Annotated in this window: 223 protein-coding genes, 3 tRNA genes and 2 pseudogenes (1 of these 228 running past the window's edge); 129 read left to right on the top strand and 99 right to left on the bottom strand. The window is 63.1% G+C overall.

Features of this window, described 5'->3' with window-relative positions; genetic code table 11:
* Window positions 1–103: 103 nt before the first annotated feature.
* Together C1H69_RS04975 and C1H69_RS04980 are read left to right on the top strand one after the other, a co-directional pair.
* Window positions 104–178 (top strand) — tRNA-Gly (locus C1H69_RS04975).
* 592 nt (window positions 179–770) lie between these two features.
* Window positions 771–1,853, top strand: coding sequence for an acyltransferase family protein (locus C1H69_RS04980; RefSeq protein WP_102652312.1), 1,083 nt, complete (start codon window positions 771–773; stop codon window positions 1,851–1,853).
* A 10-nt stretch (window positions 1,854–1,863) separates the two neighbouring features.
* Here C1H69_RS04980 and C1H69_RS04985 read toward each other — a convergent pair whose 3' ends face one another.
* On the bottom strand, window positions 1,864–2,592 hold the full coding sequence (locus tag C1H69_RS04985) for an SDR family oxidoreductase (RefSeq protein WP_102652313.1): 729 nt from the start codon (window positions 2,590–2,592) through the stop codon (window positions 1,864–1,866).
* A 221-nt stretch (window positions 2,593–2,813) separates the two neighbouring features.
* Between C1H69_RS04985 and C1H69_RS04990 the strand changes: the two genes are divergently transcribed.
* Window positions 2,814–3,758, top strand: a complete 945-nt coding sequence (locus C1H69_RS04990; protein ID WP_240609814.1) for an AraC family transcriptional regulator — start codon at window positions 2,814–2,816, stop codon at window positions 3,756–3,758.
* A 157-nt stretch (window positions 3,759–3,915) separates the two neighbouring features.
* On the opposite strand, the gene C1H69_RS24370 is transcribed toward C1H69_RS04990, so the two are convergent.
* Window positions 3,916–4,176 (bottom strand): hypothetical protein, encoded by a 261-nt coding sequence (locus C1H69_RS24370; protein ID WP_205738413.1) that lies wholly within the window; start codon window positions 4,174–4,176, stop codon window positions 3,916–3,918.
* A 305-nt stretch (window positions 4,177–4,481) separates the two neighbouring features.
* On the opposite strand from C1H69_RS24370, the gene C1H69_RS23785 reads away from it, so the two are divergent.
* Window positions 4,482–4,730 carry a hypothetical protein gene (locus tag C1H69_RS23785; RefSeq protein ID WP_205738414.1) on the top strand — a complete coding sequence of 83 codons (249 nt, stop codon included), beginning with the start codon at window positions 4,482–4,484 and terminating at the stop codon, window positions 4,728–4,730.
* Window positions 4,731–4,761: 31 nt separating this feature from the next.
* On the opposite strand, the gene C1H69_RS05005 is transcribed toward C1H69_RS23785, so the two are convergent.
* The 3 genes from C1H69_RS05005 to dctP all read right to left on the bottom strand — a co-directional run bounded on the left by C1H69_RS05005 (window position 4,762) and on the right by dctP (window position 7,576).
* Window positions 4,762–6,042 carry a TRAP transporter large permease gene (locus tag C1H69_RS05005; RefSeq protein ID WP_102652315.1) on the bottom strand — a complete coding sequence of 427 codons (1,281 nt, stop codon included), beginning with the start codon at window positions 6,040–6,042 and terminating at the stop codon, window positions 4,762–4,764.
* Window positions 6,039–6,548, bottom strand: coding sequence for a TRAP transporter small permease (locus C1H69_RS05010; RefSeq protein ID WP_102652316.1), 510 nt, complete (start codon window positions 6,546–6,548; stop codon window positions 6,039–6,041). The genes C1H69_RS05005 and C1H69_RS05010 overlap by 4 nt, the downstream gene beginning before the upstream one ends.
* A 65-nt stretch (window positions 6,549–6,613) precedes the next feature.
* Complete coding sequence (gene dctP / locus C1H69_RS05015) at window positions 6,614–7,576, bottom strand: TRAP transporter substrate-binding protein DctP (protein ID WP_240609815.1); 963 nt, start codon at window positions 7,574–7,576, stop codon at window positions 6,614–6,616.
* 301 nt (window positions 7,577–7,877) lie between these two features.
* Here dctP and C1H69_RS05020 point away from each other — a divergent pair, with 301 nt between their 5' ends.
* Both C1H69_RS05020 and C1H69_RS05025 read left to right on the top strand, forming a co-directional pair.
* The gene (locus C1H69_RS05020; RefSeq protein ID WP_276308748.1) at window positions 7,878–8,879 is read left to right on the top strand and encodes a GlxA family transcriptional regulator; all 1,002 of its coding nucleotides are present in this window, start codon (window positions 7,878–7,880) and stop codon (window positions 8,877–8,879) included.
* Window positions 8,880–9,079: 200 nt separating this feature from the next.
* Complete coding sequence (locus C1H69_RS05025; RefSeq protein WP_102652319.1) at window positions 9,080–9,373, top strand: helix-turn-helix domain-containing protein; 294 nt, start codon at window positions 9,080–9,082, stop codon at window positions 9,371–9,373.
* Window positions 9,374–9,449: 76 nt separating this feature from the next.
* Here C1H69_RS05025 and C1H69_RS05030 read toward each other — a convergent pair whose 3' ends face one another.
* From C1H69_RS05030 to C1H69_RS05045, 3 genes are all read right to left on the bottom strand, one after another.
* Window positions 9,450–9,869 carry a hypothetical protein gene (locus C1H69_RS05030; RefSeq protein WP_102652320.1) on the bottom strand — a complete coding sequence of 140 codons (420 nt, stop codon included), beginning with the start codon at window positions 9,867–9,869 and terminating at the stop codon, window positions 9,450–9,452.
* A 596-nt stretch (window positions 9,870–10,465) separates the two neighbouring features.
* The gene (locus C1H69_RS05040; RefSeq protein WP_102652321.1) at window positions 10,466–11,512 is read right to left on the bottom strand and encodes an aldo/keto reductase; all 1,047 of its coding nucleotides are present in this window, start codon (window positions 11,510–11,512) and stop codon (window positions 10,466–10,468) included.
* Between the two features lie 26 nt (window positions 11,513–11,538).
* A complete protein-coding gene (locus C1H69_RS05045; protein ID WP_102652603.1) occupies window positions 11,539–12,615 on the bottom strand; it encodes an aldo/keto reductase in 1,077 nt (358 codons plus the stop codon).
* Between the two features lie 291 nt (window positions 12,616–12,906).
* Between C1H69_RS05045 and C1H69_RS24695 the strand changes: the two genes are divergently transcribed.
* Window positions 12,907–14,271 (top strand): GNAT family N-acetyltransferase, encoded by a 1,365-nt coding sequence (locus tag C1H69_RS24695; protein ID WP_102652322.1) that lies wholly within the window; start codon window positions 12,907–12,909, stop codon window positions 14,269–14,271.
* Here the strand turns inward: C1H69_RS24695 and C1H69_RS05055 are convergent.
* The 3 genes from C1H69_RS05055 to C1H69_RS05065 form a co-directional block, all read right to left on the bottom strand.
* On the bottom strand, window positions 14,226–14,516 hold the full coding sequence (locus C1H69_RS05055) for a DUF3375 family protein (RefSeq protein ID WP_102652323.1): 291 nt from the start codon (window positions 14,514–14,516) through the stop codon (window positions 14,226–14,228). The genes C1H69_RS24695 and C1H69_RS05055 overlap by 46 nt on opposite strands.
* 116 nt (window positions 14,517–14,632) lie before the next feature.
* On the bottom strand, window positions 14,633–15,223 hold the full coding sequence (locus C1H69_RS05060; protein WP_102652324.1) for an NADPH-dependent FMN reductase: 591 nt from the start codon (window positions 15,221–15,223) through the stop codon (window positions 14,633–14,635).
* 215 nt (window positions 15,224–15,438) lie between these two features.
* Window positions 15,439–17,235 carry an NAD(P)/FAD-dependent oxidoreductase gene (locus C1H69_RS05065; protein WP_102652325.1) on the bottom strand — a complete coding sequence of 599 codons (1,797 nt, stop codon included), beginning with the start codon at window positions 17,233–17,235 and terminating at the stop codon, window positions 15,439–15,441.
* A 367-nt stretch (window positions 17,236–17,602) separates the two neighbouring features.
* On the opposite strand from C1H69_RS05065, the gene C1H69_RS05070 reads away from it, so the two are divergent.
* Both C1H69_RS05070 and yghU read left to right on the top strand, forming a co-directional pair.
* The gene (locus tag C1H69_RS05070) at window positions 17,603–19,582 is read left to right on the top strand and encodes a sigma-54-dependent Fis family transcriptional regulator (RefSeq protein WP_102652326.1); all 1,980 of its coding nucleotides are present in this window, start codon (window positions 17,603–17,605) and stop codon (window positions 19,580–19,582) included.
* 177 nt (window positions 19,583–19,759) lie between these two features.
* On the top strand, window positions 19,760–20,635 hold the full coding sequence (yghU, locus tag C1H69_RS05075; protein WP_102652327.1) for a glutathione-dependent disulfide-bond oxidoreductase: 876 nt from the start codon (window positions 19,760–19,762) through the stop codon (window positions 20,633–20,635).
* Between the two features lie 51 nt (window positions 20,636–20,686).
* Here yghU and C1H69_RS05080 read toward each other — a convergent pair whose 3' ends face one another.
* The gene (locus C1H69_RS05080) at window positions 20,687–21,067 is read right to left on the bottom strand and encodes a septal ring lytic transglycosylase RlpA family protein (protein WP_102652328.1); all 381 of its coding nucleotides are present in this window, start codon (window positions 21,065–21,067) and stop codon (window positions 20,687–20,689) included.
* 295 nt (window positions 21,068–21,362) lie between these two features.
* The gene (locus C1H69_RS05085; protein WP_102652329.1) at window positions 21,363–21,593 is read right to left on the bottom strand and encodes a hypothetical protein; all 231 of its coding nucleotides are present in this window, start codon (window positions 21,591–21,593) and stop codon (window positions 21,363–21,365) included.
* Window positions 21,594–21,767: 174 nt separating this feature from the next.
* On the opposite strand from C1H69_RS05085, the gene C1H69_RS05090 reads away from it, so the two are divergent.
* Window positions 21,768–22,157, top strand: a complete 390-nt coding sequence (locus C1H69_RS05090; protein ID WP_102652330.1) for an HIT family protein — start codon at window positions 21,768–21,770, stop codon at window positions 22,155–22,157.
* A gap of 115 nt (window positions 22,158–22,272) precedes the next feature.
* Here C1H69_RS05090 and C1H69_RS05095 read toward each other — a convergent pair whose 3' ends face one another.
* Complete coding sequence (locus C1H69_RS05095; RefSeq protein ID WP_102652331.1) at window positions 22,273–23,166, bottom strand: diguanylate cyclase; 894 nt, start codon at window positions 23,164–23,166, stop codon at window positions 22,273–22,275.
* Between the two features lie 748 nt (window positions 23,167–23,914).
* On the opposite strand from C1H69_RS05095, the gene C1H69_RS05100 reads away from it, so the two are divergent.
* Complete coding sequence (locus C1H69_RS05100; RefSeq protein WP_102652332.1) at window positions 23,915–24,511, top strand: dihydrofolate reductase family protein; 597 nt, start codon at window positions 23,915–23,917, stop codon at window positions 24,509–24,511.
* Between the two features lie 36 nt (window positions 24,512–24,547).
* On the opposite strand, the gene C1H69_RS05105 is transcribed toward C1H69_RS05100, so the two are convergent.
* From C1H69_RS05105 to C1H69_RS05115, 3 genes are all read right to left on the bottom strand, one after another.
* Complete coding sequence (locus C1H69_RS05105) at window positions 24,548–24,862, bottom strand: hypothetical protein (protein WP_102652333.1); 315 nt, start codon at window positions 24,860–24,862, stop codon at window positions 24,548–24,550.
* 256 nt (window positions 24,863–25,118) lie between these two features.
* On the bottom strand, window positions 25,119–26,117 hold the full coding sequence (locus tag C1H69_RS05110) for an NADP-dependent oxidoreductase (protein WP_102652334.1): 999 nt from the start codon (window positions 26,115–26,117) through the stop codon (window positions 25,119–25,121).
* Between the two features lie 130 nt (window positions 26,118–26,247).
* The gene (locus tag C1H69_RS05115) at window positions 26,248–27,120 is read right to left on the bottom strand and encodes a LysR family transcriptional regulator ArgP (RefSeq protein ID WP_102652335.1); all 873 of its coding nucleotides are present in this window, start codon (window positions 27,118–27,120) and stop codon (window positions 26,248–26,250) included.
* 126 nt (window positions 27,121–27,246) lie between these two features.
* Between C1H69_RS05115 and C1H69_RS05120 the strand changes: the two genes are divergently transcribed.
* Window positions 27,247–27,849: a LysE/ArgO family amino acid transporter gene (locus C1H69_RS05120; RefSeq protein ID WP_102652336.1), complete on the top strand. Its 603-nt coding sequence runs from the start codon at window positions 27,247–27,249 to the stop codon at window positions 27,847–27,849.
* 81 nt (window positions 27,850–27,930) lie between these two features.
* On the opposite strand, the gene C1H69_RS05125 is transcribed toward C1H69_RS05120, so the two are convergent.
* From C1H69_RS05125 to C1H69_RS05150, 6 genes are all read right to left on the bottom strand, one after another.
* Entirely contained in the window at window positions 27,931–28,851 is a 921-nt protein-coding gene (locus tag C1H69_RS05125) for an N-carbamoyl-D-amino-acid hydrolase (RefSeq protein WP_102652337.1), read from the bottom strand.
* Window positions 28,852–28,869: 18 nt separating this feature from the next.
* Complete coding sequence (locus C1H69_RS05130) at window positions 28,870–30,099, bottom strand: Zn-dependent hydrolase (protein ID WP_102652338.1); 1,230 nt, start codon at window positions 30,097–30,099, stop codon at window positions 28,870–28,872.
* A complete protein-coding gene (locus C1H69_RS05135; protein WP_102652339.1) occupies window positions 30,092–31,315 on the bottom strand; it encodes a diaminopropionate ammonia-lyase in 1,224 nt (407 codons plus the stop codon). Before C1H69_RS05135 ends, C1H69_RS05130 begins: the two co-directional genes overlap by 8 nt.
* Window positions 31,316–31,412: 97 nt before the next feature.
* The gene (locus tag C1H69_RS05140; protein ID WP_102652340.1) at window positions 31,413–32,444 is read right to left on the bottom strand and encodes a TRAP transporter substrate-binding protein; all 1,032 of its coding nucleotides are present in this window, start codon (window positions 32,442–32,444) and stop codon (window positions 31,413–31,415) included.
* Window positions 32,445–32,488: 44 nt separating this feature from the next.
* On the bottom strand, window positions 32,489–33,769 hold the full coding sequence (locus C1H69_RS05145; protein ID WP_205738415.1) for a TRAP transporter large permease: 1,281 nt from the start codon (window positions 33,767–33,769) through the stop codon (window positions 32,489–32,491).
* Window positions 33,766–34,317, bottom strand: a complete 552-nt coding sequence (locus C1H69_RS05150) for a TRAP transporter small permease (protein ID WP_102652605.1) — start codon at window positions 34,315–34,317, stop codon at window positions 33,766–33,768. Before C1H69_RS05150 ends, C1H69_RS05145 begins: the two co-directional genes overlap by 4 nt.
* A gap of 149 nt (window positions 34,318–34,466) precedes the next feature.
* Between C1H69_RS05150 and C1H69_RS05155 the strand changes: the two genes are divergently transcribed.
* Window positions 34,467–35,375 (top strand): MurR/RpiR family transcriptional regulator, encoded by a 909-nt coding sequence (locus C1H69_RS05155; protein ID WP_165789422.1) that lies wholly within the window; start codon window positions 34,467–34,469, stop codon window positions 35,373–35,375.
* Window positions 35,376–35,385: 10 nt separating this feature from the next.
* Here the strand turns inward: C1H69_RS05155 and C1H69_RS05160 are convergent, their stop codons facing one another.
* Window positions 35,386–35,736 carry a zinc ribbon domain-containing protein gene (locus C1H69_RS05160; protein WP_102652342.1) on the bottom strand — a complete coding sequence of 117 codons (351 nt, stop codon included), beginning with the start codon at window positions 35,734–35,736 and terminating at the stop codon, window positions 35,386–35,388.
* Between the two features lie 196 nt (window positions 35,737–35,932).
* On the opposite strand from C1H69_RS05160, the gene C1H69_RS05165 reads away from it, so the two are divergent.
* Complete coding sequence (locus tag C1H69_RS05165) at window positions 35,933–36,637, top strand: glutaredoxin (RefSeq protein WP_102652343.1); 705 nt, start codon at window positions 35,933–35,935, stop codon at window positions 36,635–36,637.
* A gap of 66 nt (window positions 36,638–36,703) precedes the next feature.
* Here the strand turns inward: C1H69_RS05165 and C1H69_RS05170 are convergent, their stop codons facing one another.
* Window positions 36,704–38,056, bottom strand: coding sequence for an RNA polymerase sigma factor (locus C1H69_RS05170; RefSeq protein WP_102652344.1), 1,353 nt, complete (start codon window positions 38,054–38,056; stop codon window positions 36,704–36,706).
* Between the two features lie 285 nt (window positions 38,057–38,341).
* Between C1H69_RS05170 and C1H69_RS05175 the strand changes: the two genes are divergently transcribed.
* Window positions 38,342–39,538, top strand: coding sequence for a GGDEF domain-containing protein (locus C1H69_RS05175; protein ID WP_102652345.1), 1,197 nt, complete (start codon window positions 38,342–38,344; stop codon window positions 39,536–39,538).
* A gap of 14 nt (window positions 39,539–39,552) precedes the next feature.
* Here C1H69_RS05175 and C1H69_RS05180 read toward each other — a convergent pair whose 3' ends face one another.
* Complete coding sequence (locus C1H69_RS05180; protein WP_102652346.1) at window positions 39,553–41,019, bottom strand: dihydrolipoyl dehydrogenase; 1,467 nt, start codon at window positions 41,017–41,019, stop codon at window positions 39,553–39,555.
* Between the two features lie 203 nt (window positions 41,020–41,222).
* On the opposite strand from C1H69_RS05180, the gene C1H69_RS05185 reads away from it, so the two are divergent.
* The 4 genes from C1H69_RS05185 (at window position 41,223) to C1H69_RS05200 (ending at window position 45,248) form a co-directional block, all read left to right on the top strand.
* A complete protein-coding gene (locus C1H69_RS05185; RefSeq protein ID WP_102652347.1) occupies window positions 41,223–41,516 on the top strand; it encodes a YkgJ family cysteine cluster protein in 294 nt (97 codons plus the stop codon).
* Window positions 41,517–41,681: 165 nt separating this feature from the next.
* The gene (gene dbpA, locus C1H69_RS05190; RefSeq protein WP_102652348.1) at window positions 41,682–43,109 is read left to right on the top strand and encodes an ATP-dependent RNA helicase DbpA; all 1,428 of its coding nucleotides are present in this window, start codon (window positions 41,682–41,684) and stop codon (window positions 43,107–43,109) included.
* A gap of 46 nt (window positions 43,110–43,155) precedes the next feature.
* Window positions 43,156–44,019, top strand: coding sequence for a PA4780 family RIO1-like protein kinase (locus tag C1H69_RS05195; protein WP_102652349.1), 864 nt, complete (start codon window positions 43,156–43,158; stop codon window positions 44,017–44,019).
* A gap of 296 nt (window positions 44,020–44,315) precedes the next feature.
* On the top strand, window positions 44,316–45,248 hold the full coding sequence (locus C1H69_RS05200; RefSeq protein WP_102652350.1) for an arylamine N-acetyltransferase family protein: 933 nt from the start codon (window positions 44,316–44,318) through the stop codon (window positions 45,246–45,248).
* A gap of 56 nt (window positions 45,249–45,304) precedes the next feature.
* Here C1H69_RS05200 and C1H69_RS05205 read toward each other — a convergent pair whose 3' ends face one another.
* The gene (locus tag C1H69_RS05205; protein ID WP_102652351.1) at window positions 45,305–45,493 is read right to left on the bottom strand and encodes a DUF3008 family protein; all 189 of its coding nucleotides are present in this window, start codon (window positions 45,491–45,493) and stop codon (window positions 45,305–45,307) included.
* Between the two features lie 231 nt (window positions 45,494–45,724).
* On the opposite strand from C1H69_RS05205, the gene C1H69_RS05210 reads away from it, so the two are divergent.
* Both C1H69_RS05210 and C1H69_RS05215 read left to right on the top strand, forming a co-directional pair.
* Window positions 45,725–46,471, top strand: a complete 747-nt coding sequence (locus tag C1H69_RS05210) for a creatininase family protein (RefSeq protein WP_102652352.1) — start codon at window positions 45,725–45,727, stop codon at window positions 46,469–46,471.
* Window positions 46,468–47,313: an alpha/beta hydrolase gene (locus tag C1H69_RS05215; protein WP_102652353.1), complete on the top strand. Its 846-nt coding sequence runs from the start codon at window positions 46,468–46,470 to the stop codon at window positions 47,311–47,313. The genes C1H69_RS05210 and C1H69_RS05215 overlap by 4 nt, the downstream gene beginning before the upstream one ends.
* Window positions 47,314–47,337: 24 nt before the next feature.
* Here the strand turns inward: C1H69_RS05215 and C1H69_RS05220 are convergent, their stop codons facing one another.
* A complete protein-coding gene (locus C1H69_RS05220; RefSeq protein ID WP_102652354.1) occupies window positions 47,338–48,069 on the bottom strand; it encodes a YebC/PmpR family DNA-binding transcriptional regulator in 732 nt (243 codons plus the stop codon).
* Window positions 48,070–48,212: 143 nt separating this feature from the next.
* Here C1H69_RS05220 and C1H69_RS05225 point away from each other — a divergent pair, with 143 nt between their 5' ends.
* The 3 genes from C1H69_RS05225 (at window position 48,213) to C1H69_RS23175 (ending at window position 50,704) form a co-directional block, all read left to right on the top strand.
* Window positions 48,213–49,397 (top strand): M24 family metallopeptidase, encoded by a 1,185-nt coding sequence (locus C1H69_RS05225; protein WP_102652355.1) that lies wholly within the window; start codon window positions 48,213–48,215, stop codon window positions 49,395–49,397.
* A 126-nt stretch (window positions 49,398–49,523) separates the two neighbouring features.
* On the top strand, window positions 49,524–49,742 hold the full coding sequence (locus C1H69_RS05230; protein ID WP_102652606.1) for a hypothetical protein: 219 nt from the start codon (window positions 49,524–49,526) through the stop codon (window positions 49,740–49,742).
* A gap of 170 nt (window positions 49,743–49,912) precedes the next feature.
* The gene (locus C1H69_RS23175; protein WP_240609818.1) at window positions 49,913–50,704 is read left to right on the top strand and encodes a helix-turn-helix domain-containing protein; all 792 of its coding nucleotides are present in this window, start codon (window positions 49,913–49,915) and stop codon (window positions 50,702–50,704) included.
* Window positions 50,705–50,914: 210 nt separating this feature from the next.
* On the opposite strand, the gene C1H69_RS05240 is transcribed toward C1H69_RS23175, so the two are convergent.
* The gene (locus C1H69_RS05240; protein ID WP_102652356.1) at window positions 50,915–52,570 is read right to left on the bottom strand and encodes an FAD-dependent oxidoreductase; all 1,656 of its coding nucleotides are present in this window, start codon (window positions 52,568–52,570) and stop codon (window positions 50,915–50,917) included.
* 299 nt (window positions 52,571–52,869) lie between these two features.
* Between C1H69_RS05240 and C1H69_RS05245 the strand changes: the two genes are divergently transcribed.
* Complete coding sequence (locus C1H69_RS05245; protein ID WP_102652357.1) at window positions 52,870–53,142, top strand: hypothetical protein; 273 nt, start codon at window positions 52,870–52,872, stop codon at window positions 53,140–53,142.
* Here C1H69_RS05245 and C1H69_RS05250 read toward each other — a convergent pair.
* Together C1H69_RS05250 and soxR are read right to left on the bottom strand one after the other, a co-directional pair.
* Window positions 53,118–53,738: a glutathione S-transferase family protein gene (locus tag C1H69_RS05250; protein ID WP_102652358.1), complete on the bottom strand. Its 621-nt coding sequence runs from the start codon at window positions 53,736–53,738 to the stop codon at window positions 53,118–53,120. The genes C1H69_RS05245 and C1H69_RS05250 overlap by 25 nt on opposite strands.
* 185 nt (window positions 53,739–53,923) lie before the next feature.
* Window positions 53,924–54,373 carry a redox-sensitive transcriptional activator SoxR gene (soxR, locus tag C1H69_RS05255; protein WP_240609819.1) on the bottom strand — a complete coding sequence of 150 codons (450 nt, stop codon included), beginning with the start codon at window positions 54,371–54,373 and terminating at the stop codon, window positions 53,924–53,926.
* 507 nt (window positions 54,374–54,880) lie between these two features.
* Between soxR and C1H69_RS05260 the strand changes: the two genes are divergently transcribed.
* Together C1H69_RS05260 and C1H69_RS05265 are read left to right on the top strand one after the other, a co-directional pair.
* Complete coding sequence (locus C1H69_RS05260; RefSeq protein ID WP_205738417.1) at window positions 54,881–56,773, top strand: ABC transporter ATP-binding protein; 1,893 nt, start codon at window positions 54,881–54,883, stop codon at window positions 56,771–56,773.
* A 50-nt stretch (window positions 56,774–56,823) separates the two neighbouring features.
* Window positions 56,824–57,303, top strand: coding sequence for a RidA family protein (locus tag C1H69_RS05265; protein WP_102652361.1), 480 nt, complete (start codon window positions 56,824–56,826; stop codon window positions 57,301–57,303).
* Here C1H69_RS05265 and C1H69_RS05270 read toward each other — a convergent pair.
* A complete protein-coding gene (locus tag C1H69_RS05270; protein ID WP_102652362.1) occupies window positions 57,259–58,236 on the bottom strand; it encodes a LysR family transcriptional regulator in 978 nt (325 codons plus the stop codon). The two genes, C1H69_RS05265 and C1H69_RS05270, sit on opposite strands and share 45 nt — an antisense overlap.
* Before the next feature lie 242 nt (window positions 58,237–58,478).
* Here C1H69_RS05270 and C1H69_RS05275 point away from each other — a divergent pair, with 242 nt between their 5' ends.
* The 6 genes from C1H69_RS05275 (at window position 58,479) to C1H69_RS05305 (ending at window position 67,227) form a co-directional block, all read left to right on the top strand.
* Window positions 58,479–59,681, top strand: coding sequence for an efflux RND transporter periplasmic adaptor subunit (locus tag C1H69_RS05275; protein ID WP_102652363.1), 1,203 nt, complete (start codon window positions 58,479–58,481; stop codon window positions 59,679–59,681).
* Between the two features lie 96 nt (window positions 59,682–59,777).
* The gene (locus tag C1H69_RS05280) at window positions 59,778–62,951 is read left to right on the top strand and encodes an efflux RND transporter permease subunit (protein WP_102652364.1); all 3,174 of its coding nucleotides are present in this window, start codon (window positions 59,778–59,780) and stop codon (window positions 62,949–62,951) included.
* Entirely contained in the window at window positions 62,944–64,344 is a 1,401-nt protein-coding gene (locus tag C1H69_RS05285) for an efflux transporter outer membrane subunit (RefSeq protein ID WP_102652365.1), read from the top strand. The genes C1H69_RS05280 and C1H69_RS05285 overlap by 8 nt, the downstream gene beginning before the upstream one ends.
* A gap of 102 nt (window positions 64,345–64,446) precedes the next feature.
* Window positions 64,447–65,052: a gamma subclass chorismate mutase AroQ gene (aroQ, locus tag C1H69_RS05290; protein WP_240609820.1), complete on the top strand. Its 606-nt coding sequence runs from the start codon at window positions 64,447–64,449 to the stop codon at window positions 65,050–65,052.
* 334 nt (window positions 65,053–65,386) lie between these two features.
* Entirely contained in the window at window positions 65,387–66,394 is a 1,008-nt protein-coding gene (locus C1H69_RS05300) for a zinc-dependent alcohol dehydrogenase family protein (protein ID WP_102652367.1), read from the top strand.
* 395 nt (window positions 66,395–66,789) lie between these two features.
* Entirely contained in the window at window positions 66,790–67,227 is a 438-nt protein-coding gene (locus C1H69_RS05305; RefSeq protein WP_102652368.1) for an META domain-containing protein, read from the top strand.
* A 62-nt stretch (window positions 67,228–67,289) separates the two neighbouring features.
* On the opposite strand, the gene C1H69_RS05310 is transcribed toward C1H69_RS05305, so the two are convergent.
* Complete coding sequence (locus C1H69_RS05310; RefSeq protein WP_102652369.1) at window positions 67,290–68,318, bottom strand: AraC family transcriptional regulator; 1,029 nt, start codon at window positions 68,316–68,318, stop codon at window positions 67,290–67,292.
* A gap of 149 nt (window positions 68,319–68,467) precedes the next feature.
* On the opposite strand from C1H69_RS05310, the gene C1H69_RS05315 reads away from it, so the two are divergent.
* On the top strand, window positions 68,468–69,646 hold the full coding sequence (locus C1H69_RS05315) for an MFS transporter (protein ID WP_102652370.1): 1,179 nt from the start codon (window positions 68,468–68,470) through the stop codon (window positions 69,644–69,646).
* A 121-nt stretch (window positions 69,647–69,767) separates the two neighbouring features.
* Window positions 69,768–69,971, top strand: a complete 204-nt coding sequence (locus tag C1H69_RS05320; protein WP_102652371.1) for a putative motility protein — start codon at window positions 69,768–69,770, stop codon at window positions 69,969–69,971.
* On the opposite strand, the gene C1H69_RS05325 is transcribed toward C1H69_RS05320, so the two are convergent.
* The 7 genes from C1H69_RS05325 to C1H69_RS05355 form a co-directional block, all read right to left on the bottom strand.
* On the bottom strand, window positions 69,962–70,663 hold the full coding sequence (locus C1H69_RS05325) for an aspartate/glutamate racemase family protein (RefSeq protein ID WP_102652607.1): 702 nt from the start codon (window positions 70,661–70,663) through the stop codon (window positions 69,962–69,964). The two genes, C1H69_RS05320 and C1H69_RS05325, sit on opposite strands and share 10 nt — an antisense overlap.
* A gap of 49 nt (window positions 70,664–70,712) precedes the next feature.
* Window positions 70,713–71,420, bottom strand: coding sequence for a DUF899 domain-containing protein (locus C1H69_RS05330; protein ID WP_102652372.1), 708 nt, complete (start codon window positions 71,418–71,420; stop codon window positions 70,713–70,715).
* Window positions 71,421–71,451: 31 nt separating this feature from the next.
* Window positions 71,452–71,847, bottom strand: coding sequence for a VOC family protein (locus tag C1H69_RS05335; protein WP_102652373.1), 396 nt, complete (start codon window positions 71,845–71,847; stop codon window positions 71,452–71,454).
* A 198-nt stretch (window positions 71,848–72,045) separates the two neighbouring features.
* On the bottom strand, window positions 72,046–72,906 hold the full coding sequence (locus C1H69_RS05340) for a DUF3626 domain-containing protein (RefSeq protein ID WP_102652374.1): 861 nt from the start codon (window positions 72,904–72,906) through the stop codon (window positions 72,046–72,048).
* 288 nt (window positions 72,907–73,194) lie between these two features.
* Window positions 73,195–73,914, bottom strand: a complete 720-nt coding sequence (locus C1H69_RS05345; protein WP_102652375.1) for an SDR family NAD(P)-dependent oxidoreductase — start codon at window positions 73,912–73,914, stop codon at window positions 73,195–73,197.
* 92 nt (window positions 73,915–74,006) lie between these two features.
* Window positions 74,007–74,990 (bottom strand): arsenic resistance protein, encoded by a 984-nt coding sequence (locus C1H69_RS05350; protein WP_205738418.1) that lies wholly within the window; start codon window positions 74,988–74,990, stop codon window positions 74,007–74,009.
* Window positions 74,987–75,274 carry an NAD(P)H-dependent oxidoreductase gene (locus tag C1H69_RS05355; protein ID WP_102652376.1) on the bottom strand — a complete coding sequence of 96 codons (288 nt, stop codon included), beginning with the start codon at window positions 75,272–75,274 and terminating at the stop codon, window positions 74,987–74,989. Before C1H69_RS05355 ends, C1H69_RS05350 begins: the two co-directional genes overlap by 4 nt.
* A gap of 134 nt (window positions 75,275–75,408) precedes the next feature.
* Here C1H69_RS05355 and C1H69_RS05360 point away from each other — a divergent pair, with 134 nt between their 5' ends.
* Complete coding sequence (locus C1H69_RS05360; protein WP_102652377.1) at window positions 75,409–76,053, top strand: MBL fold metallo-hydrolase; 645 nt, start codon at window positions 75,409–75,411, stop codon at window positions 76,051–76,053.
* A gap of 9 nt (window positions 76,054–76,062) precedes the next feature.
* On the opposite strand, the gene C1H69_RS05365 is transcribed toward C1H69_RS05360, so the two are convergent.
* The 9 genes from C1H69_RS05365 to C1H69_RS05405 form a co-directional block, all read right to left on the bottom strand.
* Window positions 76,063–76,806 (bottom strand): carbon-nitrogen hydrolase family protein, encoded by a 744-nt coding sequence (locus C1H69_RS05365; RefSeq protein WP_102652378.1) that lies wholly within the window; start codon window positions 76,804–76,806, stop codon window positions 76,063–76,065.
* A gap of 131 nt (window positions 76,807–76,937) precedes the next feature.
* A complete protein-coding gene (locus tag C1H69_RS05370; protein WP_205738419.1) occupies window positions 76,938–77,117 on the bottom strand; it encodes a hypothetical protein in 180 nt (59 codons plus the stop codon).
* A gap of 113 nt (window positions 77,118–77,230) precedes the next feature.
* The gene (locus C1H69_RS05375; protein ID WP_102652379.1) at window positions 77,231–78,739 is read right to left on the bottom strand and encodes a tripartite tricarboxylate transporter permease; all 1,509 of its coding nucleotides are present in this window, start codon (window positions 78,737–78,739) and stop codon (window positions 77,231–77,233) included.
* Complete coding sequence (locus tag C1H69_RS05380) at window positions 78,732–79,190, bottom strand: tripartite tricarboxylate transporter TctB family protein (RefSeq protein WP_165789423.1); 459 nt, start codon at window positions 79,188–79,190, stop codon at window positions 78,732–78,734. The genes C1H69_RS05375 and C1H69_RS05380 overlap by 8 nt, the downstream gene beginning before the upstream one ends.
* Window positions 79,187–80,161: a Bug family tripartite tricarboxylate transporter substrate binding protein gene (locus C1H69_RS05385; RefSeq protein ID WP_102652381.1), complete on the bottom strand. Its 975-nt coding sequence runs from the start codon at window positions 80,159–80,161 to the stop codon at window positions 79,187–79,189. The genes C1H69_RS05380 and C1H69_RS05385 overlap by 4 nt, the downstream gene beginning before the upstream one ends.
* A 66-nt stretch (window positions 80,162–80,227) precedes the next feature.
* Entirely contained in the window at window positions 80,228–81,736 is a 1,509-nt protein-coding gene (locus tag C1H69_RS05390) for a tripartite tricarboxylate transporter permease (RefSeq protein ID WP_102652382.1), read from the bottom strand.
* A gap of 9 nt (window positions 81,737–81,745) precedes the next feature.
* Window positions 81,746–82,201: a tripartite tricarboxylate transporter TctB family protein gene (locus C1H69_RS23530; protein ID WP_165789424.1), complete on the bottom strand. Its 456-nt coding sequence runs from the start codon at window positions 82,199–82,201 to the stop codon at window positions 81,746–81,748.
* A 58-nt stretch (window positions 82,202–82,259) separates the two neighbouring features.
* Window positions 82,260–83,249, bottom strand: coding sequence for a Bug family tripartite tricarboxylate transporter substrate binding protein (locus tag C1H69_RS05400; RefSeq protein WP_102652384.1), 990 nt, complete (start codon window positions 83,247–83,249; stop codon window positions 82,260–82,262).
* 117 nt (window positions 83,250–83,366) lie between these two features.
* On the bottom strand, window positions 83,367–84,101 hold the full coding sequence (locus C1H69_RS05405) for a GntR family transcriptional regulator (RefSeq protein WP_102652385.1): 735 nt from the start codon (window positions 84,099–84,101) through the stop codon (window positions 83,367–83,369).
* A gap of 167 nt (window positions 84,102–84,268) precedes the next feature.
* On the opposite strand from C1H69_RS05405, the gene C1H69_RS05410 reads away from it, so the two are divergent.
* Genes C1H69_RS05410 through C1H69_RS05425 form a run of 4 tightly spaced genes read left to right on the top strand, consistent with a single transcriptional unit; the run spans window position 84,269 to window position 90,615 of the window.
* Window positions 84,269–85,672 carry an MmgE/PrpD family protein gene (locus C1H69_RS05410; protein WP_102652386.1) on the top strand — a complete coding sequence of 468 codons (1,404 nt, stop codon included), beginning with the start codon at window positions 84,269–84,271 and terminating at the stop codon, window positions 85,670–85,672.
* A gap of 20 nt (window positions 85,673–85,692) precedes the next feature.
* The gene (locus C1H69_RS05415; protein ID WP_165789425.1) at window positions 85,693–87,795 is read left to right on the top strand and encodes a hydantoinase/oxoprolinase family protein; all 2,103 of its coding nucleotides are present in this window, start codon (window positions 85,693–85,695) and stop codon (window positions 87,793–87,795) included.
* Window positions 87,792–89,462: a hydantoinase B/oxoprolinase family protein gene (locus C1H69_RS05420; RefSeq protein ID WP_102652388.1), complete on the top strand. Its 1,671-nt coding sequence runs from the start codon at window positions 87,792–87,794 to the stop codon at window positions 89,460–89,462. The genes C1H69_RS05415 and C1H69_RS05420 overlap by 4 nt, the downstream gene beginning before the upstream one ends.
* The gene (locus C1H69_RS05425) at window positions 89,446–90,615 is read left to right on the top strand and encodes a DSD1 family PLP-dependent enzyme (protein WP_102652389.1); all 1,170 of its coding nucleotides are present in this window, start codon (window positions 89,446–89,448) and stop codon (window positions 90,613–90,615) included. Before C1H69_RS05420 ends, C1H69_RS05425 begins: the two co-directional genes overlap by 17 nt.
* A 467-nt stretch (window positions 90,616–91,082) precedes the next feature.
* Here C1H69_RS05425 and C1H69_RS05430 read toward each other — a convergent pair whose 3' ends face one another.
* Window positions 91,083–92,003, bottom strand: coding sequence for a DMT family transporter (locus C1H69_RS05430; RefSeq protein WP_205738420.1), 921 nt, complete (start codon window positions 92,001–92,003; stop codon window positions 91,083–91,085).
* Between the two features lie 183 nt (window positions 92,004–92,186).
* Between C1H69_RS05430 and C1H69_RS05435 the strand changes: the two genes are divergently transcribed.
* On the top strand, window positions 92,187–92,573 hold the full coding sequence (locus tag C1H69_RS05435; protein ID WP_102652390.1) for a gamma-glutamylcyclotransferase family protein: 387 nt from the start codon (window positions 92,187–92,189) through the stop codon (window positions 92,571–92,573).
* Here C1H69_RS05435 and C1H69_RS05440 read toward each other — a convergent pair.
* Window positions 92,570–93,238, bottom strand: coding sequence for a dihydrofolate reductase family protein (locus C1H69_RS05440; RefSeq protein WP_102652391.1), 669 nt, complete (start codon window positions 93,236–93,238; stop codon window positions 92,570–92,572). The genes C1H69_RS05435 and C1H69_RS05440 overlap by 4 nt on opposite strands.
* Before the next feature lie 170 nt (window positions 93,239–93,408).
* On the opposite strand from C1H69_RS05440, the gene C1H69_RS05445 reads away from it, so the two are divergent.
* Window positions 93,409–94,149: a dienelactone hydrolase family protein gene (locus C1H69_RS05445; RefSeq protein ID WP_102652392.1), complete on the top strand. Its 741-nt coding sequence runs from the start codon at window positions 93,409–93,411 to the stop codon at window positions 94,147–94,149.
* Window positions 94,150–94,365: 216 nt separating this feature from the next.
* On the opposite strand, the gene C1H69_RS05450 is transcribed toward C1H69_RS05445, so the two are convergent.
* Window positions 94,366–94,767 (bottom strand): RidA family protein, encoded by a 402-nt coding sequence (locus C1H69_RS05450; protein ID WP_102652393.1) that lies wholly within the window; start codon window positions 94,765–94,767, stop codon window positions 94,366–94,368.
* A 176-nt stretch (window positions 94,768–94,943) separates the two neighbouring features.
* Between C1H69_RS05450 and C1H69_RS05455 the strand changes: the two genes are divergently transcribed.
* The gene (locus C1H69_RS05455) at window positions 94,944–95,546 is read left to right on the top strand and encodes a TetR/AcrR family transcriptional regulator (RefSeq protein WP_240609821.1); all 603 of its coding nucleotides are present in this window, start codon (window positions 94,944–94,946) and stop codon (window positions 95,544–95,546) included.
* A 66-nt stretch (window positions 95,547–95,612) separates the two neighbouring features.
* Here the strand turns inward: C1H69_RS05455 and C1H69_RS05460 are convergent, their stop codons facing one another.
* Window positions 95,613–95,963 carry a VOC family protein gene (locus C1H69_RS05460; RefSeq protein WP_102652394.1) on the bottom strand — a complete coding sequence of 117 codons (351 nt, stop codon included), beginning with the start codon at window positions 95,961–95,963 and terminating at the stop codon, window positions 95,613–95,615.
* 275 nt (window positions 95,964–96,238) lie between these two features.
* Entirely contained in the window at window positions 96,239–97,330 is a 1,092-nt protein-coding gene (locus C1H69_RS05470) for a class I SAM-dependent methyltransferase (RefSeq protein ID WP_102652396.1), read from the bottom strand.
* Window positions 97,331–97,434: 104 nt separating this feature from the next.
* On the opposite strand from C1H69_RS05470, the gene C1H69_RS05475 reads away from it, so the two are divergent.
* Window positions 97,435–98,451, top strand: coding sequence for a GlxA family transcriptional regulator (locus C1H69_RS05475; RefSeq protein ID WP_102652397.1), 1,017 nt, complete (start codon window positions 97,435–97,437; stop codon window positions 98,449–98,451).
* A 35-nt stretch (window positions 98,452–98,486) separates the two neighbouring features.
* Here C1H69_RS05475 and C1H69_RS23535 read toward each other — a convergent pair whose 3' ends face one another.
* The gene (locus C1H69_RS23535; RefSeq protein ID WP_165789426.1) at window positions 98,487–98,639 is read right to left on the bottom strand and encodes a hypothetical protein; all 153 of its coding nucleotides are present in this window, start codon (window positions 98,637–98,639) and stop codon (window positions 98,487–98,489) included.
* 15 nt (window positions 98,640–98,654) lie between these two features.
* Between C1H69_RS23535 and C1H69_RS24530 the strand changes: the two genes are divergently transcribed.
* From C1H69_RS24530 to C1H69_RS05485, 3 genes are all read left to right on the top strand, one after another.
* A complete protein-coding gene (locus C1H69_RS24530; protein ID WP_338066161.1) occupies window positions 98,655–98,909 on the top strand; it encodes a DUF6597 domain-containing transcriptional factor in 255 nt (84 codons plus the stop codon).
* A complete protein-coding gene (locus C1H69_RS05480; RefSeq protein WP_102652398.1) occupies window positions 98,910–99,089 on the top strand; it encodes a helix-turn-helix domain-containing protein in 180 nt (59 codons plus the stop codon).
* A gap of 132 nt (window positions 99,090–99,221) precedes the next feature.
* A complete protein-coding gene (locus C1H69_RS05485) occupies window positions 99,222–99,554 on the top strand; it encodes an Lrp/AsnC family transcriptional regulator (RefSeq protein WP_240609822.1) in 333 nt (110 codons plus the stop codon).
* On the opposite strand, the gene C1H69_RS05490 is transcribed toward C1H69_RS05485, so the two are convergent.
* Entirely contained in the window at window positions 99,551–100,282 is a 732-nt protein-coding gene (locus C1H69_RS05490; RefSeq protein WP_102652400.1) for a DUF899 domain-containing protein, read from the bottom strand. The two genes, C1H69_RS05485 and C1H69_RS05490, sit on opposite strands and share 4 nt — an antisense overlap.
* A 149-nt stretch (window positions 100,283–100,431) precedes the next feature.
* On the opposite strand from C1H69_RS05490, the gene C1H69_RS05495 reads away from it, so the two are divergent.
* Window positions 100,432–101,355: a bifunctional helix-turn-helix transcriptional regulator/GNAT family N-acetyltransferase gene (locus tag C1H69_RS05495; RefSeq protein WP_102652401.1), complete on the top strand. Its 924-nt coding sequence runs from the start codon at window positions 100,432–100,434 to the stop codon at window positions 101,353–101,355.
* Between the two features lie 11 nt (window positions 101,356–101,366).
* Here the strand turns inward: C1H69_RS05495 and C1H69_RS05500 are convergent, their stop codons facing one another.
* Entirely contained in the window at window positions 101,367–104,420 is a 3,054-nt protein-coding gene (locus C1H69_RS05500; protein WP_102652402.1) for an efflux RND transporter permease subunit, read from the bottom strand.
* Window positions 104,421–104,429: 9 nt separating this feature from the next.
* On the bottom strand, window positions 104,430–105,521 hold the full coding sequence (locus C1H69_RS05505) for an efflux RND transporter periplasmic adaptor subunit (protein WP_102652403.1): 1,092 nt from the start codon (window positions 105,519–105,521) through the stop codon (window positions 104,430–104,432).
* 89 nt (window positions 105,522–105,610) lie between these two features.
* On the opposite strand from C1H69_RS05505, the gene C1H69_RS05510 reads away from it, so the two are divergent.
* Genes C1H69_RS05510 through arsH form a run of 4 tightly spaced genes read left to right on the top strand, consistent with a single transcriptional unit; the run spans window position 105,611 to window position 108,718 of the window.
* A complete protein-coding gene (locus tag C1H69_RS05510) occupies window positions 105,611–106,312 on the top strand; it encodes a TetR/AcrR family transcriptional regulator C-terminal domain-containing protein (RefSeq protein WP_165789427.1) in 702 nt (233 codons plus the stop codon).
* Between the two features lie 32 nt (window positions 106,313–106,344).
* A complete protein-coding gene (locus tag C1H69_RS05515) occupies window positions 106,345–106,755 on the top strand; it encodes a PadR family transcriptional regulator (protein WP_205738421.1) in 411 nt (136 codons plus the stop codon).
* Between the two features lie 56 nt (window positions 106,756–106,811).
* Complete coding sequence (locus tag C1H69_RS05520; protein WP_102652405.1) at window positions 106,812–107,975, top strand: MFS transporter; 1,164 nt, start codon at window positions 106,812–106,814, stop codon at window positions 107,973–107,975.
* On the top strand, window positions 107,972–108,718 hold the full coding sequence (arsH, locus tag C1H69_RS05525) for an arsenical resistance protein ArsH (protein ID WP_102652406.1): 747 nt from the start codon (window positions 107,972–107,974) through the stop codon (window positions 108,716–108,718). Before C1H69_RS05520 ends, arsH begins: the two co-directional genes overlap by 4 nt.
* A 10-nt stretch (window positions 108,719–108,728) precedes the next feature.
* On the opposite strand, the gene C1H69_RS05530 is transcribed toward arsH, so the two are convergent.
* Together C1H69_RS05530 and C1H69_RS05535 are read right to left on the bottom strand one after the other, a co-directional pair.
* A complete protein-coding gene (locus C1H69_RS05530) occupies window positions 108,729–109,175 on the bottom strand; it encodes a GNAT family N-acetyltransferase (protein ID WP_102652407.1) in 447 nt (148 codons plus the stop codon).
* A 123-nt stretch (window positions 109,176–109,298) separates the two neighbouring features.
* Window positions 109,299–110,018, bottom strand: coding sequence for an FMN-dependent NADH-azoreductase (locus C1H69_RS05535; protein ID WP_102652408.1), 720 nt, complete (start codon window positions 110,016–110,018; stop codon window positions 109,299–109,301).
* Between the two features lie 139 nt (window positions 110,019–110,157).
* Between C1H69_RS05535 and gcvA the strand changes: the two genes are divergently transcribed.
* Entirely contained in the window at window positions 110,158–111,078 is a 921-nt protein-coding gene (gcvA, locus tag C1H69_RS05540) for a transcriptional regulator GcvA (protein ID WP_102652409.1), read from the top strand.
* Here gcvA and sigJ read toward each other — a convergent pair.
* The 6 genes from sigJ to C1H69_RS05570 form a co-directional block, all read right to left on the bottom strand.
* Window positions 111,073–111,960, bottom strand: coding sequence for an RNA polymerase sigma factor SigJ (gene sigJ / locus C1H69_RS05545; protein ID WP_102652410.1), 888 nt, complete (start codon window positions 111,958–111,960; stop codon window positions 111,073–111,075). The two genes, gcvA and sigJ, sit on opposite strands and share 6 nt — an antisense overlap.
* Window positions 111,960–112,292 (bottom strand): putative quinol monooxygenase, encoded by a 333-nt coding sequence (locus C1H69_RS05550; protein ID WP_102652411.1) that lies wholly within the window; start codon window positions 112,290–112,292, stop codon window positions 111,960–111,962. The genes sigJ and C1H69_RS05550 overlap by 1 nt, the downstream gene beginning before the upstream one ends.
* A gap of 77 nt (window positions 112,293–112,369) precedes the next feature.
* Window positions 112,370–113,080, bottom strand: coding sequence for an RES family NAD+ phosphorylase (locus C1H69_RS05555; RefSeq protein WP_102652412.1), 711 nt, complete (start codon window positions 113,078–113,080; stop codon window positions 112,370–112,372).
* Entirely contained in the window at window positions 113,074–113,487 is a 414-nt protein-coding gene (locus C1H69_RS05560; RefSeq protein WP_165789428.1) for an antitoxin Xre-like helix-turn-helix domain-containing protein, read from the bottom strand. The genes C1H69_RS05555 and C1H69_RS05560 overlap by 7 nt, the downstream gene beginning before the upstream one ends.
* Before the next feature lie 102 nt (window positions 113,488–113,589).
* The gene (locus C1H69_RS05565; RefSeq protein WP_102652414.1) at window positions 113,590–114,033 is read right to left on the bottom strand and encodes a VOC family protein; all 444 of its coding nucleotides are present in this window, start codon (window positions 114,031–114,033) and stop codon (window positions 113,590–113,592) included.
* A 77-nt stretch (window positions 114,034–114,110) separates the two neighbouring features.
* Window positions 114,111–115,064, bottom strand: coding sequence for a helix-turn-helix transcriptional regulator (locus C1H69_RS05570; RefSeq protein ID WP_102652415.1), 954 nt, complete (start codon window positions 115,062–115,064; stop codon window positions 114,111–114,113).
* A gap of 110 nt (window positions 115,065–115,174) precedes the next feature.
* Here C1H69_RS05570 and C1H69_RS05575 point away from each other — a divergent pair, with 110 nt between their 5' ends.
* Window positions 115,175–115,882, top strand: a complete 708-nt coding sequence (locus C1H69_RS05575) for a glutathione S-transferase family protein (RefSeq protein ID WP_102652416.1) — start codon at window positions 115,175–115,177, stop codon at window positions 115,880–115,882.
* A gap of 119 nt (window positions 115,883–116,001) precedes the next feature.
* On the opposite strand, the gene C1H69_RS05580 is transcribed toward C1H69_RS05575, so the two are convergent.
* Window positions 116,002–116,364 carry an antibiotic biosynthesis monooxygenase family protein gene (locus tag C1H69_RS05580; protein ID WP_102652417.1) on the bottom strand — a complete coding sequence of 121 codons (363 nt, stop codon included), beginning with the start codon at window positions 116,362–116,364 and terminating at the stop codon, window positions 116,002–116,004.
* A 125-nt stretch (window positions 116,365–116,489) separates the two neighbouring features.
* Here C1H69_RS05580 and C1H69_RS05585 point away from each other — a divergent pair, with 125 nt between their 5' ends.
* Complete coding sequence (locus tag C1H69_RS05585; protein WP_102652418.1) at window positions 116,490–117,209, top strand: ArsR/SmtB family transcription factor; 720 nt, start codon at window positions 116,490–116,492, stop codon at window positions 117,207–117,209.
* Here the strand turns inward: C1H69_RS05585 and C1H69_RS05590 are convergent.
* Both C1H69_RS05590 and C1H69_RS05595 read right to left on the bottom strand, forming a co-directional pair.
* Window positions 117,185–117,604 carry a VOC family protein gene (locus tag C1H69_RS05590; RefSeq protein WP_102652419.1) on the bottom strand — a complete coding sequence of 140 codons (420 nt, stop codon included), beginning with the start codon at window positions 117,602–117,604 and terminating at the stop codon, window positions 117,185–117,187. The two genes, C1H69_RS05585 and C1H69_RS05590, sit on opposite strands and share 25 nt — an antisense overlap.
* Window positions 117,605–117,774: 170 nt before the next feature.
* Window positions 117,775–118,545 carry an SDR family oxidoreductase gene (locus C1H69_RS05595; protein ID WP_102652420.1) on the bottom strand — a complete coding sequence of 257 codons (771 nt, stop codon included), beginning with the start codon at window positions 118,543–118,545 and terminating at the stop codon, window positions 117,775–117,777.
* Window positions 118,546–118,795: 250 nt separating this feature from the next.
* Between C1H69_RS05595 and ada the strand changes: the two are divergent.
* Window positions 118,796–119,907, top strand: a pseudogene (ada, locus tag C1H69_RS05600) (bifunctional DNA-binding transcriptional regulator/O6-methylguanine-DNA methyltransferase Ada).
* Here ada and C1H69_RS05605 read toward each other — a convergent pair.
* A complete protein-coding gene (locus tag C1H69_RS05605) occupies window positions 119,841–120,392 on the bottom strand; it encodes an Lrp/AsnC family transcriptional regulator (protein WP_102652421.1) in 552 nt (183 codons plus the stop codon). The pseudogene ada and the gene C1H69_RS05605 overlap by 67 nt on opposite strands.
* 67 nt (window positions 120,393–120,459) lie before the next feature.
* On the opposite strand from C1H69_RS05605, the gene C1H69_RS05610 reads away from it, so the two are divergent.
* Together C1H69_RS05610 and C1H69_RS05615 are read left to right on the top strand one after the other, a co-directional pair.
* Window positions 120,460–121,629 carry an MFS transporter gene (locus C1H69_RS05610; RefSeq protein ID WP_240609823.1) on the top strand — a complete coding sequence of 390 codons (1,170 nt, stop codon included), beginning with the start codon at window positions 120,460–120,462 and terminating at the stop codon, window positions 121,627–121,629.
* Window positions 121,630–121,655: 26 nt separating this feature from the next.
* Window positions 121,656–122,060, top strand: coding sequence for a VOC family protein (locus C1H69_RS05615; protein ID WP_102652423.1), 405 nt, complete (start codon window positions 121,656–121,658; stop codon window positions 122,058–122,060).
* Here the strand turns inward: C1H69_RS05615 and C1H69_RS05620 are convergent.
* Window positions 122,030–122,833, bottom strand: a complete 804-nt coding sequence (locus C1H69_RS05620; protein WP_102652424.1) for a helix-turn-helix transcriptional regulator — start codon at window positions 122,831–122,833, stop codon at window positions 122,030–122,032. The two genes, C1H69_RS05615 and C1H69_RS05620, sit on opposite strands and share 31 nt — an antisense overlap.
* A 124-nt stretch (window positions 122,834–122,957) precedes the next feature.
* Between C1H69_RS05620 and C1H69_RS05625 the strand changes: the two genes are divergently transcribed.
* Window positions 122,958–124,544, top strand: coding sequence for an MFS transporter (locus C1H69_RS05625; RefSeq protein ID WP_102652425.1), 1,587 nt, complete (start codon window positions 122,958–122,960; stop codon window positions 124,542–124,544).
* A gap of 7 nt (window positions 124,545–124,551) precedes the next feature.
* Here C1H69_RS05625 and C1H69_RS05630 read toward each other — a convergent pair whose 3' ends face one another.
* A complete protein-coding gene (locus C1H69_RS05630) occupies window positions 124,552–125,376 on the bottom strand; it encodes an alpha/beta fold hydrolase (RefSeq protein WP_102652426.1) in 825 nt (274 codons plus the stop codon).
* Window positions 125,377–125,515: 139 nt separating this feature from the next.
* Here C1H69_RS05630 and C1H69_RS05635 point away from each other — a divergent pair, with 139 nt between their 5' ends.
* Window positions 125,516–126,394: a helix-turn-helix transcriptional regulator gene (locus tag C1H69_RS05635; protein ID WP_102652427.1), complete on the top strand. Its 879-nt coding sequence runs from the start codon at window positions 125,516–125,518 to the stop codon at window positions 126,392–126,394.
* A gap of 15 nt (window positions 126,395–126,409) precedes the next feature.
* Here C1H69_RS05635 and C1H69_RS05640 read toward each other — a convergent pair whose 3' ends face one another.
* Entirely contained in the window at window positions 126,410–127,012 is a 603-nt protein-coding gene (locus tag C1H69_RS05640; RefSeq protein WP_102652428.1) for a TetR/AcrR family transcriptional regulator, read from the bottom strand.
* Between the two features lie 114 nt (window positions 127,013–127,126).
* Here C1H69_RS05640 and C1H69_RS05645 point away from each other — a divergent pair, with 114 nt between their 5' ends.
* Entirely contained in the window at window positions 127,127–127,867 is a 741-nt protein-coding gene (locus C1H69_RS05645; protein WP_102652429.1) for an SDR family NAD(P)-dependent oxidoreductase, read from the top strand.
* Between the two features lie 2 nt (window positions 127,868–127,869).
* On the opposite strand, the gene C1H69_RS05650 is transcribed toward C1H69_RS05645, so the two are convergent.
* On the bottom strand, window positions 127,870–128,754 hold the full coding sequence (locus C1H69_RS05650) for an alpha/beta fold hydrolase (RefSeq protein ID WP_102652430.1): 885 nt from the start codon (window positions 128,752–128,754) through the stop codon (window positions 127,870–127,872).
* A 111-nt stretch (window positions 128,755–128,865) separates the two neighbouring features.
* Here C1H69_RS05650 and C1H69_RS05655 point away from each other — a divergent pair, with 111 nt between their 5' ends.
* Both C1H69_RS05655 and C1H69_RS05660 read left to right on the top strand, forming a co-directional pair.
* The gene (locus C1H69_RS05655; RefSeq protein ID WP_102652431.1) at window positions 128,866–129,801 is read left to right on the top strand and encodes a LysR substrate-binding domain-containing protein; all 936 of its coding nucleotides are present in this window, start codon (window positions 128,866–128,868) and stop codon (window positions 129,799–129,801) included.
* A pseudogene (locus tag C1H69_RS05660) lies at window positions 129,789–130,151 on the top strand (MFS transporter); the annotation flags it as partial. The gene C1H69_RS05655 and the pseudogene C1H69_RS05660, both read left to right, overlap by 13 nt.
* Window positions 130,152–130,193: 42 nt before the next feature.
* Here the strand turns inward: C1H69_RS05660 and C1H69_RS05665 are convergent.
* Entirely contained in the window at window positions 130,194–131,522 is a 1,329-nt protein-coding gene (locus C1H69_RS05665) for an NAD(P)/FAD-dependent oxidoreductase (protein ID WP_102652432.1), read from the bottom strand.
* 38 nt (window positions 131,523–131,560) lie between these two features.
* On the bottom strand, window positions 131,561–132,379 hold the full coding sequence (locus C1H69_RS05670; protein WP_102652433.1) for an IclR family transcriptional regulator: 819 nt from the start codon (window positions 132,377–132,379) through the stop codon (window positions 131,561–131,563).
* A 135-nt stretch (window positions 132,380–132,514) separates the two neighbouring features.
* Between C1H69_RS05670 and C1H69_RS05675 the strand changes: the two genes are divergently transcribed.
* The 7 genes from C1H69_RS05675 to solA are packed head-to-tail and all read left to right on the top strand — an operon-like array spanning window position 132,515 to window position 140,285.
* A complete protein-coding gene (locus C1H69_RS05675; protein WP_102652434.1) occupies window positions 132,515–134,602 on the top strand; it encodes an NADH:flavin oxidoreductase in 2,088 nt (695 codons plus the stop codon).
* A 28-nt stretch (window positions 134,603–134,630) separates the two neighbouring features.
* Window positions 134,631–135,458, top strand: coding sequence for a transporter substrate-binding domain-containing protein (locus tag C1H69_RS05680; RefSeq protein WP_102652435.1), 828 nt, complete (start codon window positions 134,631–134,633; stop codon window positions 135,456–135,458).
* 9 nt (window positions 135,459–135,467) lie between these two features.
* Complete coding sequence (locus C1H69_RS05685; RefSeq protein ID WP_102652436.1) at window positions 135,468–136,184, top strand: amino acid ABC transporter permease; 717 nt, start codon at window positions 135,468–135,470, stop codon at window positions 136,182–136,184.
* A 1-nt stretch (window position 136,185) separates the two neighbouring features.
* Window positions 136,186–136,998: an amino acid ABC transporter permease gene (locus C1H69_RS05690; protein ID WP_102652437.1), complete on the top strand. Its 813-nt coding sequence runs from the start codon at window positions 136,186–136,188 to the stop codon at window positions 136,996–136,998.
* Complete coding sequence (locus C1H69_RS05695) at window positions 136,995–137,744, top strand: amino acid ABC transporter ATP-binding protein (RefSeq protein WP_102652438.1); 750 nt, start codon at window positions 136,995–136,997, stop codon at window positions 137,742–137,744. Before C1H69_RS05690 ends, C1H69_RS05695 begins: the two co-directional genes overlap by 4 nt.
* A gap of 20 nt (window positions 137,745–137,764) precedes the next feature.
* Window positions 137,765–139,078 carry an NAD(P)/FAD-dependent oxidoreductase gene (locus C1H69_RS05700; RefSeq protein ID WP_102652439.1) on the top strand — a complete coding sequence of 438 codons (1,314 nt, stop codon included), beginning with the start codon at window positions 137,765–137,767 and terminating at the stop codon, window positions 139,076–139,078.
* 31 nt (window positions 139,079–139,109) lie between these two features.
* Complete coding sequence (gene solA, locus C1H69_RS05705) at window positions 139,110–140,285, top strand: N-methyl-L-tryptophan oxidase (protein WP_102652440.1); 1,176 nt, start codon at window positions 139,110–139,112, stop codon at window positions 140,283–140,285.
* Between the two features lie 182 nt (window positions 140,286–140,467).
* On the opposite strand, the gene C1H69_RS05710 is transcribed toward solA, so the two are convergent.
* From C1H69_RS05710 to C1H69_RS24075, 3 genes are all read right to left on the bottom strand, one after another.
* Window positions 140,468–140,749 (bottom strand): hypothetical protein, encoded by a 282-nt coding sequence (locus C1H69_RS05710; RefSeq protein WP_102652441.1) that lies wholly within the window; start codon window positions 140,747–140,749, stop codon window positions 140,468–140,470.
* Between the two features lie 201 nt (window positions 140,750–140,950).
* Window positions 140,951–141,415, bottom strand: a complete 465-nt coding sequence (locus C1H69_RS05715) for an FMN-dependent NADH-azoreductase (RefSeq protein ID WP_240609824.1) — start codon at window positions 141,413–141,415, stop codon at window positions 140,951–140,953.
* Entirely contained in the window at window positions 141,355–141,594 is a 240-nt protein-coding gene (locus C1H69_RS24075) for an NAD(P)H-dependent oxidoreductase (RefSeq protein WP_240609825.1), read from the bottom strand. The genes C1H69_RS05715 and C1H69_RS24075 overlap by 61 nt, the downstream gene beginning before the upstream one ends.
* Before the next feature lie 133 nt (window positions 141,595–141,727).
* Between C1H69_RS24075 and C1H69_RS05720 the strand changes: the two genes are divergently transcribed.
* From C1H69_RS05720 to C1H69_RS05735, 4 genes are all read left to right on the top strand, one after another.
* On the top strand, window positions 141,728–142,639 hold the full coding sequence (locus C1H69_RS05720) for a LysR substrate-binding domain-containing protein (protein WP_102652442.1): 912 nt from the start codon (window positions 141,728–141,730) through the stop codon (window positions 142,637–142,639).
* A gap of 191 nt (window positions 142,640–142,830) precedes the next feature.
* Window positions 142,831–144,393 (top strand): ABC-F family ATP-binding cassette domain-containing protein, encoded by a 1,563-nt coding sequence (locus tag C1H69_RS05725; protein ID WP_102652443.1) that lies wholly within the window; start codon window positions 142,831–142,833, stop codon window positions 144,391–144,393.
* A gap of 66 nt (window positions 144,394–144,459) precedes the next feature.
* A complete protein-coding gene (locus tag C1H69_RS05730; RefSeq protein WP_102652444.1) occupies window positions 144,460–145,086 on the top strand; it encodes a LysE family translocator in 627 nt (208 codons plus the stop codon).
* Between the two features lie 67 nt (window positions 145,087–145,153).
* Window positions 145,154–145,780: a LysE family translocator gene (locus tag C1H69_RS05735; protein WP_102652445.1), complete on the top strand. Its 627-nt coding sequence runs from the start codon at window positions 145,154–145,156 to the stop codon at window positions 145,778–145,780.
* Window positions 145,781–145,782: 2 nt separating this feature from the next.
* Here the strand turns inward: C1H69_RS05735 and C1H69_RS05740 are convergent, their stop codons facing one another.
* Complete coding sequence (locus tag C1H69_RS05740) at window positions 145,783–146,412, bottom strand: LysE family translocator (protein ID WP_102652446.1); 630 nt, start codon at window positions 146,410–146,412, stop codon at window positions 145,783–145,785.
* A 136-nt stretch (window positions 146,413–146,548) separates the two neighbouring features.
* Between C1H69_RS05740 and C1H69_RS05745 the strand changes: the two genes are divergently transcribed.
* Genes C1H69_RS05745 through C1H69_RS05755 form a run of 3 tightly spaced genes read left to right on the top strand, consistent with a single transcriptional unit; the run spans window position 146,549 to window position 148,053 of the window.
* Entirely contained in the window at window positions 146,549–147,043 is a 495-nt protein-coding gene (locus C1H69_RS05745) for an Lrp/AsnC family transcriptional regulator (RefSeq protein ID WP_102652612.1), read from the top strand.
* 24 nt (window positions 147,044–147,067) lie between these two features.
* On the top strand, window positions 147,068–147,385 hold the full coding sequence (locus tag C1H69_RS05750) for an antibiotic biosynthesis monooxygenase (protein ID WP_102652447.1): 318 nt from the start codon (window positions 147,068–147,070) through the stop codon (window positions 147,383–147,385).
* Between the two features lie 29 nt (window positions 147,386–147,414).
* Entirely contained in the window at window positions 147,415–148,053 is a 639-nt protein-coding gene (locus tag C1H69_RS05755) for a LysE family translocator (protein ID WP_102652448.1), read from the top strand.
* Window positions 148,054–148,066: 13 nt separating this feature from the next.
* Here the strand turns inward: C1H69_RS05755 and C1H69_RS05760 are convergent, their stop codons facing one another.
* Complete coding sequence (locus tag C1H69_RS05760; RefSeq protein WP_102652449.1) at window positions 148,067–149,068, bottom strand: GlxA family transcriptional regulator; 1,002 nt, start codon at window positions 149,066–149,068, stop codon at window positions 148,067–148,069.
* Between the two features lie 148 nt (window positions 149,069–149,216).
* On the opposite strand from C1H69_RS05760, the gene C1H69_RS05765 reads away from it, so the two are divergent.
* From C1H69_RS05765 to C1H69_RS05785, 5 genes are read left to right on the top strand one after another with little or no spacing between them, the layout of a single operon-like run.
* Entirely contained in the window at window positions 149,217–150,257 is a 1,041-nt protein-coding gene (locus C1H69_RS05765) for an ABC transporter substrate-binding protein (RefSeq protein ID WP_102652450.1), read from the top strand.
* A 14-nt stretch (window positions 150,258–150,271) separates the two neighbouring features.
* Window positions 150,272–151,321 carry an ABC transporter ATP-binding protein gene (locus C1H69_RS05770; RefSeq protein WP_102652613.1) on the top strand — a complete coding sequence of 350 codons (1,050 nt, stop codon included), beginning with the start codon at window positions 150,272–150,274 and terminating at the stop codon, window positions 151,319–151,321.
* Complete coding sequence (locus C1H69_RS05775) at window positions 151,318–152,154, top strand: ABC transporter permease (protein ID WP_102652451.1); 837 nt, start codon at window positions 151,318–151,320, stop codon at window positions 152,152–152,154. The genes C1H69_RS05770 and C1H69_RS05775 overlap by 4 nt, the downstream gene beginning before the upstream one ends.
* 2 nt (window positions 152,155–152,156) lie before the next feature.
* On the top strand, window positions 152,157–152,945 hold the full coding sequence (locus C1H69_RS05780) for an ABC transporter permease (protein WP_102652452.1): 789 nt from the start codon (window positions 152,157–152,159) through the stop codon (window positions 152,943–152,945).
* 30 nt (window positions 152,946–152,975) lie between these two features.
* Window positions 152,976–153,989 (top strand): proline racemase family protein, encoded by a 1,014-nt coding sequence (locus tag C1H69_RS05785; protein WP_102652453.1) that lies wholly within the window; start codon window positions 152,976–152,978, stop codon window positions 153,987–153,989.
* A 25-nt stretch (window positions 153,990–154,014) separates the two neighbouring features.
* Here the strand turns inward: C1H69_RS05785 and C1H69_RS05790 are convergent, their stop codons facing one another.
* A complete protein-coding gene (locus C1H69_RS05790) occupies window positions 154,015–154,635 on the bottom strand; it encodes a cell wall hydrolase (RefSeq protein WP_102652454.1) in 621 nt (206 codons plus the stop codon).
* Window positions 154,636–155,014: 379 nt separating this feature from the next.
* On the opposite strand from C1H69_RS05790, the gene C1H69_RS05795 reads away from it, so the two are divergent.
* Window positions 155,015–155,560, top strand: coding sequence for an NADPH-dependent FMN reductase (locus C1H69_RS05795; protein WP_102652455.1), 546 nt, complete (start codon window positions 155,015–155,017; stop codon window positions 155,558–155,560).
* A 204-nt stretch (window positions 155,561–155,764) separates the two neighbouring features.
* On the opposite strand, the gene nfo is transcribed toward C1H69_RS05795, so the two are convergent.
* Window positions 155,765–156,637, bottom strand: coding sequence for a deoxyribonuclease IV (nfo, locus tag C1H69_RS05800; RefSeq protein WP_102652456.1), 873 nt, complete (start codon window positions 156,635–156,637; stop codon window positions 155,765–155,767).
* A gap of 166 nt (window positions 156,638–156,803) precedes the next feature.
* Here nfo and C1H69_RS05805 point away from each other — a divergent pair, with 166 nt between their 5' ends.
* The 3 genes from C1H69_RS05805 to pdxR all read left to right on the top strand — a co-directional run bounded on the left by C1H69_RS05805 (window position 156,804) and on the right by pdxR (window position 159,533).
* Window positions 156,804–157,427 carry a LolA family protein gene (locus tag C1H69_RS05805; RefSeq protein ID WP_102652457.1) on the top strand — a complete coding sequence of 208 codons (624 nt, stop codon included), beginning with the start codon at window positions 156,804–156,806 and terminating at the stop codon, window positions 157,425–157,427.
* A gap of 24 nt (window positions 157,428–157,451) precedes the next feature.
* Window positions 157,452–157,931 carry an SRPBCC family protein gene (locus C1H69_RS05810; RefSeq protein ID WP_102652458.1) on the top strand — a complete coding sequence of 160 codons (480 nt, stop codon included), beginning with the start codon at window positions 157,452–157,454 and terminating at the stop codon, window positions 157,929–157,931.
* Window positions 157,932–158,000: 69 nt separating this feature from the next.
* Window positions 158,001–159,533 carry a MocR-like pyridoxine biosynthesis transcription factor PdxR gene (gene pdxR / locus C1H69_RS05815; protein WP_102652459.1) on the top strand — a complete coding sequence of 511 codons (1,533 nt, stop codon included), beginning with the start codon at window positions 158,001–158,003 and terminating at the stop codon, window positions 159,531–159,533.
* Here the strand turns inward: pdxR and C1H69_RS05820 are convergent.
* Genes C1H69_RS05820 through C1H69_RS05830 form a run of 3 tightly spaced genes read right to left on the bottom strand, consistent with a single transcriptional unit; the run spans window position 159,530 to window position 161,375 of the window.
* The gene (locus C1H69_RS05820; RefSeq protein WP_102652460.1) at window positions 159,530–160,261 is read right to left on the bottom strand and encodes a GNAT family N-acetyltransferase; all 732 of its coding nucleotides are present in this window, start codon (window positions 160,259–160,261) and stop codon (window positions 159,530–159,532) included. The genes pdxR and C1H69_RS05820 overlap by 4 nt on opposite strands.
* Window positions 160,258–160,890: an FMN-binding negative transcriptional regulator gene (locus C1H69_RS05825; RefSeq protein ID WP_102652461.1), complete on the bottom strand. Its 633-nt coding sequence runs from the start codon at window positions 160,888–160,890 to the stop codon at window positions 160,258–160,260. Before C1H69_RS05825 ends, C1H69_RS05820 begins: the two co-directional genes overlap by 4 nt.
* Before the next feature lie 32 nt (window positions 160,891–160,922).
* Complete coding sequence (locus tag C1H69_RS05830; protein WP_102652462.1) at window positions 160,923–161,375, bottom strand: GNAT family N-acetyltransferase; 453 nt, start codon at window positions 161,373–161,375, stop codon at window positions 160,923–160,925.
* A gap of 226 nt (window positions 161,376–161,601) precedes the next feature.
* Here C1H69_RS05830 and C1H69_RS05835 point away from each other — a divergent pair, with 226 nt between their 5' ends.
* Both C1H69_RS05835 and C1H69_RS24380 read left to right on the top strand, forming a co-directional pair.
* Window positions 161,602–163,110, top strand: a complete 1,509-nt coding sequence (locus C1H69_RS05835; protein WP_102652463.1) for a DNA-3-methyladenine glycosylase 2 family protein — start codon at window positions 161,602–161,604, stop codon at window positions 163,108–163,110.
* On the top strand, window positions 163,094–163,621 hold the full coding sequence (locus C1H69_RS24380; RefSeq protein ID WP_102652464.1) for a methylated-DNA--[protein]-cysteine S-methyltransferase: 528 nt from the start codon (window positions 163,094–163,096) through the stop codon (window positions 163,619–163,621). The genes C1H69_RS05835 and C1H69_RS24380 overlap by 17 nt, the downstream gene beginning before the upstream one ends.
* A 37-nt stretch (window positions 163,622–163,658) precedes the next feature.
* Here the strand turns inward: C1H69_RS24380 and C1H69_RS05845 are convergent, their stop codons facing one another.
* Together C1H69_RS05845 and C1H69_RS24085 are read right to left on the bottom strand one after the other, a co-directional pair.
* On the bottom strand, window positions 163,659–163,985 hold the full coding sequence (locus tag C1H69_RS05845) for a MarR family winged helix-turn-helix transcriptional regulator (protein WP_240609828.1): 327 nt from the start codon (window positions 163,983–163,985) through the stop codon (window positions 163,659–163,661).
* Complete coding sequence (locus C1H69_RS24085; RefSeq protein ID WP_102652466.1) at window positions 163,943–164,374, bottom strand: hypothetical protein; 432 nt, start codon at window positions 164,372–164,374, stop codon at window positions 163,943–163,945. The genes C1H69_RS05845 and C1H69_RS24085 overlap by 43 nt, the downstream gene beginning before the upstream one ends.
* Before the next feature lie 166 nt (window positions 164,375–164,540).
* Between C1H69_RS24085 and C1H69_RS05855 the strand changes: the two genes are divergently transcribed.
* The 3 genes from C1H69_RS05855 to C1H69_RS05865 all read left to right on the top strand — a co-directional run bounded on the left by C1H69_RS05855 (window position 164,541) and on the right by C1H69_RS05865 (window position 167,158).
* Window positions 164,541–165,437: a LysR family transcriptional regulator gene (locus tag C1H69_RS05855; RefSeq protein ID WP_422666884.1), complete on the top strand. Its 897-nt coding sequence runs from the start codon at window positions 164,541–164,543 to the stop codon at window positions 165,435–165,437.
* A 138-nt stretch (window positions 165,438–165,575) separates the two neighbouring features.
* Window positions 165,576–165,935: a YciI family protein gene (locus tag C1H69_RS05860; RefSeq protein ID WP_102652468.1), complete on the top strand. Its 360-nt coding sequence runs from the start codon at window positions 165,576–165,578 to the stop codon at window positions 165,933–165,935.
* A gap of 11 nt (window positions 165,936–165,946) precedes the next feature.
* The gene (locus tag C1H69_RS05865; protein WP_205738423.1) at window positions 165,947–167,158 is read left to right on the top strand and encodes an RNA polymerase sigma factor; all 1,212 of its coding nucleotides are present in this window, start codon (window positions 165,947–165,949) and stop codon (window positions 167,156–167,158) included.
* Here the strand turns inward: C1H69_RS05865 and C1H69_RS05870 are convergent.
* Complete coding sequence (locus C1H69_RS05870; protein ID WP_102652470.1) at window positions 167,144–167,332, bottom strand: hypothetical protein; 189 nt, start codon at window positions 167,330–167,332, stop codon at window positions 167,144–167,146. The genes C1H69_RS05865 and C1H69_RS05870 overlap by 15 nt on opposite strands.
* A gap of 230 nt (window positions 167,333–167,562) precedes the next feature.
* Between C1H69_RS05870 and C1H69_RS05875 the strand changes: the two genes are divergently transcribed.
* On the top strand, window positions 167,563–168,432 hold the full coding sequence (locus C1H69_RS05875; protein ID WP_165789429.1) for a bifunctional nuclease domain-containing protein: 870 nt from the start codon (window positions 167,563–167,565) through the stop codon (window positions 168,430–168,432).
* 107 nt (window positions 168,433–168,539) lie between these two features.
* On the opposite strand, the gene C1H69_RS05880 is transcribed toward C1H69_RS05875, so the two are convergent.
* Window positions 168,540–169,358, bottom strand: coding sequence for an acyl-CoA thioesterase (locus tag C1H69_RS05880; protein ID WP_102652471.1), 819 nt, complete (start codon window positions 169,356–169,358; stop codon window positions 168,540–168,542).
* Window positions 169,359–169,422: 64 nt separating this feature from the next.
* Here C1H69_RS05880 and tadA point away from each other — a divergent pair, with 64 nt between their 5' ends.
* Entirely contained in the window at window positions 169,423–169,899 is a 477-nt protein-coding gene (gene tadA / locus C1H69_RS05885; protein ID WP_102652472.1) for a tRNA adenosine(34) deaminase TadA, read from the top strand.
* Here the strand turns inward: tadA and mltF are convergent.
* Window positions 169,896–171,362, bottom strand: coding sequence for a membrane-bound lytic murein transglycosylase MltF (mltF, locus tag C1H69_RS05890; RefSeq protein WP_102652615.1), 1,467 nt, complete (start codon window positions 171,360–171,362; stop codon window positions 169,896–169,898). The two genes, tadA and mltF, sit on opposite strands and share 4 nt — an antisense overlap.
* Before the next feature lie 153 nt (window positions 171,363–171,515).
* On the opposite strand from mltF, the gene purL reads away from it, so the two are divergent.
* Window positions 171,516–175,454 carry a phosphoribosylformylglycinamidine synthase gene (purL, locus tag C1H69_RS05895; protein WP_102652473.1) on the top strand — a complete coding sequence of 1,313 codons (3,939 nt, stop codon included), beginning with the start codon at window positions 171,516–171,518 and terminating at the stop codon, window positions 175,452–175,454.
* Window positions 175,455–175,546: 92 nt separating this feature from the next.
* Here the strand turns inward: purL and C1H69_RS05900 are convergent, their stop codons facing one another.
* Window positions 175,547–176,020 (bottom strand): hypothetical protein, encoded by a 474-nt coding sequence (locus C1H69_RS05900; protein ID WP_102652474.1) that lies wholly within the window; start codon window positions 176,018–176,020, stop codon window positions 175,547–175,549.
* A gap of 357 nt (window positions 176,021–176,377) precedes the next feature.
* Here C1H69_RS05900 and C1H69_RS05905 point away from each other — a divergent pair, with 357 nt between their 5' ends.
* From C1H69_RS05905 to nadA, 10 genes are all read left to right on the top strand, one after another.
* Window positions 176,378–177,175 (top strand): crotonase/enoyl-CoA hydratase family protein, encoded by a 798-nt coding sequence (locus C1H69_RS05905; RefSeq protein ID WP_102652475.1) that lies wholly within the window; start codon window positions 176,378–176,380, stop codon window positions 177,173–177,175.
* A gap of 93 nt (window positions 177,176–177,268) precedes the next feature.
* The gene (gene radD / locus C1H69_RS05910) at window positions 177,269–179,092 is read left to right on the top strand and encodes a DNA repair helicase RadD (protein WP_102652476.1); all 1,824 of its coding nucleotides are present in this window, start codon (window positions 177,269–177,271) and stop codon (window positions 179,090–179,092) included.
* Between the two features lie 86 nt (window positions 179,093–179,178).
* Window positions 179,179–179,598, top strand: coding sequence for a MarR family winged helix-turn-helix transcriptional regulator (locus C1H69_RS05915; RefSeq protein WP_102652477.1), 420 nt, complete (start codon window positions 179,179–179,181; stop codon window positions 179,596–179,598).
* Between the two features lie 15 nt (window positions 179,599–179,613).
* On the top strand, window positions 179,614–180,954 hold the full coding sequence (locus C1H69_RS05920) for an MATE family efflux transporter (RefSeq protein ID WP_102652478.1): 1,341 nt from the start codon (window positions 179,614–179,616) through the stop codon (window positions 180,952–180,954).
* Between the two features lie 84 nt (window positions 180,955–181,038).
* Complete coding sequence (locus C1H69_RS05925; RefSeq protein ID WP_240609846.1) at window positions 181,039–181,962, top strand: segregation and condensation protein A; 924 nt, start codon at window positions 181,039–181,041, stop codon at window positions 181,960–181,962.
* Window positions 181,959–182,843: an SMC-Scp complex subunit ScpB gene (scpB, locus tag C1H69_RS05930; protein ID WP_102652480.1), complete on the top strand. Its 885-nt coding sequence runs from the start codon at window positions 181,959–181,961 to the stop codon at window positions 182,841–182,843. The genes C1H69_RS05925 and scpB overlap by 4 nt, the downstream gene beginning before the upstream one ends.
* Window positions 182,840–183,697 (top strand): 23S rRNA pseudouridine(2605) synthase RluB, encoded by an 858-nt coding sequence (rluB, locus tag C1H69_RS05935; protein ID WP_102652481.1) that lies wholly within the window; start codon window positions 182,840–182,842, stop codon window positions 183,695–183,697. Before scpB ends, rluB begins: the two co-directional genes overlap by 4 nt.
* Window positions 183,698–183,784: 87 nt before the next feature.
* Window positions 183,785–183,860: transfer RNA gene (locus tag C1H69_RS05940), tRNA-Lys, on the top strand.
* A gap of 30 nt (window positions 183,861–183,890) precedes the next feature.
* Window positions 183,891–183,966: transfer RNA gene (locus tag C1H69_RS05945), tRNA-Lys, on the top strand.
* 242 nt (window positions 183,967–184,208) lie between these two features.
* A complete protein-coding gene (gene nadA / locus C1H69_RS05950) occupies window positions 184,209–185,237 on the top strand; it encodes a quinolinate synthase NadA (RefSeq protein WP_102652482.1) in 1,029 nt (342 codons plus the stop codon).
* Window positions 185,238–185,267: 30 nt separating this feature from the next.
* On the opposite strand, the gene C1H69_RS05955 is transcribed toward nadA, so the two are convergent.
* A complete protein-coding gene (locus tag C1H69_RS05955; RefSeq protein WP_102652616.1) occupies window positions 185,268–186,716 on the bottom strand; it encodes a M48 family metalloprotease in 1,449 nt (482 codons plus the stop codon).
* Window positions 186,717–186,878: 162 nt separating this feature from the next.
* On the opposite strand from C1H69_RS05955, the gene C1H69_RS05960 reads away from it, so the two are divergent.
* Both C1H69_RS05960 and C1H69_RS05965 read left to right on the top strand, forming a co-directional pair.
* A complete protein-coding gene (locus C1H69_RS05960) occupies window positions 186,879–187,127 on the top strand; it encodes a sulfurtransferase TusA family protein (protein ID WP_102652483.1) in 249 nt (82 codons plus the stop codon).
* A complete protein-coding gene (locus tag C1H69_RS05965) occupies window positions 187,124–188,224 on the top strand; it encodes an AI-2E family transporter (protein ID WP_102652484.1) in 1,101 nt (366 codons plus the stop codon). The genes C1H69_RS05960 and C1H69_RS05965 overlap by 4 nt, the downstream gene beginning before the upstream one ends.
* A gap of 56 nt (window positions 188,225–188,280) precedes the next feature.
* Here the strand turns inward: C1H69_RS05965 and C1H69_RS05970 are convergent, their stop codons facing one another.
* A complete protein-coding gene (locus tag C1H69_RS05970; RefSeq protein WP_102652485.1) occupies window positions 188,281–188,757 on the bottom strand; it encodes a peroxiredoxin in 477 nt (158 codons plus the stop codon).
* 221 nt (window positions 188,758–188,978) lie between these two features.
* Here C1H69_RS05970 and dapA point away from each other — a divergent pair, with 221 nt between their 5' ends.
* The 13 genes from dapA (at window position 188,979) to C1H69_RS06035 (ending at window position 203,267) form a co-directional block, all read left to right on the top strand.
* The gene (gene dapA, locus C1H69_RS05975; protein ID WP_102652486.1) at window positions 188,979–189,863 is read left to right on the top strand and encodes a 4-hydroxy-tetrahydrodipicolinate synthase; all 885 of its coding nucleotides are present in this window, start codon (window positions 188,979–188,981) and stop codon (window positions 189,861–189,863) included.
* A 60-nt stretch (window positions 189,864–189,923) separates the two neighbouring features.
* On the top strand, window positions 189,924–190,892 hold the full coding sequence (locus C1H69_RS05980; protein ID WP_240609831.1) for a lipoprotein, NlpB: 969 nt from the start codon (window positions 189,924–189,926) through the stop codon (window positions 190,890–190,892).
* On the top strand, window positions 190,892–191,707 hold the full coding sequence (locus C1H69_RS05985) for an MBL fold metallo-hydrolase (protein ID WP_102652487.1): 816 nt from the start codon (window positions 190,892–190,894) through the stop codon (window positions 191,705–191,707). Before C1H69_RS05980 ends, C1H69_RS05985 begins: the two co-directional genes overlap by 1 nt.
* Window positions 191,708–191,753: 46 nt before the next feature.
* Window positions 191,754–192,467, top strand: coding sequence for a phosphoribosylaminoimidazolesuccinocarboxamide synthase (gene purC, locus C1H69_RS05990; protein WP_102652488.1), 714 nt, complete (start codon window positions 191,754–191,756; stop codon window positions 192,465–192,467).
* 234 nt (window positions 192,468–192,701) lie between these two features.
* On the top strand, window positions 192,702–195,692 hold the full coding sequence (locus C1H69_RS05995; RefSeq protein ID WP_102652489.1) for a xanthine dehydrogenase family protein molybdopterin-binding subunit: 2,991 nt from the start codon (window positions 192,702–192,704) through the stop codon (window positions 195,690–195,692).
* Complete coding sequence (locus C1H69_RS06000) at window positions 195,689–196,534, top strand: FAD binding domain-containing protein (RefSeq protein ID WP_102652490.1); 846 nt, start codon at window positions 195,689–195,691, stop codon at window positions 196,532–196,534. Before C1H69_RS05995 ends, C1H69_RS06000 begins: the two co-directional genes overlap by 4 nt.
* Entirely contained in the window at window positions 196,518–197,045 is a 528-nt protein-coding gene (locus C1H69_RS06005) for a (2Fe-2S)-binding protein (RefSeq protein WP_102652491.1), read from the top strand. Before C1H69_RS06000 ends, C1H69_RS06005 begins: the two co-directional genes overlap by 17 nt.
* A complete protein-coding gene (locus C1H69_RS06010) occupies window positions 197,038–198,567 on the top strand; it encodes an AMP-binding protein (protein ID WP_102652492.1) in 1,530 nt (509 codons plus the stop codon). The genes C1H69_RS06005 and C1H69_RS06010 overlap by 8 nt, the downstream gene beginning before the upstream one ends.
* Before the next feature lie 26 nt (window positions 198,568–198,593).
* Window positions 198,594–199,397, top strand: coding sequence for an enoyl-CoA hydratase/isomerase family protein (locus tag C1H69_RS06015; RefSeq protein WP_102652493.1), 804 nt, complete (start codon window positions 198,594–198,596; stop codon window positions 199,395–199,397).
* 40 nt (window positions 199,398–199,437) lie between these two features.
* The gene (locus C1H69_RS06020) at window positions 199,438–200,715 is read left to right on the top strand and encodes a benzoate/H(+) symporter BenE family transporter (protein WP_102652494.1); all 1,278 of its coding nucleotides are present in this window, start codon (window positions 199,438–199,440) and stop codon (window positions 200,713–200,715) included.
* 26 nt (window positions 200,716–200,741) lie between these two features.
* A complete protein-coding gene (locus C1H69_RS06025; protein ID WP_102652495.1) occupies window positions 200,742–201,716 on the top strand; it encodes an XdhC family protein in 975 nt (324 codons plus the stop codon).
* Entirely contained in the window at window positions 201,706–202,308 is a 603-nt protein-coding gene (locus C1H69_RS06030) for a nucleotidyltransferase family protein (protein WP_102652496.1), read from the top strand. The genes C1H69_RS06025 and C1H69_RS06030 overlap by 11 nt, the downstream gene beginning before the upstream one ends.
* Window positions 202,309–202,409: 101 nt before the next feature.
* Complete coding sequence (locus C1H69_RS06035) at window positions 202,410–203,267, top strand: helix-turn-helix transcriptional regulator (protein ID WP_102652497.1); 858 nt, start codon at window positions 202,410–202,412, stop codon at window positions 203,265–203,267.
* A 31-nt stretch (window positions 203,268–203,298) separates the two neighbouring features.
* Here C1H69_RS06035 and tsaA read toward each other — a convergent pair whose 3' ends face one another.
* The gene (gene tsaA, locus C1H69_RS06040; RefSeq protein WP_240609833.1) at window positions 203,299–204,036 is read right to left on the bottom strand and encodes a tRNA (N6-threonylcarbamoyladenosine(37)-N6)-methyltransferase TrmO; all 738 of its coding nucleotides are present in this window, start codon (window positions 204,034–204,036) and stop codon (window positions 203,299–203,301) included.
* Window positions 204,037–204,124: 88 nt separating this feature from the next.
* Between tsaA and C1H69_RS06045 the strand changes: the two genes are divergently transcribed.
* Window positions 204,125–204,649, top strand: coding sequence for a GNAT family N-acetyltransferase (locus C1H69_RS06045; protein WP_102652499.1), 525 nt, complete (start codon window positions 204,125–204,127; stop codon window positions 204,647–204,649).
* Between the two features lie 3 nt (window positions 204,650–204,652).
* Here C1H69_RS06045 and nadC read toward each other — a convergent pair whose 3' ends face one another.
* Window positions 204,653–205,507, bottom strand: a complete 855-nt coding sequence (nadC, locus tag C1H69_RS06050) for a carboxylating nicotinate-nucleotide diphosphorylase (RefSeq protein WP_102652500.1) — start codon at window positions 205,505–205,507, stop codon at window positions 204,653–204,655.
* Window positions 205,508–205,600: 93 nt separating this feature from the next.
* Here nadC and ampD point away from each other — a divergent pair, with 93 nt between their 5' ends.
* The 6 genes from ampD (at window position 205,601) to C1H69_RS06080 (ending at window position 213,749) form a co-directional block, all read left to right on the top strand.
* On the top strand, window positions 205,601–206,158 hold the full coding sequence (ampD, locus tag C1H69_RS06055) for a 1,6-anhydro-N-acetylmuramyl-L-alanine amidase AmpD (protein ID WP_102652501.1): 558 nt from the start codon (window positions 205,601–205,603) through the stop codon (window positions 206,156–206,158).
* Window positions 206,159–206,514: 356 nt separating this feature from the next.
* Window positions 206,515–209,187 carry a pyruvate dehydrogenase (acetyl-transferring), homodimeric type gene (gene aceE / locus C1H69_RS06060; protein ID WP_102652502.1) on the top strand — a complete coding sequence of 891 codons (2,673 nt, stop codon included), beginning with the start codon at window positions 206,515–206,517 and terminating at the stop codon, window positions 209,185–209,187.
* A 63-nt stretch (window positions 209,188–209,250) separates the two neighbouring features.
* On the top strand, window positions 209,251–211,251 hold the full coding sequence (gene aceF, locus C1H69_RS06065) for a dihydrolipoyllysine-residue acetyltransferase (RefSeq protein ID WP_102652503.1): 2,001 nt from the start codon (window positions 209,251–209,253) through the stop codon (window positions 211,249–211,251).
* A gap of 255 nt (window positions 211,252–211,506) precedes the next feature.
* The gene (adk, locus tag C1H69_RS06070) at window positions 211,507–212,163 is read left to right on the top strand and encodes an adenylate kinase (protein WP_102652504.1); all 657 of its coding nucleotides are present in this window, start codon (window positions 211,507–211,509) and stop codon (window positions 212,161–212,163) included.
* A gap of 109 nt (window positions 212,164–212,272) precedes the next feature.
* Window positions 212,273–212,977, top strand: coding sequence for a tRNA (adenosine(37)-N6)-threonylcarbamoyltransferase complex dimerization subunit type 1 TsaB (tsaB, locus tag C1H69_RS06075; RefSeq protein ID WP_102652505.1), 705 nt, complete (start codon window positions 212,273–212,275; stop codon window positions 212,975–212,977).
* A 4-nt stretch (window positions 212,978–212,981) separates the two neighbouring features.
* On the top strand, window positions 212,982–213,749 hold the full coding sequence (locus C1H69_RS06080) for a class I SAM-dependent methyltransferase (protein ID WP_102652506.1): 768 nt from the start codon (window positions 212,982–212,984) through the stop codon (window positions 213,747–213,749).
* 6 nt (window positions 213,750–213,755) lie between these two features.
* Here the strand turns inward: C1H69_RS06080 and plsB are convergent, their stop codons facing one another.
* Complete coding sequence (plsB, locus tag C1H69_RS06085) at window positions 213,756–216,197, bottom strand: glycerol-3-phosphate 1-O-acyltransferase PlsB (protein WP_102652507.1); 2,442 nt, start codon at window positions 216,195–216,197, stop codon at window positions 213,756–213,758.
* Window positions 216,198–216,325: 128 nt separating this feature from the next.
* Here plsB and C1H69_RS06090 point away from each other — a divergent pair, with 128 nt between their 5' ends.
* On the top strand, window positions 216,326–217,441 hold the full coding sequence (locus C1H69_RS06090) for a phospholipase D-like domain-containing protein (protein WP_102652508.1): 1,116 nt from the start codon (window positions 216,326–216,328) through the stop codon (window positions 217,439–217,441).
* Here C1H69_RS06090 and C1H69_RS06095 read toward each other — a convergent pair.
* Window positions 217,438–218,088: a YecA/YgfB family protein gene (locus tag C1H69_RS06095; protein WP_102652509.1), complete on the bottom strand. Its 651-nt coding sequence runs from the start codon at window positions 218,086–218,088 to the stop codon at window positions 217,438–217,440. The two genes, C1H69_RS06090 and C1H69_RS06095, sit on opposite strands and share 4 nt — an antisense overlap.
* 120 nt (window positions 218,089–218,208) lie before the next feature.
* Between C1H69_RS06095 and C1H69_RS06100 the strand changes: the two genes are divergently transcribed.
* Both C1H69_RS06100 and acs read left to right on the top strand, forming a co-directional pair.
* The gene (locus tag C1H69_RS06100; RefSeq protein WP_102652510.1) at window positions 218,209–218,778 is read left to right on the top strand and encodes a SprT family zinc-dependent metalloprotease; all 570 of its coding nucleotides are present in this window, start codon (window positions 218,209–218,211) and stop codon (window positions 218,776–218,778) included.
* 171 nt (window positions 218,779–218,949) lie between these two features.
* The gene (acs, locus tag C1H69_RS06105) at window positions 218,950–220,899 is read left to right on the top strand and encodes an acetate--CoA ligase (RefSeq protein ID WP_102652511.1); all 1,950 of its coding nucleotides are present in this window, start codon (window positions 218,950–218,952) and stop codon (window positions 220,897–220,899) included.
* 64 nt (window positions 220,900–220,963) lie between these two features.
* Here acs and ku read toward each other — a convergent pair whose 3' ends face one another.
* Window positions 220,964–221,216, bottom strand: the 3' end of a protein-coding gene (gene ku, locus C1H69_RS06110) for a non-homologous end joining protein Ku (protein ID WP_102652512.1). Its footprint extends 929 nt past the window's final position; 253 of the gene's 1,182 nt are visible here — the last part of the coding sequence; its start codon lies off the right edge, out of view — the gene reads right to left on this strand; the stop codon is at window positions 220,964–220,966.

Below are 221,216 nucleotides of genomic sequence, written 5' to 3' on the forward strand. Positions count from 1 at the left end.
CCAGGACACCGCCCTTTCACGGCGGGAACAGGGGTTCGAACCCCCTATGGGACGCCACTCCATTCGTCAGATGCTGGATGACCCTGTCGTCCAGATGGGACAAGCGGGAATAGCTCAGTGGTAGAGCACAACCTTGCCAAGGTTGGGGTCGCGAGTTCGAATCTCGTTTCCCGCTCCAGTTCATGATCTGCAGAAGTCCATCGTGTCCTGTCGTTCATTGAGAAATATGGCATTAGTTCATTTTTCCATTCCAGAAATATCCATCCGTATCCGCCCCATGTCCGTGATCTTTGAGTCCATCGATGCAGATAGATGGTCCCCTTGGATCGCCCGTTCGATCCCGGTGCCATTCTGCCATTCGTGTGCGGGTGGCGTTGCCGCACTGATTCGGCCGCCGGCTAGGACCGCTCTAGTCTAGCGTCGTTTATTCACCGAGCAGGAATTCATGGATGCGTTTCATCCGTGCGTGGTGCACCTGGCGTATGATGGTGGGACGGAACAACCAACACCGCTACTTGATTCCGTCCGCAGGGCCTTGCCTATGCCTCCCCGCCCTTTGTCCGGCGTGGTGTGTTGAGGGCGGGGTAAATCTCTGAGTGTGGGTCGGGACAAGGAAAGGTGAGTGGGTAAAGAGGCATTGTTCGATAAGATGCTGGAGCGAGGCAGAAGGCGTTACGGTTGTCCGACGCGCCCTCGAACCCATTCAAGGCTGGATTCGGTAAGTCAATCCGATTTTACGAGTCACTACGAAGGTGCGGGAAGGACAAGACATGTGGAGCGTGCGCTCAGCGGAGAAGCACGACAATGCCAAGCTTTCTTCAATCCAGGCCGTCAGAGCCGTGGCGGCGTGGGCCGTCGTAACGGGCCACTTGCTCAGTGTGGCGACCATGGTATCGAATGGTCTTCCGGTATTTTCTAAACTGTACGCGTACTTTGGCGTACTGGCGCATGCTGGAGTAGATGCATTCTTTGTCATTAGTGGCGCCATCATGGTGCTGCTTTACGGGAAAGACAGCAATGAACCCAGGTTGTCAGCGACATTGCGGTTCTTGGCAAAGCGGATAATTCGCATCTATCCATTATTCTGGGTAACCGCAGCCGTTACGTACTATGCAGGAGTGCGCCTAAATCCGGAGTCGTTCATTGGGTTGCTCAGGCAGATAATGCTAATAGACGTTCCAATTTTTCACCCTGTTGCATGGACTCTGGTATATGAAATGCTGTTTTACGTTTCAGTCGGGATTACCATTCTTATTTTTGGAAGACACCGTCGTTTGGGATTCTTCTTTCTGGTGGCGGCCATCTTTTTATCCGCCTGGTTGAACCCGCATGGTGTATTCGGCCACCCTATCATCATTGAGTTCGCCTTCGGAATTGCGGCAGGTTCAATGTATCGCTGGAGGTCCGTGGCCCCTCGCTTCTTTGTGATCGTGGGGAGCGTACTTCTTGGTTCGGGAATGATATATGTCTCCGGCATCGATGATTTGACCACCGTCAACATAGCGAGGATCTGGGCGCTGGCAATACCGGTTACGCTGTTGATTTATGGCATCATGTGCCTTGAACGAGACCAGCGCCTTACGGTGCCGGCCTGGTTGGTCCGGGCTGGAGATGAAAGCTATAGCGTCTACCTCTGGCACTTCGGGATCATAATCGGGTTGGGATATTATTTGGCGTTGAAAGGCATGCAAAGCATCCTGATAACTATCGTGTACATGATCGTTTGTGTTGTCTTGGTCGCAATTGCCTCCCGCTACAGCTACCTCGTTTTCGAGCGTCCGATCATGACTCGTGCCTTCAGGACATCGGTCACGACAGAAAAGGCTGGAGCGACAGCCACGGACAAAGCTTAGTTTCTGGAACCTAGTTGCTGGCGGTGGGGCGCACGACGATCTCGCTGGTGTCGACGTCATCGGGCTGGTTGATCACATGGGCGATAGCAGCGGCGATGGCATCGGGTTTGAGCGCGATTTGACGGTAGCTCTCCATCGCTTCGGCCGCGGCGGCATCGGTGATGGTGTTGGCCAGTTCCGACTCCACCACGCCGGGATAGACGCAGGTCACGCGGAGCTTGTCGTTCTCCTGGCGCAGCCCGTCCGAAATGGCGCGTACGGCGTATTTGGTAGCGCAGTAGATGGCGCCGGTGGGCACGACGAAGAGCCCGCCGATGGAGGAGATGTTGATCACCTGGCCGTTACCCTGGGCTTGCATGGTCGGCAGAACGGCGGCGATACCGTACAAAACCCCGCGGATGTTGACGTCGATCATGCGGTCCCACTCCTCGACCTTGAGCGAGGCGACGGGTGACAGCGGCATCACGCCGGCATTGTTCACGATGACGTCGATGCGGCCATGGGTCTCCAGGGCGAAGTCGGCGAAGGCTTGCACGTCCTCTCGCTGCGTGACGTCCAGCGCACGATAATCCACCGTGCCGCCGTCGGCGTGGATGGCTTGCGCCAGTGCCTCGAGCCTCGCGGTGCGGCGGGCGCCGATCACCAGGCGATGGCCCTGACTCGCCAGGCGGCGGGCCGTGGCCTCGCCGATACCGCTGCTGGCGCCGGTGAGAAGGATGACTTTCGATTCATGATTCATGGTTGAGTGTCCCCGTATCGGTAACTGGTAGCGGTCCACGTGGCTCGTTCGGGTCTTACGAAGCGACCGTCGAGACAAGCGTAGGGACGTGCCGACGATACCGACAGGTGCGTTTCTATTGCATGATTGCCCAATCCTATCGGGAGGAAGTGTTTGAGGAGATCAAGGGACAGGGGTGCGTTACTCTACGTGTGATATCGGCAGAATGTGAGTTTCCTTCCATGGCATCACCGGTCATACAAGCGCCCCATGAACGGATGGTCGAGCTGCTGTATCGGCTCGCCCCCCACGAGGGCTACACCCAGTCGTTGCTGGATGGCGTGCGCTTTCTGCGCTCGAACCGTCCCTTGAAGCACACGCCGGTACTGTATGAGCCGAGCATCGTCATCGTCTGCCAGGGGCGCAAGCGCGGTTATCTGGGCGATGAGGTCTATCTCTACGATGCCCAGCACTATCTCGTGCTCTCCGTGCCGCTGCCCTTCTCGTCGGAAACCGAGGCCAGCCCTGAAGAACCGATGCTGGCCATGGCGATTCGCCTGGACATGGCAGTGGTGGCGGATCTGGTACTGATCCTGGATCAGTCGAGTGGACACTCGATTGGCGCGCCTCGCGGCATGATCTCCACTCCGCTAGGCGAGCCGATGGCGGACGCGACGCTCCGATTACTCGACGCGCTGACCTCACCCATCGACGCGCGCATTCTGGCGCCCGCCATCGTGCGCGAAATCTGCTATCGCGTGCTGATCGGCGAGCAAGGAGGAAGCGTGCGCGCGGCCCTGGCCCATCAGGGGCAGTTCGGCAGGATCGCCAAGGCGCTGCGGCGCATTCATGCCGACTATGCCGAGACACTGGAGGTTGCCCGGTTGGCCGGTGAAGTGGGCATGAGTGCACCGGCCTTTCATGTCCACTTCAAGGCGGTGACGCGCACATCGCCCATTCAGTACATCAAGTCGACACGGCTGCATCATGCCCGCTTGATGATGGTGCGGGATGGCTTGACCGCCGCGGCCGCGGCGGCCCAGGTGGGCTACGAGAGCCCGTCCCAGTTCAGCCGCGAGTTCAAACGTTTCTTCGGCCGACCCCCGGGCGAGGAAGTGCGCGAGATGAAAAGCACCCTTGCGCTATTACCGCCCACGCAGGTGGCCGGCTTGGCCCAGCCTCACTGAGTGGGTGCCCTTTACCCATACGCAAACGGGCCACCCTGATGTGCTCCTCAGTCTGAAGAGCCGCTGGTTCACCTATATTCATTTGGTGCATCTCTAGGCCGTATGTTCCACTGTATTCTCATCACTTCCGTGTCCTGACGGCCGGCAATTTATGTTCTCATGTGAACTGCGACATGCTCTCGTAACCACCGTAACCACCGTAACCACCGTAACCACCGTAACCACCGTAACCACCGTAACCACCGTAACCACCGTAACCACCGTAACCACCGTAACCACCGTAACCACCGTAACCACCGTAACCACCGTAACCACCGTAACCACCGCGCTGCCCGCGGTTTCCTTCCGGCAGCATCAGCCAGCGTGCCTCGGTCAGGCGCAATTGCTTCTGGAATTGCAGCGGCGTGAACGAGGTCACGGCGGGAAAGTGATGGATAGAATGTTGATGGGCTCATTCCGGTCACAACCACCAGCGCTCGGCCGGAAATATCTATGCAAATCCGGCTCAAAGCACCACGACCGAGTGTGCCACATTCTGCACATGGCCATTGGCCAGCAAGGTATCGGATCGCCGCACCGTGCTGGCCAGCCAACGGCCAGTAGTATAATCTCTTGCGCCAGTTGCGCTTGCAACATGGCACTTGTTGGGCGGTCGAGACCAACTTTCTCGGTGGCGCCGTCCACGACATCCCGGATTGCAACAAGTAGTTGGCGGAGGCGGCTGTGCTTGGCCGCGTTGGCCTGCCGGACGATATCGGGCCGGTGATCGCTAGCCTGTTGTCCGAGAATAACCGCTGGATCAATGCCCATGGATCGAAGTATTCGGTGGCAGGTCATCTGATCGAGATGAGAGATCGCTGCGCCGATGCCACCTTACATCACAGCGCTGCACAACGCTGGCTGGTTCCACGAGATCAGCCATCTTCCTGCCAGTTATATCTGCCATTACGTCTTGCGCAAGAAAGCGAATAAAGTACATCGGCACACAATTCTGGTACTAAATTCAATGGGTTACCCACAGAATGATCTCGGGGAATAGGGTGAATAGCCCCACTGCGCCGAGTAGAATCAGCCAATAAGGCAGGGAAGCCTTGGCCGCAGAGGGCAGATCGACATCGTTGTTGGAAATCGACGATAGCACAAACAGATTGAGCCCTACCGGCGGTGTAATCATGCCGATCTCGATCAGCAGAGTGACGATAATGCCGAACCAGATTGGGTCGAAGCCGAGGCTGGTAACCATAGGGAATGTGATCGGTAGGGTCATCAGCAGCAACGAGATGCCATCGAAGAAGCAACCGAGCACGAGATAGACAAGCACGATCATTAACAGGATGCCGTAGGGGCCCAGGCCGAATCCCGAGATCGCATCGACTGCAGCACGCGGAATGCCCAGTAGGCTGACGGCCTGAGACAGAATCACCGTGCCAATCAGAATCATACCGATGGCGGCAAACATCAATGAGGCATGCTTAAAGGCCTGCCACAAACGTACTATATTTAGGTCGCCCCAAGTCATACCCAGCACGATGCTGGCGACCACGCCCAGCGCAGCAGATTCTGTGGGCGTGGCGATGCCCAGGTAGATAGTGCCCAGCACGAAGAAAATCAGAATCGGCAGTGGCCAGATCTCCAGCATTCCTTGACCCACCTCGCCCCAGTCCATCTTATCCTTCGCGATCGGCGTTACTGCGGCGCCGATATTGGCACGGATGATGATCCACAGCGAGAAGGCACAGGCGATCATCAGCCCCGGCAACATGCCGGCAATGAACAGCTTGCCGATCGATACATTCTGAGTAGCGCCATAGATGATCAGTGCCAGGCTGGGCGGAATCAACAATCCCAGAGTGCCGCCAGCGGCTAGGGTCCCCACCACCACGCTGGGCGAGTAACCGCGTTGCTTCAACTCGGGATAGCCCACTGAGCCAACCGCTGCCGCGGTGGAGGTGCTGGAGCCACTGACCGCACCGAACAGAGTGCACACTGCGATATTGGTATGCAGCAGTTGCCCAGGCACCCGCGCGAACAGTGGTGTGAGACCGTTGTACACCCGTCGCGATACACCGCTAGCTAGCAGGATCTCACCGAGGAAAATGAATAGTGGTACGGCGCTGAGAGTGAAGTCGGTGAGCATATTCCAGGACGCATTGATCGCCAGCGGCGTGGCTCCGTTGGCTTGGAAGTGCAGCAATAGCATCCCGGTGAGGCCGAGCGCGGCACCCAGAATCGCCCCGCTGGAGAGCAGCACAATCAGGCTGCCACTGAGCAGTAGCCAGCTCATTGTGATACCTCCTCTTCCAGTGGCCGGTCGGCGACGGGCTGGCGTATACCGTGACGAAACTGCACCAATATGCACAGCAGCATGGACAGCGGCATGATCGCCATCCATGGCCACAGCAGAATACCGCTGATATCGGCTCGCGAATTGATTGAGCGCGAGAAGTCCATGAAATCCCATGCCTCATAGGCGAACACCACGCAGAACGTCAACAGCGTCAAGGTACCAATGATGTCCATGATCCTGGCCATGGGAGGTGGCACGAGTTGCCGCAGGATCTCGATCCGAATGTGACGGCCCTTATCTAGCACGTGTGGTAAGCACAGAAAGGTTAGCGACAGGAACAGCAAGCCGGCCAGTTCGTCGGAGAAACGCAGCGGCCGGCCACCCAAGTAACGCATCAGCGTACTGACGAAGATTAACCCCGTCATCACCGCGCCGCTGGACACTCCGAGCAGAAAAGCGCAGTGCGCCGTTCTCCCGATCAGCAGGTTGAAGTTTCGCAGCATTGGTATCGCCCAAAGTGGAAAGGAAAGGGAAAAGCTGGCAAGGACCGCCGACTTCCGGATCGTCGTTACTCAGAAAGCGCCTGAGTGACACTCTCGTAGTAACGGATACCGTCGTCGCCTGCGTTTTCGGCCATGCGTTTCCAGGTCTTCCAGGCGGCGGTGACGAAGGTTTCCACGTCGGCGTCGGAGAATGGCTCCAATAGGGTGATGCCCAGCTCCTCTCGCTCTTCCCGCGCCAGCGTTTCGCGCTCGGCATCGACGGCGAGTTCGCGTGTGGTCTTCCAGATCTCCTGCCCCGCTTCCTCCAACGCCTGTCGTTGGTTGTCGTCGAGCCGCCCCAAGGCACGTTCGCTGATGCCGAAGATCCACGGTGCGGCGGCCCATGGGTGCAGGTAGGATTCATACTTGGTGACTTCTTGCAACGAAACTGTTTTAGCCACCGTCGACAGGTAGTAGGCGCAGTCCACCACTCCGGTCTGTAGCGCCATGTACATATCGTTCTGTGGGATCACCTGGGCGGCTATCCCCAGTTCATCGAAAGTTTCGACTAGATGCCGCGACCAGACACGCACCTTCTTGTCCTGCAGCTCTTCAAGGGAGTTGACGGGCTCCTTGCAGTGCAGGCCGACGTCGAAGATCGGCGCTACCACACCACCTACCGTATGGATATTCCATTTAGCGAAGCCATCGTCGTACATCTCCTTAATTACTGGCAGGATGTCGAGGTGCTGGTCGGCTTGGGTGATTGCGCCTTGGGCATAGATCGAAGCTAGAGCTGGTGCGTCGCGGGTATAGTACTCGCCATACAGCAGCGCCATGTCGGCCATGCCACGCTGCAGGGTACGCAGGATGTCGGCTTCCCTAAGGCCAAGTGCGCCAGCATGGTAGACATCAATCTTCAGTTCACCGCCGGACTTTTCCTCCACTAGCCTGGCGAAGGCGTCGATATGCTCGGCTTCGGGACGCGATTGCGTCAGCCCACTGTGGAAGTTGAGGGTGATGGCATCGGCCTGTGCTGTGGCCATCATGGTAGTCAGACTCAACAGTGTCACTATCTTGGCTAGTTTGCATAAATTTTTGTCTTTCATTGTTTTTGTCTCTCAAGATGAAGGAGTAATATCATCTTGAGTGGTAACCTTGGTCTGCAGGAGACCGCTTGCGACATTTTCATGTTGATTAGCGACAGCGTTGAATTTGCCGATATCGAGTGTGCCTTCAGTCAACGTGGAAGTTTGCGCTTACATGCTATGGAGAGGGCTATTTTCAATCCTGCTGGGAAGACCTTTCATCATGGGATCTCACTTTGAGAGCTTATTGAAAAATAAGAACATGGCGTATATCGATTCCGATCGGGGTGGCGCGACACCATCCCGGGTCAAACGGGTTGCCTTCGTGCTAGTGGAGCATTTCTCTATGATGGCCTTCACTGGGGCGGTCGATGCGTTGGTCACCGCCAACCTGATGCGTTCAGCCACCCTGTACGAAGTGCTGGTGGTGGGTACCGAAGGTGAGACGGTACTCAGCGACCTGGGTATCGAGATCCCGGTTGATTGCCAACTGTCGCGACTCGACGAACGCCAGTTAGATATCCTGATCCTGTGCGGTGGCTATCGCGTTCAGCTGTGTGCCAATGCCTCGATGCGGACCAAGCTTAAGGCCGCCAATGCTGCCGGGGTGGTGCTTGGCGGGCTGTGGAACGGTGCCTATTTCCTCGCCGAGGCCGGTCTGCTGGACGGTTACGAGTGCGCCTATCACCCGGATGGCCGGACGATGATGAGCGAGGATTTTCCCAAGGTCAGGATATCCAACCACAGTCATGTGCTGGACCGCGACCGTATCAGTTGCGCTGGTGGCAGCAGTTCGCTAGACATGATGCTGGCGGTGGTCAGGGACGACTGTGGCAAATCATTTGCCAGCGCCATCGAGGAAGTGCTGAGCTGCGACAAGATGACCGAGGTCATCGATGTCTCGGTAGCCAGCATCGATCGCAACCCTGCCTTGCCACAGTCGCTGAAAACGGCGCTTGAGTTGATGCGCAACAATATCGACGAACCGTTGTCGATCGTCGAGGTAGCCCATTGCGTCGGCATCTCCCGGCGTCAGCTCGAACGGTTGTTTTGTCACCATGTTGACGCCAGCCCATCGCGCTACTATCTGGAACTACGTCTGACCCACGCCCGCCAGTTGTTGCAACAGACTAATAAGCCAATCCCCGATATCGCAGTGGCCACCGGCTTCGTCAGCATTTCCCACTTCCGGCGCTGTTTCCACCAATTGTTCGATATTTCGCCTGGGCGCTTCCGCAAGACGTTCTTGCAGCAGTTGTCGTGATCTTCTCCTGTTTGTCGGCATGCACCAAATACGTGCCTATGAGTCATTGAGCCAGGTAGTTATGGTCGAGGGGTGGTGATGGTTCTGGTCAAGTCAGAGTGGGCACTTGGTTAGCGCACCTTGCGGCAGGATCGCCAAGGCGCTGCGGCGCATTCATGTCGACTATGCCGAGACACTGGAGGTTGGCCGGTGAAGTGGGCATGAGTGCACCGGCCTTTCATGCCCACTTCAAGGCGGTGACGCGCACATCGCCCATTCAGTACATCAAGTCGACACGACTGCATCATGCCCGCTTGATGATGGTGCGGGATGGCTTGACCGCCGCGGCCGCCGCGGCCGCGGCGGCCCAGGTGGGCTACGAGAGCCCGTCCCAGTTCAGCCGCGAGTTCAAACGTTTCTTCGGCCGACCCCCGGGCGAGGAAGTGCGCGAGATGAAAAGCACCCTTGCGCTATTGCCCCCCACACAGATAGCCGGGTTGGCCCTGCCCCACTGAATGTGAGCCTTCACCCATGCGCAAACGGGCCACCCTGATGGGTGGCCCGATGGGGCGTCGGTGCCAAGCGGTGGCGTTACAGGAGGCGGGTCTGAAGGATGTATTGGTTCACTCCCTCGCGCTTGCCGCCCAGGACGTTTCCACGCACTTCGAAGACATAACGGCCGGGCTGTACCGCTTGATTCAAGGCGATCTGTCCGCCGCCTACCTGCTCGGCCGTGCCGACGACATTGCGTTGCTCATCGAGCAAGACCCCGTTCAGACGGAAGTGAGGTGCACCTGCATATCCCACGACGTTCCGGCTGCGGATGTCCAGTTGCGACGCTTGCCCCACCTCGAGAGCATAGCGTTGCGTGCCGGCTACCTGCTGAAGGGTCGAGGTGCCCGGTTCCAGCGTACGTGCTCCGGTTCCTCCCATCGCGGCGGCCTGTGATATCAAGCCCAGTGCCAACGCACCGGCGGCCATTGTCTTCATCATGATGGTTGCGTATTTCATGGATTTATCTCCTTGCATTGATTTGCATGCCACTAAACGATGCCTCTGGATCGCCAACCGGCGGGCGCCTTGGTACCGCTGCTGGTGCCGGTGGGAAGAATGGCTTTCGATTCGTGGCGCAGGTTCGAGCGCCTCCGTGCCGGTGGGTGGCACCTCGCGCGGCTCGATCGGGCCAACCTGAGTGGCGGTGTTTGAGCGAACTGTGCCGCAAGTGGCTGCCTGGCCATGGATGGGACGTTGCGTTGCGGTCGACGTGACCGTTAGGAAAGAGTAGGGAAAGGCAGGTCACACCAATAGGTGTATTTCTATCTAATTATTGCCTAATCCTACTTATGAAGAGTGTTATAGGGCTAAAAACATGGAATAAGTTGCCTTTTATTTCCGTTAATTAGTGGCGTGTTGTCGGGTTCTCATCGCTTCCGTATCCTTGACGGATGGTAAGCCGAACATCCGGCGATATTCCCGCGAGAACTGCGATACGCTCTCGTAGCCCACCGCGAACGCCGCGCGTGCCACACGCTGCACATGGCTGTCTGGCCAACCAAGACGTCGGATCGCCGCTCCGTGCTGGTCGGCCAATAGCCAGTGCCTCTTGCTTACCGCTTGTTGGATGCCATCAACTGTTGCCGCCGAAACTCGCCCTGGCGTTCGAACATCCAACCGGGATATTCGGGCGGGAGTTCGCTGACGCGGTTGAGCTCGGCAAGCTCGTCGTTGCTGAGCGTGACTCGCGTCGCGGCGATGTTGTCGTCGAGCTGGCCGATGCGTTTGGCGCCGACGATCACGCTGGTCACGGCGGGTCGATGCAGCAGCCAGGCCAGCGCGATCTGGGCGACGCTGACGCCCTTGGTGTCGGCGATGTCGCGCATGGCGTCGATACAGCCATGGGCGCGTTCCAGCTCCACCGGGGGAAAGTCGAAGATGTCGCGGCGGTTGCCGGCCTCGGCCTGGCCTTCGCGGGTGTACTTGCCGCTGAGCAGGCCGCCGGCGAGTGGGCTCCACACCATCAGGCCGAGTCCTTCGCTTTCCAGCATGGGAATGAGTTCGCGTTCCAGGTCGCGGCCAGCGAGCGTGTAGTACGCCTGTAGCGACTGGAAGTGGGCCAGGCCCTTGCGTTCGGCGATGCCGAGCGCTTTCACGATCTGCCAGGCCGCCCAGTTGGAAGCGCCGATATAGCGTACATGGCCATGTTGCACCAGCGTATCGAGAGCCGCGAGGGTCTCCTCGATGGGGGTGGCCGGGTCGAAGCCGTGAACCTGGTAGAGGTCGATGTGATCGAGTTGCAGGCGCTTCAGGCTGGCCTTCACGCTCTCCATGATGTGATAGCGCGACAGCCCCCTGGCGTTCGCGCCCTGGCCGGTTTCTCCGAACACCTTGGTCGCGACCACGATCTCGTCTCGCGGTACCTTGAGGTTCTTCAGCGCCTGTCCGGTAATGCGTTCCGAGAGCCCTGCGGAGTAGACGTCGGCGGTATCGATAAAGTTGATGCCGGCATCGAGCGCGCAGGCAATGAGCTTTTCGGCATCGTTCTGCTGGAGGTCGCCGATCTTGCTCCACAGCTCGCCTTCACCGCCGAAGGTCATGGTTCCCAGGCATAGCTCGGAAACGAACAGCCCGGAATTGCCGAATTTCCGATATTGCATGATCACACTCCAGAAAGAAGGTCGATTCAGCGAGTTGCGACGGAGGTGCCGCCCGTGATGATGTCATTCACGAACGGACCGGTGATGAAGTCATGGGGGAAGCCGAGATCGATCCGACTGATGTGGTCGAGTCGCATCAGTTGCTCGTCATCGAGCGTGAAGGCCAGGGCCCCCAGGTTGTCTTCGATCTGTGCCACATGGCGGGCCCCGAGGATCGTGCTCGTGATGCCGGGCCGGGTCAGCGTCCAGTTGAGCGCTACCTGCGCCGGCGAGCGTCCGACCTCTTCGGCGATGGCCTTGACCTCATCGGCAATGGTCAGTTGCCTTTCGTCCGGCAGTAACAGGCGCTGTTGTCCACCGAAGGCATCGAGTGCTCCCGCTTCGTTGGCCTGTTGCCGGTGGGCGATGTCCTCGCGGCGGTACTTGCCGGTCAGTACGCCCCCGGCAAGGGGCGACCAGGGTGTCACACCGAGCCCCAGTTCCATCGCCATAGGGATCAGGTCGCGCTCGATGTCACGCATGGCCAGGCTGTATTCGACCTGTAGGCCGATGAAGTGAGACCAGCCCCTCAAGTCGGCTAGCGTATTGGCCTCGGCGACCTTCCATGCCGGGAAGTCCGATGCACCGACATACAGCACCTTGCCTTGCCGCACCAGATCATCGAGCGCGCGCATCACCTCATCGATGGGCGTGCGGTATTCCCAGGCGTGAACCCAATAGAGGTCGATGTAATCCGTGCCCAGCCGCTTCAGCGACGCCTCCACGGACTGCATCATGTTCTTGCGGTGGTTGCCGCCGGCGTTGGGGTCGCCACGGCGCGTGTTGAGAGTATACTTGGTGGACAGGACGAAACGCTCCCGGTCCCCCGCGATGCAACGGCCGACGATCTTCTCGCTCGTCCCGTTGGTGTAGAAATTGGCCGTATCGACGAAATTGCCGCCTCGTTCGGCATAGGCCTGGAATATCGCCTCGGAGGTCGCGTCGTCAGCGCCCCAGCCCCAGTCGGAACCGAACGTCATGGTCCCCAGGCACAAGGGCGAAACGCGCAGGCCCGAGCGACCGAGCAGCCGGTAGGAATCCAGTGTCGTGAGAGCTTGGCTCATCGTGTTGCCATCCTCATCAAGGGTTGCGGTATCGGCGACCGTGTCGGGCTTGGTCGCGGCATGCAACGAGGACATTACGCTGGCGCTGACCGGAGATTAAGGAATGCCTTATTCTGGTATCCGCACTTCCCCCTAAGAGGATGTCTACAAAAGGGTTGCACTTGGCAATACTGCATTGAAATATCCCTCAAAATGCTCATTTACATTGTGTAAGCTGCGCTTTTTTCAGGATATTTCGCCTTGTCTTGCCTTCGTTCACCTGTTTTGTAAACACCCTCTGAGGAATCCGCATTGCTCAGCAACGAACGTCGTAGCGAGATCGCTACCTTCTTGAAACTTCGGCGTGCTCGGCTACAGCCCGAGCACGTTGGCCTGTCGCGTGGTGCGCGGCGGCGCACACCCGGGCTACGCCGCGAGGAAGTCGCCGAATTGGCGGGCATCAGCACGGAGTGGTACGCGTGGCTGGAACAGACACGCAATGTGCATCCCTCCATGGATGCGCTTCAGCGCATCGCGGTCGCATTGAGGCTCGAACCCGCCGAGCAGCAACACTTGCTGACGCTTGGTGGCTATGGGCCCGAGAATGGCAGTAACGGTTCGGCCCGCGAGGCGGTGGTGAGCCCGCAACTGCAACGGCTGATGGATCAGTTGGACTGCTGCCCGGCGTGGATCATGGGGGCTCGCTCCGACATCCTGGCCTGGAACCAGGCGGCTACCGTGGTTCACGGCGACCTGGACGGCATGTCGGGCATCGAAAGGAACGGGATCCACCAGTTGTTCCTAAACGCGAAGGTGCGTCACATGCTCGTGGACTGGGAGGCCCATGCCCGGGATTGCGTTGCCAAGCTGCGCCTGACCTATGCCAACTACATCGACGATCCCTGGTTCAACGAGCTGATCGGGTTGCTGATGTCGAAAAGCCTGGAATTCGCCCAGTGGTGGGACGAACATGACGTGAGGCTCCCTCAGGATGGCGTGAAAGCCTACGACCATCCCACCATGGGCCGTCTGGTGTTCGATTACGCCATCCTGCAAGTGGCGGGTGGCGACGGTATCCCTTTGCATCTGATCACCTACGTGCCCGCTAGCGGTACGGCGACCCAGGAAAAAATGCGAGACCTGATGAACATCGCCAACCCTTTTACTCTCCGCCCCGAGACCCCAGCCGACACCGATGCCATCGAGCGAGTCACCGTGGCGGCCTTTCTCGATGCGCCCCACACTGACCACAACGAGCAGCATATCGTGCGTGCCCTGCGTGAAGCGGGCGCCTTGAGCCTGTCGTTGGTTGCTGAACAGGACGGCGAGGTAGTGGGGCATGTCGCGGTGTCGCCGGTCACGCTGTCGGATGGCACGCCGGGCTGGTTTGGGCTGGGGCCGATCTCGGTGATACCGGCGCGGCAGGGCCAGGGCATCGGTTCGGCACTGGTGCGAGAGGCGCTGGAGCGGTTGCGGGCTAGCGGTGCTTCGGGCTGTGTGGTGCTGGGGGAGCCCGGTTATTACGGTCGCTTTGGTTTTCGGACAGTGCCGGGGCTCACGCTGCCAGGCTTGCCGGAGGAGTACTTCATGGCCTTGTCCTTTGATCACGAATTGCCGAATGGGCAGGTCGCCTACCATGCGGCTTTCGACGCGACGGCCGGTTCCCCCGTCAAGTGATCCTTGAAGCCGCGAACGCCGCCTGCCGCCTGCCGCCGGCTCAACTCGGCGATACGCGCCTGGGGGTCGGTTTCGGCTCCCTCGCTGATCTCGCGCAACAGCTCGAATACCGTCAACAGCCGCGACTCGGCGCCGATGAACTGCTGCCCCTGCAAGGATGCCAGCCACTGCAGGGCCTTCTCGGCGGCCAGCAGCCGCCAACCCGGGTGATGGCGCCGCAGCGTAGTGAGGAAGTCGTAATCCATGGCGATTCGGAGAAGGCCGGCAGTGTCGTTGAGGTTCTAGTGTCTCTGACTCCTGTCGGTACTGGCAAGGCGCGGCACGCATTCGGCAGCGCAATTGGACCGTCGATTTGCCGGCTTTAATACGGTGGCGACGTCCGTTGCCTCTGCAGCTTCGCCGCTTCCGTCCACCAGGCAAGGTCATCTGCGAAGCGTGCGAAGGAGCGCTCGAGTGATTGGCCAGGATCGCCGGTGGGGTTGCCGTCTTCATCCAGTGTCTTGGTGATCGGGCCGACGGCCACCGTACTGGAGATGACCACCATGCCCATCTCGGATAGCGTACCGTGCCAGAGCATGCCGGAACGCACACCGCCAAGGCGCCCGGCGGAGTAGCTGACGATGCCGGCTGGCCGCCAGAACCATTCCTCCAGGAAGTGATCGGTCAGGTTCTTGAGTCCGGGCTGCATGCCCCAGTTGTATTCGCCGGTAACGAAAACGAAGCCGTCCGCCTCGCGAATCTTGCCCGCCAGTGTCTCCATTGCCTCCGGGGCCTCGCCCGGCGGGTATTCTTTGTACATGCGGTCCAGCATCGGCAGGTCGACCTGTTTGGCGTCGATCAGCTCCGCCTCGATTCCGCGGGCCCTCAAGGTCCGCGCGGCGTACTCGGCCAGGCGGATACCGGTACGATCGGAGCGATAGGAACCATAGAACACGAGGATGCGGTCGGACATAGGAAAACCCTTGCTCGGAGAGCGGACGAAACAGGATGAATGGCCAGCGAGTCACTTCAGCGTAGCGCCAGATGCGAATGCGTGCTGCGCGATGCCCTCGATGAAATCGAAAAAGTCAGCGGCTAAGCCCCCGGCACGAAGGAGGGCGTCGAGCCTGGCGAGGCGGTGAATCGGAACCAGGCGGGCCGGCACGCTTCGTGCCGGCCCGTGGTCGTTCAGGTGAGGTGGTGCACGTCTTGCAGGCCGTACACCGGGGTGGGAATACCCTCCATGCGTGCCTTGAGCTGCAGCGCTAGGTAGTGGGAGTAGTGGCGCGACTGGTGCAGGTTGCCCCCGTGGAACCACAGGGCATCCTGCTGGGTGGGTTTCCACATGTTGCGCAGCTCTCCTTCCCAGGGGCCCGGGTCCTTGGGCGTGTCGGAGCCCAGCCCCCAGCATTTGCCAACCTTGTCGGCGACTTCCTGCGAAATGATGCGCGCCGCCCAGCCGTTCATGGAGCCATAGCCGGTGGCGTAGACGATGAGATCCGCCGGCAGTTCGGAGCCGTCGGTGAGTGTCACCGAGCGCGGGTTGATGTGTTCGATGCCGACACCGCTGCGCAGCTTGATATCGCCGTTGGCGACCAGGTCGCAGGCGCCCACGTCGATGTAGTAGCCGGAGCCACGCCGCAGGTACTTGAGGAACAGCCCGGAATCATCGGCGCCGAAGTCCAGCAGGAAGCCGGCGTCTTCCAGCTTCTTGTAGAACGTGGCGTCGCGCTCGCGGATCTGGTCGAAGGCCGGCCGCTGGAAGTCGGGCAACACCTTGTAGGGAATCGAGGCGAAGATCAGGTCGGCCTTGTCGTGGGTGATGCCGTTCTGTAGCGCCTCTTCGGAATAGAGCGGGCCAAGGGCCAGTTCCATGAGCGAGTCGGATTTCACGATATGGGTCGAGGAGCGCTGCAGCATGGTGACGTCGGCGTCGTTCTCCCACAGCGCCGCGCAGATGTCGTGGGCCGAGTTGTTGGAACCCACCACGATGCACGTCTTGCCGCGGTAGGCATCCGGGCCCGGGTGCCGGCTGGAGTGCTGTTGTTCGCCCTCGAAGGTCTCGGCGCCCGGGAAGTGCGGCACGTTCGGCATACCCGACATGCCGGTGGCGAGTATCAACTGCTTGGGCCGCAGTGTGACCCGCTCGCCGTCGCGGTTCACATTCACCGTCCATTCGCCGGTCGCTTCGTCGTAGCGGGCGCTCTCGCACTCGGTGGCGCTCCAGTAGTTGAGCTCCATCACCTTGGTGTACATCTCCAGCCAGTCGCCGATCTTGTCCTTGGGCGCGAACACCGGCCAGTTTTCGGGGAAGGGGATGTAAGGCAGGTGGTCGTACCAGACCGGGTCGTGCAGACAGAGCGATTTGTAGCGGTTGCGCCAGGAATCGCCGGGCCGGGGATTCTTCTCCACCACGATGGTGGGCACGTCGAGCTGGCGCAGGCGCGCGGCGAGCCCGATGCCGCCCTGGCCGCCTCCGATGATCACGCAGTAGGGCTGGCGCGTGTAGCCGAGTTCCGACTCTTCACGCCGGCGAGCCTCGAGCCAGGTCTCGCGTGATTTGCTGGCGCCGTGCTCGGCTCCCTTGGGGCGGTGCGGGCCGCGTGGCTCGGGAAAGTCCTTGAGCTCCTGCATGGTGGTCAATAGGGTCCAGCATTTGCCTTTCTTCAGGCGCAGGAAGCCCTTGCCGTGGGCGACATGGGTCTCGAAAGTGAACCACGCCTCGGTGACGCCGCCTGCCTCCGTGGCCTCGCCGTCGACCTGCCAGTTCGTGGGGTGCGTTTCGCTCAGGGTGGCGTTGAGCATCGACTGGATGTCGTCCTTTCCTTCCAGCGTCTTGAGGTTCCAGGTAAAGGCAACCAGGTCGCGCCAGTAGCATTCTTCGCCGAACAGTGCCATGACCTGCTCGATGTCGCGTTGCTCGAGGGTGGTCTCGAAATTGCTCAGCCAGCGTTGGGCGGTTTGAGTTGGCGTGCGTGTCGTCATCGTTGTTCTCCGCTTGTTGTTCATGGGGACGCCCTACATTCATGGCAGGAAGCGTGCCAGATGCCATGTTTGACGCGGAGTCTTCGTTAATCCATTGAAAAAAAGGCAGTCTTCTGACAGGAGAGGCGGGGTCGATTTTATCGTTGAGCCACCGAAGAGAGACAGCCGTGACACCTGACACGTGACAGCTGTGACGCTGACGTTACAGCTGTAACCCCCGACCAAGGGCGAAGGCGGCGCCGATTGACACCAGGGCCTGGCGGCATAGGCTGGAAGCAGGTCCGCCAGACAACAACAAGAGCCTGACGCCACGCGACGACCGTCACGACTGTAATAACATGGCGAGATGGGCATCGGAGAGACAGCGATGCAACTGCGCAACGAGCAACGCCAGCATATCGAGACCCTGATCCGGCTCAGCGAAGGTCAGATGACGGGCCTGGACGGGTGCCGAGAGGTGATCCGGCGTTCCTGGGAGCGCTGCGTCGATGAGTATCGGCTCGATCCGGGGCGCCCACGTCCCGCACGCGTCCTGACCCAGCAGGCGCTCAGGGAACATCGGGAGCCGGTAGACGAGTTGTTGCACGTGGCCCGTGCCGGTGTCGATCGGCTCTTCGCCCAGGTCGCGCCAATGGGCTATGTCCTGTTGCTGACCGACCGGCGCGGCATCACGGTGGACTTCCGTGGCCAACGGGAGCAGGACCATGCCCTGCGTCGGGCCGGCCTCTACCTTGGGGCCGACTGGGACGAGCGCCATGCGGGGACCTGTGCGATCGGTACCTGCATACACGATGCCAAGGCCATCACCTGCCATCAGAGCGAGCACTTCGACGCGACCCACATCAGCCTGACCTGCACGGCGGTGCCGATCACCGACCCTCAGGGGCAGGTCATCGCGGTGCTGGACATCTCCGCGCTGCGGTCGCCGCGTTCCCACGAGAGCCAGAACTTCGCACTGTCGCTGGTGAATCTGTACTCGCGGATGATCGAGGATGCTTACTTCCTGCACCGTTATCGGGACTGCCTGATCCTGCGCTTCGATATGGCCCGCGAGTTCGTCCACCTCAACGGCCGGGGGCTGATCGCCATCGAGGAGGACGGCAGCATCATCGCCGGCAACGGCTTCGGCCGTGCCCTGATCGACGCGCACCTGAGCCGCTGGCCGCCCTGGTCGCCGGGTCTGGTTCCCAAGGCCACCCAACTGCTCGACGGCGAGATCGGGGAACTGCTGGGCATCCTGTCGGCCAGCGACGATCAGATCCGGGCTTTCCGTATCCGTGCCAGCGAGGCGATATGCTTCGTTACCCTGATCGAGCCGAGGGGGCGTCGCATCGCCACTCGTGCCGTGCCACCTTCGCTCACACCGGTCCCGGCGCTGGACAGGCTGGCATCCGACGACCCGGCCATGCACCGGGTGCTCAAGCTGGCGCGGCGTCTGCGCAACGAGGAGGTCAGCGTGCTGATCACCGGGGAGACGGGCACCGGCAAGGAAGTGTTGGCCCGGGCCCTGCACGACAGCGGCAAGCGTGCCAAAAAGCCATTCGTGGCGGTGAACTGCGCCGCCATTCCCGAATCGCTGATCGAGAGCGAACTCTTCGGCTACTTGCCTGGGGCCTTCACCGGCGGGAGCAGCAAGGGCATGCGCGGGCTGATCCAGCAGGCCGACGGTGGCACGCTGTTCCTGGACGAGATCGGTGACATGCCCCTGTCGTTGCAGACCCGCCTGCTGCGGGTACTGGCCGAGGGCGAGGTGATGCCGCTGGGGGCCGAAAAGGCCGTTCGTGTCGATCTCCGGGTGATCACCGCAACCCATCGCGACATGGATGCGTTGATCGCCAACGGACGCTTCCGGGAGGATCTCTATTACCGACTGAACGGTGCCCGGCTGCGGCTGCCGGCGCTGCGCGAGCGGGCCGACCACCACTACGTGATCCGCAGCGTCCATGAATCACTGGTGGCGAAGCGCGACCGGGACGTGCGCCTGCGGGCCGATGCCGTGAGTGCGCTGCTGGCCTACGCCTGGCCGGGTAATATTCGCCAACTCAAGAATGCATTGGGCTTCGCTCTGGCAACGGCCGAAGGTGACGAAATCACGGTGCATGACCTGCCGGAAGAATGCCAGGGTGGCCTCGCCGGCGTGCCGCAGGTCCTCGAACCGTCCTCGCGGAACGCGACATCCGACGAGGGCCGGGCACTACTCGGCCTGCTGCGGGAAACCGCCTGGAACGTCAGCCTGGCGGCGCGCCGGCTCGGTGTCTCCAGGCCCACGGTCTATCGGCGGATGCGCCGATACGGCCTGGTTCCCCCGAACCGAAAGGATGCCCATCTGGAGAACGCCCTCCATTAAACGCTTGGGCGACAGCGCCCCGAGCGTCTCCCTGTAAAAACGACCCATTGGTCTCGTTCGGTCGTCGCTGAGGCTCGAAGCTGAAACCTTATCAGGCTATCTTTTGTCAGACCGGCATTGGTCCCATCCGCTGCGAGCGAAGCGCCGAGCCGGAATCATCCCCTGACAGGAGTTTCCATGAACCAGGAGCACGAGTACGTTCCGCCGAGAATTTGGACGTGGGAGAAGGAGAGCGGCGGCCAGTTCGCCAACATCAACCGCCCCATCGCCGGGCCGACCCACGACAAGGCATTGCCCGTCGGCCAGCACCCGTTCCAGCTCTACTCCCTGGCCACGCCCAACGGGGTGAAGGTCACGGTGATGTTCGAGGAGTTGCTGGCACTCGGTCATCAGGAAGCCGAGTACGACGCCTGGCCGATTCGCATCATGGAGGGAGAGCAGTTCGGCAGCGGCTTCGTCGAGATCAACCCCAATTCCAAGATCCCGGCACTGGTCGACCGCAGTACCCCGACACCTACCCGCATCTTCGAGTCCGGTGCAATCCTGCTTTATCTCGCCGAGAAATTCGGCGCCTTCCTTCCCACCGATCCGGCCGGGCGCACCAAGGCGCTGAACTGGCTGTTCTGGCAGATGGGTAGCGGACCTTTGCTCGGCGGTGGCTTCGGGCACTTCTATGCCTATGCGCCCACCAAGATCGAATACGCCATTGATCGCTTCGCCATGGAGGCCAAGCGTCAGCTTGACGTGCTCGACCGACGCCTGGCCGAGGCACCTTATCTCGCCGGTGACGACTACAGCATCGCCGATATCGCTACCTGGCCCTGGTACGGCCAACTGGCGCTGGGACGGGTCTACGACGCGGCGGAGTTCCTGCAGACTCAGGAGTATGAGCACGTGCAGCGCTGGGCAAAGGCGATCGCTGATCGGACGGCGGTAAAGCGCGGCCGCATGGTCAACCGCACATTCGGTGAGCCTGGGGAACAGCTGCATGAGCGGCACGATGCCAGCGATTTCGAGTTGAGGACGCAGGACAAGCTCGAGGCTGAAGAATGAACCAGGGGAGCATCCAGATACTTGAGCTCGATCACTTCAGGGCGATGGTGCCTAATCCATCAGCGTGACCATCACCGGCACGGTGCCGCGATGGAGCATGCCGAGTTTTCTAGCCGCACGCTTGGAGAGGTCGATGACGCGCCCCTGGACGAAGGGGCCACGGTCGTTGATCAGTACTTCCACTTCCTGGCCGGTATCCGGGCGGGTCACCAGCACCTTGGTGCCGAAAGGCAGCTCCGGGTGGGCGGCCGTTAGCGCATTCTGGTCGAAGGGTTCGCCACTGGCGGTAGCGGCACCCTGAAAGCGGTCGCTGTAGTAGGACGCGATGCCTTGCTGGGTTTCGTCGCTTTTCGTGTCGTGCGCCTGCGCGTTACCGGTTATCAGCAGGCTTGCAAAACAGCAGGTAAGAAACAGGTGGGATCGGACTCCCATGGCGTTGCCTCAGGTTCTCGTGTAGCGGATCGCGCGTCCATCGATGCGATGAGGTGCCGTTAGGCGTTGAAATAATAACCGCCGCCTACATCGACGGCAACCAAAAACGACGTTCGGCGACGTTGGCGACAGGATGAAGACGTTCATGTAACCAAGCGTACGGCGCTCAAGCCCTGTACCAAGGGCCAAACTTCTGGAAAAGTGGCCTGCTCTCACCAGCGCTTCCGCAGGAAGCCATCGATTCCACCCTGTGGGAGACTGCTGAGTGGAAGACGAGAACGCGGCGTGGTTTCCCTCAATCATCGCTTTCAGAGACGTGCAATCCCTGGGCGATGAGCGCGTCCGCCAGCGCCCGTGATGCCAGGGAAAACTCCACGCGTGCGGCGGCCAGTGCGCTCTGGTCCTTCGAAGCAGTGTCCCGTTCCAGGCCATCGAGCCGTGCCTTGGCACATGCCAGGCGGCGAGCCAGCCTATTGTCGGGGTGGAGTGGGCTTGACAACTCACTCGTCATCTTCAGGACGTTCATGTCTCGGTCTCCACAACGGCACACAGCTCCTGGGACGACCCCAGGCTGCGCCATTCATACCACCGCTAGCCTAAGATATCGGTCCGTTGAGGCTGAACTTGAGCCCTTCATCAGGGGCGAGACGCTTTTGGCCATTTATGGCATCTTGGGGTTTTCCTAGCGGAGGCATTCACTATGGCAAGCATCTTCACCCGCATCATCCAGGGCGAAATCCCGGGTCACTTCGTCTGGGAAGACGAGCAGTGCGTGGCCATCATGACCCTCAACCCGATGAGGCCGGGGCATCTGCTGGTGATCCCGCGCCAGGAAATCGATCACTGGGACGATCTGCCGCCCGGGCTGGCGGCTCACTTGATGAGCGTGTCGCAGACGCTGGCCAAGGCGCTCAAGCAAGCCTTTCCCTGTGAGCGGGTGGCGATGATGATCGTCGGTCTCGAGGTGCCCCATGTGCACCTGCACCTGGCGCCGATCGATGCGATGGAGGATATTCGACTGGAAGGGCTGGCCCAGGCAGAACCCGGGCAACTGGCCGAAGCCGCCGAGCGCATTCGCGCAGTACTGTAGGGGCTCTTCGCATCAAGGAAAGAGGCCACGCGTGTCAGCAACCGTCAGGTTGGCTGGCCTGCTTCCCATGGTCGGGAGGATTGTTTGGCGAGCAACGGCCATGAATCCGCAGGCCTCAGGCGCGATAGGCCTTGGCCGTTTCAACCCCCTTGCTCTTGTTCTCCATCGAGGCAATGAGACGCAGGCGGCGAATGGCTTCGGTTCGGTTGCGACCGTTTTCCTTGGCGGCGTAGAGCCCTTCGTCGGCCTGCTGGATCAGCAGGTGGGGTTCGATATTCCTGACGGGTAGCAGGGAGGCCGCGCCGATGCTCACGGTGACGTGACTTGCCACCGGCGAGGCGTGGAATGGAAGTGCCCGTCCGGCCAGCATGACATGGATGCGCTCGGCAATGTGCATGGCCCCCTCCAGCTCGGTGCGGGGCATCAGGATCGCCATCTCCTCGCCGCCATAGCGTGCCACCAGATCACCTGGGCGCCCGGTCGTCTCTTCCAGAACGGCAGCCACGTGTTTCAGACAGTCGTCACCTTCCAGATGCCCGTAGGTGTCGTTGTAGATCTTGAAGTGATCGACGTCGATCATCAGCAGGCTGAGGGACTGGCGTTCGCGTGCGGCACGCCGCCATTCCAAGGTGAGGACACGCTCGAACTCACGGCGGTTGGCAATGCCCAGCAAGCCGTCGCTGGTGGCCTGGCGATGCAATTTGATGGTCAACGCTTCAAGCTGTTTCTGGCGACGCTCGAGCTGCGCCTCGCGGGCCCGATAGGCATTGCGGATCGGTCGCAGAATCAAGACAGTCGCCAGGGCGAGGCCGATGGAGAAGGAAAGCAGTGCCAGGCCGGTGCGCAATACACCGGTTGCGAGATCCGCCATGATGGCGGCTGGAATGGCGACGTTGTCGGGTGACAAGCCGCCGAAGGCAAATACGGCGCCGGTAACGAGTACCACCGCCAACGATAGGCCGATGAGGTTGGGACTGATCTGTCGCGGGGGCTTGGGCTTCATAGGCATAGGATGCGTCTCGTTCCAACGTCCGTTCGCAGTGCTGAATAGAGCTTCAAGCTGACGCGCCAGGCCTGCCGATTGTTATGAGGTGATGTTTGGGCGGCAAAAAAATAGGGCCGCAGGGCGGCCCAAAGTACGCAGGGAACTATGAAATCTTGCTAGCTGTCCGTAAGCGAGCCGATTACGACCAGCTGTGAATGAGGGGAGGCATCCTTGCCAGGTCTCTATCCCATCTGCCATTCCGTGACAGTACAAGACAAGGACCTCCAATACTGGGCTTGGTCATGGCAGAATCGCCTGTCGAACCCAGTCATGCTTTCCTGTTTTCTCATAGAGCGAGAAGAGTGCCAGGTATAATATTTCTAATACAGAACAATGAGATAGCCCATGGTTATGTTTCCTGAGATATCAGGCGATATAGCTGGGGTCTCAAAACGGCCCTTGCTGCGTCTCTGTTTGGAGACGTATATTTGAGCCGGATGGGAAATTTCATGATAAACAGCATGTTAAATGGTAGTCATTTTGCGACACGACGATAGGGCCCCCTTGCTCCCTCTGGTCGATTGAAGCCTGGATGCAGGAGCGTGATGGGCCGACATCCTTGATGTACTGTAAATTCAAGTAAGCAAGGATGCACTTGTAAGGAGGAATACTATTCTCATAGTGGAACATGCTTATAAACCATCACGTGACAACTATACGTGATGAAAGAGAAACCGAATGACGATTGCAATGAATAGAAGGATACCTGAGCATGAAGACTCAGTATTATGCAGCCTCCAGCCTGGATGGCTTCATTGCGACGACACAGCACTCACTCGACTGGCTGCTCCAGTTCGGCGATATCGAAGCAACCAGCTACCCCGCCTTCATTCGTGAAGTTGGCGCCATTGCCATGGGTGCCCATACTTATGAGTGGTTGCTGCATCATTGCGTCAAGCCTGATTCGGAAACACCGCAGCCTTGGCCTTACGAGCAACCGACCTGGGTGTTTACTTCCCGCTCTCTCCCCGTCATTCCCGGCACCGATGTCCGCTTCGTCAACGGTGGCGTGCGGCTTGTCCATCGGCAGATGGCGGCAGCCGCCGGTAACCGGAATATCTGGATAGTGGGTGGGGGCGAGTTGGCCGGTCAGTTCCATGACCATGGTTTGCTCGATGAGCTGATCATTCAAGTCACGTCAGTGACCCTGGGCAGTGGCTTGCCCGTGTTGCCAAGGGAAATCACGACACCGCCACTGCAGTTGACCTCGGCGACTGCCTATGGTGATGCCTTTGCGGAACTCCGTTACGAAGTGCCCAAGGTGACAATTGCCCGTCAAACGAAAACACCCCCTTCAGGGCGTGCCTGAAGGGGGTGCGGTAACGTCATACCCCGGTTTGTCGGACTATCGATACTGGGGGTTTTCCTCGAAGAGTTCTGCCTTGGCATGCAGCATCACATCTTCGCAGGCAGCTTGATGGGCAAGCTCCGTGAGTAGCTTTTGCGTCACTTCAAAGCCTTTGCCGAGACAGGTATCGACATCCTGGGGGCTTAGCTGAGGTGTGACATTGCAATCAATCTTTAGCGTTCTTCCACCGCCGTCCAGCTTGTCTGCGAATTCCCGCATTCGCCACGCGATGCGCTCCTTCCAACTCGCTGTTTCTTCCATGCCTTCGTTTACGCTAAACGTGCACTGCCATTCAGGTTTGTACACCTTCATGAGAAAACCTCCGTGCTGGCTTGGAAAAATGATCGATCGTGCTGTCTACTCCGCATGAGAAAAATGATGCAAAACCACTATACAGCCTTTGCGTCGTCGAAAAAGTGCAAGACGTATGAATTTCGGCCAATATTGGCCATATTCCCGACCTCATGGCATCAGAAGGCCCCGCCGCTCGCCGGGACTCTGGTCATGGTATGTGGCCTTGCGGGCACGGCGTCGTGTGGCCATGGCAAGGCCACCAGGGCTGTCGAGGTCAAAGCCGTACCAGCATCTTCCCCTTGTTGGCGCCTTCGAAGAGCTTCAGGAAGGCATCCGGTGTGCGCTCCAGGCCCTCCTCGATGGTTTCTTCGTAATCGATCTCACCCTTGGCGACCTGGGGGCCGACTTCCTCCAGGAAGTGAGGGTACTCGGTCCAGTGATCGAAGATGATGAAGCCCTGCATACGAGCCCGACGGATCAGGATCATGGCCAGATTGCCGGGGACGGAGCTGGGCTTCCCGGCGTTGTAATCGGCAATGAGACCGCACACCGCAATACGTGCGCCAACGCGCAGGTTGTCCAGTGCCGCTTCCAGGCAGATGCCGCCAACATTCTCGTAGTAGATGTCGAAGCCGTCCGGGCAGGCTTCCTTGAGGTCGGCACTCAACTGCTGCGCATCCTTGCCACGGTAACTGATGGCCGTGATGCCGATCGATTCCAGCCAGGCGAGTTTCTCCGGTGCGCCGGCAATACCCACCACGGTGCCTCCCTTGGCCTTGGCCAACTGCACGGCCAGCGAACCCACGGCACCGCTGGCGGCACTGACCAGAACATTGTCGCCTTCGCGGATTTTGGCGATGTGGTTCAGGCCCGTCCAGGCGGTCATGCCCGGCATGCCGAGCACGCCCAGATAGGCCTCTTCGGGCACATCGACTTGCGGCAGCGGCTCCAGAATATCGGCCTTGAGCTGGGCAATGTCCCGCCAGCCGGCCATATGACGGACCTTGTCGCCCTTGGTGAAACGCGTATCCCGTGACTGGATCACCTCACCGACCGCGGCACCTTCGAGCGGCTCGTTGAGCTGGAATGGGTCGATATAAGTCCTCACGCCGCTCATTCTGCCACGCATGTAGGGGTCGACCGAGAGCCAGGTATTGCGGATTCTCACCTCACCCTCTTCCAGTTCGGGTAGCTCGGCGGTGTGCAATTCGAATAGCTCGCGTTGCGGCGTGCCTGTGGGGTAGTCAGGGATGGTGAAATAGCGTGACTGCATGGGCGTAACTCCTGTGCACGGTGAGATCACGTCTAGCACTTGGCTCTGTGCCGTATGGTTCAGCAATGCAGGCAGTCTAGATATCCCCGTTCCATCTGGCTAATGCCGTGGGCCTGGTTCGGTTCCACCGCTATTTCAACTCCACTTCGCTCAGCGCCAGCGTCAGGCGGTCCAGTAATTGGCCGCTATGGCGCCAGAAGTGCCAGTAGAGCGGCACCGCGAGGGACTGGCCGGGTGCGATGCTGGCCAGCCTGCCTTTCGCCACCAGGGTATCGGCCTGCATCATTTGCGGGATCATGCCGTAGCCCATGCCGGCAGTGGCCAGGCGCACGAAGCCTTCCGAAGAAGGGCACAGGTGATAGGGAAAGCTGCCATGGTAACCGCACTGAGCGAGAAAACGGTGCTGCAGCTGGTCATGGGGGCCGAATACGATGGCGGGTGCCTGACGAAAGGCGTCGGCGGCGGGGCCATGGGGAAAGTGACGGGCAATGTAGTCCGGCGTGGCCAGCGGGTGATATTCCATTTTCCCCAGCGGTACACAGCGAGCCCCGGCAATGGGCTGGGGGCTGGCGCACAGGCACGCTGCGACGTCGCCATCGCGCAGCCGCTTGAGCCCTACGTCCTGGTCCTCGACCACCAGATCCAGCAGCAGACCTTCGGCCTGGCACAGTTCACCCACGGCGTCGGCCCACCAGGTCACCAGGCTGTCGGCGTTGATCGCGATGCGCAGCCTTGGCGCGGACTCCTCCAAGGTGGGCAGGGTGGTGCGCAAATCACGTTCGAGCAACTGGACCTGCCGGTAATGATTGAGCAGCCGCTGGCCTGCCGGGGTGGGGTGGAGCTCGGGGTGGCGGATCAGTACCGGCTGCCCCAGGCGGATTTCCAGCGACTTGATGCGTTGGGAGACGGCGGATTGCGAGAGCCCCAGTGCGTCACCGGCGCGCTCGAAGCCCCCGCACTCGATTACCGCCGCCAGCGCCTGAAGAAGTTTGTAGTCCAGCATGAGCTGCTCGCCATTAGAAGAACTGATGTGTCATTAGCAGGATGATTTCCTGGTATATCGGCTCACCATTATGCTTGCGTGTTCCGGAAGGAGTCGATTCACGATTTCCTCGATGGAGGGGGAGCCATGTTGGAGAGTTACCTCACCGGGCTGGTGGTATGCGGTGGCATCATCATTGCCATCGGTGCGCAGAACGCCTACGTGCTGGGCCTGGCCGTGAGGCGGGAGCACCACTGGTGGTCGGCGGGTCTATGCATGAGCACGGATGTACTGCTGTTGACGGCCGGCATGTTCGGTGTCAGTGCCATTCTTCTGACCATGCCGAGCGCAATGGAGGCGATGCGGTGGTTGGGGGTGGCCTTCCTCTCGTGGCTGGCCGCCCAGGCTTTCTACCGTGCCGCTACCGGGCGACAGGCGCTGGCGGCGGTGGCGGATGGGCGCAGCCTGAAGCATGTACTGCTCGCCACCCTGGCGGTCACCATTCTCAATCCCCAGGTGTACCTGGACACCCTGCTGCTGGTACCCGCCATTGGCGCCCAGCAAGAGAGCGCCACCACCTTCGTGGCCGGGGCGAGCACCGCTTCGATCCTGTGGTTCAGCCTGCTGGCCTGGGGTGGGTCGATGCTCTCACCCTGGCTTTCGCGCCCCCTGGCCTGGCGCCTGATCGATGGGGCGATCGGGCTGATGATGGCGGTGGTGGCGGTTCACCTGGCCAGCAACGGGGTGTAAAGCAATCCGCTTGCCTACTACTCGCCCAAGCGGCGACTTCCTCGGTGGGCCGCCACCATAACCCTCGTTACACGCTGATCCTTACGTCAGTGGGTCAGTAATCAGGCCATAGGTTTCCGGGCGGCGGTGCAGGTCAAAATTGAAGATATGTTCCCGGATCTCGCAAGTGCGGTCTAGGTCACATTCATAGGTAATCAGTTCGTCCTCCTGGCTACTGGCCATGGCAACGATCTCGCCAGTGGGGGCGATAATGCAACTCTGACCAAGCAGGTCACAGCCTTCTTCCTTCCCCGCTTTTGCCACGCCCACGACCCACATGCCGTTTTGGTAGGCTCCAGCCTGCATGCAAAGATGGTTATGGAAGCCCTGCAGGTGATCATGTGCAGGCACCGGCGGATAGTGTATGGGTGTGTTGTAGCCGAGCATCATCAGCTCGACTCCCTGTAGCGCCAGCATTCGATAGGTTTCCGGCCAACGACGGTCATTGCATAGCGCCATGCCCATGGTGCCGCCAAAGGCCTGTGTCGTGCCGAATCCAGTATTGCCTGGCTCGAAATATCGTTTCTCGAGATGCTGAAACGGGCGCCAGGGTTCATGTTCACTGTGGCCTGGCAGGTGGACCTTGCGATACTTGCCGATAATGCTGCCGCTGGCATCGACCAGGATGGATGTATTGAAGTGACGGGGCGTTTTCGCCTCCAGTGCCAGCTCCGCATAGCCGAGGTAAAAGCCGATGCCTAGCTCACGGGCCGCTTCGAACAGGGGCTGGGTTTCGGGGCCTGGCATCTCCTGCTCGAAGAAGGCGTCGATATCGGCCTGATCTTCCATGTACCAGCGTGGAAAGAAAGTGGTCAGGGCAAGCTCGGGGAAGACTACCAGGCTGGCGCCTCTGGCGTGGGCCTGATGCATCAGTTCGACCATGCGTGCGACTGCCCGGGCACGGGTTTCATTTCGTGCAATGGGGCCCAGTTGGGCGGCCCCCACAATCAGTTTGCGGCTCATTAGGCTTTCCTTGGACAATTACCCGGCGAGGTCCAACAGGACTCTCAGCAAGACATTGGTACCCGCTTCCAGGTCTTCGGGCGCGGTGTATTCGTTGATGTTGTGGCTGATGCCATCGACGCTGGGTACGAAGATCATGGCAGTGGGGCAGACCCTGGCCAGCATCTGGGCGTCGTGTCCGGCGCCGCTGGGCATGCGCATGACGGAGTGTCCGAACGCCTTGGCGCTGGCTTCCACACAATCGATCATGTCCGTGTCGAAGGGCACTGGGTCGAAGCGTGCTAGGGTGCGATGCTGCACCTCTATGCCCTCCCGCTCGGCCAGTCGTTCAATAAAGTCCAGTAGCTCGGCTTCGGCCTGCTTGAGTCGATCGTTATCGGTATTACGCAAGTCGACAGTCAAGCTGGCCTGGTTGGCTACCACATTGACCAGATTGGGCTCCATCTGCAGCGCTCCGACCGTGCCCACCTGGTCGCCACCGATGCGGTTAGCCAGCTCACGTACGAAGGAGCCGGTGGCCATGGCGGCATATCCGGCATCATGACGCAGGCGCATGGGCGTGGTGCCAGCGTGGTTGGATGTGCCGGTGAAGCAGAACTCCTGCCAGGAGATTCCCTGTACCTTTTCCACTGCCCCAATCGTGATGCTGGACTCCTCGAGTACCGGGCCCTGCTCAATGTGCAACTCAACGTATGCATGCACATCAGGATTGCCCACTGGTTCGCTACCGCGGGCACCGATTTGCTCAAGACAGTCACCGACTCGCTGACCGTCGATTCCCTTGGTGGCCAGCGCATCATCGAGAGACATGCCGCCGACATACACCAGGCTTCCCATCATGTCGGGGGCAAAGCGTGCTCCCTCTTCGTTGGTGAAGAAGGCGACACATAGAGGACGGCGCGTGACGATGCCGGCCTCGTTGAGGGTCTCGATTACCTCGAGCCCGCCCAGTACACCCAGGTTGCCATCATAGATACCACCGGTGCGGACGGTGTCGATATGCGATCCGGTCATCACCGGCGGGCTGTCCTCTGTGCCGGGTCGCAGGCCGAACACATTGCCCATGGCGTCGCTGGACACCTGAAGACCCAGTTCGTACATCCAACTGATAACGAGCTCTCTTCCCTGGCGGTCCTCCTCGGTTAGGGCGAGGCGGCAGCAGCCACCACCTGGCAGGGCGCCAATTTCGCCGAGTCGCTCCAGGCGGCTGATCAGGCGTTGCCCATTGATTCGCAGTGTGTCATGCATGATTGCGTGCCTCCGCTTCAACCTCGGCCGACGGGCGGCCTACCAGTTCGCGATAAACCTCTTCGTCGGTGGCGCCTTCACTGCCGATCAGCAGGATACGACTGTCGGCATCAAGCCCTAGGGCCTCGCTCAAGGCGGTCTGTTGTCGTGCGATCAGCAGCCCGACGAGTCCCGCTACCGCGCTTTCACCTGCCACCAGTGGGCTATCGCCATCGATCCCCGCCGCTAGCAGTTTCATGGCTTCCACCGCCGCCTCGTCGGTTACGGTGATAAAGTCGTCGATACCGTCCTCGAGTACTTCCCAGGCCAGCAGCGAGACCTCACCGCAGGCAAGTCCCGCCATCAAAGTGTCGAGATCGCCATGGACGGCAATGGGACGCCCTGCTCGTGCGCTCTCGTAGAGACAGGCCGCTCGGTCGGGCTCGACCACGATCACTCGCGGCCGGTCGGGGCCGTAGGCTTCCCAGAGCTGGGCCAGTACCGCGGCCGCTAGCCCCCCGACCCCGCCCTGCACGAAGCAGTGTGTTGGCGGCTTGGGCAACTGCTGCACCGCTTCATCGACCATGACTGTGTAGCCCTGCATGACGTCGCGTGGCACGGTCATATACCCGGGGTAAGAGGTGTCCGAGACCACGAACCAGCCGTTGGCCTCGGCATCCGCCGCCGCCTGGCGCACCGAGTCGTCGTAATTGCCGGGGATCCGGCGCACTTCGGCGCCGAAGCGTGTGATGGCGTCCTCGCGCCCCTGGGAAACGGTGGCGTGCAGGTAGATCACGCATCGTGCGCCGAACTGCTGGGCACCCCAGGCCACCGAACGGCCGTGGTTGCCGTCGGTTGCGCAGCATACGGTGATGCGTGACTCTTCCTCACGGTAGCGTCCTGCCAGCAGGTCGGCCGAGGTGACGTCCGGTGGGAGGTGCTCCTTGAGCAGGCGCAGGACGGCATAGGCTCCGCCCAGCGCCTTGAAGCTGTTGAGTCCGAAGCGCCTGGCTTCGTCCTTGTAGTCGAGTCGGGCGACGTCGCAGGCCTTGGCCAGCCCGCTCAGGGCCACCAGGGGGGTGGGGGCGTAGCCGGGCCAGGTGCGTACCTCGTCGCGTGCCGCACGCATTGCCTCCTGGGACAGGATGGCGCGCTGACGCTCACCGATGGGAGCCCCTGGCAGAACCCGGGGATTGTTGTAATGCTGGATGGTGTCTTGAGTAATCAGCTGGCGCATGACGATCCTTGGTGTCGATCCGTCAGGTCGATCTGTGCAATCGATCCATGAGTGGGAAGCAGGGGGCAGGCCCCCCGCGATCAGGGTGCAGCACGTTCTATTGCGATGCGTTTTCGATTGCTTCGAGGAAAGCGGCCAGCATTTCTTCACCTTCAGCGCCATACTTTTCCGAGATGATTTCCATGACCGCTGGCTGAGTGGCCTCGCGGAAGGCATCCATCTCGTCTGGCGTCAGGGAGTGAACTTCCATGTTGGCGGCGAGATGTGGCAGGCCGCGGTCCGAGGCTTCGATGATGCGGCTGATGCCGCGGCCGGCAACGATGGCCGAGCGGGCGGCGGACTCCACTACCTTCTGCTCCGTTTCATCCAGGCTGTCCCAGAAACGATTGCTGACTACCCAGACATAGGGGGCGAAGAGGTGGTTCGTCAGTGAGAGGTACTGTTGCACTTCATCGAAGCGGGCGAAGGATATGATCGGGATAGGATTCATCTGCCCGTCGGCGACGCCCGTCTGCAGCGCGGTGTAGACCTCGGACCAGGCGATGGCGGTGGGCTGGCCACCCAGCGCCCTGATGACCTCCTGATGGGTGTCCAGACCCATGGTACGGATCTGCAGGCCCTGCATGTCGTCGGGAGTACGCACCTGGCGCCTGGAGTTGGTGATGGCAAACAGGCCGCCGGAGTCACCGAATCCGAGTACCTTGAGGCCGGTTTTTTCCTCGATATCGACGGCAAGCTTATCGCCGAAGGGACCATCGAAGACTTCATAGGTAGTTGAGACGTCGGGGAAGGCAAAGGGGACGTCGAGTACGCCGATCATCGGGTAAGCCGAAGCAAAACCCCCGACCGAGTGAATGCCGGACTGCACCACGCCTGCGCGAAGTTGGCTTAGCACGCCGGCGTCATCACCAAGCTGCCCGTTGGGGTAGGTTTGCACGGTGACCGAGCCGTTGGTGCCCGATTCGACCAGGTTCTTGAACACCGTTGCCATGGCGCCCGAGCCGTTGTCGAAAGGGTTGTCATTGTTCAGATGATGCAGGCGCATCACCTTCTCAGCGTAGGCGGTTCCGGCGAGGGCCAGGCTGGCTGCGGCGACGGCAGCAATAAGGGATTTCTTGAAACGTGTCATGGTGATTCTCCATCTTGTGCTTGTTGGTTGAGAGCGCATAGTGCCTAGAAGCCCAGCAGGCGTGGCACGAACAGGGTCAGGTCAGGCCAGAATGCAATCAGCATCAGGACGCCGACCTGGACCAATAGGAACGGCCAGAGCGCGCCACTGATCCGTTCAATTTTTTCCCCGGTAACCGACGACAGTACGAATAGACAGGCGCCGACTGGTGGGGTCATCAGGGAAATATTGAGGGCGAGGATGATCATGATGCCGGCATGCACCGGGTCCATGCCGATGGCGTTGGTCAGTGGAACCAGTACCGGGGCCAGGATGATGAGCGCGGCGTTGATATCCATGAATAGCCCGATGGCAAGCAATAGCAGCAGAATCATGCCGATGATCGCTTCGGGGTTCGTCGTCAGGGCAAGAAAGCTGGCCGCCACCATCTGGGGCAGTTGGACGAAGGTCATCCACCAGCCGAGGATCGAGGCCGAGGCGATGATCAGGAATACCACTCCTGTGATACGGGCGGTTCGCTCGAGCATGTCGAAGAGGTCGCTCCACTTCAGCGAGCGATAGATCACCGTGCCCACCAACAGGGCATAAAGTACGGCCAGGGAGGCGGCTTCAGTAGGCGTGGTGATTCCGAAGAGAATGGCGCCCAGGATCATGACCGGCATGAGTATCGCCAGCAGACTGGAGCGGAAGGTGGAGAGAATCAGCTTGAGACTGGGTCCACCCTCTCCCTTGGGCAGGTTGAGACGACGCCCCAGCGCAGCGATCAGACACATGCAAAACAGGGCGATGAGGAGCCCCGGCAGTATGCCGGCAGCGAACAGCCCGGCAATGGAGACACCCATCAGCGAGCCGTAGATCACCATCAGGTTGGAGGGTGGAATCGTCGGGCCGATGATCGAGCCGGCAGCGGTTACGGCGCAGGCAAAAGGCCGGGTGTAGCCTTGCTTGACCATAGCCGGGACCATGGTGTTGCCAAAGGCGGCAGCGTCGGAAACGGCGGCCCCCGTCATGCCAGAGAACAGCACCGAAGCGAGCATGTTTGAATGGGCCAGCCCCCCTCGTAGATAACCCACCAAGGCATTGGCGAAGTCGATCAGGCGTGATGTGATGCCGGAGCGATTCATGATCTCGCCAGCAAGGATGAACAGTGGCATGGCCATGAAGGTGAACAGGTCCAACCCCTCGAAGAAGCGGCGAGGTGCCATGGTCAGGAATTCCGGCCCACCCAGTTGTAGCAGCCCGGTGACACCGGCAATGCCGAGTACGTAGCCGATAGGCAGGCCGAGGATCAGCAGGCCGAAGAAGGCCAGGGCAACAATCATCATTGGATGTTCTCCTCCGGCAGTTCGATAGCCGCCACCTCGGGGGGATGGAGATAGTCACGCAGCATCACGACCACCGTCTGAAAGGCAGCGAGTCCGGCCGATACTGGCACCGAAGCGAAGGGGATCAGCATGGTCATGCCGAAGATGGTGGCGAACTGGCTACTGCCCTGAATCGACATGTGAACGCCATACCACGTCAAATAGAGGAAAAAGCCCAGGCCGATCAGGTCGAGCAGGAGTCGAAGCAGGCGCTGCTTTCCTGGTGAGAGCAGGCTGAACAGCATGACGAAACCGATATGTTCGCGCCTGAAGACGCCTGCTGGTATGGCCAGCAGGGCGGCCCATATCATCACGTAGCGGGCCAGCACCTCCGTCCAGGTGGCCCCCAGCTCCAGGCCGTAGCGGGACAGGATGCCGAACCAGACGATCAAAACCATGACGCCTGCGAGTACGGCACATAGCTTGATGACCACGGCATCCAGGTATTTACCAAATGTCAGCAGCTTGCCTAACAGTGGGTGATGGGGCGTTGTATTTGTCGTTGGCATGGTGCCTCCCAGGGATGAGCCTGGCCGATCTTGACGCGACATGGTCGGCCTCTCGCTTCCAGACTGAGACAAATTTTTCACTTCGTCAAGCATGTGAAAATGAATTTTCATCTTTCCTGTGTGATGGCATCATGGTAAGCATGGACACCATGAAAGAGCCCCTGACGCTGGAAGCGCGTATTCAAGCGCATTACGAAGAGCTGCCCCCGGCTGAGAAGCGCCTGGGTGACCTGTTGCTGGGTTTCCCCGGCGATATCGCTACCTATAGTGCTGGCGAGCTGGCCGAAGCTGCCGGTACCTCGCGGGCGGCGGCGTCGCGCTTTTTTCAGCGGCTGGGTTACAAGGACTTCAATGAGGTGCGTCTGCAGGTGCGCGAGGCCAAGCGCTGGGGCTCGCCGGTCTATCTCTCCTCGGCTTCACGGGCAAGCGGAAGGGGGGAGGGCAAGTCCGTGGCTAGCCAATCGGTGGCCGATCACCTTGAGCAGGAAATTCACAACCTGACGCTCTCCCTGGAAGCCATTCGACCGGATACACTGCGCGATGTGGTGGATGCTATGGCGGGTGCACGGCGGGTGCACGTGGTGGGCTTCCGCAACAGCCGCATGTTGGCGCTTTATCTGCAGCGTCAATTGTTGTTGCTGCGTTCTGATGTGTTGCTATTACCCCAATCCGCCCAGACTCTGGGAGAGGACATGGTGGATATCGGCGAGGGCGACGTGGTGGTGATGATCGGCATGCGCCGGCGGGTCGGGGTGGTAACGCGTATCATGGAAATTTCCCAGGCACAAGGGGCCAAGGTACTGCTGATTACCGATCCCTCCGCCACCCAGACGGCGCGGCTAGCCACTTGGACCCTGACGTGCCAAGTTCGCTCCCCCTCATTGCTCGACAGCTATGCTGCTGCCATGAGCGTGTTGAACCTGCTCTGCTCGATTTTGTTCCAGCGCGCAATGAGCGAAGGCTTCGAGCGTCTGCGTCGGGTCGAGACTTTACACGATGAGCTCGATGAGCTTGACGCCTTTGCCTGGTTGACGAATCAACCTGACAGCGAGGAGTGACGACCAAGTCTCACTCTGATTCCCGCCATGCCTGGTGACCGCAACTCAGGCAGCGATAGAATGCCTCGAAGCCGGTACTGGAGTCGGCCGATTCCCGCACCGTTCCCCTCTGGTAGGTGAAGGAGCGCAGCGAACAGATCGGGCAGCGGATCTCCTCATGGCGCGGCGCGGGGGGTGACGCCTTTTCCGGAGGGACGGGGGGGCTCGGCTGGGCTGCGGCCTCTGCCGCCACACGGTCGAGATCGGCGCCGAGCTTGGCCGCCAGCTGTTGCGCTGCCTCGGCCTGTTCGGTTCCCGCCAGGTTCGCCAGCTTCCGGATCCCTTCCTTGACGGCTTTCAGCCGGGATGTGATATCGGCCATCGGGCAGCCCTCTTGAGGATTTGCTGGGACTTGTAACATCGTTATATCAGCATAACCCGCACTGGTCTCGATGGCACAGCGAGTTGCCCCGTCCCCCATGTGACCCCATTGGCTATGCTTCAGGATGGATGTTTGCGTAGGACCTCCGGCGCCGGATGGCGACTCTGCCATTTGCGTCGGCCGAAGGGAGGCTGTCATGGGCGAACAGCAAGGCAATGTCATTTATCACAAGCGTGGCTGTGGCTGGTCTGACAAGGCGATTGGCCTGCTGGAAAAGCACGACGTGTCCTTCGAGGACCATGAGTTTGCATCGAAAACGGAGGAGGAGGAATTCAAGGCGCAGCATGGCGTCGGCACCACGCCCCAGGTCTATCTCAATGGTGAACATATCGGTGGCTATGACGCTCTGGCCGAGCATTTCGGTGAGCAGGACGACGAGGAGGAGAGCGCGACCTCCTATGTGCCGGTCATTGCGGTATTTTCCACCACCGCGCTACTGGCGTTGGCGACACAGGCCGGCATCATGGGTTTCATGGGCTTTTCGCTGGCGGTGCTGGCGTGTCTGAAGCTGATGGACATCCCGGGCTTCGTGCAGGGCTTCAGGCAGTACGATCTGATCACCCGGCGCGTGCCGGCTTACGGAAGGGTTTATCCCTTTGCCGAACTCTTCGTCGGCCTGGGTTTTCTTTCCGGTTTACTGCCCCTGGTGACCGGCCTGGTGGCCATTCTCGTTGGCATCGCGGGCGGGTTTTCCATCATCAAGGCCGTCTACGTCGACAAGGCGGATCTCAATTGTGCCTGCGTTGGAGGCAATTCCAATGTTCCGCTGGGCGTCATCAGCTTTACCGAGAACGCCATGATGGCCGGCATGGGGCTTTGGGTACTGCTGCGGCTGATGTGAATCCGGCCACCGGCATGAGTTGCCTCGACTCAAGGCGGCGGCGCTGCCCGACAAGATGCTCGTCGATCACACGTCCCGCTGGCGGTTGGCGAGTGTGGCGAGGGCGCTTTCCACATTGGCTAGCGCTGCCTTTCCTTCGGCTCTCCCTTTTTTCTGCAGCCACCAGAGTTGGTGGATGGCCCTTATCCTGACCGTGACGCGCTGGATGCCCAGCACCTGGGCCATGGCCAGCCGGTGCAGCCCCTTGTTGATCTTGATGAGATTGCCATCGCGATCAATGGCCACGCCGAGCCGATCGCTCCCCATGCTTGCCTTGAAACCGAAGCAACTCATGTCTTCCATATAGAGCCGGTAGCGCTGAAGGTAGGTGAGGATGCGCGCTTCCGAATTCAGCAGTATGCCTTGTCGATGGGAGCTCACGGGGGCGCCGCGTTCCAGCGCCGCCAGCAGGCGGGCATAGCCGTGACTGGCGGTCAGGTCGAGGCGATGCTGCCAAAGGTCGGTAATGAATTCCCGTCGATCGCTTTCAGCCAGTTCCGTCAGCACCAGGTCCCAGTCGCCAGGCCAGATGAAGACGTTGGACGCCTTGCGTCGCAAGGCTCGGTTCGGGAAGGAACGGGGAAAGTTGATACCCTTGTGCAGCACGCTGGTATCGACTTCGAGGTCCAGCTTTCCATCGAGATAGGCTTCGATGCTACGCCGTGGCAGGCCTTGGGCTTCCAGCATGGCACTGCCAGGTTTGCTTTCCAGCCAGCGATGAAGCAGGCCGTTTTCCAGCGGGCCTCCCAGACGGCGCTTGAACCCTTCCTTGATGGTGAACGCGATGCGGGACTTGAGCATGCGGTGCCGGAGAGCCGGGTCATACAGTGGCGGATAGGCCCGTTCGCCGGTGGGAGTTCGCGGGGAGTGGCGCTGGTTGATTTCCGCCGTGATCAGCGTCTCCATGTCATTCCTGAAGCGTTCGGTGGGCGTGACCGGAGGTGTCGTCTCTGCCAGTGCCTGCAAGAAATCACCGCTCAGCCCGGAAGGGCGAGGACCGGTTGGCGATGACATGGTCCCCATGTCGGCAAGGCCAAGGCCCTCCAGGCGCTGAGCCACTTCCCGTCGGGAGCCGTGAATGGCCAGCAACTGGGTGTAGAGTCTGCTGCCGAGAATGGTGTACAGCCAAGTGGCGGCTGGCTGCCTGGCGTCCCACTGGTCGAGGTTGCGCCAGGCGAGCAGAAGCATATCGCCGCATACCGCTTCGCCATGGTGCGGCTGCTCGAAGAACAGATAGGCAAGGCCCAGCATGCGTGGCAAGCAGGTCGCCGCCAGGCGATCGAAGGATGCCTTGGTGCCCTCTGTGCAGCCAAGCAGGAGGGCTTCCAGGCTGCCATCGCCCGGCGTGGGGGAAGGAGGAAGGGAGGCTGGGTTGGCCAAGATCGAGTCTCTTCTTGTACATGAGACTGCCCATGATACTGATTTTGGCACGGGGCGCCCCTCGGATTGCTTCGCCCTACGCAATGATGGCGAGCCGCACAGCCGTGGGCCAGCTTCACGGCTTCACCTCAGGGTGATGACCGTCCGGGTGCCTTTCGTTTGCAATCTGTTACGCTTCTCGATTTACTCAGAACAAAGTCCGCTGAGGCTAGTGCCAATACTTGTGCCACCCGTTACGAGAAGTAGCGTCGTGGCTCGCTAGGCACCACAGAAAAGGGGGCAGGGATGCAAAAGCCGGAAAACGGGGGGAGCGAGTTGAGTAGGACGCTCACCGGCCTTGGCGCCGATAGCGTGCCGGATAGGGCTGACGGAGCCTGGTATCGGTATTGGCACGGCTTTTTGACATCTGGCGGGCGTACGACGGAAGAGTGTCCCGACTATCTCAGGATTACCCTCTTGAACCTGGCCGGTGCGGCCAGCGTTGTCGTATGGACGCTGTCTCTGTTCCTTGTCTTTCTTGGTCCGCTGGAAGCGACGCTGGAACGGGTGATCCTCGACCTGGCAGGACTGCTGGTTTCCATCGGTATCATCGTCAGCCTGCGCCTGGGGGCACCGGTCGTGGTGGTGGCCCAAGCGGCCCATGGCTTTCTTTTCCTTGCCCTGCTGAGCCTGGCCATTATCAGGGTAGACAACCCCCTGATGCTGGCGCTTCCGCTGGTCTATCCCGCCATGGCCTTCCTGCTGCTCGACGATATCCGTCGAGGGATAGCCGGTACGCTGCTGATGACCGCCGTGCTCAACATTGCGATCTCGGCGGGGCTTGGCCCGGCCACGCGCGACAGTGCCACGTTGTTTGGTGGGGCGCTGACCGTTACGACTGGCATGGGATTCCAGGCAGTGGTGGTGGCATTGTATGTCCATCATCGAAAGCGGGTCATGTCACGCTTGCGGGCGGTCAGCGAGCAGCTTGCCATATTGGCCAGTCGTGATCCGTTGACCGGCTTGTACAATCGGCGCTCCTTCATCAGGGACCTTCAGCGCGAGCTGTCGCGGCGGGAACGGGATGAGCGCCAACTGGCCCTGCTGCTGTTCGACGTGGATCGCTTCAAGGCCTATAACGACCGTTTCGGTCACCCACAAGGGGATAGGCTGCTCAAGCGCCTGGCGGATGTGGCCCGGGAGGTCTTCTGCCGTGGCGAGGATGTCGCGTTCCGCCTGGGAGGAGAGGAGTTTGCCGTCATCTTCCGCACCGAAGACAGCACCCAGGCCGCCGACATGGCCGATCGGCTGCTGACCATCATCGAGGACCTGGGCGAACCCGCTCCCGCTGGCCCAAATGCCAGTCTCACCGTATCCGCCGGGCTCTGCCTGGTGGATGGTGAAAGTCAGAGCACGGCGAGCCAGGTCTATAACCGGGCGGATGAGGCGCTTTACCACGCCAAGAAACTGGGTCGGGCACGCTGGATCTGCGTCTCCTGTTGAATACGCAGCCACCCTCAATCACCCGGTCCATGTTCCATGCAGCGCTCGGTAATGGCAGGACCCTGCATCAATGCCGCATTGAGATCTCGCAGGGCACTGCGCAAGCCCTCCTCGAGCACCGGGTGATAGAAGGGCATCTCGAGCATGCGATTGACGCTCATGCGCTGTTCCAGTGACCAGGCCAGCAGGTGCGCCATATGCTCGATGCGCGGGCCGAATAGCTCGGCGCCCAGGAATTGGCCGGTACCGTGTTCGGCATAGAGCTTGATCAGCCCCCGGTTCTGGCGTATCACCACGGCTCGACCCTGGTCTTCGAAGGAGGCCTCACCCATGGCGATGCACTCGCAGCCGCCGCAGCGCTGCTCCATCTCTTCCCGGTTGGCGCCCACCTTGGCGATCTGCGGCTCGGTGAAGACGATGGCCAGCGGCACGTTGCGACGGCCGGCGCGCAGGGCCGGGTAGCGACCGGCGTTATCGCCTGCAATGCGCCCTTGGGTATTGGCTTCGTGCAGAAGCGGCAGCTCATGATTGGCATCACCGGCGATGAACACATGACCGGGAATATCGTCACTTTTACGGCACTGCAGGGTGAAACGGTTGAAGTAGGGCAGGCCCTTGTCATTCAAGGCCAGTCCGGCCTTGTCCAGGTCGAGTGTGTCGACGTTGGGGCGTCGGCCGGTGGCGGCCAGCAGGTAGTCGAAGCGTTCGGTGAGACGCTGGCCGGTGCCACGCTCGATAAAGGTGATGACGACCTGGTCGCCCTCGCGTTCGATGGCTTCCACCTTGGCTTCCGGGTCCAGGTAGAAGCTCTCGTTGAAGGTGCGGTCGGCATAGTCGCGAAGGGCATCGTCTTCAAGGGAGCCGAGCGAGCCGCCATTGCCGAAAATGCGCAGGCGTACCCCAAGGCGATGAAGGGCCTGGCCAAGTTCCAGGCCAATGATGCCCGGGCCGAAGACCGCCACCGACTCCGGCAGGCTATCCCAGTCGAAGATGTCGTCGTTGACGACCAAACGGTCGCCTGCGGCGTCGAAGAAATCGGGCCAATCGTTGCGCGATCCGGTCGCGATGACGATGCACCGTGCCGTCACTCGGCTGTGGCTGCCGACGAGCAGGACGTGCGGGGTTTCAAAGCGGGCGTGCCCTTCCATGCGGTCGGCTTTGTCGATTCGTTGCATCGATCCCAGAACCTGCTGCACGAAGCGGTCGCGTTCCCGCTTGATCCGGGCCATGACGGCGTGCCCATCGATGTCGATCTCGCCGACCTTCACGCCAAACCCGTCGGCTGATCGGGCCTGGTGAGCGGCTTCGGCTGCGGCGATCAGCAGCTTCGAGGGCATGCAGCCTACTCGGGCGCAGGTCGTGCCGTATTCGCCTCCCTCGATCAATATCACGCTGTCGGTATGCTGTCTGGCAGTATGCCAGGCACTCAGGCCGGCGGTGCCGGCTCCAATGATGGCGATATCGACATGACGTTCCTGCATTTCGCACTCCTCCTGAGCTGGGCACTGCTTCCACTATGGCACAGCCGTTCGTGGCGGCCAGGTCGTTGGCGGTTCACTTTGGCATCACCTTGCGAGCTGTTACCCTGCCTGGGCGGTTGCCGCAACGTGGTAGGGCGGACTCAAACCATGGCATCGGGCCCGCCGGGTGCGAGCGGTACCATCATCCTGGAACATGACGATCGATGTCGAAAATTGAAGCGATAAACCTGCCTGCCCCCGGTGTGACATGTTCGAACTGTCACGCCTGTTGCTGCCGCCTGGAAGTGATGCTGCTGACCGATACCGGCGTGCCGGAACGGTTCGTGGAGTCGGATGCATGGGGAGGGCAGGTCATGGCGCGCCTGGACGATGGCTGGTGTGCTGCGCTGGATCGCGGCACGATGATGTGCACCATCTACGAAAACCGCCCCTGGGTATGCCGGGAGTTCGAGATGGGGTCCTACGAATGCGTGACGGAACGCGACGAACATATGTAACCGACCCTGCATGTCCGACCGGCAAAGCCGATGGCATCGAACGTTCACTCTTGACGGTGCCTTTCTGCTATTCTTGCGACCTCAATCTTCCATCGCCTCTCGGCGCTTGCTTCCCGGCTCCCGCCTTCGCTTGCCTGTCGCTCCGGCCCCGCCATTCATTGCAGGATGACTTTCGTGTCTGATTCCACCCCCAATTCCGGTCTTGTCCATGATGGTGCCTTCACCTCCCTGGCCCTGGTTCCGGAGTTGTTGAACAACCTGGATTCACTTGGCTATCACGCCATGACGCCCATCCAGGCCGATAGCTTGCCTGCCATGCTGGCCGGGCACGATGTCATTGCGCGGGCGAAGACCGGCTCGGGCAAGACGGCTGCATTCGGCCTGGGGCTTCTCTCGCGGATCGTGGTGGCGCAGTTCCGCGTACAGGCATTGGTGCTTTGCCCGACACGAGAGCTGGCCGATCAAGTGGCGGGTGAAATCCGGCGTCTGGCGCGCAGCCTGTCCAATGTGAAGGTGTTGACGCTGTGTGGCGGTGCTCCCTTCGGCCCACAGCTCGCTTCGCTGGCTCATGGTGCTCATGTCGTCGTCGGCACGCCTGGCCGGGTGGAGGAGCACCTGCGCAAGGGTTCGCTTAGCCTTGATGCGCTTGACACGCTGGTGCTGGATGAAGCCAACCGGATGCTCGATATGGGGTTTCAGGCCGCCATGGATGCCATCGTCCGCGAGACGCCGAACAGCCGCCAGACGTTGCTGTTCAGCGCCACTTACAGCGATGACGTCCGCGCCATTGCCGAGGGGCTGATGCGTGATCCCCTCACGGTGGAGGTCGCGGAAGCCCATGATGAGACCACTATTCAGCAGCATTTCTACCGAGTGGCGGATGAATCGGCACGCTTCGAATCGTTGCGCCTGTTGCTGCTGCACTATCGCCCGGGGGCGAGCGTGGTGTTCTGCAATACCAAGCGCGAAACCGATGAGGTGGCTGGTGCCCTGAGCGAGGCAGGGTTCAGTGCCTTGGCCCTGCATGGCGATCTGGAACAGCGTGACCGCGATCGCCTGCTGGTCCTGTTTTCCAACAGGAGCGCCTCGATTCTGGTGGCGACCGATGTCGCGGCGAGAGGGCTGGATATCGACGCGCTGGACGCGGTATTCAATTACCGCATCGCCCGTGAACTCGAGGTGCATGTGCATCGTGTCGGTCGTACCGGGCGGGCCGGAGGCCACGGCGTCGCCTGTACCCTGGTCAGTGAGCAGGAGGACTATCGGCTGGCACGGCTCGGTGAGTTCCTTCAACAGCAGCTGGATGTCGAACCGCTGCCATCCCGCCGTGCGCTGACGGGCGAGCCGATGATCCCCGCCATGGTGACGCTGCAACTGGATGGCGGCAAGAAACAGAAGGTGCGTCCCGGTGATATCCTGGGTGCGCTGACCGGCGATGGTGGTATTCGTGGTGACCAGATAGGCAAGATCAAGGTGCTGGAGCGAAGCGCCTACGTGGCCGTACAGCGCGAAGTCGCCCAGGCGGCACTTACGCAGCTGAGTGCGGGAAAACTCAAGGGGCGTTCGTTTCGCGCCCGGCTCGTCAGCCGCTGACATCGAAAGGCGGTACGTCCGCAAGGTGATATGCCAAAGTGGTGATATGAAGATACCCAAACGATTACAACCGCTGGTCGACGACGGCATGATCGATGAAGTCGTGACCCAGTTGATGAGCGGAAAGGAAGCCCAGGTCTATGTGGTGCGTGCCAGTGGAGAGCTGCGCTGCGCCAAGGTTTTCAAGGAAGCCAAGCAGCGCAGTTTCAAGCAGGCGGTGCAGTATCAGGAAGGCCGCAAGGTGCGCAACAGCCGCCAGGGCCGGGCGATGGCCAAGAAGACACGCTATGGGCAGAAAGAGCAGGAACAGGCCTGGCTGAACGCCGAGGTCGACGCCCTCTACCGGCTGGCATCGGCAAACGTACGGGTACCCACGCCCTACGGTTTTGTCGATGGCGTGCTGCTGATGGAAATGATCACGGATGCGGAGGGCTTCGCCGCCCCGCGCCTGGATGACGTCAGCATCAGCGCGGAGCAAGCCCGTGAGTATTATGCCAAGGTCATCAGCGACGTGGTGCGCATGCTCTGTGCCGGCCTGGTCCATGGCGACCTGTCCGAGTTCAACGTGTTGCTGGCCCCCGACGGCCCGGTGATCATCGACCTGCCCCAGGCGGTGGATGCCGCTGGCAACAACAGCGCGGCGATGATGCTGGAGCGCGATGTGAACAACATGCGTGCCTACTTCGGCCGCTTCGCCCCGGAGCTGTTGGATACCGACTACGGCAAGGAGATCTGGGCGCTCTACGAGGCGGGTGAATTGCATCCTGATAGCAAGCTGACCGGTTGCTTTGCCTACGATACCACCGCAGTGGATGTCGACGACCTCCTGGCGGTGATCGAGGATGCCCGGGAAGAACAGGATGAGCACCTGGCGATGCTGGCCCGCAACGAGGAGGATGACGAGCAGTAGGACGCGACGTTCGTGCCGGTGCCGCCGCACAGGCGGCATGGGCTGGTTTCGTGCGAGCGACGATCTCTCTTCTTTTTCCTGTTATCCCAAGCCTCCATGGGGCCGGTACAGGCATCAGGCGCGCCCAGGGTGACTCGCCAACACCCCTTGAGGCCTTGAACGCATAAAGATTGTCTTTCATGGTTGACCTCAATTCGACTTGAGGAATTAGCCTTCCGAGGTGCCCCTGTCGCCGGGGGCCGCTGCAAAGAGCTGGGCTCTCCCGGCTCAACCACCTTAGGAAGGAGACAACGACCATGATCTCTCATCACGCGCGGCAGCAAACCGGCCAGCACGCGCCACGACACGGCGCACGGCAGCACGAATCCTCTACCTGGGAATCGGCGCCGCTGGACCTCGAGGCCTACCTGCAGCGCATCGGCTATCAGGGCGCTCTGTCCCCGAGCCTGTCGACGCTGCGCGCACTGCAGCAGGCCCATCTTCAGGCAATACCCTTCGAAAATCTGGAAATCGTCACGGGCGGCGAGATCCGGCTGGATCTCGCCAGCCTTCAGGACAAGTTGGTCAGCCGCCATCGTGGCGGCTATTGCCATGAGCAGAACATCTTCTTCGCCACGGTGCTGGATCGGCTCGGCTTTCAGGTGGCAGGGCGCAGCGCCCGAATGCTGATGGGCGAGAGTGAGCAAAAGGTGACCGGACTGGGGCACACGATCCTCAACGTCAGCGTCGAGGGAAAGCAATGGCTGGTGGATGTCGGGGTCGGCAATATCGGGCCCCGGCAACCGATACCGCTGGAGGAGGACGTCGACGTCAGTCACGGCGGATGGCGCTATCGGCTGGAACTGACGTCAGCCGGCCGATGGCTACTTCGCCACTGGCGCGACGATGGCTGGTTCAATCTCTACCAGTTCAACGACGAGCCCTACTTTCGGGCCGACTATGAAGACCATAACTTCGTGGTTTCCACGCACCCAGACTCACCCTTCACTCGCCGTATCGTAGCGCAGCTCAATGGCGAAGCCGTTCGCTACGCGCTTACCGACAGGGAGTTGAAGGTCTTTCGACCCGAGGCGCCAGCCGAGCAACGCGAGATCGCGGCGGCAGACCTGCCGGCGCTGCTGCGCGAGCTCTTTGGACTGACACTGGATACGCAGCAGACCCAAAGACTGCTGCGGCGTGCCGAGGGCATCCGAGGGGAGTCATCCGAGGGCGAGCCGCTCGGCACCTGATCCGCCAGGGAAGCATGTCGGTGCGGGGTTAAAGGTCGGGCCTGGGCGGTAATGGGTCAGGACTTGGAATCGTGCTTTGGCTTGCCCTTCTGTTTCGCCGAGGCCATCTTCTCCAGCTCCTTCTCGTCCATGGACTCGTACATCTGCTTCGCGGCGCCATCGAGTTCGCTGACCTTCTTTTCACCACGCTTGGCGGAAAGCGCGGCTCCGGCGGCCATTTGCTGGGCTTGGGACTTGGCTGGCATGGTGTCTCTCCTGATTGGTTCACTCGATGCAGTCATCCATTACTCATGAGAAAATTAGCCAGTGTCATTCCCCCGCGCCACTGCAGAGACGTTACGGATGATGAACACAGGTAACCATGGCATCGTCGAGGGAGCCTTCCAGTCCGGCATGACGGACGCCAGGGGATGGGTGGCGGTTATCCGGGGGATGGCCGAAACTGGGGCCAACATTCCAACGATAGAGGAGGTCTCGTGAAGCTTCAGCATGCCACCTGGCAGGAGGTCGAAGCCTACCTGCAACGCTCGACCGGGATCATTGTGCCGATTGGCTCGACCGAGCAGCATGGGCCCAATGGCCTGGTCGGTACCGATGCCATCTGTCCGGAAACGATTGCCTGGGAGCTTGGGCAGCGTCATGACATCCTGGTAGGACCGACCCAGAACCTGGGTGTGGCCCAGCATCACCTGGCGTTTCCAGGCAGCATCAGCCTGCGCCCCAGCACCCTGATAGCCGTGCTGCGTGATACCGTGGCATCCCTCGCCCGCCATGGTTTCACGCATCTCTTTTTTATCAACGGCCATGGCGGCAACATCGCCACCGTGAATGCGGCCTTTGCCGAAATTTACTCGGAGCATAGCGTTCGAGCGGGAGGGCAGACCGGGCCCAACCTGACCCTGTTCAACTGGTTTGCCGGCCGTCGCGGTCGTGAGCTGGCCGAATCGCTGTATGGCGACGCTGAAGGCAGTCATGCCACGGCGTCGGAAGTCTCACTCTCCTGGTTTGCGCGCCCGGAGGCGGTGAAGTCGGTCTCGATGTCGCCCAAGGTGGCACCCGTCGGCAGCGCGCAATGCGATGCCGATGAGTTTCGTCGCCGTTTTCCGGATGGGCGAATGGGCTCGGACCCCTCCCTGGCCAGCGTCGAGCACGGTTCACGCTTTCTCGAAGCGGGCGTGGAAGACGCCTGGGAGGCGTATCGCGCTTTCACCGGCCGGGCATGAACGCCGTGCTTCGTATCCTCTTTGGCCTGGCAATGGGCTATGCGCTGGTCGTGATACTGGCCTGGTTCTTTCAGGAGCGCCTGCTCTACCTGCCCCACATGGGGCGCGAGCATATCGGCACGCCGGCAGACCGTGGCCTGGAGTGGGAGCAGGTCGACCTTGAAACAGAGGATGGCCTGACCCTGGATGCCTGGTGGGTTCCAGCCGAGAATGCCCGGGCCAGCCTGTTGTTCTTCCATGGCAATGCCGGCAACATCTCCCACCGACTGGACTCGATTCGTCAATTCAACCGCCTCGGCCTGTCCGTGCTGATCGTGGACTATCGGGGCTATGGCCGCAGCGAAGGAAGCCCGTCAGAGGCGGGAACGGCACGCGATGCCCGGGCGAGCTGGCGCTGGTTGACCGAAGAGGCCGGCGCCTCACCTGACGAGATCGTGCTGTTCGGTCGTTCCCTGGGGGCCGCCGTGGCGGCGGAGCTGGCCGTGGCGCTGGCGGCCGACGACAACCCTGCGGCCGTCATTCTGGAATCGCCGTTTCGCTCGGTGCCGGCCCTTGGCCAGCAGCTCTACCCCTTCCTGCCGGTTCGCTGGCTGGCAACGCTGGACTACGACACGGAACGCTACGTGACCGCGTTCAGGGCACCGTTGCTGGTGATCCACAGCCGCGAGGACGAGATCATCCCTTTCTCCGAGGGCGAGGCCGTGTTCGAGGCCGCCAGCGATCCCAAGGAGTTGCTGGTCATTCGTGGCGGTCACAATACCGGTTTTCTCGACAGCGAACCGGAGTACTCGGACGGTATCGAAGCTTTCCTGGAGGAGATTGCCGGCCTGCGCCGGAACTGACGGCTGTCTCCAGGCCGGTCGGCTTCAGCCCTGGTCCGCTTCAACGTCGGCGTTGTGGAAAACGTTCTGCACGTCGTCCAGGTCGTTCAGGGTGTCGAGCAGTTTCTCGAACATGGCCACGTCGTCGCCTTTCACCGGTGTCGTGGTCTGTGGTACGAACTGGATCTCGTCGACCTCGAAGTCGATCTCGCCGAAGGCGTCCAGCAGTGCCTGCTTGGCCTTGGCGTATTCGGTGTGCGGCGCAAACACGGTGATGTGACCATCCTCGCTTTCGATATCGGTCACGTCCACGTCGGCTTCCATCAGCGCCTCGAGGGCAGCCTCTTCGTCGTCGCCACCGAAGGCGAGGATCGCGCAGTGGTCGAACATGTGGCTGACGGTGCCAGGGGTTCCCAGCTTGCTCTTGGCCTTGTTGAAACAGGCGCGTACGTCGCCAAAGGTGCGGTTCGGATTGTCGGTCAGGCAGTCGACGATGACCATGCAGTTGCCGGGGCCAAACCCTTCATAGCGGGCCGGGGAGAAGTCCTCGCCACCAACGCCGCTGGCCTTGTCCAGCGCCTTGTCGATCACATGGCTGGGCACCTGGTCTTTCTTGGCGCGCTCGATCAGTCCGCGCAGGCTAAGGTTGCCGGCGGGGTCGGTGCCGCCCTGCTTGGCGACCACGTAGATTTCACGGCCATACTTGCTGTAGACCTTGGTCTTGGCGGCGGCCGTCTTGGCCATGGATTCCTTGCGGTTCTGAAAGGCCCTGCCCATATCGTTGTCCTGTTGCGTCTGACATGAGGCAGAATTCTACGAAACAGAACCGGTAGGGAACAGTGTTATTTCACCGGGATGCCGACGACATGCTCCGTGTCATGGCTACACTGCAGGTTCCCATTGCACACTGGAGTTTGTCCATGGACCACCATCGCTATCGTCACGCCTTGTCGGCACGGTTGGAAGCAACCGAACTGGCCTTCCCGCAAGCGGAATTCGATGCACGTCGAACACGAGTCCGGTCTGCCATGGAAGCTGCGGGGCTGGATGCCTTGCTGCTCACCGATCCTGCCGATATCCACTACCTGACCGGCTACAACACCTTCGAGGTATCGGTCCATACCTGCCTGGTGGTGTCGATGGAACGGCTGGTGCTGCAGGTACCTTCCATCGAGACGGGGCCTGCGGTGGTCACGGCCTCGGTCGATGAAATCCTCGGCTACCGCTGGGAGGGCATCGGCGAGGTGATCGAACCCCTGGTCGACACCCTGACTCCCTATCGTGCAATCGGCCTGGACATCTTCGCGGCCAGCCTGCGCCATGGCGTGATCCGTGAATTGCAGGCGCGTCTCGGCGCCGGGCGCTTCCATGACAAAGGTGGTGAGCTGCTGGACCGCATTCGCATCGTCAAGAGCGAGGCGGAGCTGGCATGCCTTCGGGAGAGTGCCCGTATCACATCATTGGGCCTGACGGCGGCCATGGACGTCATCGAACCAGGCATTACCGATAACGAGGTGGCGGCGGAGGGCGCCAGGGCGATGCTGGCGGCAGGTAGCGAGTTCATGAGCATGCAGCCCATCGTCACCACCGGCCGCCGGATCAGCGTGATCCATATGAACCACCAGCGTCATGCCATTGCCGCCGACGAGCCGGTCTTCCTGGAGTTTGGCTCCGCTTTCCGGCGTTACACGGCTCCGATGATGTGCACCGCCGTCGCCGGCCGGGCCAGCCGTGAGATGCATGCCATGCGGGACGTCTGTCGCGCCTTGTTCGAAGCGCTGACCGAGGCCATGCGGCCTGGCAACGGCTTCGAGGACGCCGCCCGAGCCGCCGAGGCCGTATTGGCACCCCATGCCGATAGAGTGTTCTTCTCCGGGGTATTCGGCTATGCCGTAGGGGCTCAGTTTCCACCCAGTTGGGTGGAGGGAAGCGGTTATATCGCTCGTGACCAGGTCCGTGAGTTTCAGGCCGGCATGGTGTTTCACCTGCCGCTTTGCCTGCGGGTGCCGGGAGAATGGGGCATTGGCATCAGCGATACCGTCCTGGTGACACCCGATGGGGGCGTGCCGATCACGGACAATGCCTGGCGGATCCGCGAGACATGACGTTCTCCTTGGCCGGCCCCTCGATCCGCTATGACTATACTGAGTCACTGTCAGGCGAGGGCTCGCCTGGTGCATGAGCAGTGCCTCGGGCAACCGAGGTTCGTCACCCGGATTGTGGAGGGCGTCATGACTCACACAGTGACAGCGGCATACGATAGCGCGATGAAGGCCACCAATGCTTATGATGAACTGGTGTCCGAGGGGTTTCCCCGGGAGAAGCTGTATTTCGACAGGGGAACCAACCAGATCAAGGTCATCATTCCAGAGACGTCACAGCCGGAGGTGAAAGACATTCTACGCCGTCATGAGCCGGACGAGGTCTGGACACGTCCATTCGAGGAATAAACGCGATTTGCCCCCCTGGAGTACCTCGAGTACCCGCTCTTGTCTTCCGCCGTCCTGGCGAAGCCGGTTTCCATGACCTCGGTCGCTATGGCGTATCGGGGCCAGGCAAGGCAAAGTGACGAAATGTGACAAGCTGTGATTGTCGTGTTTTCTCCGGGGGGAGTCATGGGGTGAAGGATGCCAACTCACTGAATGGTCGATTGGCGCTGGATTCGAGCGGCCTGAAACGACACCGCAAGCGTCTGGGCCTGAGCCAGGAGGCGCTGGCCCAGCATTGTTTCGACCGGCGGCTGTGTGTCTCCATCGCCTCGATCAAGCGAGCCGAGAGCGGCAAGCCCGTGCTCTACCGCACGGCCCGCCACCTGGCCACCGTCTATGATGTCGACGTCGAAACCCTGGCGGCTTCTTCCGGCGATGTCGTGGAAGAACCGCGGTTGGGCGATGCGGGCTTTGAGGATGACGCTCCCCGAAGCGTCATCCGTCTGGTGGCGGTCGGTTCGGCTATGCCGACAACCTTTGATGCCTTGATCGAGCGCTTCGGTGGGATGCCGCTTCCCGCCACGGACTTGTCGCGCCGTGAGGCTGTCTTTGGTGTGCCGCGCGCGTATCGCAGTGATGCCTTGCGTTGCATGCGTTGTGCCTGGGCCTTGCTCGAAGAGAGGCGGGATTCGGCCAACCCTGTCGCCAGGCTATGGATCGATGCTCGCCAATGGCCACTCGGTGAAGCCCCGATGGATCCCACTCTGCCCGCTGGGTCCACCGGGGAGACCCCCAGCGTGTGGACCGAGCGAAGCGTGGCCGTACAATTGACGGAAAGCTTCGAATTCGACGAGGGTGGCCAGGGCTTCCTGCGCTGCGCCCGCTCGCTGGATGATCAGGCGACCCGCCTTGACTTGATCGGACGTTATTTCGAGCTCGGGCAGCTCAAGTCCGCCCTCGACATCACCTGCCCCTTTCCCTGATCGACCTCGCACCGCTACGCGCCCAGGAGGCCCAGGCGCTTGCCGCGCGGTTTGCCAAGGTCGAGCCCGCCCATGCCGCCCCGATTGGCTGGGGACGCCATCGGATGCGTCGTTCCAGGCAACCTCTCGGCTCTGGCAGAGCGGTACGGAGTAGGGGCTTGCCATGACCATGCCCCGTTTGGCACTGCAGCATCAGCCTGGCGGAGCGACTCAGCGGTGATGACCCAGCAGCAGCGTGGCTAGCCGCTCGGACTGTTCCAGACACTGCTCCTGGAGTCCGGCTCCACGGGTCCAGCCGCCGGCAAACAGCAGAGGGCATGTCTCGACCCCGGCCGCCAGCGCCGCCGTGGTGTCCAGGTTCCAGATGTCGATCTCCTGCTGGGCCTCGATGCAGTCGGCGTCGAGCACGTTGTGCTTGAAATAGGTCCAGGCCTTGCGATGCAGTGTCCCGTCGAGCCCTGCGAGTTCCGCCTTGTAACCGCTGTCGTGCATGTCGCTGCCGGACCCTGGGCGCACCAGTTCCGGTATACCTTCCAGTCCAAGCCCACCATGTCGGTCGAGCATGTCCCGCTGCGGGATACGATTCAGGTCGTCGACCAGCGAGACGAAGTACTGCGGCAGGCCCGCCCGATCCTGGACGGGATTGGCCATGTCGTTCTGATGCCGGTTGGCCACGTAGTCGATTCGATAAGGGAAGAATGTGTCCTCCTTGTCGCGTACTTCGATGTTGTAGGTACGCCAGAGGTTACGGTTGGCCGGAAGGCGGTGCGAAGCGGTATGGCAAACGGCAAAGCTTCGCGTATAGCGCACCTTGTCGAGGATGCGCCGCAATCGATGGTGGACGTCACCGAGACCGTCGCCAAACTCGAGAATGTCGAGGGCATTGTCGGCGTGAGTCGCCATGATCGCCAGGTCGTAATCACGGGTTTCCGTGGCGTCACGGTCAGCCACGGGTATGCCGCCAATGGCCACCTTGCCGGACGCGACCTGAACCTCGATGGCGACATTGCGATGAATCTGGACCTTCGGTCCCTGCCGGGCGGGAGACACGACATGGCTGGCCAGAACCTCCAGCCAGTATTGCGCGCCCTTGTCGAAATAGCGCCTGTCCGGTGGATCGCCACCTTCCTGTACCCGGTAGTACTCGAAGGGAGCCTGCAGCGGCATCCCGGCGGGCCCCCTGTCGTCGGCGAAGTACATGGCAGAGATACGGGGATAGTAGATCTGGTTTCTCACCACCTCGAGCCGGCAGGGTAGCTCCGGGTCCTCCCAGTCGAGGTCGATCTCCAGCTCTTTCGCGGCTTTCTGCAATGTCTGGCGCGGGTCGGCGATGCAGCCGTCGAAGAAATCACCCACGGTATAGCGCGGTGTGATCCTGGCGTCGTCGAGCAGGTCGAGGGCAGCGCGGTGGACGACCTTTATCAGCGGAGCCAGTCTGCCGCCATCGGCATGGTCCAGTCGGAATGCAGGATCGGAGACTCCGTTGTCCAGGTCGGCATCGTCGGTCAGGGCGAACCGTCCATCCCGGGAAAAATAGCTTTCGCTATTCTGCAGCGGTTTCATTTCATCAAGATGGCCGATCTCTTCCATGACCGCCCTGAGTCGGCGATAGGTGGCGAAATTGACATCGTTGACGCCGAGGTCCGCCCAGCGGACATAGCTTTCCGGCTCGTGGCCAGGGCGGTAGAGAGTCCCCAGGTCTACCCAGACGGTCTCGGCATTCCCCCCCAGTATTGCCTTGCGCTCAAATAGCTCGATTTCCATCGGCCGAGCTGCCTGGGCCGCGAATTTCTGCAGATAATACGCCAGGGATAGCCCCGAAATGCCGCCGCCAATGATGGCGACCCGCCGCGGTGATCCGCTCATGCCCCTTTCCCCCCTTGCTGGTAATACTGGCCAGCTTCGGTCAACCGGATGCAAGACACCACCCCCTGAACTGCAACTGATACCGAAGTGATACGGCCACATACGGAGGAGGTTCCCATACATGGCGGACGAGTTTTCCGGCCTTCGCAAGAAGGCTTGCCATGATCCTGGGCAAGGCGTGGTCGCACCGTACCGACAAGCGATGATACCGAACTGATACAGCTGGGCGATTCGATGCGTGTCATACCTATGTTCGGCGGTTGGGTCTTGGATCCCGACCTGCATGAGCGGAGGCTGACATGAACTCTTCCATTGACTGCCCTAGCTGTGGCACTCGCATCGACCTCGATCTCGCGACCTTGATTGGAGCCCCGTGGTTCGAGTGCGGTGGCTGTTCGGCTACCATCGGCATTCACTATGGCAACCGGGCGCGCGCCCAGCAGGTCACGGCCGGGTGGCATGACCTGCTGCGCAAGCGCCGGGCGCTGGCGCGTCGTGCCGCACGGATCAGGCGATCGTCAGCGGAAGAGGAGGCAGAACCTGGAGCTCAGGAACTGACCTTCATGGCCTGATCGTCCAGGGCACTGGCGCGACGGTAGGCGTCACGACCGCTGACCCGTGCCCAATAGTCACCGAAGGCGGGGCAGGCTTCCAGGCTGCCGAACTGAAGACCCCAGCCGATATGCGAGCCCAGATATACATCGGCCGCCGAGAAATGTGACCCGGCGATATATTCGCTGGCACTGACCGCCTGCTCGAGCGTTTCGAGCACCGCCTCGATACTGCCGTAACCGACCCGGCCTTGCTGCTCGGTATTGGGTTCCATACCGAGATCCCGATCGGTCACCGCGGCCTCGAGTGGGCCGGCGGCGAAGAACAGCCAGCGATAGTAAGCGCCTCGTTCGGCAAGCGGTGGGGCGAGGTTGGCGTCGGGAAAGGCATCCGCCAGATAGGCACAGATGGCGGCGCATTCGGTTATCACGGTTGTCCCATGGCGTATCGCTGGCACCTTGCCCATCGGGTTGATGGCCAGGAACTCGGGTGATTTCATGGCGGGGCCGTAATCGATGACTTCCGTTCGATAGGGGGCTTCGACTTCCTCCAGCATCCAGCGGGCGATACGCCCGCGGGACATGGGGTTGGTATAGAGTACAAGCGAGTCGTTCATGACTGATCTCTCGAGTGGCTGTCCTGAAGATAGCAGCTCAGGAGCGTCATGTACCTGGCTTGTTAAGCGATACCCAACCTGCAAAAACGGGCAATGGCTTCACCCGGCGCGACGTTCCCCGACCCGAACGCTGGCGGACTTCGCTGTCGCTTCGCTCGCCACTTTTGTAAACACCCTCTCGGGAATCAATTGGGATCGAGGAGGCGTGGCCCAGAGCCTTCTTCGGCCAGCTCATCTTCCGGGTTGCGCAGCGGACAGTCATTCATCGACAGGCAGCCACAGCCGATGCAGTGATCGAGCTGGTCGCGCAGCCGGGTGAGGCGCGCAATGCGATCATCGAGCCCCTGGCGCCAACTGGCAGAGAGCCGTTGCCAATCGGCGGCGGTAGGAGCCCGGGAGGCAGGCAGCGTCTCGAAGGCATCGCGAACCTCGGCAAGCGAGATGCCGGTTCGTTGGGCGACCTTGATAATGGCGACCCTCCGCAGTACATCGCGGCTGAAGCGACGTTGGTTGCCGGCATTCCGGCGACTTCTGATGAGCCCCTTGGATTCGTAGAAGTGAATGGCCGAGACCGCCAGTCCGCTTCGCTCAGCGACTTCGCCAACGCTGAGTTCGCGGTGAAGGTGCGGCTGCATCATCATCTCCTTGATACCGGTTTGGTCCGATGTTGTATCTCGCCGTGTCGACCATGGCAAGTTAGTCGTCATCTTTGATCTATCATCGGCTGGCTCAAGTCTATGATCGTTGCGCAATAGCCTGGCTGACGGTATCGTAATGAATTCGTAACATTGGCAGGCAGGCACGTGAATTCGTACCATGAGCAAGATGGCCTGATACCATGGTCTGGCAAGAATGCCACTTACTATCAAGTTTCGTGATGGATCCTATGACGAATATTGATTTCCCCTGCCGGCCGGTGGCTTTTACGTTTATTCCTTTCCACTACCCCCTCTCATGGAAAAGGATGTCCAAAGTATCATGAAGTCGCTCGCCCGAGGCTAGCCGCCATACGTCCGAAAGAAGATATCGTCGTTTTTCTTCTTTTCGTTTCTTGACCTCAACTTAACTTCAGGTCTTAACCTGCAGCTCAACGGATCGGGCCACTGGCTTGCTCCGATGTTTTCCTGATGATTGGTGATGTCATGTTCCGTTATTTCGAAAGCCTGGTGAACCCTTATCCGTCGGGGGAGCCCGAGACGCCGCCCAAGGGACTTTTCCCCTTCATCCTGCATTTTTCGCGTCCGGTGCTGCCCTTGCTGGTGGCCATGTCGTTGCTCACGGCACTGGTATCGGCTGCCGAGGTACTGTTCTTCAGCTACATGGGTGAGCTGGTGGACTGGCTCTCGGGGGCCGAGCGGGAAGGGTTCTTCGCCGAGTATGGCTGGCGGCTCGGCGGCATGGCGGCCCTGGTCGTGATGGGTCTGCCTCTGCTGGTGCTGCTCCAGTCCCTGCTGACCCACCAGGGCATCTTCGGCAATTACCCGATGATCGGCCGCTGGCTGGCGCACCGCCATATGCTCGGCCAGAGCATGGCGTTCTACCAGGATGAATTCGCCGGACGGGTCTCCCAGAAAGTGATGCAGACGGCACTCGCCATCCGCGAGACGGTGATGAAACTACTGGGGCTGCTGGTCTACGTGGTCATCTACTTCGCCGGTGCCATGCTGCTCATGGGCAATGCCGAACCCTGGTTGATGCTGCCGCTGGTGGCCTGGCTGGCGGGTTATATCGCCATCATGTGGGTCTTCGTGCCACGGCTGCGTCAGGTTTCCATGGACCAGGCCGATGCCCGGGCCCGCATGACCGGCCGTATCGTCGACAGCTACAGCAACATTCAGACCATCAAGCTGTTCGCCGATACCCGTCGTGAGCAGGCCTACGCCCGCGATGCGATGGAGGGCTTCATGGTGACGGTGCATCGGCAGATGCGGCTGGCGACCCTGCTGTCGGTGAGCCTGACGCTACTCAATTCGCTTCTATTGACGAGTGTCGCGGGCATGGCGATCGGCGCCTGGTATTACGAGGCCATTTCGCTGGGCGCCATTGCCGTGGCCATCGCCCTGGTCATGCGGATTCGTTTCATGTCCGACTGGATTCTGTGGGAGGTGGCGAGCCTGTTCGAGAACATCGGTACCGTTCAGGATGGCATCAACACCATTGCCCGGGAGCCTGGCGTCAAGGACCTTCCCGGTGCCGCCATGCTGAGCGTGCCCCGCGGCGCAATCCGCTTCGATGCACTGCGCTTCGGCTATGAGCGTCCCGATGGCGAGGGGATTCGCGTCTTCGACGGCATGAGCCTGACCATCGCCCCCGGCGAGAAGGTCGGTGTGATCGGCCGCTCCGGGGCGGGCAAGTCGACGCTGGCTAACCTGCTGTTGCGGTTCTATGACCTGGAGGGCGGGCACATCCTGATCGATGATCAGGATATCGCCGACGTGACCCAGGAGTCGCTGCGCCGCCAGATCGGCATGGTGACCCAGGACACCTCGCTGCTGCACCGCTCGGTTCGGGACAACATCCGCTATGGCAGCCCCGATGCCAGTGAGGCGCAGGTACAGGAAGCGGTGCGGCGGGCCCATGCCGATACCTTCATCGATGACCTGGTGGACCTCAAGGGACGACGGGGCCTGGACGCCCACGTGGGGGAGCGTGGGGTCAAGCTATCCGGTGGCCAGCGGCAGCGCATCGCCATCGCCCGCGTGCTGCTCAAGGATGCGCCCATCCTGGTGCTCGATGAGGCAACGTCAGCGCTCGACTCCGAAGTGGAGGCGGCGATCCAGGAGCAGCTCTACACCCTGATGGAAGGCAAGACGGTGATCGCCATCGCTCACAGGCTGTCGACCATCGCCATGCTGGATCGACTCGTGGTGATCGACGAGGGACGTATCGTCGAGAGTGGTACCCATCAGGAGCTGCTGGCCCGTGATGGCCTGTACGCCGCCCTGTGGCGCCGTCAGTCCGGCGGCTTCCTGGGGCTCGACATCAACGGCGAGCCAGAGCCGCAGGATACGCCGGCGTCGGCCGAATACGAGTGATTGGCACTGCTGTTTTCCGACCTCATTGACCCAAGGAGAACCGTCCTGCAATGAAACAGATACGACGTGAAGCCATCAACCCCCCGGGCCTGCCGAACACGTTGCAATACGGGTTCAGCCAGGCGGTAGTCGTCAGGGGGGGACATCGGGTCCACCTTTCCGGCCAGGTCGGTGTGGATGCATACGAGCGTCTGGTGGGGCCCGATATCGAGGATCAGGCATTCGCCGCCCTGGACAACATCGCTTCCATCCTGAAGAGCCTGGGTGGCGACCTTGCCCATGTCGTGATGCTGCGCATCTATCTGGCCGAATTCGCCCGCTACGACCAGGAGTCGGTGGTGAAGGCGCTACGAGCCCGCTTTCCCGTCTCGCCACCCGCGACCTCCTGGGTGATCGTCAGCGGCCTTTCCGAGCCGGAGTGGCTGATCGAGATCGAGGCCGAGGCGGTCTTGCCCGAGGAGATCGTGTCGAGTGGCAGCGTGAACTCAGGCGGGTTCGTCGAGAGCCTCAGTGGTAGCCACCAGCTCTGACGGTAACTGCCATGGCGGTGGCGCTGCCTGGGTCTTGAGCTGCATGCGCTCGACCACGAAGTCGACAAAGGTGCGTACCTTGGGTGAAACGAGCCGACCGCCAGGGAATACGGCATGCATTTCGACCTCGGGGCCTTCCCAGCCATCGAGAATGCGGCGCGGAGGCTGAGGTGCCGAACTGAGGCAGGCGATGAACTCGTTGGCGAGCATGATCCCCTGGCCGTCTTCCAGCGATCCCCGAAGGACGAAGGGGTCGTTGGCGATGGCCACCGGGTCGACCTCGACCTCGACGACCTCCTGGCTCGCGCTGTTGCGTAACTGCCAGACGTAGCGCTGGCCCCGCTGGTCCATGGACTTGGCCAGAACGGGATGAAAGGCCAGCTCCGCCGGCTCTCGAGGCTCACCATGGCGGGCGATGTACGTTTCGCTGGCATAGACGAACGAACGATGACGAGCCAGTAATCGTGCCACCAGGCTGGAGTCGGGCAGGGGGCCAACCCGAATCGCCACATCGATCTGGTTGGCGACCAGATCGAGGCGCTCATTGGAGAGGACCAGTTCGATGCGGACTTCGGGGTGCAACTTGCGAAAGTCCTGCACCAGGAGCGCCGTGAACTCGGTGCACATGGTGAATGGAGCCGTGACCCGCAGCCAGCCTCTTGGGCTCTCCTCGAGCTGATGTACGGCGATCTCCGCCTCGCCCAGGTCCCGCATGATGCGGTTGCAGTAGTCGAAGTAGATGGCACCCGCTTCGGTCAGGCTCAGGTTGCGGGTCGTGCGGTTGAGCAGCCGTGCACCCAGACGTTGTTCCAGGCCTTGTACTTTGCGGCTGACAGTCGTCTTGGACAGGTGGAGTTGTTTGGCAGCCGAAATGAAACTGCCATGTTCTACCACCTTGGCAAAGATCAAGGCGTCATTGAGATCTTGCAACATGTTGTTATCTCGTTCCGTTCAAGTGGAGCCAGGGAACTGTCCCACCAGAGGGATAGTATTTCCCTGCCGACCCGACTAATCAAGTGTTCGACAAGGCTTTAAAGTTGTTTGCGGTCCAGGTTTCCTGAAGATCAATTAGGGGAGCTTCAATCGACTTGATGAAGTAGGCGTAATACAACCACCAAATCTTGGCTTGAATCGATACTGAAAACCGCTACTTAGAGTAAAATAGAGGGTCGTTCATGAACGTCCAAAAGATGTTCCCGTCTTCGGGTTCCGGGCGAGTGTTCATGGTTACCACCATGCTCGCGGGACTTGTTTTTCTGTCAGGGTGCGACACTCAAGCCGACAGCGAGCAGCAGGCGCCCCCGCCACCCCAGGTCAGTGTGGCCGATGTCATGATCGAGAATGTGCGCTTCTGGGATGAGTTCACCGGCCGTATCGAGGCGGTGGAAACGGTAGAGCTGCGTCCTCGTGTGGCGGGGTACATAGAGAGTATCCACTACATCGAAGGTCAGAGCGTCGAAAAGGGGGATGTCCTCTTCACCATCGACCAGCGCCCTTACCAGGCCGAGTTGTCGCGTGCCGAAGCCGACCTGCAGCGCATCCGTGCACGGGCCGAACTCACCCGTAGCGAGGCCGCCAGGGCCGAGGCCCTGGCCCAGACCCACTCGATTTCCCGCGAGGAGCTGGACCAGCGGCGGGCGGCCGCCGCACAGGCGGAGGCCGATATCCTCGCTACCCGGGCGTCGGTCGACACGGCAAGACTGAACATGGAGTTCACCGAGGTGCGTGCACCCATTGCCGGCCGTACCGGCCGTGCCCTAGTCACCGTGGGAAACCTGGTGTCGGATGCCACGCCATTGACCAGCATCGTCTCCCTGGATCAGGTCCATGTGCACTTCTTCAGTGACGAGCAGACCTACCTGCAGTACGACGCCATGTCGCGTTCGGGAGAGCGCGCGAGTTCCCGTGACGAGAGGACGCCGGTTCGTGTCGGACTCGCCACCGACGAGGGCTTCCCCCATGAAGGTGAGGTGGATTTCGTCGACAACCGCCTGGATGCCGCTGCCGGGACGATCCTGACCCGGGCCGTGCTGGATAACAGCGAGGGTCGCTTTGCTCCGGGTATGTATGCGCGGGTGCAATTGCTCGGCAGCGGGTTCGAAAACGCCATGTTGATCGATGACAAGGCGGTGCTGACGGACCAGGACCGCAAGTATGTCTATGTCGTCGATGAGGAAGGCCGTGCACATCGGCGCGATGTACAGCTTGGACGGATGGTGGATGGGCTGCGGGTCATACCGGCCGGGCTCGAGCCGGGAGACCGGGTGGTGGTGCGAGGTGTCCAGCGAATCTTCTTCCCGGGCATGCCGGTTGCTGCCGAGAGCGTCGATATGAGAGAGGGCCGCTCCACGCCCAATGAACTCGCCGCCATACGCTGAATGACAACAGGCGTTTGCCGAGCGCCATTTCATCCCCTGTCGTTGATGTCACCTTCGAGGCGGGCTCGCCGCCTGCCTCGACGAGGGAGTCTTGTCATGAATTTCGCGAAATTCTTCGTCGATCGACCTATTTTTGCGGCGGTGCTGTCGATCCTCATCTTCATTGCCGGGGCGATTTCCCTACCGCTGCTGCCGGTCAGCGAATACCCGGATGTGGTGCCGCCCACGGTTCAGGTACGGGCGGTCTATCCGGGTGCCAACCCCAAGGTCATCGCCGAGACCGTTGCCACGCCTCTGGAAGAGGCGATCACCGGAGTCGAGGACTTGATGTATATGAAATCGGTGGCGGGTTCCGACGGGGTACTGGCGATGACGCTGACCTTCCGCCCCGGTACCGATCCGGATGCAGCCCAGGTACAGGTTCAGAATAAGGTCAGCCAGGCGCTTGCCCGGCTGCCGGAAGAGGTGCGTCGCCAGGGCGTAACGACCGACAAGCAGTCCCCCGACCTGACGATGGTGCCGCAGCTGATCTCGCCTGATGGCCGCTACGACAGCACCTATCTGCGCAACTACGCGGCGCTGCACGTGCGCGACGAGCTGGCGCGCCTGCCCGGCGTCGGCCAGGCGATGCTGTTCGGTGCCGGCGACTACGCCATGCGGGTGTGGATCGATCCCGACCGCGCCGCCGCAAGGGGGTTGACCACCGGCGATATCCTGGCCGCGATCCGCGAGCAGAACGTGCAGGTTTCGGCGGGCCAGCTCGGCGCGCCGCCGACGCCGGAGGCCTCGGACTTCCTGATCTCGATCAACGCCCAGGGGCGGTTGACCAGCGAGGAGGAGTTCGGTGACATCATCGTGCGGGCCGGCAGTGACGGCCAGGTTACCTACCTTTCCGATGTGGCGCGCATCGAACTCGGCGCCGCCGAGTATTCGCTGCGTTCGCTGCTCGACAACCAACAGGCGGTGGCTATCGGTATCTTCCAGGCGCCGGGCTCCAACGCCATTGAGCTGTCCGACGCGGTGCGCGAAAAGATGGCCGAGCTGGCCGAGCGTTTCCCCGAGGGGGTGGAGCACGAGATCGTTTACGATCCGACGGTGTTCGTGCGCGATTCCATCAAGTCGGTGATCAAGACGCTGCTCGAGGCAGTGCTGCTGGTGGTGCTGGTGGTGACGCTGTTTCTGCAGACTTGGCGGGCCTCGATCATCCCCCTGCTGGCGGTGCCGGTGTCGATCGTGGGAACCTTCGCGGTGCTCTACCTGCTGGGGTTCTCGATCAATACCCTGACGCTGTTCGGCCTGGTGCTGGCGATCGGTATCGTGGTCGACGATGCCATCGTGGTGGTGGAAAACGTCGAGCGCAATATCGAGGAGGGACTGGCACCGCTGGCGGCGGCGCATCAAGCGATGCGCGAGGTGAGCGGGCCGATCATCGCGATCTCGGTGGTGCTGTGCGCGGTGTTCGTGCCGATGGCCTTTCTCGAAGGGGTGACCGGCCAGTTCTATCGCCAGTTCGCGGTCACCATCGCCATCTCCACGGTGATCTCGGCGATCAACTCGCTGACACTGTCGCCGGCGCTGGCGGCGCTGCTACTCAAGCCCCACGACGCGCCCAAGGATCGCTTGTCGCGGCTGATCGACTTCCTGTTTGGCTGGCTGTTCCGCCCCTTCAATCGCTTGTTCGGTGCCAGCTCCGAGCGTTATCAAAGCGGGGTGGGGCGCAGCCTGCGCCGGCGTGGCGTGGTGTTTGGCATCTATGTGGTGCTGCTGGCGGCCACCGGGCTGATGTTCCAGGCGGTGCCGGGTGGGTTCATCCCCACCCAGGACAAGATGTACCTGATCGGCGGCACCAAGCTGCCCGAGGGGGCCTCGTTGGATCGCACCGAGGAGGTGGTCCGGCGCATGACCGAGATCGCCCTGGAAACCGAGGGAGTCGAGGCGGCGGTGGCGTTCCCCGGCCTCAATCCGCTGCAGTTCACCAACACACCCAACTCCGGCACGGTGTTCTTTGGGCTTGAGAGCTTCGACGACCGCCAGCGCAGTGCCGAGGAGATCACCGCCGAGCTCAACGGCAAGTTCGCCGCCCTGCAGGAGGCCTTCAGTTTCGCTTTCATGCCGCCGGCGATCCTGGGGCTCGGCTCCGGTTCAGGGTTCTCGCTGTTCGTGCAGGATCGCGCCAACCTTGGCTACGGCGAGTTGCAGAACGCCGTCGACGGCCTTAGCGGGGCGCTGGCGCAGACCCCGGGAATGGGCTATCCGATCACCTCCTACCAGGCCAACGTGCCGCAGCTCGACCTGCACGTGGACCGGGTCAAGGCCAAGTCGCAGGGGGTGCCGCTGAGCGATTTGTTCGAGACCCTGCAGGTCTATCTGGGCTCGACCTACGTCAACGACTTCAACCGTTTCGGCCGCACCTGGCAGGTGATCGCCCAGGCCGACGGCGACTATCGTATGGATGCCGAGAATATTGACCGTCTGCGCACCCGCAACGACTACGGTGAGATGGTGCCGATCGGCAGCATGATCCGTATCAGCGAGACCTTTGGGCCGGATCCGGTGATCCGCTACAACGGCTACCCGGCCGCCGACCTGATGGGCGAATCCGACCCTCGAGTGCTGTCGTCGAGCCAGGCGCTGGCGTTGGTCGAGGGCCTGGCGCCGGCGGTGCTGCCCGCCGGCATGACCTTCGAATGGAGCGACTTGAGTTACCAGCAGGTCAACCAGGGCGGTGCCGCCCTGGTGGTCTTCCCGCTGGCGATCCTGCTGGTATTCCTGGCGCTGGCGGCACTCTACGAGAGCTGGACCCTGCCGCTGGCGGTGATCCTGATCGTGCCGATGTGCATGCTCTCGGCGCTGATCGGGGTGAAGCTCACCGGCGGCGACAACAACATCTTCGTCCAGGTCGGCCTGGTGGTGCTGATCGGCCTGGCGTGCAAGAACGCCATCCTGATCGTCGAGTTCGCCCGCGAGCTGGAGATGCAGGGACGCAGCATCGTCGAGGCGGCGCTGGAAGCCTGCCGCCTGCGCCTGCGACCGATCATCATGACCTCGATCACCTTCACCGCGGCGGTGGTACCGCTGATGCTGGCCGGCGGGGCCGGCGCCGAGGTGCGCCAGGCGCTGGGCACCGCGGTGTTCGCCGGCATGCTCGGCGTCACCCTGTTCGGCCTGTTCCTGACCCCGGTATTCTACGTCGCCCTGCGCAAGCTTGTAACGCGTCACCGGCCGCAGCCCCGGAAGACCCTGTCAGTGGAGGGGCAGTACCATGCGTAACCTGCTGCTGAGTCCGATTGCGATGCTGCTGCTCGCGGCCTGTGCCATGGGGCCGGATTACACGGCACCGGAACTGCCCCAGCCCGATGAGCTCGTACGTGCCGAATCCGGGCTCTATACCACCGAGGCGGTAGAGACAGCGTTCTGGCGCCGCTTCGACGATCCCATGCTGTCGCAACTGGTGGACGAGGCGCTGGATGCCAACCATGACCTGCGTATCGGGCTGGCGCGCTATGACCGAAGCCTCGCCCTGCTGCGGCAGTCCCGTGGCGACCTGGCGCCGAGGGTCACGCTCGAGGGCGGCGTGGCGAATCAGCGCCTGAGCGCCGACCAGATGCCGGGCGGCTCACGCGCCGACCGCGACAGCGATAGCATCGATGCCGGCGTGGCGGCCTTCTGGGAGCTGGATTTCTTCGGCCGCGTTCGGCGCAGCGTCGAGGCCCAGCGCGCCGAGGCCGAGGCCACGGCCGCCGACCTGAGTGCGCTGCAGGTGGTGGTGGTCGGTGAACTGGTGGATACCTACTTCCGGCTGCGTGGGCTGCAGGAACAACTGCGGGTTGCACAGGCCAATGCCGAGAACCAGCGTGAATCACTGGCGCTGGTCGACGCCCGGCTCGACGCGGGGAGAGGCACCCAGTTCGACAGCGTTCGGGCCCGTGCTCAACTGGAGAGTACCCTGTCGCGCATACCTGCTCTGGAAGGCGAAATCGCCGCGGCAACGCATCGTATCGCCGTGCTGACGGGCAAGTCGCCTGGCACCATGGTAGCGATGCTGGAGCGCCCGGCACCGCCGCCTGCCTTGCCGACCCGGGTGGCTACCGGTCTGCCCGGTGAACTGTTGCGGCGTCGTCCCGATATCATTGCCGCCGAAAGGCGGCTGGAGGTGGCCAGTGCGCGGATCGGAGTCGCCACCGCCGACCTCTATCCCCGTTTCACCCTGACCGGATTGCTCGGCACCCAGGCGGCCAGTACCGGCGACCTGTTCGGCCGCGACAGCGAGACGCGCCTGGTGGCATTGGGTGTCGACTGGTCGTTCCTCGATGCCGGGCGGGTACGGGCTCGCATGGCGGCCGCCGATGCCGATGCCGACGCCAACCTGGCGCACTACGAGCAGGCGATCCTGCTGGCGCTCGAGGAGACCGAGACCGCGCTGGCCCGCTATGCCCAGGCGCTGCGTGAGCGCGAGCACCTGGTCGATGCCGCCGTGGCCAGCGCCGATGCGGCGCGCCAGGCCCGGGTACGCTTCGAGGTCGGTGTCATCGACTTCCTGGAGGTCATCGACGCCGAACGCTCGCGGCTGGAAGCCGAGGACAGCCTGGCGCGCAGTCATACCCGCTCGGCGACGGCGCTGGTGGGGCTCTACAAGGCCTTGGCCGGCGGGTGGGAGGGGTGAGCCGAGGAAAGGCGCAGTATTCCTGGCCTCGCTCGCGAGGCAGCCAGTTTCGTGATTCCCTGCCACAATGGCTCGGAACCCCTGTGAAAGTGAGTTGCCTCGATGCGCCGTCATGAAACAAGGAACCTCGCCTCGTTGCCGCTGCTGCATGCCGTGGTCATGGCCATGCTGCTCCTCTTCCTGGCCGGCTGCCAGACCCAGCCCCCGGAGCCCCCCGACGAGGACAAGCTGGCCATCGATCGAATGCTGCAACTGATCGACGAGCGGCTCGAGGTTGCGCCGATAGTGGCGCAATCGAAATGGAATTCCGGTGCCGCCATAGAAGCCCCGGAACGCGAAGCCCAGATCCTCGACCAGGTCGCGAAAGAGGCTGGCGAGACCGGAGTCGACGAAGCGTTTGCCCGTGAGTTCTTCGACAGGCAATTTTCCGCCGGCAAGCAGATCCAGCGTCGCCTGCATCATCAATGGCTGCAGGAAGGGCGGCCGCCGTTTGCTGACCCACCCGATCTTGCCACCGACGTTCGGCCGGTGCTGGATCGCCTGACACCGCAGCTCATCGACTCGCTCGCCGACATGCAGCGAATCGCACAAGTCGAGGGTGCGGGGCGTTACCTGAGAGAGCGTGCCATCGTACTGGTTCAGGATGACTTCGATGGCGAGCCCCGCACCGTGGCTCTGCAGCCTCTGCTCGACCGCATGGAGCCGTAAGCGAGGCGGCCCTGTTGATTCAGGGCCGCCATGCCATGGGGTGCTCTGCCTTGACACACCGTGTTCATCCCAGTCTCCCCAGCCTGAACTCGCCACCGATCTATGGCTATTGACCCACCCCGACCTGCGTTGGGTGGCGAGCATTCGCACTTTCATGGCATTTGTCGCCGGGGCGCTGTTTGCTAGCGACCGGCTGGAGCCTGCAACGCCAGGCTGAGCCGCCGGCTCTCGCCGCTGGTGGTAATCGCCACCCGCAGCCATCGCTTGACCTGCCGCCGGCATGTTGAGCTAGTCTCTTGTCATGTTCAATGTCAGGATCGATAAGGAGTACGGCATGAAGGTCGTGACACTTCGCAGCCCCGGTGGGCTGGACCAGTTGGAACTCGTCGAGCGCGGCGCGCCCGGCGAACCGGGACCGGGCGAGATCCGCGTACGCATTCATGCCAGCTCGCTCAACTTCCACGACTACGGCGTGGTCTCCGGTAAGATGCCGACCGAAGACGGTCGCATCCCCATGTCCGACGGCGCGGGCGTGGTCGAGGCGGTCGGCGAAGGTGTCGATGAGTTCGCCGTGGGCGATGCGGTGGTCTCCACCTTCTTCCCCTACTGGCTCGACGGCCCGGCGCGGGTCGGCGACTTCAGGACCACCCCCGGTGACGGTGTCGACGGCTACGCCCGCGAACAGGTGATTCGCCCGGCTACCTGGTTCACCCATGCGCCCAAGGGCTACCGCCACGAAGAGGCGGCCACCCTGACCACCGCAGGGCTCACCGCCTGGCGCGCGCTGGTGGTGGACGGCAACCTGAAGGCCGGTGATACCGTGCTCACCCTGGGTACCGGCGGCGTCTCGATCTTTGCCCTGCAGTTCGCCAAGGCGATGGGCGCGCGGGTGATTTCCACTTCCTCCTCCGATGCCAAGATCGAGCGCCTGCAGCAGCTCGGGGCCGACCACACCATCAACTACAAGGCCGAGCCGGAGTGGGGCAAGAAGGTGAAGGCACTGACCGACGGGAAGGGCGTCGACCACGTGATCGAGGTCGGTGGGCCGGGCACCCTGCCGCAATCCATCGATGGCGTACGCATCGGCGGCCATATTTCGCTGATCGGCGTGCTGACCGGCCGTGGTGGCGAGATACCCACCGCCAAGCTGATGGCCAAGCAGGCGCGCCTGCAGGGGCTGATCGTCGGCAGCCGTATCCACCAGCAGGAGATGGTGTGCGGCCTCGAGGCCAGCGGTATACGCCCGATCATCGACAGCACCTTTCCGCTGGAGGAGATCGCCGATGCCTTCCGCCACGAGGAGGCGGGTCGCCACTTCGGCAAGATCTGCCTGTCGTTCTAGCCCGGTGAGGCAGGTGCTGCGAACTGTTGCAGCGTTTCCTGGGTGGCCGCGTTCGCCGAAGGCCGGGGCGTAACCGGCGGCGAGCGCGAGCTGGCTCAGCCGCCGCCGCTGACGCCACATCTCCAACAACTGCCCGGGGGTGTGGGAGGTGGTGTTCATAGGCCCAGATTAGCGTCAAGCGATATGCCTGGCTATTACCTCGCAGGTAATCGTCAGGCCGCGTGCGGTGGGCGAAGCTAATGGTGAAATGGGGCGTCGATATTCTTGGCTGAGGCGACGCCTTGCTCGAAAAATTTCGACTGGCTATTCGCCATGACTTCCCCGACAGTACGGCGTATGGGAGCCCGCCTGTGTCAGGGGTGGGGGTCGAATATCGCTTGTCGAGGGAACGAGAAATGAAAAGGCGTTTCGCCACGCTGTTGGGATCGTTGGCCATCGTCCTGATGGGATGTACCGCCATGGAGCGTTCGATGACCCATGACGAGCCTCTGGAGAACACCTACTGGAAGCTGACCCGAGCCGGCGATGTCGCGGCCGAGGCGGTGGACAACCAGCGCGAGGCGCATTTCGTGCTGCATGCCGAGGAGAGCCGCGTGGCAGGCTCCACCGGGTGCAACCGCCTGGCAGGCAGCTACCAGTTGGAGAACGAATCCCTGAGTTTTGGCCCCTTGGTCACCACACGCATGGCGTGCCTGCAGGGAGGCGAGACCGAGCAGGCCTTTCTCTCGGCGCTGGAGGCGGCGGCCACCTGGCAGATCGAAGGCCAGGCGCTGACCTTGAGCGATGAGTCAGGCGCAGCCGTGGCGAATTTCGAGGCGGTGCATCTTTACTGAGCGGCGCTACCTCGCCGCTAGCGAGCTGCTCGACCGTGATCCCCACCAGGTGCACCGGTTCATCAATGGCCTGCTGCGGCGACTGGGCGTCGTTCATGGACACTCCCTGTAGCTGAAGTATGTGAGACGCTAGCCGTATCGGGCTCGCGCTGCTGGCGCAGGGCACCGGGGGGGTAACCGTGGATGCGCTTGAAGGCGCGGCTGAAGGCGGCCGCGCTACCGTAGCCCAGGCGATAGGCGACGCTCTCGATCGGCTGCCGCTCCCGGCCGATCCACTGGGCCGCCAGGCGCATGCGCAGCTCGGTCACGTAGCGGTGCGGCGTCATGCCCGTTACCGCCAGGAAGCGTTCGGCGAACACCGAGCGCGAGCTGCCCATCTCGGCGGCGAGCTCCGCCACCGTCCAGTTGCGCCCCGGCTCGCGATGCAGGGCGGCGATGACGCGACCCAGGCGCGGGTCGCGCAGCGCCTCGATCCAGCCGGTGGCATCGCCGCAGCCGCACTCCACCCAGCCGCGCACGATGAAGGCTGCCATCACGTCGGCGAGCCGCGCCAGGATAGCGGCGAAGCCTGCCCGTTCGCTCTTCGCCTCGCGCTCCATCGCCTCGAGCATGGGCAGGATCTCGGGCTGGCGCTCCAGCAGGGTGCCGACGTACATCACCTCGGGCATCAGCGAGACCAGGGCGTGCATGCTGCCCAGGTCGAACTCCATGCAGCCGCTGAAGGTCAGGGCGCCATCGAGGGTGCAGCCCTGGGGGCAGGCGCGAATCGCGCTGACCGCCTCGCACAGCGTGGCGCTCTCGAAGGTGGTGATGTCCTGAGCCGGCTGGTCGGGCGCGGAGAGCAGGGCGTGGGGGCCGCCCCGCGGCAACAGCAGGGCATCGCCCGTCGAGAGGGTATGAACACTGCCACTGGGGCTGCGCAGGTAGACGGGGCCGCGTGCCACGAAGTGGAATTGGGCCCAGCCCTCCACCTTGCCGAACTCGACTCCCAGCGGAGGCGAGAGCTGAATGCGACGGTAGGCGATACCGCGCAGCCGCATGCCAAGCAGCAGCTCGCTCACCAGGTCGCTGGGCAGTTCCGGTTTGGGCATCTCGGTTCCTCGCTGTCCGTCATTTGCTTTTTTCATCCGGTTTCGGACGAATGATCAAGCATTCAAGAGCATTTAATATAGAACGTCCGAGGCGACCCCTCTAGTCTTCTCGTTCCTGACGAACGTTTCTCTAGGAAAGGAGAACGAGCATGAACGAGTTGGCACAGCGGGCCAGGCCCGCTTGGGGGGCAGTCGTTTCAATGGCCCTCGGTGTATTCGGGCTGGTAACGGCGGAGTTCCTGCCCGCCAGCCTGCTCACGCCCATGGCGACGGACCTGGGAATAACCGAGGGCATGGCGGGCCAGGCGGTAACGGTCACCGCCGCGGTGGCACTGGTGACCAGCCTGCTGATCTCCACCGCCACCCGGCGCATCGACCGGCGCCATGTCCTGCTGGGTTTCTCGACGCTGCTGGTGGCCTCGAACCTGATGGTGGCTTTCGCTCCCAACCTGACGATTCTGCTGCTCGGGCGTGTGCTGCTGGGGCTGGCCCTGGGCGGGTTCTGGACCATGTCGATTGCCACCATGATGCGCCTGGTGCCCGAGGAGCTGGTGCCGCGGGGCCTCTCGATCATGTTCAGCGGGGTTTCCGCGGCGACCATCGCCGCGGCTCCATTAGGCAGTTACTTCGGCGACCTGCTCGGCTGGCGCGATGTGTTCCTCATGGCGGCGCTGCTGGGCCTGCTGGCGCTTGCGGTGCAGTTCATGACGCTGCCGCGCATGGCGCCGAGCGGCCTGACCCGCCTGCGTACCCTGTTCGACGTGCTGATGAGGCCGCGGGTGGGCCTGGGCATGCTGGCCGCGGCCCTGGTCTTCACCGGCCACTTCGCCTTCTTCACCTACATTCGGCCGTTCCTCGAGACCGTGACCGGCGTTGGTGTGACCGGTGTGGCCATTATCCTGCTGGGCTTCGGCGTGGCCAACTTCGTGGGTAACTACCTGGGTGGCTGGATGGTCGAACGCAGCCTGCGCCTGACCATGATCGCGATGCCGCTGCTGATGGGGACGCTCGGGGTGGCGCTGGTGCTGCTGGACAGCACGCCGGTCACCGATGCCGCGCTGGTGGCGATGTGGGGGCTGGCCTTTGGCGCCATTCCCGTGGCGTGGTCGACCTGGCTCACCCGCACGGTGCCCGACGAGGCTGAAAGCGCCAGCGGCCTGCTGGTAGCCGCCATCAACCTGGCGATCGCCACCGGGGCGGCGGCCGGCGGTGTCATCTTCGACCTGGGCGGCGCCCTCAACGTCTTCGCCGCCAGCGGCGCGGTGCTGCTGCTGGCCGCGCTGATGATCCTGATGGGCGTAAGAACCCGGCCACTGGCTACTGCCTGAACTCTGTCTAAACGTGAAGGCAATCCAAGTGCAGCCCGCTTCGGCGGGCTGCGTTTTTGCCATTGCCCCCATTCGCTGCTAGCGTGGAAGCCTAGAAGAACCAAGGACAGGAGAAAGGGATATGGATTCAGCCGTCAACGCCATCGTGGGGCAGGCCTTGGTCATGCAGCAGGCCCAAGCCGCACAGCAGGTGCAGCTCGAGGTCTACAAGGCAGCCCTGGACATGCAGAAGGATCAGGTCGCTGCCCTGATGGCCTCGGCTTCGGTGGAGCCGCAGTTGGCCAATGATGGGATGGTGGGCACCCAGATCAACACCTACGCCTGATCTCCCAATGCCCACTTCACCGCCTCCTCGGCGTGTATCGCGGTGGTGTCATAGAGCGGCACCGCGGTATGGCACTGCTGCACCAGCAGGGCAATTTCGGTACAGCCGAGGATCACCGCCTGGGCACCCCTGTCGCGTAGCGATGCGATGATTTCCAAGTAGCGCTGACGCGACGTCTCTTGCACCTGACCCAGGCACAGCTCGGTATAGATCACCTCGTGAACGAGGTCACGCTGAGCCTCGTCGGGTATCAGCACCTCGATATCATACGCTCCGGCGATGCGCCCCTTGTAGAAGTCCTGCTCCATGGTGAAGCGGGTGCCGAGCAGGCCGACACGGCGAATGCCGTCGCCAGCCAGGCGTTGTGCCGTGGCATCGGCGATGTGCAGCAGCGGGATCGAGACCGCTTCGGCCACCTGCGGGGCGACCTTGTGCATGGTGTTGGTGCCGATCATCAGGAAATCCGCACCGCCGGCTTCCACGCTGCGGGCGGCTCGGCACAGGATCTCGGCGGTGGCGTCCCAGTCGCCGACGTGCTGCAGCCGCTCGATCTCGGCGAAATCGACGCTGTACAGGCACAGCTTGGCCGAGTGCAGCCCGCCCAGGGCAGCCTTCACGCCTTCGTTGAGTGCGCGGTAGTAGCTGACGGTGGATTCCCAGCTCATCCCCCCTAGCAGGCCGATGGTCTTCATGGTCATGCGATCCTCTTGTTATCGTTGCTCCAACCTGCCTTGTCGCCGCTCAGGTTTCGTATTCGTCGTGGCGGCGATTCCATACATAGGGTGGCGTTTGCGGCCAGCCCGGCGGTGAGTCCTCCCAGCTCTCCTGGCGACCGTAGGGCGTCAGGTCAAGGTAGGTCCACAGGCTGCCGAGATACTCGACGCCGCGCTTGCCGCTGAAGTAGGTGCGGAAGACCCGTTCACCGTCGCGCAGAAAGACGCTGATGCCATGCCGCTCGCCGCGATCGGTGTCGGGAGCATGGCAATTGCAGCTCGTCACGCCCATGTCCTGGTTGAAGTCGCTGCCGAGCGATGAGTACCACGCCGGATGCTGCCAGCCCATGCGTTCCCGATAGCGTTCCAGCTTGGCCAACGGGGCTCGTGAGACCAGCACCAGAGTGGTGTCGCGGGCGTGCAGATGGGCGGGGTGGGTCATGGCATCGACCACCCAGGAACAGCCGTCGCAGCCCGCTTCCCAGTCGGGGCCAAACATGAAGTGGTAGACGATCAACTGGCGGCGCCCCTCGAACAGGTCGAGCAGGGTGACCGACCCCCTGGGCCCCTCGAACATGTAATCGGCCCGCACCTCGACCATCGGCAGGCGGCGGCGCTCCGCGTTCAGTCGGTCGCGCTCGCGGGTCAACGCTTTCTCCCTGGCAATCTGTCGGGCGAGGGCGGTCTGCCATTCCTCCACAGGTACGATTCTGGGCAAGGCGGCGGGAGCAGGCATTGGCGAATCCTCCTTGGTTGGGTCCAGTGGCTCATGCAAGGTTGAGTTGCCACGATACACCGAAGCGGTCGTTGAGCCAGGCGAAGCGGGCGCTGAAGCCGTAATCGTCTGGAGGCATCAGCACCTCGCCGTCCGTTGTCAGCTGCATGTAGAGGTGTTCGAACTCGTCGTTTCCCTCGCACTCGACGAACAGGGACATCGAAGGCGTAAAGGTGAAGTCGTGGCGTACCGGGCTGTCGATACACAGATAGCGATGGCCCGCCAGGCTGAATTCGGCGCTCCTGATGCTGCCTTCCGCTCCCGCTTCGTCGGGCCCGTAGCGCTCGATCCGGGTGACTTCGGCATCGTCGAACAGCGAGGTGTAATAGCGCATGGCCTGCTCGGCGACGCCGTTGAACATCAGGTGGGTGGTGACATGATGCGCCATCGGTACTCCTCCATTGTCTCATTGGCGCCTCCCTGAGAGTGTGGGTCGCCATCATTGGACTGTAAAAGTGCTTCCAGCCTGTGCAGCAGGCTGCTTCAGTGCGCGACCGCGGGGCTCGGCACTCTTTCTTCCCGAGTTTCTGGTTGCACAGGATCGGCGGTCCCTTAATGAACGGCGGCCAAAGGGTGCGAAGGTGGTTCAATCGTTCTGTATTTTCTCATTGAGATCGCCAAATCTAGCAAGATAATGCCAGACTTTCTTGAGATCTTGAGGGTCATGTAATTGCTCGTTCACGGCATGTCCAATCAGAGCAGGGTCAACCTCACCATCAACAGCAATAGTTTGGGCTATTCTTGCATATTGTGGTCCACGATACGCTTTGTTCCGTTCTATTACGGATACGGCTAGCTTGAATCCATGATGCCAACCAGTTTGGCAGGGCAGCCTTGACGCCGCACGTTCAATTTCAGTGCCTTTGAAGCAAGGGTCGAGTATCAGCGCCGCAACATCCCTTTCCAGAACGATGGAGCCATGGATGTGGGCCTCAATATAGCTGTCCAGTTTGTCAAGATTATCGCGATCTGCAAGATCGATCAGATTTTTTACCTTGCGGGCATAACCGAACTCTTTTGGGCGCAGCCAACTCTCCGGGTAGCAAAATGTTGTTCTGTCTAGAACATTCCCGTTTAACCGAAAGTACGACGACCCGAATCGTGGAGACCCGCCAGATAGCCAGGAACGATGATTCAATGTCCCGTACTTGGGTCGTTCCGAGGAGGAAGCGCTATCGTAGAAACCCTGAAATACCTGGCTTTCCCACCTCCATCTATCACCGCCCTCGAACGCGGTCAATCCACCATTGCTCGTATTGGTTTCAAACTGTGATTTCAGTACGCCATCTGAACCTATTGCATCTAGAATCAACATGCCAGAGCGCGTAAGACGGTCAGGATGGAAGTTTATGGTGATATCCAGTTCGCGCACTTCATGGGTATCAAGGCATAAGTGACGAAAATGTTCTATCACCTTGTGCTGCGCGATGCTCAGATCCTTTTCCATGTCGTTATGCCATTGTCGAGATTTACGATGCGTGCGCCAGGAGAAGCCTGGTCACTTGGCAATCGGCTGCGAGGCATAGAAACTCCCCAGGAACCTGGAAGGTCTTGCCACCTCCATCGACAAGGCCTCGGCTTCGGGCCGCTAGAAAGCAGCCCAGGCCCTCTGGCGGGTGACGCCGCCAGAGGGCCTGGGCGTGGAAGACCCGGTCCAGGTTCGTTGCGCTATATTCAACCATATGATTTAGATAGACTGCCGCCCGTATTTTATCAACCGAACGATTGAATAGTATTAGAAGCGCGTATCCCCAATCGCGGGCAGGACCACCTCCTTCACGTAGGCACTCGGCGACAGCATCAGCAGGGTGCGTACCAGGTGCACCACGTCGTGCATGGGGACGAGTTCGCCGTCGCCGCGCCGGGCCGCGCGTTCGAGAGGCACGGCCAGGTCGTCCTCGGTATTGAGATAGCCGAGCTGCAGGCAGGTAACCGCCAGGCCCTGGTCGCGAAAGCCCTCGCGCAGTGCCTCGGCAATGCCGCGCAGGGCGAACTTGGTGGCGCCGAAGGCGACCTCCGGCCTGCCATGGCCAGGCAGGCCGGAGGTCGAACCGGTGAGGATGATGCGCGGGGAGGGGGAGCGCAGAAGCGTGGGAAGCAGCGCCTGGATCAGCAGGATGGCCCCGCTGACGTTCACCGTGACGATGCGCTGGATCTCTGCGGGGCTGTCCGCCAGGAAGCGGTAGTCCTGTTCGAAGGCCCGGCTTTCCCACAGCCCCAGGTTGTAGATCAGCACGTCCAGCCCGTTCTCCGCAACGACCTCGACCACGCCGGCGGTGGCCCGCTCGGGTGACGCCAGGTCGGCGGCAATCCACTCGGTCTCGATGCCCGCGCGCTCGGGCAGCTTCGCCGGCACGCTGCGCGAAACGCCGATCAGGTGATCGCCGCCGTCACCCAGCCCCTCGATGAATGCCCGGCCCAGTCCCTGGCTCGCTCCCACGATCATGATGCGCATGGTCTCTCCTCGCTGCGGTGACGTTGCCAGCACCGTACGACCTCAAGCGCAGCTGAGGTCAAGCCATGGTGCCGGGAAGGTGAACGGCGCGGTCATGGAATAGAGCGCCCCGTCCAGGAGGTAGCGGGAAAAAGCCGCTGCGGTACCCACCACAGGAAGATCGCCATGCCGATCAACTCGACCAGCGACTGGAACACGATGGCGACCACCGCCAACTCGTAGGAAGCGGGAAGAGAAAGCGCCAAAGGCAGAACGACGAAGGAGTTGCGCGTGCCCAGGCTGAAGGCCAGCACGCGCCCTTGGGCAGTGGGGAGTTCGAACACTCGGGCCAGCAGGCGAGCCAGCAGTGCGGCGGCGATCAGAAAACCGGTGAAGGCCAGCAGCAGCCCGCCGAGCACGGGCAGCGAACCGGTAACGACACCGAACTGCGTGGCGGCGATGGAGAGGACCACCAGGGCCAACAGGGGCACCGGTAGCCAGGCCAGTCGCTCCATGTGCCGTGCTCGGCTGCGGCGGCGCCGTGCCCACTTCTGTGTGAGGAATGCCAGCAGCAAGGGCAGCAGAATCAGCCCCGCAAAGGCCATCAGCAGCTCGCGCTGTACCACGGCGACCAGCAGGTTCTGGTCGAGGAACAACCATAGATAGAAGGGCAGCAGCATGAGCTGAAGTAGCAGGCTGATCGGTGAGAAGGCGATGGCATACTGCGCCCTGCCGCCGCCCAGGTGGGAAAAGGTGATGAACCAGTCGGTGCACGGCACCAGCAGTACCAGCAGCACGCCCAGGCGAACCGCCGGCTCTGCGGCGAAGAGGCTCGCCAGCCCCCAGGCGACCAGTGGCAGCAGCAGGAAGTTGCCCACCACCGCGGCCGCCATGAACCGCGTATCGCACCATGCGCCGTGCAGCTGTGTCAGCGCTACCTGAGTGAAGGTGACATAGAGCAGCGCGCCCAATAGCGGCCACAGCAGCGCTTCCAGCACGCCAACCCGGCCCGGCAGGGCCGTGCTCAGGGCCAGGCCCATGGCGATGGCCGCCAGATAGACCAGCACCTGATATTTCTCGAGCGCCTGGCGTGTCAAAGGCGGGCTCCCTGGGCTGGCCAACGCTCACTTGCTCGCTCGATACGGACCAGGACGACGGCCTCGGCCGCGAGTAGCCTTTCGATCTCAGCGGTTACCTGCTGTCCGGCATAATGCTCGAAGTAGCTATGCCGCTCCTCGGCCGTCAGGGCAGGGGCAAACGCATGAGCATAGAGATCCTCGACCGTATGCCCCGTACGCTCCAGGACGCTTACCACGTGAGTCGTCAGCGGGGTGCAAAGGCTCTCTGAAAGAGGGTGCGCTCTAACCACCAGGCAGTGCATGGGCTTCCTCGCGAGCAAGAGGCTGAAATACCGAGATTAACAGAATGTTCGTGGTCTGGTTGGTCGTGCCTTGACCTCAATTTCACTTGAGGTATTAGGCTCCGATCGTGAAGCCACATTAAAGGAGGGAAACCATGCAGCGCGTTCAACCGGATATCTGGGAAACCGAAGTTGAGAGCCCCTTTCCCGGGCTGACCGTTCACGCCTACCTGCTGACCCGGGACGAGGGCAATGTCCTTTTCTACAACACCGGCCATCAGCATGAGATCGACAGGATGGCGGAGCTGGGCGGCGTGGCCTACCAGTACCTGAGCCACCGGGACGAACTGGGGGAAACGCTCGAGACGATCCACCAGCGATTCGAGGCCAGGCTGGGTGGCCATCGTGCCGAGCTGGTCGACTTTGCCCGTTACCGCACGCCCGAGGTCCTGTTCGAACGGCGCGAGATGCACCTGGGCAACGTCGAGGTGATCCCCACGCCAGGGCATAGCCCTGGAAGCACCTGCTTCCTGGTGCATTCGCCCCACGGCAAGCGCTACCTGTTTACCGGGGACACCCTCTACCGTGGCGAACGGGGCGATTGGCACGCCGGCTTCATTCCCGGCCACAATGACGAAAGAGACCGGCAAACGCTGGCCCAGAGCCTCAGGCTCCTGCGCGAACTCGAACCGGACGTGGTGTTCGGCAGTGCCTTCCTCGGTGACATGGGCTTCCAGGAAATGGCGCCGGGCGACTGGCCGGGTCATGTGGATGGTGCCCTGGAGCGCCTGCTGGGCTGAGGGGCGCCGCTACACCGCCGGTGAAGTCAGGGTCAGCACCCGGGCGGTCAGCGTGGCCGTGTCCAGCATCAGCATGGCTTCCTGTTCGCCATCCAGGCTGGCGACACGCTTGCCGCGATCGATCCAGGCCGCCGAGCGGCCCCCGCCGGATTCGCCGTCGCAAGGCCCCACGCAGTTGACCATCAGGATCGTCATGGCGTGTTCGCGGGCGAAGGTGGCGTAGTAGGCATGGGCCTCGTCCATACCCGGCGCGAACTTGGCCACGCTGGCCAGGTAGACATCCGCCCCCAGGCATGCCGCCGTGGCGACATGGTCGGGCTGCAGCGACTCGTAGCAGATCGCCAGGGCCAGACGGTGTTCGCGGGTTTCGATCAGCAGCGGTCGCTCGCCGGCCGAGAAGTAGGGCAGTTCGTCGTCGTGCAGCCGCTGTTTGGCATAGGCCTGGCGCCCCGAATGGGGCTGAAACACCACCAGGCCGATCTGGGGTTTCGCTGAAGTGACCAGCGGCAGCCCTACGCCTATCACGATCTCATGGGTATTGCTCAGGCGCTGGAACACGTCCAGGCGTGGATCTTCCGGGTGGGTGGCCAGGCCCTTGGCCAGCGTGGGCTCGTAGCCGGTCAGCGAGAGCTCGGGAAAGAAAATCAGCTCGGTGTCGTGCGATGCCGCCAGCTCGACGAACCCGGCGTGGCGTGCCACGTTCCCTTCGATATCGCCCGTTGTCGAGGCGTACTGCACGGCACACAGCTTCATCGGCTCGCTCCCTGTTGGCCGGCTCTCAGCCAAGCGTACTCCATTTTGCCGTTGGGTAAACGACGCTTTGCGAAACGCCCAGCGAGCAGGGTTCGACCAGGCGCCCAGGAAATTGCGCAATCAGGAACGGCTCAGTATTGCCGCAATCTGGTGAGCTCACTCTCGGCAACGTCGACCCGCACGGTGCCTTTCTGCACCAGAAGATCGGCGATGATGGCCACTTCGTCGCCCTGAACACCTGCCATCAGGGCGATGTTCTTGGCGTGCAGCGCCATGTGCCCCTTCCGGATGCCGGTGGTGGCCAACGCCATCGTCCCTCTCTATCAGGCGCTGGCGGCACTGGACGACTGTGCGGCATTGATCGCCAGAGCGACCCGCCTCGGCCGATCGCCCGCGGCGACAATGCGGTGGAGCCCCACCGGCATCATCCGTTTGTCTTGCGGCTTCGCAGGGCGACCAGCTGTCTGCCCATGAGCAGCAGGGTCAACGCCAGCGCAATCGCAAGCACGGTGGCACTGATGGGGCGTTCGATGAAGCGGCCGAGATCACCCCCGGAGAGCAGCATGGCGCGCCGTAACTGCTCCTCCATCATGGGGCCGAGAATGAAACCCACCAGGAGTGGCGCCGGCTGGAACCCGGCGAGCTTGAAGGCGTAGCCGACGATGCCGAAGGCAAGCACGAACAGGATGTCCAGCGGCGAATGGTTCACGGTGTAGACGCCAACGCAGATGAAGCAGACGATCGCGACGTGCAGGATCTCGCGCCTGATGCCCAGCATGGCGACCCAGATCCTGATCAGCGGGACGTTGAGTACCAGCAACAACACGTTGCCCACCCAGAAACTCATGATCAGCCCCCAGAAGAGTTCCGAATTCTCGTTCATCAGGGCGGAGCCGGGGGAAATCCCGTGGATCATCAGCGCCCCCAGTATCAAGGCCATGGTCGCGCTGCCGGGGATGCCCAATACCAGGGTCGGAATGAAAGCCGTCTGGGCGGCGGCATTGTTGGCCGACTCGGGTGCCATGATGCCTTCGATGGCACCGCTGCCGAATTTTTCCGGTCGCCGGGAGACGAGTTTTTCCAGCGCGTAGCTGAGGTAGGCGGCGACGGTCTGGCCGGTACCGGGAAGCGCGCCGACCAGGCTGCCCAGAATCGATCCGCGCAGCACCGGCGCCGGCGATCGCCGCATCTCGCTCCTGTGGGGCAGCATCTCCCGGAGGCTTACCCTGGCAACGCCCGCCTTGGGATCGGCAGGATGCCTCAGGACGAAAAAAACCTCGGCGATGCCGAACAACCCCATGGCCAGCACGATCAGGTCGATGCCATCGAACAGCTCGTACATGCCGAAGGTGTAGCGCAGCGTGCCCGAATTCACGTCGGTACCCACCGTTCCCAGCAACAGCCCGAGCGCCACCATCATGAGGCCCTTGATGGCGGAGCCGCTGGCAATGACGGCCGCGCAGATCAGCCCCAGCAGCATGACCGAGAAATACTCCCAGGGGCCGAAGTCGAGCGCGAACCTGGCCAGCAGGGGAGAGAAGAGGATCATCGCCAGTATGCCGACGGTGGAGCCGAGGAACGAGGCCATGGCCGTCATGAACAGCGCCATGCTGGCCCGCCCCTGCTGGCTCAGGGGATAGCCGTCCAGGCAGGTCACGGCCGAGGATGTGGTACCGGGAAGATTGAGCAGGATGGAGGTGATGGAGCCGCCGTACTCCGCGCCGTAATAGACGCCCGCCAGCATGATGATGGCCGCGGCGGGTTCGAGATAGAAGGTGATCGGCAGCAGCATGGAGATGGCGGCGAGAGGTCCGATGCCGGGCAGGACGCCGATGAAGGTGCCTGCCATGACGCCCAGGAAGCAATAGAGCACATTGCTCAAGGCAAGGGCGGTGCCGGCGCCCAGCGCGAGGCTGGCCAACAGGTTATCCATAGGTGCCTCTGAAGATGGGGAGCGGCAAACGCAGGAGGATGACGAAAAGCAGGTACATGAGCAGGCACAGCGACGCGGCCAGGGCGAGAATGTGCCGGACCTTGAGCTTTCCCGTGCCAATGCCGGAGAGCGAGGCAAGGAGGAAAGTGGCGGGCAGCAACCCCCAGGAGCCGATAATGGCCGCAAAGCCCGCCATGCCGGCGGCGATGGCCCCCATGCCTCGCCATACAGACCCGGTGCCTGCCTCCCTGCCCTTGGCGGCGGAGCAAAGGCATACGACCGACAGCACGATCAATGCCAGCCCGCAAACGAAGGGGAAGGCGCCCGCGCCCCAGTGCCGCATGGAGCCAAGTCCGTATCGATAACCGCCAAAGGAGAAGATCGTCCCCGCAAGCAGCAGCAGCGCGGCGACGGCCTTCTCCGCGTGGTAGCGACGTGTCGGGCGGCTCATTGTACCGATATGCCGGCGGCGCCGATGATCTCCGACCATTTTTCGACCTGCTCGGCAATCTGCTCGGCGAACTCCCGGGGCGTGCTGACCACGGGCACGAAGCCGAGACCGGCGATGCGGGAAGACGTTTCCGCCGAATTCATGAATTCGACGAGTGCATCGTGAATGATGCCGACGATCTCCTCGGGCGTGTCCGAGGGAGCCAGTAGCCCCTGGAGATGATCGACTTCATAGCCTTCCAGGCCGATCTCGTCGAATGTGGGCACCTCGGGCAACTGTTCCGAGCGCTGCAGCGTGGTGATGGCGAGAGGCGTCAAGAGGCCGTCGTCGATCTGGCTCTGCACGCCGGGCAGGGAGGAGAAGCCGCTTGGCACGTCGCCTGCCACCATGCCGGCAACGGCGGGCCCGGCGCCATTGTAGGGCACGTGCTCGAGGGAAATGTCCGCGTAATGCGCGAGCAGTTCTCCCGCCAGATGCTGGGCCGTGCCGATGCCGGGCGAGCCGTAGTACGGCATCTCGCCGGACGCCATCCGCTCGAGCATCTCCTGCGCCGACTCGACCCCTATCCCGGCGTTGGCGACCCAGATGCTGGGCGCGCTGGCCACGTAGGAAATGGGCGCGAAGCTCTCGACGGGATCGTACGAGACGGACCCGTAAAGACTCGGATTGATGACCAGGCTGCTGCTGACGAGCACCAGCGTATAGCCGTCGGGGCGCGCATTGGCCACGGCCGTCATGCCGATGTTGCCGCCCGCTCCCGGGCGGTTCGCGACGACGACGCGCTGACCGAGCTCGTTGCTCAGGCCCTCGGCGACGATGCGCGCCAGCGCATCGGTGGAGCCGCCCGGCGCGAAGGGCACGACGATGGTGACGGGCCGCTGCGGATAATGCTGTGCGTGCGCGGCGGAAGCCGTCAGACCACCGACGACCAATGACATGGTCGATGCTACTATCCAGTGCTTGAACTTCATCGATTTCCCCTTATTGTTTTTGCCGGGTTGGGTCGTGATGGCGAGGGCGATGCCCGCCTCGGTGGACTACGAAGCCTCTTCGACGACTCGCGGTCGACGCCTGGCCTTCAGCAGTCCGTGTAAAAAGCAGCCCAGCATGCCGAGAATGATCAGCAGCGATACCGGACGGGTGAAGAAGGCGGTGTACCAGCCGTTGCCGAAGATCTGCATGGTGCGGATGAGCTCCGAGTCGGCCACCGGGGCCAGGATCACCCCCATGACCACCGCCGCGGTGGAGTAGCCATGGCGTTTCATGAAGAAGCCCAGCACGCCGAAGGCCAGCATGGTCCACACATCGAACATCGCATTGCGCAACGCATAGGTGCCGAAGATCGAGAGCATCAGCAGCACCGGGATCAGCATCCGGGTCGGAATGGCCAGGGCGCTGGTCATGGCGCGCCCGGTGATCACCGCGAAGATGACCATCAGCGCCTGCGACAGGATCGCCGCGCAGATCAGGCCGTAGACCAGCACCGGCTGCTGGCTGACGATCTGCGGGCCGGGCTGCAGGCCCTGCATGGTCAGGGCGCCAAGGATCACCGCCGTGGCCACACTGCCGGGCACGCCCAGCACCAGGGAGACGGTCAAGGCGCCGCCGGAACAGGCGTTGTTGGCGGTTTCCGAGGCCACGATGCCTTCCAGCGATCCCTTCCCATACGCTTCCGGCTGCTTGGAGAGGCGGCGGGCCAGCGAATAGGAGGTGAAGGAGGCCAGGGTGCCGCCGGCAGCGGGAATCAGACCGACGAGAATGCCAAGCCCGGTGGAGCGCAGGATATTGAAGGGCCGCCTCGGGGCCTCGCCGAACCCCCTGACGATGGCCCGCACGTCGCCAGGCACGTGCTTGCGCATCTCGACGACCCGGTCGCGGCTCGCCAGCTCGATCAGCTCCGAGACGACGAACATGCCGATCAGCACCGGCACCACCTGGACGCCCTCCACCAGGTACATGGTGCCGAAGGTGGCCCGCCACTCGCCGGTGGGCACCATGCCGACGGTGCCGACCAGCAGCCCGAACATGCCGGAAGCCAGCACCTTGATCAGCGAGCCTCCACCCAGCGCGCCCAGGATCATCACCCCGCACAGCGCCACCAGGAAGATCTCCGTCGGGCCGAAGCCAAGCGCCACGGAGGCGATCGCGCCGATGCCCAGCAGCATCATGAAGTAGGAGAGCGTGCCGCCGATGGCCGATGCGGCGATGGCCGCCCCCAGGGCCTGGGAGGAGCGTCCCTGCCGGGTGAGGGCGTAACCGTCCCTGGCGGTGGCGGCGTTTTCCGGCGCGCCGGGGGTATTGAGCATGATGGCGGTGATGGCGCCCCCGTAGGTCACCGCGACGTAGACCGAGGTCAGGAACACCAGGCCCGAGAGCGGGCTCATGGTGAAGGTCAGCGGCAACAGCACCGCGACCGCCATCCCCGAGGAGAGCCCCGGTGTGGCGCCGACCAGGATGCCCAGCGCACTGCCGAGTACGGCGAACAGGATCGTGTCGCCACCCAGGGCGGCCTCGAGTCCGCTCATCACGTGATTGAGCAACTCCATACGCTTCCCTCAGTTGACCAGAACGCCCAACAGGCCCATGGGAACGCGGGCATGCAGCAGCGTCGAAAACAGCAAGTAGAGTGCAACGGCGCTACCCAACGGCAACGCCGCCAGGGAGATCGGCCGCCGCTCGCCAAGCGCCCATTGCAGCGCCAGCACCGCCAGCCATACGAAGACGAAGCCTCCCAGTTGGCTCCACGCCAGCAACAGCAGCACGGGCAGTGCGACGACCAGCGCGCGACGCCGGGCGATGTGGCGCGACGTCTTCTCGGGCTGCTGTCGTGAGTCCCGATGACGCAGGAATTGCACCAGGTTCCCCGCCATGAGCGTGAGCAGCGCCAGACTCAGGGCCAGGGGAAACAGGCGCGCCTCGAACGACAACCCGTAGGCTTGCCACCAGTACGCCAGCGTGAACGACAGCATCGTCACGGGCACGACCAACCCACCGACGGATAAGTTCTTCACGTAAGCCACCCAGGGAAATTCATCGACACCGCGCCGGCCAAATGTCCAGCGCCTCGCATCATTCGCCGGTCGCCTCGAGCAGGGCCGCTTCGGTCGCCCGGAAGGATTCGGCATACTCCTCGCCCGGCGCGCGCAGCGAGAGATCGTCCAGGCCGGAGGCTTCGACGGACTGCAGGTAGGCATCCGATTCCATCGCCGCCAGTATCGCCTGCTGCAGGCGTTCATAGCGCTCGGGATACTCCTGTTGGAATGCGCTCTGCACGGCATAGACGCCATAGCGGGCCAGGAAATCCGGGGCGGGCACCTCGACGTCGTAGGGCGCCAAGGCCTCGACCAGGGTCTCGGCCTCGGGCCAGCGCGGGCTCTCCTGCGGTGCCGCCACCATCAGCGCGCGCGACTCCCCACGAATGTTCAGGCGCGAGAAGTCGTCACCCAACGTCGCGCTCACGTGGCCGCCCAGCATGGCGTTGGCCGCCTCGCTGCCGCCGCTGTAGCCCACGATGCGCACGTCGATGTCCAGCGCCTTGGCCATCCACTTGGCGAACAGCTCCTGAGCGTTGCCCTGAGCGGTGGCAATGGTCAGCTCGCCGGGATTCTCCCGAGCCGTGTCGACGAACTCGGCGAAGCTCTGAAAGGGACTGTCGTTGGCGACCATCAGAATGCGCGGGTCCACCACGTCGACGGCGATCACCTCGAAGTCGGAGCGGCTGAAGGGGGCGTTGCCGATCACGTCGGCCATGGTCAGGTCGGGTTCATTGATCGCCAGCATCACCGGCGCGTCCGTGGGCTCGCGCAGCATGACCGTGGCGGCGACCTGGCCGCCCCCGCCGGGCAGGTTCTGCACCGTGACCGGCACGCCGAGTTGCTCCTCGAGCGGCCCGGCAAGAACGCGGGCCTGACGGTCGGAGCCGCCGCCGGCGGCAAATGCCACGATGATGTTGAGCGGGCCGTCCGGCCAGTTCTCCTGCGCCCCGGCCGACAGGGGCAGGGCCGCCAGCAGTACCGCCGATACGCCAAATAGCTTCGCAACAGAGATCTTGTTCTTCATCGGTTTCCGCCTCGAGTTGTGATTATTATGCTTCGACGATGGGCCGCTCAGCCTCCGATATCGTCGATTCACTCATTCAGAATGCAATTAGCATAGTCAACTAGTCAACATGTTTTTCTATTTCCCTTCCACCTGATGCACCTGGTAGGGGATGCGGAACTGCTCCTTGTAGACCGATTCGCCATAGATCAGCGGGCGACTGGCGGCGTTACTCAGCACGTAATCGCGGATCAGCAGGGGCGAGCCCCGGGTGATCTCCAGCAGTTCGGCGATCTCGGGCGTGGCGGAGCCGACGCGAATGTTGCCATGGATGTGCACCACCGGATCCTGCAGCACTTCAGCAAGGATGCGGTGGATCGACATGGTATTGAGCTCGCGCACGCTCAAGCGGTCGCCGATGGTCTTGGACATGTAGCGTCGCTCGAGACTGAGCGGCGCATCGTTGACCAGCCTCAGTCGCTCGAGCAGGTAGGTGTCCTCGGCCGCCAGGCCCAACGCCTCACATGCGCTCCGGCACGACTCGGCGCGAAAGCCGATGAGCCGATAGGAGACCCGCTCCCCGCTGCTGGCCATCTGTTCGTCGAAGGAGCGGATGCGCGTGGTTTCCAGCGGAATGTTGAGATCGGCCTGCCTGACGAAGCTGCCGCTGCCGGGGCGCCGTTGGACCAGCCCCTCGTAGACCAGCTTCTGCAGCGCCCGTGCCACGGTGGCCCGCGTGGTACCGAACTGCTCGGTCAACTCCTTCTCCGAGGGCAGCCGGTCCCCCGGCGCGTACTGTCCGGATTCGATGCTCTGCCGGACGAAGTCTCCAATCTGTGCGTAAATCGGCGTGAAATCTGCTTTTTTTGGCATTGGTATCGATATTTCCAAAGGTAGCTTGAAATGAATAGTCAACTAGTCAAGAATGCTTCTGGCGTATGAGATATTTGCCGACAGGCCACGCTGCCTGTCAAGTCAGGTGAAATAAGTTGACTCATCAACCTGTGAAATGACAGCTCCAATAACGAGATGGCAAACAGATGACCGATACCAATACCGACGCGGTCGAGGCTCCCGGGCGCTTTATCGCCGAACGCTTCGCTCGCCTGCAGTGGGAAGATTTGCCCGACACCGTACGCCGCACCACCCGCTTGTTCCTGCTCGACACCCTGGGCGTGATAGCGGGGGCGGCCAGGGCACCCGGCATGCATGAACTACTCGCCACGCTGGAAGACTTCGAGCCTCCAGGGCAAGCCACCGTGCTGCTCAGCGACACGCCACGCAGCCCGACCGTGGCCGCCCTGGCCAACGGCGCCGCGGCCCATGCGCTGGATTTCGACGATCAGCACGATCCGGCCCGGGTGCACGCCTTCTGCGTGGTGCTGCCGGCGGCATTGGCCGCGGCGGACGCCCGCGGGGAGCTGGACGGCAAGCGCTTTGTCACCGCCCTGGCCTGTGGCGTCGAGCTGTTCTGCCGCCTGGGTCTGACCTGCCACAACAGCCTGGGCAAGGGCTGGCACCCCACCACCGCGCTGGGCTCGCTGGCCGCCGCCCTGACCGCCGGCATGATCTTCGATCTCGATGGCGAGCGCATGACCCACGCACTCGGCCTGGCCTACACCCAGATGAGCGGCACCACCCAGTTCATCGCCGATGGCGCCCTGGCCAAGCGCATGGGGCCGGGCTTCGCCGCGCGCAATGGCGTGCTGGCGGCGCAACTGGCCCGCGCCGGCATCACCGGTCCGCATCGTTACCTGGAGGGCAAGGCCGGGCTGTTCAATCTCCACGAGCGCGGCGAGGTGACGCCGGAGATTCTCACCGAGGGGATCGGTAGCCACTGGCACATTCTCGACCTGTCGATGAAGCCCTATCCCTGCTGCCGCTGCGTGCACTCCACCATTCAACTGGGACTGGCGCTGCACCGGGAGGGGCTGCGCCCGGAGCAGGTCGCCGGCGCACGCATTCTGCTCGGCGAGGTCAACGCCGGCATCGTCGGCGCCGATTTCGACATCGGCCACGCCAACCCGGTGGTGCACGCCCAGTTCAACGCCGCCTACGGCCTGGCCACGGCGCTCGCCGACGGCCGCGTCGACATCGCCTCCTACACCCCGTCACGCATCCGCGACGAACGCAGCCGGCTGGCCGGGCGCTTCCATACCGAAATCTCCGCGGAGATTCCGGCCACGGCCATCGCTCCCGCCCGCATCGAGCTCGATCTCGCCGACGGTACCAGCCTGGTGCGCGAGACGCTGACCATGAAGGGCGCTCCGGACGATCCGATGTCCGAAGAGGAGGTACTGGACAAGTTCTTCGCTTGCATGAAGTGGGGCTTCGACACACCGCGCGAGGTGGCTCAGCCGCTGGCCGAGCGCCTGCTCGGTATCGAGGCGCTGCCCGACATTCGCCCCTTGATCGCGGAATTCTCCCGCATGGGACGCGCTTGACTGGAAACGGGATGAACACCATGACACAACCAACCTACCGCCTCGGCGTCGATATCGGCGGCACCTTCACCGATATCGTGATGATCGGCGAAACGGGAGAAGTCTTCTCCAAGAAGCTGCTCTCGACCCCCAGGGACTACTCCGAGGCGATCGAGAACGGCTGCCGCGAGCTGATGGCCGAGATCGGCGTGAGTGCCGCGCAGATCCGCGAGTTCGTGCATGCCACCACGGTGGCGACCAACACCATCATCGAGCGCAAGGGCGCCCGGGTGGCGCTGGTGACCACCGAGGGCTTCCGCGACGTGCTGGAGATCGCCCGCTTCCGCACGCCCAAGCTCTACGACATCGACTACCGCAAGCCCGACCCGCTGGTGCCCCGCGACCGGCGCTTCGAAGTCGGCGAGCGCATCGGCGCCGACGGTGCGGTGGTGACGCCGCTGGACGAGGGCGGGTTCGAAGCCCTGGCTCAAGCCATCGAGGCCTCCCAGGCCGAATCGGTGGCGATCACCTTGATCAACGCCCACGTCAACGCCGAACACGAGCAGCGCATCGCCCGCTTCCTGCGCCAGCGCCTGCCCGAACTCGTGGTCACCGCCTCGTCGGACCTGGTGCCGCAGATCGGCGAATACGAGCGCACCTCGACCACGGTGGTCAACGCCTATCTGCGCCCCATCGTCACCCGCTACGTGGAGTCGCTGCAGCGCCGCCTGGAGGCCATCGGCATTGGCGCGCCGCTGATGATCATGCAATCCTCCGGCGGTATCGCGCCGGGCCACCTGGTCAAGGATCAGCCGATCACCATCATCGAGAGCGGTCCCGCCGCCGGCGTGCTGGGCGGCGCCCGCCTGGCCAGCCATCTCGGCCTGGGCGACCTGCTGGTGTTCGACATGGGCGGCACCACCGCCAAGGCGACGCTGGCCGACAACGGCACCTACAGCGTCTCGCCGGAGACCGAAGTGGGCGGCGAGCCGGTGCTGGGCACGCGCATGATTCGCGGTGCCGGCTATCCGGTGCAGGTACCCACCATCGACATCGCCGAGGTCGGCGCCGGCGGCGGCAGCCTGGCCTCCGTCGACAGCGCCGGCGGCATTCGCGTCGGACCGCGCAGCGCCGGTTCCGAGCCGGGTCCGGTGGCCTATGGCCGCGGCGGTACCCAGCCCACCGTCACCGACGCCAACCTGATGCTCGGCTATCTCAATCCCCAGGCGCTGGTGGGCGGCGACCTGGAACTGGACCACGAGGGCACCCGGCGCGCCTTCGAGCGGCTGGCCAGCGAACTTTCGGTGGCGGAGACCGAGGCCGCCTACGGCGTGCACCTGATCGCCAACGCCACCATGCTGCGCGCCCTGCGCGGGGTGAGCTCGGAGAAGGGCCGCGATCCCTCGCAGTTCACGCTGATGGCGATCGGCGGCAATGGCCCGGTGCACGCCTGCTCACTGGCCGAGAGCGCCGCGGTGGAGCGTATCGTGATCCCGCCGGTGGCCGGTCTCTACTCGGCGCTGGGCATGCTGTTCGCCGATGTCGAGCACCAATTGTTGCACGCCTTCTACCGTCGCCGCGACGAGACCGGCGCCGCTGAGCTGCAAGCCGCCATCGACGAACTGCTGTCGCGGGGCGCGGCCCTGCTCTCCCGTCAGGGCTTCGCCGCCGACAAGCAGGAACTCAGGATCGAGATCGACATCAAGTACGCCGGCCAGACCTCGCCGCTCACCGTGCCGCTGGCCAGCGCGTGCATCGACGCGGCCGCCCTGGCCAAGCTGGACGACGACTTCCACGCCCTGCACGCCGAGACCTTCGGCTACGCATCGCCGAACGAGCCGCTGCAATTCGTCGCCGTCAAGGCGGTATGTCATGGGATTCCCGAGCATCCGCGCATGCCGGAGCGCTGCCGGCGCGGCAACGAGCGCAGCCTGGGGGCGAGCGTGCGCCGCGCCTACTTCGGCGACGCCGGCTGGCACGACACCCCGGTGATCACCCGCACCGAGCTGGCCGAAGGCCCGCGCCAGGGGCCGCTGATCGTCGAGGAGTACGACACCACCTGCGTTATCCGGCCCGGCTGGGTGGCCTCGCTGGATAGCTGGAACTGCTTGCATGCGACCCGTCGCCAGGAGGCCGCGCAATGAGCCCGATCAATCCGATTCGCCGCGAACTGCTCAAGAACGCCCTGATCACCATCGCCGACAACGCCCTGGTGATGGTCACGCGCACCGCGCGCACCGCCAACGTCAAGAACTCCATGGACTTCTCCGCGGCGATCTGCGACGGCGAGGGCAACCTGGCCGCCCAGGGGCTGGCGGTACCCGTTCACCTCGGTGTGGTGATGCCCGCCTTGCAAGGCTGTCTCGACCACTTCGGCGACGACATCCAGGAGGGCGACGTGCTCGCCTCCAACGACCCCTACTCCGGCTGCTCGCACCTCAACGACATCTTCACCTTCAAGCCGGTCTACGTGGATGGCGTGCGGGTGGCTTTCGTCTCCCTGGTGCTGCACCACACCGACCTGGGCGGCCGGGTGCCGGGGGGCAATGCCGCCGACAGCCAGGAGATCTTCGAGGAGGGGCTGCGCATCCCGCCGGTGAAGATGCGCGAGGCGGGCCGCGACAGCCAGGCGGTGCTGCGCATGATCGAGTTCAACTCGCGGGTGCCCGACCGCGTGCTGGGCGACCTGCGCGCCCAGCTCGCCGCCCTCGACGAGGCGGCGCGGGAAGTGGAGCGCATCGCCCGTGAGTTCGCCCCGACCGCCTTCGACGCCTATCTCAAGGACCTGGTCGACTATGCCGAGCAGTTGACCCGCGACTCCATCGCCGAGCTGCCCGACGGCGAGGTGGAGTTCGACGAGTACAACGACGACGACGGCGTCGGCAACGGCCCCATTCACCTGCATCTCAAGCTGATCAAGCGCGGCGACGAGATCGTCGCCGACTACACCGGCACCCAGCAGGACACCGGCGGCGCGGTGCACTGCAACTGGGAGTTCACCGTCTCCTGCACCTACGCCGCGCTGCGTACCGTGCTTGCCGCCGAGATCCCCAACAACGCCGGGCTCTACCGGCCGATCAAGGTGATCGGCCCCAAGGGCACCTTCGTCAGCGTGCAGTACCCCGCCGCCGTCGGCTCGCGGGGGCAGATCGGCTTCCGCCTGCGCTCCATCGTGCTCGGCGCCCTGGCCAAGCTGGTGCCGAATCGCATGCCGGCCTGCGCCGGGGGCTCTGAGTTCGCCATCGTCGCCTCCGGCAAGCACGACGGCGGGCGCCCCTTCCTGCACCTGGAGTTCCACAACAACACCGGCCTCGGTGGCGGCCCGGACCGCGACGGCCAGGACGCCGGCCCCTACTGCATCGGCAACCTCGCCAACGTGCCGGTGGAACTGATCGAGGGCGAGAACCCGATTCGCGTCGAGCGCTACGAGTTCCTGCCCGACACCGGCGGCGCGGGACGGTACCGGGGAGCGCTGGGCCTGGTGCGCGAGTACCGTTTTCTCACCGACGACGTGCGGGTGCAGGTGCGTTCCGACCGCTACACCTCCAAGCCCTGGGGGCTGTTCGGCGGCGGCCCCGGCGCCGGCGGCCGGTTGACCGCCAACCCTGGCACCGAGCGGGAGGAGGCGTTACCCTCCAAGTTCATCCGCCACTTCCAGCGCGGAGACGTGCTGCGCGCCGAGATGGCGGCGGCGGGGGGCTACGGCGCGCCGGCCGAGCGCGACCGGGCCGCCATCGCCCGCGATCTTGCCGAGGGCAAGCTGACCCTGGCCCACGCCCGCGAGGTCTACGGATATGAGTCAAGCGAATAGGGCGGCGAGCCCCGATGCCGCGCCAATGCTAGGACCCAACGCCAGCTTGATCGGTGAGCGCGATGCTCGCTCGCGTCTGGCGACCCCGGCGCTGCTGATCGACATCGAGACGCTGGACGCCAACCTGGCCAAGATGCAGGCGCTCTGCGACCGGGCCGGCGTGGCGCTGCGCCCGCATGCCAAGGCGCACAAGTGCCCGGAGATCGCCCGGCGGCAGCTCGCCGCCGGCGCGACGGGCATCTGCGTGGCCACCCCCGGCGAGGCGGAGTGCTTCGCCGAGGCGGGCATCGACGACATCCTGCTCACCTCCACCTTCGCCACCGACAGCGCCTGCCGGCGGGTGGTGGCGGTGATGGCCCAAACGCGGCTGGTCTGCGTGGTCGACCACCCCTCCATCGTCGCCACGCTGGGCGCTCTGGCGACTCGGGCCGGCATCGAGGCCGAAGTGCTGATCGACGTGGACCTCTTCCGCCACCGCGCCGGCGTCGCCTCGCCCCGGGACGCCGCCGAGCTGGCACGGGTCATCGAGGCCACCGAGGGAGTGCGCCTGGCGGGCATTCAGGGCTACGCCGGGCATCTCTCCCACTGCCGCGAGGTGGGCGAACGGCGACGCGGCGCCGAGCAGGCCCGGGCGATGTTGAGCGGGATGCGCGACGCCATCGAGGATGCCAGCGGACGCAAGGCGGACTGGATCACCGGCGGCAGCACCGGTGCGCTGCTGCAGGAGATGGAAGGCGTCTACACGGAATTCCAGTGCGGCAGCTACGCGCTGATGGACACCGAGTACGCTGCTGTCGACCCCGACGGCAGCGGCCAGCCGCTGTTTCCGCCCAGCCTGTTCCTCGCCGCCGCCGTGACCAGCGCCAACCACCCCGGGCTCGCCACCACCGACGGCGGCGAGAAGCGCCTGGCCAGCAAGTACGGCGTACCGCCCAGGGTCATGCGTGGCGCGCCGCCAGGCACGGAGTACCGCGCCACCAGCGACGAGCACGGCCAGTTGCTGCTGCCGGAAGGAGAGTGGGTGGAACTGGGCGCCTTGGTCGAGGTGGAAGTGCCGCACTGTGACCCGACGGTCAATCTTTTCGACCACATCCATGTGGTGCGCGGCGAAACGCTGGAGGCGATCTGGCCCATTGAGGCGAGGGGGTGTTGATCGTGAGCGTACTTCACCCTCGATCTGGACGATGTCCGTAGCTATGCCGTTCCGGTTGCAACCCGATTGGCTGGAAGGGTTGCCCATGATTCCGACACAGGAGTCGCGGCCGCCATGGTTCTCTCTATCCCACCGTAACCGATAGCGCGGCGACCCAGCCGCCGTAGCGGAAACCACCGGTCGGGTCTTCCTGCGGCCCGCCGGAACCGCCGTCGCAAGGCCCCACGCAGTTGGGCGCAGCCGCTGCTTGGCATAGGTCTGGCGCCCCGAATGGGGCTGAAACACCACCATGCCGATCTGCGGTTTCGTCGAAGTGACCAGAGGCAGCCCCACGCCGATCGTGATCCCATGGGTGTCGCTCATCGGCGCGGCGTGCCACGTTCCCTTCGATATCACCCGTTGTCGAGGCGTACTGCACGGCACACAGCTTCATCGGCCCGCTCCCTATCGCCTGGCTTTCCGGTAAGCTAAGCCATTTTTCGAAACCACCACAATGGCCTGCCGTCGATGGCCGCAAGCCCGAGGCCGATCAGCCCCATGCCGGCCAGGTGGCGCCACTCCAGCCGCTCACCCAGCACGAAGATACCCAGCAAGATGGCGCTGGCCGGGATCAGGAACGTGACCAGCAACAGGTTGGTCGCCCCAGCGCTTGCCAGCAGGCGGAAATAGATCAGGTAGGCCAGCGTGGTGGAGAACAGCGCCAGACCGAACACTGCCGTCCAGGTGTCCAGCCCCGGCCAGGGCTGCTGCCAGAAGCGCTCCACCAACAGCGCCAGGGGCAGGAGCACTAGCGCCGATGCCGTGACCTGCCCGCAGGCCGCAACCAGAGGCGAGCAACCCAGGGCACCAAAGCGCCGCCCGAACACTCCGGCAAAGGCATAGGAGAGCGCGCCGGCCAGCACCGCAAGCTGCGCCCATGAATGGCTGGTGGCACCTTCGTGAACCTCGGCGCCCAGCATGTACACCACGCCGGCAAAACCGATTGCTACGCCCGCAAGGCGTGCCGGGGTGAGAGATTCGTCGCGTGTCAGGAAATGCGCCACGACGATGGTGAAGAAGGGCGTGGTGGCGTTGAGAATCGACGCCAGGCCGCTGGCGATATGCCCCTGACCCCAGGCGATCAGGCTGAAAGGAATCATGTTGTTGAGCAGGCCCATGCCGAAGAAGGCCATCCACAGCCGCGGGTCGCGCGGCATGCGCTGGCCCAGTAGCAGAATCAGCGCATGCAGCGCCAGCGCCGCCAGCCCCACGCGCAGGGCCACGATGGTGAGCGGCCCCAGCTCCGCGACCGCCACCCCGACGAAAAAGAAGGAGCCGCCCCACAGCACCGACAAGGCCAGCAACAACACCCACTCCGTGAGCCCCATGGTTCGATCGATCGTCTTCATCGCTGTACTCCGGTTGGTAACGAAACCAACCTAGGGCAGCAAGGCGACGAGGGAACTCCGCTTCTTGCGCTGGAAGTTGTAAATGGCCGAGCGCTGGCGCAGCAGGGTTGCCGATCAGGCGTGGCGCCTAAGGCTCACCAAGCGTTAGAATTTCCCGTGTACGATGCACCAAGGGGGGCGCCAATGTTCACACCTGCGGATTCCATCTCTCGCACGCCGCTGGTGGCCGTCTATGGCACGCTGAAGCGTGGGCAGCGCAACCACTACTGGTTGAAGAGTGCCGATTTCCTTGGCAGCGACCGGCTGACCAGCGCGACCCTCTACGATCTTGGTCCCTTTCCCGGTGCCAAGCCCGAGCCATCGCGCGGTGTCGAAGTGGAGGTGTTTCGCGTCGATGCCAACCTGCTTACCGAACTGGACAGGCTCGAGGACTTCCGCCCGCGCCAACCCCATGCCGGGCTCTACCATCGGGCCATTCACGCCACCAGCTTCGGTCCGGCCTGGCTCTATCTCTACAATCCCGAAGTGGCCGGCTGCGTGTCAATTCGGCAGGGTGGATGGCGACATTAACCTTCTCGCTGCATCTTCTCGCGCCTTGCCACTTCCGCCTCAGTGGGCGGGTCCATGGCGAAGTCGCCGGTTTTCACCTCGCCGTCGCACTCATACTTGGCGATCACGATACCGTTGGGTGATACCCGATTGGCGACGAGCTTGAAAGCAGACGCCCTCGCGCTGTCGTCGAACAGCCTCTTGCCGTTTCCCAGTACCACGGGGAAGGTAAACGTATGAATTTCATCGACGAGGCCGCTGGCAAGCAGCGTGTGGACCAGCTCGGTGCTGCCTTGAGTGATTAACGCCGGCCCATCTTCCTGCTTCAGCCTGGCAACATCGGCCGCGGCGTCGTTGAGGGCCACCGAGTCCTTCCAGGTCAGCTCCAGGCCTTTTTGGGTCGCCACGTACTTGGTAATCGAGTTGAAGGTTCTGGCGATGGCGTCATCCGGGCCATCCTCGGCATAGGGCCAGTGGGCGGCGAAGATCTCGTACGTCCTGCGCCCGAGCAGTAGATCGAAGGGCCGCTCGAACAGCTTGTCGATCGCTTCCCCGAACACCTCGTCCACCAACGGTGCGACCCAGCCGCCGTAGCGGAAACCATCGGTCGGGTCTTCCTGCGGCCCGCCGGGCGCCTGCATGACACCGTCGAGTGACACCATGGCGGCAACGATCACTTTCCGCATGAACTCATCCTCCGGGTTTGCTCTCGTACCCGGTATTCGAGCGGGATGCGGAGAAATCGACGGGGCGGCAAAGCGACGACCTCGTCAACAGGGCCTGTCTCTGATTAGATGCCATTCTGGTGTCATTCGTCCCTGACGATATCCATCCCATCGATACCCGGAGCCTGCTCATGTCTCGCGCCATCGAAATCCCCGCTGCCGACGGCATCATCGACGCCCATGTCTTCACGCCCGGGAGCGCCGAAGGCCCACTGCCGGCCGTGGTGCTGTTCACCGATATCGGCGGCCTGCGCCCCTGCTATCACGAGAAGGCCCAGCAGATCGCGGACAACGGCTATGCCGTGTTGATGCCCAACGTCTACTACCGCGATGCGAGCGGCCCCGTCGTGCCGGCGGGCAAGTCCTTCCGCGACCCGGACGTGCGTCAGACGCTGTTCGAGTATGCCGGCCACCTGACGCCCGAAGCGCAATCCCGCGACTTTGCCGCCCTGTTGGACTGCATCGACAGCGAGGCCGAGTTCGCGGACGGCAAGATAGGTGTGGTCGGCTACTGCATGACCGGCGCCTTTGCGCTGCGCATGGCGGCCGAACACCCCGACTGCGTCGTCGCCGCGGCTGGTTTCCACTCAGCCAACTTGGCAAAGGCCGACGATCCGGGCAGTGCCGTGCACCTGGTCGGCACCATCGAGGGGCGCGTCTATCTCGGTCACGCCGACAAGGACGAGCTGCTGTCCCCTGAGCAGATCGCCCGCATGGACGAAGCGCTGGCCGCAGCCGGCGTGCACTTCACCACCGAACTCTACAAGGGTGCAGCCCACGGCTTCACGGCCAAGGACGCCCCATCGTACGATGCAACCGCCGATGCCCTGCATCACAAGCGGCTGGCCATGCTCCTGGAAGAGACGTTGTGACGGGGCCTTTTATTCCCGCTATGGCATGGTCGCGGCGAAAGACCGTGGCCTTGCGCTCGGCGGGCGCCGAGCTCTCGGGGCATTGCCAGGTGCCATCGGCCGGGTCGCACGCTGCAGTATTGAATAGCGGGCCGGTGTGTGCAATCTGGTGAAATCACTCGTTTGGCGACACACCGCCGCTGTTCCAGGGCGGTGTGCTGCTGGGTGGCTCTATCGTTACGAAGCCGGTTGTGGAAGTCGGGCGATGACCTTGATTTCGAAGTCGAAGCCCGCCAGCCAGTTGACGCCGACGGCGGTCCAGTTGGGGTAGGGCGGTTCGCCGATCGCCTTCGTTCGAACCCTGTCGATCGCTTCCCACTGGGCTTCGGGGTCGGTGTGGAAGGTGGTCACGTCGACGATGTCGTCGAAGGTGCAGCCGGCGGCTTCGAGAACGGCTGCCACGTTGTCGAAGGCGAGCTGGACCTGGTTTTCGAAATCCGGCTCGGGAGAGCCATCCTCGCGGCTGCCGACCTGACCCGAGACGAACAGGAAGTCGCCCGAGCGGATCGCCGCCGAATAGCGGTTGATCTCGTAGAGTGCCTGCCGTCCGGCAGGGAAGACTGCATCGCGTTTGGCCATGGTGCCACTCCGGTTATTGGTCCGGTTACTGGTTTAGCCAAGCCGGGTTCATCCTTTACCCGGTCAGCATTGATATACGGGCCGTATGTGTTTTATGCTGACACATACGTGCTGTATGTCAATACACATACGATGCGTATGCGAATTTTTCTGCAAGAAAGATTTGAGGAGAGGGCGTGGCGACGAAACGTGCGCAGATGATGGAGGAAACCCGGGCCAAGCTCATTCGAGCGGCGCGGCAGGCCTTTGCGACCAAGGGCTATGCGGCAGCTTCGATGGACGATATCACTGCAGAAGCCGGCCTCACGCGAGGGGCGCTCTATCACAACTTCGGTGGCAAGAAGGGGCTGCTGCAGGCGGTGGTCGATCAGATCGACCAGGAGATGGTGACGCGAATGCTTGCCGCTCAGGCCCGTGCGGCAAGCCGGTGGGATGGTTTGCTCGAGGAGGGCGTGGCCTACATCGAAATGGCACTGGAACCGGAAGTCCAGCGCATCATGCTGCTGGATGGGCCGGCGGTGCTCGGCGATCCATCGCAATGGCCCAATCAGAATGCGTGCCTGCAACGTACGGCACAGACCATTCAGGCCCTAATCGATGAGGGCACGGTCAAGCCGCTGGATGCGGAAGCCGCAGCCAGACTGATCAATGGCGCGGCGCTCAATGCCGCCCTATGGATCGCGGCCGCCGACGAGCCCCGCGCCGTACTTGCGAAGGCTGTCGAGGCGTTCCGTCAGCTCGCGACGGGCTTGCTGAAACCGAAGGGTGACGCCGGATAGAAAGGCGTATAGCCCTGCTAGTCGCTATTGGCACCGACGGTTTCATGCCTGTATTGGTACGTTCGCTCACTCATGCTGCAAGACGTTGATGAGTTTCCCGAAGGGATCGCGAACGTAGAACCGCCGCACGCCCCAAGGCTCGCTGACGGGCCCGTACTCGATGGGCACGCTTGCTTTCTCGAAGCGGGCCAGTGCCGCTTCGATATCATCGACTTCGATGGATAGGTCGGGTACGGGAGTGCCGGAGCCGCCTTCGGTGCCGAAGCTTACCTGCACCGTCATCGTCTCGTCCGAGCCGTAGGTGCGGAACCAGCCGTGATCCATGAGCAGGTCGAGACCCAGGATTTCCCCGTAGAAAACCGCTGCCTTGTCGAGTTCCTCTGTCGCCGTGTTGGACATGATGCGTTTGACTTTCATGTAGCGCCTCGGGATGCCTTGTCGTGTGTTTTGTCAGTGCTGCGCATGCCGGTTGAGAAATGCTTAAACATAGCCGCTTCGCTATCGTCCTGCCTGTTCTATCCTTTCCTTCGGCCTTCACTGTTCAGGCACCTTCCACACCCGAGGAGCTTTCCAAGCGGCATCCTCTATCGCCTTGCGTCTTTTACCGATGACCCCAGCGGCGGCAATCCCGCCGGGGCATGGTTGGGCGAGACGCTGCCCGAGCCAGCAGAGCCTTGTTGTCGGCGATCGGCTCAAGGCCTGAGCACCCAGTAGTCGTTCTGGATGTCGTGCGGCAACCGGTGGACCTCGATGTTGCCGAAGCCGGCCTTGGCGAAGTACTCCCGCGCTTTTTCCTGGCCCCACATCGTTCCCAGCCCCTCGCCGCCCTGGGCGAGTGAGACGCTCATGCAGTGCATGATCGACAGGGTGTAGAGCAGCGTGCCCATGGGGTGGTCGCGGTCGCCGTGGTGGTGGCTGGACGAGTGGATGTCCTGGGCCAGATAGACGCCTTCCCCACGCAGGGTGCGGCGGATACCCTTGAGCAGGTTCAGCGGGTGGGCCTGGTCGTGGATGGCATCGAAGGTGGTGACCAGATCGTGGCGCTGTGCCGGGGCCGTGCGGTCGAAGTCGCTGAGGTCGCGCTGCTCGAAGCGCAGGTTGGTCAGGCCCCGACGAGCGGCGCGCTCCGTTGCCCAGCCGATGGCCTCCCTGGAGAGGTCGTAGCCGGTAAACCGGCTGGCGGGGAAGCGTTCGGCAAGCTTCATCAGCGCCAGGCCGCGTCCGCAGCCCAGGTCGAGCACGTCGATGCCCTGTGCCAGCCTTGCCGGCAGTTCCGGTGCCAGGGGCAGGATGGCATCCAACAGCACGGGCAGCACCGTCTGGCCGCTGTCCTCGGCCATGACCTCGTGGAAACGGGCATAGCACGTGTACGGTACGCCGCCGCCGTGGCGGAAGCATTCCAGCACGTCGTCCTCCACCCGGCCCATCAACGGCAGGTACTGGGAGAACACGGCAAGATTGGCCTCGCCGCCATCGGTCAGCAGTGCGGCGTGCTCGGGTGGGAGGCGGTAGGTCATGGCCTGCGGGTCGTGCTCGACCAGGGCGGCGACCGTCGCGCCACCCAGCCACTCACGCACGTAGCGTTCGTCGAGCCTGGCCTTGGCGGCAAGTTCGCTGCTCGTCACTGGTTCGCCGTCGGCCAGGTGGCCGAGCAGGCCACAGCGGTGAGCCAATGAAATCAGCTGCAGCAAGGCACCCTCGTTGAGGGCACGTACGAAGCGGGCCTCGAAGTCAGCGGCGCGGAAGGCGTCGAAGGCGGTGGAAGGTTGGGTTTGGGCAGTCATGGCGGTTCTCCTCAGGTTTTGTTGTGTGCATTGGAACGCCCATTCTGGCGCTCCCGGCTGGGCTACACTGAAGTCCCTACGGACAAAAACCGGCGGTTTCCGCCATGTCGATACACAAGCCCTCCATCGCCTTGCTGGCCATCCCGGAAGTGGCGGCTTCCACCCTGTACGGGGTCTACGATGTCTTTGCCGCGGCGGGGCGTGACTGGCCCGCCCTGATCGAAGGCAAGGCCGGCGAGTCGTTGTTCGCACCGCAGGTGGTCGCTCGCAGCGGCACGTGTGAATTGACCATCGCCAACGGTGTGCGCATCGTTCCCGACGCCGGCTTGGATTGGGTGCCCGACGTGGTGTGCATTCCCGAGATCATGCTGCCGCCCGAGGCGGTGCTCGAAGGTCGCTATGGCGAGGAAGTCGAGTGGCTCAAGCGCTGCCATGCCGAAGGCGCCATCCTGGCGACCGCCTGCTCGGGCGCGCTGTTGCTGGCCGAGTCGGGTCTGCTGCGGGGCGAGGATGCCACCACGCACTGGGCCTACTGCGATGTGCTGGGTCGCTATCCGGGTGTTCGGGTTCATCCACATCGAGCCCTGGTGATCGGCGGCACCGGGAGTCGCCTGGTCATGGCGGGGGGCGGTACCTCCTGGAGCGATCTGGCGCTGTACCTCGTCGCGCGCCTGGCGAGTGTCGACGAGGCGATGCATCTCGCCAAGCTGTTCCTGATCGACTGGCATGCCGCCGGCCAACTCCCTTTCGCCATGCTTGCGCGCACCCGCCAGGCCGAGGACGCCGTCATTGCCCGCTGCCAGACGTGGATCGCCGAGCATTACGACGAGCCGTCGCCCGTGGCCGCCTTGATCGAGGTTTCCGGACTCAGCGAGCGCAGCTTCCACCGTCGCTTCAGGAAGGCCACCGGCCTGACGCCCATGGAATACGTGCATACCCTACGCCTGGAGGAGGCCAAGCAGATGCTGGAGACCGAGGCGGTGCCCGTGAATGCCATTGCCGAGGCGGTGGGCTATGAGGATGGCGCCTTCTTCGGCCGGCTATTTCGGCGTAAGGTTGGCCTGACGCCGGCCCAGTATCGTCGCCGCTTCGGGGGGCTGCGAAGCGCCCTGACGGGTTGAGAAGTTTTATGACCAAAGCAGTGCCACGGTATCGATTACAGGCGTCGGCGTAGTATCACGGTAGCGAGCAGGTGAGTAGCACCGCCGACGGCAGCGATCAGGGTGAAGGCGCCGGGTGCAACCTTCCAGAAAAAGCCGAGCATCGCCTCGAGGCCTTCGGGGCTGGCCGAGAAGTCGTTCATGCGCATTGGGAGGTCTCCTGAGTGAAAGAAGGGTTCCACTCTAGCCAGACAGATAGTGGCGGAATTGTAGGTTTTCGACCTGCTAGTCGCTCTGGTGCCGGCCTGACGCTTAGTCGGTTCAACCCTTGCGCTGCACTGCGTCCCTACGTGCAGTGTTTCTGGCAGGCCAAGGGGCAAGCCAGTAGCGAAGCGGCGGGTGTGGAGTTGCTGCATCCGGATGGTGCCGCCGGCCTGCTGTTCAACTTCGGTGGCATGCTCGAGCGCGACGGCGAGTGAGTGGGGGCCGTCGCCCATAGCCGCGAGCTGATCAAGCTGGGCGGGAGCGCCACTTCCTTGACCGATACTGCCTTTACCGCCGGCTATTTCGACCAGTCGCACTTCATCCACGACTTCAAGTCCGTCACCGGCTTCACCCCGGGTGGCTATCTCGACCATGTGCAGCGGCGCTATGGCTAGCCGCGGCTGATCCGAACCGACGGCAATAATTACGGGGCTCTGGCGGGTGTGTGTAGTGCAACACCGGCCATGACCAGCGCAATGCCGAGCATATCCTGGCGTGTCGGGATTTGGGCGAGCATGATCGCGGCGATGAGAGTAGCAGTCGCCGGCAGGACCGTCAGGGTCAATGCTCGGGCGCTTGGCTTGTCGCTCACCGCGTGGCTGCGCATCCGGCCGATACCGGGCCAACTGCAAAGGGTCGCCGAGCTACTGAAAGGGCTGCCGGAAATTACCGAGTGTGACCGTATCACGGGCGATGATTGCTTCATCGCCCGAGCGCATCTGGCATCGGTCGAGCATCTGGAGCGATTGATCGACGAAATCATTCCCTATGCGATGACCAATACCGCCATCGTCCAGTCCTCCCCGGTCGAGCATCGCTTACCGCCGTGGAGCGGCTCCGAGGTGGGCGGCACTCGCTAAGTTGCCGATTCGTACTCGTCGTGGCGTTTCACCCAGTCCATCAGGTTGCGGTGAGGCCCATTTTCATTGCGGCCGCGGGGCGTCATGTCGAGCAGCATGTAGGTACTGTCGACGAGTTCGTCGCCGCGCCCGTAGGTCGAGTAGGTGTGGAAAATTTCGCCATCGGCGTTTCGGTAGAACACGCTGAGGCCGGACAGGTCCTCGATCGAGACGTTGCCCGTGGTGTAATTGTAGGTGACGTCTCCCTGGGCGATCTCCTCGGGGGTGAACGAGACCTGGTGGTCGTAGTTGAAGTCGCTGCCGTGCGAGGAGACCCACTTCACCTGCCATCCCATGCGCTGGCGGTAGGCGTCGATTTCGGTGAGCGGAGCCCGCGAGACCCGAACCAGACTGACGTCGTGATGTTCGAGGTGCACCCGCGTGCCTTCGATGTGGTCAGCCGTGAAGGAGCAGCCGATGCACCCCGCCCCCCAGCCGGGGCCGAACATGAAGTGGTGGACGATGAGCTGGCTACGTCCATCGAACAGCTCGCCGAGCGTCTTGTGGCCTGCGGTCGTATCGAAAACGTATTCCTTTTCGACCTTCACACACGGCAGGGCGCGTCGCTTGGCGTTCAGGTCGTCGCGCAGACGGGTTAGTTCCTTCTCCCTTGCCAGTAGCTCCTTGCGGGCGGCGAGCCATTCGTCACGGGAGACGACGGGTTGGGATATTTCATCGTGCGCTAACATGAGGACTTCTCCTGCTGCTGACGTTACACGAGTTAGTCGTTCTGAAGGGGCCGGATTCGACAGGTGTGCAAGTGCCGCGCACAGCGCCGTTGACTTATTTGCCTAAAGCAACTATTTATTTGCTTTAGGCAAATATAAAGGCTTTTCCCATGAGAACAGATCGGCTTCTTGAAGAGCGCGCCGGGATCGTACGTAGCTTCAACCGCTTCTACACGTGGCAGATCGGCGTGCTTCATGAGCACCTCCTGGAGAGCCAGTTCTCGCTGACGGAGGTCCGCATCCTCTATGAGCTGGCGCATAGGCCAATGCTTACCAGCTCGGATATCTGCCGGGAGCTGGGCCTCAACGCGGGCTATGTGAGCCGGGTGCTGAAAGGTTTCGAAAAGAAGGGGCTCGTTACCAAGACCCCCTCGCCCTCTGACCGGCGGGCTGCACGATTGCAGCTGACGGATCAGGGGCGGGCGACTTTCATGCCGCTGAATGAGGCATCACAGAGCGAAGTCGTTGCCATGCTGAAGCGGTTATCGGAGCCTGAGCAGCATCAGTTGGTCGAAGCGATGGGCCAGATCAAGGGCCTGCTCGGCGAAGTGGATTCGGGTTACCTGCTGCGCGACCCGCAGCCGGGCGACATGGGCTGGATCGTCCATCGGCAGGCCGTTCTGTATGCACAGGAGTACGGATGGAACACGGAATACGAGGCGCTGATTGCAGAAATCGTCGCCAGGTACCTGCGTGATTTCGACTCGCGTTGGGAGCGGTGTTGGATCGCCGAGAAGCATGGAAGCGTCGTTGGGTCCGTGTTCGTCGTTCGGGAAGACGAAGCGACCGCAAAGCTGCGGCTGCTCTACGTCGACCCCTGCGCCCGCGGCCTTGGGGTAGGCAGCCGCCTCGTGGATGAATGCCTCAGGTTCGCCCGCCAGGTCGGCTACCGCAAGATGGTTCTGTGGACCAACAGCGTATTGACCGATGCGCGCCGGATCTATGAAAGAGCGGGTTTCGAACTGGTGGAGGAGGAGCCGCATCACAGCTTTGGGAAGGACTTGATAGGTCAGGTTTGGAGCCGTGAGCTGTAGGGTCCACGCCTTCATCGCGAAGCATGATTCTGCCCTGGCAAGGGCCTAATGCCGAACAGCAGGGCGTAGAGCACCGGCACCGCGACCAGGGTGAGTAGCGTGGCGAAGGCGAGCCCGCCCATGATCGTCGTCGCCATGCTGGCGAAGAAGGCATCGCCGAGCAGGGGCAGCATGCCGAGAATGGTAGTGCCGGCAGCCAATACCACCGGCCTGAGGCGGCTGACGCTGGCTTCCACCACGGCCGGGCCGCCCGGCTTGCCCTCGCGAATCTGTGCGTCGATCTCGTCGAGCAGCACGATGCCGTTCTTCATCAGCATGCCGGAGAGGCTGAGCAGCCCAAGCAGAGCCGTGAAGGTGAACGGCATGCCGCTGGCCAGCAACCCGATTACCACGCCGCAGATCGACATGGGTACCACCAGCCACAGGATCAGCGGCTGGCGCCATTTACCGAACAGCAACACGCTGATCACCAGCATGGCAAGAAAGCCCAACGGCAGCTGAGCGCGCAGCGAAGCCCGCGAGCGGCCGGAGGCCTCGTGCTCGCCACCCCACTCCAGGCGGTAACCGAGGGGAAGGGGGATCGCTTCGATGGGCTCGCGAATGCGCGAGAGGCCCTCGCTGGCGGTTACGCCACTCACCATACTGGCTTGAACCGTCAAGGTGCGCATCCGATCGCGGCGGCGGATGACGCTCTCCTCGCTGGTGGTTTCGAAACGCTCGATGACTTGCCGTAGCGGGATGGGCACGCTGCCATTGGCACTTTCCAACTGCCTCTCGTGCAGGCGCGTCACGTCCAGACGCTCATGCTCGGGTGGCCGCAGCACGATGGGAAGCCGGCGATCGTTTTCGCGATAGGTGGCGGCCTGGATGCCGGTGGTGGCGAATTGGAGCGCGCGCATGGCCGCGTCGCGCTGAACTCCCGCCATGCGAGCGCGCTCCTCGTCGAATACCGGCTTCAGGATCAGTTCGCGCTGGCGCCAGTCGTCGACGATGTCGGTCAACAAGTCGTCGCGCTCCATGATCGCCTTGGCCTGGTTGCCGAGGTGGCGAAGCATGACCGGGTCGGGACCCGAGAAGCGAGCCTCGATGCCGACGACATTGGGGCCGAACATGAGGCGCTCGATCCTGGTCTGCGCACCGGGATGATGCGCGTCGAGCCGCTGCCGCAGCCGTGCTGCCAGCGGTTCTATCTGGTCGCGCTCGGCTGTACGGATCATGAACAGGCCGTAGCTGGAACTGGGCCGCTCCGGTGTGTAGGTGAGCACGAAGCGACTGGCGCCGCGCCCCACGAACTGCGTTACCGACAGCACTTCCGGCTGCGTGCGAAGAAAAGCATCGAGATCCTGCATGTGACGGTCCGTCGCGCGAATGTCGGTGCCTTGGGGCAGTTGGTAGTGCAGGAAGAAGATGGGCGTATTCGAGGCGGGGAAGAAGGCCTGCTTGACGAAACCGAAGGCGAAGATGCAGCCGGCGGTGAACAGGATGAGGCTCAGCAGCGTAAGCAGGCGCCAGCGCAACACGCCCTCGAGCAGCCGGCGATAGCCTCGATAGAGCCTGCCCGTGTAGGGCGTCGTGGCTTCGTGCACCGTTCTCAGCAGATAGTGTCCCAGCAGGGGCGTGACGGTGATGGCGAGTATCCAGCTCAGCAGCAGCGAAACGGCGATCACCGCGAACAGGGAGAAGAGCAGGTCGCCAGTGGTGTCGGGCGAGAGGCCAATGCCGGCAAAGGCCATGATGCCGATGACCGTGGCGCCGAGCAGCGGTATCTGGGTGCGTCTGGCAGCGGTGCTGGCGGCATCGCGGGCATTGGCTCCGCGCTGCATGCCGATCAGCAGGCCTTCGGTCACCACGATGGCATTGTCGACCAGCATGCCCATGGCGATGATCAGCGCACCCAGCGAGATGCGCTCCATCTCGAGGCCGAGCACGCGCATGAACAGCAGTGTGCCGAGCACCGTCAGCAGCAGGGTGGCACCCACCACCAGGCCGGCGCGCCAGCCCATGGACAGACACAGCACGCCGATGACGATCGCCACGGCCAGCGCCAGGCTGACGAGAAAGCTGCCGATGGCCTCGTCGACCACCCGGTGCTGCTCGTAGATCGGATGGAGCTCGACGCCTAGCGGTATTCGTTCCTGCAGTTCGTGCAGCCGGGCGTCCACCGCCTGGCCCACCTCGACGATGTTGACGTCGGCCACCCCGGCGACGGCAAGCGTGAAGGCGGGCTCTCCGTTGAAGCGAATCAAATGGTCGGGCAGCTCCGTTGCGCTACGCCGGATCGTGGCGATATCGTCCAGGCGGATCTGTTCGGTGGTGCCGGGGCGACCGATGCGCAGCTCCACCAGGTGAGTTGGGCTCGCCAACTGTTGGGAGAAGGCGATGCGCAGGCGGCGCTCATCCAGGGTGATGGCACCGCTCTCGGCGATGTCGCTGGCGGCGCGCAGGGTCTCGATCACCTGCTCCAGCGGTACGCCGAGGCTGGCCAGGCGCTCGCTGTCGAGCTCCACGTACAAGGCCTCGCTGCGCTCGCCGGCGGTGGTGACCTTGGCGACGCCGTTCACCCTCAGCAGCTCCCGACGCAGGAACCTCGACAGATCGCGGATTTCCGCATCGCTCAGTTCCGGCGCCATGATTGCGTAGTAGATGCCGTAGACGTCGCCGAAGTCGTCGTTGACCAGGGAAGGGCCGGCTCCCGGCGGCAGGCTGGCCTGGGCGTCGCCGATCTTGCGGCGCAGTTCGTCCCAGAGCTGCGGCATGTTGCGGCTGGGATAGGCGCGCTTGATCTCGACCTCGACCTCGGAGATGCCGGGGCGCGACCGCGAGCGAACGTAGTCGACGGCCGGCAGTTGCTGGATGGCCGATTCGAGCCTCTCGGTGACCTCCTGTTCGACCTGCTCGGCATTCGCCCCGGGGTATGGCGTGGTGATGATGGCGGTCTTGAGGGTGAACGAAGGATCTTCCAGCCGGCCCAGGGTCAGCATCGCCCACAGGCCGCCCAACAGGCAGGCCAGAATGATCAGCCAGGTCTGGACGGGGCGGTCGATGGCGGTGCGGGCGATATCCATGAGCGTGTCCTAGTCGAGATGCGCCTGGGGTCTCACCCGCATGCCGTCGCGCAGCAGGTGGGTGCCGGAAGTCACGATCGGCTCGCCTTCCGTCAGGCCTTCCAGCACCGTCACGCGGTCGGGTAGTGCAGCGCCGAGGGTAACGGGGCGTGGCGTTACCGTTTGCGAATCGGGATCGAACCGCCAGACGCGCATCTGGCCGTCGTTGCCGGGGTCCAGTGCCGAAAGCGGTACCGTGACGCCGGTTGGCGCGGGGGAGAACCGGGAGACGACGATGCTTGCGGTCATGCCGGGCAACAGTTCGAGCGCGCTTGGACGAGGCAGGGTCACGCTGACCGGATAGCTTTGGCCCACCGGGTCGGGCTGAGGGCGATGCTCCCGATAGCGGACCGGAAAGCGCCGCTCGGGAGCGGCCTCGAAGATGGCCTCCATGCGGTACGCCTCGGGGTGTTCGAGGATGGCGCTGAGCCGCTCGGGCACATGAAAGCGCAGGCGTAACTCGCTCATGTCCTGCACGCGCAATACCGGCGCGTTCGCGGCCACGGTGGCGAAAGGCTCAGCCAGCCTGCGGGTCACCAGGGCGTCGAAGGGGGCCTCGATGCGGGTGTAGGCAAGCTGTCGGCGGGCCTGTTCGAGCGCGACGGCCTGGGTGCGGAACTCAGCCTCCGCCTGCTCGAAATTGGCCGTCGAAGCGGCGTTCTGGGCATGCAAACGGCGTAGGCGCTCGTATTCCCGCCGGGCCTGCTCGTGGCGCGTCTCCACTTGGCGCAGCGCCAGCTCGAAGTCGGTCGTATCAAGCGTCGCCAGCGTTTTGCCGCGTGTCACGAGGGTGCCCTCGTGCGGGCTATGGTCGGTGAGCTGGCCGCCGACCTGGAAGGCCAGATCGACGGTGCTGGCGGCTTCCACGCGGGCGACGAAGCGGTGACTCGACGCCGGGGATGGCATGGCCGTTTCCACCCGCACGGGGCGTATCACGTTGTCGTGGTTGGTGCTGGCGCCGTTCTCGGTGCAGGCGGTGAGCAGCAGCGCCATTGTCAGGGACAGCAGAATGCGCGGCAGCCTGGGCGGTGTGAGTGCGAGTTGGAACGCTATCGGGAACATGTTGTTAACGCCGTTAATATAGCAGGCTTGAATGTATTGTTAACGCTGTTAATATGTCAAGCGACAAAGGACGTGAAGCGAGATCGCGAGTGACGGAAAACGACAGTGCACCGAAGCGCCGGCGGCGGAAGAAAGAGAGGCTGACCGTACGGCAGATCGCTGAGGCAGCGCTGACCCTGGTGAACCGGGAAGGTCTGGATGGGCTGACGATGAGAGCCTTGGCCGATGCCATGGACGTGCAGGCACCGGTGATCTACCGTCACGTGGCCGACAAGCGGCAATTGCTCGATGAGATGGCCGATGCCATCGTGGCCGCCGTTCCGCTGGGCGGGCTCGATGACGAAGATGCCTATGTCAATCTGGCCGAGTTCGTGCGGCGCCTGCGGCGTACCTTGCTGATGTATCGCGACGGTGCGCGTATCGTCGGTGGCAGCTACTCCGCCAAGCACAGCACCTTGCGCGGTGCCGAAACGCTGATGGCGCTGCTGGTGAAAGCCGGTCTCGATCGCGACCGGGCACTCTGGGCGATGACGACAGTGCTCTCGTTCATTCTCGGCGAAACGCTGGAGCAGCAGGGGCTGCCCGATGAACCCGGTGAGGCCACGGCGGCCATTACCGCTTCCCTTGGCGAGGTGCTGTCGAGTCCCGATTTTCGCCATCTCGATACGGAGCTGATGGCACGCCGCTTCTTCGATTTCGATGGTCGCTTCGAATTCGGGCTTGCCATGATCCTGGCGGGAGTGCGTGAGCAGGTTGCCGGCACTGATCGGGAGAAAATCGGTCTCGCTTGACACCTCGATCATCGAGGTATTAAGTTGCAGCCATGAACAAGGCCAAGACCGAGGCGGCAACCGGCCGCCGGATCCCCGATTACAGCGACCCTTCCTACTGGCGCGGCACGATCAAGATGTCGCTGTCGAAGTTCTTCGTGCTCAGCGTGCTGCACCGCAAGCCGATGCACGGCTACGAGGTGGTGCAGGCGGTGGAGAAGAGCACCAAGGGCTGCTGCAGCCCTTCGGAGGGTACGGTCTACCCGATGCTCAACGAGTTCGAGGCGGGCGGCTACCTGAGCTCGACCGCGGAGGTGGTGCAGGGGCGCTCGCGCAAGGTCTACGCGCTGACGGAGAAGGGGCGGGATGCCTTTCAGGTGGCGGTGGACGCCTGGCTGGAAGCTACGGACTGCATCCTCGAGAGCCGCCGCATGGCTGGTGGGGCGGCGAAACGGAGGGAGTGAAAGGTGAGAGCCAGGCGTTTCTTCAGGTCTAGATACCTCGATGGTCGAGGTAGGCGATGAGCTCACGTACTGGTGTGGTCGTCGCCCTGGGCGTTTCCCAGACACTTGCCTGGGGCTCGACCTACTATCTTCCGGCAATCCTCGCCGTGCCCATGGCGCGCAATCTCGGCCTATCCACTAGTACGGTATTCGCGGCGTTCTCCTCGGCGCTGGTGGTATCGGCCGTGCTGGGGCCGGCGGTGGGGCGACGCATCGACCGCTTCGGCGGGCGCGATGTGCTGGCGGCCTCGAGCCTGGTGTTTGCCCTGGGCCTGGTACTGTTGGGGCTGGCGAATGGGCCCGTGTTGCTGTGGGCGGGGTGGCTGGTGATCGGCGTCGGCATGGGCATGGGGCTGTACGAATCGGCCTTCTCGACCCTGGCGGGGCTCTACGGCCGCGAGGCGCGTGGCCCCATCACCGGCATTACCCTGCTGGCGGGCTTTGCCAGCACGGTGTGCTGGCCGATCACCGGCTGGCTCAACGCCGAATTCGGCTGGCAGAACGCCTGCTTCACCTGGGCGGCGGTGCATCTGCTACTGGGCCTGCCGCTCAACCGCCTGCTGATTCCCCTCGGCATCCAGTCGCCCGCTCCTCCCGCCGAGACGGCAGCGGTCGAGGCGAAGACGACCTGGCTGCCCATGGCGCTGCTGGCTTTCGTCTTCGCCGTCACCTGGTTCGTGAGCACGGGCATGGCGGCGCACCTGCCATGGCTGCTGCAAATCGCAGGCTTGTCGCCTGCTGCGGCCATCGCCGCCGCGGCGCTGGTGGGGCCGGCCCAGGTGGCGGCGCGCCTGCTCGAGTTCTCGCTGCTGCGGCGCTTCCACCCATTGCTCTCGGCCAAGCTGGCGGTCGTCGCCCATCCCATCGGGGCGCTCGGCGTGATGACGCTGGGGGCGCCCTTGGCCACGCTGTTCGTGCTGCTGCACGGTGCCGGCAACGGCATTCTCACCATTGCCAAGGGTACGCTGCCGCTGGCGATCTTCGGCCCGCACGGCTATGGCCTGCGCCAGGGTGTGCTGATGGTGCCGGCACGCTTCGGCCAGGCGCTGGCGCCGCTCACCTTTGCCCTGCTGATCGAGCGCTTCGGCACCCAGGCACTGCTGTTCTCCTCCGCCCTGGGGCTCGCGGCCCTGGTGGCGCTGCTCGTTCTGCAAACCCACGCCATGAAGGAGGCGACATGAGGCTCCGTACGCTCAACGACCCCGACCACTTGCCGGCGCTCGACGAGCGCTTCGCTCTCCGGCGGCCCGGCCGGGGTCTGCCGGATCCATTCGGCCATCCGCCGCGCATCCTGCTGCTCTACGGCTCGCTGCGCGAACGCGCCTATTCGCGCCTGGCGGTGGAGGAAGCCGCGCGGCTGCTGCGTCATTTCGGTGCCGAGACGCGGATCTTCGACCCTTCCGACCTGCCGCTGCCGGACCAGGTGGTGGGCGACGACCATACCGCCGTGCGCGAGCTTCGCGAGCTGGCTATCTGGTCCGAAGGGCAGGTATGGTGCAGCCCCGAACGCCACGGCCAGATCACCGGTGTGATGAAGACACAGATCGACCATCTGCCGCTGAGCATGGGGGCGGTGCGGCCCACCCAGGGGCGCACCCTGGCGGTGATGCAGGTCAGTGGCGGCTCGCAGTCGTTCAATGCGGTGAACACCCTGCGCCTGCTGGGGCGCTGGATGCGTATGGTCACCATCCCCAACCAGTCCAGCGTGCCCAAGGCGTACCAGGAGTTCGACGAAGCCGGCCGCATGCTTCCCTCGCCGCTCTACGACCGCATCGTCGACGTGATGGAGGAGCTGGTGCGCTTCACCCTGCTGCTGCGGCCCCACAGTGAGACGCTGGTGGACCGCTACTCGGAGCGCCGCGAAGCAGCCGGCGCCAAGGCCGACCCGGTAACGGACAAGGCGGCGGTGAGCCAAACTTCATGAGCTTCCCTTCTTAATACTCGATGGCCAGCCGCAGCCTGTCCTTGTGCTGGATGCCGTTCTCGTAGATCGGCGTATCGTAGTGGGTGAGGAAGTGGTCCCGCTCCACGGCGACGACCCGGAACCCCGCCCGTTGATAGAAGGCGAGCTGGTAACCGAAGGTGCCGGTGCCCAGTTCCAGGCGTCGTGCGCCCGGCTTTCCGGCCATCTTTATGGCATGCTCCAGCAGTTTCGCACCAATGCCATTCCCTTGATGCGCTGGGGCGACGGCTATGTTCATCAGCTCATATACGCCATCCCCCATGGGCTGGATGACATAAGCCCCGACCGTTTCATTGCCGATTGTCGTGACGTAGCAGCTCGAGTTCTCGAGATAGCGACGGATTTCGTCTACGGATGGATCTGCTTCCAGCAGAAGCTCGAGAGGGGCATCTGGGCTGGGTACGGGTTTGATCAGCATGTCGATATTCCTGCGATTTATCGGGTAGCGGCCGTGCCCGTGTGACGCGCCGACTGACAGAGGCTACAGGGACGAGGCCGGAGCGCCAAGCGCCCCGGTGTCGCCATCTCCCAGAAGGCGCCATCACGCCGGCTGCGGCACACCTGGCGTGGCCATTTCGGCATGCAGTTGCTCGACCAGCCGGTCGATACGCTCCAGGGCACTTTTCGTCGAGGCCGCCAGCGCTTCGCCGCCTTCCTCCTGGTGCTCGATGGCGATGTCGTGGAAACCGCCGATGCCGATGAACTGCAGGGCGGTGCGTGCGCTCGGCTCCAGGTGATTGAAGGGGGCCAGGGGGCCCTGTCGGTCGAAGCCGAATCCACCCCGCGATGAGAGCAGCACTGCGTGACGGGGACGGTCGGCCAGCAGCGGCACGTAGTGTTCCAGCGGAACGTAGGGATGGGCACCCTGCTGCATGTCGAAATCGACCGTGCGGCCGATGCGGACGATGTTGTCGATCCAGGCCTTGAACGCGGCCGGCGGGCCGAAGTTGTACAGGGGAGCGCCGAGTACCAGGATGTCGGCCCGTACGACCTCGTCGACCAGGGCATCGCTCTCGGCAAGCACGGCTTTCATTGCCTCCGTCTTTTGCTCAGCCGGCGTGAATTCCGCCTCGATCCACTCGACGCTGGTCAGTGGAGGCGGGTTGGCGCCGATATCCCGATAGACGATCTCGGCGTTCGGCTCCAAGGCACGCCAGCGGGAAACGAAGTGATGGGTCAGCCGGCGGGTATGCGAGCCGTGGTCGTGGCTGCCGGCACGGCCGGGGCGTGGGCTGGCATCGAGGTGGAGTAAGCGCGTCATGGGATTTCTCCTTCGCTGGGTGTAGGATCTCTTGGGTGAGTTGTTTTCAGCCTTGCTTGCGGCTCGTTTCATCAAGCCAGAAGCCTCGTAAGGCGACAAACGACGATTCTTTTTCGATAGCGGAAAATAAAACTCAGCCATGATGCCGCGACGACTCCCCTCGCTCTCCGCCCTTCGCGCCTTCGAGGCGGCGGCGCGACACCGCAGTGCCAAGCGGGCGGCCGAGGAGCTTTCGGTCACGCCGACGGCGATCAGCCATCAGATTCGCCAGCTCGAGGAGAGCCTGGGGGTGGCACTGTTCGTGCGTCGGCCACGGCAACTGGTGCTGACGGCTCAGGGCCAGGTGCTGCTCACCGTGCTGAGCGACTCCTTCGATGCCATCGCCGAAACGGTGACCAAGCTGCGCCGTCCGCCGGCGCGGCAGGCGGTAACGCTCTCGACCACGCCGGCAGTGGCCGCGCGCTGGCTGCTGCCCTGGGTGTGCCTGCTGCGCGATGCCCATCCGCAGATCGACCTGAGCATTCAGGTCTCTCACGAGGCGGTCGTCCTGGATGGCATCGTTGCCGACATGGCGATTCGCTATGGCGAGGGCCCCTGGCCAGGGCTGGTCGCGGAGAAGCTGTTCGACAATGTCTTCGTACCCGTCTGCAGTCCCGTGCTGAAGTTGCGTGAACCGGCCGAACTGGTGCGCCATACGCTGCTCCACTTCTCTTCGCCCGCACCGTTGGACTGGGTGGCCTGGCAGCGCCAGGTCCAAGTGCCGGGGCTCGACATCAGCGCCGGGCTGATGTTCTCCGACGAGACCCATGGCATTGCCGCTGCCCTGGACGGCCAGGGCATAGCCCTGATGAGCCGGTACCTGATCGAGGAGGAGCTGCGCCAGGGGCGCCTGGTACAGCCATTCGGCCCTGAGGTAAAGGCCGCTCCCTTCCAGCTCGTCTACCCGCCCGAGCGGCGTGAGGAGCCGGCTATTGCCGCCGTGCGCGAGTGGATCGTCGGATTGCTGGACTCCCAAGCCAGAGAGAGCGGCTGCCGTGCGATAGTCGAGCGCCAGTCATGACGTCAGCCGTGTCAGCTTGTCGGGATTGCGCACGATGAAGATGTCGGCGGCATGTCCCGCGCGGTCGTAGCCAAAGGTCACCGTGGCGACGACATGCTCCTCTCGGTACATCACGAAGCCGGGGCCACCGTTGATATCCGCCTCGCGCCACTCATAGTCGGCCCAGTAGCCGCGTAGCCGGTTCGCCAGGAAGGCAAGCACTTTCCCCAGGCCATGCAGCGGCTCGAGCAGGGCGGGTACCTTGCCGCCGCCGTCGGTGCTGAGGCGCACCTCGGCCGATAGCAGGGCGGCGAGCCTTGCCGTGGCGCCTTCGGCAACGGCGAGTTGGAACGCCTCCAGCAGCGCCTGCTGGCGTTCCCGCGGTGGAGCATGACGCTCCTCGGCTGCCTGCAGGTTGGCGCGTGCCCGGGAGACCAGCTTGCGGCAGGCCGGCTCCTTGAGTTCGAGCATGGCGGCGATCTCGGCGTGGGGCGTGTCGAAGATCTCATGCAGCAGGTAGGCTGCCCGCTCCTTGGGCGAGAGGCGCTCGAGCAGCAGCAGGAAGGCGGTGGAGAGCGAGTCGGCCAGCTGCATGCTGCGTTCCGCATCGGATACGGCAGCGGTCTGAATGGGCTCGGGCAGCCAGGCGCCGACATACTCGACCCTGGCCCGGTGGGCGTTGCCCAGCAGATCGAGGCAGCGCCGCGTGCAGGTCGTGGTCAGCCAGGCGTGGGGCGTATCGATAGCCTCACGATCCGCTGCCTGCCACTTGAGAAAGGTGTCCTGCACCGCATCCTCGGCGTCGGCACGTGAGCCGAGGATGCGATAGGCCAGCCCCAGCAGCATGGGGCGGGCCTCTTCAAAGCGATGCAGGTCGAAGTGAAGCAAGTCGCTAGGTGACATCAGGCTGTCTCGGAAACCGGAGCCGCCTTGTCCTTGGCCCAGGCCACGGTGGCGGCGTGAATCTCGGGCGGATGAGCAAGCAGGGGCGTTACCGCGACGACATAAGCATCGTATGCCGGTCCCTGCATGAAGGCCTGCGCATCCGCACCGTCGGCGTAGCGCTGGAAGACGCGGATCGTGTTGGGATCGCCATCATCGTAGCAGTAGAAGTAGGCGTCGTGGACCTGGCGCTCCTGGATGCTCGGCATCAGGTGAGTCTCCCACGCGCGCCGTACCTCTTCGCGCTTGCCGGGAAGTGCCTTGTGCTTGATGAAAAGCGTGCTCTGACTCATGTGTGGCTCCTGAATCGCTGGGGTGAGATCGATAGATGGCCGAATGGCCGTCACTGTCATGACGATTCAGGTGGGCGCTATGTGACATCGCCCGCAATCGACGATACCTGGTTGACCGAGACGATGGTGCCGCTCCAGATCATCTCGAAGTGGGCCGTCTGCACCATGGACGTCACCGGCCTTGGGGACATCAGGCCCCAGCAGGTGGCCCTGGAGGCGCGCACCGAATGGTAACGCAGCCCCAGCGTGCCATTTTCCTTGAGCGAAAGCCCAAACTGGCGGGAAGCGCTGTAGTCGTCCGGTGCGTAGATGGCGTGCGTGTTGGGGAGCGTCAGTCCATCCACCATCCCGGCCTCGTCGAACTCGCAGGCCAGGCCGCGAAACACGAAGCGCTCGTAGCTCAAGTCGGGCACATTGCGCCAGTAACTCTCCTGGTGATGCTGGACCTCGGCCAGGGCGGTTTCCATGGTGTCGCCCAAGTACAGGACGCCGAAGCTGCCATCACTGAAACGCGAGCCATCGGGGTTCACATGGGTGAACGGCGCCACTGCATAGGAACATCCGGGGATACCGAAGGGGATGCTTTCGGGTGGGATCAGGTCGAGGCGTCCGGCTTGGTTCTGCAGGCGAGGGTTGGTCAGTGCCTGCAGCTCATAAAGCGCCTGGAACTCGTCGGCATTGGCCACATCGTCGAAGACGCTGATGGGAGGAAATTTGGAGTTAACCAGTCGATAGGCGCGTCGTTGCCTGCCAGGCAGTTGGGGAAGTGCCTCCAGGCGCCTTACCATCCAGCGCCTCGCAGGGTGTCGATCCGCTTGAACGTCTCGTAGAGAGAGATGAAGTCCCCCTGTGCCATGACTTCCAGCGGCGTGCGGCCATGGAAGAAGACGTTGTGGTTGGCCATCGACATGAAACCGTAGAGGTTTTCCGGATTGTCGAAGACCACCCGCAGCGCCGAGTGAATGTTCAGTACCAAGCTGATGCGCGTGAGCTGATCGGCATCGAGGCTGACCTCCCAGGCCGGGTCGCGTCGCTTCGCCCGCGCATAAGTGCTGCGGGAGACACGCAGTATCGCCGCGCCCTGCTCACCGCTCGCTCCCCACTTCTCGAGGATTGCGACTGCGGCCTTCAGCCCCGTGGCGGCGGTGGACTTGCTGTGGTTAGCCGCTTCGATGGCGTTCATATCGATGCTCATGATGTGTCTGTGGACGTAATTATAGCATTAAAGTGTCTACAGATGAAGCGACCGACATCACGAAGCGAGCGTGGCGCCGCCCGGCGGCCAAGGTCCGGGCCTTCATCGACCGGCTTGCCGAGCGGCCTCCTTTTCGTAGTTGATCATCCAGGCGACGCCGAATCGGTCCGTCAGCATGCCGAAGCGGTGCGCCCAGAAGGTCTCTTCGAGGGGCATCTCCACGCTGCCGTTGTCGGCCAGCGCATGGAAGAGCCGTTCGGCCTCCTGCACCGAGTCGACGCCGACCGCAATGCTCGCGCCCTTGATGCCTTCGTAGGGCGCCGGGCAGAAGGGGGCATTATCCGAGGCCATCAACAGCTGATCGCCGATGCGCAGTCGGGCGTGCATGACCAGGTTACGGGCCGACTCGGGTATCTCCATGCCTTCGCTATCGGGCATTTCGGCGTAGGTGGACATGGCCTCGAGCTTGGCGTCGAAGCAGCGCTGGTAGAACTCGAAGGCATCGCGGCAGTTGCCGTCGAAGATCAGGTAGGTGGAAAGCTGCATGGTGGGTCTCCAGGGGATCGTTGTCGGTTCTACTTCCCTTCATCGATTCACCCTAGTCGATTTCGACGCTCCCTCGATCATTTTCTCTCTGCCAGGCGGTGGAGGCGGGCGGCCTGCTGGGCGAGGGCGTCGCAAAGCTCCGGTGGGTCGAGGATCTCGAAGTCGAACGGCTGGTGGGCCAACTGGCGGGCGAACCAGGTCAAGCTGTCGGTGCGGGCGTGCAGCATCACGGCGTTTCCGTCGGGCGTGAACACGCCGATATTGCGGCCCAGTTCTTCAACGGCATGGGTAAGGTCGGTGTGCAGGCGCACGCTGACGGCGATGGCGCGGGGCAGGCTGGCGATGCTGTGTGCCAGGTGCTCGGCCGGGTTGAAGTCTGCCGGTCGTTCGAAGCTGGCCTCGAGCGGTGTGGCCTCAATGATGCGGTCGAGCCGGAAGCTGCGCAGGTCGCGGCGCAGATGGCACCAGCCGCTGACGTACCAGCGCCCACCGCGAAAGACCAGGCCGTAGGGGTTGAGCATCCTACGGGTGGCTTGATTGCGGTCGTCCCGGTAGTCGAGCCGGACCCGCTGGCGTGCCTGGGTGGCGGTGGCGAACAAGACCAGCAGGCGCTCGTCTCCCGGCGCCCTTGCCGAAGGCAGTTCCAGCCGGGCGCTCTCGCCCAGCGCCTGCGCCTGTTTTTTCAACCTGGCGGGCATGACCCGCTCCAGCTTGGCGCGTGCGGTTTCCAGCGCCGGCGCGGTCTCGGCGATGCCTAGCCCTTGTGCGGCGAGCAGCCCCAACGAGACGGCCAGCGCCTCATCGCTGTTGAACATCAACGGCGGCAGTTTGAAGCCCGGCATCAGGCGGTAGCCGCCATGCCGCCCCCGCTCGGTGGTAACGGGAATACCGAGCTCTTCCAAGGCCTGGATGTAGCGTCGTAGCGTTCGACGATCGACATCCAGCCGCTCGGCCAGCTCCCGGCCGCTCATATGGCGGTGGGTCTGCAGCAGTTCGAGGAGTGTCAGCACGCGAACGGTAGGATTGGCCACGCTGAATTTCCCGTCATAAATAGGGCATGATCTGTCCTATTTAGCCATTACCTTGCTGTCATGGCCAGGACGTAACCGCCTGGTCGCATCCAACAGCAAGGAGATATCCGATGGAACCTGTACTTTTCTATGGCGTACCGCAAGGCTGTTCGTTCGGCTCTATCGTGGCGCTCGAGTGGCAGGGCCAGCCCTACCGGCTGTGCCGCATCGAGATGATGGAGCAGCCCTGGGCCCCGCTCTATGCCAAGGTCAATCCGCTTTTCAAGACTCCTGCGTTGCTACTCGAAGATGGAGAGCCTCTTACCGAGAGCCTGGCGATCCTGCAGCACCTGGCGGCACGCGACCTCAGCAGGCGGCTGGGCTTCGAACAGGGCAGCCGGGCACATGATCGCTTGAACCAGATGCTGGCCTACCTCACCACGGACTTCTTCGCGGCCTTCGGGCCACTCTGGACGCTTTATGACACCCAAGGAATGAGCGGCGTGGAGCAGGAATTGCTGCGCCGGTTGGGTCGTGAGCAGGTCGCGGAGGGCTGCGCCTACCTCAACGGATTGCTGGTCGCGCGGGAGTGGCTGCTGGGCGATGCGCGCAGCATGGCGGATGCCTACTTCGTCGGCATCGCCCGCTGGGCTGAATATCACCGGCTTTTCGACCTGAAGCAGGAATATCCGAACCTGGCGCGGCACCTGGCGAAGCTCAGGGACGATCCCGCCGTGCGGTTTGCCGAGGCCATCGAACGCGGCGAGCAACCGGCGGGGCAGGGGCACTTCAGGGGGCATGTCAGCCTGCGGGAATTGGAGCCTCGTTTGGCCGCCTAGGAACGGTCTATACTGCGGCTTTACAGGGTTGCCGGGTGCGTTGTATCAGGCCGTGCCCGGTGATCCTGAAGAAGAATGGCGTCTCTCCGGTAAGTAAGGGCTTACCGGGGCGCTGTCCTTTACTCGGTATCCAACGACGCGTCATGACGCTCGCGGCTGTCGGCAGGCGCCTGGTCGCGCTCGTGCATACCGTAGTCGCGCATCACGGTGGCCACGCGCAGGCGATAGTCGTCGAAGACCACTTCGCGGCCCTGGGCCTGGGCGCTGCGGTGGCGCTCGAGCCGGCGCCACTGGGCCACGGCTTCCTCATCGCGCCAGAAGGAGAGCGAGAGCACCTTGCCCGGCTGGGTGAGGCTCTCGAAGCGCTCGATGGAGATAAAACCATCGATCTCGTCGAGCAACGGACGCAGGCTGGCGGCGATATCGAGGTACTGCTCGCGTCGGCCGGACTTGGGGATGACTTCGAAGATGACGGCGATCATGGGACACTCCGTTTTGACTTATTGGTGTTGAAGCGATGAGCCCGCTCCGTCTTGTTCAATGTCGCTTCATTGTGTCTCCTTGGCCTATGCTTGTCAGACATAAACAGTTAGGTGGAGAGCTAACGATGGTTGAGCCGGATCTGCCACGTCTTGCCCGCACCATTGGCGATCCGACGCGAATGGGCATGCTGGCATTGCTGATGGAGGGGCGGGCGTTGACCGCCAAGGAGCTTGCCTACGGCTGTGGCGTGCAGCCGGGCACGGCGACGGAGCATCTCAAGCGGCTTCAGCGCGATGGACTGATCGAGTCGACGGCACAAGGGCGGCACAAGTATTACCGGCTGGCGACAGCCGAGGTGGCGCATGCCGTCGAGGCGTTGATGGTGGTGGCCACACCGATGAAGGTAGTGTCGCCGTGCAGGCGACCGGCAGGTGCCCTGGGGGCTGCGCGGTTCTGCTACGACCACCTGGCAGGTGAGCTGGGCACGCGGATGACGGCCGTATTCCTCGAGAGGGGGTTCCTGGTGGCAGATGGCGAAGCCATGGACGTGACGGCTCGGGGCGAGGCCTGGTTCACCGACTTCGGCATCGATGTCGCTTCCCTACGCAGGCGTCGTCGGCGTTTTGCCTATCCTTGCCTCGACTGGAGCGAACGGCGCGATCACCTCGGTGGTGCGCTGGGAGCCGCCATGGCCGGGCGCATGCTGGAACTCGGCTGGATCGGCCGGCAGAAGCACTCGCGGGTGGTGAGTATCAGCGAGCTGGGGCATCGGGCACTGGCGAGTGAGTTCGGGTTCGTGATCGGCTTGCCGGAGAACGATCAAGCGGTCGCGATCTCGTCGTAACCCCGGTTGAGGAACTGCACGAAGCAGAAGCCATGACCGAAGGGGTCGGCCATCAACGCGAGCTTGCCCCAGCGATCGGTGACGGTGGGCTGCTCCTGGGTGGCGCCGGCTGCGATGGCCCGTTCCACTGCGGCGTCGATATTCTCCACCACCACGTCCAGGTGCACCGGGGTCCAGTGGCGCGTGTAGTGGCGCTGCGCTCCGGGCATGGGCTCCCCCGGGGCGTAAGCCGGCGATCCGGTGGCCTTGGCCAACAGGTAGATCGGCGCCGGGCCACCGATCAGCTCGACGCCGTCATCGCCGAACCGGCGTCCGATGTTGAGCCCAAATGCCTGCACGTAGAAGTCGATGCCACGCTCCAGATCGTCCACGTCCAGGTTGACGAGAAAATCCATGCCGCCTCCTGCCAATGAGCCAGGCCGATTTCGGTCAGTAATGAATGCGTCGGCGCTACCCGGTGAGTCAGTGCTTACCGGGGCGACACCTCTTGTCTGGAGGGTAGCAGGGCGCTGGGAGGATTGCCGCGCAGAAGCGGTGCCGTCAGGTGGCACCGCTTCCTGACAACTCAGGTGCGATTGATGGAGACGCCGCCGTCGGCCAGCATTGCGATGCCAGTAACGAAGCTTGAATCGTCGGAGGCCAGGTAGAGCGCCGCCCGGGCGATCTCTTCCGGCGTGGCCATGCGCTTGAGGGCGTGCAGGTTCTCGACGAACGCCAGGACTTCCGGTCCGGCATCGGGGGCGTTGGTGATGCTGGCTGGCGTATCGGTGCCGCCGGGCAGCAGGGCATTGGCGCGGATGCCGTTGCCACCCAACTCTGCGGCCAGCGTTTTCACCAGGCCGATGATGCCCGATTTGCTCGCGGCATAAGCCGCCATGCCCGGCATGCCGACGGTATGACCGACGAAGCTCGAGGTGAACAGCAGGCTGCCGCCACCTTTCTGTAGCAGCGCCGGGATCTGGTACTTGGCACCCAGGAAGGTGGCGGTCAGGTTGGTATTCACGACATCGTGCCAGTCACTCGGTGCCATCTCCTGCAATGGCTTCATTGGCCCGACAATGCCGGCATTGTTGAAGGCGATGTCGAGTCCGCCGAAGCGCTCCTGGGCAGTGGCGACCAGGCGCTGGGCCATGCGCTCGTCGCACACGTCCCCGGCGACGGCGACGGCAGTGCCGCCGTCACGTGCGATGGCTTCGACCAGAGCATCGAGTTCATCCCGACGGCGGGCGTTTACGATCACGTTGGCGCCTTCGCTGGCGAATAGGCGAGCGGCGGCATGGCCGATGCCTGAGCTGGCCCCGGTGACGATGGCGGTCTTTCCGGCAAGTCGATTCATGGCAGTATTCTCCATGGGTAGGTGAGAGACCGTTTGCGATCCCATGCTCACCCTGCCGGCGTTCGGGTAAGGCCTCACTCCGCTTCTTGCCGTCAAAAAATCTGGCCTCTTGATGATGCTATGCTGCGGATATTGCGAAATGCCGCGACGAGGCGGGTCCACTTTGAAAGCAAGAGATGGAGTGCGACAGGTGGGACCAGGGCTCATCCTGAACCAACGGAGAACGCCGAATCGGCAGCGGGAGCCCACCATGATCGAGAAGCCACATGATTCACGTGCCACGTTTGATACCGATGATGCGAAATGGGCGGCGGTGCTGAATCGCGACGCCACGGCTGATGGCGCATTCGTCTATGCGGTTCGCTCTACCGGTATCTACTGCCGTCCCACCTGTGCGTCGCGACGCCCTCGGCGTGAGAATGCCGAGTTCCATACGGATGCGGAGGAGGCCGAGCGGGCAGGCTTTCGAGCGTGTCAACGTTGCCGCCCTCAGGGCGAACCTCTTGTCCAGCGACACGCCGAGGCCGTTGCCCGCGCCTGTCATTTGATCGAGTCATCCGAGGAGCTTCCTTCACTTGATGACCTGGCATGTGCTGCGGGGTTGAGCCGCTTTCATTTCCACCGTGTATTCAAGTCGACCACTGGCCTGACGCCCAAGGCCTATGCCTCGGCACGACGAGCCGAGCGGGTGCGTAATGAACTGTTGAGCAGCGAGACGGTGACGGAGGCTTTCTTTGAAGCGGGTTTCAATTCCAGCGGGCGCTTCTATGCCAGTTCCAATCGCATGCTCGGCATGACACCGAAGCGTTACCGTTCGGGAGGGAAGGACATGGAGATTCACTTCGCCCTGGGGGAGTGTTCACTGGGCACGATCCTGGTGGCCGCCAGCGAAAAGGGCATTTGCGCCATTTCCCTGGGGAGCGATCCGGAGCAGCTATTGCAGGAGTTCCAGGACCGTTTTGCCAACGCCAATCTGATTCCGGGGGGTAAGGATTTCGACGCCTGGGTGGCTCAGGTGGTGGGCTTCGTCGAGGCGCCTTGCGTCGGGCTGGCGCTGCCGCTGGACATTCGCGGCACCGCCTTTCAGCAGCGGGTCTGGCAGGCGCTGACCGAGATTCCCATGGGCACCACGATCAGTTATGCGGAGCTGGCGAAGCGGATCGGCTCTCCCAAGGCGGTGCGCGCCGTAGCCAGGGGCTGGCCATTCCCTGCCACCGGGTAGTGCGCAACGACGGGGCACTCTCGGGGTACCGTTGGGGCGTGGAGCGCAAGCGCGCCTTGCTCGAGCGTGAACGTCAGCGGGAAGCCGGCAAAGATGGTTCGGGAAATTCTCCCTCCAGCGCGTCGGTAATGCCTGCCTGAGGCGTACGTTCCAGGTAGGTGGAGAGTACCACGTAGCTGCGTGTGGCCTTGACGCTGGGCAGGGCATAGAGCCGGGCGAGCAGCCCTTCCAGGGCGCGGCTGCTGGCGCAGCGCACCTTGAGCAGCATGCAGGTGTCGCCGGCCACGGAGTGGATCTCCTCGACTTCGGGCAGCGCCGAGAGCGCCAGCAGTTCCTGGGTCTTGCCCCAACCGGTGGAATCGACGTGGACGAAGGCGAGGAAGGGCTTGCCGGTGGCAGGGCCATCCAATACCGCCACGGTGCCGCGGATGCGTCCCGTAGCTCGTAGCCGTTTGACCCGTTCGTGCACGGCCGGCGCCGAGAGACCGGCGCGATTACCCAGCTCGGCGTAGCTGAGCCCGGCATCCACGGCCAGTTCGCCTAATATTTTTCGGTCGAAGGCGTCCAGGGGGCGTGCCTCCTGGCCCTTGTCCCGAACGGTTTCTGTTTTTTCAGGGTTCGGCATTTTTACGATTGCTCCGAATGGTATTCCTTTCTTCAATGTTAGTGTCGAACTGCATTTGGAGCGAGTCGTGATAACGCGTCATCTTCTTCTGTTGACCGCTGCCATTGCCGTCATTGGCGCCAACTCGCTGGCGCTGAGCCCCATTGCTGCTACGGTGGCGGCGTCCTTTCCGGGTCGCAGCGCCGCCGATGTGGTGACGGCAGCGGCCTTGTATGGCCTGGCCACGGCGGGCAGTGCCTTGCTGCTGGCTTCGCTGGCCGATCGTATCGGGGCCGAGCACGCGCTGATGCGGGCGCTGTTGGTGCTGTCGGTGTCGCTGGGCTTGGCCGCACTCTCACCCGTCCTCTGGGTGTTGTTCATCGCCCAGGCGTTTGCCGGCCTGGCGGCAGGCGTGGCATTGCCGGCGATCTATACCCTGACCGCTCAGGTGGCGGCGAAAGGGCGCGAGAGCCAGACGCTGAGCTTCGTGCTGACGGGGTGGACGCTGAGCCTGGTGGTTGGGGTCGGTCTTGCGGCGTTGCTGGCCGACCTGCTGCACTGGCGTGCCGTCTTCTCGGTACTGGCGCTGGCTGCCGTGGTATTGGCATTGGGAATATCGCGCTGCCGCGACTGGGGAACGAGAGCGGGCGGTGCGACGATGAGCTCCTCCCTCACGGCCTTGCGAATCCCTGGCATTCGTTCGGTGCTGCTGAACGTCGCTGCCTACATGACGGCGTTCTATGGCCTTTACACCTATCTCGGCCCGCACCTGGGCGAGGCTCTGCAATTGCCCGCTTCCTTCGCGGGGCTGGCCATCGCCGTCTATGGCCTGGGTTTCGGGGCCGCCGCACCGCTGGGCCGGTTGGTCGACCGGCATGGTGCGAGCGCCGTGGCCTGTGTGACCTTTGCCGGCCTGATGCTCGTCTATCTGGGGTTGATGGGTGCCGCGATGCTTCCGCTGGTACTGTTGGCGCTCTGTCTTGTCTGGGGGGTGGCCAATCATCTCGGCCTGAACCTGCTCATGCGGCAGCTTGCCGAAATCGATCCGGCGCAGCGGGGTGCCATCATGGGGCTGTATAGCGCCATCACCTATCTGTGCGTCTTTGCCGGGGCGCTGCTCTACCGGCCGATCTTCACGCACTTCGGCTTTGCCGCGTGTGCCTGGGCCTCGGCGATGCTGGTGCTGCCGGCCCTGGGCTGGGCGTTGGGGCAGTGGCGCAGGAAACAGGCTGCGCTACGCTGCCATTCGGAGACATGATGACTTCGGAAAGGAGGTGTTTCAGCATGATTGCCTACACGATGGTGGGTACCAAGAATCTCGAAAAAGCGCTGGCGTTCTATGACCCCCTTTTTACTGAAATGGGCTGGGATGTCTGCTGGAAAGATGATTCCTGCGTTTCCTATGGAAAGGAAGGTGATCTTGATTTTCCCAGGTTCTTTGTCGGTTATCCCTTCGATGGCCAGGCAGCCAGTGTAGGCAATGGCACCATGACAGCGTTCCAGTTCGCGGCCCCTGAGCAGGTCGACAAGCTGTATGAGATAGCCATCAGCAATGGAGGTGGTGACGAAGGCGCACCAGGTTATCGGCCTCAATATGCCGAAGGTTTTTATGCCGCCTATGTTCGCGATGGCGATGGCAATAAATTGGCGTTTGTCGTCTATCCCGATGAGGCAGAGGAAGAGAAATAAACCACCATCCTGAGATGCCGGTGTTCATCCACCAACAGCGTGGCGTGTTCGTACTCCCTCGGGTTGGATTCGGCGTCGAGAATCGTGCCGATGCCGTAGCGGTAGGCTTCATGATTGGGTTGCTCCCACCAGCGGCGAAAGTCCGGCGACAGCTTGGCGAGCGCGTCGATCAGCTCCTGCATGGCCGGGTCCTCGGGCGCGGCCGCCAGGTCGCAGCGGAACTGGGCCAGCAGGCGGGGGGCGTCCCGGCGCCAGTCTGGCAGTCGCCTGCGTAGCGCAGGGTCGGCGAACAGCAGGCGCATCATGTTGCGCTCGCCGGGCTCCCTGTCACTGAAGCCGAACAGGTTATCGGCCACGGCATTCCAGGCGATCACATCCCAGCGCAGGTTCATCACGTAGGCGGGCCTCGCCATGTCGTCCATCAGCGTCTGGACCAGTGGAGGAATCGTCTGCCATTGGTAGGCCTCCACCGGCGGCGGACGGCGGTGGGCGAGCAGGAACAGGTGGCAGCACTCGGCGTCGTCGAGCTTGAGGGCCTTGGAAACGCTGAGCAGGAAGCTCTCCGAGACGTTGATGTCGCGCCCCTGTTCGAACCAGGTGTACCAGGTCAGCCCCACGCCAGCGAGGGTGGCCACTTCCTCGCGGCGAAGCCCCGGCGTGCGCCGGCGGCCGGTGCTGGGCAGGCCGACGTCGGCCGGCGTCAGCTTGTTGCGATGATGGATCAGGAAGTCGGTGAGTTCGCTGCGGGTCCTGTCGAGGCTGCGTCCGGCCATGGCGTTCTCTATTGAGCAGTGACTAATGGGCAGTTACTAGTAGTAATAGGATAACTGGCTATATTGTAACCCTATCAGTATGGGCCAAGACTATCATGCCAACCCTATGGAAAGGAGGTATGGCATGGTTTCCCTCAATGAAGCGTCAGGCTCGCGGCTCACCCGACAGCGGGCGGGCATCAAGGAGTGGGCCGGCCTGGTGGTGTTGGCATTGCCCACGGCACTGCTCGGTCTTGATGTCACCATCCTCTACCTGGCGCTGCCCGCCCTGGCAGCGGATCTGCAGCCGAGCAGTACCCAGGCGCTGTGGATCATGGATGCCTACGGCTTCATGATCGCGGGCTTTCTGATCACCATGGGCACGCTGGGCGACCGCATCGGCCGCCGTCGGCTGCTGATGATCGGCGCCGTAGCCTTCGGCGCCACTTCGGTGATCGCCGCCTATTCCACCAGCCCCGCCATGCTGATTGCCGCACGTGCGCTGCTTGGCGTGGCCGGTGCGACGCTGATGCCGTCGACCCTGGCGCTGATCAGCAACATGTTCGGCGATGTACGCCAGCGCGCCCTGGCCATCGGCGTGTGGGCCACCATGTTCGCGTTGGGCATGGCGCTGGGGCCGGTGGTGGGCGGCGTGTTGCTGGAGCGCTTCTGGTGGGGTTCGGCCTTCCTGGTAGCGGTTCCCGTGGTGGCCCTACTGCTGATCGCAGCTCCGCTGTTGCTGCCCGAATATCGCACGCCTCGCAGTGAACCGCTGGATTTCACCAGCGTGCTGCTCTCGCTGGCGGCCGTACTGCCGGCGGTCTACGGCGTGAAAGAGATCGCCAAGGCGGGGCTCGAGCCCGTTCCGGTGCTGGCGCTTGTGCTGGGAGGGTTGCTGGCGCTTGCCTTCGTGCGTCGTCAGCGGCGCCTGGCTGATCCATTGCTCGACATGCGGCTGTTCGGTAGCCGCACCTTCAGTGCCGCTCTGATCGTGTTGCTCGTCGGTCTGGTCGGTGTTTCCGGCGTCATGCTGTTGGTCACCCAGTATCTGCAGCTGGTGGCGGGGCTCACGCCGCTGGCGGCCGGGCTATGGATGGGGCCGCCGGCGCTGATGATGGTGCTGGCGGGTATCGTGGCGCCGTTGCTCGCCCGGCGCATCCGTCCCGGCTATGTGGTGGGGGCTGCCCTGGCGCTCTCCACGCTGGGCTACTGGCTGCTGGCCACCGTCGAAGTGAATGCCAGTGGAGTGGGCATGGCGATAGCCGGGTTCTCGCTGGTCTATCTCGGCCTGGGCACCATCGCCGCGTTGGGCACGGATTTGGTGGTGGGCGCGGCGCCGGCAGAGAAGGCCGGTTCCGCCTCGGCCATGTCGGAGATGGTGCAGGAGCTGGGGGTTGCACTAGGCGTGGCCCTGCTGGGCAGTCTGGCCACACTCGTCTACCGTTCGCGCATTGACGGAAGCGTCTCCGATGACCTCTCCCCTGATATCGCCGTTGCCGTGGAGGAAAGCCTCTGGGCGACGGTTTCCGCGGTGAACCGCCTGCCCGAGGGAATGCTCGAGGAAGCTCAACTGGCGTTTACAGCGGGGCTCAACGTCACCGCCACGGTCGGCGGGATCGGCATCCTCGGCCTGGCTATCGTCTCGGCGGTATTTCTGAGGCACGTGGGAACGATTGGCGACGATACGCAGGGTGACGAGGCACGCGACTCGGAGTTCTGCCCCTCACCGTAGGCGATCGTCAATGGTGCCGTGATTGGATGAATGCCAGCGCGACCTGAACCAGTCTGCGGGGGTGGGTCAGATGCGGAGCGTGGCCCGCGCCCTCCAAGGTGACGAGATCGGCGTCGGGAATCAGGCGGTGCAATACTTCCATGGTCGGTGGATACCATGGCAGACCCCGTGAGCCCGTGGTCAGGCATACGGGGACCTTCAACGTTGCGAATCGCTCCGGCACGATGTCCAGCCGTGTGGGGTCCTTGGCCTGATCCAGCCATGTGTCGGCATGGGCGACGAAGCTTTCGCGCATCTCGGGCGTCAGCACCTCGTCCCACAGTGCGTCGCCGAAGCCGATATGATCGGCGAAGTAGCGTGCTGCATCGTGATCCCTGCCAGCCTCGAGCCATTGCATGGCCGTGGTCATGTGCCGTTGAATGATGGGCAGCAGCCTGCTGCCCTGTGGATGGTGCTTGAGCAAGCCGAACAAGGGAGGCTCGTGGGCAAGCACCGAATGCACACGGTGAGGGGATTGGGCGGCGGCCAGCAGGGCGATAGTGGCGCCGTAGGAATGTCCCATCAGGTGTGCCGGTGAGTCGCTGGCGACTTGGTCCAGCAACTGGCACAAGTCGTTCACATCTTCCTCGTATACACCCTGCCCCGGTGGGCACTCGCTGTTCCCGTGACCCCGTCGATCATAGCGGATGACGCGTAGTTCACGGACGAGTCCGGGAACCACCCGAGCCCAGGCAGCGTGAGTGTCCCAGGAGCCATGGACCAGGACAAGAGGTGCCCCGGCGCCGGTTTCCGTGATGGCGATGCGTAGCCGGTCGATGATCAGGTATCGCATGCGTGAGTCTCCATCGGGTCCCGTTTGGTATTGATGCCACGTCCATGCTACGCAATATTGTCAATGCTTATCATAAGCGTTCATATGCCGGGCGGAGCCATTCGTATGCCAGGTGTCGCTCATCGGGAAGGAGGACCATATGGTGGCCCAATTGCAGCATGCCAGCCCCTGTCGCTCGGAGTATCTGGCGCTGGATGACGGCCTCGCCGTCAACTGGCTGCGTTACCATCCCACGCGGGAGCTGGTCGAAGAGAGCCGCGACCCTCATGGTCGGCCGATGTTGGTACTGACCTTCGGGTTACAAGGCGAGTCGTGCTTTGTGGAACGCCAGGGGGAGCGAGTAGCATTCAGGGCCGGGTACACCACGATCACGGCGTTCGCCACCAGTCATGGCGAGCGGCGTTATCCGGAAGGGCAGGTGGTCGCTCAATTGCGCTTGCTGATCGGCGAGGAGCGGCTGCGTCAGTACGCCGGGGAGGCGCAGGTGGCGGCGTTGATGGGGAGTGGGACGCTCAGGCGCCTGGCATTCATGTCCACCTTCGGCAGCAGCCAAGCCCATGTACGGGCACTTGCCGGATACTTCAGGCATGATCGGCACAAGCTGAACATGCAGATCCATGCATTGAGCGCGTTGTCCCATGCGCTCGACGGACTGTTGCCCAGGCCTACGCCAACGGCGATGCCTAAACTGAATGACGAGGATATCGAGCGGCTCGAACGGGCGCGGGATATCCTGCTGGCGCGAATGGATCGGCCCTTGACGCTGGCTTACCTGTGCGCCGAGGTGGGTATGAACGAATTCAGCTTCAAGCGGGGCTTTCGCCGGTTGTTTGGCACCACGCCCCAGCGCCTGCTGCATGAATACCGCATGCACCATGCCCATGCCCTGTTGGAGAGTGGCTGCCAGGTGGCGCAAACGGCCTATCGGGTCGGTTATGCCTACCCTGGAAATTTCAGCGCCGCCTTCTCGCGCTTCTTCGGCCGAGCGCCGAAATCGGTCTTCGGCAAACGCCGTTGACGCCTCGCTTGCCGACTATGGGAGCAAGGCCTCCCACCCCGCCATGGTGCAGTCCGCAATGGCTCGCAGCATGTCCCGCGAGGCGCCGTCTCGCGCCTGGATGGACATGCCGTGCTGTACGGTGACGATATAGTTGGCAATGGCACCACAGTCCGTTGAAGGCGGGAGCTCACCTGCATCGACGGCCCGTTGCAAACGTCGTTCCAGCAGCTGGCCGTTCTCGAGCCGGTGCCTTTTCAGCACCTCGCAAACCTCTCTGTTGGCACACTGAATCTGTGGAGCGGCGAGTACGATCAGGCAGCCACGAGATTCGGGGCCTTGGGTGAAGGCCTCCGCCGTGGCATACAGAACATGCTCGATGGCTGCACGTGCCGTCGATGCCGTTTCCACCGCCTCCCAGATGCCGCTGCCCTCGGTCCGTATATAGAGCTCCACCGCCTCCCTGAACAAGGCTTCCTTGCTGCCGAAGGTGGCGTAGAGGCTGGGTGCGTTGATGCCCATGGCGCGGGTCAGGTCCGTCAGCGAAGCACTCTCGTAGCCCTGCGCCCAGAACACCTCCATCGCTCGTCGCAAGGCGTCCTCCCGGTCGAAGCCTCGGGGTCTGCCGCGTGGGGACATCTAGCGCTCCTTTTTTGTATCGATAACTACAAAATACCTTGACAACCACACAAATGTCTAGTCATCTTTATTTTGTATCGAATACTACATAAATGACATCAACGGAGGCGAGACATGCAGCAACTCAATGGAAAAGTGGCTCTGGTGACCGGTGGCAGCCGTGGTATTGGTGCGGCGATCGCCCGGCGCCTGGCGGCGGAAGGGGCAAGCGTGGCGGTGACCTATGTCAGCAGCGAGGCCCCGGCGCAGTCGGTGGTGGACGAGCTCGTGTCGGCAGGCGGACGGGCAATGGCAATTCGTGCCGACAACTGTGATGCCGCGGCGCTTGAGGCCGCCGTCGAGCGCACCGTGGAGGAATTCGGCGGGCTCGATATCCTGATCAACAATGCGGGCATCTTCCCGACCGGGACGATCGAGGGCGTCACGTTGGAAGAGCTGGATCGCACCATCGCGATCAACCTGCGTGCGCCAGTGGTAGCCGCCATGGCAGCGGTAGGGCATATGCCGGAGGGTGGACGCATCATCACCATCGGCAGCAACCTTGCCGTGCGGGTACCCTGGCCCGGCATCAGCCTGTATGCCATGAGCAAGGCCGGCCTGGTGGGCCTGACCAAGGGACTGGCGCGGGACCTCGGGCCGCGCGGCATCAACGTCAATATCGTGCATCCAGGTTCCACCGATACCGACATGAACCCCGCCGATGGCGAATACGCCGACCCTCAGCGCAACCTGATGGCCATTCCGCGTTACAACGAGGCCGCCGATGTGGCGGGGCTGGTGACCTGGCTGGCGGGACCGGAAGGACGCTCGGTGACCGGAGCGGAATTCACCATCGATGGGGGTGCCAACTCGTGAGGCTACCGGATGAAGCCCAGGATGGCCTTGGCCACCTGTCCAGGCGCTTCCCGGTGGGGGAAGTGCCCGATGCCTTCCAGTAATTGCCTCTGGTAGGTGCCGCTGAAGAACTCCTCCTTGCCGGCGGAACTGTCGGGTTGATTGCAGGTATCGGCGGCGCCGTGCAGTACCAGTGTCGGCACGGCCAGCGTGGGGGCGGGGTTGAGGCACGCTTCGTCTCGTTCGTAGGCGGGATCGCCTTCGGCGAAACCCCAGCGGTGGCGGTAGGAGTGCAGCACCACACTCGCCCAGTCGGGGTTGTCGAAGGCCTCGGCGGCCTGGGCGAAATCCTCCTCGCGGTACCAGCCCTGCGGCGCCCAGGTGTCCCACATCATGCGGGTGAAGGCGTGGCGGTCCTGCTCGATGGTGTGGGCCCCGCGAGGTGTAGCCATATACCAGTGATACCAGTAGTTGCGGGCCTGGGTAAGCGAGATCGACTGGTGCGGGTCGTTGGTGCCGTAACCCACCGACAACATCACCAGATGCGAGCCCGCCTCGGTATCGAGGCCACAGGCATTGGCCACGGCGCGGGCGCCCCAGTCGTGTCCCACCAGCACCGGCCGTTGCAGCTCCAGCGCCGCGGTGAAATCCAGCAGGTCACGCCCCAGGGCGGCGAGTTGTCCGCTGCGCGGTGTGGTGGCGTCGTGAAAGCGCGTCGGTCCGACGCCACGCAGCGCCGGGCAGACGACACGGTATCCCGACTGGGCCAGACGCTCGGCCACGCCAGTCCATCCCTCGGGACTGTCCGGCCAGCCATGCACCAGTACCACGGTACGCTGACCCCGCGGGTTCCACTCCAGGTAACCGATGTCGAGTAACGGCGTAGTGACGGATTCGTAATGGTCCATCTGCGTGCATCCATTCCTGCCAGAGATGGAGGAAGCATAGTCGCGATACTGCTGCCGATTGGTGATGAATCATCTATGATTGTTGATATTTCATGATGAGTCAGGGTTCCCATGGCAGGATTGAGAACGAGTCTGGACATCGTGCTGCTGCGCACCTTTCTGGAGGTGGTGGAAAGCGGTGGTTTCGCGGCGGCCGCCGAACGGCTGGCACTGACGCCCTCGGCGGTCAGCGGCCATATCAAGCGCTTGGAGCGGGCAGCGGAGACCCGGCTGCTGGCGCGTACCACGCGGCGCCTGCAAATGACCTCCGCCGGGGAGCTGCTCTTCACCTATGCGCGCAACATCGTCGGGCTGGAACGCGAGGCGCGTGCCCGGCTGGGAGGAGAGACGCTTCATGGTCGTCTGCGCATCGGCGCATCGGAAGACTTCGCCGGCAGCTGGCTGCCCGAAGTGCTGGAGACCTTCCATCGCTGGCATTCGCGTGCCGTCATCGAGCTCAAGGTCGGCATCACCGCCGACCTCATCGAGCGGCTGCGGGCCGGCGCCCTCGATGTGGTCTTCGGCAAGCGCTGTGCCCGGGCACCCGAGGAGGGCGAACTGCTGTGGGAAGAGGAACTGGTCTGGGCCTATGGGGCCCACCGGGCCTTCGATGTCACGGCGGAGGTGCCGCTGGCGCTCTTTCCCGAGCCCTGCGTCTATCGCGAAGCGGCCATCGCGGCGCTCTCCCTGGCCGACCGACCCTGGCGCCTGGCCTTCGAGAGCGGCAGCATGGCCGGTTGCCTGGCCGCCGCCAGGGCCGGCTTCGCGGTGACCCCCGTAGCGCGCAGCCAGTTGAGGGAAGGGCTGCGCACCCTCGCCTCGGACGAGGGCATGCCCGGGTTGCCGAATGCCTGCTTCTATGCCTTTGCCGGGAACGGTACGGCCGGCACCAGCGCGCTGATCGCCGAGGTCAAGGAAGCGGGTCGTCGGAGGCGCTTCGCCGGAGCACCGGATAGCCTTCGCTTGCACGAGTCAATGCCGACCGGTCGCCTCCCCCCTGGATTCTGATGTGGTCCACCCTGGTCCAGGGGCTATTCTACTTTGCCGCCAACAGCATCTTCTGGGGCCTGCTGTTCGTCTGCCTGGCGGGCACCAGCGTGGCCTTGGGACCGGCACTGCAGACGCGCTTGAGGGACATGGCGGAGGATGCCCAGACCATGGCCGCCTCGCTCAACCATGCCGCCTTCAACATGGCCAATGCCCTGGGGACCTGGCTGGCCGGCCTGTTCATCACGCTGGGGTTCTCCTGGTCGTCGACCGGCCTGGTCGGTACAGCCCTGGCGTTTGGCGGCCTGGCAATCTTCGCCGTGGGCGTAGTGATGGAGCGTCGTGGCGAGCAGGCACGCAACACGGCTTGAGTTTTCTGTATCGAGCCTGCCATGACGTCTTTCGAACGACGCTCACAACCAATGCTGCGCGCGAACGTCATGCGGATGCCGGAAACGCTCAAGACGAAATGGTTCAGGATCGACACAGGGCACATCGCCTGTTATCAGATCCGCCGCCAGTTGCCCTGCCGCGGGGGCAATGCCGAATCCATGTCCTGAGAAGCCTGTGGCCACTAGACATCCGGGCACATTCTCGACGGTCGAGATCACCGGAATGGCATCGGGTAGGGTATCGATCAACCCCGCCCAGGACTGGGCCACCTGCAGGCCGGCGAATGCCGGCAGGGCGCGCTTGAGGTCCTCGACCATACGCACCAGCGTCGGACGATGCGGCGCGGGGTCGAGCACGCGAATACGTTCGTAGATCGACACTCGCTCGGCCTGCCCCGGCCGCCAGCGCAGAACCTCATCGAGCCCCTGCCGCCCAAGGTGCGGTTGCAGTATCTCACGCTCGACCCGGTAGGCCGGCCAGAACAGGCGCAGGAAGCGCAGCGCGTCCGGCGTGACCTCGGCGAGATTGTTGGACGATGAGGCGATCGTCCACCCGCCGTCGAGACGTTTGCGCAGCGCCACCCTACCCAGGCTCAGGCAAGGCTCGACATCGACCGCCAAGGGCCGCGTCCTCAGCACCGAGGAGCGTACCTTGAGCTGCGGCAACGTTACCCCCAGGCCCGCCAGCAGCAGCCGCGACCAGGCACCACCGGCGATGACCACCGACTGGCAGGCGATTTCACCATGCTCGGTAACGACGCGCTCGATCCGTCCTCCAGCCCTTTCGATGCTGCGCACGGCACAATGCTGCTGCAGGTTGAGACCGCGCTCGATGGCGGCCTGGGCCATGGCCGGCGCCGCCTTCTGCGGCTCGGCTCGCCCATCCGCTGGGGTATGCAGGCCCCCGAACACTGGCCCCTGAAGGCCTGGAACCAGGCGCCGCATCTGCCCGGCATCCAGCAAGCGGCTATCGATGCCGTGTTCGGCAGCGGCCTCGCGCCAGCGGCCATGGCGTTCGAATTGCTTCTCGTCATGCGCGGCGTAGACGATGCCATGGCGACGAAATCCACACTCCCGGCCCAGCCTCTGGTTCATGCCCTCCCACATTTGCATGCTCGCCTCGATCAGCGGCAGCTCGCGCAGATCGCGACCGGTGCGTCGACACCATCCCCAGTTACGGCTGGACTGCTCGGCCGCCACCACGCCCTTCTCGAGCAGCACGGTATCGACTCCCTTGTCCACCAGCGCCAGCGCGGTCGCGACACCGACGATGCCGCCACCGATCACCACCACCTCGGCCCGCGTGGGAAACGCCGGCGTAGACTCCACGTTATCGACATTCGGTCCCATCTCTTCCTCCTGGTTCGGTGAAAGCGTCGTACAGGAATTCAGCTCTGCCCAAGGATGCGCTCCGGCGAGGTCAGCCGGCGATCCAGTGGGTTGAGGTGGGGCTCGATGCTCGCCACCTCGTCACGCAATGCCTGCACATAACGTTCGATCATCTCGGATGACAGTCGCGCGGAAAGGATCGTGAAGCCAAGCGAGGCGACCGGTCCCGTCTCGGCGACACGAATCGGCACGGCGATGCCGGCGACACCGGGCACCAGTTCGCCACGATCGAGGGCATAGCCCTGGGAGATGGTCTCGTCGATCAGCCGCCTCAGCTTGTCGCGCGTCAACGCCGGATAAGCGGCAATGCGCGGCCAATTACGCTCGAGAACCTCCTCGCGCTCATCGGCCGCCATGAATGCCAGCATCGACAGACTGCCGGGCCCTACACCCAGCGGTACATAACCACCGATCGACCCGGTCAGGGTCTGCAGCAGGAAGCTGCCGTCGTGGCGGTCTATGCATACCGAGTCGTCGCGATCGCGTGCCATCAGCATGGTGGTCTCGCCACTCTCCTGGCATAGCCTGGTCAAGGCCGGTTGGCACAGGCTGCGCAATCCGGGGCCATTGGCCGCCTTGGCACCAAGCACCAACAACTTGGTGCCGAGTCGGTAGCGTCGGCCATCGGGATCCTTGTCGAGCATGCCATGCTCGGCCAGGGAGTTGAGGATGCGGTGGCAGGTCGCCTTGTTGAGCTCCGCCTGCTCGCACAGCGCCTTGAGCGTCATGCCCTCGCGGCTCCCGCCGGCCACCAGGTCGAGCAGTAGCACGGCCCGGTCCAATAATTGTGCCCCGCTTTTTGGCGTGTGGTTAGTCATGGCGCGCCCCTTTTGTTTCATATTATGGAATTTATATAAAAAAAGTACCGCTTTGTGGAATTTTTCCTTGACGCTCGATTTTGCATCTCACATGCTCGAAACACAATCACAACAATCGTTATGTGGTGATATCAGATGACGATGCCCGACCTTCCCGACTCCCTGGCTCCTCTGTTTGTCCCATTGAGGATCAAGGGCCTGACGCTCAAGAATCGCATCATGAGCACCAGCCATGCCCCCGGTTACGCCAGTGCGGGCAGGCCCACCGAACGCTACATGGCCTACCACGAGGCCAAGGCCGAGGGTGGACTTGCACTGACCTGCTTCGGCGGCTCTTCCTCGGTATCGCTCGACTCGCCCGCCGCCCAGTGGCGACAGATTTCCGTCGCTGACGACGGCATCGTACCGGCGTTCCGGCGCTTCGCCGAACGCATCCACCGTCATGACACGGCGCTGATGTGCCAGTTGAGCCACCTCGGCCACCGCTCGCGCTACGATACCGAACACTGGCTGGCCCCGGTCGCCCCTTCGCCGCTAAAAGAGTTTGTCCACCGCAGCTTTCCGCGCAGTCTGGATCGCTTCGACATCAAGCGCATCGTCGAGGACTTCGGTCACGCCGCCCGACGCTGTCGCGAGGGAGACATCGACGGCGTCGAGATCATCAGTTCGGGCGCCCATCTGATCGGCCAGTTCCTGTCGCCAGCCACCAACCAGCGACATGACGGCTACGGCGGCTCACTGGCCAACCGCATGCGTTTCGGCCTCGAGGTCTTCGAGTCGATCCGCCGCCATGCCGGGAACGACTACGTGGCGGGACTGCGTCTGTCCAGTGACGAGATGAGCCCCGGCGCTCTCGATCACGCCCAATGCATCGAAATCGCCGCCGCGTTCGCCCACTCTGGATTGATCGATTTCCTGACCGTTTCCACCGCCCAGAATGCCTCGCCGCTCGGCCTGGCGCGTGCCATTCCCGGCATGTGGGCAGCCCCTCATCCCTATGCGGAATTGGCCGGCGACCTGCGCCGCGCGGCGGGCATCCCGGTCTTCCATGCCGGACGCTTCCTGACCCTTGAGCAAGGCGCGGCGGCGCTCGAGGCGGGACAACTCGACATGGTCGGCATGACCCGGGCACACATCGCCGACCCTCATCTGGTGCGCAAGGCCCTCGAAGGACGTACCCAGGAGATACGCCCGTGCGTGGGTGCCAACTACTGCGTCGAGCGCCTGCATCTTGGCGGCGTATCGCTATGCCTGCACAACGTCGCCACCGGTCGTGAAACCGCCCTGCCCCACATCATCGAAGCGGCACCGCGATCCCATCGCGTGGTCATCGTCGGTGCCGGGCCGGCGGGCCTGGAGGCGGCAAGAGTCTGCGCCGAACGCGGCCATCGGGTGGCGCTGTTCGAGGCATGCGAGACCGTCGGCGGACAAACCCTAGTCGCCGCCAGGGTCGACTGGCGCCGCAGCATGGCGGAGATCCCACGCTGGCTGGAAAGCCGCGTCCGCGCCCTGGGCGTCGAGTTACGCCTCGCCACGCAGGCGACTCCCGCCGAGGTACTGGCCCTGGAGCCGGATGTCGTGATTGTCGCAACGGGAGGTGTACCCAGCCTGGGGCAGTTCGAGGGCAGCCAACTGGCCGTCAGCGCGCGTGACATCCTTGCCGAAAAAGTGCCACCTGGCCGGCGCGTGCTGCTGTTCGACGACAATGGCTATCACCAAGGGCCATCCTGCGCCGAATACCTGCTCGAACGCGGCGCGGAAGTGGAGATCGTAACTCCCGAGCGTAGCCTCGGCGTGGAGATGAGCGCATCCAACTATGCCATCCACCTGCGCCACATCCATGCCGGCGGCGGCACCATCACCCCCGACCACCGGCTCATCCGGCTGGAGCGTACGGCACATGGCCTGCAAGCCGTGCTGCGCAACGAATACAGCGAACGCGAGTGCCTGCGCGAGATCGACCAGGTCGTCGTCGAGCACGGCTCGCTACCCGACGACGAGCTGTTCCACGCACTGGCGCCAATGGCCAGCAATGCCGGCAGGACCGACTGGCAGGCATTCGTCGAGCTCGCTCCCCAGCCCGAGCCGGACGACCCGGCGGGCTTCACGATCTTTCGCATTGGCGACGTACTGGCGAGCCGCGACGTGCATGCCGCCATGTTCGACGCCATGCGACTGAGCCTGGCAATCGGCATCGACCGGGCACCACGCACTACTCCCTGACCATGACATCCTAAACAAGGACAACACCATGTCACCGTACAATGCCCTCATCGGCGGTGTGACCGCCACACTACTGCTCGGCTTCGCTGCACAGGCTCAATCCGACACCCTCGCAGACATTCGGGAGCGCGACGTGCTGAGCGTCGGCATCAAGAACGACTACCCACCGTACGGTTACCTCGACGAGAACAATGAGATCGTCGGCTTCGAGATCGAACTGGTGCGTTACATCGCCAATGAGTTACTGGGTTCGCCGGACAAGGTCGAGCTGATCCCGGTAGTCGCCTCCAATCGTATCGAGTTGCTCAATTCCGGGCGCATCGACCTGATCATGGCGACGCTGGGGGTGACCGAGGAGCGGGCCCAGGTGATCGACTTCACCGAGCATTACGTCTCCGCCGCCGGCGCCTCGGTGCTCGCCCGCCAGGAAGCGCGCTTCGATCAGTGGGAACAACTCGAAGGACAGAACGTCTGCGGTATCCAGGGCGCCTACTACAACCGCACCCTGACCGACCACTATGGCATTCGCCTGGTCAACTTCACGGCACTGCCGGAAGCTTACCGCGCCCTGCAGGACAACCGCTGCGTGGCCATGGTCTTCGATGACATGACGCTGCGTCAGAAGCTCGGGGAGCCGGGCTGGGAAGGCTACAAGATCGCCGTCGAGCCCTATGAATACCTGCCGATGGCCGGTGGCGTGCGCAAGGGCGATGAGGCCTTCCTTGACGCCGTCAATGCAGCCATCGTCAAGGCCGAGGGAGAGGACCGGCTGATCGACTGGGAAGGCGAGTACGACATGCCTCCGTCCGACCACATCGCCGCACGCGCCGAAGCCGCGCGCGCTGTGGCCGAGTGACCCGAGCCCATGTTCGGACTCGACTACTCCTGGCTCGGCGACCCCGTCTACCAGCGCTGGCTGGTGGACGGGGTATGGGTCACCCTGCAACTGGCACTCGTCTCATCGCTGGCGGCGGTGGCGATCGGCCTGGTCGGTGCACTGGGGCAAACCCTGCGACTATGGTGGCTGGACGCCTGCATCGAGCTGTTCGTGGAAATATTCCGCAATACGCCACCACTGCTGCAGATGCTGTTCTTCTACTTCACCCTGACGCAGATCGGTTTCACCGTGACCGACCCCGTCACGGGATTGCAGCATCCCCTGCTCAGCGCCTTCGTGTCGGCAGCGATATCGCTGAGCCTGTTCGGCGGCGCGCTGTGCATCGAGGCGTTTCGCTCGGGGCTCGACGCGGTGCCCAAGGCAACCCTGGAAGCGGCTCGTTCGCTGGGCTACACCCGCCTGGGACTGTTCCGCCGCGTGCAGGCCCCAATCGCCGCGCGTGTCTGTCTGCCGTCGCTGACCAATATCCTCACCAACCTGTTCAAGACCACCTCGCAGGCCTCGGTGATCACCGTGCCGGAACTGATGTATGCCGCCGGGCAGGTCTACAGCGATACCTTCCGCACCCTCGAAATGATGCTGATGGTACTGCTGGTCTACGTCACGCTGGTCAGTCTGCTGGCCTGGGCGCTGACCCTGGCCGAACGGTTGCTCGCCTACCCCGGTTATGGCAAAGGATTCTGACATGCTCACCGACACCCGCTACCAGCGCCGCAAGCGCCTTGCCCTACTGGCCATCCTTGGCGCGGCGATCGCCTGGATCGCCTTCGACGCCTTGCTGGGCGGCAGCGCCGAGTGGGCCAGGGTCATCTCGCGCCTGCCCCTGCTGCTCACCGGCAGCGGCCCGGCATGGTCCATCCAGGGCGGCTTCGCCTTCAACGTGCTGATGGGAATGCTGAGCATGGCGATCGCCACACTGCTCGGTCTGCTGATGGGTATCGCATTGCTGGCACGCAACGCCTGGCTACGACGCGGAGCCTTCATGATCATGAATTTCCTGCGTAACTCACCATGGATCGTGCTGCTGTTCGCGATGCTCTATCTACTCCCTCACCGGGTCGAGCTGTTTGGCACGACGCTCTCTTTCTCTCCGTTCTTCAAGGCGGTCGTCGGCCTCAGCCTGCCCACCGCCGCCAACTTTGCCGAAATCATTCGCGGCGCGGTGGGCTCGGTGCACTCGGGGCAGTGGGAGTCGGCACGCTCGCTGGGCTACGGCACGGCGCAGATCTACCGCCAGGTGATCCTGCCACAGGCCCTGCGGCGCATGATCCCAGGGTGGATGAACCTCTATGCGCTGCTGATGATCGCCACGGCCCTGGCCACCGTCACCGGGGTACAGGAGGTGGTCACACTGCTGCGAACCACCCTGGCCATGGAGAGCGAAACCGCCCTGGTCTACTTCTATCTCACGGTACTGCTGATGTTCTTCCTCTACTGCTATCCCATCGCGTTGCTCGCCCGGCGTCTGGAGAACCGGACCAAGGGGGACGCCATATGACGGCACGCAACCAATCCCTGATCGAACTCGACGGTATTCGCAAGTCGTTCGGCGGCAACGAAGTCTTGAAAGGCATCTCACTGAACGTCGCCAAGGGCGAGGCGGTGTGCATCATCGGACCATCCGGCTCGGGCAAGTCGACCATATTGCGCTGTATCAACGGGTTGATTCCCATCGATGAAGGCTTCGTGCGCGTCGGCAAGCACCGCGTTCACGAGATCCGCCACGAACGCGGCATGCGTCCCTTGCGTCGCCAGGTGGCGATGGTGTTCCAGCAATACAACCTGTTCCCCCACCGCACCGCGCTGGAGAACGTGATGATGGCTCCGGTACAGGTGCTCAAGCACGATCCTGGCGAGGTCCGTGAACGCGCCATCGCACTGATGGCCAAGGTGCGGCTGGCCGGCAAGGAGTCGAGCTACCCCGGCGAGCTTTCCGGCGGCCAGCAACAGCGCGTCGCGATTGCCCGAGCGCTGGCCATGCAACCGGAGATCATTCTGTTCGATGAAGTCACCGCCGCACTCGACCCGGAAACGGTCAAGGACGTGCTGACGACCATCCGCGAACTGGTCGAGGAAGGCATGACCTGCCTGCTGGTGACGCACGAGATGCGCTTTGCCCGTGAAGTGGCCGACCGAGTCTGTTTCACCGACCACGGCCTGATCGTCGAGAGCGCGCCGCCGGCGGCGCTTTTCGACACGCCGCAGGATCCGCGCACCCGCGAATTCCTGAGCCAGGTGCTATGACCCCTTGCCCGAGACATGTCATGTCCCAACACGCCTCAGTGCTCACCAGCGACTTCCGTGCCTCTCCCTATTGGTGGGAAGCCGCGCCGCCGGAAACCTGTCTGGACCCATTACCGCCACGCACCGAGGTGGTGATCATCGGCTCCGGCTATGCCGGTCTCAATGCCGCCATAGAACTGGCACGGCACGGTCGCGAGGTAGTGGTGCTCGATGCCGAGGAACTCGGCAGCGGAGCCAGCACGCGAACGGGAGGCATGATCAGCAGCGGCCAGAAGCTGGTGGTGGGCGGCGCCATCAAGGGCATCGACTCGGCGCTCTTCGAACGCATGATCGAAGACTCCATCGACTCGTTCGCCTTCATTCAGCGACTGGTGCGCGACGAACGACTGGATGCCGACCTCGCCATCCACGGTCGCTTCTTCGGCGCCCACTGCCCCGGACAATTGCCCAAACTGTTCGAGATGGGCGACATCCTGCAGCGGGTCACCGGTGTCAACGTGCACCGTCTTTCACGCGAGAAGCAGCATAGCGTCATCGGTTCCGACTTCTATCACGGCGGCATCCTGGTAGACGACTATGGCGGACTGCACCCCGCCAAGTACCATCGAGCCCTGCGCGAGCTGGCCCGGCGTCAAGGCGCGCTGCTGCACTCGCATGCCCGCGTCACCGCGATAGACGAGGCCGGCGCCGACCGACGGGTCGTCACCGCCCGCGGTAACATCCTTGCCCGGGACGTCATCATCGCCACCAATGGTTACACCGATACCCTCGCCACTCCACGTCTGGCCAGACACGTGGTGCCGGTAAAAAGCTACCAGGTTGCCACCGAACCGTTGCCCGCCGATCTGCTGGAAGCACTGATTCCCGGTGGCCGAATGATCACCGACAGCCGGCGCGACCTCATCTATGCGCGTCCCTCGCCGGACGGCACTCGTCTGCTGTTCGGTTCACGCCCCGGGTTGTGGCAGATCGGCGATCGGGAAGCCGCCGTCAAGCTGCGCCGGCGCATGCTGGAAATCTGGCCCGAGCTGTCCGACTATCGCATCAGCCACGCCTGGAGCGGCAAGGTGGGCATGACCATGGACAAGACCGCACACGTCGGCGAGATGGACAATGCGCACTTCGCCGTGGGCTGCAACGGCAACGGCGTAGCACTCATGTCCTGGCTGGGTCATCGCATGGCGCAGAAGCTGCTGGACAGCCAGCCGCGTCCCCTGTCGTTCGATCGCGAGTCTTTTCCGCGTCCGCTGCTCTATAACGGGCGCCCATGGTTCCTACCCGTGGTCAGTGGCTGGTATCGCCTGCGCGATGCCCTGGACCGTCGCTTCGGCTGAGCACGGGGCATACGCACGAAGGAGTAGGCCAATGCAAACCATACGCACCGATATCGCTGTCGTCGGCCTGGGCGCCATGGGCAGCGCGACGCTCTATCAACTGGCCCGGCGCGGTACCGAGGTCGTCGGCGTCGATCGCTTCCTTCCCCCGCACGACCGTGGCTCCAGCCATGGCGAGACGCGCATCACCCGCCAGGCGGTCGGCGAAGGTGCTGCCTACGTACCCTTCGTGCTGGCTTCGCAGCGCATCTGGCGCGAGCTCGAGGAAGCCAGCGGCCACGAATTGTTCCACGCCTGTGGCGGGCTGATCATCGCCCCGCGCGACGCCAACGCCTCGCACCATGGCAAGACGGACTTCTTCGCCACCACCATGGCCACCGCCGAGCGCTTCGGGATCGCTCACCAGTTGCTCGAACGCGACGAGGTCATATCGCGCTTCCCGCAGTTTGCCGGCATGACCGACGATCAGTCGGCCTATTACGAACCCGGCGCCGGCTACCTGCACCCTGAGCGCTGCATCGACGTGCAGCTCGGCCAGGCCCATCATTACGGCGCTCGTATACTCACCGGCAGTGCCGTGCAGGCAATGGAGAACAGCGCATACGGTGTGCGCCTGACGCTCGGCGACTCGCGCATTGACGCTCGCCAAGTGGCGGTGGCCGCCGGTGCCTGGTGCGGCGAACTGCTGGGCGCACCCTTCGCCCACCTGTTGACGGTGCGCCGCCAGGTGCTGCACTGGTTCGCACTCGACCCGCATGCCCGCTTCCCGCATCCCTCACCGATCCACATATGGATGCACGGCAGCGGCGACAGCGACTACTTCTATGGCTTCCCACCCCTGCCTGGAGCCCTCGATATCAAGGTCGCCACCGAACAGTACCACTCGGCGGTACACGCCGATGCCCTCGAGCGCCAGGTCGCCCCGCACGAGTCGGAAATGATGTTCGAACGCCACCTGCGCGGTCGCATGACCGGCGTTACGTCTCGGGTCGTCGATGCCAAGGCGTGCCTCTACACCGTCACGCCCGATCACGGCTTCATCCTTGACACGCATCCTGATATGCCCGGGGTATTCGTCGTCTCGGCCTGCTCGGGTCACGGCTTCAAGCACTCCGCGGCCATCGGTCAGGCGGTGGCGGAACGTCTCCTGGCGCAGCCCAGCGATTTCGATCTGTCGCCCTTTGCCCTGTCCCGTTTCCGGGTATGACGCCAATCTCTCCTGTTCATCGTTTCCGTGCCATCCGGTGTCAGCAAGATGAGATCACTCGTGCTCTGAGTCATGCCAGAAAGGACATTGGCCGATAACTTAGCGACTATTACAGTGGTGATTGACTGCCAGTAAGAGGTAACTCCGTAAGTGAATCTTATGATCCGGAATCCGAGACCTAGTCAATCGAAACTCGATGCCGCACCTTGACTGGAAGGGCTAAACGAGCCGATGGGGCCGATCCAGTCATCCTCGACGAATTTTACGTCGGGTGCATTTACTAACACCTCGGCGAGAGCCTCCAATCGTGCCTTGCCAAATGTGAAGCCAAAGGGAATCTGGGCGGTTGGCTGCAGCACAAATGCGACCGGGCCAGCCAACAATGCGTCAGCTAGTGCTTCCGGCAACGGCCCCTCCATATCGCAGGCAACTGTTATAGGCTTCAGGCCCAGCAGATCAAGCATAGCAAGCAACCGGGGCTTGGTAGGCTCCTCGACCGCAACCAAATCCCCACGACGGGCAGCACTCTTGATTATCGCAATGGGTCGCGGCAGTTGCCCTGGGCGCGTGGTGGTGGGGCCCCTATCGGGACGGCATCGAAAGGCTGAATGGACTTCATGAGACCGTCCAGGTGGAAATGCTCGGGTAGTCCGGCACGTCCGGCATCACGAATTTACGGTGGTGGCGAGGCTCTCCGCCAGGTTCTTCACCAGCGCGTCGATGCGCCGCTCGGCCTGGGCCAGGGAGTCCCGCAGGCGCTGGTCGGCGAACTCGTCGTACTCCACGGCGATGCCGTGTACCTCCTCGATGCCCAGGTAGCCGAACACGGTACGCAGATGCGGTTCGACATGATTGCTGTGCGCCATGCATTCGCCCGGCTCGTAGCCGAAATCACCCCGGGCCCCAAGTACCACCAGCCGCTTGTTCATGTCGCTGAGCATCGGCCAGTAGGGCAGGCCCGGGCGGGAGCGGTCGAAGCCGAAGGTGCGGCCAACGCGAACGATATTGTCGATCCAGGCCTTGAAGCCGGCTGGCACGCCGAAGTTGTACATCGGCACGCCGGCCACGATCAGGTCGGCCTCCAGCAGTTCGTCGACCAGGGCGTCGCTCTCGGCCAGGACATCATGCATCCAGGGTTCACGTGCGGCGGATGCTGGCCCACGTCGCGACGGACGATGCGGTCGCCAGGGCGCAGGTGCTGCCAGCGCTCGATGAAATGGGCGCTCAGGCGCCGTGAGTGGGAGCCGTGGGGCTGGACGCCGGAGCGGCCGAGGCGTGCGCTGGCATCGAGATGCAGTAGGGTCGTCATGGCACTCTCCTGTATCGATCAAAATTCACTCACCCGGCAGGGAAGTGTGAAGAGAAGCATCGCTGAGTGACACTGGCCAGACAAACGATCTATCCTTGATCAATAGACAAGTTGAATTTGTTCATGGGGTGTCATGCAAAGACGTCTGCTACCGCTTTCTCAGCTGCGTGCCTTCGAGGCGGCGTCGCGTCACTGCAGCTTCAAGCGTGCCGCTGAAGAGCTGGGCGTCACGCCCGCGGCGATCAGCCATCAGGTGCGTGAATTGGAAACGAGCCTGGGCGTCGCGCTGTTCGAGCGCCGCACCCGGAAGGTGGTGCCGACGAGCGCGGCGGCATTGCTTCAGCCAGTGCTGACTCAGGGCTTCGACGCCTTCGCCGACGCCCTGCAGGCATTGCGGGAGCGGGCGGTGCCGGCCAGCGTGACGCTTTCCTGCACGCCGGCCTTCGCCAGCCAGTGGCTGCTACCGCGCCTGGCCGATTTTCATGCGACACACCCCGATATCGATCTGCGCATCCATGCCAGCGAGGCGCTGCTCGACCTGTCGCGAGGGACGGCGTTGGCGATTCGCTATGGCGTCGGGCCCTATCCGGATCATGAGGCGGAGGAACTGGCCACCGACCGCTTCGCCCTGGTCGCGAGCCCACGGCTCGGCCTCGTTAGCGTCGAGGAGCTCGAGGGAGTACGCCATATCGAATTCGACTGGTACTGCCCGAGCCTCGGCCTGCCTACCTGGGAGACCTGGTGCCAGGCGGCGGGATGCTCTCCTGCCGTGCTGGGGCCGCGCCTCGCCTTCTCCGACGAGAGCCACGCGATCCAGGCCACCATCGCCGGTCAAGGCGTGGCCCTGTTGGGGTTGACCCAGATACGTGACGAGTTGGAGCGCGGTGTGCTGCATGTGCCTTTCGGCCCGATCCTGCCGGGGCTGCGCTATCACCTGCTGCGTGGCCGGACGGCAGAGGAGCGGCCTGAAATGACGCGGGTGGCCGCCTGGCTGCGGGAAGCGTTCGCGACGTCTCCCCTGGCATCGCCCGTTTCATCGAGTTAGACTCGCCGCACCACCTTCGATCTCCATCAGGAGCCTGCACGCCGATGAAGTAATTCCTGTCCACACCGATTTCGCTCGCCCTCCGGGGCGGTGTCTATCGTGTGCAGGTGGCGTGGTTCCGCTCGTTCGTCCCGCTTTTCCCATCGATCCTTGGTATCGCGCTGCCTGCCCCCAAACGTGGGAGGTAAGCCATGTTCGCGATCTGCCGTTTTTTCCACCTCGCCATCGCCTTCGACGGCGAGCCGCTGTTCGAGGGGCTCGACGCCACGCTGTCCGTCGGCGTAACGGGTCTGATCGGTGCCAATGGCCGTGGTAAGTCGGTGCTGCTCAAACTGCTGGCCGGCGACCTGGCAGCCCTTGCCGGTGAGATTCACTGGGCCTGCCCGCGTCTTCGGGTCGACCAGTTGGCGCCGTTGAGAGGCCCACGGGTCGCCGAGGCGCTTGGTGTGTCGGCACTGCATGAGACCTTCTCCCGTATCGAGCGGGGTGCGGGCTCGCTGGAGGATCTGGATCGCGTCGCCGACCTCTGGCATCTCCCGTCCCGGTGGCAGGCACTGCTCGCCGAGGCGGGGCTCGATATTGACCTGGAGGCACCGGTGACACGGCTCAGCGGTGGTCAGCGGACGCGGCTGGCGCTGTGCGCCGCTTTCCTGAAGAGGGATCACTACCTGCTACTGGACGAGCCGACCAACCACCTGGACGGTGCCGGACGCGACTGGCTGGCAACCAGACTGGCGGAGCATCCAGGCGGCGCCTTGGTGGCCAGCCATGACCGGACACTGTTGAGGCGCTGCGATCGGCTACTCGAGCTGGGCGAATCGGAGCTGCGTCCATACGGAGGAGGCTACGACCTCTATCGAGAGGTGCGCGAGGCCGAGCGAGCCGCCCTGGAGCGCCGTATCGAAGGAGAAGAGAAGACCCTGCGCCGGGTACGACAGGAACGCGAGGACGCCCGGCGACGAGCGGCGCGTCGTCAGGGGCAGGGTGAGCGGCTGCGCCGCTCCGGCTCCCAGAGCAAACTGCTGCTGGATGCGAAGGCCCAGTGGGCCCAGCGCAGCGCGTCGAAGGTTCAGGCGCGCCACGAGGCGCGGGCCGCTCGGCTCGAGGAGACGCTGCGGGACGACAAGATACGGCGCGAATGCCAGCGACCGCAGCGGCTGTCGGCGACCCGGGAGGGGCTGCGCGGAGGGGTCCGCCTGCACCTCGAGAGAGTGCAACTGCCCTGGGGAACGCATTCGCCGATCTCCCTGACGCTGCATGGTGGCGAGCGCTGGCGCATCGCGGGGGCCAACGGCGCGGGCAAGTCGACCTTGCTGCGGGTGATCGCCGGCCGTCTGGCCCCCCGGGCCGGCGAGTGCCGGCGCCACGGACGCTGTGCCTATCTGGATCAGGACTTCGACCTGCTAGATACGGAGCGGTCCGCCCTGGAGAACCTCTGTCGCCTGCACCCCGAGTTTCCTCCCGCCGACTGGCGCACCCGCTTGGCTGGCCTGCGGCTGCGCGGCGACAGGGCGTTGCTGCCGGTGGCGGCGCTGAGCGGCGGCGAACGGCTCAAGGTGGCCTTGCTGGCGGTGCTGGGCGGCGAACGGGCGCCTGACCTGCTGCTGCTCGACGAGCCCGACAATCATCTCGACCTGGATTCCCGAGAGTTGCTGGAGAATACCCTGGCCGACTATCCCGGTACGCTGCTGGTGGTCTCCCACGACGAGTCGTTCATCGAGGCGCTCGCGGTGGAACGGACACTGTGGCTTTGAGGGGTTGGGTGGGTCGACACATCGCCTGATAGACTCGATGCATCCAACCTTCTGGAGAGCGTGTCGATGACGCTTTATACCCTGCTGTTGTTCATCCCCGCCTGCTTCGCGCTGAACATGGCGCCAGGGCCCAATAACCTGCTGTCGGTGGCCAATGCCAAGTGCCATGGGCTGCGAGTCGCCTGCCTGGCTGGCCTGGGGCGCTTGATGGCCTTCGTACTGATGATTGGGTTGGCGGCGTCCGGACTCGCCGTGGTGTTGTATACCTCCGAGCGCATTTTTCTGGTCATCAAGGTGCTGGGCGCGCTTTATCTCTTCTGGTTGGCGTTCACGCTATGGAACGCCAGGGAGGGCGAAGAGTTGGATGGAGACGAGAAGCCGCACGCAGCAGATCTGTTGCTATTGGCCCGGCGGGAATTTCTGGTCGCGGCCGGGAACCCGAAGGCCATCCTGATCTTCACCGCCTTCCTGCCACAGTTCGTCGATCCGGCAGGCAATGTCGCCATGCAGTTCGCCATACTCGGTGTGCTTTTCCTGGCCCTGGAGTGGATCGCCATCGCCGCTTACGCCTTCGTCGGTTCGAACCTGCGCCAATGGTTCTCCCGGCCGGGGCGCAAACGGTGGTTCAATCGCGTTTGCGCGGGCTTATTGGCCAGCGCCGGGCTGGGCATGTTGAGCTCAAGGCAGGTGTGAATCGGACTGGGCAGTGGGCCGTCTGAAACCGGGTAGCTGAAGTCGCCCATCACAGGAGATGTCTTGTATGTCCATCGAACTCTGGCTGGCGTTCGTCGCTGCGTCCATCGTGATGCTGGCGATCCCCGGGCCGACGATTCTTACCGTGATCAGCTATTCCCTGGCCTCTGGTCGGCGCACCAATCTGCCTCTGGTCGCTGCCGTCACACTGGGGGACTCCACGGCACTGGCGATGTCGCTGCTTGGCCTTGGTGCCCTGCTGGCGACATCGGCCTTGTGGTTTACCGTGGTCAAATGGATCGGTGGCTTGTATCTGCTGTATCTCGGCATCAAGCTGCTGCGAGCCGGCGTGACAGCGGATGTGGTACTGGCTCCAGCCGGGTCTGCGCCACGCTGGAAGCTCTTTGCCAACACCTACCTGGTCACGGCGCTCAACCCCAAGGGCATCGTGTTCTTCATGGCCTTCCTGCCGCAGTTCATCGATCCCCGCGCGGCGGCGGGCCCACAGTTGTGGGGGCTGGCCGTGACCTTCGTCGTCCTGGCGACACTGAACGCCGCCCTGTATGCGCTGTTCGCCGCCTCCGCCCGTCGGGCGCTGGCAGCGCCACGCGCCCAGCGTTACTTCAACCTCGCGGGTGGGTCGGTGCTATCGGCAGCCGGGATCTGGACGCTGATGGCCAGACGGCCGGCGTGAGATCAGGGGCCGTGGAGGATAGCCAGGCGTCCGCCGAATCCGATCAGCAGCAGGCCGAATAGCCAACGCTGCAGGCGTTGTACCACTGGGCTTTCGGTCAGCCATTTCCCGAGCCGTGAAGCGCTCAAGGCATAGAGTGTGTCGAACAGGACGCCCGTGCCGACGACGAGCGTGCCGAGTATCACGAATTGCAGCAGGATGGCACCCTGCTGCGGTACGACGAAATGGGGCAGCAGCACGGAACAGAACAGCAATGACTTGGGATTCAGCAGATTGGTTAGCAGTCCGCGCTGCCACGCCGAACGTCGGGAGGTTTTGGGGCCAGGATGAGGTCTCGTATCGTTGGTGGCCAGGCTCGATCCAGAACGCAGAATCTGGATGCCGAGCCAGGTCAGGTAGCCGGCTCCGATGAAGCGCACGGCATCGAAGGTCCAGGGGGCTGTCTTGAACATCGTGGCAAGGCCGAAGGCCGCCATGACGACGTGCAGACCGCGGGCGGTGGCCAGGCCTGCCACCGTGGCAAAGGCCTGGGCGCCTCCCCGAGTGGCCCCGGTTTGCAGGATGAGGACCATATCCGGGCCAGGCAGCAGATAGACCGCGGCCAGCGCGCCGACGAACACCCATAGTTCCATGAAAGGAGACTCCCAGAGATGCATTGTGCCAGTAAAGTCTACTGACATCTTGGGGAACATGTCCTTGCGTAGTTGACTCATGGATTCATGGAAATTGGTGTATTATGTCAATGAAACTATCCTTTTGGTGGAGTTTATGCCAAAGAGAAAACTGGATGCCTTGGATTGCCGTATTCTCGCTGCGTTGCAACGGGATGCCCGCTTGACCAATGTGCAGCTTGCCGAAAGTGTTGGCCTGTCGCCTTCGCCCTGCCTGCGCCGAGTGCGCCTGCTGGAACAAGCCGGGGTCATTCGCGGTTACCATGCGGATCTTGATCGTAACGAAGCAGGCTTCGGTCTCACTGTGTTCGTCGGCATCAAGGTGGAACGCCACCATGAGAAGCAGGCGAATGCGTTCCGGGAAGCTATTCAGGCACTTCCCGAGGTCATCTCCGCTCACTTGGTATCGGGGGAAGCCGATTTCCTGCTGCAGGTCGTGGTCCCGGATCTGGCGGCGTACGAAATGTTCCTGACCGAAACGTTGCTGAGACTTCCCTGGGTGAGCGATATCCGCAGCAACTTCGCCATCCAGACGGTCAAGCATTCAGGGCCTTTACCGTTGCACCACTTACCCGGTGAGAGCGGTTCCTGAACCATTCTAAAGAGCAAACTGGATATGCATGCACGTGAATGGAAATGTCGCTGCCCTTTGGAGCATCGTGATGCCTTCATCGACTATTTGTACGAGACGGGAGTACGCGAAACCTCGGAGACGTCTGGTTTCCAGGGAGCACAGATCTTCACCCGGGATGTGGAGGGCATGGCAGAAATCACCCTGATCACCTATTGGGATGCGCTATCTTCCATCGAGGCCTTCGCCGGGGTGGACATCAGCAAGGCCAAGCTATACCCAGAAGATGGCAAGTACCAACTGCAGCCTGAGTTGACGGTTCAGCACTATGCTGTGATTGAGTACTCCTTCGTCACTGGTTGATCATGAACACGGCTTTCACGGAGACTCTCATGGTACCGATGAATGACCTGCTGTTGTTTGGGGTGGCGGCACTGGTCGTGGTGCTGACGCCAGGGCCGAACATGATCTACCTGTTCTCCCGTTCGATCTGCCAGGGGCGCCGGGCGGGAGTGATTTCTCTGCTTGGCGTGATGGCCGGTTTCCTGGTGCATATGCTGGCCGCCGCCATCGGCCTGACGGCGTTGTTCATGGCCATTCCCCTGGCCTACGAAACTCTCAAATGGGTTGGCGCGCTATATCTCCTCTACCTGGCCTGGCAAGCGGTCAGGCCAGGTGCCCGCTCGTCCTTCGAAGCGCATCGACTCGAGGTGGACCGTCCCAGGAAGCTATTTCTCATGGGTTTTCTGACCAATCTTCTCAACCCGAAGATCGCCATTTTCTACCTGGCTATCTTCCCGCAATTTGTCTCTCCCGAGCATGGGGCCGTCTTTCTCCAGAGTCTGGTGCTCGGCTTCACACAGATCGGTGTGAGCTTCACGGTCAACCTCATGATTGCGTTATCGGCGGCGGGTATCGCCGCCTGGTTCAGTCGCAACCCGGTGTGGTTGGCGATGCAGCGATACGTCATGGGTTTCGTGCTGGCAGGAATGGCGGCCAGGTTGGCCACCGAGCAACGTCATGTGACATGAAGGGGCGCGTAGATCAACGTTCCTTGCGGGTGTCTATCTCATCTATCCGGTAGCGGCTCGGCGAAATCCCGAAATGGGCTCTGAACTCGCGCGAGAAGTGGGCCGTGTCGGCGAAGCCGCAATCCAATGCGATCTGCGTGATGCTTTCGAGCTTGTTATCGATCATCCAGCGCCCGTATTGCAGGCGCATGGTTCTTTGGAGGCGCACCGGTGTTATGCCGAGTTCGGCCTTGAAAGCTCTTTCCAGTTGACGGCTGCTGACACCGACATAGCGCGCTATCGCGGGAAGCGGCGGTGGATGGTCGAGTTGCTGTTCCATGAAATGCACTGCCTTGCGTATTCGCGGGTCGGCGACATTCTCCAGGTCCTGCCGGAAATGTGCCTGTGGCAGGCTGGGGGCGCGAATACCGGTCAGCATCATGTGGCGCACTGCCTGCTGGGCGCGGTCGCGCCCGCAATGCCGCGATATGAGGTAGAGGCCGAGATCGATAGCGGCTGTAGAGCCGGCACAGGTGATGAGGTCCCCCTCGTCCACGAAAAGCCGGTCTACGGATGTGCGAACCTGGGGAAACTGTTTCTGAAAAGCGTCCAGAACGTTCCAGTGCACACACACGGTACGCTTCGCCGCCAAGCCGGCACGAGCGATGGTAAAGGTGCCCGTGCAGATGCCAAGTAGCCGAACCCGCTGATCATGCGCGCGACGCAGATAGTCGTTGAGCGCCGGGGCGGGTGTGTCGTTGAGGTAGTCGTTGCCGCCGCAAACGGCGATATAGTCGAATTGAGAGGGGTCGAGGAAATCATTCGTTCCTTCCACCCGCAGGCCACAGCTCGCTGCGCGTGCTTGCGCACCTGGTGTCATGATTTTCCAAGCTGCATGAATCTGCCGGCTCTGGCCGCCATCATCAGCTGCCAATCGAAGAGAATCGATCAGGCCGCCGAAGGCGGCAAGCGTGAACTTGTCCAGAAGGAGGAAGCCGACCCGCAGAGATGGCTCCACCGACTCGGGTCTTGTCATTTGCTCATCCCGGTCGCATTTACGCGAATTTTGTCGTTTATCTTCAAATCCGTGGCAACAGTCTTCAAGTTTTTATCAAGAATGACTGCAAGACTGTTATTGACTGCAATGATCAATGATAGTCATTAGTGAGCAACGGGAGAATAACATGAAATACTCGACGGTTCTGCTTACCACTAGCCTGCCTGCCATTTTCGTTTTCGCACCCCTGGCGGCCGCACAGCCCCAGTCGTTGACGGTTGCCTGGTATGGGGGAAACTGGGGAGATGCCTTCCAATCCTGCGTCGCGACTCCTTTCACCGAGGCGACTGGTATAGCGGTGGTGCCCGATATCGGTACTTCGACGACCACGCTTTCCAAGCTGCAACAGCAGGCCGGCGCACCCGTGATCGACGTCGCCTACATGGATGGCGGAATCAGTGAGCTTGCCGAGGAGGCCGGTGTCCTGGCTGACATCGACATTGAAAGTATACCCAACGCGGCGAATCTCGCCGATGCCGCGACCTATCGCAACGGCGATAAGGTATATGCCGTTGGCAATGGCTACTATTCGCTGGGCATGACCTACAATACCGACGAGATTTCCGAGGCGCCGGCCAGTTGGGATGCGCTGTGGGATGAACATTATGCCGGTGCGGTCACTATCCCCTCACCGAGCAACTCGGCTGGTATCCCTTTCATCTTCTTCCTTAACCAAATCATGGGCGATACGCCCGATGACATGAGTGCCACCATCGAACGCTTGAGGGAGCTTGATGCTGCCTTGTTCTTCGATTCATCCGGCGCGGCGAGCAACGCATTCCAGAGCGGTGAGGTGATCCTCGGTGCGCATTTCAATGTCGGGGCCTGGGCTCTGATCGATAGTGGCCTGCCGATTGGCTTTACCGTGCCTGAAGAGGGTGTCTGGGCGACGGATGCCCGACTTCACATCGTGGAAGGTACGCAGAACGGCGATGCCGCGCTGCAATTCATCGACACGGCACTTGGCGCCGAAGCCGGGCTTTGCTTGGCGGAGCGTCTTTATGTTGGTCCTGCCGTGACCAATGTCGATCTGACGGAGGAGGTCAGCCGTAAGCTTCCCTGGGGAGAGACAGGTTCGATCGATGATCTCATGCTCTTCGACTGGAACGAGGTCAACGCCCGTCGCTCGGATCTGACCGAAACGTGGAATCGCGAAGTCGTACGTTGATGGCTGGCGCTGACATGACCTTGCTCGCAATCGACGACATTTCGAAGAACTTCGGCAAGCATCAGGCTCTTTGCGATATCTCTCTCGCGATCGAGTCGGGCGAGTTCGTCTCTCTGCTGGGGCCGAGTGGTTGTGGAAAGACGACACTACTTCGTCTTATCGCCGGTTTCCTGCGGGCCGACCGGGGAACGATATCGATCGCTGGCGAGGATGTGACAGGCCTGCCGCCACACCGCAGGCCCCTCAACACTGTCTTCCAGAATTACGCGCTATTTCCACATCTGACGGTCGCGGACAATGTCGCCTACGGCCCCCGCAGGACCGGGGCGGGTAAGGCGGAAGCCTCGCGGCGCGCACAGGAGGCGCTCGATCTCGTCGGGCTTGGGGAATTCGGCGACCGCTACCCCCGGCAGATGTCTGGCGGTCAGCAGCAGCGCGTGGCGCTTGCCCGTGCCATCGTCAACCGGCCGAAGTTGCTGCTTCTCGACGAACCCCTCAGTGCGCTTGATCTGCAACTGCGCAAGCGGATGCAAATTGAACTGAAGCAGTTGCAGGAGAAGATCGGCATCGCTTTCGTCTTCGTTACCCACGATCAGGAAGAGGCGATGGCGATGTCCGACCGCATTGCGGTAATGAATGCCGGACGGATCGAACAGGTCGGCACCGGTGCGGAAATCTATCGGCGGCCAGCCACCCGTTTTGTCGCTGAGTTCATCGGAGAGGCGAGCCTCCTGCCGGTGCAGCGAACCGGTAACGGCGCTCTGACGATAGTCCCTGCGGTGGAGGCTTCCGGACGATCGGTGGCGGTACTGCGGCCGGAGCATGCGCAGATCTTTGCGGGCCAGGCCGATGCCTCGACGTCATGCAATCTGCTGAGCATGGAGGGACACGTCGAGACGGTCGCCAGTATCGGTGGCGTCACCAACATCTATGTCCGCGCGCTTGGCCACCTCGTTCACGCTCGCCGTCTGGGTCTCGTCGAGAGTGGTCTTCGCGAAGGACAGAAGGTCGTGCTCGGCATCGATCCACAGAACCTGCACCTACTGGAAGGGCCCCAGCCATGACGGCCTCTCGCTCGGTCATTCTCGGGCTTGTCGCCTTGCCGCTCGTCTATTTCACGGCCTTCTTCCTCGTGCCGCTGATGACGGTGTTCGTCGCCAGCCTGACGGATGCGCAGCAGGGTGGCATGACCTTTTCCAACTATGCACGCATCCTGCTCGACGAATATCACTGGTCCGTCATCGCCGTGACTTTCCGGCTCGGTATCTTGACCACCTTGATCTGCATCGTCCTGGGCTATCCGCTGGCCTGGTATCTGGTGCGTATCGTCAAGTGGAGAACATGGCGGAGAATCTGCGTGATCCTGCTCGTGTTACCGCTGTTCACCAGTAATATCGTGCGCTCCTTCGGCTGGATGGTGCTGCTTGGCCGCAACGGTCTCGTCAACGAGACGCTGCAAGCCGGTGGCTTGATCGAGCGCCCGATTCGCTTCCTTGGCACCGAGACCGGCATTCTTATCGGCCTCGTCTATATTCTCCTGCCATTCGTGGTTTTGACCATTGGCAATGCGCTGGCCAAGGTCGACCACTCGCTTGAGCAGGCCTCCGCCGACCTCGGGGCCAGCTCCGCATCCACCTTCTGGCATGTGACGTTCCCTTTGAGCATTCCGGGCGTCGTCTCCGGCTCGATCATCGTCTTCGCGCTTGCCGTGAGTGCGTATGTGACGCCGGCCCTGCTTTCCGGTGGCCGGGTAACCGTGCTTGCGGTCCTGGTGTTCCAGCAATACAGCTCGGTCTTCAACTTCCACTATGGTGGCGCGTTGGCGATCACGCTGCTCGTCTTCACATTGCTGATGATCGCGATCGCTTCGCTCGTCTCGCGACTGGGAGCACGCTGAATATGGCCATTCGCTTTCTTATCCGGGTCCTGGCGATCATGACGCTGGCCTATCTCATGTTGCCGCTGATAGTGATCATCGGCGCATCGCTGACGACGAGCGAGTTCCTTGCATTTCCGCCGCAGGGCCTGACTCTGCGCTGGTATGAGGTCGTCGTGCTGGATCCGACCTATGTCGACTCTTTCGTGACGAGCGCGATCCTCGCAATGCTTGCCACGCTGGTTGCGGTTGCGCTCGCCGTTCCGGCGGCGCTGGCGATCGCGCGGCACGATTTTCCCGGCAAGGCGGCTTTCTCGTCGTTGCTATTGTCGCCACTTGTTTTGCCCCATCTCGTGCTGGGTGCCGCGCTTCTCCAGTTTGGCTCCTCGATTGGGCTCGTGCGCAACTTCAGTGCACTCCTCGTTGGCCATGTCGTCATCGTGACACCATTTGTCCTGCGGACCGTGCTGCCTCTTCTATCAAGAGAGCAGCAGACACTGGAGGAAGCCTCCCGTGATCTCGGCGCCGATGCATTCACCACTTTCTTTCTGGTGACCCTGCCGCAGATTCGTTCGGGCATCATCTCGGGGGCGATCTTTGCCTTCATTACCTCGTTCATCAATGTCGAGCTGTCAATCTTCAATACGACGGCTTCACTGAACACGATCCCCGTCCAGCTCTTCAATTATGTCCAATATTCCGTCGATCCTACGATTGCGGCCGTCTCCGCGGCGACCATCCTTGCTGCAGTCGTCGCCATCATCGTGCTAGACCTTACGGTCGGCCTCGATTTCCTATCCGAAAATGAATGATCAACGCGCCACCTCAATCAGGAGAAAACCATGCAAATCCAGGACACGTTCGATGTCATCTACACCCATACCGAAGGAGAGCCGCTATGCATCATCCATAGTGGAATACCCTATCCCGTCGGCTCGACGATCCTTGAGAAGCGCCAGTTTCTCGAGACTCATTACGACTGGTTGCGCAAGGCATTGATGCGCGAGCCTCGTGGCCACTCCGATATGTTCGGTGTCTTCCTGACACCGCCTTCCAGCACTGATTTCGATGCTGGCTTGATCTATATCGACGGTACTGAATATTCTCACATGTGTGGTCATGGGACGATCGCCGTTGCCATGGCGATGGTCGCTCATGGACTGGTTGCGCGTGTCGAGAGCGGCATCACCCGCATTCGCTTCGAAACGACGGCAGGACTGGTAGTAGCGGAAGTTGCCTCCGAGGACGGGAAGGTTCTGTGGACACGCTTCGAGAACGTGCCGGCCTATGTGGCTGAGCAGGACGTCTCGATCGAGCTACCGGTCTACGGCAAGCTCAAGGCGGATTTGGTATGGGGTGGAAATTATTTCGGGATCATCGACCTCCGGGGTTCGACGCTTCGTATTTCGCCCGAGAACGGCAGTGAGTTATCGCGCATGGGTTTGCTGGCACGCGAGGAACTGCGCCGCAAACTGACGGTGCAGCATCCAACGGAGGGGCATATAAACAACCTCAACTTCGTTACCTTCTGGCACGAGCCGACCATCAAGGATGCCTTCTACAAGAACGTCCACGTTTTCAGTGCCGGTCAGCTTGATCGGTCACCGGGCGGTACAGGGACGAGTGCGATGATGGCCATGTTCGAGGCGCGCGGCGAGTTGGGCCTTGGTCAGCCGATCAAATCGGAAGGTCTCCTCGGCAGTGGCACGTTCGAAGGATGCCTGGTCGGCGAAACCACGCTCGGTAAGGTACGAGCGGTTCGGCCTACGGTGAAAGGGACGGCGGGATTCCTTGGCACTGCCCGCTGGACGATTGACCGAAAAGATGCGGTTGGAGGAGGTTTCAATGTCCTTTGATGGCAACGAGCGGCCAAATGAAGGGCTATTGGGCACTGCCATCGTGAGGCTTGTAGAAGAAAAAGTCATCGGTTTCCGCCGTCATGAGGTACTCCGATGTCCAGTGGGGAGTCACGCTCCTGTCATGGAAATACAGCGCGCCATCGGTGTGATCCGGTAGCTGCTGGTTGAGCGCTTTTCTGGCGACTTCCCTGGCGATGGCATAGGCATCCTCCTCCACCACGTGATCGGGCCTGCCATCGCACCACCAGGAAAACTGACAGGGGCCGTGTTCGGAGCCCTGGGTCACCACTGCGCATACCGTATCGGGAAAGCCCGCGTGGCCGAGGCGATTCATCACGACGTTGGCGACGGCTTCCATGTCGGCGTCGGCCACGCCCTTGGCTTCCCAGTAGATGGTGCGTGCAAGACACGTCAGCGTTTCGTCCAGCGGTGCCTCTCCCGTAGGGTCGACCGCCTGGGCCTCGGCCTCGGTGATCACTTCGGCAGGCGAGGGCGATGCCTCTCCGCCGGTGGTTACCACGGCCTGCTCCAGGCTCTCCGCCTTGCCTGTCGCGGCTTCCGCCATCCGCTCCTGATTGGCGGTGACCGATTGGCTACCGAGAAGCGCCATCGAAAGACAGGCTACTACCCATACCTTGCGCATGGCCACGTTCCGTATAGGTGTTATGCCTGGTTGCCCAGGTGGTGCCGGCTGCGCCTGTTGTCCGGTAGGAGAGGGTTGTGCTGAGGCCCTGGCGGCGCGGCATTGGCGTGCTCATGGCTTGAAGTGTTGGCGTCGAGGTGTCGGCCGGCAATACGGTTTTTCTACGATAAGGTGCTGATTTCGGCTCTCAGCGCCCAGGACGCGGTGTATCGGTGCATCGATATCGTCAACCACGCTATTCAGGTGCGGTGGGGTCCAATGGCGGTCGCAGGTACGGTGCTCCAGATGACGGGAAGGTCTCGACGATACTTGACCTCAACAATGCTTCAGGTCTTATAACGGATCATGTCTCCACTCACTGACGAAGAGGACATGATTGATGACCGATACGATAAGGCTTGCCGTGATCTACGGCAGCGTGCGGGAAGGGCGCTTCTGCGACACCATCGGGCAGTGGGTCGTGGAGCAGGTGCGCGGCCGAAGTGAGTTCGAACCGGACGTCATCGACCCGGCCGACAACGCGCCTCGGCCGGAGCTCTCCCGACGCCTCGATTCTGCCGATACCTTCATCGTGGTGACGCCCGAGTACAACCACTCCTACCCGGCGGCTCTCAAGGCGCTGATCGACGAATTCAAGGCCGAGTGGCAGGCAAAGCCCGTGGCCTTCGTCTCCTACGGTGGCGCGTCCGGCGGCCTCAGGGCAGTGGAGCACTTGCGCGGCGTGTTCGCCGAATTGCATGCCGTGGGGCTTCGCGACAGTGTCATGTTCCCCAATGCCTGGGAACAGTTCGATGAGGAAGGCCAGCTCAAGCAGCCGGACCGAGCCGAGCGGGGCATGGCAACCCTATTGTCGCGCCTCGAGTGGTGGGGACAAGCACTGCGCAATGCGCGCGCTGTCCAGAGTTATGCACAGGTGCTGGCATGAGAAACGGGCAAGCGGGGACTGTGTTCTGATGATCGAGCGGGCCGTCATGGTTGAGGCATGACGATACCGGTGGCGTCGCATGAGTCTAGGCAGGCAGCCCTGCGTGTTCATTCGCCATGTCGCTCGCGGCTATCCATGGGCGCATGCTCGCGCTCGGTCATGCAAGCAAGCGTAGCAGGGCATGGACAATAGGCTGGTGGCTGGTCAATGGACTGCGCTGTTCGCGTTACCGGTGTCGAGCCGTTGGGTGCGCAGCCAGCTGATCTCTTCGGCCCAGAGAGAGGGCTCGATGGTTTCCAGTATCAGTGGGACCTCGTCGATGCGCGGGTCGCGCATGATGGTAGTGAAGGCGTCGAGGCCGATGTTGCCCTGGCCCAGGCTATGGTGGCGATCGACGCGGCTTGCGTAGTCGCTCTTGGCATCGTTCAAGTGCATGCCGCGCAGATACTCGAAGCCGACCACGCTGCCGTATTCGTCGAGGGTCGCGGTGCAGGCCTCGGGAGTTCGCAGATCATAGCCGGCGGCAAAGGCGTGGCAGGTGTCGATGCATACCCCGATCCGCGACTTGTCGTCGACCTGCTCGATGATCTCGGCGAGATGCTCGAAGCGCCAACCCAGGTTGGTGCCCTGGCCGGCGGTATTCTCGATGACGGCCGTGACGCCTTGAGTCCGGTCGAGCACATGATTGACGGAGTCAGCGATACGTGTCAGGCATTCCCGCTCGCTGATCTTCTTCAGATGGCTGCCGGGGTGAAAGTTGAGCAGGGTGAGGCCCAACTGCTCGCAGCGCTGGAACTCATCCAGAAAGGCGTCACGTGATTTCCGCAGCCCCTCTGGGTCGGGGTGGCCGAGATTGATGAGATAGCTGTCATGGGGAAGAATCTGGCCGGGTCCGAAGCCATGCGCTTGGCAAGCGTTGCGGAATGCCTCGATGGCGTCATCGGTCAGGGGCTTGGCATGCCACTGGCGCTGATTCTTGGTGAACAGGGCGAACGCGTCGGCACCGATCTCATGGGCACGGATCACAGCCTGATCCGGCCCGCCGGCCGCACTGACATGGGCACCGATATATTTCATTTCTTCACGCTCTCCTTGGGGCAAATATCGTGGGGCGGCGCCTAGTACTGGTGCCGCTTGATCCCTGTGTTTCTACGATAGCATCCGAAAAGGCCGCCGTGAGTTTCCAAAGGCGTTGCTATGCTGGAAAGACGAATGTGTTGTCTGGCCATGGGGAGAGAAGACCATGCTGTCGAAACTGCTCGTCCTTATGGCTGCGGGGCCCGCTTCGGACCCCGTGTCGGCAGCATTGGAGCACGTTGAAAACCTGCATTCCTACCAGTTGACCCTGCATGGCCAGGGGGGCCGGGGCGAGGAGGTCATTCGCTATACCTATCAGAAACCCGGCTATATTCGCATGGACCTGGTGACGCCCCATAAAGGAGTGGTCCTGATCTATCGACCGGATACCCGAAAGGTACAGCTGTGGCCTTTTGGCTCTCCAGGGCGGCGTTCAGGCCTGACGCTCAGTCCGAACAATCGAATGGTGCGCAGTGCACAGGGTCACCGGGCGGATCAATCGGACGTCGGCACGTTGCTGCGCAACATTCAGGCGTTGCAACGCCATGGCAAGACCCATCTGCTGGGGGAAGCCGAATTGGCCACGCATCCTGCACAGCACCTGATGGTGGAAGGGGACCCTGGCGAGATACTGGCCGACATAGTCCGCTATGAGCTCTGGCTCGACAGCGAACGGCAGTTTCCACTCAAGGTCGTGAGTTATAACCGAAGAGGCGAGCAGCTGGAAGCGGTGCGTCTGGAAGAGATATCCATCAACCCTGAACTGCCAGAAAACCTCTTCTTTCCCTGACCGTCATCGAGACACAGGATCGTCATGGCTGAGTTCCGGTTCGTTACGACCTGGCGCATCGGGGCGCCAATCAGCGACGTATATGAGGTACTCACGGATTCACCGCATTGGCCCGACTGGTGGAGCAGTGTCGCCGATGTGCGGCTGTTGGCTGCCGGTGACGAGGAGGGAATAGGGCGAGCGTACCGCTATACCTGGAAAAGCCGACTAGGCTATCGGCTGCGCTTCGACATTCGAGTCACCCGGGTAAAGGTACCCAGCCTGATCGAGGGGGTTGCCAGTGGAGACGTGAAAGGCGTCGGCAGTTGGCAGTTGGTCGAGGAGGGGCGCATCACCCGGGTGCGCTATGTGTGGGAAGTCCGTACGATGCGACGCTGGATGAACCTGTTCGCCCGGGTCGCCCGACCGCTGATCATCTGGAACCATCATGCCGTGATGCAGGATGGGGCCGAGGGGCTGGCGCAGCACTTGAACCGGCCTTTGCTGCAGGTGATGGACAATTGAAGGGATTGGTTGAGACAGGAATAGAAGTTGACAGATCCAGGCGGTATCTTCTCTCCCATGAACAAGCCAATGCGAGGCCTTCGTGTGGAGCCGGCCCCGAATGGACATGCTGGTTGGGTGATCGATGCGTTGGGTATTGTCCTGACAAGATCGCCTGAGACCCCTTTGACACAGCACCTTTACCGGGCCTTGCGGGGCTGGGTGCAGGAAGGGCGCCTGGTCAATGGCCAGCAATTGCCGTCCTCCCGGCTGCTCGCGCGTGAGCTTGGCCTTGGCCGCAACACGGTAATCGCAGCCTTCGATCAGTTGATCGCCGAAGGCTTTCTGGAGACTCGCCACGGTGCGGGCACCTTCGTCGCCGACCTGACTTTCGGTGAGTTGGCAGCCGAGGCTTGCAATGCCGGGTCGGGGCGGAATCAGACAGGGGCCCTGCCGGCTCTTTCCCGCCGGGGGGAGCAGCTACTATTGCGCAGTGGCACAGGGGCCGGGCGCCATCCGGCCTTTGCGCCCGGTGTACCGGCGCTGGATCGATTCCCACGGGAGATCTGGCAGCGCCTGCTGCGGCGTCACGTTCAGCGAATGCCTTCCGCCTGGATGGATTACCAGACCCAGGGCGGCGTGCCGGCCCTGCGCGAGGCCTTGAGCGATTATCTACGTTTATCCCGGTCGGTACGCTGCCGGCCCGAACAGGTTCTTGTCGTGCAGGGGGCGCAGCAGGGGTTCGAACTGATTGCCCGTATGCTCGGCGATAGCGGTGATCGGGTATGGATCGAAGAGCCGGGCTATGGTGGCGCCCAGGCTTGCTTTGCCTCCGCGGGCTTCGAGATGGTACCGGTGCCGGTGGACGACGAAGGGATGGACATCGCCGCCGCTCCGCACGGCAAGGCGCAAGCGGCTCCCCGTCTGATCTACGTGACCCCGTCCCACCAGTACCCCAGCGGCGTGACCATGAGCCTGGCCCGTCGTCTCGCTCTGCTGGAGGCGGCCGAACGGCATGATGCCTGGGTCATCGAGGACGATTACGACAGCGAGTTTCGCTACGGACAGCGTCCTATCGCGGCACTGCAGGGGCTGGTTGCCGATCCTCGGGTCATTTATGTCGGTACGCTGAGCAAGGTCATGTATCCCGGTATGCGGCTAGGCTATCTGGTCTTGCCCGAATCGTTGATCGAGCCTTTCCGGCGGGTCAATGCGCGGTTGCACAGGGAAGGACAGTATGCCGTTCAGGCCGCGTTGGCCGAGTTCATCAGTTGTGGACAATTCTCTCGTCATATCAGCCGGATGCGCGAATGCTACCGGGGTCGGCAAGCACGGCTTCGCGAAGCGCTGGCACCCGCCGTGGCGCAAGGGCTCCGTCTCTCGGAGGGGCTGGCCGGCATGCATCTGGTGGCCTGGCTGGACAGGCACGAGGATGAAAGCGCGCTGGTCGCCGCGGCGGAGCCCCAGGGCATCGGTCTCTCCCCTCTCTCTCACTATTATCTTCAGCCCCCGGGGCGACCAGGCCTGGTGCTGGGCTATGCCGGAGCCGACGACACCGAGATCGAGCGTGCCGGGAGCTGGCTGGCGAACGAGTGGTTGAAGCTGACGGGAAGGACCGGCTAGCGCGCTCCCCGCGCCATCAGGGACGAGAGCGATAGACGCTGCTGGCCATGGGCATCGAAATTGTCTGGCGAGAGCCAGCGTTCAAGCACGCCCTCCAGTCGCGGCCACTCATCGTCGAGAACGGAAAACCACGCCGTGTCACGGTTGCGTCCCTGGACGACGCGGTGCTGCCGAAAGATGCCCTCGAAGCGGAACCCCAGACGCTCGGCGGCCCGTCGTGAGGGTGCGTTGAGTGCATCGCACTTCCATTCGTAGCGGCGATAACCCAGCGCAAAGGCGTGCTTCATCATCAGCATCATCGCTTCGGTGGCGGCCGGGGTGCGCCGGAGCCATGGTGTGAAATGCAGGTTGCCGACCTCGATGCAGCCCTGCTCCGGCACGATATTCAGATAGGTGGCGAGACCTGTCGCCCGGCTGCTTGTCTGCTCGACGATGGCAAAGTAGAGCGGGTCGCGGCTGGCCGCACAGGCGCTCAGCCAGGTTCGATGAGACCCCGCATCCTCGAAGGGCATGCCGCCCGAATAGGTCCAGCGTGCGGCGGGGCTGTCGCCGGGTCCGTCCCCCGGCAGCAGGAAAGCCGAGTAAAGGTCCTCACCATGCCTGTCGGGAGACAGGGGCTCGAGCCGTACCAGCCGGCCCGGGATCGCCTCATGTCCGGGTGGCCTGGCGCCTTGCCAGCCCTCCACACCATCGCCTACCGGTTGACCGAAAGCATTGTGCGTTGTCATGGCACATCCTCCGCCTGGGGCTTGAGGGTTTCGGACTCGAGCGCCTGGAGATAATGCCAGAGCTGGCGAGCTTCGGGGGCCTGGCTGGCGCCAAGAGCTGCCTTCACGCCGTCCCGGTCCGCCTGTGGGCGATGAAGGCCGAGCTTGGCCTTGCCCTGCAACGTGTCCAGGCGAATCCGGAAGCCGACGACGCCGGTGAGCATCCCGTCGAAATAGGCCGTATCAAGCATGTCCGGGTCATCGAGCAGCTCAGGCTCGTGCCTTGCCAAGGTCCGGTCGAGCAGGGAGCGGGTGGCATTTCTGTCGAGCAGCTCAAGTGTGCCGGCGGCATGGACGGCGACGTAATTCCAGGTGGGTACGGCGGGCCTGCTGGCATACCAGGACGGGGAGATATAGGCGTGCGGGCCGGAAAAGACCGCCAGCACGCGTGTGCCGTCGAGCCCCTGCCAGTGCGGATTGGCGCGGGCAAAGTGACCGTAGAGGGTGCCGAGCCCGCCTTCGTCTTGCTCCAGCAGCAGTGGCAGGTGGGTGGCCTGCAAGGTGGCGTCGATCAATGTGGCGAAGCCGTGCCTGTCGATGAGTTCGTAGGCTTTGCACCGGCTCAGGCGCATGGAGTCAGGAACATGCATGGGGGCGTCTCTCGGTGAAGGTCGGGCCGGGGTCACTTCTGCTCCAGCAGCAGGCTGTAATGGTCGAAGATCAGGTCGCGTTGCCAGCCCAGTGACTCGTAGAGCGACTTGGCCGTGCGGTTCTCGATCTGGGTCGCCAGCTTGAGCTGCCGGACCCCATGGCGCTGCGCCAGTTCCTGGGCGGCCTTCATCAGGGCGCGGCCGGTGCCGAAGCGTCGCGCCTGAGGCGCCACGAAAAGATCGTTGAGAACCCAAAGCGAGGCCAGGCGAACGGTCGTAAAAAGCGGATAGAGTTGCACGAAGCCCTGCAATTGGTTGCCGCTGTCCTCCGAAACCAGTACGTGGGAGTCGCCAAGCTCGAGGCGCTGGGCCAGGAAGTGTCTCGCTGCCTCCAGATCGCTGGGCTGTCCGTAGAAACAGCGGTAGCCATCGAGCAGCTCGCTCAGTTGAGGCAGGTCATCCAGCCTGGCGGGACGAACGGTCATTGGGACTCTCCAGGGTAACGGCTCCTGACGAGTCGGAGCGCAGGGTCGATAGGGTGTGGTATCGAGTCTGGAATCCTCGTGGCTCCTTGTTAAGTGCCAGTTTTTGGAAAAATGAAAGAACCACTTCGGTTTCCTGTATCGAATGGCTGCCAGGGCTTGCGACCCCGGCCGGCAACCGGGTCCGAAAACCGCCGGAAAACGTGGCCTGCCCGGCTAGAATGGCGTCATGAACCTGACTCCTGAAACCTGCTACAAGGCGCTTCTGGCCCGCGACCCCCGCTATGACGGTCGCTTCTTCACCTGCGTGAAGAGCACGGGGATCTACTGCCGGCCGGTCTGTCCCGCGCCAAAGCCGAAGCTGGCGCACTGTACCTTCGTGCCCACGGCCGCTGCCGCGCAGAAGGCCGGCTACCGACCCTGCCTTCGTTGCAGGCCTGAAAGCGCACCGGATTCACCGGCCTGGGCCGGAACATCGACCACCGTCACCCGGGCGTTGAGGCTGATCGAGGAGGGTGCGTTGGATGAGGGCAGTATCGAAGCCCTGGCAGATCGTCTGGGGCTTGGCTCGCGGCAATTGCGCCGCCTCTTCACACGGCATGTCGGTGCGGCCCCGATGGCGGTGGCACAGACCCGTCGGCTCCTGCTGGCGAAGCAACTGCTGCACCAGACCGAGTTGCCTGTCACCGATGTGGCCCTTGCCAGTGGCTTTGGTAGCGTACGGCGCTTCAACGAGACCTTTCGGCGGCTCTATGGCCGGTCTCCAGGCTCGCTGCGTGGCAGGGGTGGGGCTGATACTGGCAAGGCCGCGGGGCCGGATATCTCCCTGCTGCTGCCGTATCGGCCACCCTACGACTGGCAGGCGATGCTGGATTTCCTTGCCAGACGAGCCATAAGGGGCCTGGAAGTGGTCGATGGGCAAGGCTATCGCCGCGCCATTTGCCTGGGGGCCGATATCGGCGAGGTTGCCGTGACCCATGCCCCCGCGGAGTCCGCGCTTCGGGCCTCGATCCGTTTTCCACGTTTCGATGTGCTGCCGGGGATCATCGCCCGGCTGCGACGTCTCTTCGATCTGCAGGCCGACCCGGAGGCAATACGGTACGCGCTGAGCCGTGACGAGCGGCTGGCACCGCTGGTACAGGCACGTCCTGGCCTGCGTGTGCCGGGTGGATGGGATGCCTTCGAGATTGCGGTACGAGCCATTCTCGGTCAGCAGGTCACCGTCGCCGCCGCCACGCGTCTTGCCGAGCGCCTTGTCGACCGCCTGGGGAGCCGTGTACCGGAAGGCACCTGCTCACCGGGGCTGGACCGCCTCTTTCCCCATCCCGAGGACTTCACCCAGGCGGATGTGATATCCGTTGGGATGCCGGGCGCCAGGGCCGCCGCCCTGGTGCAACTGGCCTCGGCATATCGTGAGGAGCCACGGCTCTTCGACCGGCGCCATGACCTTGACGAGACCATAACGCGCCTGCGTGGCCTGCCGGGAATCGGTGAATGGACGGCACACTATATCGCCATGCGGGCCCTGCAGGAGAGCGATGCCTTCCTGGCATCGGATGTCGCGCTGCAGCGTGTCATGGCGATAGAGGGGCGGCGGCCGAGCGCGCGGGAACTGCTGGCAATGGCTGATGCCTGGCGGCCCTGGCGCGCCTATGCGGTGATGCACCTGTGGCATGCCGATGCGGCATCCACCGGAACGGCCTTCCAGAAGGAGAACGTCGATGCGGCTTTACCATGATACCCAGCCATCACCGCTGGGAGACATGCTCCTTGTGACCGACTCCCAAGGGGTGCTGAGGGCCCTGGATTTCCACGACCATGAGGCGCGCATGCATCGGTTGCTGCAGCGTCACTACGGCGAGTACGCCATTGAGCCGGGGCGCGCACCCGACCTTATCCTCGAGGGGCTGACGTCCTACTTTGCCGGCGATCCCCAGGCCTTGGTGGACATTCCCGTGATGACGGGCGGTACCGATTTCCAGCGCCGTGTCTGGCAGGCGCTCAGGCAGATTCCAGCCGGTACCACGACCAGCTATGGCCAACTGGCGGCAGCGGTCGGGCGCCCCGGGGCCAGCCGAGCGGTAGGCCTGGCCAACGGCGCCAACCCGGTGTCCATTGTCGTGCCTTGCCATCGTGTCATCGGGGCCAACGGCACCTTGACCGGCTATGGCGGCGGGTTGCCGCGCAAGCGATGGCTGATAGAGCATGAGTGCAGCCACCAGCTGAGCCTGGTGCCGGAAAAGGCGTGACGGAACGCAGCGGTCGGTTCCCTTCGATAGGGAGGCGTCAGGAACTGGCCGTCACGCCATCCAGCAGCTTGGCCAACAAGGCGTTCAGGGTCTTCTGCTCTTCCCGGCTGAGGGTGGCAAGCGCCCTGGCTTCGTTCTCCACGTGCAACGGCACGATCCGGTCAACCAGCTCCAGGCCTTTCTCCGTCAAGGAGACCAGCGTACCCCACCTGTCCTCCGGGTTGGGCGCACGCACGATCAGTCCGGCCCGTTCCAATCGGTCCAGGCGATTGGTCATTCCCCCCGATGACACCATCAGGGTCTCGAACAGTTGGGTCGGACCTAGCGTATGGGACGCTCCTGACCGGCGAAGCGTGGCGAGCACGTCGAATTCCCCGGGCTGGAGGCCCTGAAAGAATGACTCCAGGTAGTGCTGGGCAGGTGCGGGTTCTGCCGGGCTCCGGCGCGGCGCTGTGCTCGCCGTTGCTGCAGCGCTTGAGCGGCATCCTCCCGAAGCGGCAGCCGTGAAGCCCAGAGGATCTCTTTTCTATCATGGCCCATATCCTCGAGGGTATGGTCATCGTAAGCCAGCAGAGGAAGAAAGCGCTGATTGAATCGCCGCCGCTGCAGGCGTGCCTTCATCCACTTCTCGATCAGCGCGATGAATCCCAATGGCGGCATGGCCGGCATATAGAGATCGGGCATGGGAGGCGTGCTGGCCACTTCCTGAGTGGCCTTGAATTGCGGATCGCGGGTATGGCCGAGGTCTGACATGACGAATCCCTCCAGGTGTGCCCGCCGGCGTGGCGAGGCATCCGGTGATGACGTTGGACGATTGAGGGTCGCGACCTCATGTGCAGCATGGATTCGAGAGTTCGATGAATCAAACGAAAAGGTCTACATTGATCGTTAAGATAATTTGAACGATGCGAGAATGCCGATGACCGCTTCCTTGCCAACCGGTGGTGCTCTGCCGCTGCTGGACACCGATGTGCTCCGAACCTTCGTGGCAATTGCCGAGAACGGCAGTTTTACGCGAGCTGCGCGACAGGTCTTTCGCACGCCATCTGCCTTGAGCATGCAGATCAAACGACTTGAAGAGACGCTAGGGCACCCGTTGTTCGTCAGGGAAGCGCGCCAGGTGCGCCTGACCCCGGAAGGGGAGGTCCTGCTGGGTTACGGGCGGAGGCTGCTGAAACTGAACGAAGAGGCTGTCGCCCGGTTTCTTGCGCCTTCACTGGCAGGGTCGGTGTGCCTTGGCACGTCCGATGACGTGGGCACGCGTATCCTGCCCGGGGTGCTCTGCCAGTTCGCTCGAACCCACCCGGCGGTGCAGGTCGATGTGGTTGTCGGGCGAAGTGTGGAACTGATCCGCCGACTGGACGAGGGAGAGCTTGACCTGGCGCTGGTGACGGCGGGAAATCCCGGTCAGGAAGCGTGGCGTGGCGAGGTCGTGCATACCGAGCAGTTGACATGGGCCTGCCGGGAGGGGGGCATCGCCTACCAGCGCTCGCCCTTGCCCCTGTCTCTGGCAAGCCATGGGTGCGCCTGGCGGGATACCGCGCTGGCCGCATTGGATCGGGCAGGCTTGCCCTATCGCATTGCCTACTCGAGTGAACACTGTGCCGGTCAGGAAGCTGCCATGCTGGCGGACCTGGCCGTGGCTCCCTTTCCGCTCAGCCTGGTACGGCCTCCATTGCGCCGGCTGGGGGAGGAGGCGGGGCTACCGCCGCTTGGCGATTACCAGGTGAGCCTCATTCGACGAGCCGGAGGAGGAGACGCCAGCGAGACGCTGGCCAGCCATGTGATGAGCGCCTTCGGTAGCCTGCGGCACTGAACGGGCGCGATCGCGCATGGCCGGCCTGCCCCATCGCCTGGGGAAGCCAGTGAAGCCGCTGGTTGTCGATTCGAAGAGCCCTCACTCGATCCATCAGCAGGCAGCGCATAGGCTGCTTCGCAACCGGGAGATTCCGACATGCAATACATGCTGATGTGCTGTATCGACGAAGCGCTGTGGAACGCGCTGTCGCCATCCGAGCGTGACTCCGTCATGGATGACTACCATGCCTTGCTCCAGGAGATGGTCACCAGCGGTCATTATCGTGGAGGGGCACGGCTGCAGTCGGTCTCCACGTCCACCACCTTGCGTGAACAAAATGGCAAGGTGGTCACGCTGGATGGCCCCTTTGTCGAAAGCCGAGAGCAGTTGGGTGGGTTCCACGTCGTGGAGTGCCGGGACCTGGACGAGGCCCTCGAGCTTGCGCGGCGCATTCCTCCACTGCGAGTGGGGGGCTCGGTCGAAGTGCGGCCGGTTGACCCTGCCTATCGCATGTGAGTGGGGCCGGCGTGAGCCTGGATGGCCTCTATCGGCAGGAGTATGGCCATGTCCTGGCCAGCTTGATTCGTCGCTTCGGCAACTTCGAGCTGGCCGAGGACGCCGTGCAGGCGGCATTCGAGGCGGCGATGGTGCAGTGGCCCGAACAGGGCTGGCCGCCGAATCCGGTTTCCTGGCTGATCGCCACCGCTCGCCACAAGGCCGTCGATCAGTTGCGCCACCAGCAAATGCGCGAACGCAAGAGTGAAGAACTGAGCCTGCATCTCTCGCTGCTGCTCGATCGCGAATCGGATATCGAGCCGCTGGACAGCCTGCGCCTGATCTTTGCCTGCTGCCACCCCGCCCTGGCACGGCCTGCACAGGTAGCCCTGACCCTGTATACCCTCGGGGGGCTGCGTACCGATGAAATTGCCCGCGCTTTCATGGTGCCGGTGCCGACCCTGGCGCAGCGACTGGTACGGGCCAAGGCCAAGATTCGTGATGCCGGCATCCCCTTCGAGGTGCCGCCCGACGAGGCCCTGGGAGAGCGGTTGGAAGCGGTGCTGGCGGTGATCTACCTGATCTTCAACGAGGGTTACGCGGCCAGCTTCGGAGACGACTGGGTGCGAGCCGACCTGTGCGACGAGGCCATCCGTCTGGGGCGAATGCTGGTCCGCTTGTTGCCGGCCGAGCGTGAAGCCCGTGGCTTGCTGGCGCTGATGCTGCTGCATCATGCCAGACGGGATGCGCGTACCGATGAGGCCGGTGAGATCGTGCTGCTCGAGGATCAGGATCGTTCGCGCTGGGATCGAGAGGCAATCGAGGAGGGAGCTGCCCACGCAGGATTGTCGCTGCGGGGCAGGACACCGGGACCCTACGCGCTTCAAGCCGCCATTGTTGCCCTGCATGCCCAGGCGCCATCGGCACAGGAAACCGACTGGCGACGCATCGCGGCGCTGTATAGCCTGTTGCATGGTGTTCAACCGACACCCGTCGTGGCGCTCAATCGGGCCGTGGCCATTGCCATGGCTGACGGATTGGAGGCAGGGCTCTCCCTGCTCGAATCGATTCACCTGCCTGACTACCACCTGCTGCCGGCCACCCGTGCCGACCTGCTGCGTCGGCTGGGCCGTCGCCAGGAGGCCGCTGCCCAGTACCGCGAGGCGCTGCGACTTGTCACCCACGGTGCAGAGCGGCGTTTCCTGCAGCGGCGCCTGACGGAGATGTTGTCAGGCCTGGAGTGACGTGACGCCTTCACTGTCGTTTTCCTGCAAGCGCATGTTCTGGGGTGGGTCCATCGAGTCCTCACGGGCAACCCAGCCGCGCTCGATGCCGATCAGCGCCCCCAGCAATAGCGCCACGGCAAGTTGTATGAACGTCTCGTTGGCGGTAATGAACTGGCTGGCCACGTCATCCATCACGATTTCCTTCCCTGGAAAGTCTCTCTATCCAGAATGGAACGTCGCGTCGTTCTGTACAATTCCAAGGCACTGGCGAGGCTTCGGCTGTCGCCGAATTCTTGTCGCGGTTCAGCCAGCCTTGACGGTGGCCGCGCACCGGATCGCAGGCAGGGCATGGCAGACACGAGGCGGGAGTGCCATTCTGAAGGGACGCCCACCTAGCCGTATGTCGGTGTTGAAGGAGACTTATGTCGTTGCCACTGTTCTGGCGCTACCTGGCGTCACTGTTACTCGGAGTCGCACTGATCGGCTTCCAGGCCGCGAATGCGCGTGAACTTGCCGCTGGGCCCGATGAGATGGTCGAAGTGGAAATCGCCACCGTGGGCATGGCGGGGATGGGCGGCCCTCCCGTTGTGCTGCTGCGTGAACCGGGGGCGCAGGAAGTGGTGCCTATTTTCATCGGTGTCAATGAGGCGGGCGCCATCCTGCGTGGCTTGGGTGGAGAGCGCTCGCCACGTCCCATGACCCATGAGTTGCTTGGTGATGTCCTCGATGGCATCGAGGTTACCCTGGAGCGGGTCTATGTCGATGCCATCATCGACAATACCTTCCTCGGCATGCTGGAGCTGCGCCTGGAAGGGCGCGACGAGCCCGTGCGCATCGATAGCCGCCCCAGCGATGCCATTGCCCTGGCGCTCTATGCGGGGGCCAGCATTCACGTGGCCCCCCGGGTGCTGGAGGCCGCTCGGCAGATCGAATACGAAGGGCTCGACGATCAGGTGGTGGCCGCGCTGGGCATCACGGTAGCACCGGCCAGCGACGACCTGCGCGAGGCACTTGGCTTGCCGGATCAGGACGGCGTGCTGGTCAATGACGTCCGTGGTCCGGCGGCGGAGGCTGGCATGGCCCCTGGCGCGCTGCTGATCGAAGTCAATGGTGACGTGCCGACTACCCCCATGCAGTTCCTCGAACTGGTACGTGACACCCCGCAGGGCGAAGATGCCCAGCTGCGCTACTGGCAGGAGGGTGAAGAGCAAGCGCTCGAACTCTCCACCGATGTGCCCTCGCCGCGTCCGGCGCCACGTCAGCGGCAGGATGCTCCGGGCATTCGTACCTGACCAATGCCCGCTGAAACCAGAACCACCGCCAGATGAAACGTCTGGCGGTGGTTCTGGTCGGCTCACGGTGGGGTTGAGGCCAGGAGACATATCGTGAAGGCCTTGGTCTACTTGCTGCGCAGCCGGGTCAAACCCTCCTGGGCGGTGGATGCGACCAGTCTACCGCTGCGATCGAAGATGCTTCCACGGGCCATGCCACGAGCCCCACCGGCCCAGGGACTATCCATGTCGTAGAGTAGCCAGTCATTGATTTTCACGTCGTGATGAAACCAGATGGCGTGGTCGAGGCTGGCGATCTGCAGCCTTGGGTCACGGAAGCGGATGCCGTGGGGCACCAGTGCCGTGGTCAGCAGATTGAAATCGGAGCTATAGGCCAGCAGGTAGCGGTGCAGGGCGGGGTTCTCGGGCAGCTCGCCGGTGAGACGGAACCACAGCCGCTTGCGAGCAGGCTGGCCCGGCTCGGCTTCGTCGCCGAGATGCAGAAACTCGATGGGATGACCGGGGAAGCGTTCCAGGTTGGCCCTGGGGGCCTTCGACAGGTCTTCCGGCAACGCCACGTCTGGCATCGAGATCTGGTGAGCCATGCTCTGCTCCATGCCGTGAAAGGACGCACTACAGAAGAAGATCGGCCGTCCCTTCTGGATGGCGGTGACTCGGCGAGTGGTGAAGCTGCCCCCATCGCGTACCGCATCGACCTGATAGACTACCGGGCGATGGGGGTTGCCGGGGCGCAGGAAATAGCCATGCAGTGAATGGACCTGGCGAACGGAGTCCACCGTTTGCGAGGCCGCCGATAAGGCCTGGCCGAGTACCTGGCCGCCGAACAGCTGCGGCAGGCCCAGGTCCTGGCTACGGCCGCGAAACAGGTTTTCCTCGATTTCTTCCAGGCCGAGCAGGGCGACGAGTTCATTCAGGGCGTCGGTCATGGGGGCTTCCTCAGAGGCATATCATACGGTTGTTTTAGGCATCAGGATAACGGAGTCCGGGCCGATGCGCAGTGACGAATTCTATATGCACCGGGCGCTGGACCAGGCCCGGGAAGGCCTGGCAGCGGGGGAAGTGCCGGTGGGAGCGGTGGTGGTGGACGCGGACGGCGAGATCGTGGGCGCCGGCTACAATGCGCCGGTGTCGGGCCATGACCCCAGCGCCCACGCCGAGATTCGTGCACTGCGCGATGCCGGTGAGCGGCTGGGCAACTATCGGCTCCACGATTGCACGCTCTATGTCACCCTGGAACCCTGCCTGATGTGTACCGGGGCGATCATTCATGCACGCCTTGCCCGGGTGGTCTATGGTGCCGCGGAGCCGCGCACGGGCATGGTGGAATCCAAGGCCAATCTCTTCGCCCAGCCCTGGTACAACCATCGCGTGGAAGTGGAGGGAGGCGTGCTCGCCTCACATGCGTCGAGACTTCTCAAGGCCTTCTTCGAGATGCGCCGCAGTCCGGCGGAAGATGGCGCAGGCTAGAGAATCGGCGACACGATGTCGAACAGCAGGCTGTCGTCTATCTCGCCATTAGGGAGTTCGTTGAGCTGGAGGTATTGCTGCTGGCTGCGGTCGACATAGGTCAGGATCTCGTAGTAGCGGCGAATGTTGCGCACGTAGATCACTGGTTCACCCCCGCGGGCATATCCATGTCGGGTCTGGCTGTGCCATTCGCGTTTCTGCAGCAGGGGCAAGGCGTCACGAACGTCGCTCCAACGATCCGGGTCGCCGCCTAGCTGCTCGGCAATCCGACGGGCATCATAGAGATGCCCCAGCCCCACGTTATAAGCGGCCATGGCCATGTACAGCCGATCTTCTCCCTGTATCGACTCGGGAAGGCGATCCTTGATCTGGCGCAGGTATCGGGCGCCTCCATCGATGCTCTGTGCGGGGTCAAGGCGATCCTTTACGCCCATCTCGCCAGCGGTAGGCAGGGTCAGCATCATCAGCCCCCGTACGCCGGTGGGCGAGGTGGCTTCGGGATCCCAGTGGGACTCCTGATAGCCAAGCGCTGCCAGCAGCTTCCAGTCGAAACCGGTATTGCGTGCCGCTTCCCGGAATAGCTCGGTGTAGGTGTGCAGTCTTTCATGCAAGTGGTCGATGAATACCCTGGCGCCGACGTACTCCAGATAGTCGTCGTGGCCGAAGTGGCGGGCGGCGAGGCTCTCCAGCATCCCTTCATTCTGCAGTTCCAGCAGGAAGCGGTTGGCTTCCTGCTGGAGCCCCAGGCCATCATGGGCCGGGAAGGCCCAGGCCATGGAGAGCGGCTTTCCCATCATGAAGCCACGCTCCACGCCCGGGAAGAACAGCCGGTTGACCCGGAACTGGTGGTCATACACCACGGCGGCATCCAGGTTGCCACTCTCCACCCGGCTCAGCAGCTCTGCCACTTCGACGTCCGACGACTCCCTCCAGCCGAGCTCGGGATGTTCGGCTTGCAGTTCGCGCAGGACAAGGTCGGAGCCCGAGCCGCGAATGGTGCCTATCTCAAGGCCGGCCAGGCCTTCCAGGTTCTTGACGGGTGGCAGACCGCGGCGGTAGACCAGCAGCGGCTGGAGGTCGAGTATGGCCCGGCTGAAGATGAGTCCTTCCTGGGTGGGGTCCAGCGGAAGCACGGCGGCGCCCAGGTCTCCCTGCCGGCGCACCGCATCCAGCACGCTTTCGATATGGTGGCTGGCGTCGAGTGTCAGGCTGACGTTCAAATGATTGGCGAAGCGTCGCATCAATTCATATTCAAAGCCGGCTGGGCCGTGTCGCCCTTCATAGTAGGTGATCGGCGTGTTGCGGGTGTGCAGGCTGATGAAATCGCGCTCGCGTATCGCTGACAGGAGGTCTTCCGGCGGGCTGAAATGACGGTAAGGTACCAGGCACAGCACGGCACCCAACAGCAGTAGGGCAGCGAGGTGCAGACGGCTCTGCAGGAGTCGGCTCGACGGTTCAGGCATTGAGTTGATGATTGGCGATGAGAGCTTCACGATAACGGCCTGGGCGACGACTGTCATCCGCTGCATTTCGTCCCGCCCCCGCTTTCCAGTATCATATCGGCTTCCTATGCCGCGCTGCGGCCCTTTCTCCGCTTGCTTCAGAGGCTCCAATACATGCTCGAACTTCGAGGCGCGCCTGCCCTTTCCGCTTTTCGTCATGCCAAGCTGCTGGCTGCCCTGCGCGCGCGGGTTCCCGAGGTCGAGTCCCTGCACGCCGCCTACGTGCACTTCGTGGATCATGACGACGAATTGTCCGAGGGTGAACTGGGTGTGCTGCAGCGGCTGCTCGACTATGGCACGAAAGCCGAAGGCGGGGCCGGGGAAGGCAATACCGAGGCCGAGGGCCAGCTGTTCCTGGTCGTGCCGCGAATCGGCACGCAATCGCCCTGGTCGTCCAAGGCCACCGATATCGTGCGCAACTGTGGCCTGACGCGGATCCGCCGGCTTGAACGGGGCATCGCCTATCGTGTTGCGCTGAAGGCGCCCATGTCCGAGGCGGCATTTACGGCAATCCTCGAGACACTGCACGACCGCATGACGGAAAGCGTGCTGGCCGATGCCTCCGATGCGGCCAGGCTCTTCGCTCACCATGAGCCCGCACCGCTCGGACAGGTGAATGTTCTCGAAGGGGGGCGTCCAGCCCTGGAGACCGCCAATGCGGAGCTGGGGCTGGCCCTGGCCGAAGACGAGATCGACTATTTGCTGGCGGCTTTCCAGGAGCTGGGGCGCAATCCCACCGACGTCGAACTGATGATGTTCGCCCAGGCGAACTCCGAGCATTGCCGGCACAAGATATTCAATGCCGATTGGCTGGTCGACGGCGAGGCCCAGTCGCATTCGCTGTTCAAGATGATCAAGAACACCTTTGCGGTGTCACCGGACGATATCCTCTCTGCCTACAGCGACAACGCAGCAGTGATCAGGGGCAGCGAGGCGGGGCGTTTCTTCGCCACTCCGCTGACCGGCAAGGCCGCCGAGCGAGCCGTCTACGGAACGCGGCACGAGCCAATCCATATCCTGATGAAGGTGGAGACCCACAATCATCCCACGGCCATTGCGCCCTATCCCGGCGCCGCTACCGGGGCCGGCGGCGAGATCCGTGACGAAGGGGCCACCGGCATCGGCGGCAAGCCCAAGGCGGGCCTGACCGGTTTCACCGTCTCCAACCTGCGTATTCCCGAGTTCGTGCAGCCCTGGGAGGCCTTCGACTACGGCAAGCCGGAACGGATGCAGTCGGCTCTCGACATCATGCTCGACGGCCCCATCGGTGGCGCCTCCTTCAATAATGAATTCGGCCGCCCCAACTTGGCCGGCTACTTCCGCACCTTCGAACAGGATGCCATGGGAGCCGGGGGAATCGAGCGCCGCGGCTACCACAAGCCGATCATGATCGCCGGTGGCTACGGCAATATCCGCGAGGGCCATGTCCTGAAGGGTGAGATCCCCGTCGGCGGCAAGTTGATCGTCATGGGGGGGCCGGCCATGTTGATCGGCCTGGGTGGCGGCGCGGCTTCTTCGATGGCCTCGGGTGTCTCTAGCGCCGATCTCGACTTTGCCTCGGTGCAGCGGGAAAATCCCGAAATGGAACGCCGCGCCCAGGAAGTGATCGATCGCTGCTGGGCGCTGGGCGACGACAATCCGATTCGCTTCTTCCACGATGTTGGCGCTGGCGGTCTTTCCAATGCCCTGCCGGAGCTGGTCAAGGATGGGAACCGCGGCGGATGTTTCGATCTGCGTGCCGTGCCCAATGCCGAGCCGGGCATGAGTCCGTTGGAGATCTGGTGCAACGAGGCCCAGGAGCGTTACGTGCTGGCGGTGGCCCCGGAAGACCTGGCTACCTTCGATGCGCTTTGCACCCGGGAGCGTTGCCCCTATGCCGTGGTTGGTGAGGCCACCGAAGCCCATCACCTGGAAGTACGAGACGGGCATTTCGAAAGCAAGCCGGTCGACCTGCCCATGAGCGTGCTGTTCGGCAAGCCGCCAAAGATGCAGCGCGAGTTCGCGCGTGAAAACCGCGAGCTCTCGGGCGTGATGCTCGACAACCTGGACCTGCGCGAAGCGATGGATCGGGTGCTTCGCCTGCCCACCGTGGCGTCCAAGAACTTTTTGATCACCATTGGCGACCGCACGATCACCGGCATGGTCGCTCGTGACCAGATGGTCGGCCCCTGGCAGGTCCCGGTGGCAGACGTGGCGGTGACCACCGCCAGCTACGATACCCATGCAGGCGAAGCCATGGCCATGGGCGAACGCCCGCCGGTAGCCCTGATCGACCCTGCCGCCAGTGCGCGGCTGGCAGTGGCCGAGGCGATTACCAACCTGGCGGCGGCCCCGATCGCCAAGCTGGGCGACGTCAAGCTTTCCGCCAACTGGATGAGTGCCGCCGACCATACCGGTGAAAACCAGGCGCTATACGATGCCGTTCATGCCGTGGGCATGGAGCTCTGCCCGGCGCTGGGCATTGCGGTTCCCGTGGGCAAGGACTCCATGTCGATGCGCACCGCCTGGGAGGAGGACAATGCCGAGGAAAAAAGCATTACCTCTCCGTTGTCGCTGGTCGTTACCGGTTTCGCCCCGGTTACCGATGCCATGGCGACGCTGACGCCGCAGATCAACCTTGATCAGGATGAATCGGACCTGATCCTGGTCGATCTGGGCGGTGGCAGGAACCGTCTGGGCGGCTCGGCCCTGGCTCAGGTCTATGGCCAGGTGGGCAACGAATGTCCCGATCTGGACGACCCGGAGGACCTCAAGGCGTTCTTCGCGGTTATCCAGGGGCTGAACCGCGACGGCAAGCTGCTGGCCTACCACGACCGCAGTGATGGTGGCCTGCTGGTAACGCTGCTGGAAATGGCCTTTGCCGCTCATGCCGGCCTGGAGATCAAGCTCGACTGGTTGATCGATGAGCCTGCCGAAGCGGTGGATGCGCTGTTCGCGGAAGAGCTGGGCGCGGTGATACAGGTCAACCGCCAGTACACCGGGGAGGTCCTGGCGCAGTTCGCTGCGGCGGGTATCGAAACCTGCGGCGTCATTGCCCGGCCCCGCTACGACGACCAGGTGCGGGTGACGCTGTTCGAGGAGCCCTTGCTGGAGACCACCCGCCTGTTGGCCCAGCGTACCTGGGCCGAGACCAGCTACCGCATGCAGGCTCTGCGCGACAATCCCGACTGTGCCAAGAGCGAGTTCGACGGGCTGCTCGACGGCCGCGACCCGGGCCTGTCGGCAAGCCCCAGCTTCGATATGGGGGAAGCGGTCGATGCGCCGTTCGTCAACACGGCGCGTCCGGCCGTGGCCATCCTGCGGGAGCAGGGGGTCAATGGACACCTGGAAATGGCCTGGGCCTTTGATCATGCCGGTTTCGAGTCGGTGGACGTGCACATGAGCGATATCCTGGAAGGACGTGTCAGCCTCGACGCGTTCAAGGGGCTGGTCGCTTGTGGCGGGTTCTCCTACGGCGACGTTCTGGGCGCCGGCGGTGGCTGGGCCAAGTCAATACTGTTCAATGACCGGGCCCGGGAGCAATTCACGGACTACTTCGTCCGTGACGACAACTTCGCCCTGGGTGTCTGTAACGGCTGCCAGATGTTCGCTCAGTTGAGGGAACTGATACCGGGTGCCGAGAACTGGCCACGCTTCGTCCGTAACGAGTCCGAGCAGTTCGAGGCACGCGTGGCCATGGTCCAGGTGGAAAAGAGCCCCTCCATCCTGCTGGCCGGCATGGAAGGCTCGCGCCTGCCGATAGCCGTGGCGCATGGCGAAGGGCGTACCGAGTTCCGCGACAGCGCTCACTTGCGCAACATGCAGGGCAGCGCTCAGGTGGCCCTGCGCTACGTGGACAATTACGGCCAGGTCACCACGCGTTATCCAGCCAACCCCAACGGCTCCCCATCCGGCATCACGGGGCTGACCACTCCCGATGGGCGGGTGACCATCATGATGCCGCATCCGGAGCGAGTGGTTCGCGCGGTGGCCAATTCCTGGCGGCCGGCGGAATGGACCCGGGATGGCGCCTGGATGCGGTTGTTCCGCAACGCACGGGTCTGGCTGGGTTAAGTCGCCCGAGTCGGGCGGTATCATGCAAGGAAGAGGCGGCCCGCGGGCCGCCTCTTTCGTCAGAGTGCGCTTCGACTGTTCCCGGTCAAGCGTCAGGAAGCCTTCTTGGCCAGGTCCAGGCTGCTGCGCGTTGCCAGAAATCCATCAAGAACGGCATGTTCGGCCTGCTTCTGTTTGATGATGACCGACAAGGCGGGATAGAGGGCTGGTATGGCACTGGCTTCGCGCAGGTGCTTGTGGAAGCGAAGCGAATACTTGGCGTCGGCTATGGCTTGAGCCAGGACCTCGAGCGCTGTTCCCTGATCGCAAATGAAGTAGGGCTGAGCGCCGCGGGTCAGACCTGTGGATGCCATGGTCTGACTGGCAGGCGATTCCGCTAGGCCAAGCTGCCGGGAAACCCGCCGTAGCTCCTCGATGCGCATTTCGCATTGTATGCCTAAAGACGCCATCAAGCGGCTGACGGAGGTATCAAAGGTAAGGAAGCTGAAAGCGAGCTGGCGGTAGCGTGAAAGCTCGGTTTTCTCATGTGCCTCGGCGAGCGTCAACAGTTCATCCAGTACCAACACGAGCCTAGCGATCCTTGTTCTAGCTTCAGGCATGGTAGTGTCCTCTAAACGGGGTCGGAGTGGCAGCCGCTCTACTCCACCGAAGCATGCTGCCCACAACGTTGCCGTTTTACTCGATACACATCAAAATTCGACGACGCTTTGATGTGGTGCATGAGTCATTTCATGTTCTGAGTATGACGGAAGCCGGGTTCACCACCCCCCCTGTCCATGAAGCGGGTACGGCCTTCGTCTGATACGGCCCTGAATGCTCACTATAGACAAGCTTTCCAGAAACCTCCTTGCCGTTGGGGCAAGACAATTGTTTGAATATGTACCGTTGCGCTACCAACCAGAAACCAAGGGCAGGGAACGGCGATGACGACGATGGAGCACTTCCATGAGCGGGTGACGTTGTCCTTCGTGAATCATGTGGCCGAAGTTGCCTTGACTCGCCCCAGGGAACACAACGGCCTGGATTGGTCGATGATCGATGCCCTGCTCGAGGCCCAGGGCCGACTGGCTGGGCTCCATGATCTACGCGCCGTGGTGCTGGCAGGGGAGGGGGAGAGCTTCTGCGCAGGCCTCGATATGGCCGCGATCATGACTCAGCCTCAACGTCTGCCTTCGCTGCTGGCGGCGGACGGGCAGGGGATCAATCCGGTACAGCGACTGGCACTGGGGTGGCGTGAAGCGGGGGTACCGGTGATTGCCGCTCTTCAGGGGCATGTCTATGGCGGCGGCCTGCAGATCGCCCTGGGTGCCGATATCCGGGTGGCCCACGCCGAGGCAAGGCTGGCGCTGCTGGAGATCGTCTGGGGGATCATCCCCGACATGGCCGTCAGTGTCACCGCCAGTGACATTCGTGGCGACGTACTGCGGGAACTCGCCTGGACGGGGCGCAAGGTGACGGGAGCCGAGGCGTTGACGCTTGGGCTGGTGACTCGGCTGGCCGATGCCCCCCGCGATACCGCACGCGCCATCGCCGCTGCCATCGTCTCCCGTTCGCCCAAGGCGGTGGCGGCGGCGAGAGAACTCTTCGGCCAGGCACCCGGCATGTCGTTTCGCCAACGGCTGGCACTGGAGGCTCGTCTGCAGCGGGAGCTGCTGGGTGGCGAGGAACAGAGGGAAGCCGTTGCCGCCCGAATGGCCGGAAGAGAACCCCGCTTTACCTGAGCTGTCTTCAGCCCTGACGGTGGCGCCACGGGCGAGTAAGATGACGGCTCCCCGCCGCCATCTTGCCGTGCCATGTCTTCTTCTTCATTGCCCATGACTCCTTCGATACCTTTCCAGAAGCCCTTGCTGCGTCCGTATCAGCGGGAGGCGGTCCAGCGTGTCGTGGAGCACTTCCGTGCGACCGATGAGCCAGCGATGGTGGTGCTCCCGACCGGAAGCGGCAAGTCGCTGGTGATTGCCGAACTGGCGCGGCTGGCGCGTGGGCGGGTACTGGTGCTGGCCCACGTGCGCGAACTGGTCGAGCAGAACCATGCCAAGTACCTCGCCTATGGGCTGGAGGCGGATATCTTCAGTGCCGGATTGGGGCGCAAGGAGGCGGCGCGCCAGGTGGTATTCGGCTCGGTGCAGTCGGTGGTGCGCAATCTCGAGCGCTTCGATTCTTCCAGCCATGGCAAGGGACCTTTCACCCTGCTGGTGATCGACGAATGCCATCGGGTATCGCTGGAGACGGATTCCAGCTATCGCCAGGTGATCGATCATCTGCGCGAGTGCAATTCGCGCCTCAAGATACTGGGCCTGACCGCCACGCCATTCCGTCTCGGGCAGGGATTCATCTATCACCGCCACTACCATGGCATGGTGCGTGGCGATGCGGAAAGTTTCTTTCGCGACTGCGTGTTCGAACAGCCGCTGCGGCTGATGGTCAAGCAGGGCTACCTGGCCGAACCCCGAAGGATCGATGCCGCGGTCGAGCGCTACGACTTCTCACGGCTCTTGCCCTCCGCGTCCGGGCTGTTCCGCGAGGAGGAGCTCAACCGGGTGGTCGCCGGTAGCCGCGCCACGCCGGGCATCATCGCCGAGGTGATCGAGCGTGCCAGTGACCGCCAGGGGGTGATGATCTTCGCGGCAAGCGTGGCTCATGCCGAGGAGATTCTCACCTACCTGCCGACGCAAGAGGCGGCACTGGTCACCGGCAATACCCCATCTCGCGAGCGTCAGGCGCTCATCGATGCCTTCAAGGCGCAGCGGCTCAAGTACCTGGTCAACGTGGCGGTGCTGACCACCGGCTTCGACGCACCGCATGTGGACCTGATCGCCATCTTGCGCCCCACCGAGTCGGTCAGCCTCTACCAGCAGATCGTCGGTCGTGGGCTGCGCCTGGCGCCGGGCAAGACGGACTGCCTGATCCTCGACTATGCAGGCAACCCCTGGGATCTCTATGCGCCGGAGGTCGGCTCGCCCAAGCCCGACCCGGATGCCGAGCCGGTACAGGTCGAGTGCCCGAGCTGTGGCCACGCCAACCTGTTCTGGGGCAAGCGCGACGGCGATCTGGTCATCGAACACTTCGGCCGCCGCTGCCAGGGGCTTGTTGTCGATAGCGCCCGAACCCGCGCTGAAAGCACAACATCGACATCGGCGATGACGCAATGTTCGTTCCGCTTCCGCTTCAAAGTGTGCGAACAGTGCGGCGCCGAGAACGACATCGCCGCACGGCGCTGCCATGGCTGCCAGACGCTGCTGGTGGATGCCGATGATAAGCTCAAGGAGGCGCTGCGCCTCAAGGACGCGCGGGTGCTGCGGGTCAGCGGCATGCAGCTCGAAGCGACACACAACGGCAAGGGGCTGCCCAGGCTCAAGGTCACCTACCACGACGAGGATGGAGCGACGTTGTCGGAGTGGTTCGCCCTGGAAACCCCGGCCCAGCGCAATGCCTTCGCTGCGGTGTTCCTGCGCGATCACCTGCGTGCGCCGGGAGCGCCCTGGCGGCCGGACTCGCCAGAGGCGGTCGTCGGCGGGCAACGTCGCCTGCGCGCGCCGGACTTCGTCGTGGGTCGCAAGGTGGGCAGGTACTGGCAGGTGCGCGAGAAACTCTTCGACTATGCCGGGCGTTATCGCAAGGCAGATGCGGCGGAGTAGCATTGCCGGGAGCACTTCGTTCCTCCGGCTTGTTTTTACCCATTTGATTAGTTAGCCTAACGAATATTTTATGACGGGAGTCTCCCATGACGCTGGAAGAGGGTTTGAAACGTCTGGAGCGGCATATGTGGGATCTATGGCGCCAGCACTCCCAGCACAGTGGCAGCATGGAGCTGACCAACAGCGAGCTGGATTATCTCTACGCCCTGCTGTCGGCGCCCGAGGGGTTGCGGTTGACCGAACTGGCCGCCTTGATGCGGGTCAGCAAGGCCTCGGCCAGTGTCATGGTCAGCAAGCTCGGGGCACGCGGTTATCTGCGCAAGACCGCGTGCCCCGCAGACCGCCGCGCCACGCGGCTATACGCCACCATCAGGACGCAACACCTGGAGGTCGAGGAGCGGGATGTCTACGCCAGCGCCGCGGCGTCGCTGCGCGAGGCCCTGGACGAGGAAGAGGTGCGGGAATTGTCTCGCCTGCTGGAAAAGGCGAGTCGCGGCCTGAAATGACGAGTGGAACGCGTGATGAGAAGCGAATCGATCACTCGCGCCTATTGGCGCTATACCTTGCCTGCCGTGGTGGCCTTGGTGGTCAGTGGCACCTACCAGGTGGTGGATGGGATCTTCATCGGCCGTGTCGTCGGGGCACCGGGGCTGGCCGCCATCACCATGGCCTGGCCTTGGGTGGGGGTGCTGCTGGCGGCGGGCATGATGATCGGCGTCGGTATCGGCGCCCAGTGCTCGATCGCCCAGGGGGCGGGCAGGGCAGAGCGTGCGGAGGCCGTCCTGGGGCAGGGGGCATGGCTGTTGCTGCTGGTCGGGGGGCCGATCGGCGGCTTGATGCTGGCAGGTAGCGGGGCCTTTCTCTCCCTGCAGGGGGCGCCGGATGAGGTGCTGGCCCTGGGCCGGGACTATCTGCACGTGATGGGATGGGCCTCCCCCCTGGTGATGGCCAGCCTGGCGCTGCCCTTCTGGGTACGTAACCTGGGTGCGCCGAGGTTGGCCACCCTGGCCATGGTGGTGGGTGCCCTGGCCAATATCCTGCTCGATTACATCTTCATCGTATGGCTCGAATGGGGGTTGTACGGTGCCGCCTGGGCCACGGTGCTGGCCGAAAGCCTCGTCATCCTGGTTTGCCTGACCTTCCTGTCGAGACGCACGGGGTCGCTGCTGCTGCGCTGGCAGCCGTTCAAGCCCGGGCTATGCCGGGACGTGCTGGGCACGGGATTCTCCAGCATGCTGATGTACCTCTACATCAGCATGGTCGTGGTGCTTCACAACGTGCTGCTGATGCAGCATGGCAGCGCCGTGCAGGTGGCGGCCTATGCCATCGCCGGTTATCTGTTGGCGTTCTACTACATGCTGGCGGAGGGGGTGGCGAACGGCATGCAGCCGCTGATCAGCTACTTCCACGGGGCGCGCCGGGCCACCGCCATCAAGCGCGTGTTCCGGCTCGGGCTCTATAGCGCGCTGGGCGTCGGCGGGCTGATGACGGCTGCGTTGGTGGTGCGGCCGGCCTGGTTCGCCGCCATCTTCGTGTCCGGCGACGACGCCTTGCTGAGGGCGACGGTCTCGGGGGTTCGTCTACACTTGTTCGCACTCTTCCTCGATGGCTTCATCGTGCTGGCGGCATGCTTCTTCCAGGCCATGGGCCTGGGCCGGCAGGCGATCCTGATCACCTTGAGCAATATGCTGATCCAACTGCCCTTTCTGGCGGTGTTGCCACTGTTCCTGGGGCTGCAGGGCGTGTGGCTTGCCCTGCCTCTATCCAATGTGGTGCTGTCGTCGCTGGTGTTGTTCATGGTGGCGCGTCAATGGCGAAAGCTTGGGCGGCAAGAGCAGGGTGCCGCACTACCCGCTGTATAAGGCACTCGTGCGCTGTCTCCGTTGGCAGCGACTTGCTAAACTGGCCGACTAGACGAGGAGAGCGGCATAGGCGTGAGTGAGGCGATCGGTGCGGACGAGACCCAGGAAGCCCCCGCCGCCGAGCGGGCGGAGGCCGTCGCACGCCTGTTCAACGAGCCCATCACCGAGCTGCCTGAAGACCTTTATATCCCGCCGGAGGCGCTTCGGATATTTCTCGAGGCATTCGAGGGGCCGCTGGATCTGCTGTTGTACCTGATTCGCCGCCAGAATCTGGATATCCTGGCCATCGACGTGGCCGCCATCACGCACCAGTATATCGAGTACGTGGAGCTGATGAAGGCGATGGAGATCGAACTGGCCGGCGAGTACCTGCTGATGGCGGCGATGCTCGCCGAGATCAAGTCGCGTACCCTGCTGCCGCGGCCGCCCAAGGACGATGACGAGGACGACGAGGGTGATCCGCGCGCCGAGCTGATCCGCCGCCTGCAGGAGTACGAGCAGCTCAAGAGCGCAGCGGAGGCCCTGGCGGAGCTACCTCGCGTGGGGCGCGACTGGTTTCCGGCACGAGCGGCCTTGCCGCCCCTGCAGGCGCGTGTCATTCACCCCGACGTCGAGCTGGATGAGCTGCTTGGCGCCCTGGCCGGTATCCTGAGGCGTGCCGAACTCAATCAGGTGCATCATATCAGCCGTGAGGTGCTTTCTACGCGGGAGCGGATGCTGGCGATCATGGAGCGCCTGGGCCATGAGCACTACACCCCTTTCGAAGCGCTTTTCACGCTGGAGGAGGGCCGAGCCGGTGTGATCGTCACCTTCATGGCGATTCTTGAATTGGCCAAGGAGGCGATGATCGAAATCGTGCAGAATGCACCGCTGTCTCCGATCCATCTGCGTGCCCGGATACCCCGGGACGAGACGGATGAACCGGACTTCAGCGACGAGAGCGATGTCGAGAGTCCCTTCGCCGAGAAGGGAGAGATCGGCATGTCGGGAGGGAGCAAGACATCATGACCGCCATGGAGCTACCTGACAGCCTCGATGAGATTCTCGAGGCGGCGCTGCTGGCGGCTGCAGAGCCGCTGCCGCTGGAACGCCTGGAAACGCTGTTCGATGATGATGAGCGGCCGCCCCGTCGTGCCCTGCGAGAGGCACTGGCCCGTGTGGAAGGGCGGCATGACCGCGGTGCACTGGAACTGATCGAAACCGCTTCAGGCTTCCAGTTGCGTATAAGGCCCCGTCTCTCACCCTGGGTGTCGCGCCTTTGGGATGAGCGGCCGCAACGCTACTCCCGGGCGCTACTGGAAACCCTGGCGCTTATCGCCTACCGTCAGCCTGTGACGCGTGGGGATGTCGAGGAAGTGCGCGGCGTGGCGGTGAGCAGTTCGATCATGCGCACCCTGTCCGAGCGCGGCTGGATACGAGTGGTTGGCCATCGTGATGTGCCGGGGAGGCCGTCGGTCTATGCCACCACCCGAGCGTTTCTCGATGACTTCGGTCTCAAGACGCTTGATGAGTTGCCGCCCATGCATGAACTGAAGGGGCTGGCCGAGCCCTTTTTCGAGGATGAGGGATCGCCGCCGCCCGATGTGCTGTCTCGGGCCGGTGAGCAGGGCCCCGAGGGCGACGATTCCGAGCAAGTCGGCCATGAGCCGCACGATACCGAGGATGAGGCAGGCCGGGTAGCCGCTTCATCGGTTTCAGAGCAGCCAGAACCCCAAGATACGACGGCCGGGACGGCCGACGCGAGACACGCCGGGAAGGCGTCCAACAGGCCGGGACTCAGCTTCGCCGATCTCGAAGCGCGCCTGGCCGAACGTGCCCGCACCAGCGTCGATGATGATGGCGGAGCGGGGGCGGAATCCACATCCGAAGAGACGTCTGACGACCCATGACAACCACCACCGAAAAACTGCAGAAGGTCCTGGCACGCGCCGGGCTGGGCTCACGCCGCGAAATGGAAGCGGCCATCGAGGCCGGCCGTGTCAAGGTCAACGGCAAGCCCGCTACCCTGGGCGATCGCATCGAGATGCGCGACAGGGTAACCTTCGACGATCGCCCCGTCACCCTGCGTGGCGCCGAGGAGACGCCACGACGGGTCATCATGTACAACAAGCCGGAAGGTGAGCTCTGCACGCGCAAGGATCCGGAGGGGCGCCGCACCGTCTTCGAGCGTTTGCCACGTCTGAGGGGCGAGCGCTGGATTGCCATTGGCCGGCTGGATATCAACACCAGCGGGCTGCTGCTGTTCACCACCGATGGTGAACTGGCCAATCGCCTCATGCACCCCTCCACCCAGGTGGAGCGTGAATACGCCGTGCGGGTCATGGGTGAAGTGAAGAAGGAGCAAGTGGTAGCCATGGTGCAGGGCGTGATGCTCGAGGATGGGCCGGCTCGCTTTACCGATGTGCAGGAGTTCGGCGGTGAAGGCATCAATACCTGGTTTCATGTGGTGATCACCGAGGGTCGCAACCGGGAGGTCCGGCGTCTGTGGGAATCCCAGGGGCTGACGGTCAGTCGCCTGAAGCGGGTGCGCTACGGCAACATCTTCCTCGACAAGCGGGCCAAGGCCGGTGAGTGGGTGGAGCTCTCCCAGGTGGAGATCGACGACCTGGCGGAAAGTGCCGGGCTGCCGTCGCGCAAGGTGCCCGAGCTGACGCCCGACGAGAAGAATCGCTGGAGTCGTGACAAGCACAAGCGGCGGCCGGTACAGGCCATGCGCAAGCCGAAGACCCCGCGCAGCCGCTGAGCCGGCCTCCTGCGGGACGACAATGGCATTGGGAAAAAATCCTTGCTCTCAGGGAACTCGATCGGTAATATCTGCCCCCGTTCGGACGGGTCGTTAGCTCAGTTGGTAGAGCAGTTGGCTTTTAACCAATTGGTCGTAGGTTCGAATCCTACACGACCCACCATCCGAGCCTGTACGCTTGTTCGCAAGCGCCGGGTCGTTAGCTCAGTTGGTAGAGCAGTTGGCTTTTAACCAATTGGTCGTAGGTTCGAATCCTACACGACCCACCAGATTGTGAGAAAAGCGCCCTCGTTTCCCTGGAAGCGAGGGCGCTTTGCGTTACGCCTCCGCATCGGCAAACAATTGGTGCAGGGCATGCATTTGCGCGGCAATGTGGTCTAGAATAAGGGAATGGCCGAGGCAGCGAGAGACGCAGCCTTTGCCGCAGGCGCATCGCCCGCACGGAGCGTGTGACTCGCGATGTACCCGTTACATGCAGGGGGAGCCCCTGCCAGTCACAGTGGTAGACACGATGACGATCATGACTTCCAGAGCCGAGGTGCGTAGTCACCTGGCACGCGCCTATTGCCCCACTCGAATTCCTGCCGAAGATGGTGCTCGCGTCGCCGAGATCAAGCGGCTACTCCAGGAGCGGAATGCCGTGCTGGTGGCCCACTACTACACCGACGATGCGATCCAGCAACTGGCTGAAGAAACCGGCGGATGCGTTGCCGACTCCCTGGAGATGGCCCGCTTCGGTGCTCGCCATGACGCCAATACCCTGGTGGTGGCAGGCGTTCGTTTCATGGGCGAGACGGCCAAGATACTGTCCCCGGAAAAGCGCGTGCTGATGCCGACCCTGGAAGCGACCTGTTCACTGGACATCGGCTGTCCCGCCGACGCATTCAGTGCCTTCTGCGATGCTCACCCCGATCGCACGGTGGTGGTATACGCCAACACTTCGGCGGCGGTGAAGGCTCGCGCCGACTGGGTGGTGACGTCGTCGATCGCTGTGGACGTGATTGAACACCTACAGTCCCGTGGCGAGAAGATCCTGTGGGCACCGGACAAGCATCTGGGGGGCTATATCCAGAAGAAGACCGGCGCCGATATGCTGATGTGGGACGGTGCCTGTATCGTTCATGAAGAGTTCAAGGCCAAGGGGATCGAAGACCTCAAGGCCCTGTACCCCGAGGCCGCGGTGCTGGTGCACCCGGAATCGCCGGCGTCGGTGGTGGAGCTCGCCGATGTGGCGGGTTCCACGTCGCAGTTGATCAAGGCGGCCAAGGAGTTGCCCCACGACAAGCTGATCGTGGCCACTGATCGCGGCATCTTCTTCAAGATGCAGCAGATGGTGCCGGCCAAGACCCTGTTCGAGGCCCCCACCGCCGGCAGCGGTGCCACTTGCAAGAGTTGCGCGCACTGCCCGTGGATGGCGATGAACGCATTGGACAACCTGGCCGGTGCCCTGCGTGACGGCATGGGTGAGATCCACGTCGATGAAGGGCTGCGTCTCAAGGCGTTGAAGCCGCTGGAGCGAATGCTCAATTTCCAGCGCTGAGCGCCGCTGCGCATCGCGATTGCGCAACGGCTAGAACTTCTCCAGCGTTTCCCGATAACCGACGAAATCCTCGCGACGCTGTGCGATCCGACTGGCGGCGTTGGTGTCTCCGCTGCGCTCGGCCACCTGTTTCGCCACATCGAGCTGGTGTATGGCACGGTCGATGCTGCCGGTCAGTTGCATATGCTCGGCTCGGGCAAGGTGGCCCCACGCCTCGCGATCGCTGCGCCCGGCGGCTTCGGCGAGCAGGGTGAATACCTGAGGGTCCTCCGGGCGCCGGTCGGCCAGTTCACGCAGGATTCGATAGGACTCGTTGGGATCGCGCTGCAGCAATGCCTCACCCAGCACCCGCGTGGCTGGCATATGGCCGGGCATCAGCCGGAGCAGACGGCGGCTGCGTTCGATGGCATCGTCATAGCGGCCGGCGTCGAAGGCGACTTCCGCAGCGCTGACGGGTATCAGTGCCAGGTCGGGCAGTTCGCGTGCCAGGGCATCCAGGTTGCTCAGGGCAGCATCGGTGTCGCCTCTTTGCGCTTGGATGAGGGCGTCGAGGTAGCGGCTGGCCGTTTCGGGCGCTCCATCCTGCGCCATGCGTGTTGCAGCCTGCTGCGGGTCGCGCTGGTGAACGGTCAGCAGGGCCCTGGCCCGGATCAGGTGGTAGACAGGTTCGCCGTTGCGGGGTTCGGCGGGCCGAAGCTGCGCGGCACGGGATTCGGCGTCGCTGATTCGGGATTCGGTCAGGGGGTGAGTCAGCAGGAACTCCGGCGGGTTGCCGCCCTGTAGACTGGCCTGACGCTGCATGGCACGGAACATGCGTACCATGGCCTGAGGGTCGAAGCCGGCCTGGGACATGGCCTGCAGGCCGAGCCGGTCGGCTTCCTGCTCGAAGCGTCGTGAGTAAGCCAGTTGGTCCTGGATGAAGGCGGCCTGGGAACCCATGGCGGCCGCCATGCCCGCATCACCGCCACCGCTGGCGGCGATCAGCATGCCGGCCAGCATGGCGGCCATGACCGGGATCTGGGTCTGTTCGGCGCGAGCCTGACCCCGTGCATAATGGCGCTGGGAGAGATGGCCCAGTTCATGGGCCAGTACCGAGGCCACGGCGTCTTCTTCGTCGGCGAAGGCGAACAGCCCGGCATTGACGCCGATCACCCCGCCGGGAACGGCAAAGGCATTGAGCGTGCGGCTGTCTACCAGGGCCACCACGGTACGGGTATCGGTAAGGCCGCTGTGTGGCGTCAGCCTGGCCAGCAGGGACTCCATGTAATCCTGGACGATAGGATCTTGCCATTGCGGGGCCTTGGCCCGAAACTGGCGTAGCCAGGCGCGGCCGAGCCGGTACTCCTCACCGCTCATGGCCTGGTTGCTGCCGGTCAGGCTGGGCAGCCCATAGTCGTCCGTTGCGCTGGCAGGGGCGGGAAGGGCCAGCATCAGCACCGTGGCGCTGGCTATCAGGCAAGTTCGGGCGTTATGCAGCATGGCCATCCTCGGCATGAAGGAGCGGTCGAATCCTTATCCGACATTGATTCGGCCTGCAAAGTGCCTTTAAATTTCCAGGGTTTCGATGTGGCTTGCAACGGTAGCGCCATATCTTCTGCCGTCACCCTCTCCACATCCTTCAGCATTCTCCCGGGAGACACCATGGCTGTGCAACCAGATGACGTGCTCGATGCTTGCGGTCTGCCCTGTCCGCTGCCACTGCTCAAGGCCAAGCAGGCGCTGGCCAGGCTGGCCGTCGGCCAACTGCTCGAGGTCATGGCCACCGATGCCGGTTCCTGGCAGGATTTCCAGACGTTCGCCGATCAGAGTATCCATGAGCTGGTAGGCCGTGAGGAGCGGGACGAGGTCTTTCACTACTGGATTCGCAAGGGCGGGGAGCCTGTTACATGACACTTCGGCAGGTATTCAAGAGCTGGATCGACCACTATTTTTCCGACGAGGAGGCGGTGATCCTGCTGGTGGTGCTGGTACTGGGCTTTACCGCGCTGATCCTGTTCGGTCGTATGCTGGCTCCCTTTCTGACCGCCCTGGTCTTCGCATTCCTTCTGCAGGGTGGCGTCAATGCCCTGGTGCGACGAGGCATGCCGCACCTGTTGGCCGTCATTGTCATCTTCCTGGGCTTCCTGGGCGTGTTGCTGACGTTGGCTTTCATCCTGATGCCATTGATCTGGAACCAGTTGGTGGGGCTGGTGCAGGAGACACCCAGGATGTTTGCCAGTGGGCAGCAGCTCATCGACGATCTGCAGGAGCGCTACCCCCATCTGGTGACGCCGGATCAGGTGCAGGAGTGGATCGGCGTGGCGGGCCGCGAAATGACCCAGTTCGGACAGCGGGCTCTGACGCTTTCGCTGGCCTCCCTGGGCAACGTTCTGGCGCTGATCATCTATCTGGTGCTGGTACCGATCCTGGTCTTCTTCCTGCTCAAGGACCGGGAGCAACTGGTTGCCTTTACCCTTTCGCTGTTGCCCCAGAAGCGTATCCTGATGACGCGTATCTGGAATGAGATGGATGCCCAGATCGCCAATTATGTGCGTGGCAAGTTCATCGAAATCATCATCGTCGGAACCGTGGCGTTCTTCACCTTTGCCTTTTTCGGGCTGCCCTACTCGGCGCTGCTTGGCGTCGTGGTAGGCTTCTCGGTGCTGGTTCCCTACATAGGCGCGGCGGTAGCCACCCTGCCGGTTGCCGCCGTGGCGGGATTTCATTTCGGGCCGACGCATGACTTTCTCTACGTATTGATCGCCTATGGAGTCCTCCAGGCCCTGGACGGAAACGTCCTTGCTCCTGTTCTGTTCTCGGAAACGAACAACATCCACCCGGTGTCGATCATCGTGGCCGTCTTGTTCTTCGGCGGTATCTGGGGGTTCTGGGGCGTGTTTTTCGCCATCCCGTTGGCCACCCTGCTCAAGGCGCTGGTTTACGCCTGGCCGCGGGGTATCCACAAGCAGCATGATAAGAAGGCGGTGGAATCTCTCGGCGAGGAGTGATGGGGGGAATCCCTGTCTCGGGACAGTGCCGCCCGCCGTTGCGGGCGGCCGGTGGGTCAGCTCCCGGCGTACAGCGTCTGGGCGGCTGCGAGGACTTCCTCGGCATGCCCCTTGACCTTGACGCCTCGCCACTCTTGAGCCAGCTTGCCCTCGGTGTCGATCAGGAAGGTGCTGCGCTCGATGCCCAGATGCTCCTTGCCGTAGAGTTTCTTGAGTTTGATGACATCGAACAGGCGGCAGACGGCTTCGTCCTTGTCGGAGATGAGTTCGAAGTTGAAGCTCTGCTTGGCCTTGAAGTTTTCCTGGGCGCGGATGCCGTCTCGGGAGACACCGAGAATGACCGTGTTGGCCGCGTCGAAGGCCTCCTTGCGGTCGCGAAAGTCACCGCCTTCGGTAGTGCAGCCAGGTGTGCTGGCCTTGGGGTAGAAGTAGATCACTACTTGCCGCCCCTTGAGGTCGGAGAGCGTGATGGTCGAATCGCTGGTGGCAGCGGCGGTGAAGTCCGGTACGGGCTGACCGATGGCAAGCGTCATGGGGATTCCTGTCGTCTGGGATGGCCTTTTATGGAAAGCCTTCCGGGAAAAGTGTGCAAGGGCTAAGGTCCTGATTACACGAAACTCGGATGCGGCTGTCAAAGTCACCGGTGCGCGCCGCTGTACAGCCTTCGGCCGCCTGAGTACCATTTACCCTTTGGCATCGAGGGCCTGTCGACATTCGGCGCCCGAGAGCGGCATGAGCGGAGAGGAACGAAAGGATGATCACTGGCAGTATCGTCGCCCTGGCGACGCCGATGAAGGTCAATGGCGATATCGACTGGGAAGCGCTGCGCCGCCTGGTGGGCTTCCACCTCGACAATGGCACCGATGCCATCGTGGCGGCCGGCACCACTGGCGAACCGACCACCATGTCCTTTGCCGAGCACTTCGATGTGATCCGCGCCGTGGTGGAAGAGGTCAATGGGCGCATTCCCGTCATTGCCGGGACCGGTGCCAACGCGACATCGGAAGCCGTGGAGCTGGCTCGCTACGCCAGTGAGGTAGGGGCCGACTACTGTCTGTCGGTATGTCCCTACTACAACAAGCCGACGCAGGAGGGTTTGTTTCAGCACTTCAAGGCCGTGGCCGAAGGCAGCCGGCTGCCGGTGATCCTTTACAACGTACCGGGACGTACCTGTTCCGATCTCTACAACGAGACCGTGCTGCGCCTGGCCGAGGTCGACAATATCATTGGCCTCAAGGATGCTACCGGCAACCTGGAGCGGGCGGAGGAACTGATCGCGCGCCTAAAGGGTAGCGGGTTCATGCTCTATTCCGGCGATGACGCCACGGCCTGCGATTTCATGCTGATGGGCGGCCATGGGGACATATCCGTGACCGCCAACGTGACTCCCCGGGCCATGCATGAGCTGTGCACTGCAGCGGTGGCGGGGGATGCCGACAAGGCTCATCAGATCAATACGCGTCTGATGCCGCTGCACACCAACCTTGGCATCGAGTCCAACCCGATCCCTGTCAAGTGGGCTCTGCACCGCATGGGCCTGATGGAGCCGGGCATTCGCTTGCCCTTGACCTGGTTGTCAGAAAAGTACCACTCGACCGTGGGCGAAGCCCTGCAGCTGGCCGGAGTGATCGACGACTGATGAGTTCTGTCCGGTACCCGATAACCAGACTGCCCCGATAACACGATGCAAGGTGGATGCATGAATTCTGCGCTGAAATGGATGCCGCTGGTGGCGGTTATTGCCCTGGCGACCGCTGGCTGTGCCCGCGACGGCTTCTACGATGATCGCAACATCGACTATGTGGAGGCCCAGCGCAGCGAGCCCCTGGTCCTGCCGGAAAGCCGCAATGTTCAGCGCTACCGGGATGCCATGCCGGTACCCCAGGCCAGTGGGACACTGCGCTCCAGTGAGCGCTTCAGTGCGCCCAGCCCGGAGCGCCTGGCGACCGGCAGAACCGTAGAGCGTGATTTCGTCGAACGGCGCGAGATCGGTAGTGATCGTTGGCTGGTGGTGGGCGCAGATCCGGGTATGGTCTGGCCCCAGCTTCAGGATTTTGCCCGTGCTCGCGGCCTGCAGGTTCAGGCCAGCGATGATGCGCGAGGTGTGATGGAAACGACCCAGGGTCGACTGAGCGTGCGCCAGGGCCTGCGTGAGGGTGCCAGTGAGGTGCGGTGTGATCAGGCTGGACAGCCGCTAGCCACCTGCCTGGATGCATTGGAGCAGCATCTCGGTGCACGTACCGCCACGGCCAGTGCCACTTCCCTGGCGGGGCAGCAGATCTCCGGAGAGGAGCGCCTGCGCTTCGAGCAGCGTAGCGATGGCGAGTGGGTCGTTCATATCCCGCTGGATATCGACCGTGTCTGGGCCGAGCTGCACCATCAATTGGAAGCCGATTTCGCCGTGGAAGGGCAACGGGAACTGCTGGAGCAGAATCCTCAACGTCATGACTTCCTGGTGAGCTACATGACCGTCACCGAGCGCGGCCGTGGCTTCCTGCAGATCGTGCTCAGCTCTGACGTGCGCCAGACGCCGCAACAGATTCGACTGGTGCTGGAGTCTGAAGGAGCCGAACGGACGGTGTTGCGCGCCATCAACGAAAGCGAGCGGACGTTCACCGAGGCCGACGGCCGCGAGCTGCTGGAACGGGTGGCAGGCCTGCTGCGCTGATGAGCGTAGCGCTGCCAGCCGAGCCGTTGCCGGCCGCCTCCGCGGCCGGGCGGCTCTGTTTTGCCTCGTTGGGCAGTGGAAGCAAAGGCAATGGCACCCTGGTCAGTGACGGTGAAACCTGCGTCTTGGTCGACTGTGGCTTCGGCTTGCGCGAAGCCGAACGGCGGCTGGCCCGGCTGGGGGTCCACCCCCGTCAGTTGGATGCGATGCTGGTGACTCACGAACATGGCGACCATTTGCGCGGTGTGGGGCCACTGGCACGGCGACATGGCGTGCCGGTCCATCTGACCCCGGGCACCTGGTTTTCCGGTCGCCTGGGTGAGGTCCCCGGATTGCACTGGATCACCCCCCAGTCCCGCTTCGCTATCAAGAGTCTGGTCATCGACCCGGTCACGGTACCTCATGATGCCCGCGAGCCCGTTCAGTTTCGCTTCGAAACTCGCGGTTGCAGCCTCGGTGTGCTGACCGACCTTGGCCATCCAAGCGACCACGTGGCCGAAGCCTTCAGTGGCTGCGATGCGTTGATACTCGAATGCAACCACGACCCGCACCTGCTGCGGACGGGGCCCTATCCACCGAAGCTCAAGCGTCGGGTGGGAGGCAACTGGGGGCACCTGGCCAATGGGCAAGCGGCCGAATTGCTGGCCCGTCTGGGACTGGACCGCCTGCAGCGTATCGTCTGTTCGCACCTTTCCGAACACAACAACCGTGCTGAGCTGGCTCTCGAGGCCTTGACGCCACTGCTCGACGGTGATGCATCGCGCCTGATCGTTGCCGCACAGGATCACGGGCTGCACTGGCAGGCGATCAGCTGAATCGTCACTTACCATTGTCATGCGATTCCCTTTTCTGGAGACCTCCATGGAAAAGCGCCAAGAACTCTATGCCGGCAAGGCCAAATCGGTCTATGCCACCGACGACCCGGATCGCGTGGTCCTGCAATTCCGCGATGACACCAGTGCCTTCGACGGCGAGCGTATGGAGTCGCTGGCGCGGAAGGGCATGGTCAATAACCGATTCAATGCCTTCATCATGGGGAAGCTCGAGGCGGCGGGTATCCCGACCCACTTCGAGCAGTGTCTTTCTGACACAGAGAGTCTGGTCAAGACGCTGAAGATGATCCCGGTCGAGTGCGTGGTACGCAACATTGCCGCTGGCGGGCTGGTCAAGCGCCTCGGCGTGGAGGAGGGTCGCGAGCTTGTGCCTCCCACCTTCGAGCTGTTCCTCAAGAACGATGCGTTGCATGACCCGATGATCAACGAGTCGCTGGCCGAGACATTCGGCTGGGCCACGCCCGCGCAACTGGCCGAGATGAAGGTGCTGACATTCAAGGTCAACGACGTGCTCAAGCAGCTCTTCGCCGATGGCGGCCTGTTGCTGGTCGACTACAAACTGGAATTCGGTCTGTTCAACGGCAAGATCATGCTGGGTGATGAATTCTCGCCGGACGGTTGCCGCCTGTGGGATGCCAAGACACGCGAGAAACTCGACAAGGATCGCTTCCGACAAGGGCTGGGGGGGGTCATCGAGGCCTATGAGGAGGTTGGGCGTCGTATTGGCGTCGATTTTGGCTAAGTGCCAGAATGCATGCGACATGAAGGCGGCTTACGGGCCGCCTTCATACGTTTGAGAGCCATATTCTGCCCTGACAACCACCGCTTATCCTTTGGTCGCAATTCAGACTCTCGGGCAAATATTCCAACGGTAGGGTAAAACCCCATCCCGGCGGGCAAGGCCGAGCGCCGCACCGCTCCATAGACTCCTCTCCAGATGGCAACCGATTCCGACACGGCCATCGTGGAGAGATGAATGAACGCTTTCGAGCCAACCATGCGGGAGGGGCAGTCGGGCCAGATTGGCCGACGACAGCAGCGCGTCGAGGACGACGCCCTGCTGCGTGGTCATGGCTGCTATGCCGACGACCTGGCGGTGTCGCCGGGTACCTTGCATGCTGCCGTGCTGCGTTCTCCCCATGCCCACGCCCGGCTGGTCGGCCTGGACGTTTCTCCGGCGCTGGTCATGCCCGGCGTGCATGCCGTCCTCACCGGTGAGGATGTCCGGCGCTGGGCTCAGCCCTTTCCCGTCGGCGTGCGCCAACCCATGGAGCACTGGTGCCTCGCGGTCGACAAGGTGCGCTATGTCGGCGAACCGGTCGCCGTGGTAATGGCCGAGAGTCGTTATCTCGCCGAGGACGCCCTCGATGCCATTCGCGTCGACTACCAGATGCTGCCCGTCGCGGTGGATACCGAGGCGGCCATCGCTGCAGACGCCCCGTTGCTCCATGAGGGCGTCGGCAGCAACGTGGTCAGCGAACGTCACTTTCGCTATGGCGACCCCGAGCAGGCTTTCGACGAGGCCGTGCGTCGTGTCGCGCTCAAGGTGCGCGTGCCGCGTAGCTCCTGTACGCCGATGGAGTGCTATGTGGTCATCGCCGACTACGACGCCTCCAGCGATAGCTACGATGTACTCTCCAACTTTCAGGGGCCTTATGCGCTGCACTCGGTGATGGCTCGTGCACTCAAGGTGCCCGGCAACCGCCTGCGCCTGCGTACCCCACCGGACTCCGGTGGCAGCTTCGGCATCAAGCAGGGTGTGTTTCCCTATGTGGTGATGATGGGCCTGGCCGCACGCAAGGCCGGTGCTCCGGTCAAATGGGTGGAGGACCGTCTCGAACACCTGCAAGGTGCCTCTTCGGCCACCAATCGAGTGACCGAGATCGAAGCCGCGGTGACCCAGGATGGCCGTGTCACTGCTCTGCACTGGGACCAGGTCGACGACTGCGGGGCTTATCTGCGCGCTCCTGAGCCGGCCACCTTCTATCGCATGCACGGCAACCTCACCGGCGCCTACGCCATCGAGCATCTCTCCGTGCGCAACCGCGTCGCGCTGACCAACAAGACGCCCACGGGACTCAACCGTGGCTTCGGCGGCCCCCAGGTGTACTTCGCCCTCGAACGGCTGATGCAGCGCATCGCCGTGGAACTCGAGCTGGACCCGCTCGAGGTGATCCGCCGCAACCTGGTGCCGTCCGGGAGCTTCCCATACCGAGCTGCGGCCGGGGCGTTGCTCGACTCGGGCGATTATCCCGCCTCGGTGGAGCAGGGCGTTCGCGAAGGCGGCTTGGACGAGTTGCTGACGCGTCGTGAGGCGGCACGCCGCGAGGGGCGGCTCTATGGCGTCGGCTATACCGTGGCAGTGGAGCCGTCGATCTCCAACATGGGCTACATCACCACCGCCATGACGCCCGAGGAGCGGCGCAGGGCCGGCCCCAAGAACGGCGCGGTGAGCACCGCCACGATCAGCGTGGGGCCACTAGGCGACATCAGCGCTCATGTCTCTTCGACACCCCAGGGGCAGGGGCATCGCACCGTGGTGGCCCAGGTGATCGCCGAGGTGCTCGGGGTGCCGCTGGAGTCGATCAGCGTCAATGTCGAGCTCGATACCGGCAAGGACGCCTGGTCGATCGCCTCGGGCAATTACTCCAGTCGTTTCTCCGGCGCCGTGGCCGGGGCGGTCTATCAGGCGGCGGTGAAGGTGCGTGATCGCCTGGCCGGCATCGCCGCCGCCCAGTGGCAGGTGGAGGCCGCACGTATCCGCTTCGCCGAGGGGCAGGTGGGGGTGGTCGATAGCGAGTTGATGATGCCCTTTGGCCGACTGGCCGGCGCCACACACTGGGCGCCGGGCACCCTGCCCGACGAGGAGCCGGGTGGACTGCGCGAGACGGTCTTCTGGTCGCCGCCCCAGCTCGAGGCGCCGGATGATGACGATCGCATCAACAGCTCGCTCTGCTACGGCTTCATCTTCGACTACTGCGGCGTGGAGGTCGACCGCATCACCGGCAAGGTGAGACTCGACCGCTACGTCACCCTCCATGACGCCGGACGCCTGCTCAATCCGGACCTGGTCGACGGCCAGGTGCGCGGGGCCTTCGCCCAGGGACTCGGTGCGGCACTGATGGAGGAGTTTGCCTACGGCGACGATGGCAGCTTCCAGTCCGGCACCTTCGCCGACTACCTGGTACCGACCAGCGTCGAGGTGCCCGAGCCGCTGATCCTGCACAGGGAGACACCATCGCCGTTCACCCCGCTGGGTGCCAAGGGGGTCGGCGAGGGCAACAACATGAGCACCCCGGTGTGCATCGCCAATGCCGTGGCCGACGCGCTGGGCAGCGCGGACATCGAGTTGCCGCTGACGCCATCCAAGGTGCGCACGCTGATCGGCATCGAGGAGCCGCCGCGGCCCCAAGGAGTGGGTGAGGATAGGGCGGCTCCCGCCGCCGGTGGCGGCTCGCGGCTCACCGCCAGCGACTCGGTGACGCTGCCGGGCGGCCCTCAGGCGGTCTTCGACACCCTGCTCGATCCCGAGACCCTGCAGGCGATCATTCCTGGCTGCCATGCCCTGGAACTCACCGGCGACAACGCCTATCGCGCCGACGTCACCGTCGGTGTTGGGATGATCCGAGCGCGCTTCGATGCCCGGGTGGCGCTCTCCGATCTCGACCCACCGCACGCTCTGCGGCTCTCCGGGGCCGGCTCCAGCGCCATGGGCTCGGCGGAGGGCAGTGCGCGGATTCGGCTGACCGGGATCGAGGGCGGCCAGACGCGACTCGACTACGACTACGACGCCGCCGTGGGCGGCAAGGTCGCCTCGGTGGGCGGGCGCATGCTGCAAAGCGCCTCGCGGATGATCATCGGCCAGATCTTCGCGCGCCTGGCCCAGCGCATGGGCGGCGCCGCACCACGGCTGTCGCCGTGGCGCCGCCTCAAGGCCCTGTTCACTGGCCGGGGAGGTCGCTCATGAAGCCCGCTGCTTTCGATTACTGGCGCCCCGCGAGCCGTCGCGAGGCCTGCGAGCTGCTGTATGAGGGGGGAGACGACGCTCGGCTGATCGCCGGGGGCCAGTCGCTGATGGCGGTGCTCAACATGCGTCTGGCCCAGCCCAAGCGGCTGATCGATATCGCGGGTATCGAGGACCTGCACTATATCGAGCGCCGCGATGACCATCTGGCGGTGGGTGCCGGGGTGACCCAGGCCGAGCTGCTCGACTACCCCGGTCTCGCCGAGGCGGTCCCGTTGCTGACCCAGGCGATGCCCTGGATCGGCCACTGGCAGACCCGTAACCGAGGCACGGTGTGCGGTTCGATCGCCCATGCCGACCCTAGCGCCGAGTTGCCGCTGTGCCTGACCGCCCTGGGAGGCGAAGTGGTGCTCGAGAATCGGCGTGGCAAGTCGCGCCGAGTGGTGGCCCATGACTTCTTCCAGGGCGTACTGACCACCGACCGCCACCCCGACGAGCTGATCACCGAGGTGCGTTTTCCCTTGGCGAGGGCGGATGCGGCGTACCGCTTCGTTGAAGTGGCCATGCGCCACGGCGACTTCGCGATTGTCGCGCTGGCGGCGGTGATCGACGGCGATCGAGTCATCCTCGGCGTGGGCGGCGTCGCCGACCGCCCAGTGAGCCGCGAGCTCGACCGCCACGCCGACCCGAGCGAGGCCCTCAACGCCTTTGCCTGGTCCCTGGGCGCCGAGGACGATGCCCATGCCTCGGCGGCCTATCGCCGCCAGTTGATTCGTGAGCTCGGCCGGCAGTTGATCGCCGGCGGGCCAAGTGACGAGGAAACCGTTCATGCACGCCAGGGCTGACCAGCGCATTCGCGTGACCCTGACCCTCAATGGCCGCGAGCGCAGCGGCTATGCCGAGCCCCGTACCCAGCTGTGTGACTTTCTGCGCCATGAGCTGGGGGCCACCGGCACGCATGTGGGCTGCGAGCACGGCGTGTGCGGGGCCTGCACGGTGCGCGTCGACGATCGCGCCAGCCGCAGTTGTCTGATGCTCGCGGTACAGGCCGAGGGGCGGCGGATAGATACCGTCGAGTCGCTGGCAGGAGAGGAGGGCCTTTCCGATCTGCAACAGGCTTTCCGGCGCCATCACGCCCTGCAGTGCGGCTTCTGTACCGCAGGAATCCTGATGTCCTGCGAAGAGTTTCTAGGTCGTGTCACCGATCCCGGCGAGGCCCAGGTGCGCGACATGCTGTCGGGGCATCTGTGCCGCTGCACCGGTTACACCGGCATGGTCCGGGCGGTGCTCGACGTGGCCCGGGCGCGTCGCGAGGTGCCCCGGACCGATAGTGAACAGGAGAATAACGATGTTTGACCTTGGACGCAGTTTTCTCGCCGCGGTGGAGCGTCGCCCTCGGGCGGTTGCCATTTCCGATGGCCAGCTACGCAAGACCTATGCCGAATGGTTCGCCGATATCCAGAGCGTGGCCAGGAGCCTCGAAGCGATGGGCCTGGCCAAGGGGGATCGCCTGCTGGTGGTGATGCAGAACCGCTGGCAGATGGCGACCCTGCACTGGGCCTGCCAATTCGCAGGGGTCGTGGTCACCCCTCTCAACTGGCGATCCACGGCCCGGGAACTGAGTTACTGCATCGAGGATGCCGAGGTCAAGGCTCTCGCCTATGACGCTTCGGTGGCCGAAGCGGTGAACGGCTGTCCCGAGGCGCAGCGGCTGCCGCGCATCACCGCCGGAGGGGGCGAGGACATCGGTGCCCATGACTTCGATGCCCTGCTCGGCATGGACGGTGAGCTGGTGCTGCGCGCCGGTGCCGAGGATGTCTCGCTGATGCTCTACACCTCGGGTACCAGCGGCAAGCCCAAGGGCGTGCCACGCCGGCATCGCGCCGAGCGCGCCGCAGCGCTGGCCCATGTGGCCCAGAACCTCTATCGCCACGACGAGTGCACCCTCGGCGTGATGCCGCTCTATCACACCATGGGCGTACGCTCGCTGCTGTCGATGGCGCTGGTCGACGGCCACTTCGTCTGTGTGCCGAAGTTCGATCCTGCGTCTACTCTCGAGGCCATTGCGCGTGAGGGCGTGACCAATCTCTACCTGGTGCCGACCCTTTACCACATGCTCATCGAGCACCCCGGGTTCTCGTCGTCAAAGGTAGCCAGCGTCGACAAGCTGGGCTTCGCCGGCGCGCCGATGAGTGCCGGGCTGATGGCGCGCGTTCAGCAGGCCTTCCAGCCCAGCCTGTTCGTCAACCACTACGGCAGCTCCGAGATCTATACCTTCACCATCGACCAGCGGGCCAGCGACAAGCCGGGCTCGTCGGGTCGGCCGTCGCTCAACCAGCGCATCCGGGTGGTCAGGGTGGGAGCCGAGTCGCCTGACGAGATCCTGGGCGAGGGGGAAGAGGGGGAGATCATCGCCGACATGGCCGGCGACGAGGCCTTTCAGGGTTATTGGCACCGCCCCGATGCCGATCGCAAGGCGTTCAAGGAGGGCTGGTACTTCACCAGCGACACCGGCTACTTCGACGCCGACGGCGACCTGTTCGTCACCGGCCGGGTCGATGACCTGATCATCACCGGCGGTGAGAACGTCAGCCCGGTGGAGATCGAGAATGTGCTCTCTGTGCACCCCCAGGTGGCAGAGGTGGTGGTGGTGGGGTTGCCTGACGAGCAGTGGGGCGAGGTGGTCACCGCCTTCGTCAAGGCTCGACAGGCCATCGACGAGGGCGAACTCGACCGGCACTGCGTGGATTCAGGCCTGGCCCGTTTCAAACGCCCGCGACGCTACGTCTTCGTCGACGAGATTCCCAAGTCCCCCGTGGGAAAAATCCTGCGTCGCGTGCTGCGCGAACAGGACACCCCCAGCGCACAACCCCTCTGACTTGCAAACCGACAAGGAACCAAGACATGACTACCAGCGACGTGAACACCGTTCTTGCCAGTGACTTCGACGGCTTCAGGGTCCAGGTCGATGCTGAGGCCGAGCGCGCCGACATCATCCTCGGTCGTCCACCGCTCAACGTGATCTCGATGCCCCAGCGCGACGAGCTGCGCCGCGTGTTCGAGGCGCTGGACGCCCATGACGGCGTGCGTGTGATCGTACTACGCGCCGAAGGAGAACACTTCTCCAGTGGTGGCGACATCAAGGGGTTCCTCGAGGCCTCACCAGAACATGTCTCGAAACTGGCCGACAACGTGGCCGCCCCGGCGCGCTGCTCGAAGCCGGTGATCGCCGCCAACCGTGGCTACACCTTCGGCGTCGGCTTCGAGCTGTCGCTGGCCTGTGATTTCCGCATCGCCTCCGAAACGACTCTCTATGCCCTGCCGGAGCAGAAGCTGGGGCAGATCCCGGGTTCTGGTGGTTCGGCCCGCCTGCAGAAGATCATCGGTATCGCCCGGACCAAGCACATGGTGATGCGCGCCAAGCGCATCGGCGGTGCCCAGGCACTGGCGTGGGGTATCGCCACCGAGTGCGTGCCCGACGCCGAACTGGGGAGTGCCACCGACGCCCTGGTGGAGGAGCTGCGAGGCTTCTCGCCGCTTGCTCAGCGCACCGCCAAGCGACTGATCAACGACAACGAGGACGCCCCGCTGTCGGTGGCCATCGAGATGGAAGGACACTGCTACAGCCGGCTGCGCGCCTCCAGCGACTTCCGCGAGGGTGTCGAGGCCTTCCATGCAAAGCGCCGGGCCGTCTTCACAGGTAAATGACCGGTATTCCATGACATAACAACAACGCCAGGAGAATCCCATGCAAGCACACGACAACAATGGAGCAAGCCCCGTGCCAGCGGTTTCGATGGATAGCCGTCGACCGCTGCTCAAGGACCTGGCTCGGGTCTTTACCCTCAAGTCGATCAGTGCAGGCACCGTCGCGGCGCTGTTCGGTTGCTCGGGACCGGCGCTGATCGTGATCAGTGCCGCCGATGCCGGCAACCTGAGCAATGGCCAGACCGTGGCCTGGCTGTTCGCCATCTATTTCCTGGGTGGCCTGATCAGCCTGACCATGGCCTTGCGCTATCGTCAGCCGATCACCGGCGCCTACTCGATTCCCGGGGCGGCAATCCTGATCACCGCCCTGGCGACGATTCCCTTCACCGAGGCGGTTGGCGCCTTCATCATGAGCGGGGCGATCGTGCTGGCGCTGGGCGTCAGCGGGGTGGTCGGGCGCCTCATGCGCTGGCTGCCGATGCCGATCGTCATGGCGATGATCGCCGGCGCCTTGATCCGCTTCGGCATCGGCGCGGTGAATGCGGTAGGGGCCGCACCCTGGATTGCCGGAACGGCGGTGGTGGCTTTCTTCCTCAGCTCGCGCTTCATCAAGGCAGTACCACCGGTGCTGGTGGCGGCGGTGGTCGGCCTCGGTGTCGCACTGGCGATGGGAGCCGTACAACCCGCCGACGTGGATATCGCCTTCGTCGCACCGGAGTTCACCGCGCCGAGCTTCACCCTGGGTGCCTTCCTGGCCATCTCCGTGCCGCTGGCGGCACTGGTGATCGGGGCCGAGAATGCCCAGGCCACCGGAGTGCTGCTGGCCGAGGAGTATCGTCCTCCGGTCAATGCCATGACCATCATCAGCGGTGCCGGTGGCATGCTTGCCGGTCTCCTCGGCGGCCATAACGCCAACATCGCCGGACCGATGACTGCCATCTGCTCCTCCGAGCAGGCCGGTGACGACAGGAGCACCCGCTATGGTGCCACCCTGGTGAACGGCGTGCTGTTCTGTGCCTTCGGCCTGTTTGCCGGTGCGGCAGTGCCCTTCATCCTGGCGTTGCCCGGCGCGCTGATCGGAAGCGTGGCCGGTCTGGCGATGATCGGCGTGCTGCTGGCGGCCTTCCAGCATGCCTTTTCCCGGCATCGTGGTCATCAGATCGGTGCCTTCGTGGCCTTGGTGGTGGCGATGAGCAATATTAGTCTGTTGGGTATCAGCTCGCCGTTCTGGGCGCTGGTCTGCGGTATTGCCATCTCCCTGCTGCTGGGCGAGAAGACGCTCGATCCCGAGGCAGAGAAGACCCAGGTCGCGGACTGAGCGCGGCGGAGCAGGAGCAGCGTGCGATGCACGACCTCGATATCCAAGTGATAACCCAGGCGCTGGCCTGGGCTCATGAGGGCCACTCGACCTGGCTGTGCACGGTGCTTTCGACCCATGGGTCGTCGCCTCGGGCGCCGGGTGCGATGCTCGTCGCGCGGCGCGGTGGGCACCATGTCGGCTCGCTGTCCGGTGGTTGCGTCGAGGAGGCTTTCCTCGAGCGGCTCGACGCTGGGGGGTTCGAGCGACCGGTGACGATTCGCCGCTATGGCGAGAGCCAGGAAGAGCGCCAGCGATTCGCCCTGCCGTGTGGTGGTGTGCTCGAGGTATTGATCGAGCACCGTTCACCTGATGCCCCCTGGGTGGCGCATCTCGAGATGCTGCAGCTGGCCTTGCTGGGGCAGCGCCGCTTGAAGCGTCGGGTCGATGTCGAATCCGGTGCCTTTCGGGCTTGCTATGATAACGTTGCCGAGGGGCCATGCGTGGTGCGCCGGCCCGCGTCCGCCGACATACGCATCGGCCCCGTGCTGCGCTTGCTGCTGGCCGGTCTCTCGCCGGTAGCCGAGGCCTGCGCCCACTTCGCCCAGGCATTGGGCCACGAGGTGATCGTCTGTGACCCTCGTCCTGAAGCGCGTGAAGGGTTCAGTGCGGAAGGAGTAACGGTGGTGCCACAGTTGCCGTCGACCTTCATCGCTGCCGGGGGCTGCCATGCGGCAACCGCGGTGGTGGCCTTGACCCACGATCCGCGCATCGATGACCTGGCCATGATCGAGGCGGTGCGTACCGAGGCCTTCTATATCGGCGTGATGGGCTCGCGTCGGACCTCGGATGCCCGCGCCACACGACTGCTGCGTTCCGGAGGGCTAACCCAGGTGGATATCGATCGTATTCATATGCCGATTGGCCTCGATATCGGCAGCAAGGCCCCCGCTGAAATTGCTTTGGCCGTGGTAGCGGATATCGTGCGGGTCTACCATGGGAAAGCTCGCGATGCCCTCTGACTCCGTCGCTGCCCTTGTATTGGCGGCCGGTCGGGCGCGCCGCTTCGGCAACGACAAGCGGTGCGCCAGCCTGCCAGCCCGGGGGATGTTGCTGGCCGCTACGCTGGCAACTCTCAGGCCACATTTCGGTGAGATCCGGGTAGTGCTGGGTATCGAGGACGACCCCGCCCATCTGGGTATTGCCAAGGATATCGGCACTATTGTTGCTGTTGCCGAGACGGCAGAGCAGGGCATGGGGGCCAGCCTCGCGGCCGGCATTCACGCGCTGAGGGCCGAAAGCCAGGCCCTTGCGGTGGCGGTGATGCTGGGGGATATGCCTTGGGTCAGCAGGGAGAGCTTCGCTCTGCTGTGTACCCAGGCGAGCGATCGGGCGATCGTGCGGCCCTTCTATCGGGGGCAGGGTGGACACCCGGTGCTGTTCGGACGGTGTTTCTGGGGCTCGCTCGAGCAACTGACCGGCGACGAGGGAGCCCGCAGTGTGGTGTGTCGGCATCGTGATGCCTGTATCGAGGTCGAGGTTCAGGACCCGGGCGTCGTGCAGGATGTGGACCGGCCAGCAGATCTGGACTGGGCAGGGGGTAGCGGCCGCTGAGCGACTTGCCATGCGACTTTGGTCTGCCTATGGCCGACGCGCGAGAAAGAGATGGTACGCTGATTTGCCGATGCCCTTACACTTCCACTGACGAGGACGTCATGTCGAGTGCCCACCGCATCTTGCATGGCGGGTTTGGACGCGTTGCCCTGCTGGACATGGATGAGTCGCTGGTGCCCCACGCCCATTCCGAATGCCATGTTTTGCTCAAGGTTTCTGGGGAGGATACTTACTTCTCGGTGCGCAATCGCCGGCTGCCGCTGACCGACAGGACGGCGGTGCTCGTTAATGCCTGGGAGCCTCACTTCTACGATCACCAGAGCGGTGCCGCCGACACACTGATCCTGGCGCTCTACATCGAGCCGAGCTGGCTATCGGCCTTGCAGCGCGGACTGGCGCTCAGCGGCCGGCCCGACTTCTTCTCCAGCCCCTGCATCGAACTGACGTCCCGGATACGGCATCATGCCGATCTGTTGATCGACGCCATGTTCTCCTTCGGGTTGGTACCTCAGGACAGGCTGGAAGAGTTGCTCTTTGATTTGCTGATCGGGATCACCGAGAAGCATTCCGACTGGCGTCATCTGGCCAGGTTGCGGGTTGGCGTTGCCAGCGACTTCTACGATGCTCGTATTCGCCGGGCGAGCCAATTCATTCTCGACTATCCACAGGGTGAACTGGACATGGAAGGCATCGCGCGCCAGTGCGGTCTTTCACGAGCGCACTTCTTCTCGCTGTTCAAGAAGAACACCGGCATGACGCCGCAGATGCTCGCCAATATCGGCAAGATGCAGATGGCGTTCCGCTGCTTGTCCGAGAGTCGTTCCGGCACCTTGGGTAACCTGTCTGAGTCCCTGGGTTTCTCCGAGCAGGGCCACTTCACGCGCTTCTTCCGACGCCATATCGGGGCCTCGCCCAGCCAGTATCAGAAGGTGATCGACAGCTACACACCCTCCAACTGAGGAAGGTCTGCTGATGACCTGGATCATGCTCTCAGGCGACGTCCACCACCGCCACGACCTGAATTCGAACCCGCTCACCTGTTGCTTCAGCGCGAAAGCGAACATCGACGTCGCGTAGCCGCACCCCGTAGATCCGTTCCTCGGCGCCGTTGCGGTAGGCCGGGCGCGGGTCCTGGGCCAGCACCTGGGTGATCAGCTCGCGCAGCGAGGCGCCATCGGAGCGTGCCGCCAGGGCGGTCTCCGCCTCGGCTGAGTAGCCTACCGGCAATTGGGGCGGTGCCTCCGGGGCGAAGCCGGCACTGGCCTCGGGGCGAGCCTCCACCCAGGGCAGGTAGGGCTTGATATCGAGTACCGGGGTGCCGCTGACCAGGTCGCAGCCACGCAGGTCAAGACGCACCCCGCCGCGGGTATCGATACCGGCCAGCTCCACCAGCGACAGCCCCAGACGGTTGGGGCGGTGGGTGCTGCGGCTGGCGAAGACCCCGATCTTGGCATTGCCACCCAGGCGCGGCGGGCGTACCAGGGGTGTCCAGCGCTCCGTGTCGTGCTCGGGACTGAGGTGGAAGACGAAGGTCAACCAAAGATGGCTGAAGGCCTCCAGGCCCCTGACCGACAGCGGATCGGAGAAGGGTGGGGCGAGTATCAGTGTGGCGCATGCCGCCGACGCCAGGCCGGGCTGACGGGGGACGCCGAACTTGTCCGGGTAGTCGCTCTCGATATGGCCGATGGCCTGCATCGAGAAGGGAGGTGTCGTCTGGGAGGGAATCATGCAGCGATTATGCCCGCCATTGGCGGGAACGGCGAGCTTGTGTAACCTTCGGGCCGGGGCTTTACTCTCAGGGCAGCAGGGGGATTCGATGACGATGAACGAAGTGTCTGCAGCAGGCCGAACTCCGCGGATCGTCTATCGCCAGGCGAAGGCGCGCGATGGTGCCGATCAGGCCGAAGTCTTCCATCATGCCATCATGCAGGGGGCGGCCTCACACTACAGCGTGGCGGAGCGCCGGGCCTGGGCGAATTCGCTTCCCCGGGAAGCCACCGCCTGGGTGGCCCGCCAGGCGCTCTATACCACGCTGGTGGCGGCCTGCGACGGCCGCTGCGTGGGCTTTCTGGAGCTGGACATTCCCCGATCCCGTATCGAGACGCTCTATGTCTGGCCATCGTTGGCGCGGCGCGGCATCGGAACGACCCTGCTGATTCACGCCGAACGCTTGTTGCTGGAGCATGGCCACGAACGGGTGACCATCGAGTCCAGCCTGGTATTGGTAGATGGCCTGGTTCGACGCAATTGGCGCGAACTGGGCGAGCAATGGGTGTCCCGCGACGGTGAACGGCTGTGGCGAAGGCAATTGGAAAAGCGTCTTTCCGCTATCGAGACCTGAGCCTCAGGTGGTGCCCGGATCGACAATACGCATCGACAGGTCGATGGCCTTGATGTCCTTGGTCAAGGCACCGCAGGAGATGCAGTCCACGCCGGTTTCTGCAATGTCCCGGAGGGTCGTTTCATCGACGTTGCCGGACGCTTCCAGGGTCGCCTGGCCGGCATTGCGGCGCACGGCTTCGCGCATGTCATCCAGTGAGAAATTGTCTAGCATGACGATGTCGGCCTTGGCTGCCAGGGCCTGATCAAGCTCATCGAAAGTCTCCACTTCCACTTCCACCGGCAGGTGGCTGGCAATGCGGCGCGCGGCCTTGATGGCCGAGGCGATGCCACCGCAGGCTGCAATATGGTTTTCCTTGATCAGGAAGGCATCATATAGCCCGACGCGATGGTTGTGGCCGCCACCGCAGGTGACCGCATACTTCTGTGCCAGGCGCAGCCCCGGTAGCGTCTTGCGGGTGTCGAGCAGGCGTACTCCGGTGCCTTCGAGAAGGTTCACGTAGGCGCGGGTGCGGGTAGCCGTGGCGGATAGTGTCTGCAGCAGGTTCAGTGCCGCCCGCTCACCCGTCAGCAGCCGACGGGCCGGCCCCTCGATCTCGAGGAAGCATTGTCCCGCTTCAAGGTGGTCACCATCGGCGGCATGCCAGCGCAGGCTGATGCTCACGTCAAGACGGCGAAAGACTTCCTCGACCCAGGCCATGCCGCAGAGTACCGCCGGCTCGCGGGTAATGACCCTGGCGCTTGCCCACAGCGACTCGGGAATCAACTGCGCGGTAATATCGCCGGGTCCGACGTCTTCTGCCAGCAGATGGGCAGCGCTGGCGCGGATCTCTTCGACAAGGGCGTCCTGATAATGCATGGCGGTCCTTTTCCTGTTCATGAAACGCATGTTCAAGGAGCTGCGAGACCGTCATTATAGGAGAAACAGCACCGAGGGCGTCAGGGGAGTGAGATGCGAATCGACAATGGCTGGCTTCAGGTGGCGCGTCAGGTGCCCTCACCCAATCAGGATCTACGACCCGAAGGGGAGGTGTCGGCGCTGGTGCTGCATTCGATCAGCCTGCCCCCCGGCGAGTTTGGCGGCGAGTCGATCGAGCAGTTGTTCACCAACCGCCTCGATCCCCAGGGCCATCCCTATTTTGCCGCCATTGCGCACTTGCGCGTATCGGCCCATCTGTTGATTCGACGCGACGGCGAGTGCGTACAGTTCGTTTCCTTCGATCATCGCGCCTGGCATGCGGGGCGCTCATGCTGGATCGACAGGGGGCGGGCGCGTCGAGCGCTCAACGATTTTACCGTTGGAATCGAGCTGGAGGGGAACGAGGTCACGGCCTATCGCGACGCCCAATATCGGGCCCTTGCGTCCGTGGCCGAGGCATTGATGGAAAGCTATCCGGCCATTACCCCATGCCGGATCACCAGCCATGCACGTATCGCGCCGTTGCGAAAAACCGACCCCGGCCCCGCCTTCGACTGGGCTTATCTTCGCCATTGTCTACGCTGGGCGTAAAGGCGACATGTTGTGTCGACCGCCACCTGAATGAATCATACGGTAGTTTTATTACATGCCACGAATATGCGTACAAGAGTTCGGCTGGTGACTCGTAACAGCTTGTGTTGCAATGCAATGTAGATATTGTGGAAAAACTTTCCATTCCATATGAATTGGCAGCGGGCCCACTTTACGGTATGTTCTACGCCATTCGTGGCATTCACGGCCACATCGTTCTGTAAAATGACTACAAGAGCCGCATGAAGAGCCGAATGGCGGCCCCGGATTTCCCCTGATCGTCAGTAGTGCGATACGCCCCCCATCGACACGCCTGGGGGCATCCTGACATCACATTGTCACTCGGAGAGACGTCTATGAGTCTGGAGGCAAGAGAAGATTTCGATCCGGTCGAAACCACGGAATGGCTGGATTCCCTGGAGTCGGTCCTGGATCGTGAGGGCGAAGATCGAGCCCGGTACCTGCTGACACGCCTGGCTGACCGGCTACGCCGTGACGGCATGCAGGCACCCTTCTCGGTGACGACACCGCATCGCAACACCATTCCGGTGCACCGCGAAGCGCCCATGCCGGGTGATCTTTTCATGGAGCGACGCATTCGCTCCCTGATCCGCTACAACGCCATTGCCCAGGTCATTCGCAACAACCGGGCCAACCCGGGGCTGGGCGGCCACATCGCCAGCTTCATGTCGGCAGCCACGCTGTATGACGTGGGCTTCAACCATTTCTTCCGTGCTCCCAATGGCGACTTCGAAGGCGATCTGGTCTATATCCAGGGCCACGTGGCGCCAGGTGTCTATGCCCGTGCCTACCTCGAGGGGCGTCTCACCGAAGCGCAGATGGACAAGTACCGCCAGGAGGTCGATGGCGACGGCCTGTCCTCCTATCCGCATCCCTGGCTGATGCCGGACTTCTGGCAGTTCCCCACGGTGTCCATGGGTCTCGGGCCGATACAGGCGATCTACCAGGCTCACGTGATGAAGTACCTGGACTCGCGTGAACTCAAGAACATGTATGACCGCAAGATCTGGTGCTTCATGGGCGACGGCGAGTGTGACGAACCGGAATCCCTGGGCGCGATCTCGCTTGCCGGCCGTGAAAATCTCGACAATCTGATCTTCGTGGTCAACTGCAACCTGCAGCGCCTCGATGGTCCGGTGCGCGGCAACGGTCGGATCATGGACGAGCTCGAGGGCGTCTTCCGCGGTGCCGGCTGGAACGTGCTCAAGGTGGTCTGGGGCCGGCTGTGGGACCCGCTCTTCGAGAAGGACAAGAAGGGCATCCTGCAGCAACGCATGGACGAGGCGGTCGACGGCGAATACCAGAACTACAAGGCCAACGGCGGCGCCTATACCCGCGAGCATTTCTTCGGCAAATACCCGGAAACCGAAGAGATGGTCAAGAACATGTCCGACGAGGACATCTGGAAACTCAATCGCGGCGGTCACGATCCCTTCAAGGTCTACGCGGCCTACAACGAGGCGGTCAATAACCCCAACGGTCGCCCTACCGTCATCCTGGCGCATACCGTCAAGGGCTACGGCATGGGCAGCGGGGATGGCGAGGCAGCCAACGAGGCTCACCAGGTCAAGACCATGGAGTATGAGGCGCTGCGGAAATTCCGTGACCGTTTCGGTATTCCACTCACCGATGAGCAGCTCAAGGAAGTCCCGTACTACAAGCCGGATGACGACTCTCCCGAGCTCAAGTACATGCATCTTCAGCGCGAGCGCCTGGGCGGTTACCTGCCCCAGCGTCGCAGCGACTTCGAGGCGCTCGAGATTCCCTCCCTGGATGACAAGATTTTCGCCTCCCAGACCGGTGGCTCCAAGGGGCGTGAAGTCTCCACCACCATGTCGTTCGTGCGTATCCTCAATGGCCTGGTGAAGCACAAGACGCTCGGCAAGCAGGTGGTGCCCATCGTGCCCGACGAGGCGCGCACGTTCGGCATGGAGGGGATGTTCCGCCAACTGGGCATCTATACCTCCGAAGGCCAGAAGTACGAGCCCGTCGACAAGGGCCAGATCATGTTCTATCGCGAGGACAAGCAGGGTCAGATCCTCGAGGAGGGCATTACCGAGGCCGGGGCCATGTCGGCGTGGATTGCCGCGGCCACCTCCTACAGTAACAACAACCTGACGCTGCTGCCGTTCTACATCTATTACTCGATGTTCGGCTTCCAGCGCGTCGGTGACCTGGCCTGGGCCGCCGGCGACCTGCAGGCGCGCGGCTTCATGGTCGGTGGTACCGCGGGACGGACTACCCTGAACGGCGAGGGGCTGCAGCATCAGGATGGTCATAGCCATCTGCAGGCTTCCACCATTCCCAACTGCCGTAGCTATGATCCGACCTACGGTCATGAGCTGGCGGTGATCGTCCAGGATGGCCTGAAGCGAATGTTCTCCGACAAGGAGAACTGCTTCTACTACCTGACGGTGATGAACGAGAACTATGAACACCCGGAACTCGAGGAGATACCTGCCGAAGACATCATCAAGGGCATGTATCGCCTGCGTGAGGTGAAGGGTGACAAGGGCCATGTCCAGCTGTTGGGCTGCGGCACCATTCTGAGGGAAGTCGAAGCGGCGGCGCGGATGCTGGCCGACGAGTGGGGCGTGGGTTCCGATATCTGGAGCGTTACCAGCTTCAATGAACTGCGTCGCGAAGCGCTGGGCCTGGAGCGGGAAGCGTTCCTCAACCCGGATGCGGAGCCGGCCAAACCCCACGTCACCCAGTGTCTGGAAGGACGCGAGGGGCCGGTGATCGCCTCTACCGACTACATGCGCCTGTTCGCCGACCAGGTTCGTGCCTGGGTGCCGACCGACTACCATGTGTTAGGGACCGATGGTTACGGCCGCTCCGATACCCGCGAGAAGCTTCGTTACTTCTTCGAGGTCGACCGTTACTTCGTGACCGTGGCTGCGCTCAAGGCGCTGGCCGACCGCGGCGATCTGGATCGCAAGGTCGTAGCCGAGGCGATCAAGAAATACGGCATTGATCCCAACAAGCCTAATCCGCTGACCAGCTGATTTCGGTGGCAAGGCGGGCCGTGGGCCCGCCTGTTCCAGGCACGATTTGGAAGGAGCGCGACCTTGAGTAGCGAAATTATCAAAGTTCCCGACATCGGTGGCAGCGAAGATGTCGAAATCATTGAAATCGCGGTGTCCGAAGGCGATGTCATCGCCGCCGAGGATACCCTGATTACGTTGGAGTCCGACAAGGCCAGCATGGACGTGCCCGCGCCCAAGGGTGGCAAGGTACTCAAAGTGCTGGTGAAGGAGGGCGATACCGTCTCGGAGGGCGATGACATCATCGAGCTCGAGGCGGAAGGGACCGACAGCGGGGCGGAAGAGGCGCACGAGGAGGCATCCTCCGAGACTGAACCTGCCGAGGACACCGAGGAGACGAGTGCCGGTGAGAAGCCTGCGGCGGCATCTGGCGGTGGCGGCAGCCGAACCGTGGAGATCAAGGTGCCGGACCTGGGTGGCTCCAGCGATGTGGAGATCATCGAGATTGCCGTGGCCGAAGGCGACGATGTCACTGCCGAAGACACCTTGTTCACCCTGGAGTCCGACAAGGCTTCCATGGATGTGCCGAGCCCGCACACCGGTAAGCTGATCACGCTGACGGTGAAGGAGGGCGATACGGTCTCCGAAGGCGACGTGGTCGGCACCATGGAGATCGGGGGCTCCGCTAGCGACGAGGCCGAATCGGCTCCGCCGAAGGCCGCCGAGGAGCCCGCAGAGCAGGCCGGGGCACCGGCCGAGGAAGAGGCCGAGGAAGAGGCGGCCGGCGGTGAACCCGAGCGCAAGGAGATACGGGTCCCGGACCTGTCTGGCGTCAGCGATGTCCCGATCATCGAGATTGGCGTGGCCGAAGGCGACGAGATCGACGAGGAGGATTCGCTGATCACCCTGGAATCCGACAAGGCTTCCATGGACGTGCCGAGCCCCTACAAGGGCAAGCTGGTCCAGCTTGCCGTAAAGGAGGGCGACAGCGTTTCCGAAGGCGATCTGATCGGCTACATCGAAGTGGCCGGGGCCAAGCCGGCAGCCGGGAAGCCGAGTGAGACGCCGTCCGAACGGAAGTCACCGGCCGCTTCCGCCAGGTCTGACAAGCCAGCGCCCGCCCCGTCGGGCACGCCGAGCCCCGAAGCACAGATGGCGGCGCACAAGCCGCGTGATGGCAAGCTGGTGCATGCCGGCCCTGCGGTGCGCATGCTGGCACGCGAACTGGGTGTCGATCTTGGCCTGGTGCGGCCCAGTGGGCCGAAAGAGCGGGTGCTCAAGGAGGATGTACACGCCTACGTCAAGCAGGCGATCGGCAAGGCACGGCCGTCTGCGGCGGCGGATGGCGCCGGCATTCCGCCCATTCCCGAGATGGACTTCAGCCAGTTCGGCGATGTGGAAGAGAAGCCCATGGGGCGCCTGCTCAAGATGGGGGCTACCAACCTGCATCGCAGCTGGCTCAACGTGCCCCACGTCACCCAGTTCGACGAGGCGGACATCACCGAGCTGGAAGCCTTCCGCAAGTCGATGAAGGCCGAGGCCGAGGCGCAGGGAGCCAAGCTCACGCCCTTGCCCTTCCTGGTCAAGGCGTGTGCGTTCGCGCTGGCGAAGTTCCCGCAGTTCAACGTCAGCCTGAAAGGCGATGGCGAGACCCTGGTCTGGAAGAAGTACGTTCACATCGGGGTGGCGGTGGACACGCCGGACGGCCTCATGGTGCCGGTGGTTCGCGATGCCGACAAGAAGTCGCTGATCGAGATCGCCACCACCATGGCCGATCTCGGCAAGAAGGCGCAGACCAAGAAACTCAAGCGTGAAGAGATGACCGGCGGCTGCTTCACGATCTCGAGCCTTGGCTCCATCGGCGGTACGGCGTTCACGCCCATCGTCAATGCCCCCGAGGTCGCTATCCTCGGCGTCTCCAAGGCGCAGATGAAGCCGATCTGGAATGGAAGCGACTTCGAGCCACGGTTGATGTTGCCGCTGTCGCTCTCCTACGATCACCGGGCCATCAACGGTGCCGATGCGGCACGCTTCACGGCCTTCCTGGCCGATGTACTGACCGACATCCGCCGACTGTTGCTGTAACCTTCCGCCCACGTGCGAACACTGGCGGCGCCTCCCCGGGGGCGCCGTCGGTGCTTCAGGGTTTCAGCGGCTGGAGCGTAGGGAAGACCAAAGTGCAAGTTGGAGGATAATTGGCTGAAAATGCTGGTGCTTTACCCAACTGACGGGGCCTTGCCAAGATACGCGTGGTTGTCTGGCCGCAGAGGCCCGGTTATCGTTCTTTTCCATTTCCTTACTCATCACAAGATTTACGACTCTTTCTAAGGGAGCAACCAGATGCGTTTGATCCTGTTGGGCGCCCCGGGTGCCGGCAAGGGCACCCAGGCCCAGTTCATCTGCGAGCGGTTCAACATTCCGCAGATTTCCACCGGCGATATGCTTCGCGCCGCCGTCAAGGAAGGCAGTGAACTGGGACTGAAGGCCAAGGAGATCATGACCAGCGGTGGTCTGGTGTCCGACGACCTCATCATTGCCCTGGTCAAGGAGCGCATCGCGCAGCCGGATTGCGATAACGGGTTCCTGTTCGATGGCTTCCCCCGCACCATCCCCCAGGCGGATGCCATGAAGGATGCCGGCGTGAAGATCGATCATGTGCTGGAGATCGCCGTGGATGACGAGGAGATCGTCAAGCGGTTGGCAGGGCGTCGTGTCCATCCGGGCTCCGGTCGGGTCTACCACGTCGAGTACAACCCACCCAGGGAGGCGGGCAAGGATGACGTCACCGGTGAGGCGTTGATCCAGCGTGACGACGACCGGGAATCCACGGTCCGCAACCGACTGGCCGTCTATCATGAGCAGACCGCGCCGCTGGTCGACTACTATCGGCAGTGGGCCACGGAAGAACCCGAGGCAGCGCCGGCCTATCACCGGGTGGAAGGCATCGGCAGCGTCGATCACATCACGACCCAGGTAAGCGAGGCGCTGGAGAGCTGACGGCTCCGTACCGTGGTTGTCACGATGGCCCGCTGGTGCGGGCCATCGTCGTTCGGTGTCGGCCGGCGTATAATGGTCGGCTCATTCCCTGCCATGACGTCCTGCTTCTATGCCTACCCTTCTGGCCCTGGATGCCTCCTCAAGTGCCTGCTCCGCCGCTCTGCTGCATCGACGGGACGGAGCCGAGGATCGACTGATCTCGCGTTTTGCGCTGACGCCTCGTGAACATACCCGGCGCCTGCTGCCGATGGTGGACGAGGTACTGGCCGAAGCCGGCATCACACCCGGTGAACTGGATGCGGTGGCCTACGGCCGTGGACCCGGCTCCTTCACCGGGCTGCGCATTGCGGCTGGCGTCGCCCAAGGGTTGGCCTACGGCCTGAATCGTCCGCTGATCGGCATCTCGACCCTGGAGGCCCTGGCACTTTGCGCGCATCGTCGGCACCAGTGCGAGCATGTCATGACGGCAATGGATGCACGCATGGGGGAAATCTACGTGGCGGCCTGGCGTTGTCATCGGGGCCGTACGGAGGCGCTTGCCCCTGAAGCGGTCATGTCGCCGGATCGCTTGCGACTGCCCGAAGGCGATGATCAGCGGGGCTGGGTGGGCGTGGGCTCCGGCTGGGCACTGTGGGACGGAATGTCGCCGGCGGTTCAGGCTGGCGTGGGTCAATGCTTCAGCGATCTGGAGCCGGCGGCCGAGGAAATGGTGCAGCTGGCAGCCCACGCCTTCGCTGCCGGTGAGGGAGGCGCGGCGCATGAGGTACAGCCGGTCTACCTGCGCGACCAGGTCGCCTGGCAGAAGAGTCGATGAGGCAATGAGTGCCGTATCGCCAGTGGTCGTGGAGGGGCAGGCGCCGGCCGGATTGGCGGCACGCCTGGGACTCCCGTCGGGGTCGGCCGGGGACGCTGAGCTGGTGCTGCGGCACGACGAGGCAGCCCTGGTCCTGACCGGTGACCCGAAGCGCTTCGGTGCGCCGCTGTCGGTCGATTTCGTCGCTGGCCGGGCTGCCCACCGGCGGCGTTTCGGTGGGGGCCGAGGTCAGCTCATTGCACGTGCCTGCGGCCTTGCCGCTGGCGTTACTCCCGATGTCATCGATGCGACCGCGGGGCTGGGGCGTGATGCCTTCGTGCTGGCCGCTCTGGGTGCCGAGGTGCTGATGATCGAACGGGTCGCCGCCATTTATGCGCTGCTGGAGGATGGCCTGGCCCGCGCCCGTGCCCATACCGATACTGCCGAGATAGCCGCTAGGCTGAGCCTGGTTCGGGGCGATGCCGCGTGTCAGTTGGAAGCCTTGGTGGCGGCGGGTGGCGTGGCACCTCAGGTAATCCACCTGGATCCGATGTTTCCCCATCGCGAGAAGTCGGCACTGGTCAAGAAGGAAATGCGGGTGTTTCGCCTGCTGGCGGGGGACGACGACGATTCGCCACGCCTGCTCGAGGCTGCCCTCGACGTGGCCACTCACCGGGTGGTGGTCAAGCGGCCCCTCAAGGCGCCACCGATAGCCGGTCCGGCGCCTCGTCATGTCATCGAAGGCAAGACCAGCCGCTATGACCTCTATGTGCTCCGGGCCCTGAAGGGCTGACCTGGCTCAGCCGCGGGCCACCAGCTGCAGCCGATGACGCAGCGCCGGGTCGAACAGGGCCCGGGAGCGTTGAGCGGCAGTCCGCAGGCGCTCGTCGAACCAGAGTCGCTCCCGTTCGTCCCATGCCCAGCCCTCTGCCTCGAGGCTGTCGATCAGGTTGGCGAACACGGTGCGGTCGAAGAATTCCGGCGCATCCCTTCCCGAGAGTAGTGCCAGGCGCTCCGCCATCTGCCGGCTTCTGTCTGTCAATGCCTCGCGACCCAGAGTGCCCGGAGGGTGGTCGAGTAGCGTCGACAGCAGCAGATATCCCCGTTCCAGGGAAGGTTGCATCAGTCTGCCCAGCAAGCGGAGCTGCTCTCCGGCTTCCAGGTCATCGGGGCGATGCCAGCCACTCCGGCCGCTTCGTAGCATGCCTGCCTGGCCGAGGCCGTCAAGCAGGGGTGGAAGGGCCTGCTGGAGTGGCGTCTTTTCCAGGAAAAGCTCCCGGGCGAGTATCGGCCAGGCGGGTTCGAGCTGGTCGAGCAGGCTGTCCAGGCTGTGCTGTGGGGTGTGTCGGAAGGCGAAGGCGAGCAGCCCTGTCAGGGCGAAGAGGTGCAGCACATTGTTGCGGTACCAGACCAGCAGGCTGGCCTGTTCGGGTGTCGCCACCAGAATGTCGCCCAGAGGGTGGGAACGCCGTTCCAGCATGCCCAGTGCAAGGACATGGTCGATCCAGTCGCTCGGTTCACCGCTTGGCAGGCTGACATGCTGTCCGCCCGGATATTGCCGTTGCAGGGTGGTGAGCAGGGAAAGCTGTTGTCTCATCAGGTCGATTTCGATGGCGTGGTGGGGAGTCGCCAGCATCACCAGGGCAACGAGATTGACCGGGTTGAGAGCCGCAGCAGCGTTGATTCGCGTGGCCAGTTCATTGCCGAGTCGAGGCACCGCTTCACCAAGCCAGGCCGGTTTGGGCTCCACCGCCGCGTTCTGCCAGCCAGGCACCATCCCGTCCAGATAAGGGTCAAGCTGCAGGGGCTCTCCGATGCTGACCGTCACCTTTCCGAAGGGCTGGCGCAATTGGCCAAGCACCCGCAGCAGAGCCAGAGGAGATTCCTTGCGCTTCTTGCCGCCACGTAGCTCTCGCTGGTAGCTGGAACTCTCGATGATCCGTTCATAGCCGATATAGACCGGGATGAAGGCCAGTCTTGTCTGGGCGTTGCCAACGGCGCTGCGGTGGAAGGAACGCAGGGTCATGGCCAGCATGCCGGGCCGTGGGACGAGCATGCGGCCGCTACGGGAGCGTCCGCCTTCGATGAAATACTCGAGCGGGTGGCCTCGGGACAGCAGGCGGTGCAGGTATTCGTTGAAGACTGCCGCATAGAGTGGCTTGTCACGGAAGCTGCGGCGCATGAAGAAGGCGCCGCAACGCCGTAGCAGCGGTCCGATCAGCGGCATGTCGAGGTTGCGGCCGGCGGCGATGTGCGGCGGCATCAATCCGTCGCGATAGAGCACGTAGGAAAGCAGCAGGTAGTCGATATGGCTGCGATGGCAGGGTACGTAGACGAGGGTATGGTCGCCGGCCAGGGCCTTGACGCGCGAAAGCCCCCTCACTTCCACGCCATCGTAGAGTCGGTTCCACAGCCTTCTCAGCAGGCCGTCCATGAAGCGCAGGACGGGATAGGCCATGTTGGAGGCGATCTCCCGGCCATAGCGCAGTGCACGGCGTTCGAGGCGCTGAGGGGAGCGCCTCTCGGCGATGGCGACCTCTTCGATGACCCGGCGCACTTCGGGGCCTCTTGCCACCCCTTCGATCAGGGTTCGACGATGCGAGAGGTCAGGGCCCAGCACCCGGGTGCGCATGCGGCGAAAGTGAATGCGCAGCAGACGAGCCGCCTTGCGGTTGGCCAGGGCGGGCCCGCGCTCATCCAGCAGGTCGCGCGGGTTTAGCGGGGCGCCGAAATGTACCTCCACGTTCTTGCCATTGATCAGCACGGAGAGGGCACGCCGCATTCGTCCGGTCAACTGCCAACTATCGGCGGCCAGCATCCGCCAGAAGCCGAAACGCTTGCCGGGAGCGCGCCCCCAGAACACGCTGACGGGGACCAGTTGCAGGCCAGCTTCCGGGCGGGCGTCCAGGTACGCCATTACGTCGAGGAGGGGAGTCTTGGGTCCTGCCCGGCGGTGCCAAAGACGCCGCTGCGTTGCCGGTAGGGCAACGATGGCTGGCAGGTCGATACCTTCGATCTTGCGACGCCCACTGGCTGGCGGCAGGCCATGATGCTGGCACAGAACATCCAGTAGAAGGGAATCGGACAGGGCGGGATGGGGCAGAACGTACAGCGTAGGCAGCGTCGGGTCCAGCTCCAGTTCCCGAGGCGCCGGCTCGATGAGTCGCGTGTCGACCCAGGTTTTGATCAAGCACCTCAGCGGGCTGCGCAGCGGGGAGAGCAGGGTATGTGCAAGGGCCATCCAGTTGCCTCTGCGAGGGGGGGAAGGCCAGTATAAGCCTGCCCGGGCATCCGGTCAGTCACGGATGCTTTTCCTTGGCGTGCAAACATGCGTCAATTCAGCGAGCGAAGTGCTCAGGGAGACGTGCCATGCATGGTGTATGGCGAGATGGCAATCGGTTCCAGCTGTTGGCGGAATCATCGCGCTTTCTGCCGGCGATGTTCGAGTCCATCGAAGAGGCACGCGATTCGGTGCTGGTGGAGCTCTATCTGATGGAATCGGGGCGGCTCGCGACGGCATTGATCGACGCTTTGGCGCGTGCCACCGGCCGTGGCGTGAAGGTTGCCTTGATGCTGGATGGTTATGGTGCGATGGGACTTTCCAATGAAGATCGCCTTCGCCTCGAGTCGGCCGGTGTGGCGCTGCGGTTGTTCAATCCGCTGGGTTTCCATTCCCTGGCACGCAACTTGACCCGGGACCATCGCAAGATCGTGGTGATCGACAGCCGTATCGCGTTTACCGGTGGCTTCGGTGCCGTCGATGAGTTTCTCGAGGCCTGGTACGAAGTGGCGGTACGTATCGAAGGGCCAGTGGTGGCGGATTGGATTCGGCTCTTTACCCGGCTTTGGGACTCCCCCATGACCCGTGGCAAGGGGCCGGCGGCGCTGGTGCGTGAGCTGACGCTGCAGCAGCGAGAGGATTATCGCGGCATGCGTGGTCGCGTGGTGTGGGGCCAGGGCTATCGCTACCAGGCCATTCGCCATTCGCTCTATGGTCGGGTCTCGTCGTCGCAGCGGCGAATCTGGCTTTGTACGCCTTATTTCGTCCCGACCTTCAGCCTGCGTCTGCGCCTGGTTCGGGCGGCCAGGCGTGGGGTCGACGTGCGCCTGCTCCTGCCGGGCAAGGACCATGATCACCCCGGCGTACGCTATGCCGGGCAGCGTTTCTACAAGCGCCTGCTTCGGGCCGGAGTCCGTATCTACGAATTCCAGCCCACCTTCATCCACGCCAAGATCTCGCTGGTGGACGACTGGTCGAGCATCGGGTCGTGCAATTTCGACCACTGGAGCCTGCACTGGAACCTGGAGGCCAATCAGGAAGTGGACGACGCTCGCTTTGCCGGTGAGGTCGCCACCCTGTTCGAACGCAACTTCAGCGCCAGCCATGAAATCCATCGCCACGAATGGGCTCGACGGCCACGCTGGCAGCGTTTCAAGGAGTGGTGGTTCGGCAGCCTGGATGCCTGGCTGACACGGCTGCGCTAGCGGCGCCCGCCCCTCTTGCCGTGATTGGCCGGCTTCTTCTTGCGCGGCATGGGCTTGGGCGACTCCGGTGGCACCCGGTAGTGCAGATAGAGATCCAGCACCAGCTCGGGAAGTTGTGCGACCAGGGACTCCAGTCGAGGCGTATCGGTGGCGAGGTCGGCCATGTCGGGTTCGTCGTCGAACAGCCCCGAGAGCGCCATGAAGGGCAGCAGCAGGGCGGCGACGTTCTCCTCGTCGTGCTCGAACCAGGTGGCTTCGTCCAGAAACACCCCCTCCATGAAGCCGGCGCACCAGTCCCCTATGGGCGTCTCTTCCGGCGGCACGCCGCCCAGGGTCGGCTCGAAAGGCAACTCCGGCAGCACGCCCTGCTCCAGGGTCTCGATGGCGTTCTGCCTGAGCCGTTCCAGCAGGCCGAGAATCTCGCTGCGTTCGGCATCACCCGCGAAGGTCGGCTCGCCGTGGAACAGCTCCGCCACCCAGGTGGTGGTGTCGATTTCCCGCGGCGCAACGGCCAGGGCCACCAGGTACCCATGCGCCGATATCAGATCCAGTGCGTCAGGGTCGACGCCATCGGAATCAAGAAATTCGTCGAGACGATCTAGCTCGTCATCCTCGAGCAGGGGCTGGGGCAGGGGCGTGTCGGACATCGGGCCTCTCGCTTGGCATCGGGCTGGAAACGGTGCGGGCTGGACGTCGCCGCGCCTGGCCGTCATTCTATCATTCCCGGCTGCATCCAGCCTTTTCTCTGGCATCACCCGGCGTCTCTCATGAACCACCCCGTACTTTCCCTGCTCCGACCGGCTCTACCCGATCCCGTTTCGACACGGTTGGAGCAGCTCGACGAGGCGGCATTGCACCAGGCCCTGCTGGAGCGTGTCGAGGCCGCCTGGCAGCTCTGTCGTCAATATCACCCTGACCTGCCCAGGCCGGCGGTATGGTGCGACCTGCGCGGAAAATGCGCTGGTCAGGCTCACTATGGCCGCGGTGGACTGCGCTTCAACCCGGTGCTCTATCATGAGAACCGCCATGCCTATCTGGTTGAAGTGGTACCGCACGAGATGGCTCACTGGCTGGTCCATCACCTCAGTGACGGGCACCGTGCCCGGCCCCACGGGCGCGAGTGGCGGACCGTCATGCGTCGGCTGTTCGGCCTGGAACCACGGGTAACCCACTCTTTCGATACGACCCGGGCAAGCCCCTCTCCCCATCGCTATGTCTGCTGCTGCCGTGAGCACACCTTCACCGCTCGCCGACACTCGCTGGCGCGGCGTGGCCGCAGTTATCGCTGTCGGCATTGTGCTCAGACCTTGGTCTATCAGCCGTTTGTAGAGCGCTGAATGACTCTACAACTTACTGAAATGGAAAAGAAAATTCCTGATACCAATGTCTAAGAGGAAGGCCGCCACAGGAGGTATATGCTGGGAAAACATCATGGTGCCGGCGCAGCCGACAATAACGCTGCCGGTGGTATCCACCGAGAGGGTGTATCTCCTGGAAGAGGCTAATCAATGACCGAACAGCAGAAAGTCCATCCGGTAAGCGACGACTTTGCCGCCAACGCCTGGATCGATAAGGAAAAGTATCAGGCCTTGTATCGGCAGTCCGTGGACGATCCCGAGGGCTTCTGGGCCGATCAGGCCAGGCGCATCGATTGGATCAAGACGCCGACGCGGATCAAGCATACCTCCTTCGACTCCCATAACGTCGATATCCGCTGGTTCGAGGATGGCAGCCTCAACGCCAGCGCCAACTGTCTCGACCGTCATCTGGAAACTCGTGGCGACCAGACGGCCATCATCTGGGAGGGAGACGACCCCAACGACGCCAAGCACATCACCTACCGCGAGCTGCATGCCAGGACGTGTCAACTGGCCAACGCCCTGAAGGAGCTGGGTATCGGCAAGGGCGATGTGGTCACGCTCTACATGCCGATGATTCCCGAAGCGGCCGTGGCCATGCTGGCCTGTGCCCGCATCGGCGCCGTCCATTCGGTGGTCTTTGGCGGCTTCTCGCCGGACGCCGTGGCACAGCGTGTCGTTGGCGCGAAATCCAGGCTGGTGATTACCGCTGATGAATCGGTCCGGGGTGGCAAGCATGTGCCTCTCAAGGACAATGTCGATGCGGGCCTGACCCGCCCGGGCACCGAAGTGGCCGAGAAGGTACTGGTGGTCAAACGTACCGGTGGCGAGGTCGACTGGAAGGAAGGCCGCGACGTCTGGTATCACGAGTTGGTCGACAAGCAGTCGACCGACTGCCCCGCCGAGGAGATGAATGCCGAGGATCCGCTGTTCATTCTCTACACTTCCGGCTCCACTGGCGCGCCCAAGGGGCTCAAGCACACCACTGGCGGCTATCTGACCTATGCCAGCCTGACCCACCAGTATATCTTCGACTATCAAGACGGAGAGGTGTATTGGTGTACCGCTGACGTGGGCTGGGTCACCGGCCACAGCTATATCGTCTATGGCCCGCTGGCCAACGGTGCCACCACGCTGATGTTCGAAGGGGTGCCGAGCTACCCGACCCATGGCCGCATGGGTGAGATCGTCGACAAGCACGGCGTCAACATTCTCTACACCGCTCCGACGGCCATTCGTGCCCTGATGGCTCATGGCGACAGCGTGATGGACTCCAGCCAGCGCGACAGCCTGCGCCTGCTCGGCTCGGTGGGGGAGCCCATCAACCCCGAGGCGTGGGAGTGGTTCTACCGGGTCATCGGCAATTCCAGGTGCCCGATCGTCGATACCTGGTGGCAGACAGAGACCGGCGGCATTCTGATTTCCCCGCTGGCCGGGGCCGTGGACCTCAAGCCCGGCTCGGCAACCCTGCCGTTCTTCGGGGTCATCCCGGGGCTGGTGGACAATGAGGGCAACCTGCTGGAAGGCGCCACCGAAGGCAACCTGGTCATCCTGGACTCCTGGCCAGGCCAGGCCCGTACGATCTGGGGTGATCATGATCGCTTTATCCAGACCTACTTCTCCACCTACAAGGGCATGTACTTCACCGGTGACGGCTGCCGCCGCGATGAGGATGGCTATTACTGGATCACCGGGCGTGTCGATGACGTGCTCAACGTCTCAGGCCACCGTATGGGGACCGCCGAGATCGAGTCCTCGCTGGTAGCCCACGAGGCCGTGGCCGAGGCGGCCGTGGTCGGCTTCCCCCATGACATCAAGGGGCAGGGGATCTATATCTATGTGACCCTGACCGAGGGTGTCGAGTCCAGCGACGAGCTCAAGAAGGAGCTGACCCAGTGGGTGCGCAAGGATATCGGCCCCATTGCCTCGCCGGATGTCATTCAGTGGGCACCCGGCCTGCCCAAGACACGCTCGGGCAAGATAATGCGCCGTATCCTGCGCAAGATCGCAGCGAACGAGTGTGACGGGCTGGGCGATACCAGCACCCTGGCTGATCCGAGCGTGGTGGAAGAGCTGATCGAGCATCGCGCCATCCGCTGAGGCACCGTCCAGACAGGATCGTTCTTGCCGGCCCTGGTGGCCGGCTTTTCGCTTCCGCGGCCGGTCAAGGCGAAGCCTCGATCGCCTCGATGAGCCGTGGCTTGCTCATGCTGCTTCGGCCGGGTATGCCGAGCTGCCGTGCCCTTTCATAGAGCTCATTCTTTGACAGTGACGTCAATTCTGTGACAGAGGGCGTCTTGCCGGTCCTCTTCGCAGCTTTCTCCCCTGCTTTTTTTCCGGCCTTTTTTCCAACATGGGAGGCGCGCTCTTCGCTCCTCTTGCGGCTGGCTGAAGCCGGCCCTTTGCGCTCGCTTCTT

The sequence above is a fragment of the Billgrantia endophytica genome (genome assembly GCF_002879615.1).
GTDB lineage: Bacteria > Pseudomonadota > Gammaproteobacteria > Pseudomonadales > Halomonadaceae > Halomonas > Halomonas endophytica.

Bases quoted from the DNA above. Each gene is read 5' to 3' on its own strand.
- C1H69_RS05260 (WP_205738417.1), top strand. From the start codon at position 54,881: ATGTTCCGTTATTTCGAAAGCCTGGTGAACCCTTATCCGTCGGGGGAG.
- C1H69_RS06100 (WP_102652510.1), top strand. From the start codon at position 218,209: ATGAACCACCCCGTACTTTCCCTGCTCCGACCGGCTCTACCCGATCCC.
- C1H69_RS06030 (WP_102652496.1), top strand. From the start codon at position 201,706: ATGCCCTCTGACTCCGTCGCTGCCCTTGTATTGGCGGCCGGTCGGGCG.
- aroQ (WP_240609820.1), top strand. From the start codon at position 64,447: ATGCGCCGTCATGAAACAAGGAACCTCGCCTCGTTGCCGCTGCTGCAT.
- C1H69_RS05125 (WP_102652337.1), bottom strand. From the start codon at position 28,851: ATGAGCCGCAAACTGATTGTGGGGGCCGCCCAACTGGGCCCCATTGCA.
- C1H69_RS05450 (WP_102652393.1), bottom strand. From the start codon at position 94,767: ATGGCCAAACGCGATGCAGTCTTCCCTGCCGGACGGCAGGCACTCTAC.
- C1H69_RS05585 (WP_102652418.1), top strand. From the start codon at position 116,490: ATGGTTGAGCCGGATCTGCCACGTCTTGCCCGCACCATTGGCGATCCG.
- C1H69_RS05795 (WP_102652455.1), top strand. From the start codon at position 155,015: ATGACCGATACGATAAGGCTTGCCGTGATCTACGGCAGCGTGCGGGAA.
- C1H69_RS05425 (WP_102652389.1), top strand. From the start codon at position 89,446: ATGAGTCAAGCGAATAGGGCGGCGAGCCCCGATGCCGCGCCAATGCTA.
- C1H69_RS05440 (WP_102652391.1), bottom strand. From the start codon at position 93,238: ATGCGGAAAGTGATCGTTGCCGCCATGGTGTCACTCGACGGTGTCATG.
- C1H69_RS05485 (WP_240609822.1), top strand. From the start codon at position 99,222: ATGAGAGTAGCAGTCGCCGGCAGGACCGTCAGGGTCAATGCTCGGGCG.
- sigJ (WP_102652410.1), bottom strand. From the start codon at position 111,960: ATGTCACCTAGCGACTTGCTTCACTTCGACCTGCATCGCTTTGAAGAG.
- C1H69_RS05200 (WP_102652350.1), top strand. From the start codon at position 44,316: ATGATCTCTCATCACGCGCGGCAGCAAACCGGCCAGCACGCGCCACGA.
- yghU (WP_102652327.1), top strand. From the start codon at position 19,760: ATGAACCAGGAGCACGAGTACGTTCCGCCGAGAATTTGGACGTGGGAG.
- dapA (WP_102652486.1), top strand. From the start codon at position 188,979: ATGATCACTGGCAGTATCGTCGCCCTGGCGACGCCGATGAAGGTCAAT.
- C1H69_RS05970 (WP_102652485.1), bottom strand. From the start codon at position 188,757: ATGACGCTTGCCATCGGTCAGCCCGTACCGGACTTCACCGCCGCTGCC.
- C1H69_RS05100 (WP_102652332.1), top strand. From the start codon at position 23,915: ATGAAGACTCAGTATTATGCAGCCTCCAGCCTGGATGGCTTCATTGCG.
- C1H69_RS05150 (WP_102652605.1), bottom strand. From the start codon at position 34,317: ATGCCAACGACAAATACAACGCCCCATCACCCACTGTTAGGCAAGCTG.
- C1H69_RS05855 (WP_422666884.1), top strand. From the start codon at position 164,541: ATGACCGCTTCCTTGCCAACCGGTGGTGCTCTGCCGCTGCTGGACACC.
- nadC (WP_102652500.1), bottom strand. From the start codon at position 205,507: ATGCATTATCAGGACGCCCTTGTCGAAGAGATCCGCGCCAGCGCTGCC.
- dbpA (WP_102652348.1), top strand. From the start codon at position 41,682: ATGACTTTCGTGTCTGATTCCACCCCCAATTCCGGTCTTGTCCATGAT.
- C1H69_RS05535 (WP_102652408.1), bottom strand. From the start codon at position 110,018: ATGACGCGCTTACTCCACCTCGATGCCAGCCCACGCCCCGGCCGTGCC.
- C1H69_RS05905 (WP_102652475.1), top strand. From the start codon at position 176,378: ATGACGACGATGGAGCACTTCCATGAGCGGGTGACGTTGTCCTTCGTG.
- tadA (WP_102652472.1), top strand. From the start codon at position 169,423: ATGCGCAGTGACGAATTCTATATGCACCGGGCGCTGGACCAGGCCCGG.
- C1H69_RS05380 (WP_165789423.1), bottom strand. From the start codon at position 79,190: ATGAGCCGCCCGACACGTCGCTACCACGCGGAGAAGGCCGTCGCCGCG.
- C1H69_RS05365 (WP_102652378.1), bottom strand. From the start codon at position 76,806: ATGAAGCTGTGTGCCGTGCAGTACGCCTCGACAACGGGCGATATCGAA.
- C1H69_RS06090 (WP_102652508.1), top strand. From the start codon at position 216,326: ATGCATGGTGTATGGCGAGATGGCAATCGGTTCCAGCTGTTGGCGGAA.
- C1H69_RS05725 (WP_102652443.1), top strand. From the start codon at position 142,831: ATGTTCGCGATCTGCCGTTTTTTCCACCTCGCCATCGCCTTCGACGGC.
- C1H69_RS05790 (WP_102652454.1), bottom strand. From the start codon at position 154,635: ATGCGCAAGGTATGGGTAGTAGCCTGTCTTTCGATGGCGCTTCTCGGT.
- C1H69_RS05180 (WP_102652346.1), bottom strand. From the start codon at position 41,019: ATGCAGGAACGTCATGTCGATATCGCCATCATTGGAGCCGGCACCGCC.
- C1H69_RS05095 (WP_102652331.1), bottom strand. From the start codon at position 23,166: ATGCCTATGAAGCCCAAGCCCCCGCGACAGATCAGTCCCAACCTCATC.
- C1H69_RS05045 (WP_102652603.1), bottom strand. From the start codon at position 12,615: ATGAGCCAAGCTCTCACGACACTGGATTCCTACCGGCTGCTCGGTCGC.
- C1H69_RS05875 (WP_165789429.1), top strand. From the start codon at position 167,563: ATGTCGTTGCCACTGTTCTGGCGCTACCTGGCGTCACTGTTACTCGGA.
- C1H69_RS05430 (WP_205738420.1), bottom strand. From the start codon at position 92,003: ATGAAGACGATCGATCGAACCATGGGGCTCACGGAGTGGGTGTTGTTG.
- C1H69_RS05115 (WP_102652335.1), bottom strand. From the start codon at position 27,120: ATGCTGGACTACAAACTTCTTCAGGCGCTGGCGGCGGTAATCGAGTGC.
- C1H69_RS23535 (WP_165789426.1), bottom strand. From the start codon at position 98,639: ATGCGCATGAACGACTTCTCGGCCAGCCCCGAAGGCCTCGAGGCGATG.
- C1H69_RS05620 (WP_102652424.1), bottom strand. From the start codon at position 122,833: ATGGCCGGACGCAGCCTCGACAGGACCCGCAGCGAACTCACCGACTTC.
- tsaB (WP_102652505.1), top strand. From the start codon at position 212,273: ATGCCTACCCTTCTGGCCCTGGATGCCTCCTCAAGTGCCTGCTCCGCC.
- C1H69_RS05205 (WP_102652351.1), bottom strand. From the start codon at position 45,493: ATGCCAGCCAAGTCCCAAGCCCAGCAAATGGCCGCCGGAGCCGCGCTT.
- C1H69_RS05605 (WP_102652421.1), bottom strand. From the start codon at position 120,392: ATGCCGAACCCTGAAAAAACAGAAACCGTTCGGGACAAGGGCCAGGAG.
- C1H69_RS05745 (WP_102652612.1), top strand. From the start codon at position 146,549: ATGCCAAAGAGAAAACTGGATGCCTTGGATTGCCGTATTCTCGCTGCG.
- C1H69_RS05460 (WP_102652394.1), bottom strand. From the start codon at position 95,963: ATGAAAGTCAAACGCATCATGTCCAACACGGCGACAGAGGAACTCGAC.
- C1H69_RS05495 (WP_102652401.1), top strand. From the start codon at position 100,432: ATGAGAACAGATCGGCTTCTTGAAGAGCGCGCCGGGATCGTACGTAGC.
- C1H69_RS05155 (WP_165789422.1), top strand. From the start codon at position 34,467: ATGAAAGAGCCCCTGACGCTGGAAGCGCGTATTCAAGCGCATTACGAA.
- C1H69_RS05680 (WP_102652435.1), top strand. From the start codon at position 134,631: ATGTCACCGTACAATGCCCTCATCGGCGGTGTGACCGCCACACTACTG.
- C1H69_RS06020 (WP_102652494.1), top strand. From the start codon at position 199,438: ATGCAAGCACACGACAACAATGGAGCAAGCCCCGTGCCAGCGGTTTCG.
- C1H69_RS05010 (WP_102652316.1), bottom strand. From the start codon at position 6,548: ATGCTGCGAAACTTCAACCTGCTGATCGGGAGAACGGCGCACTGCGCT.
- C1H69_RS06035 (WP_102652497.1), top strand. From the start codon at position 202,410: ATGTCGAGTGCCCACCGCATCTTGCATGGCGGGTTTGGACGCGTTGCC.
- C1H69_RS05160 (WP_102652342.1), bottom strand. From the start codon at position 35,736: ATGGCCGATATCACATCCCGGCTGAAAGCCGTCAAGGAAGGGATCCGG.
- C1H69_RS05870 (WP_102652470.1), bottom strand. From the start codon at position 167,332: ATGGATGACGTGGCCAGCCAGTTCATTACCGCCAACGAGACGTTCATA.
- C1H69_RS24075 (WP_240609825.1), bottom strand. From the start codon at position 141,594: ATGACGACCCTACTGCATCTCGATGCCAGCGCACGCCTCGGCCGCTCC.
- C1H69_RS05370 (WP_205738419.1), bottom strand. From the start codon at position 77,117: ATGGCGTTGGCCACCACCGGCATCCGGAAGGGGCACATGGCGCTGCAC.
- C1H69_RS05730 (WP_102652444.1), top strand. From the start codon at position 144,460: ATGACGCTTTATACCCTGCTGTTGTTCATCCCCGCCTGCTTCGCGCTG.
- pdxR (WP_102652459.1), top strand. From the start codon at position 158,001: ATGCGAGGCCTTCGTGTGGAGCCGGCCCCGAATGGACATGCTGGTTGG.
- C1H69_RS05830 (WP_102652462.1), bottom strand. From the start codon at position 161,375: ATGACCGTTCGTCCCGCCAGGCTGGATGACCTGCCTCAACTGAGCGAG.
- arsH (WP_102652406.1), top strand. From the start codon at position 107,972: ATGAGGCTCCGTACGCTCAACGACCCCGACCACTTGCCGGCGCTCGAC.
- C1H69_RS05820 (WP_102652460.1), bottom strand. From the start codon at position 160,261: ATGACAACGCACAATGCTTTCGGTCAACCGGTAGGCGATGGTGTGGAG.
- C1H69_RS05965 (WP_102652484.1), top strand. From the start codon at position 187,124: ATGACACTTCGGCAGGTATTCAAGAGCTGGATCGACCACTATTTTTCC.
- rluB (WP_102652481.1), top strand. From the start codon at position 182,840: ATGACAACCACCACCGAAAAACTGCAGAAGGTCCTGGCACGCGCCGGG.
- C1H69_RS05105 (WP_102652333.1), bottom strand. From the start codon at position 24,862: ATGAAGGTGTACAAACCTGAATGGCAGTGCACGTTTAGCGTAAACGAA.
- C1H69_RS05590 (WP_102652419.1), bottom strand. From the start codon at position 117,604: ATGGATTTTCTCGTCAACCTGGACGTGGACGATCTGGAGCGTGGCATC.
- C1H69_RS05005 (WP_102652315.1), bottom strand. From the start codon at position 6,042: ATGAGCTGGCTACTGCTCAGTGGCAGCCTGATTGTGCTGCTCTCCAGC.
- purC (WP_102652488.1), top strand. From the start codon at position 191,754: ATGGAAAAGCGCCAAGAACTCTATGCCGGCAAGGCCAAATCGGTCTAT.
- C1H69_RS04980 (WP_102652312.1), top strand. From the start codon at position 771: ATGTGGAGCGTGCGCTCAGCGGAGAAGCACGACAATGCCAAGCTTTCT.
- C1H69_RS05375 (WP_102652379.1), bottom strand. From the start codon at position 78,739: ATGGATAACCTGTTGGCCAGCCTCGCGCTGGGCGCCGGCACCGCCCTT.
- C1H69_RS05955 (WP_102652616.1), bottom strand. From the start codon at position 186,716: ATGCTGCATAACGCCCGAACTTGCCTGATAGCCAGCGCCACGGTGCTG.
- C1H69_RS05695 (WP_102652438.1), top strand. From the start codon at position 136,995: ATGACGGCACGCAACCAATCCCTGATCGAACTCGACGGTATTCGCAAG.
- C1H69_RS05995 (WP_102652489.1), top strand. From the start codon at position 192,702: ATGAACGCTTTCGAGCCAACCATGCGGGAGGGGCAGTCGGGCCAGATT.
- C1H69_RS05340 (WP_102652374.1), bottom strand. From the start codon at position 72,906: ATGGAAAAGGATCTGAGCATCGCGCAGCACAAGGTGATAGAACATTTT.
- C1H69_RS05645 (WP_102652429.1), top strand. From the start codon at position 127,127: ATGCAGCAACTCAATGGAAAAGTGGCTCTGGTGACCGGTGGCAGCCGT.
- C1H69_RS05470 (WP_102652396.1), bottom strand. From the start codon at position 97,330: ATGACTGCCCAAACCCAACCTTCCACCGCCTTCGACGCCTTCCGCGCC.
- C1H69_RS06080 (WP_102652506.1), top strand. From the start codon at position 212,982: ATGAGTGCCGTATCGCCAGTGGTCGTGGAGGGGCAGGCGCCGGCCGGA.
- C1H69_RS05595 (WP_102652420.1), bottom strand. From the start codon at position 118,545: ATGAATCGACTTGCCGGAAAGACCGCCATCGTCACCGGGGCCAGCTCA.
- radD (WP_102652476.1), top strand. From the start codon at position 177,269: ATGACTCCTTCGATACCTTTCCAGAAGCCCTTGCTGCGTCCGTATCAG.
- C1H69_RS05915 (WP_102652477.1), top strand. From the start codon at position 179,179: ATGACGCTGGAAGAGGGTTTGAAACGTCTGGAGCGGCATATGTGGGAT.
- C1H69_RS05415 (WP_165789425.1), top strand. From the start codon at position 85,693: ATGACACAACCAACCTACCGCCTCGGCGTCGATATCGGCGGCACCTTC.
- C1H69_RS05655 (WP_102652431.1), top strand. From the start codon at position 128,866: ATGGCAGGATTGAGAACGAGTCTGGACATCGTGCTGCTGCGCACCTTT.
- C1H69_RS05080 (WP_102652328.1), bottom strand. From the start codon at position 21,067: ATGGGAGTCCGATCCCACCTGTTTCTTACCTGCTGTTTTGCAAGCCTG.
- C1H69_RS05560 (WP_165789428.1), bottom strand. From the start codon at position 113,487: ATGAGCATCGATATGAACGCCATCGAAGCGGCTAACCACAGCAAGTCC.
- C1H69_RS05475 (WP_102652397.1), top strand. From the start codon at position 97,435: ATGTCGATACACAAGCCCTCCATCGCCTTGCTGGCCATCCCGGAAGTG.
- C1H69_RS05715 (WP_240609824.1), bottom strand. From the start codon at position 141,415: ATGCATGATGTCCTGGCCGAGAGCGACGCCCTGGTCGACGAACTGCTG.
- C1H69_RS05550 (WP_102652411.1), bottom strand. From the start codon at position 112,292: ATGAGTCAGAGCACGCTTTTCATCAAGCACAAGGCACTTCCCGGCAAG.
- C1H69_RS05555 (WP_102652412.1), bottom strand. From the start codon at position 113,080: ATGGTAAGGCGCCTGGAGGCACTTCCCCAACTGCCTGGCAGGCAACGA.
- C1H69_RS05755 (WP_102652448.1), top strand. From the start codon at position 147,415: ATGGTACCGATGAATGACCTGCTGTTGTTTGGGGTGGCGGCACTGGTC.
- C1H69_RS05355 (WP_102652376.1), bottom strand. From the start codon at position 75,274: ATGCACTGCCTGGTGGTTAGAGCGCACCCTCTTTCAGAGAGCCTTTGC.
- C1H69_RS05650 (WP_102652430.1), bottom strand. From the start codon at position 128,754: ATGGACCATTACGAATCCGTCACTACGCCGTTACTCGACATCGGTTAC.
- C1H69_RS05785 (WP_102652453.1), top strand. From the start codon at position 152,976: ATGCAAATCCAGGACACGTTCGATGTCATCTACACCCATACCGAAGGA.
- C1H69_RS05775 (WP_102652451.1), top strand. From the start codon at position 151,318: ATGACGGCCTCTCGCTCGGTCATTCTCGGGCTTGTCGCCTTGCCGCTC.
- C1H69_RS05720 (WP_102652442.1), top strand. From the start codon at position 141,728: ATGCAAAGACGTCTGCTACCGCTTTCTCAGCTGCGTGCCTTCGAGGCG.
- C1H69_RS05690 (WP_102652437.1), top strand. From the start codon at position 136,186: ATGCTCACCGACACCCGCTACCAGCGCCGCAAGCGCCTTGCCCTACTG.
- C1H69_RS05530 (WP_102652407.1), bottom strand. From the start codon at position 109,175: ATGCTGATCAAACCCGTACCCAGCCCAGATGCCCCTCTCGAGCTTCTG.
- C1H69_RS05565 (WP_102652414.1), bottom strand. From the start codon at position 114,033: ATGCAGCTTTCCACCTACCTGATCTTCGACGGCAACTGCCGCGATGCC.
- C1H69_RS05090 (WP_102652330.1), top strand. From the start codon at position 21,768: ATGGCAAGCATCTTCACCCGCATCATCCAGGGCGAAATCCCGGGTCAC.
- C1H69_RS05860 (WP_102652468.1), top strand. From the start codon at position 165,576: ATGCAATACATGCTGATGTGCTGTATCGACGAAGCGCTGTGGAACGCG.
- C1H69_RS05400 (WP_102652384.1), bottom strand. From the start codon at position 83,249: ATGAAGAACAAGATCTCTGTTGCGAAGCTATTTGGCGTATCGGCGGTA.
- C1H69_RS05195 (WP_102652349.1), top strand. From the start codon at position 43,156: ATGAAGATACCCAAACGATTACAACCGCTGGTCGACGACGGCATGATC.
- C1H69_RS05735 (WP_102652445.1), top strand. From the start codon at position 145,154: ATGTCCATCGAACTCTGGCTGGCGTTCGTCGCTGCGTCCATCGTGATG.
- C1H69_RS05750 (WP_102652447.1), top strand. From the start codon at position 147,068: ATGCATGCACGTGAATGGAAATGTCGCTGCCCTTTGGAGCATCGTGAT.
- C1H69_RS05145 (WP_205738415.1), bottom strand. From the start codon at position 33,769: ATGATGATTGTTGCCCTGGCCTTCTTCGGCCTGCTGATCCTCGGCCTG.
- C1H69_RS06010 (WP_102652492.1), top strand. From the start codon at position 197,038: ATGTTTGACCTTGGACGCAGTTTTCTCGCCGCGGTGGAGCGTCGCCCT.
- C1H69_RS05285 (WP_102652365.1), top strand. From the start codon at position 62,944: ATGCGTAACCTGCTGCTGAGTCCGATTGCGATGCTGCTGCTCGCGGCC.
- C1H69_RS05780 (WP_102652452.1), top strand. From the start codon at position 152,157: ATGGCCATTCGCTTTCTTATCCGGGTCCTGGCGATCATGACGCTGGCC.
- dctP (WP_240609815.1), bottom strand. From the start codon at position 7,576: ATGATGGCCACAGCACAGGCCGATGCCATCACCCTCAACTTCCACAGT.
- C1H69_RS05220 (WP_102652354.1), bottom strand. From the start codon at position 48,069: ATGGGCAGGGCCTTTCAGAACCGCAAGGAATCCATGGCCAAGACGGCC.
- C1H69_RS06000 (WP_102652490.1), top strand. From the start codon at position 195,689: ATGAAGCCCGCTGCTTTCGATTACTGGCGCCCCGCGAGCCGTCGCGAG.
- C1H69_RS05835 (WP_102652463.1), top strand. From the start codon at position 161,602: ATGAACCTGACTCCTGAAACCTGCTACAAGGCGCTTCTGGCCCGCGAC.
- C1H69_RS05265 (WP_102652361.1), top strand. From the start codon at position 56,824: ATGAAACAGATACGACGTGAAGCCATCAACCCCCCGGGCCTGCCGAAC.
- plsB (WP_102652507.1), bottom strand. From the start codon at position 216,197: ATGGCCCTTGCACATACCCTGCTCTCCCCGCTGCGCAGCCCGCTGAGG.
- C1H69_RS05110 (WP_102652334.1), bottom strand. From the start codon at position 26,117: ATGCAGTCACGCTATTTCACCATCCCTGACTACCCCACAGGCACGCCG.
- C1H69_RS05630 (WP_102652426.1), bottom strand. From the start codon at position 125,376: ATGCGATACCTGATCATCGACCGGCTACGCATCGCCATCACGGAAACC.
- C1H69_RS05085 (WP_102652329.1), bottom strand. From the start codon at position 21,593: ATGAACGTCCTGAAGATGACGAGTGAGTTGTCAAGCCCACTCCACCCC.
- C1H69_RS05825 (WP_102652461.1), bottom strand. From the start codon at position 160,890: ATGCATGTTCCTGACTCCATGCGCCTGAGCCGGTGCAAAGCCTACGAA.
- adk (WP_102652504.1), top strand. From the start codon at position 211,507: ATGCGTTTGATCCTGTTGGGCGCCCCGGGTGCCGGCAAGGGCACCCAG.
- C1H69_RS05640 (WP_102652428.1), bottom strand. From the start codon at position 127,012: ATGTCCCCACGCGGCAGACCCCGAGGCTTCGACCGGGAGGACGCCTTG.
- C1H69_RS05675 (WP_102652434.1), top strand. From the start codon at position 132,515: ATGACGATGCCCGACCTTCCCGACTCCCTGGCTCCTCTGTTTGTCCCA.
- C1H69_RS05345 (WP_102652375.1), bottom strand. From the start codon at position 73,914: ATGCGCATCATGATCGTGGGAGCGAGCCAGGGACTGGGCCGGGCATTC.
- C1H69_RS05055 (WP_102652323.1), bottom strand. From the start codon at position 14,516: ATGGATTACGACTTCCTCACTACGCTGCGGCGCCATCACCCGGGTTGG.
- C1H69_RS05770 (WP_102652613.1), top strand. From the start codon at position 150,272: ATGACCTTGCTCGCAATCGACGACATTTCGAAGAACTTCGGCAAGCAT.
- C1H69_RS05360 (WP_102652377.1), top strand. From the start codon at position 75,409: ATGCAGCGCGTTCAACCGGATATCTGGGAAACCGAAGTTGAGAGCCCC.
- C1H69_RS05740 (WP_102652446.1), bottom strand. From the start codon at position 146,412: ATGGAACTATGGGTGTTCGTCGGCGCGCTGGCCGCGGTCTATCTGCTG.
- C1H69_RS05280 (WP_102652364.1), top strand. From the start codon at position 59,778: ATGAATTTCGCGAAATTCTTCGTCGATCGACCTATTTTTGCGGCGGTG.
- C1H69_RS05215 (WP_102652353.1), top strand. From the start codon at position 46,468: ATGAACGCCGTGCTTCGTATCCTCTTTGGCCTGGCAATGGGCTATGCG.
- C1H69_RS05385 (WP_102652381.1), bottom strand. From the start codon at position 80,161: ATGAAGTTCAAGCACTGGATAGTAGCATCGACCATGTCATTGGTCGTC.
- C1H69_RS05920 (WP_102652478.1), top strand. From the start codon at position 179,614: ATGAGAAGCGAATCGATCACTCGCGCCTATTGGCGCTATACCTTGCCT.
- aceE (WP_102652502.1), top strand. From the start codon at position 206,515: ATGAGTCTGGAGGCAAGAGAAGATTTCGATCCGGTCGAAACCACGGAA.
- C1H69_RS05175 (WP_102652345.1), top strand. From the start codon at position 38,342: ATGCAAAAGCCGGAAAACGGGGGGAGCGAGTTGAGTAGGACGCTCACC.
- purL (WP_102652473.1), top strand. From the start codon at position 171,516: ATGCTCGAACTTCGAGGCGCGCCTGCCCTTTCCGCTTTTCGTCATGCC.
- C1H69_RS05240 (WP_102652356.1), bottom strand. From the start codon at position 52,570: ATGAGCGGATCACCGCGGCGGGTCGCCATCATTGGCGGCGGCATTTCG.
- C1H69_RS05625 (WP_102652425.1), top strand. From the start codon at position 122,958: ATGGTTTCCCTCAATGAAGCGTCAGGCTCGCGGCTCACCCGACAGCGG.
- C1H69_RS05030 (WP_102652320.1), bottom strand. From the start codon at position 9,869: ATGAAATACGCAACCATCATGATGAAGACAATGGCCGCCGGTGCGTTG.
- mltF (WP_102652615.1), bottom strand. From the start codon at position 171,362: ATGCCTGAACCGTCGAGCCGACTCCTGCAGAGCCGTCTGCACCTCGCT.
- C1H69_RS05700 (WP_102652439.1), top strand. From the start codon at position 137,765: ATGTCCCAACACGCCTCAGTGCTCACCAGCGACTTCCGTGCCTCTCCC.
- C1H69_RS05515 (WP_205738421.1), top strand. From the start codon at position 106,345: ATGAACAAGGCCAAGACCGAGGCGGCAACCGGCCGCCGGATCCCCGAT.
- C1H69_RS06005 (WP_102652491.1), top strand. From the start codon at position 196,518: ATGCACGCCAGGGCTGACCAGCGCATTCGCGTGACCCTGACCCTCAAT.
- C1H69_RS24085 (WP_102652466.1), bottom strand. From the start codon at position 164,374: ATGTCAGACCTCGGCCATACCCGCGATCCGCAATTCAAGGCCACTCAG.
- C1H69_RS05405 (WP_102652385.1), bottom strand. From the start codon at position 84,101: ATGCCAAAAAAAGCAGATTTCACGCCGATTTACGCACAGATTGGAGAC.
- gcvA (WP_102652409.1), top strand. From the start codon at position 110,158: ATGATGCCGCGACGACTCCCCTCGCTCTCCGCCCTTCGCGCCTTCGAG.
- ampD (WP_102652501.1), top strand. From the start codon at position 205,601: ATGCGAATCGACAATGGCTGGCTTCAGGTGGCGCGTCAGGTGCCCTCA.
- C1H69_RS05760 (WP_102652449.1), bottom strand. From the start codon at position 149,068: ATGACAAGACCCGAGTCGGTGGAGCCATCTCTGCGGGTCGGCTTCCTC.
- C1H69_RS05520 (WP_102652405.1), top strand. From the start codon at position 106,812: ATGAGCTCACGTACTGGTGTGGTCGTCGCCCTGGGCGTTTCCCAGACA.
- C1H69_RS05410 (WP_102652386.1), top strand. From the start codon at position 84,269: ATGACCGATACCAATACCGACGCGGTCGAGGCTCCCGGGCGCTTTATC.
- C1H69_RS05270 (WP_102652362.1), bottom strand. From the start codon at position 58,236: ATGTTGCAAGATCTCAATGACGCCTTGATCTTTGCCAAGGTGGTAGAA.
- C1H69_RS05435 (WP_102652390.1), top strand. From the start codon at position 92,187: ATGTTCACACCTGCGGATTCCATCTCTCGCACGCCGCTGGTGGCCGTC.
- C1H69_RS05805 (WP_102652457.1), top strand. From the start codon at position 156,804: ATGCTGTCGAAACTGCTCGTCCTTATGGCTGCGGGGCCCGCTTCGGAC.
- C1H69_RS05060 (WP_102652324.1), bottom strand. From the start codon at position 15,223: ATGTCCGACCGCATCCTCGTGTTCTATGGTTCCTATCGCTCCGATCGT.
- C1H69_RS05580 (WP_102652417.1), bottom strand. From the start codon at position 116,364: ATGATCGCCGTCATCTTCGAAGTCATCCCCAAGTCCGGCCGACGCGAG.
- C1H69_RS05985 (WP_102652487.1), top strand. From the start codon at position 190,892: ATGAGCGTAGCGCTGCCAGCCGAGCCGTTGCCGGCCGCCTCCGCGGCC.
- C1H69_RS05980 (WP_240609831.1), top strand. From the start codon at position 189,924: ATGAATTCTGCGCTGAAATGGATGCCGCTGGTGGCGGTTATTGCCCTG.
- C1H69_RS05185 (WP_102652347.1), top strand. From the start codon at position 41,223: ATGTCGAAAATTGAAGCGATAAACCTGCCTGCCCCCGGTGTGACATGT.
- C1H69_RS05275 (WP_102652363.1), top strand. From the start codon at position 58,479: ATGAACGTCCAAAAGATGTTCCCGTCTTCGGGTTCCGGGCGAGTGTTC.
- C1H69_RS06095 (WP_102652509.1), bottom strand. From the start codon at position 218,088: ATGTCCGACACGCCCCTGCCCCAGCCCCTGCTCGAGGATGACGAGCTA.
- C1H69_RS05140 (WP_102652340.1), bottom strand. From the start codon at position 32,444: ATGACACGTTTCAAGAAATCCCTTATTGCTGCCGTCGCCGCAGCCAGC.
- C1H69_RS05880 (WP_102652471.1), bottom strand. From the start codon at position 169,358: ATGACCGACGCCCTGAATGAACTCGTCGCCCTGCTCGGCCTGGAAGAA.
- C1H69_RS05020 (WP_276308748.1), top strand. From the start codon at position 7,878: ATGGCGTATATCGATTCCGATCGGGGTGGCGCGACACCATCCCGGGTC.
- C1H69_RS05230 (WP_102652606.1), top strand. From the start codon at position 49,524: ATGACTCACACAGTGACAGCGGCATACGATAGCGCGATGAAGGCCACC.
- C1H69_RS05330 (WP_102652372.1), bottom strand. From the start codon at position 71,420: ATGCCTGCTCCCGCCGCCTTGCCCAGAATCGTACCTGTGGAGGAATGG.
- C1H69_RS05135 (WP_102652339.1), bottom strand. From the start codon at position 31,315: ATGCGCCAGCTGATTACTCAAGACACCATCCAGCATTACAACAATCCC.
- C1H69_RS05130 (WP_102652338.1), bottom strand. From the start codon at position 30,099: ATGCATGACACACTGCGAATCAATGGGCAACGCCTGATCAGCCGCCTG.
- C1H69_RS05165 (WP_102652343.1), top strand. From the start codon at position 35,933: ATGGGCGAACAGCAAGGCAATGTCATTTATCACAAGCGTGGCTGTGGC.
- C1H69_RS05500 (WP_102652402.1), bottom strand. From the start codon at position 104,420: ATGGATATCGCCCGCACCGCCATCGACCGCCCCGTCCAGACCTGGCTG.
- C1H69_RS05325 (WP_102652607.1), bottom strand. From the start codon at position 70,663: ATGAAGACCATCGGCCTGCTAGGGGGGATGAGCTGGGAATCCACCGTC.
- C1H69_RS05615 (WP_102652423.1), top strand. From the start codon at position 121,656: ATGATTGCCTACACGATGGTGGGTACCAAGAATCTCGAAAAAGCGCTG.
- nadA (WP_102652482.1), top strand. From the start codon at position 184,209: ATGACGATCATGACTTCCAGAGCCGAGGTGCGTAGTCACCTGGCACGC.
- C1H69_RS04990 (WP_240609814.1), top strand. From the start codon at position 2,814: ATGGCATCACCGGTCATACAAGCGCCCCATGAACGGATGGTCGAGCTG.
- scpB (WP_102652480.1), top strand. From the start codon at position 181,959: ATGACCGCCATGGAGCTACCTGACAGCCTCGATGAGATTCTCGAGGCG.
- C1H69_RS05390 (WP_102652382.1), bottom strand. From the start codon at position 81,736: ATGGAGTTGCTCAATCACGTGATGAGCGGACTCGAGGCCGCCCTGGGT.
- C1H69_RS05765 (WP_102652450.1), top strand. From the start codon at position 149,217: ATGAAATACTCGACGGTTCTGCTTACCACTAGCCTGCCTGCCATTTTC.
- C1H69_RS06015 (WP_102652493.1), top strand. From the start codon at position 198,594: ATGACTACCAGCGACGTGAACACCGTTCTTGCCAGTGACTTCGACGGC.
- C1H69_RS05505 (WP_102652403.1), bottom strand. From the start codon at position 105,521: ATGTTCCCGATAGCGTTCCAACTCGCACTCACACCGCCCAGGCTGCCG.
- C1H69_RS05665 (WP_102652432.1), bottom strand. From the start codon at position 131,522: ATGGGACCGAATGTCGATAACGTGGAGTCTACGCCGGCGTTTCCCACG.
- soxR (WP_240609819.1), bottom strand. From the start codon at position 54,373: ATGCAGCCGCACCTTCACCGCGAACTCAGCGTTGGCGAAGTCGCTGAG.
- C1H69_RS05635 (WP_102652427.1), top strand. From the start codon at position 125,516: ATGGTGGCCCAATTGCAGCATGCCAGCCCCTGTCGCTCGGAGTATCTG.
- C1H69_RS05670 (WP_102652433.1), bottom strand. From the start codon at position 132,379: ATGACTAACCACACGCCAAAAAGCGGGGCACAATTATTGGACCGGGCC.
- C1H69_RS05300 (WP_102652367.1), top strand. From the start codon at position 65,387: ATGAAGGTCGTGACACTTCGCAGCCCCGGTGGGCTGGACCAGTTGGAA.
- C1H69_RS05710 (WP_102652441.1), bottom strand. From the start codon at position 140,749: ATGCTTGATCTGCTGGGCCTGAAGCCTATAACAGTTGCCTGCGATATG.
- C1H69_RS05025 (WP_102652319.1), top strand. From the start codon at position 9,080: ATGAGTGCACCGGCCTTTCATGCCCACTTCAAGGCGGTGACGCGCACA.
- C1H69_RS05315 (WP_102652370.1), top strand. From the start codon at position 68,468: ATGAACGAGTTGGCACAGCGGGCCAGGCCCGCTTGGGGGGCAGTCGTT.
- C1H69_RS05070 (WP_102652326.1), top strand. From the start codon at position 17,603: ATGCAACTGCGCAACGAGCAACGCCAGCATATCGAGACCCTGATCCGG.
- C1H69_RS05335 (WP_102652373.1), bottom strand. From the start codon at position 71,847: ATGGCGCATCATGTCACCACCCACCTGATGTTCAACGGCGTCGCCGAG.
- C1H69_RS05810 (WP_102652458.1), top strand. From the start codon at position 157,452: ATGGCTGAGTTCCGGTTCGTTACGACCTGGCGCATCGGGGCGCCAATC.
- C1H69_RS05445 (WP_102652392.1), top strand. From the start codon at position 93,409: ATGTCTCGCGCCATCGAAATCCCCGCTGCCGACGGCATCATCGACGCC.
- C1H69_RS05040 (WP_102652321.1), bottom strand. From the start codon at position 11,512: ATGCAATATCGGAAATTCGGCAATTCCGGGCTGTTCGTTTCCGAGCTA.
- C1H69_RS05490 (WP_102652400.1), bottom strand. From the start codon at position 100,282: ATGTTAGCGCACGATGAAATATCCCAACCCGTCGTCTCCCGTGACGAA.
- C1H69_RS05305 (WP_102652368.1), top strand. From the start codon at position 66,790: ATGAAAAGGCGTTTCGCCACGCTGTTGGGATCGTTGGCCATCGTCCTG.
- tsaA (WP_240609833.1), bottom strand. From the start codon at position 204,036: ATGATTCCCTCCCAGACGACACCTCCCTTCTCGATGCAGGCCATCGGC.
- C1H69_RS06045 (WP_102652499.1), top strand. From the start codon at position 204,125: ATGACGATGAACGAAGTGTCTGCAGCAGGCCGAACTCCGCGGATCGTC.
- C1H69_RS05250 (WP_102652358.1), bottom strand. From the start codon at position 53,738: ATGAACGACTCGCTTGTACTCTATACCAACCCCATGTCCCGCGGGCGT.
- C1H69_RS05960 (WP_102652483.1), top strand. From the start codon at position 186,879: ATGGCTGTGCAACCAGATGACGTGCTCGATGCTTGCGGTCTGCCCTGT.
- solA (WP_102652440.1), top strand. From the start codon at position 139,110: ATGCAAACCATACGCACCGATATCGCTGTCGTCGGCCTGGGCGCCATG.
- C1H69_RS05685 (WP_102652436.1), top strand. From the start codon at position 135,468: ATGTTCGGACTCGACTACTCCTGGCTCGGCGACCCCGTCTACCAGCGC.
- C1H69_RS04985 (WP_102652313.1), bottom strand. From the start codon at position 2,592: ATGAATCATGAATCGAAAGTCATCCTTCTCACCGGCGCCAGCAGCGGT.
- C1H69_RS05225 (WP_102652355.1), top strand. From the start codon at position 48,213: ATGGACCACCATCGCTATCGTCACGCCTTGTCGGCACGGTTGGAAGCA.
- acs (WP_102652511.1), top strand. From the start codon at position 218,950: ATGACCGAACAGCAGAAAGTCCATCCGGTAAGCGACGACTTTGCCGCC.
- C1H69_RS05065 (WP_102652325.1), bottom strand. From the start codon at position 17,235: ATGACGACACGCACGCCAACTCAAACCGCCCAACGCTGGCTGAGCAAT.
- C1H69_RS05420 (WP_102652388.1), top strand. From the start codon at position 87,792: ATGAGCCCGATCAATCCGATTCGCCGCGAACTGCTCAAGAACGCCCTG.
- C1H69_RS05575 (WP_102652416.1), top strand. From the start codon at position 115,175: ATGGAACCTGTACTTTTCTATGGCGTACCGCAAGGCTGTTCGTTCGGC.
- C1H69_RS05245 (WP_102652357.1), top strand. From the start codon at position 52,870: ATGAACTCTTCCATTGACTGCCCTAGCTGTGGCACTCGCATCGACCTC.
- nfo (WP_102652456.1), bottom strand. From the start codon at position 156,637: ATGAAATATATCGGTGCCCATGTCAGTGCGGCCGGCGGGCCGGATCAG.
- C1H69_RS05120 (WP_102652336.1), top strand. From the start codon at position 27,247: ATGTTGGAGAGTTACCTCACCGGGCTGGTGGTATGCGGTGGCATCATC.
- C1H69_RS05310 (WP_102652369.1), bottom strand. From the start codon at position 68,318: ATGCCCAAACCGGAACTGCCCAGCGACCTGGTGAGCGAGCTGCTGCTT.
- C1H69_RS24380 (WP_102652464.1), top strand. From the start codon at position 163,094: ATGCGGCTTTACCATGATACCCAGCCATCACCGCTGGGAGACATGCTC.
- C1H69_RS06025 (WP_102652495.1), top strand. From the start codon at position 200,742: ATGCACGACCTCGATATCCAAGTGATAACCCAGGCGCTGGCCTGGGCT.
- C1H69_RS05320 (WP_102652371.1), top strand. From the start codon at position 69,768: ATGGATTCAGCCGTCAACGCCATCGTGGGGCAGGCCTTGGTCATGCAG.